The organism is Undibacterium parvum (genome assembly GCF_003955735.1).
In the GTDB taxonomy this organism is placed as follows: domain Bacteria; phylum Pseudomonadota; class Gammaproteobacteria; order Burkholderiales; family Burkholderiaceae_D; genus Undibacterium; species Undibacterium parvum.
The window spans coordinates 1956947-2187632 of sequence record NZ_CP034464.1 but is presented as its reverse complement, the minus strand read 5'-3'; the positions used below and the strand labels follow the sequence as shown (position 1 = coordinate 2187632).

Annotated in this window: 199 protein-coding genes, 3 tRNA genes, 4 rRNA genes and 2 pseudogenes (2 of these 208 cut by a window edge); 115 read left to right on the top strand and 93 right to left on the bottom strand. The window is 51.1% G+C overall.

Annotation, left to right across the window (positions count from 1 at the left end):
• From EJN92_RS09535 to ettA, 9 genes are all read right to left on the bottom strand, one after another.
• Window positions 1-696, bottom strand: the 5' portion of a protein-coding gene (locus tag EJN92_RS09535; protein WP_227869779.1) for a phenylacetate--CoA ligase family protein. Its footprint begins 681 nt before the window's first position; 696 of the gene's 1377 nt are visible here — the first part of the coding sequence; it begins with the start codon at window positions 694-696; its stop codon lies beyond the left edge, outside the window.
• Window positions 680-1855 carry a glycosyltransferase family 4 protein gene (locus tag EJN92_RS09530; RefSeq protein ID WP_126127603.1) on the bottom strand — a complete coding sequence of 392 codons (1176 nt, stop codon included), beginning with the start codon at window positions 1853-1855 and terminating at the stop codon, window positions 680-682. The genes EJN92_RS09535 and EJN92_RS09530 overlap by 17 nt, the downstream gene beginning before the upstream one ends.
• On the bottom strand, window positions 1852-3093 hold the full coding sequence (locus EJN92_RS09525) for a TIGR04063 family PEP-CTERM/XrtA system glycosyltransferase (protein WP_126127602.1): 1242 nt from the start codon (window positions 3091-3093) through the stop codon (window positions 1852-1854). Before EJN92_RS09525 ends, EJN92_RS09530 begins: the two co-directional genes overlap by 4 nt.
• A gap of 24 nt (window positions 3094-3117) precedes the next feature.
• Complete coding sequence (locus EJN92_RS09520; RefSeq protein WP_126127601.1) at window positions 3118-5043, bottom strand: XrtA/PEP-CTERM system amidotransferase; 1926 nt, start codon at window positions 5041-5043, stop codon at window positions 3118-3120.
• A 15-nt stretch (window positions 5044-5058) separates the two neighbouring features.
• A complete protein-coding gene (locus EJN92_RS09515; protein ID WP_126127600.1) occupies window positions 5059-6222 on the bottom strand; it encodes a TIGR03088 family PEP-CTERM/XrtA system glycosyltransferase in 1164 nt (387 codons plus the stop codon).
• Complete coding sequence (xrtA, locus tag EJN92_RS09510; RefSeq protein WP_126127599.1) at window positions 6219-7769, bottom strand: exosortase A; 1551 nt, start codon at window positions 7767-7769, stop codon at window positions 6219-6221. Before xrtA ends, EJN92_RS09515 begins: the two co-directional genes overlap by 4 nt.
• Window positions 7770-8013: 244 nt before the next feature.
• Complete coding sequence (locus EJN92_RS09505) at window positions 8014-8616, bottom strand: IMPACT family protein (protein WP_126127598.1); 603 nt, start codon at window positions 8614-8616, stop codon at window positions 8014-8016.
• Window positions 8617-8856: 240 nt separating this feature from the next.
• Window positions 8857-9273 carry a flagellar basal body-associated FliL family protein gene (locus tag EJN92_RS09500; RefSeq protein WP_126127597.1) on the bottom strand — a complete coding sequence of 139 codons (417 nt, stop codon included), beginning with the start codon at window positions 9271-9273 and terminating at the stop codon, window positions 8857-8859.
• 38 nt (window positions 9274-9311) lie between these two features.
• Window positions 9312-10979 carry an energy-dependent translational throttle protein EttA gene (gene ettA, locus EJN92_RS09495; RefSeq protein ID WP_126127596.1) on the bottom strand — a complete coding sequence of 556 codons (1668 nt, stop codon included), beginning with the start codon at window positions 10977-10979 and terminating at the stop codon, window positions 9312-9314.
• A gap of 172 nt (window positions 10980-11151) precedes the next feature.
• Here ettA and EJN92_RS09490 point away from each other — a divergent pair, with 172 nt between their 5' ends.
• Both EJN92_RS09490 and EJN92_RS09485 read left to right on the top strand, forming a co-directional pair.
• Window positions 11152-11769, top strand: coding sequence for an OmpW/AlkL family protein (locus tag EJN92_RS09490; RefSeq protein WP_126127595.1), 618 nt, complete (start codon window positions 11152-11154; stop codon window positions 11767-11769).
• A gap of 344 nt (window positions 11770-12113) precedes the next feature.
• Window positions 12114-13169 (top strand): GGDEF domain-containing protein, encoded by a 1056-nt coding sequence (locus EJN92_RS09485; RefSeq protein ID WP_126127594.1) that lies wholly within the window; start codon window positions 12114-12116, stop codon window positions 13167-13169.
• Between the two features lie 170 nt (window positions 13170-13339).
• Here EJN92_RS09485 and EJN92_RS09480 read toward each other — a convergent pair whose 3' ends face one another.
• The gene (locus EJN92_RS09480) at window positions 13340-13972 is read right to left on the bottom strand and encodes a LysE family translocator (RefSeq protein ID WP_126127593.1); all 633 of its coding nucleotides are present in this window, start codon (window positions 13970-13972) and stop codon (window positions 13340-13342) included.
• 58 nt (window positions 13973-14030) lie between these two features.
• On the bottom strand, window positions 14031-14912 hold the full coding sequence (yedA, locus tag EJN92_RS09475) for a drug/metabolite exporter YedA (protein ID WP_126127592.1): 882 nt from the start codon (window positions 14910-14912) through the stop codon (window positions 14031-14033).
• Window positions 14913-15040: 128 nt separating this feature from the next.
• Here yedA and EJN92_RS09470 point away from each other — a divergent pair, with 128 nt between their 5' ends.
• The 5 genes from EJN92_RS09470 to EJN92_RS09450 all read left to right on the top strand — a co-directional run bounded on the left by EJN92_RS09470 (window position 15041) and on the right by EJN92_RS09450 (window position 19573).
• Window positions 15041-15490, top strand: a complete 450-nt coding sequence (locus EJN92_RS09470) for an Lrp/AsnC family transcriptional regulator (protein WP_126127591.1) — start codon at window positions 15041-15043, stop codon at window positions 15488-15490.
• Between the two features lie 15 nt (window positions 15491-15505).
• Complete coding sequence (locus EJN92_RS09465) at window positions 15506-16447, top strand: LysR substrate-binding domain-containing protein (RefSeq protein WP_126127590.1); 942 nt, start codon at window positions 15506-15508, stop codon at window positions 16445-16447.
• A gap of 15 nt (window positions 16448-16462) precedes the next feature.
• Window positions 16463-17551, top strand: coding sequence for a sensor histidine kinase (locus tag EJN92_RS09460; RefSeq protein WP_126127589.1), 1089 nt, complete (start codon window positions 16463-16465; stop codon window positions 17549-17551).
• A gap of 7 nt (window positions 17552-17558) precedes the next feature.
• Window positions 17559-18257, top strand: coding sequence for a LytR/AlgR family response regulator transcription factor (locus EJN92_RS09455; RefSeq protein WP_126127588.1), 699 nt, complete (start codon window positions 17559-17561; stop codon window positions 18255-18257).
• Between the two features lie 113 nt (window positions 18258-18370).
• A complete protein-coding gene (locus tag EJN92_RS09450; RefSeq protein ID WP_126127587.1) occupies window positions 18371-19573 on the top strand; it encodes an acyltransferase family protein in 1203 nt (400 codons plus the stop codon).
• A gap of 116 nt (window positions 19574-19689) precedes the next feature.
• Here the strand turns inward: EJN92_RS09450 and EJN92_RS09445 are convergent, their stop codons facing one another.
• The 3 genes from EJN92_RS09445 to EJN92_RS09435 all read right to left on the bottom strand — a co-directional run bounded on the left by EJN92_RS09445 (window position 19690) and on the right by EJN92_RS09435 (window position 23216).
• A complete protein-coding gene (locus tag EJN92_RS09445) occupies window positions 19690-20640 on the bottom strand; it encodes an IS30 family transposase (RefSeq protein ID WP_126127586.1) in 951 nt (316 codons plus the stop codon).
• A gap of 166 nt (window positions 20641-20806) precedes the next feature.
• On the bottom strand, window positions 20807-22009 hold the full coding sequence (locus EJN92_RS09440) for an MFS transporter (RefSeq protein WP_126127585.1): 1203 nt from the start codon (window positions 22007-22009) through the stop codon (window positions 20807-20809).
• Between the two features lie 256 nt (window positions 22010-22265).
• Entirely contained in the window at window positions 22266-23216 is a 951-nt protein-coding gene (locus EJN92_RS09435; RefSeq protein ID WP_126127584.1) for an IS30 family transposase, read from the bottom strand.
• A gap of 265 nt (window positions 23217-23481) precedes the next feature.
• Here EJN92_RS09435 and EJN92_RS09430 point away from each other — a divergent pair, with 265 nt between their 5' ends.
• Window positions 23482-24564, top strand: coding sequence for an IS110 family RNA-guided transposase (locus EJN92_RS09430; protein ID WP_227869613.1), 1083 nt, complete (start codon window positions 23482-23484; stop codon window positions 24562-24564).
• A 538-nt stretch (window positions 24565-25102) separates the two neighbouring features.
• On the opposite strand, the gene EJN92_RS09425 is transcribed toward EJN92_RS09430, so the two are convergent.
• From EJN92_RS09425 to EJN92_RS09415, 3 genes are all read right to left on the bottom strand, one after another.
• Window positions 25103-25924 (bottom strand): anti-sigma factor family protein, encoded by an 822-nt coding sequence (locus tag EJN92_RS09425; protein ID WP_126127583.1) that lies wholly within the window; start codon window positions 25922-25924, stop codon window positions 25103-25105.
• A 15-nt stretch (window positions 25925-25939) separates the two neighbouring features.
• Complete coding sequence (locus EJN92_RS09420; RefSeq protein ID WP_126127582.1) at window positions 25940-26446, bottom strand: RNA polymerase sigma factor; 507 nt, start codon at window positions 26444-26446, stop codon at window positions 25940-25942.
• 73 nt (window positions 26447-26519) lie between these two features.
• Window positions 26520-26894, bottom strand: coding sequence for a COG4315 family predicted lipoprotein (locus EJN92_RS09415; protein WP_126127581.1), 375 nt, complete (start codon window positions 26892-26894; stop codon window positions 26520-26522).
• 285 nt (window positions 26895-27179) lie between these two features.
• Between EJN92_RS09415 and EJN92_RS09410 the strand changes: the two genes are divergently transcribed.
• From EJN92_RS09410 to EJN92_RS09400, 3 genes are all read left to right on the top strand, one after another.
• On the top strand, window positions 27180-29333 hold the full coding sequence (locus EJN92_RS09410; RefSeq protein ID WP_227869778.1) for a S46 family peptidase: 2154 nt from the start codon (window positions 27180-27182) through the stop codon (window positions 29331-29333).
• Between the two features lie 330 nt (window positions 29334-29663).
• Window positions 29664-30959 carry an HD-GYP domain-containing protein gene (locus EJN92_RS09405; RefSeq protein WP_126127579.1) on the top strand — a complete coding sequence of 432 codons (1296 nt, stop codon included), beginning with the start codon at window positions 29664-29666 and terminating at the stop codon, window positions 30957-30959.
• Window positions 30956-33379: a sensor domain-containing protein gene (locus tag EJN92_RS09400; protein ID WP_126127578.1), complete on the top strand. Its 2424-nt coding sequence runs from the start codon at window positions 30956-30958 to the stop codon at window positions 33377-33379. The genes EJN92_RS09405 and EJN92_RS09400 overlap by 4 nt, the downstream gene beginning before the upstream one ends.
• A 237-nt stretch (window positions 33380-33616) precedes the next feature.
• On the opposite strand, the gene EJN92_RS09395 is transcribed toward EJN92_RS09400, so the two are convergent.
• The 13 genes from EJN92_RS09395 to EJN92_RS09335 form a co-directional block, all read right to left on the bottom strand.
• Window positions 33617-34408: a LytR/AlgR family response regulator transcription factor gene (locus EJN92_RS09395; RefSeq protein WP_126127577.1), complete on the bottom strand. Its 792-nt coding sequence runs from the start codon at window positions 34406-34408 to the stop codon at window positions 33617-33619.
• 12 nt (window positions 34409-34420) lie between these two features.
• On the bottom strand, window positions 34421-35692 hold the full coding sequence (locus EJN92_RS09390) for a sensor histidine kinase (RefSeq protein ID WP_126127576.1): 1272 nt from the start codon (window positions 35690-35692) through the stop codon (window positions 34421-34423).
• 163 nt (window positions 35693-35855) lie between these two features.
• Window positions 35856-35968: ribosomal RNA gene (gene rrf / locus EJN92_RS09385) — 5S ribosomal RNA — on the bottom strand.
• 158 nt (window positions 35969-36126) lie between these two features.
• Window positions 36127-36239: ribosomal RNA gene (rrf, locus tag EJN92_RS09380) — 5S ribosomal RNA — on the bottom strand.
• 284 nt (window positions 36240-36523) lie between these two features.
• Window positions 36524-39400, bottom strand: a 23S ribosomal RNA gene (locus EJN92_RS09375).
• 469 nt (window positions 39401-39869) lie between these two features.
• A tRNA-Ile gene (locus EJN92_RS09370) sits at window positions 39870-39946 on the bottom strand.
• Window positions 39947-39975: 29 nt separating this feature from the next.
• A tRNA-Ala gene (locus EJN92_RS09365) sits at window positions 39976-40051 on the bottom strand.
• Window positions 40052-40147: 96 nt separating this feature from the next.
• Window positions 40148-41680 (bottom strand): 16S ribosomal RNA (locus EJN92_RS09360).
• Together the 16S, 23S and 5S rRNA genes with 2 tRNA genes alongside form the textbook arrangement of a ribosomal RNA operon.
• 582 nt (window positions 41681-42262) lie before the next feature.
• On the bottom strand, window positions 42263-44968 hold the full coding sequence (locus tag EJN92_RS09355) for a DUF1631 family protein (RefSeq protein WP_157984338.1): 2706 nt from the start codon (window positions 44966-44968) through the stop codon (window positions 42263-42265).
• Between the two features lie 226 nt (window positions 44969-45194).
• Window positions 45195-47768: a DNA topoisomerase III gene (locus EJN92_RS09350; RefSeq protein WP_126127574.1), complete on the bottom strand. Its 2574-nt coding sequence runs from the start codon at window positions 47766-47768 to the stop codon at window positions 45195-45197.
• A 192-nt stretch (window positions 47769-47960) separates the two neighbouring features.
• Window positions 47961-48446, bottom strand: a complete 486-nt coding sequence (locus EJN92_RS09345) for a Smg family protein (protein WP_126127573.1) — start codon at window positions 48444-48446, stop codon at window positions 47961-47963.
• An 80-nt stretch (window positions 48447-48526) separates the two neighbouring features.
• On the bottom strand, window positions 48527-49621 hold the full coding sequence (gene dprA / locus EJN92_RS09340) for a DNA-processing protein DprA (RefSeq protein ID WP_126127572.1): 1095 nt from the start codon (window positions 49619-49621) through the stop codon (window positions 48527-48529).
• A gap of 29 nt (window positions 49622-49650) precedes the next feature.
• Entirely contained in the window at window positions 49651-50742 is a 1092-nt protein-coding gene (locus tag EJN92_RS09335; protein WP_126127571.1) for a LysM peptidoglycan-binding domain-containing protein, read from the bottom strand.
• 195 nt (window positions 50743-50937) lie between these two features.
• On the opposite strand from EJN92_RS09335, the gene def reads away from it, so the two are divergent.
• Window positions 50938-51468 (top strand): peptide deformylase, encoded by a 531-nt coding sequence (gene def, locus EJN92_RS09330; protein ID WP_126127570.1) that lies wholly within the window; start codon window positions 50938-50940, stop codon window positions 51466-51468.
• Complete coding sequence (gene fmt / locus EJN92_RS09325; RefSeq protein ID WP_126127569.1) at window positions 51465-52442, top strand: methionyl-tRNA formyltransferase; 978 nt, start codon at window positions 51465-51467, stop codon at window positions 52440-52442. Before def ends, fmt begins: the two co-directional genes overlap by 4 nt.
• 126 nt (window positions 52443-52568) lie before the next feature.
• Here fmt and nhaR read toward each other — a convergent pair whose 3' ends face one another.
• Entirely contained in the window at window positions 52569-53495 is a 927-nt protein-coding gene (gene nhaR, locus EJN92_RS09320) for a transcriptional activator NhaR (RefSeq protein WP_126127568.1), read from the bottom strand.
• A 144-nt stretch (window positions 53496-53639) separates the two neighbouring features.
• Between nhaR and EJN92_RS09315 the strand changes: the two genes are divergently transcribed.
• From EJN92_RS09315 to EJN92_RS09295, 5 genes are all read left to right on the top strand, one after another.
• Entirely contained in the window at window positions 53640-54326 is a 687-nt protein-coding gene (locus EJN92_RS09315; RefSeq protein ID WP_126127567.1) for a Bax inhibitor-1/YccA family protein, read from the top strand.
• Window positions 54327-54435: 109 nt separating this feature from the next.
• Window positions 54436-55389, top strand: coding sequence for a TerC family protein (locus EJN92_RS09310; RefSeq protein ID WP_227869777.1), 954 nt, complete (start codon window positions 54436-54438; stop codon window positions 55387-55389).
• Window positions 55390-55680: 291 nt separating this feature from the next.
• The gene (gene metH / locus EJN92_RS09305; RefSeq protein ID WP_126127566.1) at window positions 55681-59430 is read left to right on the top strand and encodes a methionine synthase; all 3750 of its coding nucleotides are present in this window, start codon (window positions 55681-55683) and stop codon (window positions 59428-59430) included.
• Window positions 59431-59506: 76 nt separating this feature from the next.
• Window positions 59507-59776: a hypothetical protein gene (locus EJN92_RS09300; RefSeq protein ID WP_126127565.1), complete on the top strand. Its 270-nt coding sequence runs from the start codon at window positions 59507-59509 to the stop codon at window positions 59774-59776.
• A gap of 1 nt (window position 59777) precedes the next feature.
• Window positions 59778-60092 carry a hypothetical protein gene (locus tag EJN92_RS09295; protein ID WP_126127564.1) on the top strand — a complete coding sequence of 105 codons (315 nt, stop codon included), beginning with the start codon at window positions 59778-59780 and terminating at the stop codon, window positions 60090-60092.
• A gap of 934 nt (window positions 60093-61026) precedes the next feature.
• On the opposite strand, the gene EJN92_RS09290 is transcribed toward EJN92_RS09295, so the two are convergent.
• Window positions 61027-61956, bottom strand: a complete 930-nt coding sequence (locus EJN92_RS09290) for a LysR family transcriptional regulator (protein WP_126127563.1) — start codon at window positions 61954-61956, stop codon at window positions 61027-61029.
• Window positions 61953-62732 (bottom strand): class II glutamine amidotransferase, encoded by a 780-nt coding sequence (locus EJN92_RS09285; RefSeq protein WP_126127562.1) that lies wholly within the window; start codon window positions 62730-62732, stop codon window positions 61953-61955. The genes EJN92_RS09290 and EJN92_RS09285 overlap by 4 nt, the downstream gene beginning before the upstream one ends.
• Window positions 62733-62852: 120 nt before the next feature.
• Between EJN92_RS09285 and EJN92_RS09280 the strand changes: the two genes are divergently transcribed.
• A complete protein-coding gene (locus EJN92_RS09280; protein ID WP_126127561.1) occupies window positions 62853-63149 on the top strand; it encodes a YciI family protein in 297 nt (98 codons plus the stop codon).
• Between the two features lie 66 nt (window positions 63150-63215).
• On the opposite strand, the gene EJN92_RS09275 is transcribed toward EJN92_RS09280, so the two are convergent.
• Window positions 63216-64268 carry a porin gene (locus tag EJN92_RS09275; protein WP_126127560.1) on the bottom strand — a complete coding sequence of 351 codons (1053 nt, stop codon included), beginning with the start codon at window positions 64266-64268 and terminating at the stop codon, window positions 63216-63218.
• Between the two features lie 390 nt (window positions 64269-64658).
• Here EJN92_RS09275 and EJN92_RS09270 point away from each other — a divergent pair, with 390 nt between their 5' ends.
• On the top strand, window positions 64659-65198 hold the full coding sequence (locus EJN92_RS09270) for an NADPH-dependent FMN reductase (RefSeq protein ID WP_126127559.1): 540 nt from the start codon (window positions 64659-64661) through the stop codon (window positions 65196-65198).
• A gap of 166 nt (window positions 65199-65364) precedes the next feature.
• Here EJN92_RS09270 and EJN92_RS22070 read toward each other — a convergent pair whose 3' ends face one another.
• Entirely contained in the window at window positions 65365-67002 is a 1638-nt protein-coding gene (locus EJN92_RS22070; RefSeq protein WP_126127558.1) for a methyl-accepting chemotaxis protein, read from the bottom strand.
• Between the two features lie 245 nt (window positions 67003-67247).
• Here EJN92_RS22070 and EJN92_RS09260 point away from each other — a divergent pair, with 245 nt between their 5' ends.
• A complete protein-coding gene (locus EJN92_RS09260) occupies window positions 67248-68009 on the top strand; it encodes a tRNA-uridine aminocarboxypropyltransferase (RefSeq protein ID WP_126127557.1) in 762 nt (253 codons plus the stop codon).
• A 37-nt stretch (window positions 68010-68046) separates the two neighbouring features.
• On the opposite strand, the gene EJN92_RS09255 is transcribed toward EJN92_RS09260, so the two are convergent.
• The 3 genes from EJN92_RS09255 to EJN92_RS09245 form a co-directional block, all read right to left on the bottom strand.
• Window positions 68047-69336 (bottom strand): NAD(P)/FAD-dependent oxidoreductase, encoded by a 1290-nt coding sequence (locus EJN92_RS09255; RefSeq protein WP_126127556.1) that lies wholly within the window; start codon window positions 69334-69336, stop codon window positions 68047-68049.
• A gap of 380 nt (window positions 69337-69716) precedes the next feature.
• Window positions 69717-69965, bottom strand: a complete 249-nt coding sequence (locus EJN92_RS09250) for a DUF3297 family protein (RefSeq protein WP_126127555.1) — start codon at window positions 69963-69965, stop codon at window positions 69717-69719.
• Between the two features lie 24 nt (window positions 69966-69989).
• Window positions 69990-70925, bottom strand: a complete 936-nt coding sequence (locus EJN92_RS09245) for a DMT family transporter (RefSeq protein WP_126127554.1) — start codon at window positions 70923-70925, stop codon at window positions 69990-69992.
• A 114-nt stretch (window positions 70926-71039) separates the two neighbouring features.
• Here EJN92_RS09245 and EJN92_RS09240 point away from each other — a divergent pair, with 114 nt between their 5' ends.
• Window positions 71040-71951: a LysR family transcriptional regulator gene (locus EJN92_RS09240; protein WP_126127553.1), complete on the top strand. Its 912-nt coding sequence runs from the start codon at window positions 71040-71042 to the stop codon at window positions 71949-71951.
• Window positions 71952-72226: 275 nt separating this feature from the next.
• Here the strand turns inward: EJN92_RS09240 and EJN92_RS09235 are convergent, their stop codons facing one another.
• The 3 genes from EJN92_RS09235 to EJN92_RS09225 all read right to left on the bottom strand — a co-directional run bounded on the left by EJN92_RS09235 (window position 72227) and on the right by EJN92_RS09225 (window position 75215).
• The gene (locus EJN92_RS09235; protein ID WP_126127552.1) at window positions 72227-72847 is read right to left on the bottom strand and encodes a helix-turn-helix transcriptional regulator; all 621 of its coding nucleotides are present in this window, start codon (window positions 72845-72847) and stop codon (window positions 72227-72229) included.
• Window positions 72844-74064, bottom strand: coding sequence for an MFS transporter (locus tag EJN92_RS09230; RefSeq protein WP_126127551.1), 1221 nt, complete (start codon window positions 74062-74064; stop codon window positions 72844-72846). The genes EJN92_RS09235 and EJN92_RS09230 overlap by 4 nt, the downstream gene beginning before the upstream one ends.
• A 287-nt stretch (window positions 74065-74351) precedes the next feature.
• Window positions 74352-75215 carry an MBL fold metallo-hydrolase gene (locus EJN92_RS09225; protein WP_126127550.1) on the bottom strand — a complete coding sequence of 288 codons (864 nt, stop codon included), beginning with the start codon at window positions 75213-75215 and terminating at the stop codon, window positions 74352-74354.
• A 120-nt stretch (window positions 75216-75335) separates the two neighbouring features.
• On the opposite strand from EJN92_RS09225, the gene EJN92_RS09220 reads away from it, so the two are divergent.
• Window positions 75336-76244, top strand: a complete 909-nt coding sequence (locus tag EJN92_RS09220; protein WP_126127549.1) for a LysR family transcriptional regulator — start codon at window positions 75336-75338, stop codon at window positions 76242-76244.
• 26 nt (window positions 76245-76270) lie between these two features.
• Here the strand turns inward: EJN92_RS09220 and EJN92_RS09215 are convergent, their stop codons facing one another.
• From EJN92_RS09215 to putA, 4 genes are all read right to left on the bottom strand, one after another.
• On the bottom strand, window positions 76271-76714 hold the full coding sequence (locus EJN92_RS09215; protein WP_126127548.1) for a UPF0158 family protein: 444 nt from the start codon (window positions 76712-76714) through the stop codon (window positions 76271-76273).
• An 83-nt stretch (window positions 76715-76797) separates the two neighbouring features.
• Window positions 76798-77118 (bottom strand): hypothetical protein, encoded by a 321-nt coding sequence (locus EJN92_RS09210; RefSeq protein WP_126127547.1) that lies wholly within the window; start codon window positions 77116-77118, stop codon window positions 76798-76800.
• Between the two features lie 28 nt (window positions 77119-77146).
• Window positions 77147-77809, bottom strand: a complete 663-nt coding sequence (locus EJN92_RS09205; RefSeq protein ID WP_126127546.1) for a putative metalloprotease CJM1_0395 family protein — start codon at window positions 77807-77809, stop codon at window positions 77147-77149.
• A 150-nt stretch (window positions 77810-77959) separates the two neighbouring features.
• Window positions 77960-81607 (bottom strand): trifunctional transcriptional regulator/proline dehydrogenase/L-glutamate gamma-semialdehyde dehydrogenase, encoded by a 3648-nt coding sequence (gene putA, locus EJN92_RS09200; protein WP_126127545.1) that lies wholly within the window; start codon window positions 81605-81607, stop codon window positions 77960-77962.
• A gap of 177 nt (window positions 81608-81784) precedes the next feature.
• Here putA and EJN92_RS09195 point away from each other — a divergent pair, with 177 nt between their 5' ends.
• Both EJN92_RS09195 and EJN92_RS09190 read left to right on the top strand, forming a co-directional pair.
• Window positions 81785-82243 carry an Lrp/AsnC ligand binding domain-containing protein gene (locus tag EJN92_RS09195; RefSeq protein ID WP_126127544.1) on the top strand — a complete coding sequence of 153 codons (459 nt, stop codon included), beginning with the start codon at window positions 81785-81787 and terminating at the stop codon, window positions 82241-82243.
• A 69-nt stretch (window positions 82244-82312) separates the two neighbouring features.
• Entirely contained in the window at window positions 82313-84244 is a 1932-nt protein-coding gene (locus EJN92_RS09190) for a GAF domain-containing sensor histidine kinase (RefSeq protein ID WP_126127543.1), read from the top strand.
• A 21-nt stretch (window positions 84245-84265) separates the two neighbouring features.
• On the opposite strand, the gene EJN92_RS09185 is transcribed toward EJN92_RS09190, so the two are convergent.
• From EJN92_RS09185 to EJN92_RS09175, 3 genes are all read right to left on the bottom strand, one after another.
• Window positions 84266-85786: a DUF3369 domain-containing protein gene (locus EJN92_RS09185; RefSeq protein ID WP_126127542.1), complete on the bottom strand. Its 1521-nt coding sequence runs from the start codon at window positions 85784-85786 to the stop codon at window positions 84266-84268.
• A 116-nt stretch (window positions 85787-85902) separates the two neighbouring features.
• A complete protein-coding gene (locus tag EJN92_RS09180; protein ID WP_126127541.1) occupies window positions 85903-86547 on the bottom strand; it encodes a LysE family translocator in 645 nt (214 codons plus the stop codon).
• A gap of 387 nt (window positions 86548-86934) precedes the next feature.
• Window positions 86935-87507 carry an outer membrane beta-barrel protein gene (locus EJN92_RS09175; RefSeq protein ID WP_157984336.1) on the bottom strand — a complete coding sequence of 191 codons (573 nt, stop codon included), beginning with the start codon at window positions 87505-87507 and terminating at the stop codon, window positions 86935-86937.
• Window positions 87508-87702: 195 nt separating this feature from the next.
• Here EJN92_RS09175 and EJN92_RS09170 point away from each other — a divergent pair, with 195 nt between their 5' ends.
• The 10 genes from EJN92_RS09170 (at window position 87703) to EJN92_RS09125 (ending at window position 101299) form a co-directional block, all read left to right on the top strand.
• A complete protein-coding gene (locus tag EJN92_RS09170; RefSeq protein ID WP_126127539.1) occupies window positions 87703-88182 on the top strand; it encodes a GFA family protein in 480 nt (159 codons plus the stop codon).
• Between the two features lie 32 nt (window positions 88183-88214).
• Complete coding sequence (locus tag EJN92_RS09165; protein ID WP_126127538.1) at window positions 88215-88604, top strand: carboxymuconolactone decarboxylase family protein; 390 nt, start codon at window positions 88215-88217, stop codon at window positions 88602-88604.
• Between the two features lie 39 nt (window positions 88605-88643).
• A complete protein-coding gene (locus EJN92_RS09160; RefSeq protein ID WP_126127537.1) occupies window positions 88644-89144 on the top strand; it encodes a cupin domain-containing protein in 501 nt (166 codons plus the stop codon).
• Window positions 89145-89754: 610 nt separating this feature from the next.
• Window positions 89755-89964 (top strand): MbtH family protein, encoded by a 210-nt coding sequence (locus EJN92_RS09155; protein ID WP_126127536.1) that lies wholly within the window; start codon window positions 89755-89757, stop codon window positions 89962-89964.
• Window positions 89957-93883 carry a non-ribosomal peptide synthetase gene (locus EJN92_RS09150; protein WP_126127535.1) on the top strand — a complete coding sequence of 1309 codons (3927 nt, stop codon included), beginning with the start codon at window positions 89957-89959 and terminating at the stop codon, window positions 93881-93883. The genes EJN92_RS09155 and EJN92_RS09150 overlap by 8 nt, the downstream gene beginning before the upstream one ends.
• A 60-nt stretch (window positions 93884-93943) precedes the next feature.
• On the top strand, window positions 93944-96070 hold the full coding sequence (locus EJN92_RS09145) for a TonB-dependent siderophore receptor (RefSeq protein ID WP_157984335.1): 2127 nt from the start codon (window positions 93944-93946) through the stop codon (window positions 96068-96070).
• Between the two features lie 96 nt (window positions 96071-96166).
• The gene (locus EJN92_RS09140) at window positions 96167-97210 is read left to right on the top strand and encodes a GNAT family N-acetyltransferase (RefSeq protein WP_194074975.1); all 1044 of its coding nucleotides are present in this window, start codon (window positions 96167-96169) and stop codon (window positions 97208-97210) included.
• Between the two features lie 44 nt (window positions 97211-97254).
• The gene (locus tag EJN92_RS09135) at window positions 97255-98589 is read left to right on the top strand and encodes a lysine N(6)-hydroxylase/L-ornithine N(5)-oxygenase family protein (RefSeq protein ID WP_126127533.1); all 1335 of its coding nucleotides are present in this window, start codon (window positions 97255-97257) and stop codon (window positions 98587-98589) included.
• Window positions 98586-100001 carry an MATE family efflux transporter gene (locus tag EJN92_RS09130; protein ID WP_126127532.1) on the top strand — a complete coding sequence of 472 codons (1416 nt, stop codon included), beginning with the start codon at window positions 98586-98588 and terminating at the stop codon, window positions 99999-100001. Before EJN92_RS09135 ends, EJN92_RS09130 begins: the two co-directional genes overlap by 4 nt.
• Window positions 100001-101299 (top strand): PepSY-associated TM helix domain-containing protein, encoded by a 1299-nt coding sequence (locus EJN92_RS09125; protein WP_126127531.1) that lies wholly within the window; start codon window positions 100001-100003, stop codon window positions 101297-101299. The genes EJN92_RS09130 and EJN92_RS09125 overlap by 1 nt, the downstream gene beginning before the upstream one ends.
• 434 nt (window positions 101300-101733) lie before the next feature.
• Here the strand turns inward: EJN92_RS09125 and EJN92_RS09120 are convergent, their stop codons facing one another.
• Together EJN92_RS09120 and EJN92_RS09115 are read right to left on the bottom strand one after the other, a co-directional pair.
• Window positions 101734-102438: a riboflavin synthase subunit alpha gene (locus EJN92_RS09120; RefSeq protein WP_126127530.1), complete on the bottom strand. Its 705-nt coding sequence runs from the start codon at window positions 102436-102438 to the stop codon at window positions 101734-101736.
• 78 nt (window positions 102439-102516) lie between these two features.
• The gene (locus tag EJN92_RS09115; RefSeq protein ID WP_126127529.1) at window positions 102517-103491 is read right to left on the bottom strand and encodes a LysR family transcriptional regulator; all 975 of its coding nucleotides are present in this window, start codon (window positions 103489-103491) and stop codon (window positions 102517-102519) included.
• Window positions 103492-103624: 133 nt separating this feature from the next.
• Here EJN92_RS09115 and EJN92_RS09110 point away from each other — a divergent pair, with 133 nt between their 5' ends.
• Complete coding sequence (locus EJN92_RS09110; protein ID WP_126127528.1) at window positions 103625-103942, top strand: hypothetical protein; 318 nt, start codon at window positions 103625-103627, stop codon at window positions 103940-103942.
• Between the two features lie 36 nt (window positions 103943-103978).
• Window positions 103979-104380 (top strand): DUF2798 domain-containing protein, encoded by a 402-nt coding sequence (locus EJN92_RS09105; RefSeq protein ID WP_227869776.1) that lies wholly within the window; start codon window positions 103979-103981, stop codon window positions 104378-104380.
• A 58-nt stretch (window positions 104381-104438) separates the two neighbouring features.
• Here EJN92_RS09105 and EJN92_RS09100 read toward each other — a convergent pair whose 3' ends face one another.
• Together EJN92_RS09100 and EJN92_RS09095 are read right to left on the bottom strand one after the other, a co-directional pair.
• Window positions 104439-105170, bottom strand: coding sequence for a substrate-binding periplasmic protein (locus EJN92_RS09100; RefSeq protein ID WP_126127527.1), 732 nt, complete (start codon window positions 105168-105170; stop codon window positions 104439-104441).
• Between the two features lie 121 nt (window positions 105171-105291).
• The gene (locus tag EJN92_RS09095; protein ID WP_126127526.1) at window positions 105292-107148 is read right to left on the bottom strand and encodes a phosphoenolpyruvate carboxykinase (GTP); all 1857 of its coding nucleotides are present in this window, start codon (window positions 107146-107148) and stop codon (window positions 105292-105294) included.
• Window positions 107149-107489: 341 nt separating this feature from the next.
• Here EJN92_RS09095 and EJN92_RS09090 point away from each other — a divergent pair, with 341 nt between their 5' ends.
• A complete protein-coding gene (locus EJN92_RS09090) occupies window positions 107490-108470 on the top strand; it encodes a D-2-hydroxyacid dehydrogenase family protein (RefSeq protein ID WP_126127525.1) in 981 nt (326 codons plus the stop codon).
• 3 nt (window positions 108471-108473) lie between these two features.
• On the opposite strand, the gene EJN92_RS09085 is transcribed toward EJN92_RS09090, so the two are convergent.
• From EJN92_RS09085 to EJN92_RS09030, 12 genes are all read right to left on the bottom strand, one after another.
• On the bottom strand, window positions 108474-109289 hold the full coding sequence (locus EJN92_RS09085) for a substrate-binding periplasmic protein (RefSeq protein ID WP_126127524.1): 816 nt from the start codon (window positions 109287-109289) through the stop codon (window positions 108474-108476).
• 75 nt (window positions 109290-109364) lie between these two features.
• On the bottom strand, window positions 109365-109883 hold the full coding sequence (locus tag EJN92_RS09080) for a DUF2059 domain-containing protein (protein ID WP_126127523.1): 519 nt from the start codon (window positions 109881-109883) through the stop codon (window positions 109365-109367).
• A 1027-nt stretch (window positions 109884-110910) separates the two neighbouring features.
• Window positions 110911-112035: a hypothetical protein gene (locus tag EJN92_RS09075; protein ID WP_126127522.1), complete on the bottom strand. Its 1125-nt coding sequence runs from the start codon at window positions 112033-112035 to the stop codon at window positions 110911-110913.
• Window positions 112032-113264 carry a BtaA family protein gene (locus tag EJN92_RS09070; RefSeq protein WP_227869775.1) on the bottom strand — a complete coding sequence of 411 codons (1233 nt, stop codon included), beginning with the start codon at window positions 113262-113264 and terminating at the stop codon, window positions 112032-112034. Before EJN92_RS09070 ends, EJN92_RS09075 begins: the two co-directional genes overlap by 4 nt.
• A 194-nt stretch (window positions 113265-113458) precedes the next feature.
• Window positions 113459-113995, bottom strand: a complete 537-nt coding sequence (locus EJN92_RS09065) for a PEP-CTERM sorting domain-containing protein (RefSeq protein ID WP_126127521.1) — start codon at window positions 113993-113995, stop codon at window positions 113459-113461.
• 160 nt (window positions 113996-114155) lie between these two features.
• On the bottom strand, window positions 114156-114686 hold the full coding sequence (locus tag EJN92_RS09060) for an SRPBCC family protein (RefSeq protein WP_126127520.1): 531 nt from the start codon (window positions 114684-114686) through the stop codon (window positions 114156-114158).
• Between the two features lie 52 nt (window positions 114687-114738).
• Window positions 114739-116208 (bottom strand): glycerol kinase GlpK, encoded by a 1470-nt coding sequence (gene glpK / locus EJN92_RS09055; protein WP_126127519.1) that lies wholly within the window; start codon window positions 116206-116208, stop codon window positions 114739-114741.
• A gap of 95 nt (window positions 116209-116303) precedes the next feature.
• Window positions 116304-116834: a M48 family metallopeptidase gene (locus tag EJN92_RS09050; protein WP_126127518.1), complete on the bottom strand. Its 531-nt coding sequence runs from the start codon at window positions 116832-116834 to the stop codon at window positions 116304-116306.
• Window positions 116835-117284, bottom strand: coding sequence for an FKBP-type peptidyl-prolyl cis-trans isomerase (locus EJN92_RS09045; RefSeq protein WP_126127517.1), 450 nt, complete (start codon window positions 117282-117284; stop codon window positions 116835-116837).
• A gap of 60 nt (window positions 117285-117344) precedes the next feature.
• Window positions 117345-117617, bottom strand: coding sequence for a hypothetical protein (locus EJN92_RS09040; protein WP_126127516.1), 273 nt, complete (start codon window positions 117615-117617; stop codon window positions 117345-117347).
• The gene (locus tag EJN92_RS09035; RefSeq protein WP_126127515.1) at window positions 117617-118351 is read right to left on the bottom strand and encodes a substrate-binding periplasmic protein; all 735 of its coding nucleotides are present in this window, start codon (window positions 118349-118351) and stop codon (window positions 117617-117619) included. Before EJN92_RS09035 ends, EJN92_RS09040 begins: the two co-directional genes overlap by 1 nt.
• A 108-nt stretch (window positions 118352-118459) precedes the next feature.
• Window positions 118460-120001 carry a methyl-accepting chemotaxis protein gene (locus EJN92_RS09030; RefSeq protein WP_126127514.1) on the bottom strand — a complete coding sequence of 514 codons (1542 nt, stop codon included), beginning with the start codon at window positions 119999-120001 and terminating at the stop codon, window positions 118460-118462.
• A 404-nt stretch (window positions 120002-120405) separates the two neighbouring features.
• Here EJN92_RS09030 and EJN92_RS09025 point away from each other — a divergent pair, with 404 nt between their 5' ends.
• The 7 genes from EJN92_RS09025 (at window position 120406) to EJN92_RS08995 (ending at window position 128237) form a co-directional block, all read left to right on the top strand.
• Window positions 120406-121440 (top strand): NAD(P)H-dependent flavin oxidoreductase, encoded by a 1035-nt coding sequence (locus EJN92_RS09025; RefSeq protein WP_126127513.1) that lies wholly within the window; start codon window positions 120406-120408, stop codon window positions 121438-121440.
• Between the two features lie 128 nt (window positions 121441-121568).
• Window positions 121569-123194 carry a GMC family oxidoreductase gene (locus EJN92_RS09020; RefSeq protein WP_126127512.1) on the top strand — a complete coding sequence of 542 codons (1626 nt, stop codon included), beginning with the start codon at window positions 121569-121571 and terminating at the stop codon, window positions 123192-123194.
• A gap of 244 nt (window positions 123195-123438) precedes the next feature.
• The gene (locus tag EJN92_RS09015) at window positions 123439-124212 is read left to right on the top strand and encodes an ABC transporter ATP-binding protein (protein WP_126127511.1); all 774 of its coding nucleotides are present in this window, start codon (window positions 123439-123441) and stop codon (window positions 124210-124212) included.
• Window positions 124209-124925 (top strand): ABC transporter ATP-binding protein, encoded by a 717-nt coding sequence (locus EJN92_RS09010; RefSeq protein WP_126127510.1) that lies wholly within the window; start codon window positions 124209-124211, stop codon window positions 124923-124925. Before EJN92_RS09015 ends, EJN92_RS09010 begins: the two co-directional genes overlap by 4 nt.
• 129 nt (window positions 124926-125054) lie before the next feature.
• The gene (locus EJN92_RS09005; RefSeq protein WP_126127509.1) at window positions 125055-126266 is read left to right on the top strand and encodes an ABC transporter substrate-binding protein; all 1212 of its coding nucleotides are present in this window, start codon (window positions 125055-125057) and stop codon (window positions 126264-126266) included.
• A gap of 93 nt (window positions 126267-126359) precedes the next feature.
• A complete protein-coding gene (locus tag EJN92_RS09000; RefSeq protein ID WP_126127508.1) occupies window positions 126360-127244 on the top strand; it encodes a branched-chain amino acid ABC transporter permease in 885 nt (294 codons plus the stop codon).
• Between the two features lie 24 nt (window positions 127245-127268).
• Window positions 127269-128237, top strand: a complete 969-nt coding sequence (locus EJN92_RS08995) for a branched-chain amino acid ABC transporter permease (protein WP_126127507.1) — start codon at window positions 127269-127271, stop codon at window positions 128235-128237.
• A 415-nt stretch (window positions 128238-128652) separates the two neighbouring features.
• Here EJN92_RS08995 and EJN92_RS08990 read toward each other — a convergent pair whose 3' ends face one another.
• Window positions 128653-129810: an iron-containing alcohol dehydrogenase gene (locus tag EJN92_RS08990; RefSeq protein ID WP_126127506.1), complete on the bottom strand. Its 1158-nt coding sequence runs from the start codon at window positions 129808-129810 to the stop codon at window positions 128653-128655.
• A gap of 79 nt (window positions 129811-129889) precedes the next feature.
• Here EJN92_RS08990 and EJN92_RS08985 point away from each other — a divergent pair, with 79 nt between their 5' ends.
• From EJN92_RS08985 to EJN92_RS08880, 22 genes are all read left to right on the top strand, one after another.
• Window positions 129890-130648: a TSUP family transporter gene (locus EJN92_RS08985; RefSeq protein WP_126127505.1), complete on the top strand. Its 759-nt coding sequence runs from the start codon at window positions 129890-129892 to the stop codon at window positions 130646-130648.
• Window positions 130649-130809: 161 nt separating this feature from the next.
• Window positions 130810-132765, top strand: coding sequence for a tRNA uridine-5-carboxymethylaminomethyl(34) synthesis enzyme MnmG (gene mnmG / locus EJN92_RS08980; RefSeq protein WP_126127504.1), 1956 nt, complete (start codon window positions 130810-130812; stop codon window positions 132763-132765).
• Window positions 132762-133406 (top strand): 16S rRNA (guanine(527)-N(7))-methyltransferase RsmG, encoded by a 645-nt coding sequence (gene rsmG / locus EJN92_RS08975; RefSeq protein WP_126127503.1) that lies wholly within the window; start codon window positions 132762-132764, stop codon window positions 133404-133406. Before mnmG ends, rsmG begins: the two co-directional genes overlap by 4 nt.
• 50 nt (window positions 133407-133456) lie before the next feature.
• A complete protein-coding gene (locus EJN92_RS08970) occupies window positions 133457-134236 on the top strand; it encodes a ParA family protein (protein WP_126127502.1) in 780 nt (259 codons plus the stop codon).
• Window positions 134236-135129 carry a ParB/RepB/Spo0J family partition protein gene (locus EJN92_RS08965; protein WP_126127501.1) on the top strand — a complete coding sequence of 298 codons (894 nt, stop codon included), beginning with the start codon at window positions 134236-134238 and terminating at the stop codon, window positions 135127-135129. Before EJN92_RS08970 ends, EJN92_RS08965 begins: the two co-directional genes overlap by 1 nt.
• 11 nt (window positions 135130-135140) lie before the next feature.
• The gene (locus tag EJN92_RS08960) at window positions 135141-135707 is read left to right on the top strand and encodes an RBBP9/YdeN family alpha/beta hydrolase (RefSeq protein ID WP_126127500.1); all 567 of its coding nucleotides are present in this window, start codon (window positions 135141-135143) and stop codon (window positions 135705-135707) included.
• Between the two features lie 176 nt (window positions 135708-135883).
• Window positions 135884-136222: an ATP synthase subunit I gene (locus EJN92_RS08955; protein WP_126127499.1), complete on the top strand. Its 339-nt coding sequence runs from the start codon at window positions 135884-135886 to the stop codon at window positions 136220-136222.
• 2 nt (window positions 136223-136224) lie between these two features.
• Complete coding sequence (atpB, locus tag EJN92_RS08950; protein WP_126127498.1) at window positions 136225-137055, top strand: F0F1 ATP synthase subunit A; 831 nt, start codon at window positions 136225-136227, stop codon at window positions 137053-137055.
• A gap of 91 nt (window positions 137056-137146) precedes the next feature.
• Window positions 137147-137389 (top strand): F0F1 ATP synthase subunit C, encoded by a 243-nt coding sequence (gene atpE / locus EJN92_RS08945; protein ID WP_126127497.1) that lies wholly within the window; start codon window positions 137147-137149, stop codon window positions 137387-137389.
• 68 nt (window positions 137390-137457) lie between these two features.
• Window positions 137458-137928: a F0F1 ATP synthase subunit B gene (locus EJN92_RS08940; RefSeq protein ID WP_126127496.1), complete on the top strand. Its 471-nt coding sequence runs from the start codon at window positions 137458-137460 to the stop codon at window positions 137926-137928.
• A 2-nt stretch (window positions 137929-137930) separates the two neighbouring features.
• Window positions 137931-138464: a F0F1 ATP synthase subunit delta gene (locus tag EJN92_RS08935; protein WP_126127495.1), complete on the top strand. Its 534-nt coding sequence runs from the start codon at window positions 137931-137933 to the stop codon at window positions 138462-138464.
• Between the two features lie 39 nt (window positions 138465-138503).
• A complete protein-coding gene (gene atpA, locus EJN92_RS08930) occupies window positions 138504-140045 on the top strand; it encodes a F0F1 ATP synthase subunit alpha (protein ID WP_126127494.1) in 1542 nt (513 codons plus the stop codon).
• Between the two features lie 29 nt (window positions 140046-140074).
• Complete coding sequence (gene atpG / locus EJN92_RS08925) at window positions 140075-140944, top strand: F0F1 ATP synthase subunit gamma (RefSeq protein ID WP_126127493.1); 870 nt, start codon at window positions 140075-140077, stop codon at window positions 140942-140944.
• Window positions 140945-140973: 29 nt separating this feature from the next.
• The gene (gene atpD / locus EJN92_RS08920; RefSeq protein ID WP_126127492.1) at window positions 140974-142377 is read left to right on the top strand and encodes a F0F1 ATP synthase subunit beta; all 1404 of its coding nucleotides are present in this window, start codon (window positions 140974-140976) and stop codon (window positions 142375-142377) included.
• A gap of 99 nt (window positions 142378-142476) precedes the next feature.
• The gene (locus EJN92_RS08915) at window positions 142477-142896 is read left to right on the top strand and encodes a F0F1 ATP synthase subunit epsilon (RefSeq protein ID WP_126127491.1); all 420 of its coding nucleotides are present in this window, start codon (window positions 142477-142479) and stop codon (window positions 142894-142896) included.
• A 122-nt stretch (window positions 142897-143018) separates the two neighbouring features.
• Entirely contained in the window at window positions 143019-143456 is a 438-nt protein-coding gene (locus tag EJN92_RS08910) for a CoA-binding protein (protein WP_126127490.1), read from the top strand.
• Window positions 143457-143476: 20 nt separating this feature from the next.
• Complete coding sequence (locus EJN92_RS08905) at window positions 143477-144304, top strand: PPK2 family polyphosphate kinase (RefSeq protein ID WP_407701553.1); 828 nt, start codon at window positions 143477-143479, stop codon at window positions 144302-144304.
• 401 nt (window positions 144305-144705) lie between these two features.
• Window positions 144706-145797, top strand: a complete 1092-nt coding sequence (gene hemE / locus EJN92_RS08900; RefSeq protein ID WP_126127488.1) for a uroporphyrinogen decarboxylase — start codon at window positions 144706-144708, stop codon at window positions 145795-145797.
• Window positions 145798-146245: 448 nt separating this feature from the next.
• Window positions 146246-148297 carry a primosomal protein N' gene (locus tag EJN92_RS08895; protein WP_126127487.1) on the top strand — a complete coding sequence of 684 codons (2052 nt, stop codon included), beginning with the start codon at window positions 146246-146248 and terminating at the stop codon, window positions 148295-148297.
• A 421-nt stretch (window positions 148298-148718) separates the two neighbouring features.
• Window positions 148719-149168 carry a hypothetical protein gene (locus tag EJN92_RS08890; RefSeq protein ID WP_126127486.1) on the top strand — a complete coding sequence of 150 codons (450 nt, stop codon included), beginning with the start codon at window positions 148719-148721 and terminating at the stop codon, window positions 149166-149168.
• A gap of 135 nt (window positions 149169-149303) precedes the next feature.
• Window positions 149304-149666 carry a 5-carboxymethyl-2-hydroxymuconate Delta-isomerase gene (locus EJN92_RS08885; protein ID WP_126127485.1) on the top strand — a complete coding sequence of 121 codons (363 nt, stop codon included), beginning with the start codon at window positions 149304-149306 and terminating at the stop codon, window positions 149664-149666.
• A gap of 123 nt (window positions 149667-149789) precedes the next feature.
• Complete coding sequence (locus EJN92_RS08880) at window positions 149790-150668, top strand: hypothetical protein (protein ID WP_126127484.1); 879 nt, start codon at window positions 149790-149792, stop codon at window positions 150666-150668.
• A 163-nt stretch (window positions 150669-150831) separates the two neighbouring features.
• On the opposite strand, the gene EJN92_RS08875 is transcribed toward EJN92_RS08880, so the two are convergent.
• The 5 genes from EJN92_RS08875 to EJN92_RS08855 form a co-directional block, all read right to left on the bottom strand.
• Entirely contained in the window at window positions 150832-151374 is a 543-nt protein-coding gene (locus tag EJN92_RS08875; RefSeq protein WP_126127483.1) for a hypothetical protein, read from the bottom strand.
• Window positions 151375-151485: 111 nt separating this feature from the next.
• The gene (locus tag EJN92_RS08870; RefSeq protein ID WP_126127482.1) at window positions 151486-152253 is read right to left on the bottom strand and encodes an SDR family NAD(P)-dependent oxidoreductase; all 768 of its coding nucleotides are present in this window, start codon (window positions 152251-152253) and stop codon (window positions 151486-151488) included.
• 115 nt (window positions 152254-152368) lie between these two features.
• Window positions 152369-152956, bottom strand: coding sequence for a TetR/AcrR family transcriptional regulator (locus EJN92_RS08865; protein WP_126127481.1), 588 nt, complete (start codon window positions 152954-152956; stop codon window positions 152369-152371).
• 2 nt (window positions 152957-152958) lie between these two features.
• Window positions 152959-153633 (bottom strand): cupin domain-containing protein, encoded by a 675-nt coding sequence (locus EJN92_RS08860; protein ID WP_126127480.1) that lies wholly within the window; start codon window positions 153631-153633, stop codon window positions 152959-152961.
• 151 nt (window positions 153634-153784) lie between these two features.
• Window positions 153785-154663: a LysR family transcriptional regulator gene (locus EJN92_RS08855; protein WP_126127479.1), complete on the bottom strand. Its 879-nt coding sequence runs from the start codon at window positions 154661-154663 to the stop codon at window positions 153785-153787.
• A gap of 128 nt (window positions 154664-154791) precedes the next feature.
• Here EJN92_RS08855 and EJN92_RS08850 point away from each other — a divergent pair, with 128 nt between their 5' ends.
• The 4 genes from EJN92_RS08850 to EJN92_RS08835 all read left to right on the top strand — a co-directional run bounded on the left by EJN92_RS08850 (window position 154792) and on the right by EJN92_RS08835 (window position 158956).
• Window positions 154792-155547, top strand: a complete 756-nt coding sequence (locus tag EJN92_RS08850) for an SDR family oxidoreductase (RefSeq protein ID WP_126127478.1) — start codon at window positions 154792-154794, stop codon at window positions 155545-155547.
• A gap of 91 nt (window positions 155548-155638) precedes the next feature.
• Complete coding sequence (locus EJN92_RS08845; RefSeq protein WP_126127477.1) at window positions 155639-157075, top strand: M20/M25/M40 family metallo-hydrolase; 1437 nt, start codon at window positions 155639-155641, stop codon at window positions 157073-157075.
• 206 nt (window positions 157076-157281) lie between these two features.
• Window positions 157282-158232, top strand: coding sequence for an IS30 family transposase (locus EJN92_RS08840; RefSeq protein ID WP_126127476.1), 951 nt, complete (start codon window positions 157282-157284; stop codon window positions 158230-158232).
• A gap of 166 nt (window positions 158233-158398) precedes the next feature.
• On the top strand, window positions 158399-158956 hold the full coding sequence (locus EJN92_RS08835; protein ID WP_126127475.1) for a GNAT family N-acetyltransferase: 558 nt from the start codon (window positions 158399-158401) through the stop codon (window positions 158954-158956).
• A gap of 2 nt (window positions 158957-158958) precedes the next feature.
• Here the strand turns inward: EJN92_RS08835 and EJN92_RS08830 are convergent, their stop codons facing one another.
• Window positions 158959-160209: a GGDEF domain-containing protein gene (locus EJN92_RS08830; protein ID WP_126127474.1), complete on the bottom strand. Its 1251-nt coding sequence runs from the start codon at window positions 160207-160209 to the stop codon at window positions 158959-158961.
• 146 nt (window positions 160210-160355) lie between these two features.
• Window positions 160356-161414 carry a hypothetical protein gene (locus EJN92_RS08825; protein WP_126127473.1) on the bottom strand — a complete coding sequence of 353 codons (1059 nt, stop codon included), beginning with the start codon at window positions 161412-161414 and terminating at the stop codon, window positions 160356-160358.
• Between the two features lie 286 nt (window positions 161415-161700).
• On the opposite strand from EJN92_RS08825, the gene EJN92_RS08820 reads away from it, so the two are divergent.
• The 7 genes from EJN92_RS08820 to EJN92_RS08790 all read left to right on the top strand — a co-directional run bounded on the left by EJN92_RS08820 (window position 161701) and on the right by EJN92_RS08790 (window position 168213).
• A complete protein-coding gene (locus tag EJN92_RS08820) occupies window positions 161701-162339 on the top strand; it encodes a protein phosphatase CheZ (protein ID WP_126127472.1) in 639 nt (212 codons plus the stop codon).
• Window positions 162340-162631: 292 nt separating this feature from the next.
• A complete protein-coding gene (locus tag EJN92_RS08815) occupies window positions 162632-163885 on the top strand; it encodes a cytochrome-c peroxidase (RefSeq protein WP_126127471.1) in 1254 nt (417 codons plus the stop codon).
• A gap of 41 nt (window positions 163886-163926) precedes the next feature.
• Entirely contained in the window at window positions 163927-165231 is a 1305-nt protein-coding gene (locus tag EJN92_RS08810; protein ID WP_126127470.1) for a porin family protein, read from the top strand.
• Between the two features lie 8 nt (window positions 165232-165239).
• The gene (locus tag EJN92_RS08805; RefSeq protein WP_126127469.1) at window positions 165240-165776 is read left to right on the top strand and encodes an FMN-binding protein; all 537 of its coding nucleotides are present in this window, start codon (window positions 165240-165242) and stop codon (window positions 165774-165776) included.
• The gene (locus tag EJN92_RS08800) at window positions 165773-166612 is read left to right on the top strand and encodes an FAD:protein FMN transferase (RefSeq protein WP_126127468.1); all 840 of its coding nucleotides are present in this window, start codon (window positions 165773-165775) and stop codon (window positions 166610-166612) included. The genes EJN92_RS08805 and EJN92_RS08800 overlap by 4 nt, the downstream gene beginning before the upstream one ends.
• A gap of 28 nt (window positions 166613-166640) precedes the next feature.
• Window positions 166641-167138, top strand: a complete 498-nt coding sequence (locus tag EJN92_RS08795) for a DUF4405 domain-containing protein (RefSeq protein ID WP_126127467.1) — start codon at window positions 166641-166643, stop codon at window positions 167136-167138.
• Between the two features lie 37 nt (window positions 167139-167175).
• Entirely contained in the window at window positions 167176-168213 is a 1038-nt protein-coding gene (locus EJN92_RS08790; RefSeq protein ID WP_126127466.1) for an SLAC1 family transporter, read from the top strand.
• Between the two features lie 17 nt (window positions 168214-168230).
• Here the strand turns inward: EJN92_RS08790 and EJN92_RS08785 are convergent, their stop codons facing one another.
• Both EJN92_RS08785 and EJN92_RS22150 read right to left on the bottom strand, forming a co-directional pair.
• On the bottom strand, window positions 168231-168713 hold the full coding sequence (locus EJN92_RS08785; protein WP_126127465.1) for an SRPBCC family protein: 483 nt from the start codon (window positions 168711-168713) through the stop codon (window positions 168231-168233).
• Window positions 168714-168984: 271 nt separating this feature from the next.
• Window positions 168985-169131 (bottom strand): annotated as a pseudogene (locus EJN92_RS22150) (IS701 family transposase); the annotation flags it as partial.
• A 57-nt stretch (window positions 169132-169188) separates the two neighbouring features.
• On the opposite strand from EJN92_RS22150, the gene EJN92_RS08775 reads away from it, so the two are divergent.
• From EJN92_RS08775 to EJN92_RS08670, 22 genes and pseudogenes are all read left to right on the top strand, one after another.
• Window positions 169189-169800: a hypothetical protein gene (locus EJN92_RS08775; protein ID WP_227869774.1), complete on the top strand. Its 612-nt coding sequence runs from the start codon at window positions 169189-169191 to the stop codon at window positions 169798-169800.
• A gap of 631 nt (window positions 169801-170431) precedes the next feature.
• Window positions 170432-171172, top strand: a complete 741-nt coding sequence (locus EJN92_RS08770) for a beta-ketoacyl synthase chain length factor (RefSeq protein WP_126127463.1) — start codon at window positions 170432-170434, stop codon at window positions 171170-171172.
• The gene (locus tag EJN92_RS08765) at window positions 171165-171938 is read left to right on the top strand and encodes a lysophospholipid acyltransferase family protein (RefSeq protein WP_126127462.1); all 774 of its coding nucleotides are present in this window, start codon (window positions 171165-171167) and stop codon (window positions 171936-171938) included. The genes EJN92_RS08770 and EJN92_RS08765 overlap by 8 nt, the downstream gene beginning before the upstream one ends.
• Window positions 171931-172185: a phosphopantetheine-binding protein gene (locus EJN92_RS08760; protein ID WP_126127461.1), complete on the top strand. Its 255-nt coding sequence runs from the start codon at window positions 171931-171933 to the stop codon at window positions 172183-172185. Before EJN92_RS08765 ends, EJN92_RS08760 begins: the two co-directional genes overlap by 8 nt.
• Window positions 172186-172197: 12 nt before the next feature.
• Window positions 172198-172461 carry an acyl carrier protein gene (locus EJN92_RS08755; RefSeq protein ID WP_227869773.1) on the top strand — a complete coding sequence of 88 codons (264 nt, stop codon included), beginning with the start codon at window positions 172198-172200 and terminating at the stop codon, window positions 172459-172461.
• Between the two features lie 32 nt (window positions 172462-172493).
• Window positions 172494-173033 carry a COG4648 family protein gene (locus EJN92_RS08750; protein WP_227869772.1) on the top strand — a complete coding sequence of 180 codons (540 nt, stop codon included), beginning with the start codon at window positions 172494-172496 and terminating at the stop codon, window positions 173031-173033.
• On the top strand, window positions 173026-174792 hold the full coding sequence (locus tag EJN92_RS08745; RefSeq protein WP_126127459.1) for an AMP-binding protein: 1767 nt from the start codon (window positions 173026-173028) through the stop codon (window positions 174790-174792). Before EJN92_RS08750 ends, EJN92_RS08745 begins: the two co-directional genes overlap by 8 nt.
• 22 nt (window positions 174793-174814) lie before the next feature.
• On the top strand, window positions 174815-175906 hold the full coding sequence (locus tag EJN92_RS08740) for a class I SAM-dependent methyltransferase (RefSeq protein ID WP_126127458.1): 1092 nt from the start codon (window positions 174815-174817) through the stop codon (window positions 175904-175906).
• Window positions 175899-176642: a glycosyltransferase family 2 protein gene (locus EJN92_RS08735; RefSeq protein WP_227869771.1), complete on the top strand. Its 744-nt coding sequence runs from the start codon at window positions 175899-175901 to the stop codon at window positions 176640-176642. The genes EJN92_RS08740 and EJN92_RS08735 overlap by 8 nt, the downstream gene beginning before the upstream one ends.
• Complete coding sequence (locus tag EJN92_RS08730) at window positions 176597-177598, top strand: LpxL/LpxP family acyltransferase (protein WP_126127456.1); 1002 nt, start codon at window positions 176597-176599, stop codon at window positions 177596-177598. Before EJN92_RS08735 ends, EJN92_RS08730 begins: the two co-directional genes overlap by 46 nt.
• Window positions 177585-179141 carry an HAL/PAL/TAL family ammonia-lyase gene (locus EJN92_RS08725; protein ID WP_126127455.1) on the top strand — a complete coding sequence of 519 codons (1557 nt, stop codon included), beginning with the start codon at window positions 177585-177587 and terminating at the stop codon, window positions 179139-179141. Before EJN92_RS08730 ends, EJN92_RS08725 begins: the two co-directional genes overlap by 14 nt.
• The gene (locus EJN92_RS08720) at window positions 179134-179568 is read left to right on the top strand and encodes an acyl-CoA thioesterase (RefSeq protein ID WP_126127454.1); all 435 of its coding nucleotides are present in this window, start codon (window positions 179134-179136) and stop codon (window positions 179566-179568) included. The genes EJN92_RS08725 and EJN92_RS08720 overlap by 8 nt, the downstream gene beginning before the upstream one ends.
• Window positions 179565-180173 (top strand): outer membrane lipoprotein carrier protein LolA, encoded by a 609-nt coding sequence (locus EJN92_RS08715; RefSeq protein WP_126127453.1) that lies wholly within the window; start codon window positions 179565-179567, stop codon window positions 180171-180173. The genes EJN92_RS08720 and EJN92_RS08715 overlap by 4 nt, the downstream gene beginning before the upstream one ends.
• On the top strand, window positions 180170-182527 hold the full coding sequence (locus EJN92_RS08710; RefSeq protein ID WP_126127452.1) for an MMPL family transporter: 2358 nt from the start codon (window positions 180170-180172) through the stop codon (window positions 182525-182527). The genes EJN92_RS08715 and EJN92_RS08710 overlap by 4 nt, the downstream gene beginning before the upstream one ends.
• Window positions 182514-183743, top strand: coding sequence for an NAD(P)/FAD-dependent oxidoreductase (locus EJN92_RS08705; RefSeq protein ID WP_126127451.1), 1230 nt, complete (start codon window positions 182514-182516; stop codon window positions 183741-183743). Before EJN92_RS08710 ends, EJN92_RS08705 begins: the two co-directional genes overlap by 14 nt.
• Window positions 183728-184294: a DUF3261 domain-containing protein gene (locus tag EJN92_RS08700; protein WP_126127450.1), complete on the top strand. Its 567-nt coding sequence runs from the start codon at window positions 183728-183730 to the stop codon at window positions 184292-184294. The genes EJN92_RS08705 and EJN92_RS08700 overlap by 16 nt, the downstream gene beginning before the upstream one ends.
• 14 nt (window positions 184295-184308) lie before the next feature.
• The gene (locus EJN92_RS08695) at window positions 184309-185496 is read left to right on the top strand and encodes a beta-ketoacyl-ACP synthase (RefSeq protein WP_126127449.1); all 1188 of its coding nucleotides are present in this window, start codon (window positions 184309-184311) and stop codon (window positions 185494-185496) included.
• Complete coding sequence (locus EJN92_RS08690; RefSeq protein ID WP_126127448.1) at window positions 185493-185951, top strand: hotdog family protein; 459 nt, start codon at window positions 185493-185495, stop codon at window positions 185949-185951. Before EJN92_RS08695 ends, EJN92_RS08690 begins: the two co-directional genes overlap by 4 nt.
• 9 nt (window positions 185952-185960) lie before the next feature.
• Complete coding sequence (locus EJN92_RS08685; protein WP_126127447.1) at window positions 185961-186710, top strand: 3-ketoacyl-ACP reductase FabG2; 750 nt, start codon at window positions 185961-185963, stop codon at window positions 186708-186710.
• A 40-nt stretch (window positions 186711-186750) separates the two neighbouring features.
• A complete protein-coding gene (locus tag EJN92_RS08680; RefSeq protein WP_126127446.1) occupies window positions 186751-187989 on the top strand; it encodes a beta-ketoacyl-ACP synthase in 1239 nt (412 codons plus the stop codon).
• A gap of 10 nt (window positions 187990-187999) precedes the next feature.
• Complete coding sequence (locus EJN92_RS08675) at window positions 188000-188659, top strand: 4'-phosphopantetheinyl transferase family protein (RefSeq protein ID WP_126127445.1); 660 nt, start codon at window positions 188000-188002, stop codon at window positions 188657-188659.
• A gap of 37 nt (window positions 188660-188696) precedes the next feature.
• Window positions 188697-188912, top strand: a pseudogene (locus tag EJN92_RS08670) (transposase zinc-binding domain-containing protein); the annotation flags it as partial.
• A 267-nt stretch (window positions 188913-189179) separates the two neighbouring features.
• Here the strand turns inward: EJN92_RS08670 and EJN92_RS08665 are convergent.
• The 7 genes from EJN92_RS08665 to EJN92_RS08630 form a co-directional block, all read right to left on the bottom strand.
• Entirely contained in the window at window positions 189180-189584 is a 405-nt protein-coding gene (locus EJN92_RS08665; RefSeq protein ID WP_126129849.1) for a type IV pilin protein, read from the bottom strand.
• A gap of 15 nt (window positions 189585-189599) precedes the next feature.
• Complete coding sequence (locus EJN92_RS08660; RefSeq protein ID WP_126127444.1) at window positions 189600-190112, bottom strand: pilus assembly PilX family protein; 513 nt, start codon at window positions 190110-190112, stop codon at window positions 189600-189602.
• An 8-nt stretch (window positions 190113-190120) separates the two neighbouring features.
• A complete protein-coding gene (locus EJN92_RS08655) occupies window positions 190121-190876 on the bottom strand; it encodes a PilW family protein (protein ID WP_227869770.1) in 756 nt (251 codons plus the stop codon).
• On the bottom strand, window positions 190876-191400 hold the full coding sequence (gene pilV / locus EJN92_RS08650) for a type IV pilus modification protein PilV (RefSeq protein WP_157984333.1): 525 nt from the start codon (window positions 191398-191400) through the stop codon (window positions 190876-190878). Before pilV ends, EJN92_RS08655 begins: the two co-directional genes overlap by 1 nt.
• The gene (locus EJN92_RS08645; protein ID WP_126129847.1) at window positions 191397-191912 is read right to left on the bottom strand and encodes a GspH/FimT family pseudopilin; all 516 of its coding nucleotides are present in this window, start codon (window positions 191910-191912) and stop codon (window positions 191397-191399) included. Before EJN92_RS08645 ends, pilV begins: the two co-directional genes overlap by 4 nt.
• Complete coding sequence (locus EJN92_RS08640) at window positions 191912-195046, bottom strand: pilus assembly protein (RefSeq protein ID WP_126127442.1); 3135 nt, start codon at window positions 195044-195046, stop codon at window positions 191912-191914. Before EJN92_RS08640 ends, EJN92_RS08645 begins: the two co-directional genes overlap by 1 nt.
• A 449-nt stretch (window positions 195047-195495) precedes the next feature.
• A complete protein-coding gene (locus tag EJN92_RS08630) occupies window positions 195496-196434 on the bottom strand; it encodes a polysaccharide deacetylase family protein (protein WP_227869769.1) in 939 nt (312 codons plus the stop codon).
• Window positions 196435-197139: 705 nt separating this feature from the next.
• Here EJN92_RS08630 and EJN92_RS08625 point away from each other — a divergent pair.
• From EJN92_RS08625 to EJN92_RS08615, 3 genes are all read left to right on the top strand, one after another.
• Window positions 197140-197409, top strand: a complete 270-nt coding sequence (locus tag EJN92_RS08625; protein ID WP_126127440.1) for a hypothetical protein — start codon at window positions 197140-197142, stop codon at window positions 197407-197409.
• Between the two features lie 249 nt (window positions 197410-197658).
• Window positions 197659-199689: a UvrD-helicase domain-containing protein gene (locus EJN92_RS08620; RefSeq protein WP_126127439.1), complete on the top strand. Its 2031-nt coding sequence runs from the start codon at window positions 197659-197661 to the stop codon at window positions 199687-199689.
• Between the two features lie 48 nt (window positions 199690-199737).
• Window positions 199738-200358 (top strand): pyridoxamine 5'-phosphate oxidase family protein, encoded by a 621-nt coding sequence (locus tag EJN92_RS08615; RefSeq protein ID WP_126127438.1) that lies wholly within the window; start codon window positions 199738-199740, stop codon window positions 200356-200358.
• A 24-nt stretch (window positions 200359-200382) separates the two neighbouring features.
• Here the strand turns inward: EJN92_RS08615 and EJN92_RS08610 are convergent, their stop codons facing one another.
• Window positions 200383-201198, bottom strand: coding sequence for a substrate-binding periplasmic protein (locus tag EJN92_RS08610; RefSeq protein WP_157984332.1), 816 nt, complete (start codon window positions 201196-201198; stop codon window positions 200383-200385).
• A gap of 167 nt (window positions 201199-201365) precedes the next feature.
• The gene (locus EJN92_RS08605; protein ID WP_126127436.1) at window positions 201366-202166 is read right to left on the bottom strand and encodes a substrate-binding periplasmic protein; all 801 of its coding nucleotides are present in this window, start codon (window positions 202164-202166) and stop codon (window positions 201366-201368) included.
• Between the two features lie 250 nt (window positions 202167-202416).
• Between EJN92_RS08605 and EJN92_RS08600 the strand changes: the two genes are divergently transcribed.
• Together EJN92_RS08600 and EJN92_RS08595 are read left to right on the top strand one after the other, a co-directional pair.
• Window positions 202417-203304 carry a TraB/GumN family protein gene (locus EJN92_RS08600; RefSeq protein WP_157984331.1) on the top strand — a complete coding sequence of 296 codons (888 nt, stop codon included), beginning with the start codon at window positions 202417-202419 and terminating at the stop codon, window positions 203302-203304.
• Window positions 203305-203340: 36 nt separating this feature from the next.
• Window positions 203341-203757, top strand: coding sequence for a hypothetical protein (locus tag EJN92_RS08595; protein ID WP_126127434.1), 417 nt, complete (start codon window positions 203341-203343; stop codon window positions 203755-203757).
• Window positions 203758-203794: 37 nt separating this feature from the next.
• On the opposite strand, the gene EJN92_RS08590 is transcribed toward EJN92_RS08595, so the two are convergent.
• A complete protein-coding gene (locus EJN92_RS08590) occupies window positions 203795-206203 on the bottom strand; it encodes a mechanosensitive ion channel domain-containing protein (protein WP_126127433.1) in 2409 nt (802 codons plus the stop codon).
• A gap of 116 nt (window positions 206204-206319) precedes the next feature.
• Complete coding sequence (locus tag EJN92_RS08585) at window positions 206320-207558, bottom strand: head GIN domain-containing protein (RefSeq protein WP_126127432.1); 1239 nt, start codon at window positions 207556-207558, stop codon at window positions 206320-206322.
• 256 nt (window positions 207559-207814) lie between these two features.
• On the opposite strand from EJN92_RS08585, the gene EJN92_RS08580 reads away from it, so the two are divergent.
• Both EJN92_RS08580 and EJN92_RS08575 read left to right on the top strand, forming a co-directional pair.
• On the top strand, window positions 207815-208645 hold the full coding sequence (locus EJN92_RS08580; protein ID WP_126127431.1) for a D-hexose-6-phosphate mutarotase: 831 nt from the start codon (window positions 207815-207817) through the stop codon (window positions 208643-208645).
• A gap of 347 nt (window positions 208646-208992) precedes the next feature.
• A complete protein-coding gene (locus tag EJN92_RS08575; protein ID WP_126127430.1) occupies window positions 208993-211749 on the top strand; it encodes a M16 family metallopeptidase in 2757 nt (918 codons plus the stop codon).
• 103 nt (window positions 211750-211852) lie between these two features.
• Here the strand turns inward: EJN92_RS08575 and EJN92_RS08570 are convergent, their stop codons facing one another.
• Window positions 211853-212584, bottom strand: coding sequence for a substrate-binding periplasmic protein (locus EJN92_RS08570; protein WP_126127429.1), 732 nt, complete (start codon window positions 212582-212584; stop codon window positions 211853-211855).
• A gap of 125 nt (window positions 212585-212709) precedes the next feature.
• On the opposite strand from EJN92_RS08570, the gene EJN92_RS08565 reads away from it, so the two are divergent.
• Window positions 212710-213729: a transporter gene (locus EJN92_RS08565; protein ID WP_126127428.1), complete on the top strand. Its 1020-nt coding sequence runs from the start codon at window positions 212710-212712 to the stop codon at window positions 213727-213729.
• Window position 213730: 1 nt separating this feature from the next.
• Window positions 213731-214111 (top strand): SirB2 family protein, encoded by a 381-nt coding sequence (locus EJN92_RS08560; protein ID WP_126127427.1) that lies wholly within the window; start codon window positions 213731-213733, stop codon window positions 214109-214111.
• Here EJN92_RS08560 and EJN92_RS08555 read toward each other — a convergent pair.
• Complete coding sequence (locus tag EJN92_RS08555; protein ID WP_126127426.1) at window positions 214108-215022, bottom strand: LysR family transcriptional regulator; 915 nt, start codon at window positions 215020-215022, stop codon at window positions 214108-214110. The two genes, EJN92_RS08560 and EJN92_RS08555, sit on opposite strands and share 4 nt — an antisense overlap.
• Before the next feature lie 112 nt (window positions 215023-215134).
• Between EJN92_RS08555 and EJN92_RS08550 the strand changes: the two genes are divergently transcribed.
• Together EJN92_RS08550 and EJN92_RS08545 are read left to right on the top strand one after the other, a co-directional pair.
• Entirely contained in the window at window positions 215135-216148 is a 1014-nt protein-coding gene (locus tag EJN92_RS08550) for a zinc-binding alcohol dehydrogenase family protein (protein ID WP_126127425.1), read from the top strand.
• Between the two features lie 111 nt (window positions 216149-216259).
• On the top strand, window positions 216260-216811 hold the full coding sequence (locus EJN92_RS08545; protein WP_126127424.1) for an NAD(P)H-dependent oxidoreductase: 552 nt from the start codon (window positions 216260-216262) through the stop codon (window positions 216809-216811).
• 156 nt (window positions 216812-216967) lie between these two features.
• Here the strand turns inward: EJN92_RS08545 and EJN92_RS08540 are convergent, their stop codons facing one another.
• Window positions 216968-218590 carry a GMC family oxidoreductase gene (locus EJN92_RS08540; protein WP_126127423.1) on the bottom strand — a complete coding sequence of 541 codons (1623 nt, stop codon included), beginning with the start codon at window positions 218588-218590 and terminating at the stop codon, window positions 216968-216970.
• A 112-nt stretch (window positions 218591-218702) separates the two neighbouring features.
• On the opposite strand from EJN92_RS08540, the gene EJN92_RS08535 reads away from it, so the two are divergent.
• Window positions 218703-219737, top strand: coding sequence for an AraC family transcriptional regulator (locus tag EJN92_RS08535; RefSeq protein WP_126127422.1), 1035 nt, complete (start codon window positions 218703-218705; stop codon window positions 219735-219737).
• 7 nt (window positions 219738-219744) lie between these two features.
• On the opposite strand, the gene EJN92_RS08530 is transcribed toward EJN92_RS08535, so the two are convergent.
• Window positions 219745-222459 (bottom strand): PAS domain-containing protein, encoded by a 2715-nt coding sequence (locus EJN92_RS08530; protein ID WP_126127421.1) that lies wholly within the window; start codon window positions 222457-222459, stop codon window positions 219745-219747.
• Window positions 222460-222472: 13 nt separating this feature from the next.
• Window positions 222473-222928, bottom strand: a complete 456-nt coding sequence (locus tag EJN92_RS08525) for a thioredoxin family protein (RefSeq protein WP_126127420.1) — start codon at window positions 222926-222928, stop codon at window positions 222473-222475.
• Window positions 222929-223088: 160 nt separating this feature from the next.
• On the opposite strand from EJN92_RS08525, the gene dinB reads away from it, so the two are divergent.
• Window positions 223089-224174 (top strand): DNA polymerase IV, encoded by a 1086-nt coding sequence (gene dinB / locus EJN92_RS08520; protein WP_126127419.1) that lies wholly within the window; start codon window positions 223089-223091, stop codon window positions 224172-224174.
• Window positions 224175-224360: 186 nt separating this feature from the next.
• Here dinB and EJN92_RS08515 read toward each other — a convergent pair whose 3' ends face one another.
• Window positions 224361-225110 (bottom strand): substrate-binding periplasmic protein, encoded by a 750-nt coding sequence (locus EJN92_RS08515; protein WP_126127418.1) that lies wholly within the window; start codon window positions 225108-225110, stop codon window positions 224361-224363.
• 85 nt (window positions 225111-225195) lie between these two features.
• Window positions 225196-225270 (bottom strand) — tRNA-Arg (locus EJN92_RS08510).
• Between the two features lie 310 nt (window positions 225271-225580).
• On the opposite strand from EJN92_RS08510, the gene EJN92_RS08505 reads away from it, so the two are divergent.
• Window positions 225581-226114 (top strand): c-type cytochrome, encoded by a 534-nt coding sequence (locus EJN92_RS08505; RefSeq protein ID WP_126127417.1) that lies wholly within the window; start codon window positions 225581-225583, stop codon window positions 226112-226114.
• Window positions 226115-226186: 72 nt separating this feature from the next.
• On the opposite strand, the gene EJN92_RS08500 is transcribed toward EJN92_RS08505, so the two are convergent.
• Window positions 226187-228241, bottom strand: a complete 2055-nt coding sequence (locus EJN92_RS08500; protein WP_126127416.1) for an NADPH-dependent 2,4-dienoyl-CoA reductase — start codon at window positions 228239-228241, stop codon at window positions 226187-226189.
• Between the two features lie 790 nt (window positions 228242-229031).
• On the opposite strand from EJN92_RS08500, the gene EJN92_RS08495 reads away from it, so the two are divergent.
• On the top strand, window positions 229032-230686 hold the 5' portion of the coding sequence (locus EJN92_RS08495) for a TonB-dependent receptor domain-containing protein (RefSeq protein ID WP_227869767.1). The gene runs 1138 nt beyond the window's last position; only the first 1655 of its 2793 coding nucleotides appear in the window; the start codon lies at window positions 229032-229034; its stop codon lies off the right edge, out of view.

Sequence of the window (230686 nt, the reverse complement as noted above, 5' to 3'; positions counted from 1 at the left end):
CTTGGCCGCATGCCTTGCAAAATGCGATAAGGCGGAAGGGTAGCCGAACAACATTTTGGGGCGCAACTGGCGTATCTGCGCCAAAAAGTCATCTAGTTTTTGCTCAGACATTTCAAACGCTGGCAATAATTTGGTACGAAATACTTTGTCACGCAGGCCGCGCACGCTATCTTGCGTGCCCAATTCTATCGGTGAACCCCACACCACGATTTCTCTATCGCCGATATCCACATCCCACCAGCGGGTGGCGCGCCATTTGGCAGCAACATCATGGCTGACCCGTTCTTTGCCGATAAAAAAGATCAAAGGCTCACCACTCGATCCGCCGGTATTGAAGCGCGCCAGATGCCGCGCTTTTTCAGATTTTAGCGCCTCGGTATGGGCGCGGATCTCGGCTTTAATTAAGAAAGGGAAGCGACTTAAGTCTTGCAGCGAAGAGACTTGTTCGGCTTGTAGCCCAAGCTGGGCAAATAAATCTCTGTAGTAAGGCACATGCTGTTGCGCGTGCGTAAGTAATTGCTTGAGTCGCGACAATTGCAAATCGCGTAATTGATCGCGCGTCCACCATTGGCTTTGCTCCATCTGCTTGCGTAGCGCGACGGTATTATGTTGCTTCAAGCGCTCTTGCAAAGGAAAAATTACTCCCGCAACCAAGGCGGTATACAACTCCTTATGAGAGCTAGTCTGTGTGTTCAATCTGACTCTCCCGCAAATGCTTAGCCTTCGCTAATGATTTAAAAGTCGCCACTTCTGCGTACACCGCCAATAGCCTTAGTCGTACCTTAGACCAAGTATATTGCGTGACTAATTCTACGCCAGCTTGGCGTAATTCTTGCGCTTTTTCAGGCTTGTTGAGCAGCGACAACACCGCCTCTGCCATCGCCTGCGGCGCGCCAGGTGCGACCAGCAAAGCGGTTTTTTCATGCTGCACCAGATACGGGATTCCACCCACATCGGTGCTCACCACAGGGATGCCGCTGGCCAGCGCTTCTAAAATAGAGATGGGCATATTGTCGGCCGTGGTCGGGTTCAACATCATGTCAGCATCCCGATACAGTTGCGGCATATCATGATTGTCGATACGCCCGGCAAATGTTACCGCATCAGATAAGTGTAATTGCTGACTCAAGGCCAGCAGATTTGCTAGTTCCGGACCAGAGCCAGCGATCGTCAGACGCGCCTGAGGCAGGCGCTCATGGATGATCTTAAACGCTCGCAGGGCGGTTGCGTTATCGTAAATTAATTCCAGATTACGCGCGACTAACAAGCGTGGCGCTTCGGTCCAAAGCGGATTGCGCGGCAACTCTGAGGCAAAAAAACGACTGAAATCAATGATGTTCGGAACGATTTTCGTTGTAAAGCCGTATTCTTTGAAAATGGCGTCAAGGAAGCCAGAAGGTACTATGATCGATTCTACTTTGTGCAAACTGGGTTTTACCCACGAGAAATCTTTCTGAAAAAAACTCGCCGCTTCGCCGCCTCGGTAATTCACTATCACAGGTGTGCCACGCAGATGCGCGATCCAAATCGCAGGCGCGGCGAATAAATGCCAGGACCAGCCAGAATTTGCCATGATATGCAGCAAATCAGCCTTGCCACTGGCACTCCAGAGTTGCCGTAAGTAAGGCAATAGGCGAAATAGGGCGCGCACGCCTTTAACATGTGCGACCCAGGATGGGTAAGCGCGATTGACTTGCACCAACTCAACCTCAAGACCATCGGCACGGAGTAATTTGGCCAGCTGCAGAGTTTGATTTGCCATGCCGCCAGAGGAGGGCGGCAAAGGCCCCACCAAAGCGATGCGTAAAGACTGGGAAGATACTCTGTTTGCATCAGGTGTGGTGGCTAGCGTCATGATGCAATTTTCTGGCGGCTTGCTTGGCCTTTGAACTTGGCAATTAGCTGGCTATACACGGCTTGATAGCGCGCCACACTGCTTGGCCAGTTACGCTCATTTTCAACAAAGGTGCGGGCCGCCTTACGCAAAGCTGGCCATTGCGCCGGGGTCGCCAGCAATGCCAAGACCTTGCTGGCCAAGTCTTCGGGATCATCGGCTTTAAATAAGATACCGGTTTTGCCATCAACGATCAACTCTTGATGGCCACCGACGTCAGACGCCGCCAACAAGCGGCCTTGTGCCATCGCTTCTAAGGGTTTTAGAGGCGTCACCAGATCCGTCAAGCGCATCCGCAAACGCGGATACACCAAGACATCGATCAGGTTGTAATAGCGCTGCACCTGATCATGCGGCACTCTACCGGTGAACATGACCTTGTTCGAGACACCCAATTGCTTTGCCAACTGCTGCAATTGTTGTTCTTGTGGGCCGCCACCGACCAGCAGCAGATGTATCGCCGGATTTGCCTCTAACATCTTGGGCAGCGCTTGCAATAAAATATTCAAGCCTTCATAGGCGTAAAAAGACCCGATAAATCCCAACACCAGTTTGCCGTCCAAACCCAGTTGCTGGGCCAGCGCAGCGTCGGCACTTTCACCTACGCTAAAATCTTCGATATTCACCGCATTCGGTATCACACTTACTTTTTCTGCGGCGATTCCTCTTTGTACAATTTCATGACGTAAACCTTCGCAAATCGTGGTGACCGCATCGACGTGCTTGATGGCATAGGTTTCCATCGCTCTTGTCAGGCGATAGCGTAAGCCCCATTCTGAACTGGTGCCGTGATCGACCGCGGCATCTTCCCAAAAGGCACGGATTTCATACACCACCGGTATCCCTAAGCGCTTACCCACGCGCAAAGCCGCGATGGCATTGAGTGCCGGTGAATGCGCATGCAAGAGATCGGGCTTGATCTGCACAGCCAGTTGCTCCAAGCGCTGGGTTAGATTAGCAATCACCGCCAGTTGATTCAGTACCGGAATGCGATTCATCCAATGCTTTTGTGGTGTGCGGAAAAATCGCCACTCACCGTCCACCGTTTCTTCTGCCACACTGTAGGCGCCCTGTTTTGGGCTGGTGAGATGAAAGGTCTCCCAACCCAATGCACGTTGTTGCTTGAGGATAGACAAAGTGCGAAAGGTATAGCCGCTGTGCAAAGGAATCGAGTGATCTAGGATGTGCAAAATACGCATAGGTTTTGACAAAAAAGGTTAAGGCTAATGCGCCGCTTGGCGTATAACTTGGCTGGCATTGCCATCCAGATTGCGCAGGAAAGCCTCGAACATCAACAAGGACCATAAAGGCGCACTATTGTCACGTCTACCGGATTGATGCTGATCGACCAGCTCTTTCAGAAAATCCATATTAAATATCCCGGTTGCCGCCATCACCGGCCCCAACACGGCCTGACTAACACGTTCACGCAGCGGACCTCGGAGCCAGCTCGCGACGGGAATAGAAAATCCCATTTTTGGTCTATACAAAATATCATCAGACAAATAGCTTTGCATAGATTTTTTAAAAATGTACTTTCCCTCGCTGCCGTGCAATTTCAGCGCCGAAGGCAAGCCTGAGACCCACTCGACAAATTGATGGTCCAATAATGGCACCCGCACTTCTAACGCGTGCGCCATACTGGCTCTGTCCACTTTTGTCAGGATATCACCAGGTAGATAGGTCTTCATGTCTAGGTATTGCACCACCGATAAAGGATCGTCGCTAGGCGCATTGCGGGCATGTGCCAGCATCACTTCGCTGGCATGGTAACCCTGCAAATCGCGCTTAAAATTATCGCTGAACAGATGTGATCGTAGCCGATCCGGCATCAGCGAGACACCCTGGAAATAGCCGGGTGCCAAATCATTGGCCAAGGCTTCGAAAGTGGTTTTGGCCCTGAAAACACGCGGTGCCCAATCGGCCTTGGGATAATGTTTAGCGAGCAAGCCAAATAGCGGACGCCGCAAGGCTGAAGGCAAGGCAGAGCGCACTTTTTCTGTCACGACAGAATGATGATAACGACGGTAACCAGCGAAATTCTCATCACCGCCATCGCCCGAGAGTGCCACTGTGACGCGTTTTCTAGCCAACTGACAAACCCGATAAGTGGGAATGGCCGAACTATCGGCATACGGTTCGTCATACAACCCGGCCAAAGTATCGATCAAGCCATAGTCGTCTTTATCCACAGTTTCGCTGTGGTGCGTGGTTTTATATTGATTCGCCACTTGGGTGGCAAATACAGATTCGTCAAACTTCGGATCGTTAAAGGAGATAGAACAGGTATTTACTGGCGTAGCGCTTAAGCCCGCCATCATCGCCACGACGGCGCTAGAATCAACACCACCAGAAAGAAACCCTCCCAGCGGTACATCCGCGATCATGTGACTAGCCACAGCATCCCTGAAGCGCGCCACCAGTTCATCCTCAATCTCAGCTTCGCTGGCGGATGTGGTCGGGGTAAAAGGGATATCCCAATATTTTTTTTGTTGTAGCTGAATTTCGCCCACGGTCAGACTCAGCGTATGCCCTGGCGCCAGTTTGTATGCATTACTAAAGATGGTGCGCGGCTCGGGTACATAGCCAAAAGAAAAATACTCTTCCACTGCACGCGGATCAAGTTGATGCGAAAAATCAGGCAAGCACAAGAGAGATTTTAATTCTGATCCGAAGGCAAAAATCCCATTTGGCAGCAGTGTATAAAAAAGTGGCTTAATTCCCATGCGATCACGCGCCACGAATAGGCGCTGCTGATTTCTATCCCAAATAGCAAAAGCAAACATGCCACGGAAGTGCTGCACACATTGTTCGCCCCATTGCTCCCAGGCGTGCACGATTACTTCAGTATCACAATGCGTACTAAATTGATGACCGAGAGCAATTAACTCTTGCATCAGACTTTGGAAATTATAGATTTCGCCATTAAAGACAACGACGACACTGCGATCTTCATTAAACAAAGGTTGCTGACCTGAAGCCAGATCGATGATGGAGAGTCGCCTGTGACCAAATCCTAGCGCACGCTCTGTGTATAAACCGCCCTCGACTGGGCCGCGATGAAACTGGGTTTCATTCATGCGCTCAAGCAATTGACGATCAATCTCGCGTGCGCCACTCAGATCAAACATGCCTACGATTCCACACATGATGCAATCATCCCCTTAATGTCGTGTTTTTGCGGCGAGCAGAGCATCATACATTTCCATATAGGATGCCAGCATCGCCTCAATACTATAGATTTTTTCTACCCGTGTACGCCCCGCTGTGCCATGTTGCAACAATAGTTCTGGTGCTTGCACGTAAGCGGAAATGGCCATTGCAAAAGCACGCGCATCGAAAGTCTGCATCGCATAGGCGTCGACCAAGCTACCGGTCGCACCAGCTATCACTAGCTCAGGAATCCCGCCAACCTTGCTCGCCACCACGGCCAAACCTGTTGCCATCGCCTCCAATAAAACCACAGGTGTGCCTTCTGCTATTGAGCTCATCGCGAACAGCGAAAATGTCTGCATGATTTGCGCAATGTCATCGCGGGCACCGGGCAGCCAGACATACTCGTTCAAACCAGCATCGGCAACGCAAGCACGCAGCGCTGGCAACAAAGGGCCATCGCCAATAATCGCCAATCTCAGCGTCTCTTTGTGTTGCGGCAGCAAGGCACGCAATTGGATAAACGCATCGATCAGAGCTCTATGGTTTTTAACATCCTGTATTCGGCCGACAGTACCGATGACAAAACAATTTTCAGGAAAATGTCGGCCATGCAGCGCCCCAACATTGGTAGTCGCGGGCCTAAATTTCTTTGTATCAACGCCATTTTGTATCAACTTATTTTTTGCGGCGGGCACCCGTATCGCCTGACTCAACCAGCGCTGCAAATCAGCAGAAACTGGGACGAAATAATCGATCAATGGTATCAAGCTGCGTCGCAATAAATTGTGCTTCCAATTTTTTCCCTCTGGATCTGTGGCGTCCCGTCCATGCTCGGCATGCACACGGACGGGCACGCCAGCCAGACTAGCTGCTAGCGCGTATTCTATGGCCGACAAATTATAGGTATGCAATATGCTGGGGCGCAGTCGCCGTAGCAGTTTCCAGATATTCAGATGCGTTTCCAAACCTAGGCCCGGGGGTTTATTTAAGGCGAAAATTTTTACGTCAGGACGTGTGATTTTTTTTGAAAATTCTGTGTAATCGGTCAAACAAATAATCGCATGTCTATATTTGTCCACAGGCATGCGATTGACACTATCGACCAACAAAGTTTCAAGCCCGCCAAAATCCAATTTATAGATCAAATGGACGACCAAAGGAGTGGTCTTCATTTTGAATCAAATTTCTGGCTTTGGCTTAATTTTAATTCCAGGTTTGCCAGATTGGTTTTGAGGAAATCACGTAAAGTTTCCCTGGCTATTTCTGGATTTTCTTGAAATGGCGTATAAAAAAACAGTGCGGCACCATCATCGCCTCGCATCAGCAATTTCTCTTTTGCCTGCAGCATTTTTCCTTCGTATAAATTAACGATGGCATGACCGTCTATCCAATACCATTGCCAGACTAATAGAGTATCAAAATTCCCTCTCAGGCGGCTTTCCCGCACTTGCAGCGTGCGCGTCCCTATACGTTCGGTGCGTAGCTCGGAGCTTACTTCGCGCCATTCATTTTCATGATGCTTGACCAATTGATTGACCGAACTAATCAAGCCGGCTGAACGAGCCTGCTCTCGGTAATAGCCTAGATGCATACCTACAATTTGAGCCTGATTTTGATAGGCACGATCAAGTTCGGTATGCGCAGGGAAGAAATCTGGTTTCCAATTGCTAAAGGGCGCTATTTCTTTCCAATCGCTTTGAAATTGTTCGATTTGCACCGCAGGAAAATCTTGCTGGGCCCGATTGATATAGGCCGCATACGCTGGCCACAAACCTATGCAAATAAGTACGCTCAAGGCCGCCAAAAGCACTTGCGACCAAGGCAGAGTTTCTGAAATTGCTGGATCTGTCGTAAGCGCTGCGGTCGCGGCGGCATCCTCGCGCCAAAAACTACCTATCCAAAACATAAAAAACATCACCAGGCCAAAAAACAACCACCCATAAATCAGATGATCGACCCCAACCGCTAAGGTCATGCCGCTAAAGTGGCCTATCATCACGATCATATAGGCACGCAAGCCATTTGCAATAATCGGCACGATAATCGAAAACAAGATGAACAGTACGCGCTTATGGGTAGTGCGATAAGTCAGGTAGGCATACAGCGAACCAAGAGTCAGTGAAGAAATTAAATATCGCAAGCCACTACAAGCCTCGACCACCGACCAACTACCTGAGGGGATGGTAAAACTATTGCCTTCGCGTAGTACCGGTATCCCAGTAAACTGCAAAGCAGCAACGGTGAAATTCGCCGTAAAATTAATCAGCGGTTCTAGAAATATTTCACCGAAAGGCACAGCAAAAATCAGAAAAAAGAGTGGGAAAGCCATCGCCCACGCGATACGCCAGCCCAGCACCACAATGGCACTTAAGGCGAGCATCAAAACAAACATATATTGCCGGGCGACTTGCACATCCCCCAACTCAGCCAGCAACCAGGCAAATCCGCAGGATGCTAAGACTGGCAACAGCGCCCAACAGGTTTGCGCTCGCATGCCTAAGATAAGATCTCGTCTACGCCATATCAGCCACAAACTGATAGGCAAGATGATATAGCCATGCGCAAAGGTTTCGGATGTGTTCCAGATTCCAACGATAGATTTGGCGGTACTGAAGTAGACAAAAAAAGGGGCCAGTAAAGTGAAGGCAATAAGCATGCCCTTCAAATAAAAAGTTGATTTTGTCTGAGTCAAGGCAAACCCTTTTTTGTAAAATTTCATGCATTTATCGCATTAATATTTTAGCATTATACAGCCAGGGTCTGGCGAGACGTCAACGCCTTAGCGGGTGCTTTAACTGCCTTTTTGTCTCAATTTCGTCGTAATATAGCTTCGATCTATGCAGAACTAAGGGCTAGCACTTTTACCGCCACAAATTAGTTTCCTGTTGGCATGAATATTTCTTTCAGCTCCGCTATCATTCCCACCTCAAGCCTCACTGAAAGTCATTGGAAGTAATTGAGAGTCACGAAATTTCGCCACTCACTTGCTTTAACTTATGTAGATTGCCGCGTAGTAAATCAAAAACTTCACGTTCGAATTGTTCTGCCTGGCTGCGCTTTATCAGCAGACGCACAATTGCACGATCCTCGTAACAAGTGTCTAGCACCAACACGTCCACTTGTTCGCAGTAACGCCGCAAACTCGATTCATCGGCAAATTGCACAGAAAATAGAACTTCTATTTGTATTTCTATAGGATGCAGTTGCGCTAGTTTGCAGGCATCAGATATAGCCTGACCATAGGCACGCGTTAAACCACCGGCACCAAGTTTTATACCGCCCCAGTAGCGCACCACCACCGCAAGCACGTTGAACAATTGTTTGTGCACCAGTACGTTGTACATGGGTTTGGCGGCGGTCCCGGATGGTTCACCATCATCATCCAAACCAGAATCGCCTTCGCACAACAAAACCCAGCACACATGCACGGCATTCGGATGCTGGTTTCGTATTTCGGCTAATTTTTCACGAGATTCTGCACGGCTGCGCACAGGGTAGAGTTGACCTAAAAATCGGCTTTTCTTTATTTCGATTTCGGAATAAACAGCTGAGCTAAGTTGAAACATATTGATTTCAAAAAAACTCACAACAAAGCATGGGAAATCTAAATGCTTAAGTGTAAGGAGTATGGACTAAACCAGCTGTGTGATTGGTTCAGCATCGAGCCGTATTCAAAGCTAGAGCTAGATAAAGACCTTACACCGGCAAGGAAGAACTGGCATCCAAGGCACAGCAGCGATGCCAGAAAAAGAGAAATCGGAGGCGAAACAGCATTTCGGATTCACCTACAAAAACACCCTAACAATTTATTGAATAATGAAATTTTCAAAGAAAATATCGGAAACACCATCGTGCTCCTTTACCTGCAAAAGCTTATTCACTTTTTCTTTTATTTCATCCATGACTTCTATTTTTCCCTCGCCCGACTGAAGCTGACTGGCTTCTTTGCTGCTAAGTATCAGTATCATGCCATGCCGTATCATGGGCATGAGTAGCTTAACTTTTTCAGCCATTTCTGGCGTCGCCACTTGCAACGTCAATGAGACCTGCAGATATTTCTCAAAACTAGATAAATTGACGATAAAGGGTTCCAGTTTTGCTGAATTTCCGGCCCCGGCGCTAGCACTACCTCCGCCAGAATTTGCCATCACATCGACCGGGGACAACATCGCAACTGTAAGCAGAGCGCCAAAAATAATTGCCGAAATTTTAGAGTCGCGCATGTGTATCCCCTATCAATTAAGTGAACCAGCTTTTTACTCTACACAGACAAAGGCTTGTAGCGTATCCGCTTAGGTTTTGCACCTTCTTCACCCAAACGTTTCTTCTTATCCGCTTCATATTCCTGATAATTACCGTCGAAGAAGGAGACTTGCGAATTGCCTTCGAAAGCTAGGATATGGGTCGCGATCCTATCTAGGAACCAGCGATCATGTGAGATCACCATCACGCTGCCGGCAAATTCCAGCAAGGCATCTTCCAGAGCGCGCAAGGTTTCAATATCGAGATCATTGGAAGGTTCATCGAGGAGCAGAACGTTACCGCCTTGCAGCAAGGTTTTCGCCAAATGCAAACGACCGCGCTCACCACCCGATAAGTTACCCACAATTTTTTGCTGATCTCCACCTTTAAAATTAAAACGTCCCAAGTAAGCACGCGAAGGCATTTCAAAGCGACCTACCGTCAGAATATCCGCGCCGTTAGCCACATCATCAAATACCGTCTTAGTATTCGTCAAATCTTCACGTGACTGGTCAACCAGAGATATTTTTGCAGTTTGGCCTAGCAGTACTTCGCCGCTATCTGGTTGCTCTAGACCTTTAATCATTTTGAACAAGGTCGATTTACCAGCTCCGTTCGGGCCAATAATACCGACGATGGCGCCTGGTGGAATTTTGAAACTAAGATTGTCTATCAACAGCCTATCGCCAAAGGCTTTGCTGACATTTTTAAATTCTATAACTTCATTCCCCAAGCGTTCTGCAACCGGAATAAAAATTTCCTGGGTCTCGTTACGCTTCTGGTATTCGTGCTCGCTCATCTCGTTGAAGCGGGCCAGACGCGCCTTGCTCTTGGCTTGACGCGCCTTAGGATTTTGACGCGACCATTCCAATTCTTTTTGCAGTGCTTTTTGGCGTGCCGACTCTGTCGACTCTTCCTGTTTCAAGCGTGTCTGTTTTTGATCCAGCCACGAGCTGTAATTACCCTTCCAAGGGATACCCGCACCGCGATCAAGTTCAAGTATCCACTCGGCCGCGTTATCCAAGAAATAGCGATCATGGGTAATCGCCACCACAGTGCCAGGGAAGCGCAGTAAAAATTGCTCTAGCCAATCTACCGATTCAGCATCCAGATGGTTGGTAGGCTCATCGAGCAAGAGCATGTCTGGCTTGGACAGTAAAAGTTTGCACAGTGCGACGCGACGCTTTTCACCGCCAGAAAGTACGCCGATTTTGGCGTCCCAGGGTGGCAAGCGCAGAGCATCTGCTGCCATTTCCAATTGTAGTTGCACGTTATCGCCGGATGAAGTCGAGATAATCGCTTCTAATCTAGCCTGTTCGTTCGCCAGTGCGTCAAAATCCGCGCCCTCTTCGGCATAGGCTGCATACACTTCTTCCAGTTTGGCCTGGGCTTCAAACACTTCGCCCAAAGCCGATTCAACGGCCTGACGTACGGTTTGCTCAGGATCGAGCTGCGGCTCTTGTGGCAGATAGCCGATATTTAAATTCGGCATGGGCACCGCTTCGCCCTGAATATCTTTATCCAGGCCGGCCATAATTTTTAGTAGCGAAGATTTACCTGATCCGTTCAAGCCAAGCACGCCAATTTTGGCACCCGGAAAAAAGGAAAGGGAGATGTCTTTCAGTATCTGACGTTTAGGCGGCACGATTTTGCCGACGCGATTCATGGTGTAAACGTATTGAGCCATTTTGGTCGTATTTTATGAGTAAAGATGATGGTAAGAAGGATACATCAAGCCAGCACTGTTATGGGAGTTAAGCTGCAATTTTGTGCTACGCACCAATCTTGATCTAGCTCAAATGGCATGCTGCGTCGCAGCACTACACTGGCACTGCACCATTAAATCTAAGGAATAAAAAATGAAAAAAATAGCATTAGCACTCTCTTTGGCAGCTATCTGCCTGGCAGCAAATCAAGCTGCAGCGCAACAAAGCCCATGGCAAGTACGCGCCCGCGTTGTTAACATCAGCACTGCAAATGGATCAGATCCAATAAAAGGTGATACGAATACGGCATCGGATCGCATCACGGTCAGCGACAAGACGATTCCAGAAGTGGATATTTCTTACTATTTCAGCCCTAATTTGTCAGCAGAATTAATCCTAACTTACCCACAAGAACATGATGTCAAACTGGATGGCGTAAAAATCGGAACTTTTAAGCATTTGCCACCAAGCTTGACAGCTAAATATCATTTTATGCCTGAAGCGCAATTTAGTCCTTACCTTGGTGCCGGCTTAAACTACACAAGTATTTCTAATGTGGAGTTATTGGGTGGCAAGGGCGGTCTGGATAAAAACAGCTTTGGTTTGGTAGTGCAAGCGGGTATCGATTACAAACTGGACAAAAATTGGTCTTTAAATCTGGACATCAAAAAAGTTCAGATTCGCAGTGACGTCAGCATCAACGGCGCAAAAGTGAGCGCGGTACAAATTGATCCATGGTTGTTCGGCGTCGGCGTCGGCTATCGTTTCTAAGCTTGCATCGCCTTATGAAGCAAAAAAAACCGGCTACAGCCGGTTTTTTTTGCGTCGTCGGACTTATTTGGTTTAAAAAAACCAAACTATTTGCCGCAATTTGTAAGTATTTTCTTGTTAATATAAAAATGTGAGTAGAGTTGCAATGCAAATTATTTGAGCAGACGTTAAAATTTGGGGTTACTCTTCAACAACCTGGGTATAAAATGACTATTCGGTTGCGCGGTTCAGGCAAAGAATCGACAGCTCGTCTTCGCCCTATGATTGGAATAGATAATTTCTTGAGACTGCGTAAGCAAAATACGCTCCCCCAGACGCAGACAGGCACCTCTTAGATAGTGAGTATGGACACAATTATTAAACATCTGGTGGAGATTACCGGGCATAGGGATCACGAGCTCCTGAATATTTCCGTCATTTCCGCCTTGCGCGAGTTGACCCAGGCGGCACAGGCGCGCGTCTTAGATATTCTGGTTTCTGGCCAACACATTTTCGTTAAACCAAGAATTTCGTTTGAAGATGATAAATTGATCGTTGCTGACGAGGGCGCTGCAGTCAATCATAACGGTGAGCTGATTTCACATTTCCCTGACTTACAAAAAGGCATAGCCGAGCATCAAAATGTCATCGAGACCCTCGATGCAAATGGCATACGCACAGTTTGGTTGCCGATCTGGATGCATGACAAAGTCCATACTTGTCTAGAAATTACCAATCCGGCCACGTATAACCAAAATACCAAAGAAGTCATGAATGGTATTTTGATTGTGTATCGTAACTTCCAAAATTTACTCGATTATAGTGAACGCGATTCTTTAACTGGCTTACTGAACCGTAAGACTTTTGACGATAATTTTTCAAAGATTTTGCGCAGCGCGGCTGGAGCTGAGGCCGGGGCATCGACCGAAGATAGACGCATGGATCCAGATCGTCGTCATGATGTGCGGGAGAAACAACATTGGTTAGCCGTGTTAGACATCGATCATTTTAAACGCGTGAATGATCAGTTTGGTCATGTCTACGGCGATGAAGTCCTGATTTTGATCGCCAATCTACTGCGTTCCTCGTTCCGTCCCAGCGATAAATTATTTCGTTTTGGCGGCGAAGAATTTGTTATTTTGTTGCGCTCCACCTCGCTGGAGGATGCCAAACAAATCTTCGAGCGTTTTCGTGAAAATGTCGCACAATATAATTTTCCGCAAGTGGGCACAGTCACGGTCAGTATCGGCTTTGTTCAGATCAATCCCTATGAGCCTGCAGTCGGCATCATAGGCCGAGCCGATCAGGCGCTTTATTTCGCTAAGAGTAATGGTAGAAATAAAACCTATTTTTACGATGATTTGGTAGCGAATGGAGATCTAAAGATAGAGCATTCCAACGATGACGTGGAATTTTTCTAGCCGGAACGCAGGCAGCTCGCTGAAATAAAAAAAGGCTCCTTTCTGGAGCCTTTTTTTATTTAACTTAAGACTTAGGCAAAATTGTTCCCGCTAGGAGCGCGCCGAAGACCGTACGCTAGTACGGCAAGGCGAGCGCAACAACGCTGGGGTGGTTTTGCGAAAGTCCTAAATTAATGCGCCACGCGCTTGACACCCGCCATTAGAATTCCGGCCAACATCAATAAGCCGCCAGATGCCCGATTACTGGTTTTAACGAACCTGGCGTTCGCAGTGAATTTTTTGGTTTTACTCCCCAACCAGGCATAAAAGCTATAGGTCATGGCATCCAAGGCGATGCACGTGCTGCCGTAAATTAACATCTGTTGTCCTATAGGTTTATCAGGATTGATAAACTGCGGCAACAGAGCAACGAAATACAATAAGGCCTTGGGGTTAGAAAGTTCGACGATGACCGCATTCCAAAACGCTGCCCAACCCTGTATCGCTACATTTGGCTCACTACTGACCGAGAACGCACTACCTTTACTCAACATGGTCGAAATTCCCAGATAAAACAGATACGCGACACCAGCCCATTTGATAACAGAGAATAAATTACTACTGGCGACGATTAAGGCCGCGATGCCGGTCGCCGATAAGGCGAAATACAGCGCATTGGCCAAGGCGATCCCCGCGATTGCCCAATAGGAACGGCGCATGCCGTTGGATATACCTTGCGCCACGATGAGTAAGGCAGCAGGGCCGGGTGTCAGGCAAATGACGCCGGTGGTGACGATAAAGATGAAATAGGCTTCCCAGCTCATGGCAGGCTCCAGATAAAAAATTAAAAATAAAAATTAGGTGACACTAAATACCCTGGCTTTAGCTAGCTGCATCCTCAGGTTTACGTGCAAGGGTGATCAGAAGAACACTGAGCAAGATAATCGCCATCGCCAGCATTGCACGTGGTGCCAGCGTTTCGCCTCCAAATATGACCCCGAGCGCCACCGCGATGACCGGATTTACGTAGGCATAGCTAGAGGCTAGCGCCGGCCTCACCTTAGAGAGCAAATACATATACGCAGTAAAGGCAAGCAGAGAACCTGCTACCACTAGATACGACCAGGCAAAAAAAGCCGGCAGGGTAATTGGGGTATTAAAATTTTCCCCCTTGGCGAAACCGATTACACACAAGAACGCACCACCGAGTAACATCTCGCTGGCAAAACCCATGGCACCCGGAGCCAGATGCAGCTTTTTTTGCGACAAAACCGAACCTAAATCCCAGCAGATGATGGCCCCCAATAAGGCGATCATACCTAGCGGTTGTGCCGATAATTCGGCGCTACCACTGAGTAGCAGGGCGCCGCAAAAGCCAGTCAATATCCCTAGCCATTCACGTTTATTCGGCCAAACCCCAAAGATCCCGGCACAAAGCGACATGACCATCGGTGAACAGGCAATAAACACCGCCGTCATGCCGGAAGAAACATATTGCTGCCCTACCGCGGTCAAGCCCATGCCGCCACCGAGCAGCAACATGCCAACAATACCGGCGTCGCGCCATTGCAGGCGGCTGGGATTGGGCGTGCCACGCCATTTCAGCCAGGCAAATAGCAAGCCGCCAGCGACCAAAAAGCGACTCCCCATCAATAAAAATGGAGGAAAAGACTGCAAGGCCACATGAATCGCAAAATAGGTAGAGCCCCAGACCAGATACACGGTCAGTAAAGCCAAGAGGATGTAACGAGGAAGTGCGCGCATAAAATCTAGAGCTGGTAAGATCGAATTAAGGAGACTAGTGTATGCGGTCGCTTCGGATTTTTAAATAGATAAACCAAGGCAAATGGAGTACATTACCTTGGTATCAATCGAAAATAGGGTGATTTTCAATGAAACTAGAATTAGACCTGATGGATGCAAAAATCCTCGATATTTTGCAGGCCGATGCGCGCATTACTTTGACCGAGATCGGTAGACGGATACACTTAAGCCAGCCGGCCGTGGCAGAACGGGTTAAACGCATGGAGGCGGCCAAGGTGATTACCGGTTATCACGCCAGAGTCAATCCAGAAGCACTGGGCTACAACATCACCGCTTTCGTACGCATCGCAGGACGCACTGAATATCAGGCCGTGGCAGCCATGGCAGAGAAAATGCCCGAAGTTATTGAATGCCATTCAATTACTGGCGACGATTGCAGCATCGTCAAAGTCGTGGTGCCATCGGTGCGCGAACTAGAACGTATCCTGGTCGACCTCACGCGTTGCGGTGCCACCTCGACCTCCTTGATTTTATCCTCGACTTTAGAGCGCCGCGCGCTCAAGCCGGTACTCGAATAAATTTTTAGGGCTCACATGGAACTGCGTCAACTCCGTTACTTTGTCGCCATCCTTGAGCATGGCTCGCTATCGCGTGCCGCCAAGGTCTTGCACATCGTCCAGCCTGCGCTGAGTCAACAACTGCAACAACTGGAAGAAGAACTCGGGGCCAGCCTGATGCACAGATCGGCGCAGGGCATGCAAGCCACCGATGCCGGCAAGATTTTTTATCAGCATGCGCAGGCCATACTCAAGCAAGTCCATGATGCCAAGTCAGCCGTCACGCAATCGACCGACAAACCCAGCGGCACGGTGGCGCTAGGGATACCGCAAAGCGCCTCGGGCGCGCTAGCCTTGCCTTTATTGACGGCAGTGCGCGCCACCTATCCCGACATCGTGTTTCAGCTAACCGAAGAATTAACTGGCAATCTTACCGAGCAATTGCGCGCTGGCCGATTAAATTTAGCCATCCTGTTTGACGACGGTCAGTTGGCGGGCTTTAATCTCAAGCCTATGGTAGAAGAAGAAATGATGTACATCACGCGCGCTGATTCGCAATTTGCCACGCAGCGCAAAAGCATCACTCTGGCGAAAGCGCTACAAGCGAGTTTGATACTTCCGAGTATTGCGCATGGAGTGCGGCCGCGCATAGAAAGTCGGGTCAGGCAGGCCGGACTAGAGATTAAGCAAGTCATAGACATTACCTCGATAGCGATCTTAAAGTCCGCCATCATGGCCGATATGGGCGCGACGATTTTGCCGGTATCGCCATTTTTGGCCGAGATACAACGCGGTGAAATGCGCGCCAGCAGTATTTCAGCTAGCGATTTATCGCGTACTGTGGTGCTCTGCTCAAACAAAAACCTACCACTCACCAATGCCGCACTGGCAGTAGAAAAATTGGTACTCGATGTCAGCCGTGAGCTGTGCGCCAGCGGCCGTTGGCTAGGCGCTCAGAGTTTGTTGCCCTCATCGTAAGTCTAGTTCTAGCCTATGCTCGCCAAACTTTTCCACACTCGTATCCGCAAGGCGATGGCGCTAGGCTGGTTGTTATTCTGGAGTCTGATGATCGCGGTAGCGGTTCAGGAACATTTGCGCAGCGGTGGCAAACATATATGGGAGCCGGTTTTCTGGGAGAGCTCTTCTGCCATCGTCGGCACGCTCTTGCTGCTGATGCAGAGGAGGCTACTCACTAACCAAACACTATTGCAAACCCCGATGCGCTGGTTTCTGGCGCAACTGGCGGTGCTGCCGCTGATTTGTACTCTGTTTGTTGTCATCGTATTTGCGCTGCGGCATGCCGTGTATGCCGCCTTAGGGCTGGTTTATCAACATGCAAGCTGGGGCAAATTATTTTTATATGAAACCAGTAAATTAGGGATGTTTCTCGGCATATTTTATGTGGTGATTTTTGGTATCCAAGCCTATGCGGCCTTATTGGAGGAAAAGAAAAATTCAGAAAAATCGCAGAGCTTGTTGCGTCAGGCGCAGATGCATAGATTGACACAGCAGATGCAACCGCATTTTTTATTTAATGCGCTCAACACCGTCTCGTCCCTCATGTATTCCGACCTGAAACTGGCCGACACGGCACTCACACAAATTGCCGATCTCTTGCGCGGCACCCTGGAATTAGATCAACAAACCGAAATCGCCTTAGCCCAAGAGCTGCGCTTACTACAGTCCTACGCCAAGCTCATGTCTCTACGTTTCGTCGATAGAGTAGAGATCAGCTGGGATATTGCCGACGACTGTTTGTCTTGCCTGGTGCCAGTGATGAGTCTGCAAACCATCTTAGAAAATAGCTTTAAACATACGGTAGAACGGCGCTCGCAACTTACGCATATCCGCATTTCGGCTTACTTGGGGCCATCAATCTCTGCGCCCAACACTAGGCAATTGATCATCACGCTAGAAGATGATGCCGGCCTACTGCAAGCAGTAAAAACAGCTACGGCTAAGGCCATAGGCTTGGATAATCTCAGACAACGTCTGCAGGCTTTACATCAGACCAAGGCCAGTCTGGAAATTAGCCAGCTGATGCCTGCCGGAGTAAAGACCACACTGCGTTTGCCATGTTGAGGGAGCGATGAAAATACTCATAGTCGATGATGAACGGCCGGCGCGCGATAAACTACGCCGCCTGCTTAGTCAGCAAAGCGATGTCAGCCATATCGCCGAAGCGCGCGATGGCAATGAGGCTTTGCAGACGATCCGCGCCTATCCACCAGATCTGGTTTTTTTGGACGTGCAGATGCCCGAGCTAGATGGCATCAGCCTCGCCACGCAACTGCCTGAACCTGCGCCTTTGATCGTTTTCGTCACCGCCTATGATCAGTATGCGCTACAGGCTTTTGATGCCAACGCCATCGACTATCTGATGAAGCCGTATGACGAAGCGCGTTTTTTACGCGCCCTGCAAAAAGCCCGCGAGCGCTTGCAAAAACCAGTGGTAACGGCAGATCATTTACTCTGCAATGAGAAAGGTCGAATTCAGGTCGTCAAACTGAGCGATATTCTGTGGGTCGAGGCGGCCGATAATTATGTCTTGCTGCATACCGTCAACGGTCAGCACATGTTGCGCCAGACTCTGAGTGGCATATTAGAAAAACTCGGTAGCGGCTTTGTGCGATGCCATCGGCGCTATCTGGTGCAATTATGTTCGATTCAACAATTTATTCCCACCCAAAAAGGCGATGCCCAATTGCTCATGAAAGACGCTGCTCGTCTGCCCTGTAGTCGCCAGTATCGTAGCGCGGTGCTGAGCTATCTGAAAATTGAAGATTAACTTTGCGTTGCATCCGACTCGCCCCATCCCAACCCCATTTCGCCACAATTTGATGGCAGTTGCTGCTCCACCTGCGTAGGCTACTCTGTATCGTTCACTTCGCGAGCAAGAGCATGCCTCAGTCTTCCACTACATCGACAGCCCTTCCCGCCAGCGCCAGCACTAGCGAGCGCCTGTATTTTTTGGATTGGGTACGTATCATCGCCTTCTTCTTACTCATTTTCTATCACGTAGGCATGTACTACGTAGGCGAAGACTGGCATGTGAATAGTCCGCATGTGATAGACACGATCAAACCGCTGATGCTGCTAAGCTCACCGTGGCGCTTGAGCCTCTTGTTTTTGGTCTCCGGTGTGGCATCCGCCTTCATGCTACAAAAACATAGTGCAGCAAAGTTTGCCCGACAAAGAAGTGGCCGCCTGTTGCCGCCCTTACTGTTTGGCATGCTGATCATCGTGCCGCCTCAAACTTATTTTGAAGTCATAGAAAAACTCGCCTATCCCGGTAGTTATTTGGATTTTATGAAGCTGTATCTGAGTGGCTACTCAGGATTTTGCAAAGATGGCTGCCTGATTTTGCCGACCTGGAATCACCTCTGGTTTGTCGCCTATCTGTGGGCCTACAGCTTAGTACTAGCTGTTTTCATCGCGCTCAGAGCCAACTGGTTTTCGCGTCTACGGGCGGTCTTGATAAATCAACTGCGAGGCTGGCGCATCATCGTGCTACCGATACTTTATCTGGCCTTGATACGCGTGGTGATGTTAAATCATTTTCCAACGACGCATGCCTTGATCGACGATTGGTTTAATCATGCCAATTACTTGTTTTTCTTCCTGTTTGGCGCCCTGATTGCGCCCTCAGATCGATTTTGGCAAGAGCTGGTGCGCTTGCGCTGGCCCAGTCTGCTGAGCGCACTCGTAGCTTGGATTTTTCTGGTCAGCTACTATGCCTATTTCAATAATGTCCATCCAGCGCCAGACTGGCTACGCCTGATGCAGCGTGGTATTTGGGTGATTTTGGAGTGGACCGCAATTTTAGGCGCTTGTGGCTTTGCTCGCCTCCATCTGCAAAAAGACCATGCGGCACGCCGCTATCTGACCGTGGCAATTTTCCCTGTGTATATTTTTCACCAGACCATCATCGTGATGTTGGCACATGCTTTAAAACCCTATCAACTAGCAGCGCCAGCAGAAGCATGCCTGCTCATCGTCGCCACCCTGATACTGAGTTTCGGCGGCTATGAGATCGTCAAACGCCATGCCTTACTGCGACCGCTGTTCGGCTTAGGCAAGCTGAACAGCAAAACATCTCTGTAGCAAAAATGCTGAAGAATAGTTTTGGCACAGGCCCACTGCGCATATCCCATGCGGGTTTGCCGATAGGCAGGCTGGACAGGCGCATAGGCTATGCCTGAGCGGGCAGATATGCGAATTCAAGTTCGAAATGCGACGGAATTAGGTGTTAAATTAAATAGTACTTCATGTGGCGTTTTGTAGCCTAAAGTTTTTCTGGGGCGATGATTCAGGCGGTCTTCAATGTGTTGAATGCGCGCCCTGGAAAGTGTCTTCAGACGCATTCTTTTTGGTATGTATTGACGGATCAAACCATTGGTATTTTCATTGCGGGAGCGCTGCCGAGGGCGACCAGGATCGGCAAAGAAGACCGGTAAGCCCATGTCTTTAAAGTGCGCAAATTCACAGCCATTATCTAAGGTCAGTGAAAGGGCGGGCAATCCATTGAGTTCTTTTCCAACCGCAGCGGCAACAAGGATGGCCGTCTTTTGCAAGACGGGAGAGATTTTGGTGTACAAGCTTTTGCGTTCGACCAAAGTGAGTAGGCAGTGATGATGTGACTGTCCGCGGATGGTGTCGCCTTCCCAGTGACCAGCAATCTCTCTTGTCAACGCGCCTTTGGGACGCTGTCGAATACTCTTGCGACCGGCCGGATAGCTAGATTTGGCGGGCTTCCAGACGTTGGCAAGCTGATAGCGACGTAATTTTTTATTCAATGCACTCTTGGTACGCCGTATCCAGTTGTAGATCGTTTGGTGACTGATAGACCAATTCTCTTCACTGCCCGCAATGCGCAAACGTGCGCTGATTTCGTCTGGAGACCATTCTTGATTTAATAAATGTCGCACCAGCGGCCAGATTTCTTTCGGTTTGGTTGGATGATTGGCCGCGCTTTTGGCAATACGTTTAAGCGTTCTTTCATTGGACGCGAGGGCGTTGTATTTTTGATTTACTTTGCCTCGCTTGATCTCGCGATAAATGGTTGAACGATCTACTCCAACTACTGTGGCAATCTTGCTTACGCTGGTTTTTGACGCTAGCAGGCGTTCAATTTGCGAGCGCTGTTTAGCTCTGAGGTGAGTAAATTCCATTGCGATTTCCTTGGGTTAAGAACAATACAAAGGTACTCCTGTAACGAGTAAAATCTTTGTATTTCTATCCTTATGCCGTCGCAATTCGAACTTTAATTCGCATGCCAGCCCGCAAACCCGCATGGACTATGCGCGAGCGGCTAGATGATGCAAAAATTTAGGCTGGCTATCTAGTCCGGCTATTGCGGCCGTACAGCGCCAGTATGCTGGCCATGCTCAAGGCGGCTAGCGCGATCAGCCACATCAGGGCATCGGCATGGCTAGTCTGCATCACCAACCCGGCGATCAAGGGGCCGGCCACCGCGCTGAGGGTGTACAGCATCGACAGCAGGCTGACGTTTTGCGCCATATCACCGGAACCGGTGGTGGTGCTGGCGATCAATGCCATGGTCAGAAAAGCGGTGATAAAACCACCCAACAAGAACACCGCCACCTGCATAGGCAGATAGGCCAGCGGCAGGCTCATGCAGAGCGCCACCAGCACGGTTCCCAGTGCGCAACTGATGGCTGCCGTACCCAGGCTGGTGTGATCGGTCAGCCAGCCCACTGGGTATTGCAGCAGCAAACCGCCCACCCCAAACAGCGCCAGCAAATCGGTGATCTGCAATACCGCATAACCGCGCTCTTGCGCAAAGATCGCAAACAGGCCCGATAGCGCGGCCTCGCTCATGCCGCCCAAGAGCGCAATCACGATGCCTTGCTTGAAGATGTGGTCGCGCGGCTGCCGGAAAATCTGCGCGATCGCGGCCTTCATTCTGGCCCCACCTGTGCTCGTCCCGCTAACTCCTGTCCCTGGCTGGTGCGTCTGAATGGTGGCGCTTCTGGCCAGGCACAGCGGCACGATGGCGGCCAGGGTAAAGCCTGCACCTATCCAAAAAATCGCCTTACCATGTATCCCAAAATAAGCGGCCAGCAGCGGCGCGACGATAGGCGCCAAGGCGATCAGAGTTTCATGAAAGCCGACCAGACGCCCGCGCGCGTGAGCTGGCGCAATCAGATACAACCAGGGCTCTAAGGCGATCCAGCGCAAGCCAAGACCGAAGCCAGCCAGCGCCCCCGCGATCAGCCAAAACGGCCAGCCCACCAAGGCCGCGCAGCTCAGCGCCAGCAGGGTAGAAAACAAGCCAGCGAGTATCACTTGTTTATCGCCAAAACGCTTGCACAACCAAGGCGCAAAGCCCAAACCGGGCAACTGCCCCAGCCACAAGGAAGCGGCGAACATGCCCAGTTGCGAGGCATTTAAACCCTGCTCAACCAACCATACCGGCAGCACCACAAAGGCGATGCCAAATTGCCCCACTTGCGCCAGGGTCGAGACGGTATTCAAAGCGCCTATGCTGCGCCAGTCAAACTCGGTTTGACTATGCATGGGACAGCACACTAAGCACGCGGGATGCGCAGAACGAGTACTGGGCGCGGTCAGCGCGGAGGGAGTTTGGTAGCATAGCTTGGGGTCAGTTTTTTGTAGGTGTATGCGAACTTTGCGAGCACGAATTTTCGCACAAACTCACTGATGCATCCATCTTCACCTCAGCACTGGCTGCTGGCGCATAGTCCATAAGGCTTTCCAGCCACCCTGCCCGCTCACGCAGTGCTCATGCGCCTGTCCGGCCTGCCTTGCGAATTCAAGTTCGAAATGCGACGGAATTAGGTGTTAAATTAAATAGTACTTCATGTGGCGTTTTGTAGCCTAAAGTTTTTCTGGGGCGATGATTCAGGCGGTCTTCAATGTGTTGAATGCGCGCCCTGGAAAGTGTCTTCAGACGCATTCTTTTTGGTATGTATTGACGGATCAAACCATTGGTATTTTCATTGCGGGAGCGCTGCCGAGGGCGACCAGGATCGGCAAAGAAGACCGGTAAGCCCATGTCTTTGAAGTGCGCAAATTCACAGCCATTATCTAAGGTCAGTGAAAGGCCGGGTAATCCATTGAGTTCCTTACCAACCGCAGCGGCAACAGTGATGGCCGTCTTTTGCAAGACGGGCGAGATTTTGGTGTACAAGCTTTTGCGTTCGACCAAGGTGAGTAGGCAGTGATGATGTGACTGTCCGCGGATGGTGTCGCCCTCCCAGTGACCGGCAATCTCTCTTGCCAGCGCGTCTTTGGGACGCTGTCGAATACTCTTGCGACCGGCCGGATAGCTAGATTTGGCGGGCTTCCAGACCTTGGCAAGCTGATAGCGACGTAATTTTTTATTCAAAGCACTCTTGGTACGCCGTATCCAGTTGTAGATCGTTTGATGACTGATAGACCAGTTCTCTTCGCTGCCAGCAATCCGCAAACGTGCGCTGATTTCGTCTGGAGACCATTCCTGATTTAATAAATGTCGCACCAGCGGCCAGATTTCTTTCGGTTTGGTTGGATGATTGGCCGCGCTTTTGGCAATACGTTTAAGCGTTCTTTCATTGGACGCGAGGGCGTTGTATTTTTGATTTACTTTGCCTCGCTTGATCTCGCGATAAATGGTTGAACGATCTACTCCAACTACTGTGGCAATCTTGCTTACGCTGGTTTTTGACGCTAGCAGGCGTTCAATTTGCGAGCGCTGTTTAGCTCTGAGGTGAGTAAATTCCATTGCGATTTCCTTGGGTTAAGAACAATACAAAGGTACTCCTGTAACGAGCAAAACCTTTGTATTTTTATCCTTTTACCGTCGCAATTCGAACTTTAATTCGCAAGATAGGCTGGAAATGGAATGAACACCTTCCACCCGGATGAAAGAGTAACGGCAGTGCAATTGGGCAATAGTGAGAAAAAAAGAAGGATTCTCACAACCCAACGGCATCGATGTGCCAAAGTGGAGCTGTAACACCAAACCACTTGAGAGAAGGAGAATCCAAATGAATCATACCGTAGACGGCATCGACATTGCCAAGAGCGTATTTCAGTTGCACTGGGTTGATCAGGAAACCGGTGAGATTTTCAATAAACAGCTCAAACGCGCGAAATTTCTCGACTATTTTGTGAACCTAACATCCTGCCTGATCGGCATGGAAGCCTGTGGTGGTGCGCAGCACTGGGGCCGCAAATTGACGGCAATGGGGCATCACGTCAAGCTCATGCCAGGTAAAGCGGTCAAGGCTTTTGTGATGGGCAACAAGAATGACGCCGCCGATGCGCGTGCCATCAGGATGGCCGTACAGCAGCCTGGTATCAAAGCGGTGGCGCTTAAAACAGAAGCACAACAAGCGGTGCTGGCACTGCACCGGATGCGTCAGCAACTGATTAAATTTCGCACGATGCAAAGTAATGAACTGCGCGGTTTATTGATGGAATTTGGCGAAGTCATGGCGCTCGGTCGTGCCGCGCTCAATGCGGCTATGCCGGGTATTCTGGCGCGCCTCGATGAGCGTTTGCCGGCCTTTCTGATCGAGACACTACGCGAACGCTGGAACATGCTCAGTACCCTCGATCATCAGGTCGCAGACATTGAGCGACGCTTACAGACCTGGATGAAAGAAGACCAGGCCAGCCAAGACATCGCAGAAATACCCGGTGTGGGCTTAATCACCGCCACCGCGGTTGTCGCTACCGTGGGTAATGCCAACGTGTTCACCTCGGGACGGCAATTCGCTGCCTGGTTGGGGATCGTTCCCGGGCAAACTGGCACGGGTGGCAAGGTGCGATTGCTAGGCATCAGCAAGCGCGGCGACAGCTACTTACGCACGCTGCTGATCCACGGTGCCCGATCTGTTCTTGAGCATAGCAAGGAGCCGAGCGCCTGGTTACAAGGGATCAATCCGCGGCGGCCAAAAAATGTCGTGGTCGTGGCACTGGCGAATAAAATGGCCAGGACAATCTGGGCAATTCTGGCGCACGGAAAAAAGTATGATCGTGGGCATGTCAGTGTCAAACCGGCCGACTTACCCACCGCGGCGAGCGTTCATGGTCTTGTGATGGACCACGCCCGCCGCCGTGGATAAGTATACGGCATTGCATGACTGAGTTTGAGCTCCAAAAGGAGTCAGTGGTAAGGCAAGACAAAGAAGTTCATAGTTTGCGTAAGGCTATTTTAGTGTGATGGCAAATAGGTCAGACCGTGATTCACCAAACCTGTATGCGGGTTAGGGCTAACAGCCCGTCCTGGAAATGAGGCGTGAGTCAGCAGATTCCATCGGGGCCCGCAGGGTATTTACCTGCACTAAGGCCGGATATAAAACTGCAGCTTTACCTATTTAATAAAACATAAAAAATACCTTGGCAAATGGAAGGTGTTCATATAAAACCCGCATGGGCTATGCGCGCGCGGCCAGGGCTTAAAAAATTGATGGTGGGCTAGCTTACTGTTCAGCCCGCTATGAAGAAAGTCAAAACCACTCAACACAGAGGCACAGAGATTCACAGAGGAAAGCAAGACAGTTCTCCGTTTTTCACTGTGTCTCTGTGCCTCCTTTGAGATGTTTTCGTTTTGTTTTTAATAATTTTAATAGCAGGCTGAACAGTTACAGCGCTAGCCGTGCTTCAGGGTGCCAGTTGTGCATACACCGCGCTGGCGATTTTGCCCAGCTCGGCTTTATTGATACCACCCGAGAGCGCATAGCCGAACTTACCATCGATCCAGTAAAACACCTGTACCGGGCCTTCCTGACTGAACTTAAAGCCGGTGTCCTGGTTGTGTACTTGCTCGGTCGAGACGTACAGGGTCAGGCGCTGCCCGGTGCTGTCGTGATACATGAATTGCGCTACCGGGCCGCTTTCGCCGGGCAGTAAGCGACCGCCGATCAGCTCATACCCTAGCTTGCCCAATTTTGGCGGACGGATTTGATTCCCCATGCGTTTGGAAAGCCAGCCCACCAGTTGATCTTCCTGATCCGCCCCTATCTCTACCGGACGGCGCAGATCGGGGCTGTACACGACATGCGCGATGGCGGCCTGATGCGCTAGCCCCGAGGCCTTGCCCAGCCCTGCCTTAGCCGGCCTTTCCAGCTGCGCCAGCTCCAGGTTTGGCGTCGCAGCCCCGTGCAATAACCAGCCGGTACTGCCACTGACCAAGGCGATCGCCAGACTTGCCGCCAGGCTTTGCCAACGCCAAGCGTGCGGCTGATCAATCGGCGCTGCCCGCGCAGCTCTAGGCAGGTTCAATAAGGCCAGCGGCACAGGCTCTTCGAGCACAGGATTAAACATGGCGCGCAAAGCAGTATTTTGGGCGCGATAGGTCTTTAATCGGGTTTGCTCGGCGGGACGCGCCGTTAAATAGGCGGCGACCTCGACCGCCCGGTCGGCCGGCAGCAGGCCATCGACATAGGCGTGCAAATCGGCTTCGGTGACAGGCAAGTGTTTCATTGATCGACCTTCATGCTATTTCACCACGCGCAGCGCTGCGACCAGATTACGACCATCCATCAGGGCACGGAGTTTTTCGCGCCCACGCGACAGCCGCGACATCACCGTACCTAGCGGTAGCGACAGCGTCTGCGCCACCTCTTCGTAAGTCATTTGTTCTAATGCGACCAACAGCAAGACCTGGCGCTGCTCTAGCGGCAACATGGCGAGCGCAGTTTGCAAATCGCGTACTTCCAGGCCGTGGCTCTGGCTCGCTGCCATCACGGGCGGCGGGGTAGCTTCATCCAAGACTTCGGTGGGCAGCGTGGGTTTGCGTAGCTGATCCATGCGCAAATTGTGCATGATACTAAACAACCAGGCGCGCATATCACTGCCTTGACGCCAGGCCGCCAATTTTTGCCAGCCACGTTCTAGGGTATCTTGCACCAGATCGTCGGCCCCGGCTTGCTCGCCCACCAGCGCACGCGCATAGCGGCGCAGGCGGGGAATGCAATCTAGCAAGAGGGCGTGATCATTGGGCATGGAGATCTCTGGCAAATATCAACGCTGAACTTGGTGCGATCAAGAGCCTGCTGAGCAAAAAAAGCGCCGGCGTTTATTCTTTCACCAGATGCCAGACGCTCTTAAAATTATCGCCATTGCGCTCACCGGCTTGCTTATCGGCTGCGTACAGATACAAGGGCTTGCCGTCATACGCCAACTGTTTGCTGCCATCATCGCGGATCACCACCGAATACTTGCCAGCAGGCAGGGTGGTGGGTGCCGGCAAGGCTGGCCACAGCGCCAGACAAGGGCCATTGCAGTGACTCTTGCCATTGCCGGCCATGTCTTTATCGAAGTGATACAGACTCATGCCGCTGTCGCTGACCAGGATGCCATCCTGAACTTTGGGAGCACCAGCATCGGCCGTAGCGGCGCTTGAGAACAGACTGATCGCCAGCGCGGCGATTACCATTTTTGCAGTTTTCATTTTATTTCCTGTTTGAGATGGGAACACACACAAAACTAAGCACGGCAGTTGATCTGGTAGAGCCGAGCTTACATCGAGGTAAACGCTGCTGAACTCACTTTATTCCATACGCGCGAAAATATTTGTAAATTGTTTCAATTCCCGCTATTTTTTTCAAGCTAGCGCAGGAAAAAACGAGGCTCACAGGAACTTTTCTTGCAATTGAGAATCTAAGTCGCTTAGCTTAGGTCTGCCTACTGCGATTGCATGGCACCAGCCCCTAAAAAATCCCTCTCGGAGTTTTCTTTGTTCAAATCCCTCGTTTTCCCCTTCGCCCTGCTACTTGCAGCGGGCCACGCCAGCGCCGATGAAGGCCAGTGGCAGCCGCATCAGTTGCCGCAACTTAAGTCAGAATTAAAACGCGTCGGTATCAGCATCCCCGCCGAAAAATTCGCCGACTTGTCTAAGCATCCTATGAGCGCGATGGTCTCGCTCGGTGGTTGTTCGGCCTCGTTTGTCTCGGACAGTGGCTTGATCGTCACCAATCATCATTGCGCTTACTCGGCGGTGCAACGCAATTCCAGCCCCGAACATAATTACATCAGCGCAGGTTTTCTGGCCAAGACGCGCGCCGCCGAATTGCCGGCTGGCCCTAGCAGCCTGGTGTATGTGACCGATAGTCTGGAAAACGTCACGACCCAGGTGCTGAAGGGCATCACCCCGGCGATGTCGGGACGTGCCCGTCATGAGCATGTAGAGAATCGTATCAAGAGCCTGATTGCCGAATGCGAGCAAGATCCGGCTTATCGTTGCTCGGTGCCTAGTTTTCATCGCGGGCTGGAGTACTACCGCATCCGTCAGATGATGATACGGGACGTACGTCTGGTGTATGCGCCCTCCGACAAGATAGGCAATTTTGGCGGTGATGTGGATAATTACGAATGGCCGCGCCACACCGGCGACTTCGCCTTCCTGCGCGCCTATGTCGGCAAAGATGGCCGTCCGGCTGATCCTTCTGCCGACAACGTACCGTATAAGTCGAAAGATTTTCTGGTGGTTTCAGCTCAGGGTCTGAAAAACGGCGATGCGATCTTGCTGGCCGGCTACCCTGGCCGCACCAGTCGCTACAAGCTAGCGAGCGAGATCCGCTATGCGCGCGACACCAGCTTCCCGGCACGGGTGACCGAATTGCAGGCCGATCTGGCAGTGATCGCGGCCGCCACCAAGGGCGATGCGAATGCCGAAGTGCGCTATGCCAGCGTGGTCAAGGGCCTGCACAACAATCTGAAAAAAACTCAGGGTCTGCTGGCCGGCTTTGCGCGCAAGGATATTGCCATCATCAAGGATGGGCAAGATGCCGCGTTTCGCGACTGGCTCAAGCAACAGCCTAAGTCAGATGCGTCGGCGGCCACTTTACTCAGCGAACTCGATAGCGTGATCGCCAGCGACATGGCGTTGAGCGAACAGGAATTTGCCTGGGCAGTGGCCAGCAATAGCGATTTACTCAAGAGCGCGCGCAGCCTGTACCGCTTGGCACAAGAGCGCAGCAAACCAGATGCCGAACGCGAAGCAGGCTATCAACAACGCGATGTCCCCTTCATCAAGGCACGCCTGAGCCGCCTTGAGCAATCTTTGGTGGCCAGTGTCGATCAGGCACGCTATGCCGCTGCTTTGCAACGCTACCAAACCTTGCCCGCCGCCAGCCGCCCGCTCGGTCTGGATACTTTATTGCCCGCCAAGCTAGACACACTGTATCAACACAGCCAATTGGCCGATACCGCCCAACGCCTGGCCTGGCTGGAAAAAGATCAGGCCACCTTCCAGCAATCGGATGACGCCTTCATCCGGCTGGCGGTGCAATTACAAGACACCGCAATCAGCCTGGAAAACCGCCGCAAGGAAGTCGATGGCAATCTGGAGCGAGTGATCCCGCAATACATGCAAGCACTGATCGCCTGGAAAAAATCGCAAGGCAAACCGGTCTATCCGGATGCCAACTCGACCTTGCGCGTCAGCTACGGCAATGTCGCGCCCTACACACCACGCGATGGCATAACCAAAGGGCCGTTCACCACCGTGCAAGGCATAGTCGAAAAACACACAGGGCAAGCGCCTTTCAATGCGCCTGCCAATTTGCTGACCGCCATAGCGCAACAGCGTTACGGCGTGTTTAAGGATGCGGTACTGGGTAGCGTGCCAGTGAATTTCTTGTCCAGCGCCGACACCACCGGCGGCAATTCTGGCTCGGCGGTGCTGAATAAGAATGGCGAACTGATAGGCCTCAATTTTGATTCGACTTACGAATCGATCACCAAAGATTGGTACTTCGATACCCAGATCACGCGCGCCATCCACCTCGATATCCGTTACATGTTGTGGGTAATGCAGGAAGTCGATCATGCCGACAATCTGCTCCAAGAAATGACGCTGAAGTATCCGGGCGCCAAGCTCAAGAAATAAGCAAACCGACTTAAAAACTCACAGACGCACAAGGCAAGGCCGGTTCCGGCTTTGCCGCTGTTCGTACTCTAAAACAGACGCACAGCTTAGATCTTGGGAAAATTGCCCAATTTCACCTATGCTATAGACTTAGGTCTATTAGCTACGTCTGAAATACCACAAAATTCTGATTCATCGGCCCTAAATAAGAATATCTTTAAAGCATGAGTGTAGCCATTTAAGCTTATACTCAAAGTAATTATTAAAAATACTGTTTTCTGCACGGCGATCTTCTTAAATTGATAATTTTTTAGCAATTTCACGCTTGCTGCCTTGATTCAAACTTGCTCTATGACCGATACCCAGACACAATTTATCGAAGTGACACGGCTGCGTATCGGCATGTTCGTGTATCTCGATATGGGCTGGATGGATCATCCTTTTCCAGTCAATAATTTTCTAATACGCAGCCAGGAACAGATCAACATCATTCGTTCTTTAGGCCTAGAGCGGGTGCGCTACTCGCCCGAAAAAAGTAATCCTGAAAATCCGGCACCTGCCAATACCACGCTTGCTGCGGCTGGGCAGAGTGCCAGCCCGTTACCGGCAGCGCGTAGTGAATCCCCGAAAGCGGAAGAAGCACGCCTCAGGCGTGAGATGCTGGCAAGCCAACATACCAGCTTGCTCGCCTGCGAGCGCCAATTTGGCCTTGCCACCCAAACCTTCAAACAAGTCACAGAATTCGTCCATAGCCAACCTGTTTTTGCCAAGGAACAAACCCAGGTCTTGATACAAGGTTTTCTGGCGGGAGTATTAGGCGAAGAAGAAGCCGCGATACGCTTACTATCTGAAAAAGCCGGTGAAAAAACCTCGCTACATTCTATTAATGTGACGGTGGTGTCGCTGCTACTGGGTAAAGCGCTGCAATTGAGCAAACCGCAAATGCTGGACTTGGGCATGGGCGCCTTGTTACACGACATAGGAAAAATGGAGTTACCAGATAGGCTGCGCTGGCAAGACGAGCAATATAGCCACGCAGAAAAACAGTTGTATCAAAATCATGTACTGTATGGCCTGAATATGGGCCGCAAGATGGAGCTCAATCCCAGCACCCTGCTATTGATCGCGCAACATCATGAGCTGGCCGATGGCAGTGGTTACCCGAGTGCGATTAAGGGCGAAAAAATCTCGCCACTGAGCAGTATCGTGGCACTGGCGAATCGTTACGATAATCTATGCAACCCTGGCAATCCGGCCATGGCGGTGACACCGCATGAAGCCTTGTCACAAGTATTTACCCAATTCAAGGCGCAATTTAATACCCCAACCATGACCGCCTTTATCCGCATGATGGGGGTGTATCCGCCAGGCTCGGTAGTGCAATTGACAGATGAGCGCTATGCGCTGGTGGTGGCGATGAATTCGGCCAGACCGATCAAGCCCAAAGTGGTGATCCACAACCCCGAGATCGCGCGCGAAGATGCGCTGGTGATCAACCTGGAACAAGAAGCAAATCTCGGAATCCGGCGCAGTTTAAAACCGCTGCAATTGCCGAAGGCCGCTTACGATTATTTATCTCCACGCAAACGCCTGTGCTACTTTTTTGAGCGCGGCATAGAACTGCCAGTGAGCGGAGCGGTTTCATGAAGTCGCCCCACTGGTCGGCCCTGATCGAAGGCATGCTGGAAGCGGTGCTGCTGGTCGATCCCTTGCAGCTAAGGATAGTGGCGGCAAATCGTTCAGCACATGACTTACTCAAGCTCAGCGACCAAGCTTTGCTGAATAAACCGGTAGTGGAACTGGCAGCCGCGCCCGAAGATATTTTCTTTTGGGAAGATGTGGCAGCGGGCTTATCAGATAACATCTTTTCAGAAACCCTTTTGCAACGTGCCGACGGCAGCATTATCCAAGTCGAAAGGCGCGTGACGCTGGTCAGGATAGATCTCAATACCAGCTTGTTTGTGCTGGCAATACGCGATCACAGCGCACAGCGTCAAGTTGAGAATGAACTAGAAAAACTGATTGCAGAATTGCGCGCCACCCTGGAATCGACCGCTGACGGTATTTTGGTGACCGATCTGGACGGCGCTATCCGCAGCTATAACCATCTCTTTGCCGAGTTATTAAGCCTCCCCGAAGAATTACTCACGCAACGTGACGATCCGGCGATCTACGCCTGGATGGACCGTTGCATGGTGGACGCAAGTCACTACGCTGAACGTCTGGGCACGATACGCCGCTCGCCGCTGTTGGAAGCGACCGATGTTTTAATACTGCGCTCAGGCAAAATATTGGAGCGCGTCACTTTACCGCAATATGCGCGCGGTCGACCGATAGGCCGGGTTTATTCGTATCGAGACATTACGCTCAGACTGGCCAATGAGGCGCGCCTGCAATTGGCATCTAAGGTATTCGAATCGAGTACCGACGCCATCTTCATCACCGATGCCGAGCAAAAGATCGTCACCACCAATCCTAGTTTTGAGCGTTTAACCAGTTATACCGAGCGCGAAATGCTGGGCCTGACCCCGCGCGATTTTTTCTCAGAAACCAGTAATTCCGAGCAAGTACAGCTGATGCTAGAGCGACTCGAGGCGCAGGGCTATTGTGAAGCCGAATTATGGAATCGACGCAAGAATGGGCATGCCTATCTGTGCATGATTTCTCTGGTGCGGGTGCAAGATGAAAATGGCAAAACCATGCATTACATCGGTTTTTTCAAGGACAGAACCGAGAGCCACACTGCGAATAAAAAAATTGAAGAATTGGCGTTTTCTGATGTCTTGACCGGTTTGCCGAATCGCTTGTTGCTGAGCGAAAGAATTAAACAATCGATTAATTACGCCAGCAATCAGGGCAGTAGTTTTGCGGTCTTATTTTTGGACCTGGATCACTTCAAGCAAATCAATGATTCTATGGGTCACCACTTTGGTGACAAAGTCTTGATCGAGGTAACCGAAAGACTGAAAAAATGTGTACGCCAGGTCGATACTGCGGCCCGTCTAGGCGGTGATGAATTTGTCTTGCTGCTGCATCAGGCGGATGCCAGCGGCGCTGAAATCTGTGCGCGCCGCGTTCTGGAAGAATTGAAAGCGCCCTTCACGATCGATGGCATGCATTTCACCGTTACCAGCAGCATCGGCGTCGCGCTGTATCCCGACGATGGCGAGAGCATGGACGAGCTGATAAAAAATGCCGATAGCGCGATGTACCATGTCAAGGAAAGAGGCCGTTCTGACTTCCGTTTTTACCAGCGCCAGATGAATATAGGTTTGTTGTCGCGCATGAAGATCGATCACGCGATGCGCCAGGCCTTGGAGCATAATCAGTTTCGCCTGCACTACCAACCCTTAGTCAATCTCGATAACGACCGCTTGTTTGGGGTAGAAGCACTACTGCGCTGGAACGATAAGGATTTGGGAGAAGTCAGTCCGGCGCGTTTCATCCCTATCGCCGAAGAGACCGGCGTCATTGTGGCGATAGGCAATTGGGTCATGCATAGCGCCATCGCCCAGGCAGCGCTATGGCATCAGCAAGGCCATAAGCTGAGTATTTCAGTCAATGTCTCGGCGCTGCAATTTCAACAATCTGACTTTGTCGAAAACATTGCGCAGGCTTTACATGAAGCCGCATTACCGCCCGATCGTATCGAATTGGAGCTGACCGAATCTATCTTAATACGCGATGTAGAAGAAACCCTGAAACGCCTGCAAGCGCTGGCCGAGTTGGGGGTTAAAATGTCTATCGACGATTTTGGTACTGGCTATTCTAGCCTCAGTTATCTGAAGCGCTTTCCGATTAGTAAGCTCAAAATCGATCGCTCTTTCATCATGAATCTGCCTGGCGACGAAAGCGATATCGCCATCGTGACCGCCATCATCAGTCTGGCACACGCCTTAAAATTACGCGTGATCGCGGAGGGCGTAGAAAATGCTGAGCAAAGAGACTTTTTGGCATCCCTCAATTGCGATGAGCTGCAAGGTTTTCTGTATTCGCCCGCCTTATCCGCCAGCGAATTTGAACAAGCCTACTTACCCCTTGCGGCGAAAGCCGTGCGCCGCGTGTAATCCCATTTCATAGAATATGACCCCGTCCACCCAGTATCCATACGCCTTACAGGCCAATATCGGCTTGCAAGGCGCATGGATACTGCAGATGTATCTAGGGAACTTCTAAAAACCCGTTAATCGGGATGCAGCGCAAGGCGCAAACCGGAGCAATACGTCGGTATTGCGAGGACTTGCAACGCCGCGATGCGCCCGAGTATGGGGTTTTTAGAAGTTTCCTCTACCGGTGCATCCGTTTCACATAGGTTTGAAGCGCCAGGCATAGGCCAGGCTGACCTTGAGTATTTCCGTGCTGCCGCGCAACTCTACCGTGACTCTACCCATTTCGTCACGCTGGGCACGCGCAATCGCATCGGCTCTGACCACCACACCCCTATGGATTTGCCAAAATACCTCGGGATCCAGGCCCTCGATCAATTCTTTCAGTGGCTTGCGTACATGCGCCTCATCATCACTACTCACGACGCGTGTGTATTTTTCATCGGAGCTGAAAAACAGAATTTTATCCACCGGAAACATCTTAATCGTATCGCCGACGCTGGCACTGATCCAGCGTATTCTTTCCGGTGTTGTATGCCGCAAGCGCTTGTCTAACTCTTGCATCATTTTATTCAACTCTAGGCGCGGGTCGCCAGTAGCTAGCTGGGACGATTGCGGCTGACTATGTTTGTTGGCGACTCGCTCTTTCAAACGCGCGATCGCTTCGATGAGGCGCTCCGCAACGATAGGTTTGAGCAAATAATCGATGGCACCAGCGGCGAACGCATCAAGCGCATGGCTATCGTAAGCCGTAGTAAACAGCACCTGACAACGGCCCTTTACAGCATGCGCGACATCCAAACCGGACATGCCCGGCATACGAATATCTAAGAAGGCAATGTCTGGCTGCTGCGTGTGGATGGCCTCCAAAGCATCCAGGCCATGCTCACACTCGGCGTTGATCTTTAATTCTGGCCAATGCTGTTGCAGCATGCGCCGCAGTTCGGTACGCGGCAAATCCTCGTCATCGGCGATGATGGCTGTGCTCATGAAAGCTTCCTATTAGCTGGTAAATGGCAAAACTATAATGGCGGCGACTCCGCCTTGCGCTAGCGACTTCAAGCTTAGACTGGCGCTAGCGCCGTAAGTGGACGCCAGGCGCTCGCGGATATTCACCAAGCCGATACCGCCGCCCGAAACACTGCCGGAAAAACCACCCCCATTATCCGACACCTGCACCTCCAAAAGTGCCTCTTCATTTTGTAGCAGGCGACGCGCTGAGATCTGTATATGCACCGGCCCTATCTTAGGCTCAACACCATGTTTGACAGCATTCTCTACGAGCGAAATCAAGAGTAAGGGCGGTAGAGCCGCATCTTCGATTTCGCTGCTAATGCTGAACGTGAGTCGTGGGATTCGAGCTTGCATCAATCCCAGATAAGCACGCGCGGCATCGAGTTGTTGCGCCAGACGACCCTGCGAAGCAGTCCCATCGCCACGCATCTGCGGAATGCTGGCGCGTAAAAAATCGACTAAATGATCGACCATCATTGTGGCGCGCAAAGGCTCAGTCAAAATCGCTGATCTGACCCCCGCCAAGGTATTGAACAAGAAATGCGGTTCTACCTGCGCTGCCAACACCGATAATCTGAGTTCAGCCTCACGTCGGGCATCTTGCGCGCGCTTGAGCTCCTCCTTCTGCAAAGAGAGCATCAGCTTTTTACGTTGCCTGAAAAAAATCCAAAGATCAAAGCCACTTCCCAGGTGTAGCAATACAACTAGCGTCGCGACAGCATCAACCGCCCGCTTAAACGTAGCAAGAGATTTGGTATCGACGGCATCCTTAGAATTTTCAATGACTGACTCGGCAGCTTTGAGTTGAGGAGAGAATTGCGCGCTAGGATGCTTGAGGTCACTCAATTTAATCTCCAAGCTGCCGTCACCGTAGGCCAGATAACTAGCTGTGTAACGACTGCCCTCAAAAATCATATAACTGAATACGGCACCTAGCAAAACAGCCAGACTAAGTAGCAGCGCTTCTTTTTGCTCTGGATAATTTTTCTGACGCAGCCATGTTGCCATACCAGAGCCTAGCAATGCCAAGACTTGAACGCCAAATAAAATTGGTATTGAAAAAGCCAGGAAGGCCCGCATATCCCATCGCGCCAAGTAAAAAATAGCGAGCATCAAAAAAAATGCTATCCACGCCATGCCCGACCAAGCATAGCTGCGATGTCGATACCAGGCGCGCGAAAAGACCGCGAAATTGCGATATCGGGTCAGCCAGGTTTCGCTTTGTAGTGTGACTTCTGAGGGAAGAGCTTGTTCTGTCATAAGTGGCACCAATTGAGAATTCAAACAATTTTAAGCGATGACTTTGCCGTTTTGGGAGTCTGCGATGGAACGAATCCTAGGGCGACGAATCGGTCGCTGCTGAGTATAAGCGCAGAAAAGCAAAAACCCCTCGGCATTTCTGCGGAGGGGTTTTCTAATAAGAGCCTGACGATGACCTACTTTCACACTGGTTGCAGCACTATCATTGGCGCAGAGTCGTTTCACAGTCCTGTTCGGGATGGGAAGGGGTGGTACCGACTTGCTATGGTCATCAGGCATGACTGCTTGATTACTTGTGATCACGCTAAATTGTGAATCGCAAAAAATCGAATTGGGTAAATTATCCTGAACGTGTGTCTTATGTACAAACACATACTACTCACAAAAAGCAAAAACCCCTCAACAGGAATCTGTTGAGGGGTTTTCTAATAAAAGCCTGACGATGACCTACTTTCACACTGGTTGCAGCACTATCATTGGCGCGGAGTCGTTTCACGGTCCTGTTCGGGATGGGAAGGGGTGGTACCGACTTGCTATGGTCATCAGGCATAACTTGTTGACTTTGTGTGGTTCACGTTGCTTTGTGAGTCGCACAAGGTCCAATTGGGAAGAAGGGTCGTAGGGCGGTTTGCACCACCAAGGCAAGCGAACATGGTTCACTTGTCCATCAATAATCATGTGTGCTGAGCGATTGACCATCGCTGCAGCGTGCCTGCATGTTGAGTGCAGGACTTAGGCGGTTGTGATTTGTACCAAACTTCGTCGATTCCTCGACGACATAAGGCAAACACACAAACAATACTTGTCGTAAATCTATAACACTAAAGTTATAGGGACAAGCCTTACGGGCAATTAGTACTGGTTAGCTTAATGCATTACTGCACTTCCACACCCAGCCTATCAACGTCCTGGTCTCGAACGACCCTTTAAAGAGATCTAGTCTCTGGGAAGTCTCATCTTAAGGCTAGTTTCCCGCTTAGATGCTTTCAGCGGTTATCTATTCCGAACATAGCTACTCGGCAATGCCACTGGCGTGACAACCGATACACCAGAGGTTCGTCCACTCCGGTCCTCTCGTACTAGGAGCAGCCCCCTTCAAACTTCCAACGCCCACGGCAGATAGGGACCAAACTGTCTCACGACGTTTTAAACCCAGCTCACGTACCACTTTAAATGGCGAACAGCCATACCCTTGGGACCGGCTACAGCCCCAGGATGTGATGAGCCGACATCGAGGTGCCAAACTCCCCCGTCGATATGAACTCTTGGGAGGAATCAGCCTGTTATCCCCAGAGTACCTTTTATCCGTTGAGCGATGGCCCTTCCATACAGAACCACCGGATCACTATGTCCTACTTTCGTACCTGCTCGACTTGTCAGTCTCGCAGTTAAGCACGCTTATGCCATTGCACTATCGTCACGATGTCCGACCGTAACTAGCGTACCTTCGAACTCCTCCGTTACACTTTGGGAGGAGACCGCCCCAGTCAAACTGCCTACCATGCACTGTCCCCGATCCGGATAACGGACCAAGGTTAGAACCTCAAACAAACCAGGGTGGTATTTCAAGGATGGCTCCACGCAGACTGGCGTCCACGCTTCAAAGCCTCCCACCTATCCTACACAGATTGGTTCAAAGTCCAATGCAAAGCTACAGTAAAGGTTCATGGGGTCTTTCCGTCTAGCCGCGGGTAGATTGCATCATCACAAACATTTCAACTTCGCTGAGTCTCGGGAGGAGACAGTGTGGCCATCATTACTCCATTCGTGCAGGTCGGAACTTACCCGACAAGGAATTTCGCTACCTTAGGACCGTTATAGTTACGGCCGCCGTTTACTGGGACTTCAATCAAGAGCTTGCACCCCATCATTTAATCTTCCAGCACCGGGCAGGAGTCACACCATATACGTCCACTTTCGTGTTTGCATAGTGCTGTGTTTTTATTAAACAGTTGCAGCCACCAGTTTATTGCAACCCTTTCATCCTTCCCCCGCAGGGGGGTCAAACTACAAGGGCGTACCTTATCCCGAAGTTACGGTACCAATTTGCCGAGTTCCTTCTCCCGAGTTCTCTCAAGCGCCTTAGAATACTCATCTCGCCCACCTGTGTCGGTTTGCGGTACGGTCTCGTATGACTGAAGCTTAGAGGCTTTTCTTGGAACCACTTCCGATTGCTTCGTGAACAAGTTCACTCGTCTCAACCCCTTGAATTACGCACCCGGATTTGCCTAAGTGCCTTCTACAAGTCAAGAACAGGCTCATCCAACCGCCTGACAACCTTCCGCGATCCGTCCCCCCATCGCATCATACGACGGTGCAGGAATATTAACCTGCTTCCCATCAGCTACGCATCTCTGCCTCGCCTTAGGGGCCGACTCACCCTGCTCCGATGAACGTTGAACAGGAAACCTTGGGCTTACGGCGTGGAGGCTTTTCACCCCCATTATCGCTACTCATGTCAGCATTCGCACTTCTGATACCTCCAGCATCCTTTACAAGACACCTTCGCAGGCTTACAGAACGCTCTCCTACCATATGTCCTAAAACATATCCGCAGCTTCGGTGTATCGCTTAGCCCCGTTACATCTTCCGCGCAGGACGACTCGATCAGTGAGCTATTACGCTTTCTTTAAAGGGTGGCTGCTTCTAAGCCAACCTCCTGACTGTTTTAGCCTTCCCACTTCGTTTTCCACTTAGCGATACTTTGGGACCTTAGCTGGCGGTCTGGGTTGTTTCCCTCTTGACGCCGGACGTTAGCACCCGACGTCTGTCTCCCAAGCTCGCACTCATCGGTATTCGGAGTTTGCAATGGGTTGGTAAGTCGCGATGACCCCCTAGCCATAACAGTGCTCTACCCCCGATGGTGATACTTGAGGCACTACCTAAATAGTTTTCGGAGAGAACCAGCTATTTCCAAGTTTGTTTAGCCTTTCACCCCTACCCACAGCTCATCCCCTAATTTTTCAACATTAGTGGGTTCGGACCTCCAGTACCTGTTACGGCACCTTCATCCTGGCCATGAGTAGATCACTTGGTTTCGGGTCTACACCCAGCGACTAATTTCGCCCTATTCGGACTCGATTTCTCTACGGCTTCCCTATGCGGTTAACCTTGCCACTGAATGTAAGTCGCTGACCCATTATACAAAAGGTACGCAGTCACGGAACAAGTCCGCTCCTACTGTTTGTATGCACACGGTTTCAGGATCTATTTCACTCCCCTTCCGGGGTTCTTTTCGCCTTTCCCTCACGGTACTGGTTCACTATCGGTCGATTACGAGTATTTAGCCTTGGAGGATGGTCCCCCCATGTTCAGACAGGATTTCACGTGTCCCGCCCTACTTGTCGCAAACTTAGTTCCACACCGATGATTTCATATAAGGGGCTATCACCCTCTATGGCTGGACTTTCCATTCCATTCTATTATCAAAGATGCTAAATCTTGCAGGCTGTTCCCATTTCGCTCGCCACTACTTTGGGAATCTCGGTTGATTTCTTTTCCTGCAGCTACTTAGATGTTTCAGTTCGCCGCGTTCGCCTTGCATACCTATGTATTGAGTATGCAATACCCCTAAGGGTGGGTTTCCCCATTCGGAAATCTGCGGATCAAAGTGTGTTTGCTCACTCCCCGCAGCTTATCGCAAGCTACTACGTCCTTCATCGCCTGTAATCGCCAAGGCATCCACCATGTGCACTTAGTCACTTGTCCCTATAACTTTAGATTCTGGCGTCTGATTGTTCACATCAAAGTAAAAATCTACTTTGATGTGGTGCTAGTTCAAAATCACTGGCAGAGCCAGATGATTTTTCCAGTAACACCTACGCTCAGGTTCATCACCAAAAAATCGCTATAGTTCTTATTACTATGAGTATTACTTTAGCGTTTGCCGTATCTCAAGATATTTGATTTTCTAAAACCCTGTATTGCTACAGTGCTTTTCAAACTCTTTTTAATACATTTTATGTTTGTTTGATACAATCACAACCCTTCCATGAATTATCGTTAATAACTGTCGTTATTAATTTCCTTCACAGAAATAATTTTGATTATTTCTACTTTACTTCTTCTCAATTGTTAAAGAACGGTCTTACTTGATACTTTGCTTTCGTTTCGAAAGAACAAATCTCAATAGCGCGCGCGCTACTCACATTTGTTTTTTCTTCCCACTCCATTTTACTGGTAGGGCTGGTTGGACTCGAACCAACGACCCCCGCGTTATCAACACGGTGCTCTAACCAGCTGAGCTACAGCCCCACTTATTTACGACTTCTTTACTACGTAAATGGTGGAGGTTAACGGGATCGAACCGTTCACCCCCTGCTTGCAAAGCAGGTGCTCTACCAGATGAGCTAAACCCCCAATTCGGGAACTCGGTACCGATGAATCGCTCCATCGCTACGTTCTTTATCATTAACAGTCAATAAGTGTGGACACTTAACTTGTAGCGCACTCTAGAAAGGAGGTGATCCAGCCGCACCTTCCGATACGGCTACCTTGTTACGACTTCACCCCAGTCACGAATCCCGCCGTGGTAAGCGCCCTCCTTACGGTTAAGCTACCTACTTCTGGCGAAACCCGCTCCCATGGTGTGACGGGCGGTGTGTACAAGACCCGGGAACGTATTCACCGCGACATGCTGATCCGCGATTACTAGCGATTCCAACTTCATGTAGTCGAGTTGCAGACTACAATCCGGACTACGATACACTTTCTGGGATTAGCTCCCCCTCGCGGGTTGGCGGCCCTCTGTATGTACCATTGTATGACGTGTGAAGCCCTACCCATAAGGGCCATGAGGACTTGACGTCATCCCCACCTTCCTCCGGTTTGTCACCGGCAGTCTCATTAGAGTGCTCAACTTAATGTAGCAACTAATGACAAGGGTTGCGCTCGTTGCGGGACTTAACCCAACATCTCACGACACGAGCTGACGACAGCCATGCAGCACCTGTGTTACAGTTCTCTTGCGAGCACCGCCAAATCTCTTCGGCATTCTGTACATGTCAAGGGTAGGTAAGGTTTTTCGCGTTGCATCGAATTAATCCACATCATCCACCGCTTGTGCGGGTCCCCGTCAATTCCTTTGAGTTTTAATCTTGCGACCGTACTCCCCAGGCGGTCTACTTCACGCGTTAGCTGCGTTACTAAGTCAATTAAGACCCAACAACTAGTAGACATCGTTTAGGGCGTGGACTACCAGGGTATCTAATCCTGTTTGCTCCCCACGCTTTCGTGCATGAGCGTCAGTGTTATCCCAGGGGGCTGCCTTCGCCATCGGTATTCCTCCACATATCTACGCATTTCACTGCTACACGTGGAATTCTACCCCCCTCTGACACACTCTAGCCATACAGTCTCAAATGCAGTTCCTAGGTTGAGCCCAGGGATTTCACATCTGACTTATATAACCGCCTGCGCACGCTTTACGCCCAGTAATTCCGATTAACGCTTGCACCCTACGTATTACCGCGGCTGCTGGCACGTAGTTAGCCGGTGCTTATTCTTCAGGTACCGTCATGAGCAGTCTGTATTAGAGACTACCTTTTCTTCCCTGACAAAAGAGCTTTACAACCCGAAGGCCTTCTTCACTCACGCGGCATTGCTGGATCAGGGTTGCCCCCATTGTCCAAAATTCCCCACTGCTGCCTCCCGTAGGAGTCTGGACCGTGTCTCAGTTCCAGTGTGGCTGGTCGTTCTCTCAAACCAGCTACTGATCGTCGCCTTGGTAGGCTTTTACCCTACCAACTAGCTAATCAGATATCGGCCACTCCATGAGCATGAGGTCTTGCGATCCCCCACTTTCATCCTCAGATCGTATGCGGTATTAGCGTAACTTTCGCTACGTTATCCCCCACTCTAGGGTATGTTCCGATATATTACTCACCCGTTCGCCACTCGTCGCCAGATTGCTCCGCGTTACCGTTCGACTTGCATGTGTAAGGCATGCCGCCAGCGTTCAATCTGAGCCAGGATCAAACTCTTCAGTTTAATCTCTGTTTTGTGTTCATTTCTGAACTCCGTTCTTGCGAACGGTGTCGCTCACTCAAATAACTGACAGGCTACTTTTGAACTTGCGTTCTCAAGCATCCTATTTATTACTTTTGCGAACATTTGATATTTTTTAAGTTGAACTAACTACCGAAGTAATTAGCCGCGCTCTTTATCAAGTGCCCACATTTATTGACTGTTAATTGTTAAAGATCTGTCTTCTGTTTTTTGGCGCGTCACTATCGATTCTCACCGACTGCAAAGCGTTTCTGCCAGATTGCTACAAAGCGTTTTGTTTGTAAGCAGCAGAGAGATGAGATTATGCGGCATTTCCTTCTACTCGTCAACCCCTTGTTTTATTAGCGCTTGAATTTGATTCACATCTTCATTCAAACCTAAGGTTAATTCGTCTGCCTTATTTCCTTCATTTCGCCCCGCTCTTCAGCGGGAGGCGAACTATAGCAAAGCCTAACTAGGATTGGCAAGCTTTTGTTGAATTGATTTATGGGGTCTTCAACAACTAGGGCTGGAGAATGCAAAAAAGGGGTCTATGTATAAGGATGGCTTTTTTAAGATCGTACTTTATGCTAAAGCCGTTTGGTCTATGTTGTCAGCTGACTTAAGAAGTGATTGAACTGCGCGCTCAAATAGGGGTTCGCTTTCTATAAACCTGACGCGCCCGTGTGCAATCATACGACGAAACATGCGGACACTCACCACCGATGGCTGATCTTGTCCATCGAGACTAAGAACTAGATTACTAACACTGGGATCAACCCATTTGAGTTGCCCCATGCTAGGTTTGCCACCCAAGTTAATTTCCATTGCGACGCCACTACGAAGCCGCGCTTCAATACTATCCAAGCTATCCGAATCCGAATCTGATTCTGCGGCTGAGGCATCTTCAGCACTTTCGCTTGGAAGTTCTCGATCAAATACTTGATCTAGCATTTGCACCTTGATATCCAGCTCCTTAATCGCTTCCTCTAGAAATTTACGTGAATCCAACACTATGCTGGAAGTAAATTCAGAATTCGGACTGGCTTCCGGGGTATTTACGAATATTTCAAAATGCTCATGAATGGATGGTAGCGAAGGAATATGAACCAAGGTTGCCGAGTGGCTAGCACGTAAGGCGCTAGTATGAGCATCTACCAACCAATTCATCAGATCTTTTTGGCGCGTAGCGTCCCATGCGATCGAAGCAAGACCTTCTCTTAAAGTATTTAAGATGATCGGCAACAAGGCAAATAGTTGAGTGCGATCATCTTCCTTGAGTTTTGGCACTATGCTCCAAAGCAAATCCGGTACTAATAGACGATATCGGCGTGCGCGTTTTTCGTCTTGGCGATCAGCCATCTCAACGGCAAGCACCCAAACACTTTGCAAAAATTCCTGCAAATACGCGTCAATAGTTAATCCTGAGAGCGCTTCGCTCATTTGAGCGGTCGTGTGCGCAAACCTTAAAGTGCGGTTCTGGACTTGCTCGACGGCTTCGACGGTACGCTCAACATTTTTATCGCCAGCACGCAATTCCCTCGCAATAAACGCATCGAATTCATCGAGCATTTTTGAGAATAGTTGAGGATTCTCACTTTCGTCGTGCAGCAAAGTTTCAACAATGCGGCAAATTTCTTCTGTTATCTGGACTCCGCTCGGATCTAATTGCTTCAACCCCAAAGAAATTGAGCCTATGCGATTGACCAACATACGCGCTGGATGTCCTTTTTGCGTCAGCAAAGTAGTATCACGCAATGCAATTTTTAATACCATAAATTGCAAGCGTCCCAACTGGGCTCGCACTTCAGCCGGCACCTGATTGTCACGCAAAATAAACTCAAACAGCATTGCAACAATATCGATGGTCATCAATTCATCGACATTTTTCGTCATTTCATTCAGGGCAGCTCTTTGCTCGAGAATCAGATTACGAACATCTCCCTGACTATCGTACATCTCGGCAGTAACTGGCGTATGCGCCCTTTGCATTCCATGTACGGTACTCGCAAGTTGCCCGCCACCATAGGATAATCCGCCCGCAGCAGCACTTTCATTATTGCTAGCTCTCGCCTCACCAAAAACTTCATTACCTGTATTTCTCATAGGCTCTGAATATGTAGATGCGTTACCGGTGCTGCCTGAAAATTGCGCATCTCCCGATGTTTGATGAGTACTGGCTCCAGCTTGCGAAAAGGATCCCACAGGGCTATGAGCAGAGCCTGAAGAAACTTCTGAATTATTTCTATCGCTGCCAAAAAACTTTCTCAGCACGCCGCCCATCGCTTGCCCACTACCTAACCATCCAGATTGTTTGGCCGACCTTGATGGGACTGCAGATCCGTGCTCTTGCGACATCGCGTGCGCCGGCATCATGCCCGAGGTTTTACCTCGCACGTTGTCTAATAGTTGATCAACTCTGCTTCTACCGCCATCATTTGGGTAGTCGCTTTGGGCCATATTCTGATATTGACTTTGTGGTTGTGCATGTTGCTGTTGTGACTGTTGATTTTGATAGTCAGATCCAAAACCTGGTCGACTGTTCTCGAACCCATGCTGCTGGCTATTACGAAAATCTTGCTCTAATTCGTCGGATTCGTGTCCATGTTCGGTGCTTGCTTGGCTTGCAGCAGATTGCGTCGGCGATTTCTTTATTTTTAGCTGTAATTGGGCTGCGATGCCGTGCTTCGCCAAATGGGAGTTAACCGCATTGTAAATTGGCGCAATATGCGCGGCGAAATTCTCTGTGAATTGTTCGATCAGACAAGTGCTGATATCAGTACTAAGTCCAAAATTTTCTACCGTGGTGGAAATACAGCGCGCTAATAGATAGGGGCGAAATGGATTTTCCCGCTCTTTGATAACGTCTTGCTCAAACAATAATGCTATGCGAATATTTAAATCCCGCAATTGCTCTTCGGCTTCACTTCTAAAACGTTTGGTGACATCGTCAATCCGGAGTTCGTCTTCGAACGCAGTGGCATCAACCAGTGAAAGACTGGTTGCATCGAGGGCGAAAGCAGCGCTAGGTCGATAGGTGTTATAAGTTGTTTGAAAACTTCGCGTTAGCAAAACTTCCATAGTCTTGCTCATTTGCTGCTTCAATGAATTTGCTTGTTCTTGCAGGATAGAGCGCGTATTCAACAAGCGACCTTGCTCAGCAGACGAGTAACTCGCATCGGCCCTCTTGAATAAATCTTCAAGACAACGCGGAACAGTCTTTTGCGTCGCCTCAGAAACAGCGATGAGAAATTCTGTACGGGCGGTTGCTAACAATTTTTTCGGATCCATACTTTTCCTTGTCATGCATCACATCTGAAAAATTGCAAAACTATGAACCAACTCCGGTCTTTAGCATAGGCGAACTCTTCTCTGAAGCACTTACTGGTACATAAAATAATAGGCTTATTTTTCAAAAAGCGAGAATAAAATCGTCGCGCGGACAAATTTTCTTCTCACACTTTGGGCGCCCAATATATTATCGTAAGTAAACTGTAACAACCATATCAGACTTACATTAAGCGACTTTCTTTTTCCTCACGGCAGCTTTTTTGACGGGTGGAGTAGCATCCTCAGCAGCGGCTTTAGTTTTCGCACTTGCTTTTGCTGGGGCCTTAGCTTTACGCTCCTCAAACTCAAAACTGACTTTTCCGTCTTTGCCCCTGACTAAAAAGGCTTTAAATGGTCGGCGGGTGCGTTGCGAAATAAATCCGGGCAGTAAATCGGTCTTACCATCATTAAGTAATTTTGCCATTTGCTCAGGCAGAATCTCTTGCTGCAAGATAATGCGTCCGCTACGGAAATCACATGCCTTTGGCTTTGCCATAGTTTTTTCACACACATAGGCCAGTCCCATTTCATACACACCGCTAGCGCATTTCGGGCATGGGCCTAACGCAGTCTGTCCAGTAAAATCAACTGGTTCAGCATCTTCATCGTCTTGATTTTGGCCAAAATCAAATTCAAGTTTGAAATTATTGTGCTCTTCATCACGGACAATTTTCAGAATTGCCGCGAAAGGCCGCCCCATCTTCGAGCGAAAACCTTGCAGCGGACCAATTTCGCGCTTGCTCAATACTTCCTCAACTTCGGCAACTTCAAACTGTCGGCTGCCAGGCGTCTTGCTCATAGAAAATTCACATTTAGTGCAGGCAAAACGTCGATAATTTTCTTTAACAACGCCGCCACAATTTGGGCATGGCGTAGTCAAAGTCGCGTAATCACCAGGAATTGTGTCGTTATCGTATTCCTTGGCACGCTTAACTATGATCTGCGTCATCTGAGCGATTTCACGCATAAACTCTTCACGGCTAATCTTCCCACGCTCCATTTGTGAAAGCTTGTATTCCCACTCACCCGTCAACTCTGGCGAAGTTAATTCATCAACGCCTAAACCACGCAATAAAGTCATCAATTGAAATGCTTTAGCGGTAGGGATCAATTCACGTCCTTCACGTAGAAGGTATTTCTCGTAAATCAAACCCTCGATGGTGGCAGCACGCGTCGCTGGAGTCCCTAGACCCTTGCCGGCCATCGCTTCGCGTAATTCACCATCATCTAATAATTTACCAGCGCCTTCCATGGCAGACAACAAAGTCGCCTCAGAATAACGTGCAGGTGGTTTGGTCACCAAACCATTCGCTGTCACTTTTTCAGTCTTAACTTTTTCACCCTGAGCTACGGCCACCAAATTGCCGCTATTTTCCGGATCGGCGTCGTCTTGCACGTCTTTACCGTAGATTGCCAACCAACCAGGATTAGTCATCACCTTACCTTCAGTCTTAAACTGATGGCCGGAGACTTCTGTGATTCTGGTCGTCACTTGAAATTCTGCAGCAGGGAAAAACACCGCCATAAATCGACGTGTCACCATGTCGTACAATTTTTGCTCTGGCTCTGAGAGATTTTTAGGTGCCTGGCCAGTAGGAATTATTGCAAAGTGATCACTAATTTTTGTATTATCAAAAATTCTTTTGTTCGGCTTTACCCAATTATTTTTTAGAATTTGCGAAGAAAATTGCTGAAAATTATTAGTTTCAGACAAACTCGACATAGTTTGCTTAACGGTATCTAAGTAATCCTCGGGCAAGTGACGAGAATCGGTACGTGGGTAGGTTAACACCTTGTGCTTTTCATACAGAGCTTGTGCTAGCCCCAAGGTATTTTTTGCGGAAAAACCGAATCGGGAGTTGGCTTCGCGCTGTAAGCTAGTTAAATCGAATAAGGCTGGTGCCATCTGTGTGGCTGGTTTCGATTCTTCTCTAACATTGCCCTGTTTGCCACGACAAGCCGCAACGATAGACTCGGCAGCAGCTTTCGCCCACAAGCGTTCGGCTTTTTTCTCTGGATCGGTCTCATCTTTCTTGAACTGATGGTCCAGCCAACGGCCCTCATAAATACCTGCAGCACAGACGAATTCGGCACGAACTTCCCAAAAATCTCGGGATACGAAATTTTTAATCTTCTCTTCACGTTCGACTACGATAGACAGGGTTGGCGTTTGCACCCGACCCACCGTAGTCAGATAAAAACCGCCTTCTTTAGAATTAAACGCGGTCATAGCACGCGTGCCATTAATACCGATCAACCAATCGGCCTCAGAACGGCAACGAGCCGCATCTGCTAAAGGCAACATCTGTTCGTCGCTACGCAGTTTTTTAAAGCCTTCACGTATCGCGCCCGGTGTCATAGACTGTAACCACAGACGGCTAACCGGTTGTTTGGCTTTTGCGTGCTGCGCAATCAAGCGGAAAATCAACTCGCCCTCACGCCCGGCATCGCATGCGTTGATAAGTGCGGAGACATCTTTACGCTTGATCAATTTGTTCAAAACCTTGAGTCTGGACTCGGTTTTGGCAATAGGATTCAAGGCAAAATACGGCGGTATCATCGGTAAATGAGTAAAAGTCCATTTGCCACGCTTAACATCATGCTCTTCCGGTACGGCAATTTCTAGTAGATGACCGACCGCGGAAGAGAGTACATACTCATCCGATTCAAAGTAATCATCATGCTTGGTAAAACCACCCAAAGTCTTGGCGATATCGTTTGCAACCGAGGGTTTCTCAGCGATGATGAGCGTTTTTGTCATAGGTTTACTATTCTTAAATTGATTTTTTTAGCCTTGCGTGCGGGCAATCAGCAACGCAAGTGAAGTGGCTAGGGCATATAAGCGTAAGACTACCCTAAATGCAAGGGCGCAGCGGGGAATGATAATAGAGATTTGTTAAAAACAGCAACAAGCCTTGTCTTTTTAAGAACTATTCAGCCGTTTAGAAATTTTTTAATGCAATTGACGCGGCTCGCTCTCGTCGTCCGATAACAGCATTTCGTCAAACATCAGCATATCAGGATCCTTGCCTTGACTCCAAAGCATCATCAAGACGATCACTTTCAGTTTATCCAAAGGTACTGGCGACTCATGAATCGCTAAACTGCGCTCGATGACAATTTCTCTTTGTTTCGAGTCGAGTAAGCCGGCCGACTCCAGAAAATGGATAAAGCCCATCGCAGCAGTTCCGAGCACAGAAATTTCTTGCTCAGCATAAATACGAAAACCTTTCGATAATTCAGTGCCTAACTTGATTGGCGCATCCTGTTTCAGCATGTCATTGGTGGTATCAGCCAGCACCGTGAGCCAATCTAGCGCTTCGGAAATTTCATCTTCCTCAAAGCCGACAGCTGAAAGTTTTTTAGCCAACACGGCCGTCTCTGGACAGGCGTCCGGACGGTAATAGGTTTCGTAGAGGTAGACAAGGATATCAAACATAGTGTCACTTTAGCCTTTAGGTGGATACGAAACAAGTCTTGTAGGCATTTTTTCTCAAAAAATTATCATCCATACATCGATTAAACCAAACGCCTGTACATTCCTCCATGTAAGCTCTCAATTTGTCCGGCCAGTTCACGTTCGAGAAGTTGCGCTGATAGACTGGCTATATCATAAGTCGTTCTTGCCAGTAAGGTATCAATATGGACAGGATCGTATCCTAAGGCCAGTAATAATGGGTCCTTAGCGGCAGGGTCTAACACCAACTCGGTTTGAATAACAGACGTTGCGCTCATCATAGGCAGCACCCGCAACTCATCTAAAATATCCTGCGCAGCGTCGACTAACTTGGCGCCTTGCTTAATCAATTGATGGCAGCCTTTGGACAGTGGCGAGTGTATCGAACCTGGAATCGCGAAGACATCTCTGCCCTGCTCGGCTGCCATACGCGCCGTGATCAAAGATCCGGACTGCGCTGCCGCCTCAATCACCAATACCCCTTTGGCCAATCCAGAGATCAGCCGATTTCTACGCGGAAAATTCGCCGCTATCGCCGGCATCCCCAGTGCATATTCGCTGATGATGCAACCTTCGTTAGCGATCAAATGGGCTAAATTCCGATTGCGGGCAGGATACACAATATCCGCCCCCGTACCTATCACGGCGATGGTAGAACCGATACCACGCAAACCACCTTGATGCGCCGCAGCATCGATTCCGGCAGCGAGGCCCGAGCTGATCGTCAATCCAGCATGACTTAAGGCTTCGGAAAATTTTTCTGCATGACTAAGACCCTGAGCCGTGGCATTGCGGCTACCGACTACAGCAATACTGGGGGCAGTCAATAGCGCGCTACGGCCTTTGACATAAATCAGAATGGGAGGATCGGGAATCTCTAAAAGAGCTGGCGGATACTCGGCATCTATTAGCGTCAAGACCTGATTCCCAGCTTGCTGGCACCAGGCACGAGTGCGCTCTATTTGTATTTCTAGTCCGGCTGAATCTGGATTGAGCAGCGCCAGCGCCACACGTTCAGAGACGACTTGCGTCAAGGCCGCATGGCTTGCCTGGAAAATTTGAGCTGGCAGCCCGAAGGCGGCCAGCAGTTTGCGTGCAGTGTCTAGACCGACTCCAGCGGTTTGTTCCAAACGTAGCCAGTCTAACCATGCTTCCATCAAGCTAATCCTTAGCTCGAATTGCTTACTTACTCAGGAGATTGCGCCAGATCGCCGACTACTACGGTATCCGTGACTTGCATCACTAAACCGTAAGAAATGTTTTTGAAAACACGGAAAATAAATAGCGTACCGTAACGTTCATCCGGCAAACGTATCATTTTCTTGTTATCAGTACGATCCGCAATGGTCTGACCAAAACGTGACAAGCCCAATACCGTGCCGACATCTAAGCCTGCATCGCTACCGCGATTAATGCTGATGATTTGATTCTGGCCTGCTTGATTAACACCACCATAAATCGACACCACACGTGCATTGACGGCTTGCTCAGGCGCGTGCGGCATGTAATTAAAAATAGGCGTAGGCGGTGTCGGTTTCAGTCTGTCACCAACCGCCATCTCTTCTTTTGAACTAGCAACAATGAAGGTATCAACGCCATCCGGCGTTTTGGCAGTACGCTCTAGCTTCACCGTGCCCAGAAACACTGCCTCATAACCGATCACAGCCTTAGTTTCAGGATCTTTCAGAGGAACGCCCGGACGAAACACCTGAAACGAGGTGCCGCCTTGCAGATCGCCACGTACGTAAGCCTTGTCACTCTTGGACATGGTAACGCGACCTTCTGGCGCAGCCACAATACGCGGAGCCGTCGCCATTTCGTTTTGCTCTATGATCAGAGGCTGCGATAAAAATGGCTCAATTAAATTGGCTGGAATCGCGGAAATCGCATCCTTGTCCATATTTTCCGAACGGATTTGCGGCGTCAGATGGGTGGTACCTGATTTACCGCCACCACTGACTGGGCTGCCTAAGCGCAGGCGTCCGGTAGTGCGGTCAAAATACACGATTTGGTTGGGATAAATCCAATGTGGATTACGAATTTCTTCGCGATTCATGCCCCAGACTTCTGGCCAGCACCATGGATTTTGTAAAAATTTACCGGAAATACCCCACAAGGTATCGCCTTTTACGACCACATGTTTATCCGGAGCATCTGGTAAAAATGCGCATTTATTGCTGCGTGAGGAGGCCTTTTGCTCTTGTGCATAGGCAGGCAATGCCTGCAGTGCCGGAAAGGCGATAGCAAAGAGCAGAGCGATTGTGCTAAACTTTTTCATGAAATTTGTCCGATGCATGATGCTGATTTTTCATAATGCTACTGTTAAAACAAGGCTGTAGCATCTTCATATTGTTTTGCACAGGCAAGCACGCACTTGCCAAACTTACCAATTTGGATCAAATTCTGCCCATAAATCCTTGAACTAGCAAGAGAAAACGCACTACAACAGGGTAAGCCTGTTGTGAAAAGCCCTATGTCTATACTTAATATTCTACGTTATCCTGATGCCCGTCTGCACAAAATTGCCAAGCCGGTTACAATTTTTGATGCCCGCCTGAAAAAATTGGTCGCTGACATGGCCGAAACCATGTACGACGCCCCTGGTGTAGGGCTAGCTGCCTCGCAGGTTGATGTGCACGAACAATTGGTCGTGATTGATACATCTGAAACAAATACTGATCTTTTGGTATTCATTAATCCAGAAATTATCTGGTCCAGCCCTGAACGCAAGGTGTATGACGAGGGTTGCCTCTCGGTGCCGGGAATTTATGATGGCGTAGAACGCGCCGCCGAAGTAAAAGTGCGGGCGCTCGACATCGACGGTAATTCCTTCGAGCTGCATGCAGATGGCTTGCTGGCGGTGTGCGTACAACATGAGATGGATCATCTGATCGGCAAGGTGTTTGTCGAATATCTGTCTCCTCTCAAACGCAATCGTATCAAGACCAAAATGCTCAAGGAAGAGCGTCAGGAGCAATACGACAAGCAGCGCGGTCGCCGATGAGAGTAATCTTTGCCGGCACCCCGGAATTTGCCGCAGTGGCGCTCAAGGCACTGCACGCTGCTGGCTTTGAAATTCCACTGGTACTGACGCAACCAGATAGGCCGGCCGGACGTGGCATGCAAATGCACGCTTCTGCGGTCAAACAATTTGCGTTGGAACAGAATATCCCAGTCGCGCAACCGATCTCCTTGCGCTTAGACGGCAAGTATCCCGAGATCGCGCAAGAAGCGCATGCACTACTCAAAGCGACGCCGCACGACGTCATGGTGGTCGCGGCCTACGGTTTAATCCTACCGCTGTCCGCATTAGAAATCCCGCGTCTCGGTTGCATCAATATTCACGGTTCCCTGTTACCGCGCTGGCGCGGTGCCGCACCTATCCACAGAGCGATTGAAAGCGGCGATAGCGAAACCGGCATCACCATCATGCAGATGGAGCTCGGCCTCGATACCGGCCCCATGCTGGCTATCGAAAACATCGCGATTGCGGATGACGACAGTACCGGCAGCCTGCACGATAAACTCGCTGCACTAGGTGGAAGCATGATAGTCAAAGCCCTGCGTCAGCTTGAGCAAGGCACACTGCCCGCCACTGTGCAGCCAGAACTTGGCGTCACTTACGCGGCCAAAATCAGCAAAGAAGAAGCGGCGCTCGATTTCAGTTTATCTGCCTTGGCGCTAGACAGAAAAATTCGCGCCTTCAATCCTTTTCCGGGTGCGCACGCAGTGCTCGATGGCACTATCGTCAAAATCTGGCGTGCCGAACAGGTAACTGGGGTCGTCGATCAATCCAGCACGGCTGTATCTGGCCAGGTGCTGGCCGCCAATGCGCAGGATGGCGTGTTGCTCGCTTGCGATAGCGGAGCCTCGGTGCTGCGTCTGTTAGAGCTGCAAAAACCGGGCGGCAAGCGCTTGCCAGCGGCTGAATTTCTCAAGGGTTTTGCGATCACACCGGGGCAAATTTTCTCGCACTAGATTCAATTGCACTGCGTGAAGTGCAATTGAAAATATCAGATACTCCCTCCCAGTATGAGATCACTACAGCTGCTTGCGCACGTAGTATGTGCGCAAGCAGCTGTAGTAGCTCGATACTCCCCTTATTTAAGCAAGCTCCGGCGTCTCGGTCAAGTCCCCAAAGTTGCTTTGCTGCGCAGCACGGCTGATCGCCAGTACCGCCGGATGGCTTAATTTTCGTTGCACCGAGATCGCATAAAACTGCTCACGGATTTGCTCGGTATGCCCCACTAGCGAGACATCGTATTGCCGCATCACCATATCGGCGATACTCGAAGGCGCGGCAAAAAAACCCGCGCCAGCCTGACCAAAGGCGCTCATCAGGGCGCTATCATCAAATTCGCCAGCGATACGCGGATGCAATTGCTGCGTACTCAACCAATGCATTAATTTGGAACGCAAGGCAGAATCCTCACCGGGCAATAACAGCGGTGCCGCATCAAGACAAGCAGGAAAAGGCGCCGGATACTGCTGCACCAAGGCCTTGGTGGCAAAAAAACTAATCCCGCATTCGCCCAACTGATGGGTGTAAGCCTTGACCTTGACGGTGGGCGGCATCGGCGTATCGGTGATCACGATGTCGAGTTTGTGCATCGCCAGTTCCGCCAGCAGATAATCGAGCTTACCTTCACGGCAATTAATCCGCAGGGTTTGCGGCAATGCCAGAGCAGGTTCAAGTAGACGGTACGCGACCGCTTTGGCCACCGCATCCGAGACGCCGACCCGCAATTGCACGGTGCGCTCGGTGGGCCTATGATGCAGCACCTGCTCCAGTTCTTGGCCTAGCGAGAAAATTTCTTCAGCGTAACTCAAGACCAATCGCCCAGCCTCAGTCAGTTCCAGATTACGCCCACTCTTTTTAAACAGCTGCTCACCCTGCACCTCTTCAAACAGGCTTAACTGGCCACTGATCGTTTGCGGCGTCAGGTGTAACTGCTCGCTGGCTCTGGCAATACTGCCGGCTTTGGCGACCACCCAAAAATAATGTAAATGCTTGTAGTTGAGTTGAGACATAAATTCATCGAAAAATACGAAGTGTTTAACAATTATATTCGACTTTTATTGTTAAATAACAGCGATTACACTGACCTCACCTTCTGTTGCGAAGGCGAAAACATTTGCGACACATCTGTGTTTTCAAAATTTCAGGAGAAACGTATGAAAATATTAAGCAGTTCTAACGTGCATGATGCACAAACCGTCGATTATGTAGACAGCAGCGCCAGCGCGAGCCATAAGGTTTTGCGCAACACCTATATGCTGTTGTCCATGACTTTGCTGTTTTCAGCCCTGACTGCCGGTGCCAGCGTGGCGTTTTCTTTGCCGAATCCGGGTCTGATCATTACCTTGGTCGGCTATTTCGGCTTATTGTTTCTCACCACCAAATTGCGTAACAGCGCCTGGGGCATCGCCTCAGTGTTCGCCTTAACCGGCTTCATGGGCTTTACCTTGGGCCCTATCATCAGCCGTTATCTGGCCATGCCAGGCGGCAGTAGTATCGTGATGGGCGCGATGGGTTTGACCGGTATCATTTTCATGGGCCTGTCGGCTTACGTATTGATCAGCAAACGTGATTTCAGCTTCATGGCTGGTTTCTTGATGATAGGCATGTTGGTCACCTTTGTGGCGAGTCTGGGCGCGATCTTCTTCCAGATCCCAGCCTTATCGTTGACCATCTCGGCAGTCATGGTGTTGCTGATGTCGGGCATGATTTTGTTTGAAACCAGCAACATCATTCGTGGCGGCGAAACCAATTACGTCATGGCCACCGTCAGCCTGTACATCACGATCTTTAATCTGTTCACCAGCTTATTGCAATTGCTGGGATTTATAGATAAAGAATAAACGCAATCTCAGCTCGTGGCCAAACAAGCTCGCGACAGTGTATAAAAAGTACTAAGCTAAGAAATGCGGGGCAGCCACCCCGCATTTCATATTAAACAGAGAGAAAACCATGCTACACACCATCGCACATCCCTGGATGTGGGCGGCTTTCATTGCCTTTGTTCTCGGCATGATACTGCTCGACGTCTTTGCCCTAGGCGGCTCCAAAGCACACAAAGTGGGCGTCAAAGAAGCTGCGATCTGGTCCGCGGTCTGGGTCAGCCTGGCCTTGCTCTTTGACTATGGCCTCTGGTTTTACCTCAAAGAAACTGTCAGCCTGGAAGTCGCGAATACCAAGGCAATGGAGTTCCTGACTGGCTACGTGATAGAAAAATCACTCTCGGTCGATAACGTCTTCGTATTTCTGCTTATTTTTAGCCATTTCGCCGTGCCTGTGCAATATCAGCGCAAGGTCTTGCTATACGGTGTACTCGGCGCCATTGTCATGCGCATCGCGATGATCTTAGCCGGCACTTGGGTAGTCACGCAGTTTTCCTGGGTCTTGTATTTATTTGGTATTTTTCTGCTGTTCACTGGTATGCGCATGTTGGTGGCTGCCGAAAAAGAACCCGATCTGGAAGCCAATCCGGTATTGCGTCTGATGAAGAAGATGCTGCCATTTACTAAGGGCTACCATGGTGAAAAATTTAGCATCATAGAAAACGGCAAGCGCGTGTACACCCCGCTGTTTTTAGTCTTGATACTGATAGAAATATCCGACGTGGTGTTTGCGGTCGATTCGATACCGGCGATTTTTGCGGTGACGACCGATCCTTTCATCGTCTTCACCTCGAATATTTTTGCCATCATGGGTCTGCGTGCACTGTACTTCTTGCTGGCCGATATGGCGGATCGCTTCCACTTATTGAAATTTGGCCTGGCTTTTGTCCTGATGTTTGTCGGTATCAAGATGCTCATCGTCAAATGGATACATGTGCCGACCACCGTTTCTTTATTAGTCATAGGTACGCTGTTAGCCGGCTCGATTATTGCCAGCCTGATCGCCACCCGTAAAAAAGACTAAACAAGCAGTCCTTACATCATTCCCCTTTGGGCGCATCTTTCGCAAGAAGATGCGTCTTTTTTTATGCGCGCCAGCTTAGCTGAGCCCAGGCTGCTACGATGAAGCGCATAAACATCTAACCACAAAGTCTAAGAAAATCGCCGCGATCGCGCAGTATCGGGCGTCTTAGTTCTGGCTTTGACGTATAATTTATGCCTTCCAGCGTAGCTTTACGAGCCAGATTGCGCTTACTTCTTACCCGATCCCGCCTGCGAGTGTTTGATCGGGTTTTTTGCTTTAGAGACAGAAATCATGACTAAGACCAACACCGCCCTCAGTACCGAAACCATCTTGCGCGACATTTTGGCACGCCGCATCCTGATACTCGATGGCGCCATGGGCACCATGATTCAGCAATACAAGCTGACCGAAGAAGATTACCGTAGCGAGCGCTTTAAAGATTTTTCCGGGCCAGAAGGTGTGCGCGAACTATTCGTCAAAGGCAATAACGAACTGCTCTCGCTGACCCAGCCGCACATCATTCAAGAAATTCACGAGCAGTACCTGGCCGCCGGTGCCGATCTGATCGAGACCAATACCTTTGGTGCGACGACAGTGGCGCAAGACGATTACCACATGGCGCATCTGGCTTACGAGATGAACGTCGCGTCGGCAAGAATAGCCCGTGCCGCCTGCGATAAATATTCTAGTGCAGACAAGCCACGCTTCGTCGCCGGTGCTCTCGGCCCTACGCCTAAGACTGCCTCGATCTCACCGGATGTGAATGACCCAGCGGCGCGTAACGTCACCTTTGATCAGTTAGTGGCGGCGTATCTGGAGCAAACCCGTGGTCTGGTCGATGGCGGTGCCGATGTGCTGCTGGTAGAAACTATTTTTGATACCTTAAATTGCAAGGCCGCCTTGTTTGCGATTGACCAGTATTTTGAAGAAAGCGGCAAGCAGCTGCCTATCATGATTTCCGGCACCGTCACCGATGCTTCTGGCCGTATTCTTTCTGGCCAAACCGTACCGGCTTTCTGGAACTCGGTACGCCACGCCAAGCCACTCACGATAGGTCTGAACTGCGCACTCGGTGCCACCCTGATGCGCCCTTACGCCGAAGAGCTGTCCAAAATTGCCGACACCTTTGTCTGTATTTATCCGAATGCCGGTCTGCCCAATCCTATGAGCGACACCGGCTTTGACGAATTGCCGGCCGATACTTCGGCCTTACTCAAAGAATTTGCCGAAGCTGGTTTCATCAATATCGCCGGCGGTTGCTGCGGCACCACGCCACCGCACATCAAGGCGATTGCCGATCTGCTACAAAACCAAAAGCCGCGTGTGATTCCCGAAATCGCACCCGCCATGCGCCTGTCCGGCTTAGAACCATTTACGATCGATGCCGACTCCTTATTCGTCAACGTCGGCGAGCGCACCAATGTCACCGGTTCCAAAGCCTTTGCCCGCCTGATCCTTAACGAGCAATACGACGAAGCCTTGGCCGTGGCGCGCCAGCAGGTAGAAAACGGCGCGCAAGTGATCGACATCAATATGGATGAAGCGATGCTCGATTCGCTCGCTGCCATGACACGCTTCCTTAACCTGATCGCCTCCGAACCCGATATCGCACGGGTGCCCATCATGATCGATTCGAGCAAGTGGTCGGTGATAGAAGCGGGTCTGAAATGCGTGCAGGGCAAGGCGATTGTCAACTCGATCTCGATGAAGGAAGGCGAAGAGCAATTTCTGCATCAAGCCAAACTGTGTAAGCGCTACGGTGCGGCAGTGATCGTTATGGCCTTCGATGAAAAAGGCCAGGCTGATACTTACGAGCGCAAGATAGAAATTTGTAAACGTGCCTATGATCTCTTGATCGCCGAATGCGATTTCGATCCTTACGACATCATCTTCGATCCAAATATTTTCGCCATCGCTACCGGTATCGAAGAGCACAATAATTACGCCGTCGATTTCATCAATGCGACGCGCTGGATACACCAAAATCTACCAGGTGCCAAGATCTCCGGTGGTGTCTCGAATGTGAGCTTCTCGTTCCGCGGCAATGACCCGGCACGCGAAGCGATACACACGGTATTTTTATATCACGCGATTCAAGCTGGCATGACCATGGGTATCGTCAACGCCGGCATGATGGGCTTGTATAGCGAGCTAGATCCCGAACTGCGCGAACGCACTGAAGACGTGGTACTGAATCGCCGCGAGGACGCTACCGAGCGCATGATAGAAATCGCCGCCACGCTGAAAGCCGGCGGCAAGAAAGAAGAGGCCACGCTGGAATGGCGTAGCGACCCTGTCGAAAAGCGCCTGTCGCATGCGATGGTGCACGGCATTACCCAATGGATAGTCGAAGACACCGAAGAAGCGCGTATGAACGTGCTCAATAGCGGCGGCCGTCCTATCCACGTGATTGAAGGCCCTTTGATGGCCGGTATGAATATCGTTGGCGATCTGTTCGGCCAGGGCAAAATGTTCTTGCCGCAAGTGGTGAAATCGGCGCGCGTGATGAAGCAGGCGGTAGCGCATCTGGTGCCGTTTATTGAAGAAGAAAAACGCCTGTCGGGCGACAATAAACCAAAAGGCAAGATCGTCATCGCCACCGTCAAAGGCGACGTGCACGACATCGGCAAGAACATCGTCACGGTGGTTTTGCAGTGTAATAATTTTGAAGTGGTCAACATGGGCGTGATGGTGCCTTGCTCAGAAATTCTGGCACGCGCTAAACTGGAAAACGCAGACATCATCGGCCTCTCCGGCCTGATTACGCCATCCCTCGAAGAGATGGCCTACGTCGCCAAAGAGATGCAGCGCGACCCGCATTTCCGCATGCTGAAAATCCCTCTGCTGATCGGTGGCGCAACCACCAGCCGCGCCCACACCGCCGTCAAAATCGCACCCAATTACGAAGGCCCGGTGGTGTACGTGGCCGACGCTTCGCGCTCGGTCTCGGTAGCGCAATCGCTGCTGACACCAGAGAGCCGCGATCAGTATATGGAAGAGTTGGCGACCGACTACGAACGCATACGGGTGCAGCACGCGAACAAAAAAGCCGTGCCTATGCTGACGCTAAAACAAGCGCGCGCGAATAAAATGAAGCTAAGTTTCACGGGTAAAAATACTCCGGTCAAACCAAAGTTCATCGGCCGCCGTATCTTCAAGAATTTTGATCTTGCCACCGTCGCGCAATACATCGATTGGGGCCCGTTCTTCCAGACCTGGGATCTGGCCGGGCCCTTCCCTGCAATACTGACCGATGAAGTGGTAGGAGAGGCGGCCAGCAAGGTCTACGAAGAAGGTCAGGCCATGCTGAAAAAAATCATCGCGGGCCGCTGGCTAACTGCCAATGGCGTTATCGCGCTGCTACCAGCCAATACCGTGCATGATGACGACATAGAAATCTACACCGACGACACGCGCACGCAAGTAGCGCTGACCTATTACGGCACGCGTCAGCAAACCGAAAAACCGCTGATCGATGGGGTACAGCGTCCGAATCAATGTCTGTCGGATTTCATCGCGCCTAAAGAATCCGGCGTAGCCGATTACATCGGTATGTTCGCGGTCACCTCCGGTTTAGGCATAGAAAAATACGAAAAACGTTTTGAAGACGCACACGATGATTACAGCAGCATCATGTTGAAATCTCTGGCAGACCGATTAGCCGAAGCCTTCGCCGAATGCCTGCACGAACGCGTGCGTAAAGACCTGTGGGGTTATGCCAGCGATGAAACCTTAAGCAATGCCGACCTGATCAAAGAAAGCTACCAAGGCATACGTCCGGCACCAGGCTATCCAGCCTGCCCTGAGCACACGGTAAAAACCGAAATGTTTAAGCAGATGCAATGCGAAGAAATCGACATGCACATCACCGAATCATGGGCCATGATCCCGGGCGCAGCAGTATCAGGCTTCTACTTCGCCCATCCTGAATCGAAGTATTTTAGTGTCGGTAAGATTGCGGATGATCAGGTGACGGATATGGCGGTGCGACGGGGTGTGAACAAGGATGAGGTTGAGCGGTGGTTGGCGCCAAATTTGTGATGGGAGTAAATTGAAGCAAATATCGCAAAGAAACAAATAGGCAATTGTTGTTTTTATTTGATTTTTAAGGATTTATATGAAAAGAGAAAATTCCGACGAGCAAAAAATTCAGACAGCATTAGAAAATCCAAAATTTATGTGGAGGACGATCAGTGGAATTTCTAACGAAACAAAAGTATCGACTGACACCGTACGTAAAGTGATTGTTAGCAAAGGTGATCGCGTAGTAATGTCATCTGTGCCAAACACCAAAGGCGAATCCTTATTTGCATCTAGAGAAAAACATCGCCAGCAAACAAGTCCTTTTAAAAGACTGATTTCGGCATTTAAAAATAGGGGCGATTAAAATGACAGATTCGTTTGTATCACCAGTTTTATTTGCTGTATTTGGCGCTTTTGCAACTAAATTTTTAGAACTCGCAGAACTACACAAGCTGCCAAAATCACAGAGACCAGATCTAAAAGATTGGCTTTATTGGTTTTCATTTTTTATCATGCCTGTACTTGGCGGCGGACTTGCATTTATGTATGTATCGTCTGACATTGTGTTAAAGCCTGTCTTAGCTGTCAATATTGGAATTTCTGCACCGCTTATCCTGAGAGCAATGGCTGTAAATAATCCGTTTCAACCAAAAGAAATTATTACAGAACCAGATGCTTAACCTATTCGGCGTAGGTGCGATTAGCGTAGTGTAATCATGTATGTCGCACCACGTGAAATTCCATTTACCTGCCTTGCCAACCCGGTAAGGCGTAATCGTAGGGCGCAATGGGCTTCATCTATTGCGTCGCATGGTATCTCAAAACAGGCAGCGCCAGCGCCCATATTCCATGCGCTTCTTCAAGCACATAGGCCTGTAAGCCGCATGGAATATGCGCGCTGGCGGCATGCTGTTTTTGGTTTGCGGTTGCTAGGTCGTTTTTTTACTTCTTTCGTTGATGTGAGATTGCTGGCCGGTGGTAGACCGGCGGCTACTCCCTTTTCTTGCTTCGCCAAGAAACGGAAGCAAAAGAAGGCGACGCAAAGTCGCTGCCCTTCGGGTGCCCGCCTGTGCAGGTCAAAAAATGGGGAATGAAGCAAACTCGCTGCGCTCAAACAAGCTTCATTCCTAATCCATTTTCTGCCATGCACAAGCGGCAGCGCCACATGCGAAAGGCGAAGGTCAACACATCCGAAGTGCGACTTCCATTCCTCTGCAAACGCAATGCCAACACACATCAAGCTACGGCAATCCGGTGCTTTTGACTTGGGTTTTGACTCTGCTTTTGACTCGAATTCGCATGTGGCGCTGCCAATTGTGCGGGGCGGAAAATGGATTAGAAAGGTTCGTGTTTGAGCGTAGCGAGTTTCGAACTTTTCCCATTTTACGACCTGCACAATTGGGTATCCCGCAGGGACAGCGACTTTGCGGCGCCTTTTTTGGCATACCTTTTTTGGCGAAGCCAAGAAAATGTAAGCAAAAGAAGGCGACCGCAAAACCCGATTTTTTCAAGCACCCTGCCAGCGCGCATATTCCATGCGGGTTCCCAGCCTGCATGGCCTGAGAGCCGCATGGAATATGCGCGCTGGGCTTGCCACTTTTAAAATTCGCCAGATTAAACCGCCACCACTGCCGTGGCCGCTTCTGCCACGATGCGGCGTAACCACTGCACTTCGGCGGCAGCGTGAACGCGCTCATGCCAGAGCATAAAGAACTGCATCTTCGGTATCGCCAGCGGTACCGGCAGCACCGCGATCGGCCAGTCTTTGGCGCATTGCAGGGCGAAGCTGCGGCTAGTGGTAAAGATCAGATCGGTCTTGGCAAGGATCTGCGGCACCATGCCGAAATACGGGATGGTCATGTGTATCTTGCGTTTTAAACCGAGTGCCGTAAGCGCATTGTCGATGATATTGCGATGTCCCAAGGTGTACGGGGACGGTGCCAGATGTTCCATCTCTACATAATGCTTGAGCGACAAACCGTGTTTCACCACCGGATGATTTTGGTGAATCATGCAGACTACTTCATCTTCAAATAATTGGGTCAGATGTAGATGCGCAGGCAGATCCGGCCAGTTGCCGATGACGCAATCGAGCGTACCGTTTTCTAGCGCTGCCACATAATCAAAACCGGCATTCAAGGCATGTACGACCAGACTGGCATGCGGTGCCTGAGTGCGAATTTTTTCAATAATTGCGGGGATCAGCAAGACACTTAAATAATCCGGTGCGCCCAAATTAAATACGCGCTGGGTGCTGGCGGGAACAAACAGTGGTGGCGGGTTGGCGATGCTGTCTATGATCTGCAAACCCTGCTTGGCCAGCACAAATAATTCTTCGCCGCGCAGCGTCACGGTCATGCCGTTTTTACTGCGCACCAGGATGGCGTCGCCAGTAATCTCGCGCAGGCGCTTGAGGGTATTGCTAACAGCCGGTTGTGACTGCCCGAGTTTGATGGCAGCGCGGGTTACGCTGCGCTCACTTAATAAGGTGTGCAAAACCCGCAGCAGATGGGTGTCGAGCTGATCTTGTTTTGGCTTAGTCATGCGGCCTCCGCGGCCAGCACATCGCCATCGACAAAGACCTTAAATTCGCCGGCCCCAAATGGCGTCCAATGTTCATTGCAGGTCAGCGGCGCGGTCGCGATCAGCGCCACTTTATCTTGCGGCGTGGTGACTGCCGCAAAATCGATTGCGATATCTTCGTCCGATAAAGTCGCTTCGCAGAATGGATACTGGCGCACGATATAGTGCAAATTGGTCGAGCAATGGACGAACAGCGCCTCGCCGTTTGAGAGCGTCATATTGAAGGTGCCGTAGGCGGCAATCTCGCTACAAATCTGGCGCAGGAAGCGGCTAATCTCAGCCAGTGGCGGCATACTATCACCAAAGTGTTTGCGCATCTCTTGCATCACATAACAAAAGGCCCATTCGCTGTCAGTGCTGCCGACGGTATGGTAAGCAGCATCTAGCACAGGCGCGAAATTTTTCAGGTCGCCATTGTGGGCAAATACCCAGTAAACGCCCCAGCATTCGCGCACAAAAGGATGGCAATTTTCCAGGCTAACCACGCCCTGCGTCGCCTTACGGATATGCGCAATCACATTCTTCGATTTAATCGGATAACTCTTGATCAGACCCGCAATCGGCGAATCGACCGCGGCCTGATGATCGACAAAATGGCGCACGCCCTTGCCCTCAAAAAACGCAATGCCCCAGCCATCTTTATGCTCGTCGGTATTGCCGCCACGCAGCGCAAAGCCGGTAAAACTGAACATGATGTCGGTCGGGGTATTGCAATTCATTGCGAGTAACTGGCACATGACAGAGGCTAGGAAAAAGAGGATGCATTAGCTTAGCACAGACAGACAAGCGCCCAAGCTTGGGTTATCCTATCTAGCCATTTTTGTGTAAGTTCAAACTTATTTAAGCAGAGGATAGTCATGCTGTTCGTCGTACGTTTTACCGACCTGCCAGGCCAGGGCGCAATCAGAGCTGAATTTTTGCAGCAACACATAGACTGGCTGGCTGAACGGCAAGCGCAGATTAAGGTCGCTGGCTCTTTACGTCATGAGTTGGGCGAGACGCCAGTCGGCGCGCTGTGGATACTTGAGGCTGATAACAAAGCTGCGGTCGAGGCGGCATTTCAGAGTGATCCGTTCTGGCAGCAAGGTTTGCGCCAGAGTGTAGAGATTTACCATTGGTCGAAGGCTTTGCCAGACGTGATCGCTCAGATCTGAGCCGGGGGCAAAAAAAAGCCAGCCCTGCAGAGCGCAAGGGCTGGCTTTTGACTTCATAGCCTGAGCTTAGAAGCGGTGTTGCATACCTACTGTGAAAGAATTTTGGCTAGTACCAAAAGCCGCATCATCGCGTGACACACCGACTATCTTGTCGTTGCGACCCTTGGCATAGGCACCGGTGACATAGATGTCGGTACGCTTGGATAAAGCGTATTTGGCACGCGCGACGAACATACTAGGATCAGCATCGGCTGCCGCTGCTACGTTCTTGATATCCTGATAGTAGTAAGCGCCAGTCAGTGTCCATACCGGGCTAAGCTTAAAGTCGACGCCGCCCCAGAATAAATCGCTGCGCAAATCGGCTGCGCCGCTCGCCAGAGTCTTCTTGTAATTGCGATACGCTGCATACAATTTAACGCTGTCGAGTTGATAGTTGGCAGCAGCGTGGATAGTCTTGGCCTTATCCATGGCACCAGCAGCGGTCGTCACACCATTAACTTGATCAAACGCCAGTGTCGCGGCAAATGGGCCAGCCATATACGCAGCCGCTAAAGCCAGCTTGGCGCTAGAGGCGTTATCGCCTGCCACTTCACCCAGACCATAAGTCGCACCGAGTTTGAAGCTGCTGCTGTCGAATTGGTATTTCAGCATATTTGAAGTGCCGGTCAGCATGCCGTCTTTACGTGAGCCAGTCGCACCGGCCGAAGTCGCCCAGGAATACTGAGGCGCATAACCCATAGGATCGAAAGGCAAGATGAAATCATAGGTCGTGCTATATGAACGACCAGCGATCAGCTTACCGAATTCGCCTTGCAGGCCGACATTGGCTTGACGACCAAACATTTCACCGTCAGTGGCGCCAGTGTCGAGCAAGATACCGCTTTCCAGTTGCATCACTGCCTTCAAACCATTGCCTAAATCTTCGGTACCACGAAAACCCAGACGGGAGGTATTCATACCACCGCTATTGAGTTTGAACTGGCCATCTTTGGCCGCGCTCGCGTTATTGTTGTAGGTCAGATTGGCATCGATCAAACCGTAAATAGTCACATTCGATTGTGCATGTGCCAGGCTGGCAATCATACTGAGCGCCGCAGCGCAGATCAGGCTTTTTTTCATTTTTGAGAGTCTCCAAAAGTAGTCAAGTTAGTGCTTGTGAATTGCTCAGGCGGGAAGCCTTGAGCACATTTTTTTGAGATACAAAAAAATCCCGCAAGGCCTAGGGCTCGCTTTGATCAAGCGCGCCCCCCCTAGCAATCAGCCTCCATGGTAGGCAAGCCTAGCTTTCAGTTAGCTGTCGTTATGGGTTTTAGCTAGTGGTGTGTAGGCGATGCGCAACACAAGGCACTGCCACCGCTCATATTCCATGCCCTTCTTCAGGCACCCTGCCCTGCAGCCCGCATGGGATATGCGCGTTGGCGGCATGCTGTAATTGCATGCATCAATTACAATGATGATTTCGCCCGCCACCATTCCTGATATCGGGTCCTTAACTTTGAGAAAACACAAATGAAATTGTTAGCCTTCGCTGCCAGTAGTAGTAAAAAATCGATCAATCTGCAATTGGTGAAGCATGCCGCCAGCTTGCTGCCTGTTGCGCAGGTCGAAGTGCTAGATCTGAACGATTACGAATTACCCTTATTCAGTGTCGACAAAGAAGAGCAGTTGGGACAGCCGGCCTTGGCACTGGCCTTCCTGGAAAAAATCGCTGGTAGCGATGCCTTGCTGATTTCTTTTGCCGAGCACAATGGCTCGTATAGCGCCGCCTATAAAAATCTTTTCGATTGGTGCTCTCGGATTAATTCCAAAGTTTTTCAGGGTAAGCCTGTGGTGTTACTGTCCACTTCGCCTGGTGCGCGCGGAGGTGCCAGCGTGTTGGCGGCAGCGACTAATTCAGCGCCGTTTTTTGGCGGCCAGGTCAAGGCCAGTCTGGCTATCCCTAGCTTTTATGAGAATTTTGATGTGGCGCTTGGCACCCTCAAAAACCCCGATCTGGAGCAGCAACTGCTGCAGGCGCTGAGTAGCTTGACGGTCTTGCCGGCGGCGTGATACTACCCAGTATATTGGCGGTGCGGCGCATTTTGTTGCTGCACTGCCCTTTCGTGACGACGAGCTGGTGCGCCAATTGGCGAGTTTTACGATCAAGCTTGACTAGCTGACTGGCTGCAAGCCTATAGTGATAGTAAAAATGAGACAGGCCTTAACACTGACTCAATTAGCGTAGGCTCAACTGCTCTACACGATGCACCGCGTACAGCGGCAATTCTGTGTCGTCACTTAGCTTGAAAGTGGCGACCACTTGCACTAGATCTTGCGCCTGTGATTGCAGACTGGCCGCAGCTGCAGCCATTTGTTCAACCAAGGCGGCGTTTTGTTGTGTCGTTTCGTCCATATGATTTACTGCCTCGCCCACTTGGGCTACCCCTGCAGATTGCTCGTCGCTAGCGACGCTTATTTCTGCCATAATTTCGGTCACCCGGCGAATCGAGTTCACGATTTCTTCCATAGTCGCACCTGCTTTATCGACAAGCATAGTGCCTTGCTCTACGCGTTCGACACTATCACTGATGAGTATCTTAATTTCGCGAGCCGCTTCCGCGCTGCGCCCCGCCAATGAACGTACTTCGCTGGCCACCACCGCAAATCCGCGTCCGTTTTCCCCAGCCCTTGCCGCTTCCACTGCCGCATTAAGCGCCAGGATATTGGTTTGAAAGGCAATCGCGTCAATGACGCCGATGATGTCCGAAATTTTTTGCGACGAACTATTGATGCCCCTCATAGTCTCCACTACTTGACCGACTACATCACCGCCCTGTACGGCAATTTTTGACGCACTCACGGCCAGTTGATTGGCTAAGCGCGAATTTTCCGCATTCTGTTTTACGGTAGAGCCGAGTTCTTCCATGCTCGCAGCGGTTTGTTCGAGTGCACTTGCTTGTTGCTCTGTTCTGGAAGAAAGATCTAAGTTGCCTTGTGCAATTTCAGCGCTTGCGCTGGCCACTTCTTCGGATCCTTTACGTACGTTGGATACCACCATGGCCAGATTTTTTTGCATGGCACCGAGATTACTAAGTAAGGTCCCCAATTCGTCGTGCCTCGTGATTATTACATCGCGGCTCAGGTCGCCTTCTGCGATCTTTTGCGCAAGCGAAACAGCTTCTTGCACTGGGACTACAACGCTACGTGGAATCGCCCAGATCAGCGCAAACCCGATGAGGATAATAAATGCCAAGGCTGCCAGCATGGCTTTTTCGGCACTTTTTACCGTTTGTGAGACGGTTTCCGCGGCTAGCGCGGTACCGTTTAGATTGAAGCTCAAAATTGCTTCCATTGCGCTGTAGGCTTCACGAAATGCTGCGGGTGTTTTCTCTGCATAAGCCTGCTTCGCCATCTCTACCATGGCAGGCGTGGCAGCTGTATCAGCGACATCGGCCAAACCAGCTTTCACCAGTTTAAAATAAGTGTCGCGCTTGCGCTGATAATCGGCAACCAAAGCTTTTTCTGCATCGCCTTGGGCTGCATTTTCTGCTGTATAAGTGAGTAAAGTCGCTAGATAGACTTCGGTGGCTTTGCTCAGTTTGGATTCGATCTCTTGTAATTCTTTATTAAAAACAGCCGCATCAACTGCGCCTCGGCCAGCCATATGGTCACTTACCAGCAGATAGTGATCGCTAACGTAGCCTTTCATTTGCCCCAAATTTCCTATAGCCGGTATCCAGGAAGAACTGACTTCGCTAGACTCATATTTGATCGAAATATTTTGATACAATGAATTGGCTGCGCTCAGAACAGCAAGCAATAAGATCAATGCTAAGCCAGCGGTAATGCGGAAACGTATGCTTAAATTATTCATAATGTCAAAAAAAATAAATGCAAATAAAAGTGTCGTAATCGACGTTTAAAATCGAGAAATATCACAGGGTTTTAGCCCATATACGTGCGCTTCTATACAGGAAAATGGGCTAATTTCCTGATCGCATAGACGCTGACAAAACAGCCTTATATTTTACGCTTAACTTTGGAAAGCCTCCTGTGAATATAACTAGGTTGTTTTTTTAAAGAGAGTTTTCTGCTATAAAAGCGACAGTTGAAATTCACATGACCCACGTCCATTTACCACATGCTGTATCCCGTCTGCGCTCGGCTCGCCTGCTACGTAGTACGCGGCCATTTCTGGCGCGGGGCGGGCCGCATGGCGAGCGCTGTGCTGGTTGCCGCCTGATCCTCAGTCATTGCCTGTGCGGCTTGCGTACTGTGGTGCCTACCCGTGCCGGGGTGTGTCTGATCATGGCGGAACATGAGACCCTGAAACCTAGCAATACCGGCTGGCTGATCGCTGATGTGGTGCCCGCTACCACGGCCTTTGGCTGGGCCCGCACTGAAGTTGATCCTGCCTTATTGAGCTTGTTGGCCGATCCGCAATGGCAGCCGTATGTGGTGTTTCCTGGTGAATTTGTGGCGCCTGAGCGGGTTGTGACGCAGTTGCTGCCAGTCGAAAAAAACGATACTGTTTCAGATCAGGAGCGCAAGCGGCCGCTGTTTATCTTGCTCGATGCGACCTGGCCAGAGGCGCGCAAGATCTTTAAAAAAAGCCCTTATCTGGCACAATTTCCTGTGCTCAGTTTGGCACCTGAGCAATTATCGCGTTATCGCCTGCGGCGTTCACGGCGCGATGATCATTTGTGTACCTCTGAGGTGGCCGCCTTATGTCTGGCGCTGGCTGGTGAGACGCTGGCCGCGCAAACTCTGGAGGCTTACCTGGACGTATTTACCGAACACTATCTGTGCGCCAAGCAGCAACTCAAGCTCGACTGGGACGATGAGCTACACCAGCGTTTACGAGATTTACGCCTGCCCTAGCGCGCCGCCACAGCCACTTCTGCCGCCGGATGCTGAGTCAGTGAAAGCGCTCCATAAACAGGTAGTAATGCATGCCTAAAGCCAGTAGTTGATTGCCAAACCAATCGCCCAGCGGCACCCGGATATGCTTGAATTGATCAAAACTATCAAAGCGCGTGCTATTGCCAGTCATGGCATTGGCCATGATCTCGCCGACGATATGAGAGGTTGCGACCCCATGGCCAGAGTAGCCTTGTGCGTACCAGACATTGGGCGAGAGCTTACCCAGTTGTGGCACCCGGTTGATGACTATGCCCATATTGCAACTCCATTCGTACTCTATCTCCACCCCTTTCAGGAGCGGGAAGGTGCGTTCTACACAGGGACGCAATTCGGCCGCAATATCGCGTGATTCTTTGCCCGAATAGTTGGCACCGCCGCCAAATAACAAACGCCCGTCGGCCGTCATACGATAGTAATCGAGCACGAAACGGCAATCATAGACTGCCACGTCTTTCGGGTTGAGTTGTTTGGCCAAACTGCCCAATGGCGCGGTGGTGATGATGCCACCGGCGGCGGGGAATATCATGCCGCCTAGTTTTTTTTGTTCCAGCTTGTGATACACATCGCCAGCCAGCAAGACTTGATGCGCGATCACGCGCCCTTTGGCAGTATGCACTTCTGGTCTGTCGCCATGCACAATATTCGTCACTGGCGAGTCTTCAAAAATTAAACCACCCAGGCTTACCAGCGCCTGCGCTTCGCCTATGCACAGATTGAGCGGATGCAGATGCATATTCTTTTTATTGTAGAGGCCACCGTGATACAAAGGCGTATCGAGAAACTGCCCCATGTCTTTGGCCTCTATCAGCTCGACCTGATCGCCCATGCCGCGTCGCTGCGCCAGATCACGCTCAGCGCGCAATTCTTTGACATGGCTGGGCTTGTAGGCCGTGTGCAGATGGCCGAATTTGAGGTCGCAAGCGATGCCGTATTTTTCTATACGGTTTTTGATAATATCGTGCCCGCGCCAGCGCAAAAACCAGATAAATTCATCGGCCTCAGCTGCGCTCATAAAGCTGCTCAGTTGTTTGCGCATCGCGCCCTCGCCCGACAAGCTGCCGGTGACCTGGCCGCCATTGCGCCCAGACTGCCCCCAGCCGACTTTATTGGCTTCGATCAGTGCCACCTTTTTACCTCTTTCTGCCAATTCTAATGCAGCGGCCACTCCAGTAAAACCAGCACCGATCACCACCACATCGACCTCGACATCAGATTCAAGCTGCGGGAAATGATGCACTTGATTGATGCTTGCTGAATAATACGAATTGATCCTTTGGGTTGCCATAGAACTCTTACTCCGTTGGTGAGGTGTTAGCTGCAATTGTCTTGCGCAAAAAAGCAGTATGATTGCCATCGCTGTCTCAGCGCGTGCGCACAAATCCTAGCCTAGTTTGGCCGTCTATCCTAGCCAAAAACTGGCAATTGCAAAGCAAGTAGAGAGTAAATTTTTGAAATTGAAAAAGCTAGAACCACTTCAAAAAGAAAGCCAATCGAAGTGGCTCTATTGTTGATGTATTCGAAAAATTCTGGGCAGCCCGATTCCGGTCAAGCCGCTTACTAACTAAGCTTACTTACACAGCTTACTGACACCGCTTATTGAAAAGGCCAGTATCGCTGCATGGCGATACTGGCCTTTTTTGAATTTGGTTTTAGAGCAGCGAGTTTTTAACGATAAAACGGTACTACCGTGCCTTTTACTTTGATCATCAAGGGCTGGCCCTTGCGATCGACGGCTTTGCCAGCAGGGACTTTAATCCAGCCTTCGCTGATGCAATATTCTTCGACTTCTAAACGTTCTTTGCCGTTCAGATTAATGCCGACTTCGTGTTCGAACACGGCCGCGCTGTAGTAAGGACTACGTGGATCAACTGACAAACGGTCAGGGAAAGGGGGGAAGGTAGTGGTATCGTTCATGCGCGTAATTATCCACTAGAAAACCTAAGAGTTCAATTGCCTGCCGATTAGCTGCCCGAATAATTTACTCTTTTTAATCGGCGCTTGCAGGCTGGCAGCTAAAGATGCCACAACGATCAGACTGCCACCGAGCAGCGCCTGCGCGCTTAAATGCTCACCCAAAAATAGTACGGCAAACAAGGCGCCGAAGGCCGGCTCACTGCCCAGTAGTAGCGCGACTTTGGTTGGGTTGCTGCGGCGGATCGCATAATTTTGCGCGAAGAAGGCAAACAGTGTGCAAAACAACACCAGGAACAAAGTTGCGCCCCAAAATACCAGCGCCTGCGGTAAAGCGGGCAAACCGCTAGGGCTTAATGCCGCCAGACTTAAGCAACCCAGCATCAAGACGCCCGATTGCACCGCTGTCAAGGCCAGCGTGGAGAGTTGCTGATGCTGCGTCAGGCGCTTGCTCTGCACCATAAAAAATGCGCGCAAGACGGCCGCAGCCAGTATCAGGCAATCGCCAGGATTGAAGCTGAAACTGAAGCTGAAATTGAGACCCAGATTGGGCATCAGCAAAATAGCACCTAGCAGCGCCAGTGCGATAGCGCCCAGCGTGTAGGAATTCGGTGCTTGCTTTAACACTAGCCACTCAACCAGCGGCGTCAACACCACGCACAGAGAAATCAAAAACGCCGCATTGCTGGCACTCGTGAGTGTAATGCCATAGGTTTCGCACAAAAAAATTGCCAATAAAATCAAGCCCAAAGGCAGACCTATACGCCAGGCGTTTTTCACCTCGAGACTGCGAAAATTGCTCAGGCTGGGTAGCAAGATGAAGAAAGTCAAGCCGAAGCGCAAGGCCAAAAATCCTAGCACGGGGTAATAAAACAGCGCGATTTTCGCTACGCCATAACTACAGCCCCACACCATGGCGACTGCAAATAACATCAATTCGGCCATAGGCAGGCGTTTTAACATGAGCGACTCTCCGGTGGTCTTGGAATATTTAGCAGGCGATTGCTGCGACCAGGCGATTATGGATCTATACTCGGATTTTGATAATTCAGTGAATTTGCATAGGACTTATGCGCCATGAGCATCAATGATAAGTTAATTAATTTACTCCCAGGCTTGGCGGTAATGGTCAAGGTGATAGAAACCGGCAGTTTCTCGGCCGCTGCGCGCGCCCTCAATTGCATGCCATCGGCGGTTAGCCGACAAATTTCTAGTCTGGAAGCTAGCCTAAAATTGCAATTATTTGTACGTACCACGCGCTCTTTACGTCTGAGTGAGGCGGGCCAAACGGTAGCGCAGTACGCCCAGGATATGCTGGCGGCGGCGCGCTTAGCCAGCACTGTGAGCGCGGTCAACGCCCAGCCGCAAGGCCTGATACGTCTGAGCGCGCCGAAAGCCTTTGCCAAGCAAGTGATACAACCTCTGCTTGGCGATTTTTTGCGCCTATATCCGGAAATCAATCTGCAGATGATCGTCACTGATCGCCCCACCGATCTATTGCAGGAAGATATAGACCTGGGAATCCGCATCACCGATCAGCCGCCACTCGGTCTGGTGGCCAAACCGCTGCAGCTGATAGAGCAAATTTTGGTAGCCGCGCCGGCTTATTTGAGCGCGCGTGGCATCCCGCACGCACCGCATGATCTCAGCGGACACGATTGCATCTATCTGGGCGAACATGCCAACGATAATCGCTGGGTCTTGCAGCAAGGCGCGCTTAGCCAGAGCGTCGTGGTGCAGGGCCGCTATATCGCGAATAATACGGAGATGCGCTTAGCGGCTGCGCTGGACGCTTGGGGCATCGCCAGTCTGCCAGTCTTCACCGCCCAAGCCGCGCTAGCGGAGGGCCGTCTGCAACGCGTCTTAGCCGATTGGGAATTACTCACCGCCTACCGCGGCAGCGCATACCTGCTGTATCCACCGAACCGCTATCTGGCACCCAAGCTCAGAGTATTGATTGATTATCTAGAAGCGCAATTGCAGCATTGAGGTGGAACTCAAATTGAAAAATCAACTGGAATTTCTAAAAACCCTATACTCGGGCGCATCGCGGCGTTGCAAATCCTCGCAATACCGACGTATTGCTCCGGTTTGCGCCTTGTGCTGCATCCCGATTAACGGTTTTTTAGAAGTTCCCAACCGCCTTCCGTAATAAACATGCGGCTTTCCGAGCAATATCGGTCTGTAGGCATCATGGATATTCGGCCTTCGGTTTTAAAAAATAAAAAAGAGAGCCTAAGCTGGGCTTGACTAAACAAAGCGCTTTATTTCTCGCGCACCAGATATACGCAACGGCGCGCACCGGCTTGCAAGTGTTCGATTCTTTCTACGCTGCATTGCGGCCCCAATACGCGCTGAAAAACCGCTAATTCTGAACGACAAAACTGCTGACAGCTTTGCGCCGCTGCGCAGATCGGGCAATGGTCTTCGATCAGATGCAAACTGCCGTCGTCTTGAATTTCCATATGCGCCATATAGCCTTCGGCATTGCGTGCCGTACTGAGCGCCTTGACCCTGGCTTTGAGGTTGTTTGCCTTGGATAGGGCGGCGACATACAGTGCTTCAGTATCTTGTTCGCGCGCGCTGATCAGTTTTTCCAGACCAGCTTCGCCAAACAAGCTACGCACCTGGGCGATGATTTGCACCGTCAGATCACCATGTCTATCCGGGAAACGCGCATGCCCTTCTGCTGTCAATTGCCAGCGGCGCGTCGGTCTACCAATTTTCTCGGCTGCGTCCTCACAACTGAGTATGCCTTTTTCTTGCCAGGCTTCGAGCTGGCGACGCGCGCCCATAGAAGTGAGTTCTAAACTTTCGGCGATCTCTTGTGCGGTTTGCGGGCCACGGGTTTTAAGCAGATACAGAACACGTTCAGCGGTATTCATGCGGCCTCCAGCTGCTTGCCTGCTTGCAGCGCTAACTCTTTTTGCCAGTGCCCGATACGCCAGGCGGCCCAACTACTTAGCGCGGCGCCCAGTAGCAAAATCAGACGGGTATCGATCAGGGTCAGCACCGAGCCGATTAAGGCCATGATGATATTTGCCAGACAAAAAGTGGTCGAGATCAAGCCCATTACCGCACCTTGGCCGTAGTGACCAAACTGCTCGGCACACCAGCTCGGCAGTATCGCGTTATAAAATGAATTCGGTATCCCAAACAGGATAATCGCCGCCAAACCCAGCCACAGATTACCGATAGCCAGGCAGGCAATCGCGCCCGCCACAAAATAAGCATGCCAGCGTATCCGTCGCAAAGGGGCTATCGTGCTTGGACGGCCGGCAAAAAATGAACTGACTATCATCAAGCCGCACAGAGCCGCCGTCATCCAGGCAATTCCCTGCGCATCGTAGCCTGGCACTTCGACCAGCCACAGCGGATAAAATTCGTAAAACGCAGTAACACCACAGGTGTAAGCGAGCTGAATCACAAACAAACTACGCAAAGCCGGATGCCGCAATAACAGCAAGGTATGCTGATCACGCGCCACTTGCCACCACGAGGTAGTGGCTTTGGATCGAGCCTCTGTGGGCATGCTCATCATTACCAAGGCGGCGGCCAGCACGAGTGCTCCGGCCGCTATCCAAAATGGCACGGTAATCCCCCAGACTAAAGTGACGCCGGCCAATAATGGCCCGGCCAGCCAGCCTGCATAAAACGCGCCATTGAGCCACGCCAGCGCCTTGACCCGCTTATCGCCCGTGAGCCGGTCAGCCAGTAAGGCGCGCGCCACCGATGCATTGCCTTCCATTAATCCGGTAACAAATCGTGCCAGTATAAACAGCGGATACGACTGCAATAGCAAAGCCCAGGCAGTAATCGCATGCCCAAGTGCGGCTCCCAAAGCGCTGCTTAACAACACCGGACGTCGGCCAAAGCGATCCGATAAAGGCCCGAGTAAGGCCGAACCTAGCAGCAAACCTAGCGGATTAATACTCAAGGCGATGCCAAACAAAAGTTTGGGCGGCAAACCCATGAAGTGATTCAGACTATTGCTGGCGTCAGCCGCAAACAGCGGCGGCAAGATAGGATAAGGCAGCGCCGCACCCACAGTAGAGAGCAGCGCCAGCAGACAGGCGGTGGCGATCAGTAGCGGTGTTTTCATAAAGCCGTCGTTTCAAGTTGGGATGGAAACCTAGCCTGAAGTATAGACGAATTTCAATTTAAATAAACAAAAATGTTTATTTAAATTGAGCATGAAAAAACACCCGCAATAATCCAGCTTAGCAAGCAGTGAGCATAAGATCGCTCTCGGCTTAAGCGTAACCGCCAGACTCAGCCTGATATTCAGAAGCAGCACTGCCAGCGCGCATATCCCATGCGCTTGTTGGAAGATGCCTTGCAGAGCCGCATAGACTATGCGCAGTGGCAGGGGGGTATTTTAAAACCGGCTTACCACTTCATTTCACCCTTGGCGACTTTGGCGCTAGTTTGCAAGGCGGCATCCAGACCCACATCCGGATAGGCGCTACGCATGGCCGCGATCAGCTCACCCGAGTTAGTCGCGATACTGGTTTCGGCCGCAAATTTAAGCAAATAGTCGCGGGTAAAACTGATGCTGTCCGCTGTCAGCGCAGCGCCGACTTTAAAATGCCCGGGCACCACGGTGCTCGCTTGCAATGCCGCGATGCCGTCTAAAGTTTTCAACCATTCCTGGCGCGATGCCGCGCTTTGGCTGTCGGCGGTCCAGACGTGCAAACCCTTAAATAAGGCCACGCCACCGACCACCGCTTTGATGGAGGGAATCCAGACATAGCTGCGCTCGGAAGCTGCGCCTTGTGGGCCGGATATCTTCAGCGTCTCGCCTTCCAGTTGTATGCTGTCGCCCTGTAACACCTCAGGTACGACCAGGCTAAGTGGCGCATTTTGTTTCAGGATAGGGCCCCAGTAGGCAATCTTGGCGGCACCCTTTTTTTGTATCGCGGCCACCGTGGCGGCGCTGGCGACTATTTTTGCCTGCGGAAACGCGGCTTGGATCACATCCAGTCCAAAATAGAAATCTGGATCGCCGTGGCTGATATACACGGTGCTCAGGGTTTTACCGCTGGCACGTATGCGCGCCACCAATTTTTCTGCTTCGCTGCGCGAGAATTGGGCATCGATCAACACCATCTCTTTGGCACCGCTAACCAGTACCGAGGCCACCGGGAAAATCGCCGCCTCGCCAGGGTTATGCACTTCTAGTGACAAAGTAGCGGCATTGCTAAGCAGGGTAGTAGCAGCGAGGGCGCTAGCGATCAGAGTTTGTTTGAACATGATGGGCTTTCAATAAAGTGGGAGTGAGGCGAGTATAGGCGGCCCTATTCGTTTGAAAAACAGTGTAAATTGCAATGATTAATTGCATAATTCGAACGAATATAATGATGAAAGCAAGGCATGGATAGAATCACCGCCGCTCAGGTCTTTGTAGAAATCGCCCAGCGCGGCAGTATGGTGGCTGCTGCCGAAGCGCTCGATATGTCACGCGCCATGGTGACGCGCTATCTGGCCGAGATGGAAGCGTGGGCCGGGGCCCGCCTCTTGCATCGCAGTACCCGTCGCCTCAGCCTGAGTGCGGCCGGTGAGCAAACCCTGGAACGTTGCCGTGCCATGTTGGCTTTGGCGGGCAGCATGCACAATGCCAGCCTCGATCCAGCCACGCCGCAAGGTTTGTTGCGTATCGCCAGCTCGCATTGGCTGGCACAGGGCACGCTGGCCGACGCTGTGAGCAGTTTTTTAGTCCACTATCCGCTCACCGCGATCGAGTTACAGGTGGATAATCGTGCCGTGAATCTGGTCCAGCAGGGCATCGATCTGGCAATCCGCATCACCAATGCGCTAGAGCCGAACCAGATCGCGCGTCGCCTTGCCACTTGTGACTCGATGGTGTGCGCCGCACCGGCGTATTTGGCGCAACATGGCTGGCCCCAAAATATCCAGGACCTGAGTGCGCATAATTGTCTGACTTACAGTTATTTTGGCAAAAGTCTATGGCAGTTCAGCCACGCCGGGCAGACCAGCGCGGTCGCGGTCAGTGGCAATCTCTCATCGAATGAATCGATGGCTTTGCTGGCGGCCAGCATCAAGGGCGTTGGTATCTCCTTACAGCCGCGCGCTGCGGTCGCAGCTTTGATCGCCAGCGGACAGCTGCTGCAGCTTTTGCCAGAATATCAGCCTCAGCAATTAGGCGTGTACGGCATCTACACCTCGCGCGAGCACATGCAACCAGCGCTACGCGCCATGCTAGATCATCTATTGGAATGGTTTGCGCAAGACCCCGATTGGCGTCCCGCAGAATCGGCTTAAGCTCGGCCTGGCTCAGCGCGGTATTTTCAGTTGATCAAGGCAATATGATGCTCTTCGCACCAATGGCGCAAGGCGGTTTCGGTGGCCTTGATCTCGTATTGATACCAGGCTTCGAGTAGATTTTTACCTTGTAAAAACGCTTTGAAGCGGGCGTAAGCACCTTTGGCGTGGAAGTAGTCGGCCAAAGTCTGGTAATGATCGGGTAGCTCTTGCTCGGCAAACGCCAGCGCCAAAGCATTGCCCAAATCGAAGTCATTTTTATGTGGCAACTCCAGGTAATGCTCAGAGCTATTCACGTCTTCCGGCAGCTCGTCTTCCTCCTCGTCACTGTCGGCTAGCGCCACATACACTTTGCCGCTGTCTTTGCAGATATAGGCGTTATTCGTATATTGCGGTGCCGCACTGATGAGGTCGAAGGCATCGAGAAGTTCGCTGTATTTAACGGCGGGCGATGAGCGTTTGGATGGCATACGAAACTCACTGGTGAAGGAGAAGGAGTGCTAGGGATATTTATACGCCTACTGGAAAAAATGTAAATATCAATCTCATAGTTTCACTGATGAAGATCAAAATATATCAAGAATAGCTCAGCAGCCAGGTTGGCATAGGGTGCGCCATGCGCACCGTCTGCATTGCACGAAATCGCCCGTATCTCGCTGTACGCTTGTGCGGTACGGTATTTACAAACCGACCCTGCCATCACCCATATTCCATGCGCTTCTTCAGGCATGCCTGCCTGCGAGGCGCATGGGATATGCGCGCTGGGCTTAAGGTGTTTTTGATTGCTGTTGTTCAGTGTTTGATGTTCTTCTGTCGTTGTTGTGCGATTGCCGGCCGGTGGTAGACCGGCAGCTACATACCTTTTTTGCTTCACCAAAAAAGGCGCCACTTCAGGCCTTACTTCAGGCGTAGTTATTGATGCGAGTAGCCTCAACCTTACCGCTCTCGGAGACGGCGGCGTACGCTGCCGCGCCTTTACCGGACTTATTTTGCGGCTGAGTTTCTACCTGGCCTTGCTGCTGGGTCGCCAGTTCGTTACGGGCTTTTTGCTCCATCTGACTGGCCTGCGCAGCGATTGCTCGATCCGGCCCTGAAGGATCGGCTGGCGCTAGCGCGGCGGCGCGTATGGTGATGGCACGGGCGATGGTTTCTTGCGGTGTACTACCAGGCGAGACATCGATACTCACTTCGCCACCGACCGCGTAACGCACCCCATCCGGACCTTTTTGATAGGTGTAGGAAGCACCGCTAGTGGCCAAACCACCACTGGCCGCCAGATGGGCTTGCTCATGTGCGCGTACCTGCCTGTCGCGCGCTTGTAGGCGCTCTACCGTGGCCTTGGCTTCATCACTCAGTTGCACCGTGGCACTGGCATTCTTAACCGGCGCATCCGCAACCTTGGGGCTGGGTGCGAGGCCGGCACTGTTGTCAATCTTGCTTGATTTATCGCTGGCAGTTTCGGGTTTTGGTTTCCCTATGGCATTAATCAGGGCAAGTCCGGTCTTGCCTGCGCTAATCACGCTAGCACTAGAGCCTATACCCGCACCTGTAACAATACTGCTCATGACACACACCACAACTAGCTAGAGATAAATTCATATTAGTCGCAATTTCGCCTGAAATAAAGTGCTAATTATTTAAGCAGATGAACTGCCTAAAATGTAAAAAAGCCGGGCAAAAATGCCCGGCTTTTTTTTCATTTAGCGACTCAGAAATTAGTTCTGCAAAGTCATCAAACTGGCATTGCCCCCAGCTGCCGTGGTGTTAATGCATAAGGCGCGCTCGGCGACCAGACGCCACAATGGTGCTTCATTGCTTTCTTGCATCTCGATAACGCAGACGATCGCCTCATTTTGCCCTGCGAACAGGGTTTTGTAGTCGGCTAACAGATTGCCTTCGACTAAGGCAAACTGGACCTGCGCCTGGGTCGCTTCTGCCTGCAAGATACGATCACGGACCAGCATAGGCAAGCCGCTAGGCAATAAGCTGATGCTCTGCGCCGGTAACACCGGGGTATTACCGGTAGCCAGCAAAGCGGCGATTTGGTTCAGCAGACAATTGACCGTACTGGCAGCGCAAAACACCCGACCACGCGGTGCGAATGACAGGGTATTGCGCTCGCCGGTAGGGCCGGGCAAGACCATCGTCATTTTGTAAGGGCTGCGATGCGCATATTGCTCTGCCAGTTCGGCGATTTTTTCATGGCCATGGGTTTTGGCCCAGACCAGCAAGGCATCCAATGCGCCTGGTGCCTGACGTTCGTAGACGCTATGTCCGGCAATCGCCGCCGCCGGATTTTTTTGCAGACGCTTCAGATACAGAGGGCCGCCGGCTTTCGGGCCAGTACCGGATTTACCTTCACCGCCAAAAGGCTGCACGCCAACGACCGCGCCGACGATATTGCGATTCACGTAAATATTCCCGACATGCGCTCTTTGCGTGATGAAATCGATGGTTTCATCGATGCGTGAATGCACGCCCAAGGTCAAACCAAAGCCGCTGGCATTGATAGATTCTAGCAATTTAGGCAGTTCGTCGCGCTTGTAACGCAAGACGTGCAAGACCGGACCAAACACTTCTTTTGTCAGCTCAGACAAAGAAGAGATCTCCATCATGGTAGGTGCAATGAAAGTGCCGTTCTCGCAGGAAACCGGCAGATCGAGTGCGTAAAAATTCTTGGCTTGCCCGCGCATTTTATCGATATGCGCTTGCAGCGCTTGCTGCGCCTCTCTATCGATCACCGGCCCGATATCGATCGCCAACTGATTCGGTTTACCGACACGCAATTCTTGCATCGCGCCCTTCAGCATTTCCAGCGTTTTATCAGCGATGTCGACTTGCAGGCAAAGCACACGCAAGGCAGAGCAACGTTGACCGGCGCTATCAAAGGCGGAAGAAATCACATCATTGACGACCTGCTCCGGCAAGGCACTGCTGTCGACGATCATGACGTTCTGGCCACCAGTTTCGGCGATCAAAGGGATGTCGATATGCTCGGCCACTGAACGCTTGGCCAAAGTGCGATTGATGATATGCGCCACTTCGGTAGAGCCGGTAAAGATCACGCCTTTAACGCGCTTATCCGCCACCAGCTGGGCGCCGACCACCTCGCCCGTACCCGGCAAGAATTGCAATGCTCCACGTGGAACACCGGCGTCATGCAGTAATTGAATAGCCTTAAAAGCAATTAAAGGCGTCTGTTCGGCCGGCTTCGCCAGCACCACATTACCCGCCGCCAGCGCCGCGCTGACCTCGCCGATAAAGATCGCCAACGGGAAATTCCAAGGGCTGATACACACCACCGGACCCAGGGCCTGCGTGTTCGGCAAAAATTCTACCTGGGCCGCGTAGTAACGTAAAAAATCGACCGCTTCACGCACTTCGGCCAGCGCATTCGGTAGGGATTTACCAGCTTCGCGGATTGCCAAGGCCATGAAATCGAGGGTTTGGTTCTCGAGTAAATCTGCCGCTTTTTTCAGGACGGCAGCACGATCGGAAGGCGTGACCGTTTGCCAGTCTATTGCGTAATTTTCGGCGGCCAGCAAAGCCATTTGTACGTCGTGCGCATCGGCTTGTATCACATGACCGACCACATCCTGATGATCAGCTGGATTAATTACCGGTTGCGAGCTAGTGGCCGAGACTTGGCCATACAAGAGTGGCGTTGCAGTGATGACTTGCGCACTGCAGACTGCGAAATGAGCCGCGATTTTTTGCAGTTCCAACTCATTGCTAAAATCCAGGCCGTCCGAATTTTTGCGTTCAGTGCCAAATAAATCTGTAGGCAAAGAAATACCGCTATGCGGCTTACCGCCCAATTCAGCAGCGATGCTGAGCGGATCGGCGATCAGCGAATCGATAGAAATCGCCTCGTCAACGATCTGGTTGACGAAAGACGAATTCGCGCCATTTTCCAGCAAGCGACGTACCAGATAGGCCAGCAAAGTTTGATGCGAACCGACTGGTGCATAGATACGGCAAGGCTTGTTTAGCTTATCTTTATCAACCACCTGATCGTACAGAGTTTCGCCCATACCATGCAGGCACTGGAATTCATAATCGGTAATATTTTCTTGCTGCGCCCAAGTGTAAATAGTCGCCAAAGTGAGCGCGTTATGGGTGGCGAACTGTGGATAAATCACCGCGGTGGCGGCCAACAATTTTTGCGCGCACAAAAGGTAAGAGACATCGGTATACACCTTGCGGGTATACACTGGGAAACCGCTCATGCCGTCAACTTGCGCACGCTTGATTTCAGAATCCCAATACGCGCCCTTGACCAGACGCACCATAAATTTAGTGCCACTACGCTGCGCCAGATCGATCAGATAATCGATCACGTACGGACAACGCTTTTGGTAGGCCTGCACCACAAAACCTATGCCTTCAAAACCCTTCAAGTCGGCATCAAAGGCCAGCGCTTCCATCAGATCTAAGGACAGCTCCAGTCTGTCGGTTTCTTCGGCATCGATATTGAGACCAATGTTGTATTGCTTGGCCAGTAAGATGAGTTTTTTCAGCAGCGGCAACAACTCTTTCATAGTGCGCGCTCTTTGCGCGCGCGAGTAACGCGGATGCAAGGCTGAGAGTTTGACCGAAATCCCCGGACCGTCTTTGATACCACGCCCGTTCGAGGCCTTGCCTATGGCGTGAATCGCGGTTTCGTAAGCGCTGAAATAAAAGGCAGCGTCATGCGCAGTCAAGGCCGCTTCACCCAGCATGTCGTAAGAATAGCGATAACCACGCTTCTCGTTATCCTCGCCGTTTTTTAAGGCTTCGGCTATAGTCTGGCCGGTAACGAACTGATTACCCAGCATGCGCATTGCCAGATCCACACCTTTACGGATTAAAGGTTCACCACCTTTGGTGATCAGACGACTTAAGGCCGAGCCCAGACCCTGATCACTATTGGTGCTGACCAATTTGCCAGTGACCAGCAAGCCCCAGGTGGCGGCATTGACAAACAAAGAGGGCGATTCGCCCAGATGTTTGCGCCAGTCACCTTTACTGATTTTGTCGGCGATTAAGCGATCTGCGGTGGCATGATCGGGTATCCGCAACAAGGCCTCTGCCATACACATCAAAGCCACGCCTTCTTCGGAAGACAAAGAAAACTCGTGCATCAGGGCATCCACACCAGAAGCGCGGGTGCGCTGTTGGCGCACCGCACTGACTAATTGATGCGCGAGGGATTTAATATTCGCTTGTGCACCAGAATGGGGATTTATGTTGGATAATAACCACTGTACCGAAGATTCTTCGTCACGCCGATAAACCTGAGTAATGGCATCGCGAAGAGGTGTAGCATGTGGCAATAATTCGGATTGCAAAGCATGAAAGGGCGTAGGCGTAGGTCTCAGCATTATTATCTTTATGGTTTTAAATCAAGGTGCGCTTTTACTGAATTAAATCAAAGCGAATTTGATTTAATTGTATAGGTGAACGCCTATGATTAATTCTGGAAATATCGACTTATGGCGAAATTTAATATTTCATGAGACAATTACACCGAATATTATTAATCACCACTCTGACTTCTTATGCTAGACAAAATCAGTAAAAGAATATTGGCCGAATTACAAAATGACGGCCGTATCAGCAACGTAGAATTAGCCACCCGTGTCAACCTCTCGCCTGCGGCTTGTCTAGAGCGCGTGCGTAAGTTACAAGAGTCGGGCTACATCTTAGGCTACACAGCACAACTCAATCCCCACCTGCTGGATGTTGCACTCTTGGTGTTTATTGAAGTAGTCCTGGATCGCACCACCGCCGATGTATTTGAAGCCTTTAAGCGCGGTGTGCAGGCGATACCCGAAGTACTGGAATGCCATATGGTGGCCGGCGGTTTTGATTACCTGGTCAAGGCGCGCGTCAAGGATATGAATGCTTACCGTGATTTTTTAGGTAAGTCCTTATTGCAGCTCAATGGTGTGCGCGAGACGCATACTTATGCAGTGATGGAAGAAGTAAAAAATACCACCAGTTTGCCCATCAAATAATCAGGGCATACGCAAAACCGTGCAAGCGACCAGACAAAGAGGCTTTTGTTTGGATAAAGAAGGAAACTTATGGAAAGTCGTCTGCATCGCCTGGAAGCGGTACAGGCGATATTGCTGGAAATCGGTCAGAAAGCGACTGCTTGCCGCGATATCACTGAATTTCTGCGCGCGGTTCATGCGGCACTCGGTCGCGTCATGTATGCGGCCAATTTTTATGTGGCCTTGACCGACGGTAGTAATCAGGCGGTGCGCTTCGTGTATTTTGTCGATGAAGCCGATGCCACTCCCGACCCCACAGAATTATTTGTATTGCCAGCGACCAATCAGTCGGCCACCTCTTGGGTGATACAGAATCGTCAACGTCTCATCATGAGCGCGCAAGAATTCCGGCAGATGATACTCAGCGCTTGGAATGGCACACCCGCCGAGCAATGGATGGGTTGCCCCTTACTCGATCAACACCAGCAAGCCTTGGGTGCCATCGTCATCCAAAGTTATAGGCCAGAAATCAGCTTCAGTCTGGAAGATCAGGCCTTGTTTAGCCAGATTGCCAGCCATGTTGCGATGGCCTTACAGGGCCTGCAACATAGAGATAGCCTGGAACTCGCAGTCCAGCAGAGAACCGCACTACTAGAACACGAAATCGCCGAACGCAAACATGCCGAGGCGCTGCAACGCGCCCTGTTTGAAATCGCCGAATTGTCTAGCTCGGTAGAGCAAGTGAGCACTCTGTACGCCAGCATCCATCAAAGTATCGCGAAATTACTGTTCGCCCGCAATTTTGTGATTTTGCGTTTTCATGCCGATAGCGATGAAATCAGCATAGAGTATTTTGTCGATGAAACCGAGTCTATCCCCACCACCAGCAGATTCCCTTTGGGTGTGGGTTTGAGTTCGTATGTGATACGCAGTAAGCAAGCACAACTGATCGATCATGCGCGCTTTGAAGAGCTGATAGCCAGCGCAGAAATTCGCCATGGTTTGGGCAATTTACAGATGTCCAGCTGGATGGGAGCACCTATGCTGGTGCATGAACAGATTATCGGTGTACTCATCTTACAAAGCTACGACCCGACGATTTTGTATTCAGAGCAGGATTTAAATTTACTCGCCTTTGTCGCCAATCATGTGGCAAGCGCCTTGTCACGCTTTGATGCGGAGCTCGCGTTACGCCTCGCCAAGAGCGAGCTTGAACAACAAAACAGCGCGCTCAGCCAGGCCTTACTCGCCCTGCAAGAAGCGCAAGGCACTTTAGTCAGACAAGAAAAAATGGTGGCGCTCGGTGGCTTGGTGGCAGGTATCGCACATGAGATAAATACGCCGCTAGGCATATGCGTGACCGCCACCAGCCATTTGGCCGAAGAGCTGAAACTAACGCGCCAGGAGCTGGCCGAGAATAGTCTTAGCGAACAAGGATTACAGCAATTTTTTGAGGTACTCGATCAGGCGCTGCGCATCTTGGATAGCAATACCCAGCGTGCCGCCACTTTGGTACGCAGCTTCAAGCAGGTGGCGGTGGATCAATCCTCGGATCATTTGCGTGAGTTTGATTTACACGACTATCTGGAAGAAATCCTGCACTCGCTACAACCCAAGTTCAAGGGCAAAAAAATTGCCATCACGCTAGACTGCGTCAGCGGCATACTGCTGACTAGCTTTCCCGGAGCCTTGTCGCAATTGCTGACCAATATGCTGATGAATTCGCTGATGCATGGTTTTAATCAAGATAGCGCTGGCAAAATACATATTGCGGCATGCTTAGACGCTGATCAGGTTTGTCTGGAATACAGCGATGACGGTAACGGCATGGATGCAGAAGCTTTGACAAAATTATTTGACCCGTTTTACACCACCAAACGCGGCCAGGGCGGCAGTGGTTTGGGCGCGCATATTATCTTTAATCTTATCACCGACGTGCTCAAAGGAACGATACTGGCAAGCAGCGAAATCGGCAATGGCCTGCGCTATCGCCTACGTTTTCCACGTCAACTACAAGACTAAAGCCAGCCGTTCTGCGCGCGCTTAAACATCCGGATAGCGTGCATTGATCGCCAATGCGGCATCAATATTAGCGATCAATAAATCGACATAGTGCGTATCGAGATGCGTGCCACTCACGGTTTGTAAATGCCTGATCACATCGTCCAAGGCCCAAGCCGGTTTGTAGCAACGTGCGTGCATCAGCGCATCAAAAACATCGGCTACCGCAACAATACGCGCGTAGGGATGTATGCTATTTCCAGCCAATCCCTGTGGATAACCGGAACCGTCAAATTTCTCGTGATGTTGATGCGCGATGATGGCCGCTGCTTTGAGTATCGGCCGCTGCGAGCCGTCCAAAATAGACAGCCCTATGGCGGGATGCTGCTGCATGATGCTCCACTCGTCAGCATCGAGCTTGCCCGGTTTAAGCAGCACCGCATCGGGGGTCGCAACTTTACCGATATCGTGCATAGGTGCAGCCTGCTTGAGGATGGCGGCATCGTCGGCCGGCATATGCGAAGCGCAGGCCAGCAAGTAACAGACCTCAGCCATGCGCCGCACGTGATTACCAGCCTCATGCGAACGTGACTCGACCACATCACCGAGGCGCATAATCAATTCACTCTGGGTTTCGGTGATTTCATTATTGAGCAAAATATTGTCAAACGCGATTGCCACGCCGGAAGAAAAAACCTCGAGTAATTTGGCATCGATCTCGCCCACATCGGAGACCCCTTTTAAGACCAGCAATGAAGCCTTGCCACTGCTATTTGGGAAGTAACCTACGTAAGTATCGCCATGCAGTCGCGAGACCCGTGTGGTACGTGCCTCATCGAGTTGCGCCAGCAGCTCGGGTGAAAAAATATGGCTGTCATCTTCCACCTCACCAACCCGTGCCAACACCTCATATTTTTGTTCGCCCGAGATGCCGATCGCGCCACGCAGACGCACCAGCATACTTTGTTCTAGTCGCAATAAGGCGATCACCTGTTGCAGCAAACCATTGGCAAAATCGATCAGATTGCGTTGCTGAAAAATCTGTGCCGAGGCTTCAATGACGCGCTCCAGACCTTCGCGGTAACTCATCTGAAAACGACGTGCCTGCTCGACTTCCATGATGTCGCGATAGGCGCGCAAAGCGGCGAAGGTGGTGGTAAATAATTTCTTACGATCGAGCTCGGTTTTTTCTTTGTAATCATTGATATCGTAATCAACGATTACTCTTTCTTCCGGCGCCTGCCCGGGCTGACCGGTGCGCAAAACTATCCGTGAAAATTTATTCCCCAGCTCCTGGCGCATCCAGCGCGCCACTTCTAAGCCGCTGTCCTCAGCCTCCATCACCACGTCTAAAAATACCAGGGCAATATCGGATTCAGCAGCTAAAACTTGTTTCGCTTCGGCGCCGCTGTAGGCATCTAAAAATACCAAACCACGACCGTCTAAAAGAAAACGGTTGAGTGTCATTTTAGTGATGGTGTGGACATCGGGCTCATCGTCCACCAACAGAATTTTCCAGGGAGGAAGTTTATTGGCACTGGCGCTAGTAGCTAGGAAGGACATAGGGATAAATTCCGTATCAAGAAGATTTCTATCGGAAATAAACTGCCAAATCTATTGTAGTCCTAGCCGCGGCACTTAACAATCATGAATCAATTTGCATAAGCGATAACGCTGATTTAGTTGCGGTTCGCCAGCGCCAGCTTAAGCCCAAATGAGACAAACATCAGACCGATCAGGCGATTTAGACCTGAGGTTAAGCGCCGGTTCACGCGCAGTTTTTGACTGGCGTAGGCACTGCTAAAAGCTAAGAAATGACACCACAGCATGCCATTAAAATTAAAGATGCAGCCCAAAAAGATAAAGGCCAGCGCTTTATCTTGTGCGCTGCTGGCAATAAATTGCGGCACAAAGGCGAGGAAAAATACCGCGACCTTGGGATTCAAGAGATTGGTCAGAAAACCTTGTAAAAATATCTTACGATAACTCAGACGCGTAGTGACAATCGTGATCTGCTCGCCGTCCTCGCTAGATTTTTTCTTGCTCAGCAATAGCCCCAAGCCTACGTACAGCAAATAGGCGGCGCCTATCAATTTGACGATCAAAAAGGCGGTTGCCGAAGTCGCCAGCACGGCCGACAAGCCCAGGGCGGCGGCCAAAATATGCACAAAAGTACCGCTGCCTATACCTAGCGCCGCCGCTGAACCTGCCCTCCAGCCCTGACTGGCGGCACGCGTCATGATCAACAGCGAGTCGGGACCGGGAGCCAGATTCAATAACAGGCCGGAGATAACAAAGAGCGCCAGATCTTGGGTACCAAACATAGTGAGAAACTCCGAAGTAGATGAAAAATCGCCAGGCAAGCAGCGCGCATCATCGCATTAAAATGAAAACCTAGTGAAGGCGCGTCTAAAAAATGGGCACTTCTAAACGGTAACTTCTAAAAACCTAAGAACAAAAACTTTTCTCGCCGCAGAGGCGCAGAGTACGCAGAGAAAACCTTGGTTTTTCCCTCTGCGTACTCTGCGCCTCTGCGGCAAAGCTTTTTCTTGTGAGCTGCTAGCATCGAGACTCATGGTTTTTTAGACGGTCCCTTTGAGAGCGGTTAATCTACTAAAAATATGGACAAAAAAACGCTGGCTGCAGATCACCTGCAGCCAGCGCTTACTTACTCGCGGCGCCGCTATACAGCGACGCCTGCGTGATACGATTTAAAACGTCGATTGCGCACCGAGTGTAAACGTCGAGACATTCCCGGTCGCATCCGACATATCGGCCACTTTTACCTTGCGATAAGTATATTCAGCGCGCACATTGACGTCTTGATTGACTTGATACATGACGCCAAAGCCAAACATCGGTTGCACCGAATATTTAGAACCGGAACCGACCAGGCTACCGACGCTACCAACCACTTCACCTTTAACATACGCCAGGCCCATCTTGGCGAGGCCAACAAAGCCCTTCATCGCTGGGGTTTTAACGACAGCGCCCACATCAACACCGCTAGACTTAAAAGCCCCGGCAACACCGGCATTGCTGGCTGAAGTTTCGCCCAGAGAGAAAAAACTACCTTCAATTGCCCAAGTTGGGGAAAAATTGTAGCCAGTCAAAATTTGATAACTGGTGTCAGTTTTATCGCAAGCGGTGGCGCCTGTGCAATCGATATTCCATTTGGCAGTACCGATCGCGGCGCCCAAATAGCGTTGTTGCGCCGTAGCCTGTGCACTTAAAACGAGACCGGCAATCAGCAAACTCGTTGCTAACAGTGATTTTTTAGACATGGTAATGTAAGCCTGTGATAAAAATGTTATAGAATTTTTTAACAAACAATACTTGAGCAAGCATTGATGTCGGATGCGTGACATTTTACCGTTTGCAAGATGGGCTTGTCATAACAAGTTTCCCAGTACAAATTGCTTTTGCTACCAATTGAAACAAACCAGACTACCTGATTGCCTTATGCAAGGACAGAATTCATGCTTGAAAGCTTAGAAGGACAATGCCAGTGTGGCAAAGTACATTATCGCGTGCAAGGCGTCTGCGCCACTGTATTTGTCTGTCATTGCCTGGAGTGTCAACGCCAATCGGCCAGTGCTTTCGGCATGGCTTTATGGGTCAACGATGCCAAAGTGCTGCTGCTCAGCGGCGAACTGAATCAATGGTTACGCGCAACGCCATCTGGCCAGCAGATGCTGTGTCGTTTTTGCCACACTTGCGGCACCCGTTTATTTCATCAGATCAAGGGGCAAAATCAACTCAGTATCAAACCCGGTACGCTCAACGATAGCCGCCAGCTCAAACCAGTTGCACATATCTGGACCAGTAGCAAACAAGACTGGGTGAAAATTCCTGAAAATACACTGCAATATCCAGAAAACCCTCCGACTTTTGATGCCCTATTTATGGCATGGGAAGCGCAGCATAGCGCGCCAGATAGATCGCTGATACTGGCCTAAGTAGCTGCTGTTTACTAACACTAAAGGAATAAATGGACAGTCAATTTGAAGATGGCTTGCGCATACGCAAGCAGGTGATGGGTGAAGCCTTTGTCGAAAAGGCTTTCAGCAATGTCGATGCGTTTTCTGCGCCGCTGCAAGAATACATCACCCGCAATGCCTGGGGTACGACCTGGTGCCGCGATGGCCTGGATTTGAAAACCCGCAGTCTGATTACGCTCTCTATGCTGACCGCACTTGGGCGTGCGCACGAAATCCGCGGCCATGTGCGCGGCGCTGTCAACAATGGCGCCAGCATGCAAGAAATCCAGGAAGTGCTCTTGCATGCCAGCGTATATTGCGGCATGCCGCTGGCGGTCGATGCCTTCCGTTCGGCGCATGAGGTCTTGGCGGAAATGGGCCAAATCCCGGCTAACGAATAAATATTGAGTTCCCCGTTCACCGCACAGCCGAAAGCCACTATGAGCCAAGATAAAAAAACCAGTTCTATCAACGCGCTAGGTATTTACGAACCATTTAAGGTCGAAGATGTAGACTGGGATGAATACACCCATGGCCTACGTTTCGGCAGCCGTTACCGTCAACTTGGCCAATTTGGCGGAGCTAAAAACGTCGGTGTCTCTATGGAGGAGTTGGCTCCCGGCAAACAAGCCTGTCCGAACCACTATCACCATCTGGAAGAAGAGCAGCTGTATCTGATGGAAGGCAGCCTGACTTTGCGTCTGGGCGAGCAAAGCTATGTCATGCAAGCCGGCAGCTATGTGGTCTTTCCCGCTGGGCAAAAGGCCGGACATAGTCTGTTCAATCATAGCGATACGCCGTGTCGCTATCTGGTCATAGGCGAGCGTAATCCACATGACGTGATCGTGTATCCCGATACCAACCGGGTCAGCGTGCGCTTAACCGGCGAGGGCTATGACAAGGCCGCCACCATGGAATATTGGCAAGGCGAAGCGGAATAAGCCCTAGGAAACCGAAGCGCTAGGCGCAATGAATATGCGGCTTGCAGGCCAATATGGGCTGGCAAGCCGCATATTCATTGCGCCTAAGGTTTTAAAATTGCTCTCAATTGCCACGCCATACCGCTGCAGAGCTAGCAATTACTCAATTCATAGGTGCTCTGCGTGACAGCTCTAAGCTGTGGATAAGTCTGGGGGCAAGCTTAGGGATAAACGGCTTAGCAAGTTGTCGATAAGTATGTTGAAAAGCCTGTTTATATCCTGTGTGTAGGTATTTTGTAGTTACCACTCAAGGGTATATTTCATAGTTGCTTGCTCGGGAGTTTCGCTTTTCAGCGCTTCACCACAAGCCAATTTTCTCTGTCTATCCATCCACTGACAGCGCGCTAGTTTCATGTTAGCGCTGCGCTAAGCAATTCTGGCACCCTTCACAGTAGCTCTCACTATACCCCTCGCAATGCCCTTACTGATGTCAAGGGATACACATCTTTACCTTGCAAATACAAATGAGAGTCATTATCATTTGCGTTAATGTAGTTAGCGAATGACTATTCTTAATGCTTGATACAGCACGCAAACGCTGCCGCATCTGGCCGACATCATAGGGGTGCACATGCAAGAGCGACAATATCAGGTGGTGATCAACGCACAACGCCAGTATTCGGTGTGGCCGGTGCAGCAGCCGCTGCCGGGTGGATGGTTAGCGCTAGGCTTTAGCGATACGCGCCAGCGTTGCCTGGAGCACATAGGTGAACTGTGGAGCGACCTGCGCGAACATAGTCTGCAACTAGCGCTCGCTGACATGGGAGCCGCACATGGCTGAGGGTTCACCACAAGCAGCCGCCCCAGCACTGGTATCGCCGGCTCAGCGTAGCCTGTGGTTTCTGAGCCAATTGGCGCATAGCGAACAGCGTTTGCATATCCGCGTCGAACTGCACTGGCCTGAGGCTATCGAGCCTAACTTGATCGCCCAAGCGCTGAGCCTGCTGCAGGCGCGCCATCCTATACTGCAAACCAGTTTCCACCGGCTAGCCTGGGGTGATATCGAACAGCGTCAGGGCGGTGCCGCAGCGCTGTTGCTGGAGTGCAATGGAGATTACGCCAGTTGGTCTAAACAGCAGGACTTCGAGCTGGAACGCCAGCCCGGCCTGAAGGCCTGGTTGTGCGGTGACACCTTGATACTGGCGCTGCACCGGATCGTGGCGGATACCGCCTCGGCCACGCTGCTGGTCGAGGAACTGTTACGCAGTCTGGCTGGCGAGACCCTGCCAGCGCAAGGACCACAGAGTTATCAACAGCACGCCACCCAGCAATTGGCACAGCTAAGCGCCGGCCAACGCTATCCCGACTACGATTACTGGATGCACAAACTGGCCGAGGGCGAGTCGGCGCTGGCACTATCGCTAGACCGGCCACGCACGGCTGCGCCTAACTTTGCCGATGCGCAGCTAAGCAACGAACTTACGCACGAACTGTCCAATAGCTTGCACGCCTTTTGTGTGCAAGCTGCGGCGCGTCCCGAACAGGTGCTGCGCGCGGCCTTTGCGGTGCTGCTGTACCGCCACACGGCGCAGTCCAACATCCGTATGGCCACGCTGGACGCCGGACGTACCAGCGAGCAGGCGCGCCTGCTTGGTCCCTTCGAGAACCTGCTGGTATCGAGTCTGAGCTTGGACAGCAGCATGAGTTTTGCCACGCTGCTAAAACTGGTACGCGAGGAAGATGCGACCAACCTGGCGCATGCCGCGCTGCCATTCGAGCGCCTGCTGGAAGGCTTGAACGCGGATGGTTTCCAGAAACACGAACTGCCCTTCCAGGCCGCCTTCGTGTGGCGCCAACATGCCAGCGTCTTACAGGCGCGCCGCAATGTAACTGTGCACCTAGAGGAAGACCAAGCGCTGCGGGTCGATCTATTCCTGCGTGCCAGCACACACTCCGATGGCCGTCATACGCTGACCCTGTCGTATGCCGCTGCGCTATTCGAGCAAAGCAGCGCAGCCGCGCTGCTGCAGCGCTTGATTGCACTATTAACGCAAGCGCTGGCAACACCGCAGGCCAGGCTAGATCAGTTGCAATTGGTCGATGCGCAAACCTTGGCGACTCTGAGCGCGCCGTGGCCAGCCGCCACTTATGCGCCGCTGCCGGTACATCAACTCATGGAGCGCCAATTAGCCTATCATGGGCAGGGCGATGCACTGGTGTGCGGCAGCCAGACGCTCAGCCACAGCGCCATGCACGCCGCCGCCAATCGTTTGGCACATTACCTGATTGCTGCTGGCGTCGGCGCCGAAACCCGGGTCGCGGTGGCGCTGGAGCGCGGCGTCGATCTGATCGTCACCCTATTGGCCGTATTTAAAGCCGGCGGCGCATTAGTGCCTATCGATACAGCTTATCCGCAAGAGCGCATCGCCTACATGCTCGATGATGCGACGGTCTCCTTTTTGCTGACGCAGAGCTCGCTACAAAGCCAATTACCGACACTCACGAACGGCAGCAGCATACTGCTAGACACTCTGGATCTGGCGCAGCAGCCGGCCAGCAATCCGCTGCTGCGGGTACTGCCACAGCAGTTGGCTTACATCATTTATACCTCCGGTTCTACTGGCCGCCCCAAAGGCGTGGCGGTAGCGCACGGCCCACTGTCGCTGCATTGCCAGGCCACCGCCGAACTCTACGAAATGACTGCCGCCTCGCGCGAGCTGCACTTCCTTTCTATCAGTTTCGATGGTGCGCATGAGCGCTGGATCGTGCCGCTGATCGTGGGTGGCTGCGCGGTCTTGCGCGGCGCGGCATTGTGGAGCGCTTCCGAAACCCATGCTGCGATGCGCGCGCACCGGGTCAACAATGCGGGTTTCCCCACCAGCTATGTGCAGCAACTGGCCGAGTGGGCCGATGGACATGGCACTGCCGCACCTTTGCGGCTGCTGTCGTTTGGCGGCGAAGGCATGCCACGCGCCACCTTCGAACAAGTCAAGCGCACCTTGGCACCCGACTGCCTGATCAATGGCTACGGCCCGACCGAAACGGTGATCTCGCCACTGGCATGGAAAACCAGCGCTGACGCCAGTTTTGAAGGTGCGTTCGCCCCGATCGGGCGCGCCGTCGGTGCACGTAGGGCCTATGTGCTGGACGCCGACCTCAATCCGCTACCGCCCGGCGTGGCCGGCGAGCTGCATATCGGTGGTGCTTGTCTGGCACGCGGCTATCACGGCCAACCAGCGGCCACCGCCGACCGTTTCATTCCCGACCCTTTCGCGGCGGACGGTGGACGCATGTACCGCACCGGCGACCAGGTGCGCTGGCGCGCCGACGGCATCATCGAATATTTAGGGCGACTCGACCATCAGGTCAAGCTGCGTGGCTTTCGCATCGAACTCGGTGAGATAGAATCGGCACTGGGCCAGCTGAGCGCGGTGCGCGAAGCGGTGGTGCTGCTGCAACAAACTGCGCAAGGCGCCAAGTTGGTGGCCTATGTAGTGCTCTATCCTGTGCTCAATTCGCTGCTCGATCCGACCGCTAGCATAGACGCTGGCACACTGCGCAACCAGCTGGCAGCGCAGTTACCCGACTATATGGTGCCAGCCGCGATCGTCCTGCTGGATCAACTGCCGCTCACGCCAAATGGAAAAATTGACCGTAAGGCGCTGCCGTTGCCTAGCCAACAAAGCCGCGAGCTGGTCGCCGCCTCGAATCAACTTGAACAGCAGTTGGTGGCGATCTGGCAGGAAGTACTGCAGTTGCAGCAGGTCGGCGTGACAGATAATTTCTTCGAACTGGGCGGTGATTCATTGAGCGCGCTGCGGGTGCTGACCATGCTAGACACGCATTTACCTGAGCACGCTCTGGGTATCGCCGATCTATTCAATTATCCCGACATTGCCCAACTGGCGCGCGCACTGAAGGAGCAGAATTTAGCAGCCAGCGAAGTAGTTTATCTGCAGCGCGGTGGCAGCAAACCTATGTTGTATTGCTTCCCCGGTCTACTGGTAAGCACACTGGAATACAGTCGCCTGGTGACTTACCTGGGCCCAGACCAGCCAGCCACCGGTTTTATCTGCCACTCCTTAGCCGGCGGTGAGGGCGAACCACTCGCCGTGAATGCGCTGGCAGCACGCTATGCCGATCATATACGCACACACAGCGCCGGCCAGCCAGTCATGCTACTGGGCTGGTCCTGGGGCGGCATTTTGGCGTATGAGGCGGCGCGTCTGTTGGGCGATAACGTGGACGTGCAGTTGGTCGGCATGCTTGACGTGTGTGCACTCGACGCCGAGTTTGCCGTGGGTGGCGAAAAACCTTTGGCGCCCGCTTTGCGACTCAGCTTGCAAAACGATATCGATGCCTGGCTGAAGCTAAGTCAGATGCGCGAACGCTGGCTGCGACTGCTGGGCCGTATGGATGCCACCGTCTACACCCAATTTCTGCACTACGTGAATAACAGCCCAGACACGCTACCGCTGGACGGCCCGGCTATCGGCAGCCGCGAGCACATTTTCTGGACCCTGATGGAGAACGCCTTGGTGTTCCGCGACTATGTGCTGGCACCGCTAGATTGTCGCATCCACGCCTGGATCGCAGAAGACTCGCTACTGCGCGGAATGAACGTGATTGACTGGCGCAAACAATCGAGCCGGGTAGAAAGGGTACACCCCATCCCCGGCAGCACCCATTTGAGCATCATCGCCGATCCCCAGTTCCATCTGAGTTTCGCCCAAAGTGTAGAACAAGCACTGGCGGGTTAAACACAGCTGATGCTCAGTATTTTTTCCAATTTTTTTCCAATCTTGATAAGGCTTTACCCAATGAAACAGCAGTTGAAGCAGCAAACAAAACATCCACTAGCACGTGCCGTGGCCAGTGCCATCGTCCTGATGGGCAGTTGCCAGTTAGCGGCCAGCGCCGCAGATACCGCGGAAGCGACGCAATCGAATTTAGGTAACATCACTGTCCTGGGCGAGGCAGACAGCATTGCCAAGCGCAGCAGCGTGGGCAGTAAAAATGAAACGGCGCTGATCGAAGTACCGCAGTCGATTTCAGTACTTAATCGCGAGCGCCTGGATGCCCAAAAAGCCAGCAGCATTCCGCAAGCGCTGCGCTACAGTGCCGGCATGCAAGTCGAAAGTTATGGAGTGGATCCGCGCTTTGATCAGTACATGATACGTGGCTTCGAATCAGGTTCTAACGGGGTGTTCCGCGATGCTCTGAATCTGCCTACCCGCGGCTTCACTGCATTTACGCTGGAACCGTATGGTCTGGAGCGCTTGGAAGTACTGCGCGGCCCGAGTTCGGTCATGTATGGACAGGCCGAAGTGGGCGGCCTGGTGAATGCTGTCAGCAAACGTCCACCAGCTAGCCAACAAGGCGAAATCGAAGTGAGCTATGGGAGTTTCGAGCGGCGTCAGATCGCGGCCGATGTGGGCGGGCCGCTCGATGAAAAAGGCGTATGGCGTTATCGCGTAACAGCACTCGCGCGCGAAGCCAAGGGCCAGGTCGACAATACCAAAGACAACCGGCTTTTCTTTGCCCCCAGCTTGAGCTGGCAGCCGGACGCCGATACCTCACTCACGCTACTGGCCTATCTGCAAAAAGACGATGTACCACCGAACTTTTATCTGCCGGCGGTCGGCACCCAGAAAACCGGGCCATTTGGAACTATACCGTCCAACCGCTTCGTCGGCGAACCGGGTGTAGACCGTTTCCAGACCGAGCAACGCAGCATAGGCTATGCCTTTGAAAAGCGTTTCTCGCCAGCCTGGAAAGTGCGCCAGAACGTGCGCAGCGCCAGCGAGACTGTCGACTACCGTAACCTTTACATGACGACATTGGAAGACGATCAACGCACAGTAAAACGCGCCAATTTCTCTGCACAGCAAAAGGCGCGGGTGTTCACGGCCGATCAAAATCTGGAATGGAACACCAAGTTCGACGGACTAGAAAATACCTTGGTGGCGGGTCTCGATTACAGCCGCGCGGTCCAACAGGGGCAAAACTATTATGGCGATGCGCCTACCCTCGATATCATCGCACCGGTGTATGGCCAGACGGTAGGCCAGGCCGATATGTACGAAGACAAGCGCAGCACCCTAAGCCAGACTGGGATCTATGTGCAAGACCAATTAAAATTTGCCGGCCAATATTTGCTGACGGCTGGGCTACGCCGCGACCAGAGCAATATCGATAACGAGGACTACATCAAAGCCAGCCAAAACAGCCAGAAAGACGCGGCCAATACCGGCCGCTTGGGTCTGACCTGGTTGGGTCCGAACGGCTTGGCGCCGTATATCAGCTATGCCACCTCTTTCCGCCCCGTGATAGGGCAAAGCGTGGATGGCCGCAACTTTGTGCCGGAGCAGGGCAAGCAAGCGGAAATCGGTTTGAAATGGGCGCCGCTAAACCGCGCGCTGCTGCTCACTGGCGCGCTGTTCGATCTGCGCAAACGCAATGTGCTCACCGCCGACCCAGCCAATCTGGGCATCGGTGCCCAGATACAGCGCGGTGAAGTACGCGTGCGCGGGATAGAATTGGAAGCCGAAGCGGAGCTGGACAAACACTGGAAAGTCAACGCTTCCTTCACCGGACTCGACGGCGAAATCACCCAAAACAACGACGGCAATGTAGGCAAGCGTCCGTCGCTGGTGCCGCGTGTCAACCTGGCCGCTTGGGCCGAACGCCAATTCGACAACGGCTGGCGTGCCGGTGCTGGGCTGCGCCGTATCGGTTCCACTTATAGCGACGATGCCAATACCTTCAGCAACGACGGCGTGACGCTGAGTGATGCCATGCTGGGCTACCGCTACCGCAACTGGGACCTGGCGCTCAACATCAATAATCTGAGCGATAAAATTTATCTGGGTAACTGTGCTTCTGACAGCACCTGCATTTACGCCGCGCGTCGCCGCGCCCAACTCACAGCCCGCTACCTGTGGTAATTGCCTAGCCAGCCATTCAAGCCTAGCCAGCGGGACACGCAATCCCGCCGCGCTATCCCATGGTGTATGCCATGGGACTACACACCAGGAACCGACATGAACCATAACGCAAACATCCCAGCCTTCCGCAGCGCCAGCCTTTCTGGCCAAACTTTCGAGGTGAATTACCATGGCGATCAGCTAAGCGTACGACAGCAACAGCAAGCCGTGCTAGATCTGAGTATAGACCGAGGTGCAGAGTGCTGGCTGACGCGCATCACAGCGGCTGCGCAGCCGCCAGAATTGCTGCAGGCTGCCTTGCTAGCGGCACTCGAGACGGTCAGCGCCAGCCACTCGGAACTAGTCGAATTGCGCCTGCATGCCAAAGAATGGCCAGAACTCAAAGCGCTACTCCTGCGCAGCGGAATCGCGCGTGAAGTCGGTGCGGCACTGAGCGTAGCCCCAGCCATGCTGTGGCAATTGCCGCAACTCTGGTTACCACAGACGCCCGCGCTCTACCCGCAACACCACGTGCGCACTGGCGAACGCTGGCACCCGCTGCGCCCGGCCAAACCGCAGGGCTATGTCTACCAACGCTTCATTCCCTGGCTGGGTCAGAGCATTTCATTTCGGGTGGCGAGCGTGGAGCAGGATCTCAACACCATGCACAAGTGGATGAACGATACCCGTGTGGCGCAGTTTTTTCAGGAAGAGGGCGATCTGGATTACCAGCGCGCCTATCTAAACGGCCGCCTGGCTGACCCGCACATGCTGCCGCTGATCGCCGAATTCGATGGCATCGCATTCGGCTACATGGAAGTCTATTGGGCTCAGGAAAATCGTCTTGGTCCTTACTACGCGGCCGACGACTACGACCGCGGCTGGCACGTACTGGTGGGCGAACAGGCTTATTCTGGCGGCCAATTCATTAGCGCCTGGCTGCCCTCGCTAATGCACTATATTTTCCTAGACGAGCCACGCACCCAGCGCATCGTCGGTGAGCCTGCCGCCAGCCACACGCGTCAGGTGCGCAATCTGGAGCGTTCCGGCTTTGCCGCGCTCAAGGACTTCGATTTCCCGCACAAGCGCGCCACCCTGGTAATGCTGATGCGCGAGAAATTTTTCAGCAATCGTCTATGGCACCCTAGCCTGAAAGCCTGAACTAGCACGCCCTTGTTTGCCTCATCTAAAAGAGAAGGAACAGCATGAACACTGAACCACAAACTTACGACATGGTCGGAGTGGGTTTTGGCCCCTCCAATTTGGCCTTGGCGATCGCACTCGACGCAATGCGGCAAGCCAGCGCGGGCACATTGACGCATTGCTTCATCGAGCGTCAGCCGCAATTTACCTGGCACGGCGATATGCTGCTGCCGGGTACCGATATGCAGATCTCCTTCCTCAAGGATCTGGTCTCACTGCGCGATCCCACCAGCCCCTACTCCTTCATCAATTATCTACGCCGGCATAACCGCCTGGAAGCCTTTATCAATCAAAAAACTTTCTTCCCTAGCCGTATCGAGTTCAACGACTACCTGCGCTGGAGCGCCGGCCACTTCGAGCAAAATTGCCACTATGGCGAGAGCGTCACCCGCGTGGTGCCCGAATACCAGGGCGCAGACGTGGTCGCGCTGCAGGTACATTCGGCCGATGCGGCCGGACGCGAACGCCAGCGCCGCACCCGCAGTCTGGTATTTGCACCGGGCGGGCGTCCCTTCATACCAGCCAGCTTCGCCAAACACCGTGATCCGCGCATCATTCATTCTTCGCGCTATCTGAGTGAGATAGCGCGCCAGCCACTCGATGCCGCTGGCGCACCTGCGCTGGCGGTGGTGGGTGGCGGCCAGAGTGCGGCCGAGATTTTCCTCGATCTGGTGGCGCGCTATCCGAACGCCAAGGTAGATCTGATACTGCGCGGTTCCACTCTCAAGCCGTCCGAGGATGGGCCTTCGATCAATCACATCTTTGACCCTGACTACACCGACTATTTCTTCGGCCAGCCAGAACAAGTGCGGCGCTCCTTACTGGCGGAATTCCGCCATACCAATTATGCGGTGGTCGACAGCGACCTGATAGAACGCATCAGCGCCATGCTGTACGCGCAGCGCGTGCTCGGCCAAGAACGGCTGCGGGTGCTCAGTTCGTCCACGATTGAGCAGCTACAGTGCGATCAGGATGGCATCAGCATCTACCTGCAACAAGCCGGTGCACCGCAAATTCGCCAGCTAGCGTATCAGCGCGTGATCGTCGCCACTGGCTACCAGCGTGACACCAGCCAGGCACTGCTGGCCGAGCTAGAGCATGAACTCGAGGGTTTCACTATCGGCCGTAATTATCAGCTGGCCGCGCCGCGGCACGTGCAGCCGCCGATTTTTGTGCAAGGCTCTTCCGAAACCACCCACGGTCTGGCCGATACTTTGTTATCGGTATTGGCGATTCGCTCGCACGAAATCGCGCGCGCATTAGTCGAGCAACTAGGGCCTAAGCCGCTCGCCATGCCACAGCTCGCCAAGCGCCAGCTACTGGAGGAAATTCAATGAGTCTCGCCAGTGCCGCGCTGCCGGACATGAAGTCGCCCCACTTGAAGCGTCTGCTGTTTACGCTGGCGCTGCCAGCGATGATAGGCCTGTCGGCCAATGCCATGCACCAATTGGCCAATGCCTACTTTGTTAGTCAACTGGGCACCAACGCGATCGCCGCAGTCAGTATCTGCTTCCCGCTGCTCATCATTTTCAGTGCGATTGGCGAAGGCGCCGGCATAGGAGTGGCCAGTGCGGTGGCGCGTATGCTGGGTGCCGGTCAACAACAACAGGCCAACCGCAGCGCCAGCACCGTGATGCTGCTATTGGGCTTGGCTGGCTGCGTCTTGGCCGCCGTGCTGGTGCCGCTACTACCAACATTGCTGAGAGCGATGGGTAGCAGCGCCGATGCCTTGCCTGCATCGACCGTGTACGCCACCATTTTTTGCTTGAGCGCACCCTTAATACTGTTGCAAATGTTGTGCGATTTCATCGCCATCTCTGAAGGCAATAGCCGCTTTAGTATGTGGACATTACTAGGCTCGTTCGCCCTGAACGTGATACTCGATCCTATCCTGATCTTCCATTATGAAATGGGGGTGGCGGGCGCGGCTTGGGCCACGCTGCTATCCGCATTGGCCGCCCTGATCGCCTACGCCTTCTATTTTTACCTAGGCATAGGCAAGATAGAGGTGGCGCCGCGCCATATCAAAATCGAGCGTCAAGCGCTGTGGCAGGTGGTCTCAGTCGGCGTACCCGCCGCCATGTCTACCGGCTTAGCCGCGCTGGCCTTCGCGCTGATCTACCGCAATGCCGCCACCTATGGCAATGCAGCGGTAGCGGCGGTGGCGATCAGCTTGCGCATTCTGACTGGCGGCAGTCTGCCGCTGCTGGGCTTTTGCTTAGGCGCGCAAGCCTTACTAGGGTTTGCCTGGGGCAGCGGACAGCGCGCCCGCTTCTTGCAAGCGACTCGGCTGATGCTGGCCATCAGCAGCGCCTTCGCAATCAGCTATGCGGCGACGGTGATCGTGTTTGCGCCCCGCATCGTCAGCTGGTTTACCAGCGATACTGAAGTGCAGGCATTGGCGGTGAGCGCCTGTCGGGCTTTCCATCTGTGCTTTGGCCTGTTCGGCTTTCACATGGTGGCGGTGGTGGCTTTACAAGCGGCCGAACGCAGCGGCAAGGCTGCCTGGCTGGTGCTGGCACCGCATGGCTACCTGTTGATCCCTCTGTTGTTCCTGCTGCCGCCAGTCTGGGGCCTGGATGGTTTGCTAGCGAGTATGGCGATCGCTGCCGGCCTAAGCGCCGCCTTGGGTGGGCTACTACTATTTTGGGAAATGCCTGGCTTGCGCCAACTACCAGCGGTGCAGGTGGAGGTGGCCGTGCCCACTAAGGCGGCGGCCTTCGATCTACCGCTGCAGGCCAAGCACTGATGCGGCACGTCGCTGGACAATTGCATCGCTGGGCCGGTCTGCTGATCGCCGGTTTTCTGTTCATCAGCGGCCTGACAGGGGCGGTGATCTCTTGGGACCATGAACTCGATGAACTCCTCAATCCCCACCTGACCGACGCGCCTGCGGTGGGGCAGGCGCTGCCTGCGCTCGAGTTAGCGCGCGCTGTGCAGGCGCGCCATCCGCAGATGCAAGTACTATCCGTGCCTATGGCGGCCGAGCCCGGACATACACTGGCCTTCTACCTGGAGCCACGCCTGAATCCCGCCAGCGCAACGCTGTATCCTGCGCCCTACAATCAGGTCTTTGTTGATCCGGTCAGCGGGGTCGAACTGGGTAAGCGCAAATGGGGTGCGGCCTGGCCAATTAGCCGTGAAACCCTAGTCTCCTTCTTGTATCAGCTACATTACACTTTGCATTTTCCGCATCTTTGGGGTATCGAATCATGGGGTCTGTGGTTGATGGGCGGCATCGCGATGATCTGGACGCTGGACTGCTTTGTCGGCTTTTACCTGACGCTACCGCAGCGCCGCCGTAGGTCGGCGCTGGTACTGGTGGCGCTGCCCGGCCAGCAGCGCGCGTCCGCCAAGAGTTGGTGGCAGCGCTGGAAGCCAGCATGGTTGCTACGTTTTGGCGCCGGCAGCACGAAGCTGAACTTCGACCTGCACCGCGCGCTCAGCCTATGGAGCTGGATTTTGCTCTTCATTATTGCCTTCACCGCGTTTTCGCTGAATCTGTACCGCGAAGTGTTTTTTCCGGTGATGTCACTGGTGTCGAATGTCACCCCTTCACCGTTCGATTTGCGCAAACCCCGGACACCGCAACAAGCGCCGCCACCGAACTTGGGCTATGCCGATGTGTTGGCCAAGGCAGTTGCGCAAGCGGCCCAACGCGGCTGGCGCGAGCCGGTAGGAAATCTCTCGTATTCGCCCGAGTATGGCATCTACACGGTAGGCTTTTTCCGGCCGCAAGACGAGCATGCCGGTGGCGGCGTCGGCCCCCGCCAACTGTATTTCGATGGGCACAGTGGCGCCTTGCTAGGCCAGCGCCAACCCTGGCAAGGCACAGCCGCCGACCTGTTCGTGCAGGCCCAGTTTCCGCTGCACTCTGGCCGCATCCTCGGCCTACCGGGGCGCATATTAATCTCGTTGATGGGCCTAATTGTCGCCAGCCTGTGTGTCACCGGCGTATTGGTATGGTGGCGCAAACGCAGAGCCCGTGCCATCGTGCTGGGCCGCGTACAACAGAGCGAGGCCACGACTTATCGCCAGACCGGCTAAAGTGCTTAACCAAGCAGGGGGCTAGGTTTTTTTGCAATTTGTAAAACGCTAGGCGCAATCAAGATGCAGCTTGCAGACCAATAAGGGCTGGCACGCCGCATCTTGATTGGGTGTTGGGATTTAAAACTGATCTAAATAGCGAGGAAACAGAGCTTCAGACGATGTAAATAATTACTAAATATACATTACTATCTTAACTGCTTGGGCACTCCATCCTGTGGATAAATCTGTGCGTAAAGCTAGGGATAAGCAAGTTAATAAAGTGTCGATAAGTATGTACACAAGTCTGTAGATAATCCTGTGCATAGAGTTTTATCTGTCGTAAAAATCTAGCTTTAAGAACACCCTGCGCAGTATCCATGCGGGCTACAGCCGGATATTGGTCTGTAAGCCGCATGGATACTGGGCGAGCGATTTTGAATTTTTTATAAAAACTATTTTGGCAAAGTACCCGGCTTGACCAGCTCATCGACGCTCTTGCCCTGCTGCTGCAATAGCGCTTCCAGCGCGGGCAGCAAAGGGCCCAGGGTTTCCTCCAACATATTGCGCACGGTGTCGACGATGACTTGGGTGCTGCGTTCGATCTCTATGTTCAGGCTGGCTCCAGCCTTTTTTTCAGCAAACACCGTCATGCGCAGGGTTTCCGGTATCAGCCAGACTTCAAACCAGCTTTCCTGACGGTTCACTTCTGCCACCGTCAAGCTAGCGCCGTTGATGGCGATATAACCTTTGGCAAAAATATAGCGCAGCCATACTGGCGGCACTGCGATGCGGATGACATAATTGTTTTCCAGCTCGCGTATCGCCGCGATCTGCGCAGTGAAATCGACATGACCAGACAAAGGGTGACCACCGATCTCGGCGCCATCACGTGCAGCTCTCTCTACATTGATGCGGCCATGCTGGGCATAGCCACCCAGAGTAGTGATCGCCAGACTTTGCTGCATCACGTCAAATTCGGCCATGTCGGCGTCATGCAAGCTGGTCACCGTCAGGCAAACACCATCCACCGCGACACTGGCACCGATCTCTAAATCCTGGCAAAAACCCTGAGGAAAACTGAGTGTAAATGTGCGTAAGCCAGGCTTATCCGTGATGGAATTAATACTGGCGATGCCCTGGACGATACCTGTAAACATGGTTGTTTCCGCTAAAAAATGTAGTGCCTAGATTGTAGATGGGTTTTAGATTTTGCTGCAGCTTGGCTAAATGTCTAACTAAGTGTCCAACTGCTTATCGTGCCCAAGTTGGACATCCAAGGTATCGTTGGTCATCTTGACCAAATTATCCCTTAACCACTTGTGCGCTGGATTACGCGCATCGCGCTCGTGCCAGAGCATGTCGATATGCACTTCGGGCATGGCGAACGGCAATTCTTTCCAGATCAAGGCGTCGGTCATCCCGGTAGAAGCAATCAAATGGTGTGGCAAGACCGTAATCAGATCGGAATTAGCCACCACTTTGCCACCGGTAAAAAATTGATTCACGGTCAGTAAAATACGCCGTTCGCGCCCCATTTGCAGCAAGGCCTCATCCACCAAACCATGCGCGCGGCCCGAAAAACTGACTAAAAGATGGCTTGCATTGCAATAATCATCGAGCGTCAGCTCTTTTTTTGCCAGTGGATGATCCTTACTCATCACGCACACGTAATGGCCTGAATACAGGCGCTCATGCCGTATAGGGCTACGCGCGGCGCCTTGTCCGCCTATCATTTGCGCCACCACACCCGGAAAAAAACCGACCGCGATATCGATATCACCGCGTATCAGCAAAGGCCGAGGTTCACGCGTAGTCAGCGGCACCATACGGGCATTGATGCCTGGCGCATCGCGTTCTATCGCCCTGACCAGAGCCGGCATCCACAGCGCGGCAGTGGCATCGGCCATCGCCATCCTAAACGTGGTTTGTGCCTTGGCCATATCAAAACTGGTCGGCGCGATTGCCGCCTCCAGCGTCGAAAGCGCCTGGCGTATTGCTGGCCACAGGGTTTCGGCACGCGGGGTAGGCTTTACCCCATGCGCTGTGCGTATCAGAAGTTCATCGCTAAATGAAAAACGTAGGCGTTTGAGCGCATTCGAGACCGCCGGTTGCGTCATCGCCAATTTATCGGCAGCACGGGTCAAATTTTGTTCGACCATGACGGCGTCAAATACCCTGAGCAAATTTAAATCTAGGGTGAGGAAGTTCATACGATGATCTCCTGATGTTTTCGTCAATTATTCACAAATACCATATTAGATATGATAAATCAAAATTAGATTTATATATTGCACTGCAATATAGTGATCGTACACAAATTAAAATTGAAAGATAGAGGAAATCATGAGCTTTCTCAATATCGCCTTCCCAGCTGCCAGCGCATTGCCAGTAGCCCAAGTTGCCGTCACTGGTATTGTCGCCATCGCCCGCCCATTATTAGGCTTGGGCATCTTAGCTACCATCTTGATCGTATTTAAACCTTTGATCATGGGCATGTTACGCGCCGCTTTACTGGTGTTGCATCCAAAATTGACCCGCGATCAAAAAACTGCCAGCCGCAATCTGCGCAATATGTTGACGATTCGCCGTATCGCCAATGATCTCGACTACAGCTCGCCAAATATGGCCGCTGAATTACGCGCACTCGCTGCACGCGGCTAACGACGGCTAACGAATAAGCAAGTCTAGAGGCAAACTATGCAAACATCTGCACTCACCCAAGCTAGCCATGCAAATTATCGTGCGCCACAAGCAGCACTGGCAGGCTCCAAGAGTTTGGCATCGATGTTGCCAACGATCTTAAGCACTGGCGTAATCACGCTGGTACTTAGCGGTGTGTTGCGCTTACTCTGGGCCGGAATCAGCAATGATTTTTTCTCCGCCTGGATGGAAGCTTGGTTCACCACCTGGCCTATCGCTTTTCCTATCGCGTATTTGAGTAAGCCAATAATACGAAAACTCAGTCTAAGTCTGACACAAAGCCGAACGGCAAAAAATTCCAGCTTGAGTCTGGGACAAATTACAGCGGCATCCGACGATGCAACAAAATCGAATCAACTAAAAGTGCAGCGTAGTACTTATATTCATAAATATTACTAAGCTTAAACTTAAAAAAAACCGCTAACATTTGTTTAGCGGTTTTTTTTAGGGTGTTTTCTCATTGCGGGCAATTTTGGATAAAATCGCGCGCAACCTCATCCTGAATTTTCTTGATCCTTCCATCTTTTTCCATTTCACTTAAGACCTGCTCCAAGGTCAAAGCCAGCGCTTTGTGACGCAAATGCAGGTAGTGGTAACCCATTCTTTTTTCCAGCGATGGTTCTAAAATTGAAATCCTTTCATATCCTAAACTCTTGGCAGTACAAAGACTTGAACGCGATTCGACCACTACATCGGTGCGACCAACATCGAGTTTTCTAAACAATGACTCTATACTCGGAGCCGCTTCTTTTTGAGGTATGTCTTTCAATCTATCTTCTAAATATGAAACGCCCGCCATATAGCCAACCACATAGGGTTTCAGACTGGCATAACCGTTAACCTGAAATTGTTTCTTGCTAGTAAATACGACGGCATCTTCGTAAGCGATAGGGATGTTTACCCTGATAGTGTCGACAAAGCCTATATCTATGATACGGACGGCGATACCATCAAGTAGGTTTGAGTTCCACATTGCCAAAGCGCGTGCCGCAGGCACCGGTACCAGACGAATCGTGATACCTAATTGAGCGTAGGCTAGGCTTAATATTTTTTCCGACATAATGACGCTGGGACGCCGTGCTTCGGATGTGGATATTTGCAGAATCGTGGCGCCAGCGTAAGAGAGATTGATTGAAAATAAAACAGAAACAGAAACAAAAACCTGACCTAACTTGTTTTTCAGTCGCATAATTTTCTCGCAATTAATATCAGCTCACAATTACTCTTTTTACACCTATTTTATTGAAACACCAATTTTAAAATAAAAAAAAGCGCAGCTAACGCTACGCTTTTTCTATAATTAGCCCAACTTATGAAGCAAGACGTTTGCCTAATGCTACACGTGTTGCTTCCAACTCTGCAGGCAAATGATATTCGAGTTTTTCGAATAACTCAGCATGCAATTTTAACTCGGCCTCCCATGCGGCCTTGTCGATAGAAGTGATGGTATCGAATTGCTGTTGGCTAAATTCCAAGCCATCCCAAGTCAGATCGCCAAATTCTGGTGTCACGCCGAAAATATTTTCTACGCCCTTGCCTGTGCCTTCTATACGTTCCAGCATCCACTTCAATACGCGCATATTGTCGCCAAAACCAGGCCAGACAAACTTGCCGTTTTCGTCTGTACGGAACCAGTTCACACAATAAATACTAGGCTGTGTCGCACCTGAGGCCTCGATTTTTTTACCCATATCCAACCAGTGCTGGAAGTAATCGCTGACGTTGTAACCAGTGAAAGGCAACATCGCAAACGGATCACGGCGCACGATACCTTGCTGGCCGACAGCCGCAGCAGTAGTTTCTGAGCCCATGGTGGCTGCCATGTAGACGCCTTCTACCCAGTTGCGCGCTTCGGTAACCAGCGGCACCGTGGTAGAACGACGACCACCGAAAATGAACGCCGAAATAGGCACGCCAGCTGGATCATCCCAAGCTGCATCGAGTACTGGATTTTGAGTTGCAGCGACAGTGAAACGCGAATTTGGATGGGCTGCTTTACGGCCAGTTTCCTTCGCTATTTCCGGGGTCCAGTCCTTACCTTGCCAATCGATCAGGTGGCTAGGAATTTCTTTGGTCATGCCTTCCCACCAAACATCGCCATCGTCTGTCAAAGCAACGTTAGTGAAAATAGAATCACTACGTACCGATGCCATGCAATTAAAGTTGGTATTTTTATTGGTACCTGGCGCAACACCGAAATAACCTGCTTCTGGGTTAATCGCATACAAACGGCCATCTTTACCAGGTTTGATCCAGGCGATATCATCACCAATCGTGGTGACTTTCCAGCCGCCGAAACTTGCTGGAGGTATCAACATAGAGAAATTAGTTTTACCGCAAGCCGATGGGAAAGCCGCAGCGATGTAATGCTTTTTACCTTCTGGTGACTCGACACCGAGGATCAGCATATGTTCTGCCAACCAGCCCTGATCACGACCCATGGTAGAAGCGATACGCAAGGCGAAACACTTCTTGCCCAGCAAAGCATTTCCGCCGTAGCCGGACCCATACGACCAGATTTCGCGAGTCTCAGGGTAGTGCACGATGTATTTAGTCGCGTTGCATGGCCAAGCTACGTCTTTTTGACCAGCAGCCAGCGGGGCACCTACAGTATGCATACAAGGAACGAAATCACCATCGGTACCAAGCACGTCATACACTGCTTTGCCCATACGCGTCATGGTGCGCATATTCACGGCAACGTAAGGAGAATCAGACAGCTCAACCCCGATATGCGCGATAGGCGAACCTAATGGCCCCATGGAAAACGGCACCACGTACATGGTACGACCTTGCATACAACCATCGAACAATGGGTGCATGGTGGCACGCATTTCGGCGGGAGGCATCCAGTTATTGGTTGGACCTGCGTCTTCTTTCTTTTCCGAGCAGATATAAGTGCGGTCTTCTACACGCGCAACGTCGCTAGGATCTGAACATGCCAGATAACTATTTGGACGTTTTGTCTCGTTGAGTTTTTTCATGGTACCGGCGGCGACCATCTCGGCGCACAGGCGATCATATTCTTCGACCGTACCATCACACCAATACACACTATCTGGCTTAGTTAAAGCCGCCATATCGGCGACCCAATTGATGAGTTTTTGTTGCTTCACGTATGCGGGAGCATTTATTGCCGCTACGCCCTTCATGATAGGTTGATTCACGATACTATCTCCAATGCCATTTCAATAAAAAAATCGGTGTAGCGGCACGGCAGTACCATCATTAGGCTTATTGGCGTTGCGAGCGGAATAAGCTCAAGCAAGAATAGATATCAACACAGCAAGCACATTAACGATGATTCTGTCGGATAATAGGAAGACAAGGATGTCTGCTTCCTAACTTAAGCCCGACCTGATAAGGCGGGACATAAGAATCAAAAAGCTACGTAGCCGGATATTCTACACCTGCAAATCCATATAGGCTAATTTCGCATCAAATTCATTATCACAGTGGTATGTTTTATGAAAGTGAAAATTAGCTTATTTACTCAAGAAAACTATTCATGAAAATTGCGATACTCGATGATTATCAGGACGCGGTGCGTCAACTTGCTTGTTTTGACATGCTACAAGGACATGAGGTAAAGATCTTTAATAGCAGTGCGGTAGGCATAGGCCAGTTAGCGATACGTCTTGCACCATTCGATGCCCTAGTTTTAATTCGGGAACGCACAGTGTTAACTGCGGCCTTACTCAAGAAATTACCTAATTTGAAATTAATTTCGCAAACAGGCAAAGTTGCCGGACATATCGCCATAGAGACGGCCAGCGAATGCGGAATCAGCATAGCTGAAGGCATTGGTAGTCCAACTGCACCAGCTGAATTGACCTGGGCCTTGATTATGGCAGCCTCACGCAAGATTATTCCTTACTCGACCAATTTAAAGGATGGTTTATGGCAGATGAGTTCCATTCATCCTGAAAAAAATCGCTTGGGTCGAGTCTTAAAAGGAAGAAATCTGGGTATCTGGGGTTACGGAAAAATAGGCAAAATAATAGCTGCCTACGCCAAGGTATTTGGCATGCAGGTTGTAGTTTGGGGAAGCGAAACGAGCCGACACCAAGCAGTACTAGATGGTTACCAGGCAGCGCTAACGAAAGAAGAATTTTTTAGTTTAAATGACGTTATTTCTATTCATCTTCGTTTAAATGACGCAACGCGTGCCATAGTGACGGCCGCTGATTTGGCATTAATGAAAACCGATGCCTTATTCGTCAATACTAGTCGAGCCGAATTGGTCGAAAATGCTGCCTTAGAAATGGCCTTAAACCTAGGCAGACCAGGCTTTGCAGCCTTAGATGTCTTTGAAAACGAGCCTCTAGCTGTGAGAAGCGCCATATTTAGCATGGAAAACGTGTTAACTACGCCGCATTTAGGCTATGTAGAGCAAGATAGTTATGAAATTTACTTCCGCGCAGCATTTCAAAATATTCTAGATTTTGCCAGTGGCAGTCCAAAAAATATCTTGAATTTAAAACATTAGAAATTACCGTGTTGGCGCTGAGTTTGGATTAATTAACAAAACATCCATAGGCGCAGGCTCATTCGCCAACCATTTTTGATGTATTTTTTGAAAACTCCCATCCTTTTTGATCGCTTTTAATGCTGCTTCCCAGGCTTTTACTATCGCTGGCGAACTGGTTTTAGAAAAAGCGAGATACAGCTCCAGATTATCTAAGACCATTACTCTTTCTATTTCATCCGGCTCATGGCCAATTTCTTTGACGATAGAAGGAACTGCCAGACTACCTTCTACCCAAAGATCAAAGCGTTTGGCAAATAACATGTTGGCTGTAATTTTTGGTGTCGCAGCTAAATCAATATTCGCGAAACCTTTTTTCTTTGCGGTATCAGCAAAGATACTTCCACGGTAAGCACCTACTGATAATTCATACAACTTATCCCCCATAGCCAGCAAACGCGCGGCATTGCCTTTACGGGTATACAGCGAGGTGCTCGATATTGCAATTGGTCCCAAAAAAATCATGAGCTTTTCACGTTCAGCCGAGCGACCTACACTAAAAAGCATGATATTTGGTTCTTCTAACAAGGACTTATACCCTCTAGCCCAGGGAACCATAATGATGGCTTCAGTTGTACCTAGTTTTGCCTGCAAAGCCTGGACAATTTCTACGCCCATTCCCTCCATTTTAGAATTATTTTGATAACTAATAGGAGGCCAATCTTCGGTATAGATAGTCAGGGTTTCAGAGTGTGCAATATTGTGATTTAAGCAGAAAATACATAAAAAACAGACAATATAGGAGCTAAATGAGCATTTTAGGCGGTTTATACTTGCCATTTTTATCTCCTATATTCGAAATTAGCCTACGGATTCCGTGACAGCAAGATCAATTAATTACGAAACTAATTAATTTTACTTCTTGATAGCTTTAAGCTCATCCAACATTTCTTGATTCGCGAGTCTCAATTTTTCTAACATAGTCGGCATCAGTTTTTGCACTGTTCCCATAGACTCTTGCATGATTAATGGCATTTTATTTACAAACGATTGACCAGCTGGTGACTGATAAAAATTAATCATGCCGGTAATATCATCCTGACTTAAAGTTTTTGCATAAATTTCGACAAAGAGCGGTTCCAATTTCTCCCAAGACATATTTTCTTTGTTTAAAACAGCAACTTTCTCTCTAAAATTATCCAGAATTTTTTGCTCTTCTGGACTAATAGTTTCGCCTTTTAAGGCTTGTTGCATCATATTTTTTGTCAGCATCTCCATTTGGCCTTCCAGACTCTTCAACATTTCACTGGTCTTAGTTAACTCAAATACTTTTTTTATAGATGCATCACTAGGTTTTGTTGCGACAGTTTCGGCAAATAGTGGAGTATTCACCAAAAAGAGTGAAATAGATAAAGAGGTAAGAAAAATTTTCATTTTTGAAGTTGCTGTAAAGACGCTTTCTTAGGAGTTGTTGCATTCTAGAGTAAGAATTTGAATTTGCGGAAATTTCTTTTTTCGCACTTTTTTCGATGTGTAAAACAATAATAAGAAGTTTATATATATAAATAGTAGTAATAGTTAAGACCATTAGATTTCTGTGGATAACTAGGTTTACTCTTTTAAATACAAGCGATTAGAAAAAATATAAAGCATAGAAGAAGTTTTGTATGAACTAAGAATAGATTTTGGATAAAATTTTAGAGATTGCCTAAAACAGAAACTCTTCACATTTAAACCTGTGGATATCCCAAAGCTTATCCACAGAAGAAAATTAAAAATAAATCCTTTTTTGTCGTTTTCCTGCCTCTATTTATAGATCTGATCGTAGTTTGATTATTTTTAATGAATATTTAATATCAATTAGCTTTGCTGCTGACTTTATTTAGACTTCTGTGAGTATAAATATCTCGTTTTTAATAAGGTGCCAACGCCTTACTTGTCTTTATGTTTTGTATTAACTGGATCAACGTCAATTTCGATTTTTATTAATTTTTTTTAGTATTTATTGGAAAAGCTATTTTTTATTGCTCTTTAAAGAACTTAAGAGCAATTGATTAAAAAACCTTCTTTTACTGAATTCGCAATTCAGATAGTTATTACTGAAAATTGTACTCGGATAATTTTAGTAATTTTTTCGATCATTACATTGAAGAAACTATTTAATTTTTAGTGCTTTATTTTGATCTAAGGTCTTGAAGGGAAAAGAGGGGTTTGTTGTATACAATAACTTTATATATATAGTAATAGTAGTTAACGCAGCCGTTTCTTGTGGATAACTAGTTTAATTTCTTATAAATCAAGTGCTTGCAGCGAAAATAAATAGCCTGATAATGCGTGTACAGGAAAAGTACAGATTCTGGACAAATAAATGGTGAATGCTAAAAGATAAGCTTCTTCACAGTTCATCCTGTGGATATCCTTAGTTTTATCCACAGATGTTTTTGGTGAAAACCTCTTCTTTTTAGTATTGATCTACCCGTTTTAGTATTCTCGGAGCAATATATTGCAGGGTTTTTGCAAACAGCTTGTTACACAATTTTTCTCTGGTATTCAGGTGCTGGCTGTAAATTGCGGTGTATTCAAGATAGGCTAGGCCGCCGCGTGCTTGCTTGAATTCGCTTGCCCCTGAGCTGTAATGTAAGCGTTTATTTTTTTGTTTTGCTATTTGCAACAGTAAGGCCATTAAACGGCGATATAGACCTAGTTCTTGCGGCATTGTGGTGTCGTAGCCGATTAAGGGTGTGGTGATCCAGTTACTCCCTTGAAATTCATATACTCCCAATACGCCGACCATCTGACCCTTGTGGCGTAGTCCGTGCAGTTCTAAGAAACTGCTTTCCAGACAAAATTCAAAAAAATCAATAGTGAAATCGGGATTCAGTGTTGAATGTTTATGGATAAACACTTGGCGAAATAGGTCGCGCAGTCTTGGTAAGTCGCCGTTTTTCATTTGCTCAGGTCCGACTATTTCTATGTCTTCGCTATGCAATAGACGTACATCCTTTTTTACATGGTTGTGCTTCCAGACGGCAGGATTTTGTGGATCACAAAGATAAATCATGCGTGCGGGTACTAAAGACCAGCCGCATCTTTGCAAATAGTCATAAAAATGTGGATTTACTTCCGGACATATATTTCTAAAAATATAAGGATAATTGGGGTACTCTGAGACTAATTCTTCAGTCAGGTTTTTAAATTCTTGCAGACTCCAATCTGGATAGAGATTGGTAGAAATTAGTCTATTCCCTATGCTTACCGCACGATCCAAGCCTGAACCACGCAGTAATAAAGAGAGTGGGAAGAAAATACTGTCCCCTAGTATTTTGGCTAGCCATTGAAGTTTTCTTGGAGCAAGCCGATTCGCTTCTTCTTTGGCGTAATTTATCCAAGCTGAGCGTGGGCTCAATACATAACTTTGATTTCGGCTCGATAGCGCTTGTACGCTGACCGGTTGTGTTTGTTCAGCGATCGTTATTGATTGAAATTCGCAATTGGCATTCGCTATCCAATGCTTGCCACCCCTAGCGCGGGCACTTAATAACCATAAAGTGTGCGCCAGGGCTGCTGATGGAGCCGGATACTTCAAAGAATTTCGTTTTTGATGTAAAGATGCATGCCACCGTAGATCGCAGAGCGGTCAGTCGCATACAGTTTGCGATTATGTGCTGTGTCTGTAGTCCATGCTGATAAAAGCTGTGGAGGCAGCATATTTTCTAATGGAGATTCACTACCGCCAGTGCGAAACACGACTTTGGCCTGTGGTGCTGCGGTACGGGTTACCTGCTCCCATAGCTCTGTCAATTGCTGTTGATCCATCCAGTCTTGTGCATCTAAAAATAGATAGGCATCCATCGAGGCGCGGGGTTGCTGACGCAGGAAATCGGTAAGATTGGTGTGGTGTGGATAAATTCTATCGATGTTAGTTCGCAGCGAAGAAAAATAGCGTTTTTGTAGATACATCGGTAAAGCGGTTTGGGTATTCGTGTCGTAGCAACGGGCGAAGGCTTGATGGGCGAAGCAGTTTTGATCTAAAGGAAAGTCGCAAGCCAAATGGCGCATGCGTTCCTTGAATAGGTTCGGCAATCCCTGTTTTGCGTCGTGTTTTAAAGCTGCGAATTGAGACGGCGGAATACCTAAGCTATACAAAGCGATAGGTTGTCTAGCTAGAAATTGAAATAGTTTATTCTCAAATACCGGGGCCAGGTACTTTTCAAATAGGGAGGCTTGCTCTTCCATATTCCGGGCGGTAGCGAGTTTTTTTAGGTCGCCACCCATTAGTTTTACTAGCCCGTGCGCGAAGCCAATAAAATCACCTAATAGGCCATGTTGATAGGCATTTTTACTAAAATAGTGAAAGCGTGGCTTGCCAAATTTTCCCAATATCGAGCGGCTTTCCCAAAAATCGCTGGCGTCTTGCGATAAATGTGGGCGTATGTGACGTTGATAGCGTTTGATATTATCGGTCTGGCTGGCGTTACCTAAAAAATGCAATACCGAATCATAATCAGGCAAATGCTTAATCGCCTGTTTTTTCATCTCCAGCATGGCCAGATGCGCGCCGTTTAAGTCGACTGCGTGCACCGCAGCCGGATCTGTGGATAAGTAGGCTAGGGCATTACAACCGCCCGAAGAAATAGTCAGGATATTCGCACCTGGTTTGAGTTGCAGCGCGTCGATATCGGATTGCGGATCTTCCCATATTTGGGCATACACCAGGCGGCTGAACCAATGGGCAAATAGTCTATCTGCAAAGCCCTTACTGCCTAAGGTACTAGAGTTAAATACTGCATCGTCGATTAAGGTTTTGCTAGTCATCGTGCTCTCCATGTAGGTCACTACTTCTGGGCTTTGCTGGAAGTAGAGTAGGGGATGCAAGTGACAAGCTTGTGACAATTGAATGAAACTTTGATGAAATGACCACAGTGATTGCGTATAGAATCAGCGCGACTTTGAAGTAGATGCAAAAAAAGGGAGCCTAAGCTCCCTGACGTTTTTGCGACTATTTTGGTTTAACTTTGTTGCTTACGCTTACCAGCTACGCTAGCAATTAGACCTAAGCCTACCAATAACATTGCGTAAGTTTCTGGCTCTGGTACCGGCGGTGTGAAGTTGACGATAGATAAATTAGCACCGTCGCTAAAACCATCGGCGTTAAATATAACTAAATTGACTGAGCTTGGATTGATCGCGATATTACGGTAGTGGTTGTACCCATCAGGAACTACTTGAGTAAAATCCAATGTTTGTTTAAAAACCTCTACGCCATTAAAGTAACCAGTAGCGTAAGCATAGTTGTAACTTTCCCATGTTTTCCACAGATTAAAACTAAGTGTTCCTAGATTGAATGCAGCACCATCAGTTGATGCTAATAATGTATCTGCATGGTAAAAATCTGTACCATTTCTGACTGCGTCGAAATGGCCAGTCTCCCGAATATAATTGCCCCGTACGTCAGTTTCAAGTTTGAGTTCCGCCATAGCAGGGAAAGAAGCGCTGATGGCGGACAGTGCGAGCAATGTGCTTGTCAAAAGTGATTTTAGTTTCATTGTTTATCTTAAGAAAATTAAATAGCGTAAATTATTACAGTGTTAAATAAATAATTAAATACAATTATTGTAATTTTTTGTAATAACTTTAATTTTTTTAAAAAACTACTTTTATATTACTCACGGGATTGCTACTAAGTGTCAAAAAATTAATTAATTTCTAGGATTGTTCTACAATTTTCTTAAGCCCATTTAAGCCAGCCTCAAAATCAGGTCCCAGTATTTTGTCCATAAATGGGGCGAACAGTTTCATCATTAGATTACCTTCTGAGCTACCTTGCATAGACCAAGTTAGCTTGGTGGCGTTACCTTGGTTTTCTAAGCTGAAGCTTCCTACTGAGGGTTTTCCCATGCCTTCGAAGTGCAGCTGGTAGCTAATTTTTTTGGGCGGCTTAGCATCGGTAAATTTCATACCACCGTTGCCCTGGCTCTTGCTTTGCCATTCCCAGGCGGCGTCATTCCCAGAATCGGGGCCGGTATAGCTCATCTGCATGGCAGGATCGCGTTGATTCCAGACTGACCAATTTTTCCATTCCTTGGGGGTGGCGATTAAAGGGTAAATTTTCTCGGCGGGCGCATTAATCACGACGCTACGTTCTACTGCGTACTCATTTGGTAATACTAGGGCGACCGCGATAATGAGAGTAACTAGCACGAGTAGACTGCCGATTAGCCATTTCAGGATTTTCATGATGCGCTTTCAGAAAAAAGGACGATAGAAATTAATTTGAATTTACTGTTGCTTAACGTACCCGACCTACCGCTATTTCCCATTCTTGCATCAAACCTAATGCTTGGTCGCGACTCATGGTCGGCAGAAAACGCCTTTCTTCCTGCCATTGTTGGGCACATTCTTCCAGACTTTGGTAGACCCCTACCGCCAATCCAGCCAGATAGGCAGCACCGAGAGCTGTGGTCTCGGTGACTTTAGGGCGAAGTACTGGGATACCTAATAGATTTGCCTGAAATTGCAGTAATAAATTATTCGCCGAAGCCCCACCATCTACCCTTAATTCGGTAATCGGGGTGGCGGCGTCGCGGTTCATTGCTTGCAATAAGGCGGTGCTTTGGAAGGCGATCGATTCTAGTGCCGCGCGCGCTATGTGTGCCACTGTGCTGCCGCGTGTCAGCCCGAGTATCGCGCCCTTGGCCGATGGTACCCAGTAAGGTGCTCCCAGGCCGGTAAATGAGGGGACAAACACCACACCGCCAGAATCTGGCACGCTGGCGGCCATGTCTTCGACATCGGTAGAGTTTTGTATCGCTTTCAAGCCATCACGCAACCATTGCACCACCGCCCCGCCTATGAAGACACTACCCTCTAGCGCATATTGGGCGTGCTGGTCGATCTGGCAGGCGGCCGTGCTGATTAAGCCATTGTTAGAGCTGGCACACTGGGTACCGGTATGCAGCAGCATGAAGCAGCCAGTGCCATAGGTATTTTTTGCCATACCGGGTTTAAAGCAGGCTTGCCCAAATAGGGCAGCTTGCTGATCGCCAGCAATGCCCGCTAAAGGAATCGCGGTACCGAATAGTTTGGTTTCGCCAAAACGGTGACTGGAGGGATGAACCTCGGGCAGCATGGCTTTAGGAATTTGAAATAAGGCGAGTAATTCCTCATCCCAGCAAGCTAGATGGATATTCCACAGCATAGTGCGCGAGGCATTGCTGACATCGCTGACATGCAGGCGTCCCTCACTGAGTTGCCATGCCAGCCAAGTGTCTACCGTTCCAAAGGCCAGTTCGCCGCGTTCGGCTAGTGCGCGCGCATCTGGCACATGATCGAGTATCCATTTCAGCTTAGTCGCAGAAAAGTAAGGGTCGAGTATCAGTCCGGTTTTTTGTTCTATAAGCTTAGCATGGCCGAGCGCATGTAATTGTTCACAGTAAGCCGCGGTGCGGCGGTCTTGCCAGACGATGGCGTTATTAATCGGTATGCCGGTCTTGCGATTCCAGACCACGGTGGTTTCGCGTTGATTGGTGATACCGATGGCTGCGATTTGGCTCGCACTTATCGCTGATTTTGCAAGTACTGCGTTGCTGGTGGCGAGTTGGCTTTGCCAGATTTCCATGGCGTCATGCTCTACCCAGCCTGGTTGCGGAAAAATTTGTCGAAATTCTTGTTGAGCCGATGCGACGATGTTGCCGTGCAAGTCAAAGATGATGCTGCGGGAACTGGAAGTGCCCTGATCGAGGGCCATGAGATAGGACATGATGCGCAGCCATTAAGCGTAAAAGCTTAGTGTAACTCAGCGCATACTGCGCATCATACAGCGGCTAAAAAAGGATAAAAAAACCAACAAAAAAACTACATCGTGGCTTGGTCTTTGCTCCAGAGTGCGTCGCCAAAAATATCAACCTGGGTTAAATACAGGCGCAGATCCAACTCGTATTGATGATAGTTGGGCTCCATATAACTGCATAGTTTATAGAAGGCCTTGTCGTGTTCTTTCTCTTTCAGATGCGCCAGTTCGTGCACGACTATCATTTTAAGAAATTCTTCCGGTACTTGCTTAAACAGGCTGGCGATACGAATTTCATGTTTGGATTTGAGCTTATTGCCTTGGATCCGAGAAACATAGGTGTGGGTGCCGAGCGCATTGCGGATTACGTGCAGTTTATTATCGTAGACGATTTTACTGATTTGTTCGCCATTGCGCAGATAGGTATTCTTGATCTCTTGCACATACTGATACAGGGCTTTATCGGTACGTATTTCATGCGATTTGGCATATTTTTTGAGCAAAACAGCGCCCAGTTTTTGGCTCTCTATGAGCTGCTTAACCTGCGCCTGTAAAGGCTCAGGATAAGCTTTTAGATAAATTAATTCTATAGACAATTACTTGACGTCCAATAATTCAACATCAAAAATCAACTTGGCATTTGGCGGTATCACACCACCTGCACCGCGTGCGCCATAGCCTAATTCGGCGGGGATAATCAGGGTACGTTTGCCGCCTACTTTCATACCGGCTACGCCTTGATCCCAACCCTTAATGACGCGCCCAGCGCCCAAGGGGAATTCAAACGGGCCGCGTCCTACCGAGCTATCGAAGGCCTTACCATGTTGATTAGCTGCTTTTTCATCAAACAACCAACCGCTGTAATGGACTGCGACTGTATTGCCGGCCACGGCTTCTTTACCGCTACCGACTTTGCTATCTATTTTTTGCAAGGCTGACGGTGCTGCGATCAGCGCGATGCCATTGGCGCTGTCATCTGCAATGCTGTAAGTGACTGGAAACACCAGGCTCATGCCTAGGGCCAAAATAAACAAAGGTGATTTCATTCAAAACTCTCTAAAAGAAGGTGAAGGAGCGCCATCATAGCGCATCGTATAAAAAATGGACTATTCGGCTTTCTTACCCGAGCGCTGTAATTTTTCTTCGAAGGCTAAATCAAACTTACTGGCTTTTTTTGGGGCTTGCTTACTCACGCCGTTGACGAAGCTAACGAAGGCATCGATCTCCAGCGGCTCATTGAGTTTAACGCTACTTTCTTCGCCATTCGCCAGCACCAAATAGAAATGGCCGTCCGAGGTCGTGACCATGGAATACGCTGCCTGCGCACTACGTTGATTTAGCCGTAACACCGCATTACTAGCCTTGGTCGAGCGCGCCATCAGCGGACTCCATATTTGTGGGAAATTTTTTCCATCGTGCCATCACTTTCTAGTTCTTTGTTATAGCGATTAAATAGAGCAATACGGCTTTTTTCCATGGAAGGATGACACAGCATATATAACTCTATGGTCTTGTATTTGACTGCTTTTTGCATCTCTTTCCAATAGCCTTGTTGTTGCGCCATATACATACCATGCAACTCTGAGACTACCCAAAAATCGATACGATTATTGACTAATAAACGCGGGTTTTCTTCATCCTCGTTGGCGAATTCTATCTTGTAGCCTTGCTCTGTGAGTTGCAAACCGGTCGCCGCGTTTTTATACGAACCTATTCGATACGGCTTGGCATCTTCAAAATTTTTGAGTTTTACCAGACTATCTTTTTTGCTGTACAGCACCCAATCATCAAAAATCAAGGGACCTACCCATTTGAAAGATGATTCGCGTTCGGGCGTGCGGCGCAGCCCTATCATGCAGGTATTTTCTTCGTTTTGAGTGGCCTGTAAAGCGCGTGCCAGCGAGGTGCTCTTGATGCTAGTGGTTTCACCAGCACGCCTCATAATTTCTTGAATTTTCTCGCTCAATACCCCTACAATTTGCGCTGTTTTTGGATTGGTATGCGTAAACGGTGTGTATTCCTGTATCACTAACTTGATGCTTTCGGCATGCGCCACGGCGGGAATCGCGCTGCACATGCAGAGTAGGGAGGGGGCAAGGATGGTCTTGAACATGCGAGGTAGAGCTTTTAGATTAAAAATGAGCAGTGTACCGCGATTTCAGCGGTGCACAGAATTTCTAGCCTGCACTAGGCTAGTAGGCGGATGCGGGGCGCTTAGATACTAGGACAATTTGAAGACGCTCACAGTCTCGGCTAAATTGGCAGCCTGATTTTGCATACTGGCTGCTGCTGCTGCAGCTTGCTCTACCAATGCGGCATTTTGTTGTGTGGTTTCATCCATCTGCATTACCGCCAGATTCACTTGCTCAATGCCATCGCTTTGTTCATGGCTGGCAGCGGCGATTTCGCTCATGATGTCGGCCACTTGTTTGACTGAAGTCACGATCTGGCTCATGGTGGCGCCAGCGCTATCGACCAGACCACTGCCGGCATCGACTTTACTGACCGAATCATCGATTAAGCTCTTGATCTCTTTAGCGGCGCTGGCTGAGCGTTGCGCCAGATTGCGCACTTCGCTGGCGACCACCGCAAAACCGCGCCCTTGTTCGCCAGCGCGCGCGGCTTCTACAGCCGCGTTTAAGGCCAAAATATTGGTCTGGAATGCAATGCCATCAATGACACCGATGATGTCGACGATCTTGCGTGAGCTGTCCTTGATTGAGCCCATGGTCTGCACGACTTTACTGACGACTGCCTGGCCTTGGACTGCGTAGTCGTTGGCGGCCACCACTAACTGGTTGGCTTGCCCAGCATTATCTGCGTTTTGCTTGACGGTGGAGGTGAGTTCTTCCATGGCCGAAGCGGTCTCTTCGAGGCTGGAAGCCTGTTGCTCTGTGCGTGAGGATAGATCCAGATTACCAGCCGCAATCTGGGCGGAGGCGGTAGCGATGGTGTCGGTGCCGTTGCGCACTTCACTGACGGTTTGTACCAGATGGGTATTCATGTCGGCCAGCGCCTCTAGCAGGTGGCCAGTTTCATCACGTGACTCAACCTGGATTTTTTGAGTCAGATCACCAAGCGCGATATTTTGGGCAATTTTCACGGCATAGCTGAGTGGTTTGGAGATGCTGGCGATTAGCCAATAACCTAGCAGTGCACCAAAAATCAAAGCAAAGGCGATAGCGCTAATTGAAAAAATTCTGAATTTCGAAAAGAAACTTTGTGACCGCTCATATTCCTTTTTAGCTTCATCGAGTTGCAGTGCAATCAAAGCATTGAGCGGGTCTTGAACTTTTTGGTAGAGCGGGGTCATCTTGGTATGCAGAATTTCACCGGCCAATTTAATGTCATTCGCGCGCATCGCCGCCATCGCCGGTCTTAGGCCTTCGCTGACAAAATTTTTCCTTGCAGCTTCAAATTCTTGGGCGATTTTTTTTTCGTCTGGGGTGAGATAAGTCGCCATGTATTCGGCCCATACTTTGCTAGCTAGTAGTATATTTTTTTCTATACTATCCATTTCCTGGCCGACCTGGTTAGCGTCCGTGCTCAGAGATTTTGCCAGGATAAGTTCATTCTGATTAATGATGCGTATCACTTGATCTAGTTGCCCCATCGCTATTAAGCGATCGTCATAAACGGTTTTGAGTGAGTCATTGACACTGGCGAGGCCAAAAATTCCTGAGCCGCCTAGCAGCACTGCCATCAGCGAGAGTATGGCAATCATAAAAATCAGCCGGGCTTTGATCGTTAAGTCTTTAAACATGTGAATCTCCTCGCAAGGTTTGCAAGCTGAAGCAGAGTTGTTGAGATCTTCTTTTGATCATTTCAGTATAGCGCCAAATATTTTTGGGTTTTACGAAATTTATCAAAGCGGGAAGGAAAACCACAGATTTTTGGGGCTTTAGGGTGGCGTTCTGTGGTGTTTTATGTTGGTTCAGTTTGGTGTAAGGGAAGCTAAGCATGATGAGCTTGGGATAACTCGCTTAGGTTTCCTGCATGAGAGTCTGGAGCTGTTTTGCTAAAGCGGTACTCTGATCCGGATGAAACTAGATATTTTTACACTTTTATCAGAAAATAAGGGAGTATCTGTAGTCATGCACCAAATGCGCACATTGTTATTGCGCAATTCAATTCTTAATCGTCATACTCACCCCTAGTATATTAATTATGAAGATCCTTTCTCTGTGCCAGTACCCGATTATTCAAGCACCTATGGCTGGTGGTATCACGACGCCTGAGCTGGTGGCTGCGGTCTCGAATGCGGGTGGTCTCGGCAGTTTGGCGGCACCCTTGTTGGCACCTTTAGAAATCATAGAGCAGGCTGAACATATCCGGCGTCTGACGGATAAGCCGTTTGCCATCAATCTATTTGTTCAGACTAAGCCGCAAATTGATTATGCGGCAGTGGCGGCCGCCAAGTTATTACTGCAACCGGTACTGGCTGAATTGAATATGGATGAGCTGCCGACGCCGACCCGCTGGAGCCAGGATTTTGAAGAGCAACTCGACGCCTTGATCATCGCCCGCCCTGCGGTCGCCAGTTTTACCTTCGACGTCTTGCATGCCAGCCAGATCCAGCGTCTGCATGCGGCTGGCATCCTGGTGATCGGTACCGCCACCAATTTGCCAGAGGCGATCGTCTGGCAAGCCATGGGGGCCGATGCGCTGTGCCTGCAAGGGGTAGAGGCGGGCGGCCATCGCGGCACCTTCATCGGGGCACAAGAAGAATCGACTTTGGGTGCGCTGGCTTTGCTGGCGCAGTGCCAGCCACATATTAGGCTGCCGATGATCTTGGCAGGCGGGATTATGGATGGTGGGCAGATTGCCGCGGCGTTAGCGGCCGGAGCACAAGCGGTGCAAATGGGTACGGCTTTTCTGACGGTGAAAGAATCCGGTATCGGTGCCGCGTATAAGCAGCGTTTATTCGATGCAAAGACCGATAGCACGCGCCAGACCCGTGCTATTTCCGGGCGTCTGGCGCGCGGCCTGGATAATAAATTTATGGACTTGATGGCCGCGGTGCAAGCACAGATTCCGATTTATCCTATCCAAAATGCCTTGACCAGCGGGATACGCGCGCAGGCTGGCAAATCAAATAATACCGAGCTGATGTCACTCTGGGCCGGCCAAGGTGTGGCCAAGGTGCGCGATCTGACGGTGAGCGAACTGATCGCCGCATTAGTTGCAGAATGGCATAGCTAGGACTTACGAAAAATTGTTCCAGCTAGGCGTACCGCCGAAGACAGTACTTTAGTACGGCAAGGCGGATACAACGACGCTGGGGCGGTTTTGCGTAAGTCCTAAGAGTCGCTTAATTAAAAAGGTTTTACATGGAATCAGCAGGTCAGTTCGATTACATCATTATCGGTGCCGGCACCGCCGGCTGTGTGCTGGCTAACCGGCTTTCGAAAGATCCGAATAATAAAGTTTTACTGCTCGAAGCCGGTGGTAAAGATGATTACATCTGGATCCATATTCCGGTCGGCTATCTGTATTGCATCAATAATCCGCGTACCGATTGGATGTATCGCACCGAGGCCGAAGCTGGCTTAAATGGGCGCAGCCTGATTTATCCGCGTGGCAAAGTGATGGGTGGTAGTTCATCGATTAACGGCATGATTTATATGCGCGGGCAGGCTCAGGATTATGATCAGTGGGCAGCGCAGAGCGGCGACGCGAGCTGGTCTTGGGATCAGGTTTTACCGCTGTTTAAACAGAGTGAAAATCATCACGGCGGTGCCAATGAATTCCATGGTGCCAAGGGCGAATGGCGAATAGAAAAACAAAGACTGTCGTGGGAGATACTCAGCGCATTTCGAGAAGCCGCCAAACAGAGCGGAATCCCGAATACCGATGATTTTAATCGCGGTGACAACGAGGGTTGCGGCTATTTTGACGTGAACCAAAAACGTGGCATCCGTTGGAACGCCTCTAAGGCTTTTTTACAGCCAGCCGCCGGCCGCGGTAATTTGACCATCATGACCGGCTGCCAGGTGCAGCGTCTGAAAATACAAGTCGTTGACGGTGTTAAACGCTGCCATGGTGTCGAGTTTGTCGGGGGCGGAAAACAGTGGACTGCCGAGGCCGTCAAAGAAACCGTGTTGGCGGCAGGTGCAATCGGCTCACCGAGTATTTTGCAGCATTCCGGTATTGGCGATGGCGCCCATTTACAGGCTGCCGGTGTGCCTTTGCTACATCAATTGAGCGGTGTCGGCGAGAACTTGCAAGACCATTTGCAGATACGTTCGGCGTTTAAAATTAGTGGTGCGAAAAGCCTCAATACCATGGCTGATAGCTGGTTAGGCAAGGCGAAGATGGGTCTGCAATATGCATGCTCGCGCAGCGGCCCGCTGTCTATGGCGCCTTCGCAACTGGGGGCTTTTACCAAATCGGATGCGAGTCAAAAAACTGCTAATCTGGAGTATCACGTACAGCCTTTATCACTAGAAAAATTCGGTGATGCGCTGCACCCTTTCCCGGCATTTACCGCCAGCGTTTGCAATCTGCGCCCGACTTCGCGTGGCCACGTGCGTATCGCCGGAAGCGAGCCTTTGGCGGCACCGAAGATCACACCGAATTATCTGAGTACTGCGGAGGATCGCAAAGTCGCCGCGGATTCACTGCGCCTGACGCGTCAGATTGTGGCGGCACCGGCGCTGAAAAAATATGCACCGCAAGAATTAAAACCGGGGGCGCAATTTCAGAGCGAAGAAGAATTGATGCAGGCGGCAGCCGAGATCGGTACCACAATATTTCATCCGGTCGGCACTTGCAAAATGGGGCGCAGTGAGGATAGCAGCGCGGTGGTGGATAGTCAGTTACGGGTGCTGGGAATTAGTGGTTTGCGAGTGGCGGATGCGTCTATCATGCCTAGCATTACTTCTGGCAATACCAATTCACCGACCCTGATGATCGCCGAGAAAGCGGCACTGGCGATCTTGGCTAGTCATAGATAAAATCCTCGAAAAATCAAGATAGTAAGCGCACTTACCGTAGTTATACCGTATTGTTAAAATATCTTTTAAATTGGTAGTATAGAAAAATAAGATCTTTTAGAAACGCGTGTGTTTCTAGATTAGGATTTAGGCCAAATGGTTCCAGCTAGGCGTGTACCACAACGCTGGGGCGATTTGGCGTCAGTCCTATAAATAAGACCAAGAACCGACTAGCAATTATCCCTAGTAGTCCACAGGAGATTCGATGAGCAATGTCATTCTGGAGACTAAGCACTTGAGCAAAGAGTTCAAGGGCTTTACCGCTGTCAGCGATGTTAACCTACAGGTGCAGCGCGGCCATATCCATGCCTTGATCGGCCCTAACGGTGCCGGTAAGACCACCTGCTTTAATTTACTCACCAAGTTTTTGGTGCCTACTACTGGCCAGATTTTGTTCAATGGGCGCGATATCACCGCCTCCAAACCGGCCCAGATTGCGCGTCAGGGCATCATCCGTTCTTTCCAGATTTCTGCCGTGTTTCCGCACCTTAGCGTGATGGAAAACGTGCGCATAGGTTTGCAGCACAAGCTGGGCACTTCCTATCATTTCTGGAAGAGCGCGCGCAGTCTGAATCGCCTCAATGAGCAAGCCATGGCCTTGTTAGAGCAAGTAGATCTGCGTGAGTTCGCTAGCAGCATTACGGTTGATTTACCGTATGGTCGTAAGCGTGCCTTAGAGATCGCCACCACGCTGGCGATGGAACCTGAACTGATGTTGCTGGATGAACCGACTCAGGGCATGGGGCATGAAGATGTACATCGCGTCACCGAGCTGATCAAGAAGGTCTCGGCCGGACGCACCATCCTGATGGTAGAACACAATATGAGTGTAGTCGCTGGTATCTGCGACAAGATCTCAGTACTACAGCGCGGTGCCATGCTGGCCGAGGGAAATTACGAGCAAGTGTCGAGGAATCCGCAAGTGATGGAAGCGTATATGGGCACCACCGCCGGTGAACTGGAAGGGGCGCACGCATGAGTAAGCAAGCTCCGGCGTTAGAAATCAGCGGCCTGCATGCCTGGTATGGCGAATCGCATATCTTGCATGATGTAAATCTGGTGGTGCAAACCGGTGAAGTGGTGACTTTGTTGGGGCGCAATGGTGCCGGCCGCAGCACCACGTTACGCGCCATCATGGGCTTGACCGGTAATCGTAAGGGCGCTATCAAGATCAATGGGGTAGAGGCGATCCATTTGCCTACCCACAAAGTGGCGCATCTGGGGGTGGGTTATTGTCCGGAAGAGCGTGGCATCTTTGCCTCACTCTCTACCGAAGAAAACCTGCTGTTGCCGCCCCTGGTGTCGAGTACCCATGCGGGCATGTCGGTCGAAGAAATTTACGCAATGTTTCCGAATCTGGCCGAGCGTAAACACAGCCAGGGCACGCGCCTGTCCGGTGGCGAGCAACAGATGCTGGCGGTGGCGCGTATCCTGCGCACCGGCGCACGCCTGCTGCTGCTCGATGAAATTTCTGAGGGCTTGGCACCGGTCATCGTGCAGGCTTTGGCGCGCATGATACTGACCCTGAAAGCCAAGGGCTATACCATCGTCATGGTGGAACAAAATTTCCGTTTTGCCGCGCCTCTGGCAGACCGTTTTTACGTGATGGAACATGGTCAGATCGTCGAGACTTTTGCAGCGGCTGAATTGAGCGAAAAGATGCCGGTTTTAAATGAATTGCTAGGCGTGTAGTGCCTAAAGAAAGTAGTCGAAGCAGAGTTTGAAGAAGCAGCAGAAGTAGTGACCGAACGCAGAGTCGGCAGGGTTTTGGTAGCGATAGTTCCCTTAGTTTTATTCAATAATATAAATTGGAGTAGACACATGAAGACAACATTAAAAGCCGGTGTTTTTGCAGTTGCTGCTGCCCTGACGGGGTTTTCTGCCAGTGCCAGCGCCCAGGTTTCTGGCGACAGCGTGAAAATAGGTTTTATCTCGGATTTGTCTGGCTTGTATTCAGATATTGATGGTCCTGGCGGGGTTGAGGCGATCAAGATGGCGGTGGCTGATTTTGGCGGCACGGTGTTGGGGAAAAAAATAGAAGTAGTCACTGCCGATCATCAAAATAAGGCGGACATCGCAGCCAGCCGCGCGCGTGAATGGTTTGATCGCGATGGCGTCGATATGCTGATCGGTGGCACCAATTCCGGTACTAATCTGGCGATGTCGAAAGTGGCGTTGGAAAAGAAAAAAGCCTTCATCTCTATCGGTGCTGGCTCAGCCAGATTAACCAATGAAGAATGTACGCCTTACACCATACATTATGCTTACGATACGGTGGCGCTGGCCAAGGGTACCGGTGCTGCGGTGGTCAAGCAGGGTGGCAAGAGTTGGTACTTCTTGACCGCCGATTATGCCTTCGGTGCTTCGCTGGAAAACGATACCAGCACGGTGGTGAAAGCGGCCGGCGGCACGGTCGCCGGTTCGGTCAAACATCCTTTGTCGGCCTCGGATTTTTCTTCTTTCTTGCTGCAAGCTCAGGCTTCTAAAGCGCAGATCCTGGGTCTGGCCAATGCTGGTGGCGATACCATCAATGCGATCAAGGCCGCCAATGAATTTGGCGTCACCAAGAGCATGAAGTTAGCTGGCTTGCTGATGTTCATCAATGATGTGCATGCGCTGACCCTGAACCTGACGCAAGGCATGTATCTGACCGATAGCTGGTATTGGGATCAGAACGAAGAAACCCGTACCTGGGCGCGGCGTTATTTTGGCAAAATGAAAAAAATGCCATCCAGCATACAGGCCGCCGATTACTCCGCCACCCTGCAATACTTAAACGCCGTGAAAGCGGCGGGCTCGGACGATACCGATAAAGTCATGGCGAAATTACGTGGCATGAAGATCAATGATATGTATGCCAAAAACGGCACTATCCGTGCCGATGGCAGCATGATCCACGATATGTATCTGATGCAAGTGAAACAGCCGTCCGAAGCCAAATATCCATGGGATTACTACAGGATAGTGCAAACCATCCCCGGTGATAGCGCGTTTACCAGCAAGGCCGAAAGCAAGTGCGCGCTCTGGAAGTAAGCGCTGAGTTGTGACTAGCGGGGATGCGCAGCGATCAGGCTGCGCATCTCTTCACTGAACCTCTGCCCACTGCGGGCATTAAGCACAAGCGCCATGGAAATTTTCGGTATTCCCCTACAAGCGATGCTCAGTCAGTTACTGCTGGGCTTGGTCAATGGCTCTTTTTACGCGATCCTTTCGCTAGGTCTGGCGGTCATCTTCGGCTTGCTCAATGTGATCAATTTCGCGCACGGTGCCCTGTACATGATGGGGGCTTTTCTGGCCTGGATGGGGATGACTTATTTTGGCATCAACTACTGGCTGATGTTGCTGATCGCCCCACTGCTGGTTGGCCTATTCGGCATCATCATAGAAAAAACCATGCTGCGCTGGCTGTATAAATTAGACCATCTGTACGGCCTACTACTGACCTTCGGCATCACCTTACTACTGGAAGGTGTGTTCCGCTCGTTTTACGGGGTTTCCGGCCAGGCCTATTCGGTACCGGATGCTCTGATGGGCGCCACCGATCTGGGTTTTATGTTCTTACCGAATTATCGTGCCTGGGTCGTGCTGGCATCGCTCAGCGTGTGTTTCGCGACCTGGTTTGTGATCGAGAAAACCAAGTTGGGTGCGTATTTGCGGGCCGGCACCGAGAACCCTAAGCTGGTCGAGGCCTTCGGTGTCAACGTGCCCCTTATGGTGACCCTTACTTATGGCTTTGGCGTGGCGCTGGCGGCCTTTGCAGGCGTGCTGGCGGCACCGGTGATACAGGTCTCACCCCTGATGGGTTCTAATCTGATCATCACGGTGTTTGCGGTGGTGGTGATCGGTGGCATGGGCTCTATCCTCGGTTCGATTTTGACTGGACTAGGCTTGGGCATCATCGAGGGATTGACCCGGGTGTTTTATCCCGAACTATCGGCCACCGTAGTGTTTATCGTGATGGCGATCGTCTTGATGATTCGTCCGGCCGGCTTGTTCGGCAAAGAAAAGTAAGCCATGCCAAATACGGAGATGGGTATGAATAAAAAACTTGGAATCGGGCTGGCGTTAGGTGCTTTACTGCTGGCGCCTATGATCGTGTATCCGGTATTTTTGATGAAGCTTTTATGCTTCGCCTTGTTTGCCTGCGCCTTCAATTTGTTGATAGGCTTCACTGGCTTACTCTCGTTCGGGCATGCGGCATTTTTTGGCGGTGCCAGTTATGTGACTGGCTGGGCCTTGAAACAGGCCGGCTTACCGTTGGAACTAGGCTTGCTGCTGGGGATGGTGGCGGCCGGTGGAATAGGTTTGCTGATGGGTAGTCTGGCGATCCGGCGGCAAGGGATTTACTTCACCATGATCACGCTGGCGCTGGCGCAAATGCTGTACTTCGTGTTTTTACAGGCCAAATTTACCGGTGGCGAAGATGGCTTGCAAGGCGTGCCGCGCGGTAAATTACTGGGCCTGCTAGACCTAAGTTCTGACCTGAGTTTGTATTACGTGGTGCTGGCGATTGCCGTGGCTGGTTTTGCCCTGATCGTACGTACCATCCATTCGCCATTTGGGCAGGTGTTAAAGGCGATCAAGGAAAATGAGCCACGCGCGATTTCCCTAGGCTATGACGTAGACCGGTATAAGTTGCTGGCCTTTGTTTTGTCGGCCTCACTGGCAGGCTTGGCGGGTGCCACCAAGACCCTGGTGCTGGGCTTTGCCACCCTGACCGATGTGCACTGGAGTATGTCGGGACTGGTGGTCTTGATGACCTTGGTGGGCGGCTTAGGTACCATCGTCGGCCCGGTAGTCGGTGCGGTGCTCATTATCCTGCTGGAAAACAAGCTAGGCGATATGGGCAACTGGCTGGCAGACGTCAGCCAGGTCGAATGGTTTAGAACTCTGGGTGAGTCGGTGACCATGGTGACGGGCTTGATCTTCATCATCTGCGTGCTGGCGTTTAGACGCGGCATCGTCGGAGAGTTGGGAGCACGCTGGGCGCTGCTTAAAAAATAGGCGGCGCGGTAAGCAGCAAGTTGAATCAAAATACCCCAGAGTCAAATCTGGGGTATTTTTTTGTGGCGTATCAAATTTTTTAAGGACCCCTGCCAGCGCGCATATTCCATGCGCCTCTTCAAGCATAGTGGCCTGCAGCCCGCATGGGATATGCGCCTCAGGGCAGGGGGCATATTTATTTCCTCATCATTAGTAACTGTTCAGCCCGCGATGAAAACTCCCTCGCCCGCTAGCGGGAGACGGCAGGGGTGAGGGTGGTTGAACAAAGCTTGCCTTCAAATAGCGGATACGCTTAACACTACGAAAAATCGAATATTGCGCTTAATTTGGACCACCCTCATCCCAACCCTTCTCCCGCAAGCGGGAGAAGGGCTTTGTATAGCGGGCTGAATAGTTACGTCTCCCTTAAGTGCATTTACAGCGCGGCGGTATAGATTGCTCTGGCGTCCGCCAGTGTCAGTTCGCGCGGGTTATTTGCCAGCAGGCGGGTTTGTTGCATGGCCGCTTGGGCTAGCTTATCCAAGTCGCCCTCAGTGATGCCAACTTGACTTAGGCGGGTGGCGATACCGACGCGTTGCGCTAAGGCGGCGCAAGCATCTATCATGGCATGGCTACGCGCTTGCGCACTGCCGCTGGCTTGCGGGACGATGATACTAGCTAGTTCAGCATACTCGGTCTCTGCGAACGCTAGATTGAAGCGCAACACATGTGGCAAGACCAGTGAATTGGATAGCCCATGCGGCAGGTGGAAGATACCGCCTAGCGGGTAGGCCAAGGCATGTACCGCGGCGACCGGTGCGTTGGCGAAGGCCTGGCCAGCCAGCATGGCACCGAGTAACATGGCTTGGCGTGCATCTAGGTTCCGGCCGTTATTGCAGACTTCTTCGAGATTTCCCCACAGTAGTTGCAGCGCCTGGCGTGCCAGCATATCCGAGAGCGGATTCTTTTTATGCTTACTGGTATAGGCTTCGATGGCGTGCACCATGGCATCGATACCGGTAGCGGCGCTGATGCTGGCGGGTAAACCCAGCGTCAGCGCGGCGTCTAGGATGGCGATGTCGGCATATAGCTGCGGCGCAATGATTCCCATCTTGCTGCTGGCACCGGTGGTAACGATCGCGATGGGCGTCACTTCTGAGCCAGTACCTGCGGTGGTGGGGATCTGTATCAGTGGCAGCCTTGCTCCTTGGATCTGATCTATGCCATACATCTGGGCTAGGCTCTGTGTGCTGTTGAGCAAGACCGCCAATAGTTTTGCGACATCCAACGAGCTGCCGCCACCCATGCCTATGACTAGCTCTGGTTGTTGTGCTTGCAGCGCGGCGCGTGCTGCGAGGATTAATTGTTCGGATGGGTCGGGCTGTACTTCGGCGTACAGGCTGGGACTTAGTCCTGCGTTTTTCAGACTTTGCACGCTGGCCTGGACTAAGCCGGTGGCGAGAAAGCCAGGGTCGGTGACCAGCAAGACGCGGCGCACGGCAGGGTAGTGCTGCTGGATAATTTGGCCCAATTGGGCGGCGGCGCCTACGCGTATGATCAGGCTGGGGACGGTGCGAAAGTCAAAATTATTCATCTTCTCTTTACTCCTGGTTGCTCTAATTGTAGCAAGACTTGTTATCCTGTCAGCTTGAATAAATTTCACTAAGTACAGTATGGATTTTTTTGTTTTGGCGCTTGCCGCATTTTTTGCCGGCTTGGTAGATGCGGTGGTAGGTGGTGGTGGTTTGATCCAGGTACCGGCCTTGTTTTCTTTTATGCCGGGCACTGCGCCAGCGACTTTACTGGGGACGAATAAGCTGGCCAGTATCTGGGGCACTTCGGTGGCGGCGGCAAATTATCTGCGGGTAGTCAGTCTGCGTTGGTCTATGGTATTGCCAGCGGCGGCCATGGCTTTTGTATTTTCGTTTTGTGGGGCGATACTGGTAACGCATATACCGCCTACGTATTTGCGCACGGCCTTGCCCTTTATCCTGTTGGCGATTGCTATCTACACTTTTAAAAAGAAGGAGTTAGGGGTGAGTCATACACCTCTGTTTGCTGGCAATAAAGAAATAGGGATGGCTATGCTGGCGGGCGGGCTAATAGGGTTTTATGATGGATTTTTTGGTCCCGGCACTGGCAGCTTCTTCGTGTTTGTATTCGTGCGGATGTTTGGGTTTGATTTTTTACGTGCGTCGGCAGTTGCCAAGCTGCTTAATGTGGCCTGTAATGCGGCTGCCTTATTGTGGTTTGGCTTTAGCGGGCATGTCATTTGGCAGCTTGGTTTGGCCATGGCGGTGTGTGGGGTACTAGGCTCAGTGACAGGTAGCCGGCTGGCAATTAAACATGGCAGTGGTTTTGTACGCAAGATGTTCTTGGTGGTTGTTGCTTGTCTAATAATAAAAACTAGCTTTGACGCCTTTTTTAAATAGACATTGTTTCACGTGAAACAGGCTGTTTTGTCTTGATCGAATCAGTAATATCTGCTGTTTCACGTGAAACAAACGCTCTAAACTATTTTCTTGTCAGGGCCAACTCTTAAAAACCTTTATAATCTCTACCTTCCAGAGCACTCCTTGAGTAAAAGTAAGCCATGTTTTATCCAAAAGAATTTGATGTAATCGTTGTTGGTGGTGGTCATGCCGGTACAGAGGCGGCCTTGGCTGCCGCACGCATGGGGCAAAAAACCCTCTTGCTTACCCATAATATCGAGACCTTGGGGCAGATGTCTTGTAACCCATCGATAGGTGGAATCGGTAAAGGCCATCTGGTCAAAGAGGTCGACGCCATGGGCGGCGCTATGGCGATTGCCACCGACGAGGCTGGGATACAGTTCCGTATTTTGAATTCGTCCAAGGGGCCGGCGGTGCGCGCGACCCGGGCTCAGGCTGATCGTATTTTGTATAAGCAGGCAATTCGCAGTCGCCTGGAAAACCAAGAAAATCTGTGGATATTTCAGCAGGCAGTAGATGATCTGATGGTGGAGGGCGATAGAGTTGTCGGTGCTGTCACTCAGGTTGGGGTGCGTTTTCGTGCTAGATCTGTGGTGCTTACTGCCGGAACTTTTCTTGATGGAAAAATTCATGTTGGTCTCAATAGCTATGCAGCTGGTCGGGCTGGCGATCCACCGGCGATCTCCTTGTCGTCCAGACTCAAAGAGCTCGCCTTGCCGCAAGGTCGTTTGAAGACCGGTACGCCACCGCGTATCGATGGTCGTAGTATCGATTTTTCTGTGATGCAGGAGCAGGCGGGGGATCTTAATCCTATCCCGGTGTTTTCTGTCATGGGTAATGTGGCTATGCATCCGCGCCAATTGCCTTGCTGGATTACGCATACCAATGAGCGCACGCATGACATTATTCGCGCCGGTCTTGATCGTAGTCCTATGTACACCGGCGTGATCGAAGGGGTAGGTCCACGTTATTGCCCGTCCATTGAAGACAAAATCCATCGCTTCTCTGGTAAGGATTCGCATCAGATATTCTTGGAGCCAGAAGGTCTGACTACCAATGAATACTACCCTAACGGTATCTCGACTAGTTTGCCCTTCGATGTGCAGTTGGATTTAGTCCGCTCCATGCGTGGCATGGAAAACGCGTATATCTTGCGGCCTGGTTATGCGATTGAATATGATTACTTTGATCCGCGTGGTTTAAAGACGTCCTTGGAAACCCGTCAGATCAAGGGCTTGTTTTTTGCCGGGCAAATTAATGGCACCACTGGCTATGAAGAGGCTGCAGCGCAAGGGATGTTGGCCGGTTTAAATGCCGCCTTGCAAACGCAAGGGCGCGATGCCTGGGTGCCACGCCGTGACGAAGCTTATCTTGGCGTATTGGTCGATGACCTTACTAGCAAGGGTGTGCAAGAGCCGTATCGCATGTTTACCAGTCGTGCCGAATATAGACTCAGCCTGCGAGAAGATAATGCCGATATGCGCCTGACTGAAATTGGCCGTCAACTCGGTTGCGTCAGCGAGGCGCAGTGGGCTCAGTTTGAAATCAAACGAGAAGCTGTTTCACGTGAAATGGAAAGACTTAAATCGACTTGGGTTAGTCCGCGCTTGGTGGAAGACGCTGAGGCGGAGCGGGTAGTTGGCAAGGCTTTGGAGCGTGAATATTCTTTGGCAGATTTATTACGTCGCCCGCAAGTTACTTACGATAGTCTGATGAGTCTAGTTGGTAAAGAAGCGCAGACCCTGGCTGGCCCGGGTGTTGCCGATGATGCGGTGAAAGACCAGGTTGAAATACAGGTTAAATATTCTGGTTATATAGAACGCCAGGCCAAAGAAGTCGAGCGGCAGTTATATTTCGAAAACCTGAAGATGCCTGAGGATTTTGATTACCTGGAAGTGAATAGCCTGTCGGTAGAGGTAAAGCAAAAATTGAACAAATTTAGACCAGAAACGCTGGGGCAGTGCGGCCGGGTTTCTGGCGTAACGCCAGCTGCAATTTCTCTTTTGCTGGTGCATCTGAAAAAACGCGGTTTTCAACAGTTTGCTAAAGTAGAGATGATACCTAGCGGAATAGAAAATGAAGGCGAAATATCATGAGTGGATTTAATGCCGATGAATTAAGCGCGATGTTACACGACGGCGTTAAATTACTCCCACTTTCTTTAAGTGATGAACAATTGGCTAAAATGGTTGCTTATTTAGCATTGTTGCATAAGTGGAATTCAATTTATAATTTAACATCAGTGCGCGATCCTAAGGAAATGGTCAAGCAACATCTGCTGGATTCTCTTTCCGCTGCGCATGCTTTTAAAGACGCAAAAAATATTTTAGATGTGGGTTCCGGTGGCGGTTTGCCTGGGATGATATTGGCAATTTGTTATCCAGACAAACGCATTTCCATGATTGATACCGTGAATAAAAAGACGGCTTTCCTGAATCAGGCCAAAGCCGAACTGGGTTTGAAGAATGTCACGGTGCACACCGGTCGAGTCGAGGCCTTGCAGGTGCAAGATAAATTTGACGTGATTACTTCGCGCGCTTTTTCTGAACTCCGCAATTTCATTAACTGGTCGGGTCATCTGCTGGCAGAGGGCGGTCAATTCTTCGCGATGAAGGGCGTCAATCCGAATGAAGAAATTGAACGCATGCCTAGCGGATGGGAAGTGAGCTCAATTGAAGTGCTGACAGTTCCGGGTTTGGATGTGGAACGCCACATGATCTACATTAAAAAATCTTAATCGAATTTCAACCCAGCGTTGAAGTTGAAACGAACCTTACTTAGAGCAAAATGACAAAAATATTTTGTGTTGCGAACCAAAAAGGTGGCGTCGGCAAAACCACGACGACAGTCAATCTTGCTGCCGGTCTGGCAAAACTGGATCAAAGAGTGTTGTTGGTTGATCTCGATCCACAAGGCAATGCCACCATGGGTGCCGGCATCAACAAGGCGAAGCTGACTTGCTCGATTTACGAAGTCTTATTAGGCATGAGTGATGTCAAGACGGCGCGTGTGCGCTCTGAGGCCGGCAAATTTGACGTCTTACCAGCCAATCGCGAGTTAGCCGGTGCCGAAGTTGAAATGGTGGAATTAGAAAACCGTGACAAGCGTCTGCGCGATGCCTTAAAAGAAGTGAGCGCAGACTACGACTTTATCTTGATCGATTGTCCACCAGCCTTATCGATGCTGACCCTGAACGGCCTGTGTGCCGCGCATGGTGTGATTATTCCTATGCAGTGTGAATATTATGCGTTGGAAGGTTTGTCGGATCTTTCCAATACCATCAAAAAAGTAGCGGTTAATCTGAATCCGGATCTGAAAATCGTCGGCTTATTACGGGTCATGTTTGATCCGCGCATGACACTGTCGCAACAAGTTTCTGATCAGCTAGAACAACATTTCGGCGACAAGGTATTTGCCACCGTGATACCGCGCAATGTACGTTTAGCCGAAGCACCGTCGTATGGGATGCCGGGTGTGGTGTTTGACCCCTCCTCGAAAGGCGCGCAAGCCTATATTGCCTTTGGTGCCGAGATGCTTGAAAGAATTAAATTATTGGATGCAAAATAATGGCAACAAAAAAACAAAAAGGCTTAGGCCGTGGATTGGAAGCGCTATTTGATGGCGCTGGTGATTTTGCCGAGGCGGTAGAAACAGTGGCGGGAGCTCCGACCAGTCTGCATGTCAGTTTGATGCAGGCCGGCAAGTATCAGCCTCGTACCCGCATGGATGAAGGCGCGCTCACTGAGTTAGCCGCATCAATCAAGGCACAGGGCTTGATGCAACCTATCCTGGTGCGGCCTATCGGCCAAACCAATGGTGTTACCCGTTACGAGATCATCGCAGGTGAGAGGCGCTATCGGGCCTCGCAGATGGCGGGTCTGGAAGAAGTGCCGGTCTTGGTGAAAGATGTAGACGATCAGGCCGCGGCGGCGATGGCCTTGATCGAAAACATACAACGTGAAGACCTGAATCCTTTAGAGGAAGCGCAAGGTATCCATCGCCTGATTTCTGATTTTGCGTTTACTCACGAGCAAGCAGCGAATGCGGTTGGCAGGTCGCGCAGCGCAGTGTCCAATTTATTGCGTTTATTGAATTTAGCCAAACCTGTACAAACCATGTTGATGGCGGGTGATATCGATATGGGACATGCGCGTGCCTTATTGGCAACTGATGCCGCAACGCAAATTCAGTTGGCAAATGAAGTTGTGGCCAAGCGCATGTCAGTACGCGAGGCCGAAAAATTGGTTCAGCGCACCACGACAGAATTAAACACTCCCGCCAAGCTGCGCGACAAGCCAGAAAAATCCAGGGATATCACGCGACTGGAAGAGGAGTTGTCGGACATGCTGGCGACTCAGGTCACTCTTAAGATGGGTAGCAAGGGACGCGGTCAGATGCTGATCGACTTCGCTGACCTCGATTCCTTGGATGGCGTGATCTTGAAAATTCGCGGGCATTGAGCCAGAGTCGGATGAAAATATTGCTATTGCCGGGTTTGTATAATTCAGGCCCGGCGCATTGGCAGAGTCTTTGGGAATCTGCGCTGCCCAATGTCAGTCGCGTGCAGCAGAAAAACTGGGACCAGCCCAATTGCTCAGATTGGTTAACCAGCCTCGATCAGCAGATTAGTGACACTGAGGAATCTGTCGTTATCGTCGCCCATAGCCTAGGCTGCGCCTTGCTCGCACATTGGGCGCAGAGCAGTTTGTTGGCAAACACCGACAAAGCCAGAGTTAGAGGGGCTTTACTAGTTGCGCCGCCGGATGTCGCAAGAGTACAGTTTCCCGCTCCAGATTTTTCGCCTATGCCGACCAGGTCGCTGCCGTTTCCGACAACGGTTATTGCCTCCGATAATGATCCATGGTGTGAATTAGGTCTTGCCAGGCTATGGGCCGAAGCCTGGGGCGCGCAATTTCACTGTATTGGTGCAAAGGGCCATATCAATGGCGAGTCTGGTCTGGCGGCTTGGTCGCAGGGCCAGCAATGGCTAGCAGAGCTAATGCAGAATGCCAACAATTCGCAGATTTGCACCAGATAAGTACATGTCTCATTTTGATGTAGCACATCAAACGTTTGACGATGGTGGGAACAAGCACGTATAATTCCGTGGTTTTGGTTGGCCTGCGTTTATTCTTCGGTTGGAAATATGGCGGCAAACGCAAGTGCTTCAATAGCCAAGGCTAAAATTTAAGAAATGAATAGTGAGGAAATCGCATGGCGCGTTTAGTTCTGTTGCAATTGACAGCAGCTTTGGTCGTCGCCCTGATCGCTGGTTTGCTTGCTGGTGTTACGGCTGGAATCTCAGCCTTGTTTGGTGGACTATGTTGTGCCGTCCCTAACTCTTTGTTTGCATTGCGCTTAAATTCCAGCGCGAAAAAACCTGGGGGCGCCAACCCGATGAACTTTTTTATCGGTGAATTTATAAAAATTGGGTCAACAATTGCATTAATGATTGCGGTTGTTTGGTTGTATCACGATTTGCATTGGGTAGCGTTTATCGCTGGGATCGTTGTGATATTGAAAAGTTATTTCATTTTACTATTTAGACACTAATTATGAGCGCAACTGAGCACGCAGCACCTACAGCGTCAGAATATATCTCCCATCATTTGGGACATTTATCTAATTCGCATGAACAACAAGTCGCCTTGGTGGACATGTCCATCCTCAATTACGATACCCTGTTTTGGTCTATCGCTTGTGGCGTCATTGGTAGTTTGTTGATGTATATGGCCGCACGCAAGGCGAGTTCTGGTGTGCCAGGTCGCTTTCAGTCTGCGGTTGAAATGCTGGTAGAGATGGTCGATAACCAAGCCAAGAGCATCGTGCACGGCAACACTAGTTTCATCGCACCTATGGCTTTGACCGTGTTTGTTTGGGTTGCCTTGATGAACTCGCTAGATTTCTTGCCTGTCGATTTGTTCTCCGTTTGGATTTTCCCTGCTTTAGGAATCGATTCCGGCATTCACCACCGCGTTGTCCCTACCGCTGATTTGAACGGCACTCTAGGTATTTCTGTTGGTATTTTTGCCTTGATGATGTATTACAGCGTGAAAATCAAAGGTGCAGGCGGTTTCGTAAAAGAATTATTCTCTGCGCCTTTCGGTCCTATGATGTTCCCAGCCAATCTGGCCTTGAATCTGGTTGAATACGCAGCGAAAACCTTCTCTTTAGGTATGCGACTTTTCGGTAACATGTTCGCCGGTGAGCTGTTGTTCTTGTTGATCGCCTTATTGGGTTCTACAGCAACAGTATTCGGTGGTATTGGACATTTGTTCGCCGGTTCTATATGGGCAATTTTCCATATTTTGATCGTATTCTTGCAAGCATTTATTTTCATGATGTTGACACTGGTGTACATGGGTCAAGCTCACGAAGCGCATTAATTAAGTAAAAGTAGTAATCAGAGTTTGTTGGAATTTGTTTTGGGTTTTTGTTTTTTTAATTTTTTAATTTTTAATCTTTGAAGGAATTGTTATGACTAACGTCGCTATGGTTGCATTGGCTTGTGGTTTGATCATCGGTTTGGGCGCTTTGGGTGCATGTATCGGTATCGCTCTGATGGGTGGTAAATATCTGGAAGCGTCAGCACGTCAACCAGAATTGATGGAAAAATTGCAAGGTAAAATGTTGTTGTTGGCTGGTTTGATCGATGCTGCTTTCATTATCGGTGTTGGTATCGCTATGTTCTTCGCAACTGCAAATCCATTCAAAGGCTAATTAGCTTTCCTTTTTCTAACCGTAAGCAAGTCTGCTTACGGAACGATAATTTCTAGAGGAAAACTACCGTGAACCTTAATCAAACTATGTGGTACCAGGCTGGGGTGTTTTTCATCCTGGCACTCTTCACGATGAAATTCGTGTGGCCACCGTTGATTGGTGCGATCGATGCTCGTAGGCAAAAAATTGCCGACGGCTTGGCTGCTGCTGATCAAGGCCAGGCAAAGATGCAAGACGCTGAAAAACGTGTACAAGCCCAATTGGCTGGTGCCCGTGAAGAAGGTCTGACGCATGTTGCCAATGCTGAAAAGCGCGCGCAATTGATCTTAGAAGAAGCCAAGAATGTTGCCAATGCAGAAGCTGCGCGTATCATCGCTGCCGCCAAAGCTGAAGCTGACAATCAAGTCACCAAAGCACGCGAAGAATTGCGCGACCAGGTTGCCGTATTGGCAGTCAAAGGCGCAGAGCAAATTCTCAAGCGTGAGGTTAACGCATCTGCTCACGCAGATATGTTGAGCCAATTGAAGACTGAGCTGTAATCATGGCTGAACTCGCAACGATCGCTCGTCCTTACGCCGAAGCCTTGTTCCGTGTTGCCAAATCTGGCAACCTATCCGCTTGGTCGGATCTGGTTGCCGAGATGGCGCAAGTCGCGGCGCATCCCGATGTACTAGCTCTTGCACACAATCCCAAAGTCACAGCGGCGAAAACTGCTGAGACTTTCTTGTCCGTGTTGAAGTCACCAGTGACTGATGAAGCCAAAAACTTCGTTACTACGCTCACTGACTACGGTCGCTTAACTTTATTGCCAGAAATCGCTGCTCAATTTCATGCTCTGAAAAACGCCGAAGCTGGCGCTGCAGATGCAAAAATTACTAGTGCATTTGAAATGACGGCAGAGCAGATAAGTGATTTGACGACCACGCTGGAAAAGAAATTTGGCCGCAAGCTGCACTCGACCGTGAAAGTGGACGCTAGCCTAATCGGTGGCGTGCATATCGTGGTTGGTGATCAAGTACTGGATACTTCCGTGCGTGCCAAGCTGCAAAGAATGCACGTCGCTTTGACCGCGTAAATAGCGGACGTAAGTACTGAATTAATTTTAGGAGTTAGTATGCAACTCAATCCATCAGAAATCAGCGAATTGATCAAGAGCCGGATCCAAGGCCTTGGCGATAACGCTGAGATTCGTAATCAAGGTACGGTTATTTCCGTTACCGACGGTATCTGCCGCATTCACGGTCTGTCTGACGCGATGCAAGGTGAGATGCTGGAATTTCCAGGCAATACATTTGGTCTGGCATTGAATTTGGAACGTGATTCCGTTGGCGCCGTTATTTTGGGTGACTACGAGCACATTTCCGAAGGCGATACCGTTAAATGTACCGGTCGTATTCTGGAAGTGCCTATCGGCCCAGAACTGCGCGGCCGTGTTGTTAATGCACTGGGTCAGCCTATCGACGGTAAAGGTCCTATCAATGCTAAATTGACGACACCTATCGAAAAAATCGCACCGGGCGTTATTGCTCGTCAATCAGTTTCCGAACCACTGCAAACTGGTTTGAAGTCGATTGATGCGATGGTTCCGGTTGGTCGTGGTCAACGCGAATTGATCATTGGCGATCGTCAAACTGGTAAGACTGCGGTAGCGATTGATGCCGTGATCAACCAAAAAGGTCAAAACGTTACATGTATCTATGTAGCGATTGGTCAAAAAGCGTCTTCTGTTAAAAACGTAGTGCGTGCTTTAGAAGCCCACGGCGCAATGGAATACACGATCGTGGTAGCCGCTACTGCCGCTGAATCGGCTGCTATGCAATATGTTTCTGCATACGCTGGTTGCGCAATGGGCGAATACTTCCGTGATCGTGGTGAAGATGCCTTGATCATTTATGATGATTTGTCCAAGCAAGCTGTTGCTTATCGTCAGTTGTCCCTGTTGCTGCGCCGTCCACCAGGTCGCGAAGCTTATCCAGGTGACGTGTTCTACCTCCACTCCCGTTTGTTAGAGCGCGCAGCACGCGTGAACCCTGACTACGTTGAGAAATTCACCAACGGTGCGGTTAAAGGTAAAACAGGTTCATTGACAGCATTGCCTATCATTGAAACTCAGGCAGGTGACGTTTCCGCTTTCGTTCCAACCAACGTAATTTCGATTACTGACGGTCAGATCTTCTTGGAAACATCCTTGTTCAACGCTGGTATCCGTCCTGCGATTAATGCTGGTATTTCGGTATCTCGCGTTGGTGGTGCTGCTCAGACTAAGGTTATTAAAAACCTGTCCGGCGGTATCCGTACCGATTTGGCTCAGTATCGTGAATTGGCTGCGTTTGCGCAGTTCGCTTCGGATCTGGATGCCGCAACACGTAAGCAGTTGGATCGTGGTGCACGCGTTACAGAACTGTTGAAACAAGCTCAGTACGCTCCATTGTCGATTTCCCTGATGGCAGTTACTTTGTTCTCAGCGAACAAGGGCTTCCTGGATGATGTACCTGTCACGAAGGTTTTGGCTTTCGAAGCTGGCATACATAATTTCATGAAAACTAGTCATGCTGCTTTGCTGCAAAAGATAGAAGAAACCAAGCAACTGGACAAAGATGGCGAAGCTGCCATGTCTGCCGCTATTGCTGATTTCAAAAAATCCGGCGCCTATTAATTTACTATAGCTAGAAGGAGTCAATACTCATGGCTGTAGGTAAAGAGATACGTGGCAAGATCAAAAGCGTAGAAAATACGAAGAAGATCACTAAAGCGATGGAAATGGTCGCTGCTTCTAAAATGCGTAAAGCGCAGGATAGAATGCGTGCGGCTCGTCCGTACAGTGAAAAAATTCGTACTATCACGGCTAACTTGGCACAGGCAAACCCAGAGTACTCGCATCCTTTCATGGTTCAGCAAACTCAGTCCAAGAAAATTGGACTGATACTTGTTACTACTGACAAGGGTTTGTGTGGTGGCTTGAATACCAACGTATTGCGTTTGGTCACCAACAAACTACGCGAGCTTGATGGGTCGGGCGCTACATTTGAAGCGGTCGCAATTGGTAATAAAGGTTTAGGCTTCCTGAACCGGATGGGCGCACGAGTCGTGGGGCACGCAGTGCAACTCGGCGATACGCCTCATCTGGATAAGTTGATTGGTCCAGTGAAGGTGATGTTGGACGCCTATCAGGAAGGTAGACTGGATGCAGTCTACGTTTGCTACAACAAGTTTGTTAACACCATGAAGCAACAGCCAGTGTTGGAGCCGTTATTGCCCCTGCAGGCTGATCAACTCGAAGTAAATAAGTCTTCCCATTCATGGGATTACATTTACGAGCCAGATGCGAAAACGGTGATTGACGAATTGTTGGTGCGTTATGTTGAAGCTCTGATTTATCAGGCTGTCGCTGAAAACATGGCATCTGAACAGTCGGCACGTATGGTGGCGATGAAATCAGCTAGCGATAACGCAGTCAGCGTAATTGGTGAGTTGAAGTTGATTTACAACAAAACACGCCAAGCTGCAATTACCAAAGAGCTTTCCGAGATCGTCGCCGGCGCGGCAGCGGTCTAAACTGAATTTAATTTATTGAAGGAACGAACATGGCTGATGGCAAAATCGTTCAGTGTATCGGTGCTGTTGTGGACGTTGAATTTCCACGCGACGCGATGCCTAAGATCTACGACGCCTTGAAAATGGAAGGCTCAGACCTGACTCTGGAAGTTCAGCAGCAATTGGGCGATGGTATCGTCCGTTGCATCGCGCTGGGTACTTCCGACGGTCTGCGTCGCGGCATGATCATGACCAACACTGGTAAGCCAATTATGGTGCCTACCGGTAAAGCAACATTGGGTCGTATCATGGACGTATTGGGTAACCCGATTGATGAATGTGGACCGGTTAGCCGTGAAACAACAGCATCAATCCACCGTAAAGCACCTGCGTACGACGAATTGTCGCCATCGCAAGAGCTGTTGGAAACAGGTATCAAGGTTATTGACTTGGTTTGCCCGTTTGCAAAAGGCGGTAAAGTTGGTTTGTTCGGTGGTGCTGGTGTCGGTAAGACAGTCAACATGATGGAACTGATCAACAACATCGCTAAAGCACACAGCGGCTTGTCCGTGTTTGCTGGTGTAGGTGAGCGTACTCGTGAAGGTAATGACTTCTACCACGAAATGGCTGATGCTAAAGTAGTTGATCTGGAAAATCCAGAGAACTCCAAAGTTGCCATGGTTTACGGTCAGATGAATGAACCACCAGGTAACCGTCTGCGTGTTGCTTTGACTGGTTTGACTATCGCTGAAGGTTTCCGTGACGAAGGTAAAGACGTGTTGTTCTTCGTCGATAACATCTACCGTTACACTTTGGCCGGTACTGAAGTCTCTGCGTTGTTGGGTCGTATGCCTTCTGCTGTGGGTTATCAACCAACTTTGGCTGAAGAAATGGGACGCTTGCAAGAGCGTATCACTTCGACCAAAACAGGTTCGATCACTTCGATTCAAGCCGTGTATGTTCCAGCGGATGATTTGACTGATCCATCTCCAGCTACAACGTTTGCTCACTTGGATTCTACTGTTGTTCTGTCGCGTGACATCGCCTCTTTGGGTATTTACCCAGCGGTTGATCCACTCGATTCGACATCACGTCAATTGGATCCACAAGTGGTTGGTCTGGAGCATTACGAAACAGCCCGCGCGGTTCAAGGTACTTTGCAGCGTTACAAAGAATTGCGCGACATTATCGCGATTCTGGGTATGGACGAATTGGCGCCTGAAGACAAGTTATTGGTTGCTCGTGCACGTAAGATGCAGCGTTTCTTGTCCCAGCCTTTCCACGTTGCTGAAGTATTTACCGGTTCCCCAGGTAAATATGTATCACTGAAAGACACGATCAAGGGCTTCAAGATGATCGCTTCCGGTGAACTCGATCACTTGCCAGAACAAGCGTTCTACATGGTAGGTACTATCGACGAAGCAATCGAAAAAGCAAAGAAAATGGCTGCCTAATTTGATGTGACTTCTGCAGATGATCATAGTCGTTTGCAGAGGTAATCAAATACCAAGCAGTGCATTTTTTGAACCTTTGACGAATCAGAAAGTTTGAATATGGCACATACTATTCACGTTAACGTGGTTTCTGCAGAAGAGTTGATCTTCTCCGGTGAAGCTGAGTTCGTGGCGTTGCCGGGTGAAGCTGGTGAGTTGGGTATCTACCCAAAACACACTCCGCTGATCACGCGCATCAAGCCGGGCGCAGTGCGCATCAAGGTTCCAGGCCAGGCGGAAGATGAATTCGTATTCGTCGCCGGTGGTTTGCTTGAAGTGCAACCTGATACCGTTACAGTTCTGGCAGATACAGCGATACGCGGTAAAGATCTGGACGAAGCTAAGGCCGCTGATGCTAAAAAATTGGCAGAAGAATCCTTAGTCAATCGCGAATCAAAATTTGACTATGCGAAAGCACAAGCTGAATTGAGTATCGCGGTCGCGCAACTAGCAGCAATTCAGCGCTTACGTAAGAAGTAGGAAGTAAGACTTGATACTGTCAGGCATACGCCGCGTTGGAAATATTAGCATTAGAAAAGAGGCAGCTTAGGCTGCCTTTTTTTTCTATGATTTTTCTGAAATGAGTCATTAAAGGGGCGGTCATGAAGCATGTCGATATACCAAAATTGCTGAAAAATGCAAAAACCATCGCAGTCTTTGGTTTATCAGCAAAACCGCATCGTGCTAGTTATGAAGTGGCTAGTTATCTGCAACAAAATGGCTATCGTATCCTGCCAATTAACCCCAATCAAGTTGGCAATCGTATTCTCAATGAATACTGCTACGCCAGTTTGCCTGAGGCTACCAAAGCGAGTGGTTTGGCAATCGACATTGTGGTGTGTTTTCGTAAATCGGAGGATATTCCCGAGATTCTTGAGCAAGCCATCGTGGTTAACGCGGCTTGCTTGTGGATGCAACTAGATATCCACAATGAAGCATGTGCTATCCGTGCCGAACATGAAGGCATGAACGTGGTGATGGATAAGTGCCTGAAAATTGAGCATGCAATGTGCTTGGCTGCGCATACTCGCCATATTTGATAAGTGAGGATTTCCCCGTGATCAACCACATCGCCGAAAAATTTCGTGCACCAGCTCATTTGCAATTGAAGGATAGCGATGCCAGCCTGCGTGTTTTCATCTCGCAAAATGAAAATAAGGCAGAAGCCAAAGCCGCCGATAAGCTCAGCACCCTGGCTTTAGCCGAAAAAATTTCGGATTACCAAAACATATTGTATGGTCAAAAGCAACATAAATTGCTGATCATCCTGCAGGGCATGGATACCTCGGGTAAAGACGGCACCATACGTGGCGTGTTTGGACAGATTAATCCTCTGGGGGCGCATACGGTCGCATTTGCCGCGCCGAATACTCTTGAGTTGGCGCACGATTATCTATGGCGAGTTCATCAAAAAGTTCCGGCCAAAGGTGAGCTGGTGATCTTTAATCGCAGCCATTATGAAGACGTTTTGATTACTCAGGTGCGTGGCTGGATAGATCAAGCTGAGTGCGAGCGCCGCCTTGCGCATATACGTGATTTTGAACGTATCTTGAGCGAGACTGGCACCGTAATTTTGAAATTTTTTCTGCATATTTCTAAGGACGAACAAAAACAAAGGTTGGAGGAGCGCTTGTCCGATCCGGATAAAAATTGGAAATTCGATCCTAGTGATCTGATTGACCGCCAGCATTGGGATGAATTTCAGACTGCTTACTCCGAGGTTATGATGGCAACTGATAGTCAACATGCGCCTTGGTACATTATCCCGGCCAACTCTAAGACCCAAAGAAATTTAGCCATCGCCCATATAGTTGCCGAGAAATTAGAAAGTATGAAATTAGCTTATCCACCTGCTAATCCAGAACTTAGCAAGATTAAGGTGCTTTAAAGTACTCGCTTGTGCGATTTATCGCTAACTTCAGTTAAAGTTTGGCGTATTTAGCCGCTACTCATTTTTGAAGCAAATTGAGTGCAAATGTCAAATCAAAAAACTTACTTATGCACAAAAAACGCAGCTGTACTGCAGTTACCTAAGTTTCATGCATATAGAAATTAAATTAAATAAAATCAAAGACTTATGAATTAATTTCAAATTTAATGGGAAAATATTCCTGTTAGAAATAAATTACTGGAATTATATCCACAAAGTTATCCACAGTTTCTTATGGTTAATTTTTAGCTTAGATACGCCAAATTGAGCCAGATCAGATACCTGCTTAGGCTGCTTAGGCGATAATAGCGCCTTGCCCTTGTATATCACCAAAATCACCGTGTTTTTGAAAGTCACTTATGTCCACCCGCTTTGCTCCGCTCAAAAATGACACTTTCCTGCGCGCCTTATTACGTCAGGAAACCGATTACACCCCTTTGTGGCTGATGCGCCAGGCAGGTCGTTATTTACCGGAATATAAAGCGACGCGTAAAGGTGCGGGTTCTTTCATGAGCTTGGCGAAAAATCCGGATTTTGCGACCGAGGTGACGATACAACCTTTGGACCGCTTCGCGCTCGATGCCGCGATCTTGTTTTCGGATATTCTGACCGTGCCGGACGCCATGGGTTTGGGCCTGTATTTTGAAGAAGGTGAAGGACCGAAATTTGAACGTCCCTTGAAGACTGAAGCTGAGGTTTTGGCACTTAAAGTGCCGGAAGAGGGCAGTTTGCAATATGTGTTCGATGCCGTCACACAAATCCGCACTACGCTCAATGGCCGTGTACCGCTGATCGGTTTTGCTGGCAGCCCATGGACCCTGGCTTGTTACATGGTAGAGGGTCAGGGCTCACGTGAGTTTCATGCGGTAAAAACCATGATGTACAAGCGTCCTGATTTGATGGAACACATCCTGCGCACCAATGCCGATGCGGTTGCCGCCTATTTGAACTCGCAGATCGATGCCGGAGCCCAAGCCGTGATGATTTTTGATAGTTGGGGTGGGGCCTTGGCAGATGGTGCTTATCAGCGCTTCTCGCTGCGCTATATGCAAGACGTGGTGAATAAATTGCAGCGCGAGAAAGACGGTCAGCGTATCCCCGTGATCGTCTTCACCAAAGGTGGAGGCCTGTGGTTAGAGCAGATCGCCGATATCGGTGCCGACGCGCTGGGTTTGGATTGGACAGTTAACCTTGCGCAAGCACGCGCCAGAGTCGGCGATAAGGTCGCTTTACAAGGCAATCTTGATCCTGCCGTCTTATTTGCCGATCCGGCCCAGATCCGTGAACAAGTTACTGCCGCTTTGCAATCCTATGGAACACCGAGCGCAGGGCACGGCCATGTGTTTAATTTAGGTCATGGAATTTCTCAATTCACTTCACCCGATGCGGTCAGTGTGATGGTTGATACCGTGCACGAAGTGAGTCGTAAAATGCGCCAGAATGCGGCGTAATGTGCACTACAAAATAGTAAATAATTGGCATGCTTAAGATTTAACGAAGGCATATCGCCGCCCAGCCCAGTAGATTCGTCATGTTGCTCTGCACAACGTAGCAGCCATGCGGATCTCAAGGCAAAATGGCTGGGAAAGTGAATGAATTAGCCATATCAAATTTGCTGCATTTTGGCCTTCATTCTGTTACTTATGCACAAATTTGGGGAAACAAAAATCCACCAGAAAATTTATTTTCAGTATTTTTGTTTTTTTGCAAGTCATTGTTTTTAAACGAAATATTTTTTGCTTTTAGATTGAGCATTCTGTTGAGACCCGCATAAAACCTAGCATAAAGGGGGGGCAATAGATAGTTCTCCACAAAGTTATCCACAGAATATGTGGATATGTCAAAAAACCCTTATAAAACCGATAGTTAGCTCACTTCTTCAAGGTCTACATTAAGTTCGTGGAACATTGCATACTCAAAGTCGCACTTGACACACCGTTAGATCGCTTTTTTGACTACCGCTGGCCGACTAGCGCAATTACGAATGCAGAGGGCGAACAAGTCGTCCCAGCTTTACCGCAAATTGGGCAATTGGTGCTATTGCCGTTTGGCAGTCAGCAATTAATGGGTTTGATCGTCGCGATCAGTGATCACACCGACGTGCCTGAGGCCAAACTGAAAGATGCACTGGAATTGCGCAGCCAATTGCCAGGCTTGAGCGAAGAATGGATAGCGCTGTGCCGTTTCGCTGCGGATTACTATCAACGGCCCTTGGGTGAAGTCGCCTTGCCTGCTCTGCCACGCAATTTGCGGGTAGGCAAAGCGGGCACGCTGGAGCGCAATCTTAAAAAACTTGCCAAGCTGGTACCGGCCCTCGATGCCAATCCAAATCCAGAACCGCCGCTCAATCCGGCGCAACAAGCGGCGGTCGATGCCATTGCGGGCGCGCCAGGTTTTGCACCTAGTCTTTTGTACGGAGTGACCGGCAGCGGCAAGACCGAAGTCTACTTGCAGGCCGCGGCGAAGATTTTGGCGCAGGCGGCGCAGGCTCAAGTACTTATTTTGGTACCAGAAATCAATCTCACCCCGCAGTTGGAAAACAATATCCGCAAGCGGTTTTCTGGCATACAGATTGCCACTTTGCACAGCGGCATGGCAGAAGGTGAGCGGCTGCAGCATTGGCTGGCCGCGCATCTGGGGCAGGCCCGCATCATACTCGGCACCCGCCTAGCGATACTTGCCTCGCTACCCCATTTAAAAATGATCGTGATCGATGAAGAGCACGATCCTTCTTATAAGCAACAAGAAGGACTGCGCTATTCGGCGCGTGATCTGGCTGTCTGGCGTGCTCATCAATTGGCGATACCGGTCGTGCTGGGCTCGGCCACTCCTTCGCTGGAAAGCTGGCAGCATGCCAAAGTGGGGCGTTACCGTAAGCTGGAATTACGTGAACGGGCCGTCAAGGATGCAGTTTTACCCGTGGTGCGCGTCATCAATCAAGAGCATGAAAAACCCAAAGATGGTTTGACCACGCCGCTCATCAACGCGATACACCGTCGTCTTGAGAAGGGTGAGCAGTCACTCCTGTTTCTGAATCGGCGTGGATACTCGCCCGTGATCGCCTGCGATGCCTGTGGCTGGATCAGTGATTGCACGCGCTGCACCGCGCATCTGGTGATGCATAAGTTGGAAAATAAGTTGCGCTGCCACCATTGCGGTTACGAGCAAAGGATACCGCGTCATTGCCCCACTTGCGGCAATATTGATCTGCAACCTCTGGGGCGTGGCACTCAAAGATTGGAAGAGGGCCTGAAATTAATTTTTCCTGAGGCCAGGGTTTTTCGTATCGATGCCGATTCCACCCGCTTAAAAGGCAGCGCTGCCGCCGCCTTCGATACCGTGCACAGGGGCGAGGTGGATATTTTGATCGGCACTCAAATGGTTGCCAAAGGGCATGATTTTAAAAACTTGACCCTGGTCGGCGCGCTCAATCCCGACAGCGCCCTGTTCTCACAAGATTACCGCGCCAGCGAGCGATTGTTCGCGCAATTGATGCAGGTGGCAGGCCGTGCCGGGCGCGCCGCGCAAAAGCAGGGCGGGAATATCAGCGAAGTGTTGATACAGACCCGTTATCCCGACCATCCTCTGTACCACGCCCTGATGGCGCACGATTACGATCGCTTTGCCAATGATTTGCTGGACGAGCGTCAGCAGGCCTGCATGCCGCCGTTTATGTATCAGGCGCTATTGCGGGCCGAAGCCAAGGAGCTGCAAAGCGCTCTGGACTTCCTACATCAGGCCGCCAATTGTTGTGCTCATGTCGGCATCACCATCCATGAGCCTATACCTATGAGTATGACGCGGGTGGCAAATGTGGATAGGGCGCAATTATTGGTAGAGTCAGTCTCACGCCCAGCCTTGCAGGCGTTTTTGAAGGAGTGGATAGCGACTTTACGGGGTTTGAAAAGCCGCCTGAAATGGGGCGTAGAAATAGACCCCGTGGATATTTAAAATAAGGCAGCCCGCTTGCGCATATTCCATGCGGCTGTTGGCGGTGCATGGCTGGTACACCGCATAGATGCTCATTGTTGGGCTATGCCTGCGTAACAAGCAAGCCCGGCGCGGCTTAGCGGCGGTTTCGCTCGTTCCGCCATATGTATCACGACCTATGCCCGTTTGAATTCTTTGAAGACTATGCTAGCGCCAAACTTTGGGTGACTCAGCAAATACCCGGTCTGCGCTAGACCTTCTGTCTTCAGCTTAAGACTAGATTAAGGCTACATTAAGTATCGATTACTAATACTTGATATTTGTCGCTAGCGAAATTTGATACTTGCCCTCTACACTGGCGCTGCCTAAATGGCAATGGACGCAGGGCAAGCTTCGCAGGTGCTGCGTGCTTTCAGACACACTCTTAATAGGAATAAACGCAATGTTGAAACTCAAAGCTGGCCTGACACTGAGCGCCCTGTGTGCAGGATTGTCCGGTTGCTACGTGGTGCCTATGCAATCGTATTCTAATAGCAATAATAGTCTGAACTCCGCAAATGCCTCGGCCGTTGCCATACTGCCGCCGCTGCCGCGCCCGGTCTACACGGCGCGCCTGTATCCGGTCAACGAGGCTGCGGCCGCCTTGGGTAGGGTTACCGGCACCATCAGCAATCCCGAGCGTGGTCATGGTGAATTTAGTTTTACTGTCGGCAGTGAAAGCTTTTCTGGCGAGGCTACCCGCGAGCCGGGCTCATCGAAGGGGCGTGCTAATGCCAGTGGTAATCGCGGCGGTTTTGTAAAATGCGATTACACCATGAGCAGTACTTCTTTGGGCACCGGTAGCTGTCTGTTCTCTGGCGGTGCGCGTTACGATATGCACGTCTCGCTGTAATTTTAAGGCGGGCTGGCGCATTGCGTGTCAGCCCGCTGTCGGCTTGCTACTCAGGTGCTGCGCTACTTAGTCGCTATAATGTGGCTTTTGCTATGTCGACGCCATAGCGCCATCGCGCTAGCATAAGGATTTACCATGCCCCACCTGAGTTTAGAGTACAGCGATCAACTCAGCGGCTTTGATGCCGCCGCCGCATTACTGACACTCAATCGCGTCTTGCTGGCCTCTGGCGAGTTTGAAGAATTAGACATCAAAAGCCGTGCCATCGCCTTTTCCAGTTATCTGATCGGCACCCAGACTCAGGGCCACGCCTTCGTGCACCTCAAGCTTGCCTTGCTCAGTGGCCGCAGTGCTGCCATCAAGCATCAGCTTTCTGAGCAACTGTTACAGGCGCTGCAGCAAACTTGCGTTTGGCCGCCCGCCATCCAGGTTCAACTGTGCGTAGAGATCATCGAGATAGAGCGCGCAAGTTACAGCAAAGTTACCATCAGTAACTAGTTTCTAAGGCGCCTAAATCGCTAACAATTTGCCGGTCCGCAAAGGCTATCGTTGTAAAATATATCAGTATTTACATCCCTGCGCAGTTTTGCCCTAGTTCAAATTCCAATTTTTAGATTCAATATGACATCACACCCAAGCAACAGTTTTTCTCCGCGGCCATATCGCTTACTGATGGTGGCTTTGGCCAGCAGCTTCATGCTGAGCAGTTGCGGTGGTGGCGCCGACGATCTCATCAAGCGCTTGGGCGAAGTGACTAGCTGTGGCGGCAAAGACTGCAAGGATTCCAGCTCCTTGCGTCCCGATGAAATTCGGGCCAACTATCTGATTAGCCAAAACGCTGGTAGCGTCAAAGTAGAAGCTAGTTTCAGCCTCAGCACAAATTCGGCAACGCTGGTTTCCCTCAATGGCAAGGACAAGCTGAGCGCCAGCATCGGCAGTCAGAGCAGCAGCTTGAACGATATCGATGGCAGTGGCACCAAATATGTGGCAAATCTAGCTGATGCCAGCCCACAAGCGAGTGTTAGCGTGAGTTTTAATCGTGGCAGCGAGGCCTTTGTCAGTAGCGTGAGCATGCCCAAGCAATTTGCCATCGTCTCACCGAGCGAGCAGATTGCGCTCGGGCGTTCGGCTGGCAGCTTGTATGTGCAACTCGATGTAGCGAGTGATGCCGCGATCTCGGCCAGTACTAAGATGCTCTGTCAGCGTGCTGACACTAGCGTGTTTGAAGCCACAACGGCGCTTAAATCCGTGTATGAGCCCAGCGCTGCTGGCGGTGCCGTCTATCGTATCGACACCCTGGAGTTGGATCAAGCTCTGAACGACGCCAGCAGGGCGCTCAATTCAGCCAACCCGAATTTATCCCTAGTGCGTAGTTGTGATCTGGAGCTGATCTGGACCCTGAGTCAAAGCGGCCAGAGCGCCAGCGCGCTGTCCAAGAACAGCAGCATCAGCGCACAACGTAGCGCCAGCCATCTGCTGCAGTACGATGCCAGAAAATAAGCTGGCCGATAAATTTGCTTGGTTTGCTTAGTTTTTTCAAGCACCCCCGCCAATAGCTAAGCAGGATGCGGCTCTCAGGGCAGATGTGCGCAAAGGCGCATGGAATATGCGAGTTGGGGCCTGCTTGAGCTTATAGTTTGTGCCGCGATTTATTAAGACTTAGCTAAACCCCGCGCAGTATGCAGATACTGGAAAAACTTAAGTGATGCATGAACTCGCGCAGTATCAGTAAAGTGGCAGCGAAGTTATTGTCGAGCGGTATGCCCTCATGCGTGGCGGGCTGACCTTGTATCACGGCCGCCAGGCGGCTAAAGCAGCGCTCCATCGTCTCAAGGTCAAGCAACATGAACGCGCTGTCGGGGACGCCTGCGAGCAAAGCGATCTGGCGCACCAGCTGGTCGCTGGAATAAAGTTTAGCGTGCAGCGGCAACAGCTTACTGGCACGAATAATTTCATCCTCAACGCGCTCTATCGCTAACTCAAACTCCTGCCTACCGGGTGGTGTTAACCTAAAATATTCGCGCGCGCTGCGTTGCGCACCTAAGGCCAGAATCTGCGTCTCAGGCGGGCCCATACCCGACCCGCTGGCAATGCCAACCAGTTCAGCCGCCAAGTGCAGGACCGTGATCTGGCCGGGGTCAGTCAACTGGTGACGGATCTGATTAAAGTGCGTGACTAGTTCAATTTGAAAATCTGAATTGTGCATGGAGCGCTTTCTATACTGCTGCGGATAGATACCAATAGATACCGAGTGAGGCTAGGCCAGCATTGGATTTACGCTCACTCTGTTGGTCCCGTTCGTTCTGTTCGACAAGGATTAATTGCGCCCTGCCATGACGCCGCCATCCACATCAAGCACGGTACCGGTGATCCAACTTGCCTTGTCCGAGAGCAGGAACTCTATCGCATCGGCGATATCTTCCGGCGCACCGATGCGACCGATAGGATGGAAGCTATTAAACCCTTGCAAGGATTCTTTGATCTGATCTTCAGCGATAAAAGATTTATAGATGCTGGACAATACCACCGCCGGAGCCACCGCATTGGCGCGGATGCCGTATTCGCCCAATTCCATCGCAAGATTTTTGGTCAGTGCATGCAGCGCGGCTTTTTGCATGGAATAGGCTGATGAAGGGGTAGCCTTAACGGCCTGGTGCGCCCACATTGAGCCGATATTCACAATCGCACCACCCTGATGCTGTTTCATATTTTGCGCCACCGCCTGGGTGATGAAGAAAAATGCCTTGTTCAGATCCATCTGCAAATCATAATCTTGCGTACTGTGCTCTAGAAAGCTGACTGGCTTGAAAAATCCAGCGGCGTTGACCAGATAACGAATATGTCTTTGCTCTTGTGCGATCTGCGCAATGAAAGCCTGCACTTGCCGGGTATCGTATAAATCCACCTTCACTGTTTCTACCTGGCCACCAGTCATGCTCTCCAGATCGAGTTTTGCGGCAGCCAGATTTTGCTCATCATGCGATAAAATTTTAACCACGACACCTGCTTGCAGCAGGCGTTTGGCGCTCTCTTTACCCATACCGGATGAGCCACCAATGATTAAGGCGATAGATTCTGCAGACATATTATTTCTCCAAAAATGATTAAATTAAATACCGACTAGTCGGTAGGTTTACTACTGAAAAAAAGTGCCGGTTCTATGCCAGCACTTTGGGAAACTCAAGATTAAACTAGCGGCATCAAGCGATAGTCACCGTCGCGATAAAAGTTTGCCCAACGGCTGCCGGTCCGCGTGCTGATCGCATACCGCGGCCGACCATCATGGCACCCTCCATCGCGCACAAAAACTGTTCGGCCAGCGCCGCTGCACTGATGCGTGCATTGATCAGCCCGGCGCTTTGTCCCTCGCCTATCACCAGGCACAGCCAATCCAGATTGACTTTAAAGAAGTGCGCCACTTCGCTGGCGACCAGTTCCGGCAGTGAATCGGTTTCGGCGCCCAGCATGCCGCATACGCACAAGCGACGGTCGAGAGCGAAGGTATGCTGGAACAGTGCCGCGTAGGCGCTCAGCCGATCCGGAGCCTTGGCATGCTGGCCTTCGATATTCAATAATTCGCTACGGAAGCGATGGGTGTAACGCTGCGCCACCACCGCCACCAACTCTTCTTTTTTGGGGAAGTGATGATGAATGCTAGGCTTTTTAATCCCCACCAGTTGCGCCACGTCATCATAGGAAAAACCGTTGTAGCCGTGCTGCTGTATCAAGCCTTCGGCGGCGTCCACCACGCGTTCGGCACTGCTAGAAATTTCGGAAAAATGCTTCATGCTTATGCCTGTTTGAGATTGGATAATGGCAAGTGACCAGTTTTGACCAGAATAGTACAGCCTTCGCTGCTAAACGGACAATGCGCGCTCAAATGCGGACTGCGCATCCAGGTACCCGCCGGATAGCGGCCGAACTCGTCTTCAAACACCCCTTCCAGCACGTAGATTTCCTCGCCACCATAGTGTCTATGCGGATTAAATTGGGTACCCGGTGCCCAGCGCACCAAGGCCGTATGTTGGCCGCCGAATTCAGACAAGGGCATCACCGATAAGCCCGGCACCATGCCGGGAAACCACGCGGCGTTGCGAGTATCAATCATCACAGCCTGCTGGTCATCTGGGTCAAGATGGCGCAATTTTACCAACAGGGTGCAGCCGCTCGCAGAGCCAGGTGCGTGCGACGAACCGGGTGGATTTTTGAGATAAGTTCCTGCGCCAAAACTGCCAGACTCATCGCTGAAAACCCCATCCAGAACAAAAATCTCTTCGCCCAGTTCATGCACATGATTCGGAAACTGCGAGCCCGGCGCATAACGCACCACCGACGTGGCACGTGCCACTTCGGCGCCATCTCTTTCCAGCAACTGACGTTGTATGCCCGCGACCGGCGCATCTACCCAAGGCAAATCGCCAGTCTGTAGCACCACACGCTGTGAAAAATCTGTATTGAGTTTCATGACTTACCTTCTTATCGTTTATGTGCCGACTAGTTGGTAGGTATCTTAGGCTGGCAAATTACCTTTGTCAAGCGGCATGTGCAAAATAAATAGGCAGATTTTGTACCTAGCTTAGGATCCGGATAATGTCGAACACGCTTTAATGCTCAACCTATTTATAAAAATCAATGAAGGCACGCAGACTTAGCGATAGGTTGCTGCGGCTGGGGTAATACAGATACATACGCTCAGCAGGCGGTATCGCTTCTTGCAAAATAGCTTGCAGCTTGCCCTGTTTTATCAGGGCTGCGACGTGCGCCTGATAGGTGTAGCAGATCCCTGCGCCATCTACTGCCGCCTGGATAATGGTCGTAAAATCGTCCGAGGCAAACGCGCCATTGGTGGCGACATCCAGCGCTTTTCCATTCGCTAAAAACTGCCATACGTAATGTAAATCACTAGGAAAGCGATACTGCAGACATGCATGCTTGAGTAAGTCTTTGGGTTTTTTCGGGATGCCGTGCAACCGCAGATATTCGGGCGAAGCACACACAGAAAATTGCAAAGGCTGGCCTATAGCTACGGCGATCATATCTTGCTGCAGGCTTTCGCCAAAACGTATGCCGGCATCGCAGCCTTGCTCGACGATATCGACCAGAGCGTCGTTAGTCACTAGATCCAATTGCACATCAGGAAATGCAGCTAAAAATTGTCCTAATTTAGGTGCCAGCACCAATTGCGCCGCCACCCGCGGCACATTCAGTTTGAGCTTACCCATGGGACGCAAGCGTACTTCGTTCAAGACATCCAGCGCCTGGCTAATTTGATCCAGGGCGGGATTAAGCTGTGCAAACAAACGCGCACCGGCATCACTCAGACTCACGCTGCGCGTGCTGCGATTGAGCAGACGCAAGCCCAAAGTTTGCTCCAGTTTACTGACGGTGTGACTTAAGGCCGAAGGCGACACTTGCAGCTCCTGCGCGGCACGCCGGAAACTGCGCCAATAGGCGACACGGGCAAAGGCGGAAAGCGCATTGAGGTCAGAGTTCATTGTTGAGCCATATTCATTAATCTACTGAGCATTATACGGATTGTTCGCTAAAAGCTTAGCTTCTACACTGTTCATCTGTATCGCCGCTTGGCGGCGACTGAAATTTTCAAATATCTTTGGAGTCAGGCATGTCAGATTTTAATAACAAAACCATTTTGGTCACCGGCGCGTCTTCCGGTATAGGCTTTGCCGCAGCACAAGCCTATCTGGAACAAGGTGCGAAACGCGTGTACATCATAGGCCGTAATGCGCAAAAACTCGAGTTAGCGCAAGCGCAATTAGGTGAGCGCGCGGTCGCTCTGGTGGCCGACGTTGGCAATCTGGCGCAACTGGAACAAATGGCCGGCAAAATCCGCCACAACGGAGACACTCTGGACGTGCTGTTTGCCAATGCCGGTATCGCAGAAAACAACCTCGTCGGTAGCACCACTGAGGCCGCTTTTGACGCGACTTTTGATACCAATGTGAAAGGCGTCTTCTTCACCGTACAAAGTGTATTGCCGCTCATGAATCCGGGTAGCAGCATCGTATTAAATGCATCGGTGGCGGCAAATAAGGGCATGCAAAACCTCAGTCTGTACAGCGCCTCGAAAGCGGCGGTGCGCTCTTTTGCACGTACCTGGTGTAACGACTTAAAGGCGCAAAAAATCCGCGTCAATACGGTCAGCCCGGGTGTCACTTTGACGCCAATTTTAGAAACAGGTCTGAAAATGACGGCGCCGCAGATCGCTGAACTCGCCCACTATTTGAAAGACGCGGTGCCCGCCGGGCGCTTGGCGGATGTCAAAGAAATCGCCGCTGCCGTACTCTTTTTATCCTCAGACGCGGCTAGTTTTGTCAACGGCGTCGAGCTCTGTGTCGATGGCGGATATACGCAAATATAAGCCTCAGCTCTAGCAAATAGTAACTAGATGCGTTATGTTCTTGGCTCCGCAAGCGGGTCTGCCGCTTGCTCTTTCAAGCCCGGGGATAGACATGCGTTTCAAGCTTCAAGCCTTATGCAGTATTTCTTTGTTGTTGAGCGCCAGCCTAAGCGTCAATGCGCTGGCAGCCACCTCCGGCAATGATGCCGCGCACTTGCAGAAAATCCGCACTGCCGCCATGGACAGCGATTATGCCTACCAAAGGCTGGCCGATATGACAGACCTGATCGGCCCACGTTTAAGCGGCTCGCCCGGTGCCGCGGCGGCAGTCACGCAAGTGGCCGAGGCCATGCGTCAGCTCGGCGCGCGCGTCAGCTTAGAACCGGTCAAAGTGCCGCACTGGGTACGTGGCGCAGAAACTGCGGAGTTGATTGAATATGCAGGCCGGCCTGCCGGCTTGTCGCAAAGGGTGATATTGACCGCGCTAGGCGGATCTGGCGCGACCGCCGACACCGGGCTTACCGCAGAAATTATCGTGGTACATAATTTTGAAGAACTACAAGCGCGCGCTGCTGAGGTCAAGGGACGTATTGTGCTGTTTGATGTGCCGTTTAACCAAGCTATGGCTGATCGCGGTCTGGCCGGCCCGGCATATGGCGAGGGCGCGCAATACCGCAGCAAAGGCCCCAAAGCAGCGGCCAAACTGGGTGCGGTGGCGGCGCTGGTGCGTGCTGTCGGTGGCGCTAATTTCCGTCTGGCGCACACCGGCGCCACCAGTCTGGATCCGACCAATCGTATTCCCGCAGCGGCAGTGACTGCCGAAGACGCCATGCTCATCAGCCGGCTGGCGGCACGCGGGGCGGTGTCTATGCACCTCACTCTGACGCCGCAAATCCTGGCCGATGCCGATAGTTTTAACGTGATAGCCGACTGGCCGGGTAGCGACAAAGCCGATGAAATCGTGATTGTCTCCGGCCATCTTGATTCCTGGGATCTGGGCACCGGGGCGATAGACGATGGTGCCGGAGTCGCCGGTGCCATGGGCGTGATCGAGACCTTGAAACGGCTAGCACTAAAACCACGCCGTACCATACGCATGATCGCCTGGATGAATGAAGAGAACGGCGGCCGCGGCGCGCTGGCCTACCAAAAAAATCAGCCGCCCAAGCTCGATAAACACATCGCGGCGATAGAAAGCGACTCCGGCGCTGGCCGCCCGTTCGGCTTACTGGCGAGCGTCCCGGCTAAGTCCGAAGCTTTGTTTGCACCGTTGATGGCAGCCTTGCAGCCTATCGGTGCCGGCGTTTTCAAGCGCGCCGATGCCTTAGATACCGGCGACCTGAGCGGCCTGGAAGAAGCCGGGGTGCCAAGCTTTGAGCCGCTGGTCGATACCCATGATTATTTTCACTACCACCACACCAGCGCCGACACACTCGATAAAGTCGATCCGGAAAACCTACGCCGCCAGGTCGCGCTATTGACCACTACCGCCTGGTTCCTGGCAAATATCGATACGCCTATAGGCAGAGCGCTAAGCTTAGGCAAGTAAATTAAAAACCAGAAAATCTATCGCTCACTGTTGCGACTCAGGGCGAGCGACGACAAAGACGGCATGGCGCTTGCGCATAGCCCATGCGGGTTTCCAGCCTATCTTGCGAATTAAAGTTCGAATTGCGACGGTAAAAGGATAAAAATACAAAGGTTTTTCTCGTTACAGGAGTACCTTTGTGTTGTTCTTAACCGAGGGAAATCGCAATGGAATTTACTCATCTCAAAGCTAAACAGCGTTCCCAGATTGAACGTCTGTTGGGATCAAAAACCAGCGTAAGTGAGATTGCTATAGCAGTTGGGGTAGATCGTTCGACCATTTATCGTGAGATCAAGCGAGGCAAAGTAAATCAAAAATACAACGCCCTCGCGTCCAATGAAAGAGCGCTTAAACGCATTGCCAAAAGCGCGGCCAATCATCCAACCAAACCGAAAGAAATCTGGCCGCTGGTGCGACATTTATTAAATCAAGAATGGTCTCCAGACGAAATCAGCGCACGTTTGCGCATTGCGGGCAGTGAAGAGAATTGGTCTATCAGTCACCAAACGATCTACAACTGGATACGGCGTACCAAGAGTGCATTGAATAAAAAATTACGTCGCTATCAGCTTGCCAACGTCTGGAAGCCCGCCAAATCTAGCTATCCGGCCGGTCGCAAGAGTATTCGACAGCGTCCCAAAGGCGCGTTGACAAGAGAGATTGCTGGTCACTGGGAAGGCGACACCATCCGCGGACAGTCACATCATCACTGCCTACTCACTTTGGTCGAACGCAAAAGCTTGTACACCAAAATCTCTCCCGTCTTGCAAAAGACGGCCATCACTGTTGCCGCTGCGGTTGGTAAGGAACTCAATGGATTACCCGGCCTTTCACTGACCTTAGATAATGGCTGTGAATTTGCGCACTTCAAAGACATGGGCTTACCGGTCTTCTTTGCCGATCCTGGTCGCCCTCGGCAGCGCTCCCGCAATGAAAATACCAATGGTTTGATCCGTCAATACATACCAAAAAGAATGCGTCTGAAGACACTTTCCAGGGCGCGCATTCAACACATTGAAGACCGCCTGAATCATCGCCCCAGAAAAACTTTAGGCTACAAAACGCCACATGAAGTACTATTTAATTTAACACCTAATTCCGTCGCATTTCGAACTTGAATTCGCATGGCATGCTGGACAGCCGCATGGGTTATGCGTGAGCGGGCAGGGTGGCTGGAAAGCCGCATGGACTATGCGCAAGCGGCGCATCGTTTTTGGATAAATCGAAAATCGGACTCGGGTGGATGCTACACTGCCTGCTCTCTGTCCCAAGTAAATTATCCTTATGCCCGCCTTCGACCAGATCCGCCTTCGCACTAGCCGCCTGATTTTGCGTCCTTTACTTGAGGCCGATGCCAGTGCCTTGTTTGCGATTTATTCCGATCCGCGCATTATGGAGTTTTGGAGTTCGCCGCCATGGACTAGTATCGCCAGCGCTGAAGAAAAAATCAGTCGCAACCGGCTCGGCATGGAGACGGGCGGCAGTATCGGTTTTGGGCTGTTTCGCTGTGAGGATGAGCACTTGCTGGGTACTTGCGATCTGTTTCATCTGGATCAGCAATGCCGGCGCGGCGAAGTGGGCTATGGTCTGGCGTTTGAGGCCTGGGGCCAGGGCTATATGCAGGAAGCCATGCAGGTTTTGCTGGGGTATGGCTTTAAGGAGTTAGCACTCAATCGTATCGAGGCCGATATTGATCCGGCCAATCTGGCTTCGGCCAAAGTGCTGACACGCATGGGTTTTACGCTGGAAGGTTTATTGCGCGAACGCTGGATCGTCGGTGGCGTCAAATCCGATTCAGCCATGTATGGTTTGCTGGCCAGCGAATGGCAGGCGAGAACTTAAAACTAGCTGTCGCCCGCATGACCGCGTAAGCTGAGCGGTGCTGGGCTGGCGACCAGGCCTGGGGCTGCGTAGTGGACGCAGTTGCGGCCAGTTTGTTTGGCGCGATACAGGGCACGGTCAGCCGCCAGGTATAGGTCTTCTAGGGTCGCGGTTTGCCCCACTTGCAAACCACTGACACCAAAACTGGCACTCAAGGGCAGCGATTTTTCGCCATCCTGGCAAGATTCGGCGGCGATCCGCAGGCGGATTTTTTCGGCTACCGCGATGGCATCGGCTTGCCCGGTTTTGGGCAGTAAAATAACAAATTCTTCTCCGCCCAGACGCGCTACCACATCGGTTTCCCGCATGCTACTGATGAGCACATGTGCGATTTTTTTCAATACTAAATCGCCTTGCGGATGCCCATATTCATCGTTGATGCGCTTGAAATGATCGAGGTCAAGCACGATCAGATTGCTGTCGGTAGGGAAGCGGCGCGCCCTGGCTAATTCCATCTCGGCCAGACGCATGAATTCGCGCCGGTTGTACAGATCGGTGAGCGGATCATGCATGGCCAGAAATTCTAATTCGCTTTGTTTACGTGCCAGCGTCTGGTGCGCCCGCAGGATTTCACGTTTCAATAAAATGGCTACCACGTATTGGCGCCAGACTATGCTAGAGACTACCGCACACATCAGCAAAACGTCCCGACCATTGCCGCGCAATCTAAACAAAATCTCGGCTTGATCTTGGGTGCTGGCGATAGCATAAAAATAGATCAAATAGGTGAGTGAGAATAACGCGATGCTGCTACCGGGCGGCATCAGTGAAAGCATCGCTACCAACAGGCAAATCAAGACAAACGGGGTAAGGCTAGTGGTAACTAACTGATCTGCCACGGCAATACTGACGGCAAACAGCAGGTAGCTGAGGCAGATCAGTAGTTGCAGCAGTCGCGTATACAGCGGCTTGGCAGGTAAGGCGGCGCTGTGACGACACAGGTAGTGGCTCAGCGTACCCAGCAGCAGATTACACAAGGCCATCACACTATGGATCTGGATGATGGCGAGCGTATGTGGCGCTAGAAAACCAGCTCTGACATCATAGCCAAACTGCCAGAAGCTCAGAATAAAGACCAGGTTGATGAGTAGCAGCAAAGGGGAAATCGTGCGAAAACGGCGCAAGGTTTCTAGTGCTGCCTCCGCTTGCACGACTTTATTCTGTCTTCGTGTTCTGCGCCACCAGCGTTTGGCAGTATCAAGATAGCCTGGCATGGACAGCCTTTGCTTGGATGTTGTCTACATATAGTGACATTAAATGCAAGAAAAGCAAAGTGTCTTTGGACCCGCACTTTGTTGTGACTGGCTGGTAAATAAAAAAAGGGCGAGTACCCGACTCGCCCCATTTTAAATCGCCGCGTTTAGCCTAGTTCGGCTTCGCGTTTCAAGCGGCGTGGGATTTCCCAATCGAGTTCCCAATCACGTTTCTTTTCCAGAGCATCGATGTGGCTGCGTTTTTTGCCCGCAACAAACTGACCAGACAAGAGGTGCTCGGGTTGCTTGGGTGCCGACACCATACCGAGTTTTTCCCAGCGTGAACGGCGCAAGGAAGTGGCGGCCAGGATGCCGTAGTCGTCACCGCAGTTGATGCCTTTTTCAGCCACCACAGATTCGCCAGCCTTGATGTATTTGGCGGCAAACACGCTGCCCTTGGTGGCGATCCAGCGGCCGCAATGGATTTCACCATTCAAGCTGCTGATTTCATTGCTGGCGCGCAAGTAACCCCAGCAACTGATGTCGCCCAAGCTATGCAGCGCACCGCAGTCAATATTGCCTTCGCTGGTCACCGTCGCGGCGAACAGGCTACCGGCTACCGTGATGTCGGTTTCGCTGAATAGCTCGCCTTTGCAATTGCAGTCACCGGCGACTTCTATTTCGCTCGCTGTCAGGTGGCCGCCCAGATATTGCACTTCGACCACATCAAACACGCCATCGAGTTGTACATCGCCGTGGCAATCTAAGACATCGCAAGCCAGATAACCGAGCGCCTGAATATCGCCATAGCCGCCGAACACTTCTTGATGGCTATTGCGTTGCAAAATCGCCGGATGCACCAGTTTATCCATGTAGGGACTGCCGTCTTTGGCCGGTTTGGCTTGATCGAGTTCTAGCATGCGCGCCATCCAATCGGCGCTGCAACCGGTTTTGAGCAAAAACTCGACTTCGATATCGCCACCGCAATCCAAGGCCTGACCGACGTACAGGGATTGCACCTGGATATTCCCGGTCACTGTCAGCTTACCCAGGCAAAACACTTCTTCGGCTTGCAAATCGCCATCTACCAGCAGATCGCCACCGACCAGCATCTGGGTGCTAATCTGTACATCACCTAAGATGTGGACATCGCCATTGCTGGCAAATTGTTTGCGTTTCAGTTGTTTCGCTTGTACCGGTTCTGGAGGGCTGGCTAGAGTAGGCATGATGGCTTTCTGGGTGAGTGTAGGCGGTAGTTTGCGGCTAGTTTGCGCGGAAATTCTTGATTACTTTGCGACGAAAATACAGTGCGCGTATGGCGGCATTATCCAAGATTATCGGCTGGCTGTCGAAGGAGTTGCACACTTTTGCTAGTATTTCAGCAAAGCCTGAAGAAATTTCCTAGAATTGCATAACAAGAATAATGATATTTCGCTTCGTTTTAGGTGCAGAATACGTTATCTTGCAGTTCTAGACAGTTTGACTATTCGTCATCAAAAAGAGAGCGCGACTATGAGTGATGCAGCTACAGCAGTGAGCAATGCGGCAGCCGATAATCCCGACATGATGTTCAAAGGTCTGGGTCATGTGGTACGCGCCTTGTACGATGCCCTGACCACGGTAGGCGCTGATGGCATTGTGGCCGAGGCCAGCAATGAGTTCCCTTCGGCCCGTGAACGACTGCACCATGTCGCTACCCTGACAGAAAACGCGGCCAACACGGTCTTGGGCAAGGTCGAAGAAACTCTGCCTATACAAAAGAAAATTTCAGAAGGCGCGGCCGAGATGGAGCGCCTGTGGAACGCGCAAGACCTGGAAACTCTGAGTAAGGAAGAGCTACTCGCGCTGGGCAAACAAACCAAAGAGTTCATTAGTTTTACCCATAACAGCGGCGATCTGATGCAGCAAGTTTTGTCTGACATCATGATGGCGCAAGATTTTCAGGATCTGACCGGGCAGTTGATCAAAAAAGTGGTGTCGCTACTGGCACGCACCGAAACCGATTTGCTACAACTCTTGGTCAGCGGTGCCCCAGCCGGCATGATCAGCTCGATCAAACAAGAAGAAATGCTGGCTGGCCCAGGCGCGGTGGGTGGGGTCTTGATGGATCAGGAGAATGTCGATGACCTGTTGGCCGATTTAGGTTTCTGAGCATGTCTTGATTTTTGCTGGCGTGCCAGACGAATTACAAAAAGCCCCTGGTTGATGCCAGGGGCTTTTTCATTTGGCTAAAATAACTAAGCCATTGCATTCTATTTGTGGCTTTTCAAAAAGCCTAATTTCCTTGTTCATTCGTTGTTTCTTGTGCTTGCGCAAGAATACGCTGCGCTTAGTTCTTGATCGCGGGGTGGATTTGACAATATAATGACAATCATTCTCATTTGTATTTGAATGACATTTTAAGATGTTGGCTAAAATTCGGCCCATCGCAACGGAAATTATTATGCGTTTCATAAAAACATTGGCACCGCGAGCGACTGCCAGGACAGGTTTGTTTCAAAAATCCCCACTGTTACTGAGTGCCGCCTTGAGCTTGATGCTGAGCGCCTGCGGTGGTGGCGCTAGCTCCAGTTCCAGTTCCAGTTCCACGGCCACGCCGCCGGCCGAAGCGCAGCTGAGCGCGCCTGCCGCCTTGGGCGAAAAAATCTTTAAGGATGTCAGCCTTTCTGCTTCAGGCAAAATGTCTTGCGCAACTTGCCATGATCCAGCCAATGCGCATGCGCCTAGCAATAATCTGAGCGTGCAATTGGGTGGCGCCAATCTGAATGTGCCGGGCTTTCGGGCCGTGCCTTCTTTGCGTTACTTAAATCTGACACCGGGATTTTCGTTTGGTAAGGATGGTAAGGCCGGCGGTGGTTTTACCCATGATGGTCGTGCGCAAACTTTAGCGATCCAGGCCGAGCGCCCATTTTTAGCTCCGCATGAGATGGCCAATCTGGACAAGGCCGATGTGGTCGCGAAATTACGCCGCACCGCGTATGCCTTAGAATTTCAAAAGGCCTTTGGCAGCGCCATTTTCGATAACGCCGATACGGCGTTTGAGCGTGTGCAATTCTCTTTGCAGCAATATCAGTTGGAAGATAAGGACTTTCATCCTTACGATTCTAAGTACGATCAATTCTTAGCCGGTAAAGCCATGCTCGATGCGGCCGAATTACGCGGGCTGGCCTTGTTCAATAATCCAACTAAGGGCAATTGCATAGGCTGCCACAGTAGTGCCAAAGGCGCGAATGGTGCTGCGCCTTTATTCACCGATTTTAGTTACGATAATCTGGGCGTGCCGCGCAATTTTGCGATTCCCGCCACTGCCGATCCTGCTTATTTCGATCTTGGCCTGTGCGGCCCGGATCGCACTGATTTGACCAACCGCACCGAGCTGTGTGGGGCCTTTAAAGTCCCGACCTTACGCAATGTCGCGACCCGCAAAGTGTTTTTCCATAATGGGCGTTTCACTAGCTTGAAAGAGGCGGTCAGCTTCTACGTGAGGCGCGACACCAATCCTGAGGAATGGTATCCAAGTGGCAGCGATGGTTCAGTATTGAAATTTAATGATTTGCCTGCCGCGAATATCGGTAATGTGAATACTAAAGAAGTGCCGTATAACCGCCAGCCTGGCATGGCGGCTGCATTAAGCCCGGCAGAAGTCGACGATGTGGTGAAGTTTCTCGGCACCCTGAACGACGGCTACAAAAATTAAATCTCTCCACATATATCCTTTAGCTTAGGCGACCCATCATCATGAAAAAAACTCTCTTAGCACAAGCGCTGTGCGCCTCCTTTTTAAGCACTTCCTTAGTCGTGCCCGCATTTGCGGGTGAAGCCGAGTTGATGCAAAAAATCGAGAAACTGGCCGCTGAATTAGAATCCATCAAGGCCGAACTGGCAGCCAATCGCCAGCAGACCGCCAAGGTCGAACAAAAACAAGAGGCACTGGCGAGCACCGTAGCCAGCAGTGCCGCTACTGCCAGCGCGTCACCAGGCCAAGCTGCCGCAGCCACCGTCATCAGCAGCTATGGCGAGATCGCTTACACGCGCCCACGTGATGCCAGCAATCAAGCCCAGACCGATGTGGCACGCGCCGTGATCGGTATCACGCATCGCTTCGATAGTAAAACCAAGATGGTCGGTGAGTTTGAGTGGGAACATGCGATCGCCTCGAAAGACGACAACGGCGAAGTCGAAGTCGAGCAATTGTATGTAGAGCGTGAATTTGAAAATGGTTTGCGCGCCAAGGCCGGTCTGTTCCTGATGCCGGTAGGTTTGCTCAATACCAGCCATGAGCCGACTGCGTATTTTGGCGTGCATCGTAATTTTATCGAAACCGCGATCATTCCAACTACCTGGCGTGAAGCCGGTTTTGGGGTTTCCGGCAACTATGAAAATGGACTTAGCTGGGATGCTGGACTGACCACTGGTTTCGATTTGAGTAAGTGGGATGCTGCCAAAACCGACGGCCGTGAAAAACCGTTGGCAAGTATCCACCAAGAAGGACAATTGGCCAAATCGCGTGACCTGAGTGTGCATGGTGCCTTGAACTGGCGTGGCATCCCGGGCTTACTGCTAGGCGCTTCTGTGTTTAGCGGCAAGGCTGGTCATGGCACCACCGATTTTGCAGCTAACGATGCCCGCGTCACCTTGTGGGATGCGCATGCGCGTTACACCCCAGGCAACTGGGATCTGTCGGCATTGTATGCTCGCGGCACCATTAGCAATACCGAAGCACTTAATCTGACTTTTGTCGGTCAGGTGACTCCCGTGCCATCCGCCTTTTTTGGCTGGTATCTGCAGGGCGCTTACAAGGTCTGGAGCAATACCGATTACAGTCTGACCCCCTTCCTGCGCTACGAAGAATTTAACACCGCCTCCAGTTATAGCGCAGTGCCGCAAGGTCTGGGCGTGGCCGCTAGCGATGCTGAGAAAGTCACCACTTTGGGTGCCAGTTTCAGAATTGGCGAAGGCGTGGTCTTGAAAGCCGATTTCCAGAAATTTAAACGTGACAGCGGCATGGATAGATTCAATCTTGGCGTCGGTTACTCGTTCTAATTGGCTCAATGAAGCAGCTTTCCCCGCTTATTTTATCGACGCTGGCGCTGGCTAGTAGCAGCGCTTTTGCGACCCAGTATTTAAGCGTAGAGCAGGCCCAGCAAGTGATCTTTGCTGAGGCCAATGCGTTTAAGGCCAGCACTTTGCAATTAACGCTAGAGCAAATGCATCAGGTCGAGAAACTCGCGGGCTTGCCGGCGCGTTCTGTGGCCTGGCGTGTGATTGCTGCCTACAAAGATGAAAAACTCTTGGGTTATATCGTGCTGGATGATGTGATCGGCAAATTCGAGCTCATCTCTTATGCGGTCGGTTTGCAGCCGGACGCCAGCGTGCGCCAGGTAGAAATTCTGACATATCGGGAAAGCCACGGCTTAGAGATCAAAAATGCCAACTGGCGCAAGCAGTTTGTTGGCAAGAGCGCTGGCGCTGGTCTGAGTGTAGGCGAGGGCATCGCGAATATCAGCGGTGCCACTTTGTCTTGCAGCCATGTGACTGACGGGGTGCGGCGGATTGCGGCAATCGCCCAGGTAGCACTTAAAAAGTGAAGCGCAGAGCGCAACCCTGGCTGGGTACACTGGTAGAAATCAGTATAGGCGATGAGCTTTCTGAGGCGGCCTTGAACCGGGCGTTTCAGGCGGCTTTCTCGGTGCTGGCGCAGATCCATATGCTGATGAGTTATCAGTACCATGATAGCGACGTCAGCCATATCAATGATGCGCCAGTTGGTGCGCGATTGGTGATACATCCGCATACCTATCAGGTGATCAAGGCTGCGCTACAGCTGGCCCAGCTGAGTGCGGGCTTGTTTGATATCCGGGTCGCTGCCAATTTGGTCGCTTGGGAGTATCTGCCGCACCGGCTCGATAGCCAGCCCGCGCTGACGTATCAGGCACAGCAGCAGGCCTGGCGCTTGATGAGCAATAATCGCATCGAAAAACTGCGGCTAGACTTGCTCGATTTGGGCGGCATCGCGAAAGGTTACGCGGTCGATCAGGCGATGCTCGCCTTGCAGCAAGCTGGCGTGCAAAACGCCTGCGTGAATGCCGGTGGCGATCTGCGCGTGATCGGTGATGAGGCGATAGAGGTTGCGATCCGCGACCCGCATGCCCCTGCCAAAATGGCACAGACGATACTATTAAAAAATCAGGCGATGGCGACCTCGGGTAGTTACTTCTCGGCGCGCATGCATGCGCAGCAGCAGGTCAGTGCCTTGGTGCATGGCAGGACCGGTGCGCCTTTAATCGCAGTCGGCAGTGTCAGTGTGCGTGCGCCCCTGTGCATCTGGGCCGATGCCTTGACCAAGGTGGTGGCGGCCAGTAGCGACGCGCAGCATCCAAGTTTGACCAATTTTGCCGCCGATGCTTTTATAATTGAGGCTTGATCTTGATTTTTGCCGGAAGAATTCGCCCATGCGTCACGCTAAACCTAGCCTGCATCATCCCTCACAAGCTTTAGCCGCACATCGTCATCAGCATTTTCGCCTGGAGCGCTGGCATCGCTGGTCTCTGTATGCGGTGCTGAGTGGTTTGACATTGAGCGGCGCGGTCTGGCTGATCGCGCGCTATTTTTTACGCCAGGTGGGTGAGTTTGGCGAGAGCCTGCATCCCTGGGAACATCCCGCGATACAAGTGCATGGTGGCTTGGCCATGCTGTGCCTGTTTTTGCTTGGCGCACTGCTGCAATTACATATGCGCCGTGCCCACCGCGCACAGCGCAATCGCGCGACTGGCTGGAGCATGATTGCACTCTTTGCCAGTCTCAGCATGAGCGGCTATGCCCTGTATTATCTGGCCTCGGAACAGAGTCGGATCTGGTGGTCGGGCGCGCATAGTGTGCTCGGCCTGGGCTTGCCGCTGCTGCTGATCCTGCATATCTTGATCGGGCGCAAGACAATCCACAATTTTTGAAGACTGCGCTTGCAAGCAAGAATTTGTTGGCCGCATCATGACAGACCCCCTCTCCACGGAGCCGCCTGTGCGCGCCATTCCTGATACCTCTGTCGCCAGCGCATCTGTACATCCTCTGGCACGTCCCTGGTTGGCGCGCCTGCATCCCGGCTTGTTCAGCATACCTTTAGGATTATTGGCCTTAGCTGGCAGCTGGCAGCGGCTCGCCAGTTTTGGCTGGGCTATCGTGCCAGCGCTGACGCTGAGCTTGTTATGGCTGGGACTAGGATTGTTGGCGCTGTTATTGCTTTTGTCTGCCGCCAAATTAGTCTTGCATCATGGGGTGTTCAGGCAAGAATTTAGGCATCCGGTACAGGGCGCTTTATTGGCTTTGATGCCGGTTACCTGCTTATTGGCGGTGGTGTTATTGCGGCCCACCCATCCTGATTGGCAGGCCGCGGTCAATCTGGTTATTGCCCTGTGCCTGATGTTGCAGGCACTCATCGCCTGGCATATCGTGGCGCAACTGGCGACCGGCCAGATGCCTTCAGAATTACTCAGTCCCGCCTTGTACGTACCCATCGTACCCGGCGGTTTTGTCGGTGCCATGGCCTTGATGGCCATAGGCTTGCCCGGGTTTGCCATGTTGCTCATGGGGATGGGCCTAGGCGGCTGGGCCTTGCTTGAGGTGCGGATCTTGAATCGTTTGTTTGCCGGGCCGCTACCGATCGGCCTGCGACCTACTCTGGGGATAGAAATCGCGCCGGCAGCGGTCGGCACCCTGGCAGTCGCTACGGTGTGGCCAGAACTGTCGGCCGACTTCATTATGATAGGTCTGGGGATCGCCAGCGGACCAGTGTTTGCGGTGCTGACGCGCTGGCGCTGGTGGAGCCAGACCCCGTTTTCCTTCAGTTTCTGGTCGTTTTCTTTTCCGGTGGCAGCGCTTGCCTCTTGCATCGTGGAGGCGGTACGACGCGGCGGCTGGCCACCCGAGGTGGCGCTAGCAGCGGTGTTGCTGGCCAGTGCGCTAGTGCTGTTTTTAGCCATACGCACCTTGATACAGCTGTTACAGGGGCGCTTGCTGTCGCAGCACTAAGCCTGGCTTTTGAGGGCTTAAGACAAAGCCCCGTTCAATCTGCCGTACTCAGCCATTTCGCGTATCAGACGCACTGTGTCGATGTCGGCTTCCTGATAGGCCGAGCGGCGATACTCGTTGTAGACCTCATTGGCTAAATCTTCGGCGGCACTGTGGCCATCATCGTAGGCGAAACGCACGAATAGCGCATCTGGCGTCGGTTCTTCTATGCTCATACGCAAAGATGATTGCGGAATATCTTTTTGCTCAGCGACCGCGTAATGCACATGCTCCAGATGCACCAGGCTGACGGTATCGACGATGATCAGTTCGCCATAGCGCAGACTGCGCGCCATGCTCACTTCGGTGCGCTCAGTCACGTTGGCTTCATCGATATAGGTCACAAACAATTGTGGCGACTCGGCCCGCAGCACCAGACCGCGCCACAGCTGTGCACGCGTAATCACCTCGGTCAGCGGGTTGTGCAGTTCATTGATTTCTACTAAATGTTCGAATTTCATAGCCGGTTTCCTTGTTCAAGCTGGCTAGTTTACTCCGCTTAATCCGCCACGGAAATACAAAATCTACCCAGCATGCCGCCAGCGCGCATATTCCATGCGGCTTTCCAGCCTGCCTGGCCTGCGAGCCGCATGGAATATGCGCGTCCGGCCTGGGAGAGGGGCGGAATATTTTTCCATTTGAGGTAATGTGCCAGTTATTTCGCCTTGCTGGCTTATTTGATGGAAAGCTGCGCAGTATCTGCTGTGGAGACGTAATTTGAAAATGTTGGGGGGGAGTCATCTTCTCACTTCCCAAAAAGCGATTGATGCCATCGTGACTCATATTCTCCACGTGATTGGCAAAATTGGTGATCGTGTGATTGATCGGATTTACCAATAAATACTGGCAATAATCTAAGCGGCCTGGACGTTTCGACAGGTCCAGAACGGCACAGATCCGTTTTCTCTTTTACACCTTGTTACACATCTTTTGTTTTTGCGTGAGTCCTATTTATTGTATATTTGCAAAGCTATATTATTTGGCTACAGATTTTTGATTTGCGAAGAAAAGCAATTTTTTAATATCACTATTGAACGACTGGATAAAAATATGATTCACCATAATAATTTACGAATACCCAATACTCTGCTGTTTTTTATAATTTCTTTGGCAGTGGCTGGGTGTGCAAGTTCAAATAATCAATCTACCAAATCATCTGATATCCCAACTAACTCAACACCGCAGACGCAAGCAGTTCAGGCAACAAAAAATAAAGAAAAAAATCAAGATGTGCCAGGCACACGAAAAGTAATGTCAAAAGATGGGGATTTTGAAGGTGAAATTGTTGGTGTGCCTAAACCTTCCAGCAAATTCTCTAAACTCATTATTGGCATGTCTAAACGACAGGTAGAAGATTTAATTGGTCAGCCAAGCGATTTTAAAGCCTATCAAACAGGAAAGGCTTGGATTCCATTCGGAGGTATCTTTAGTAAAGATACCTATAGAGTTGAAACTTTTTACAAGGGAGAGGGGCAACTTGTTTATGCGAAACAGGGCACAAAATTATTTCGTATCACAGCTGATCCAACTGCAAATGGTTATCAATGATTATTTAAGTTCGAGCGTGCTTTGATTTCCAAGCAAGATCAGTGTAGTCAGACTCGATTGATTATGCGCTTTTTCGATGTCGCCAATATTGCCCGCTCCCTTTTGCTATGAAGGTGTGCGAGCCAAAAGCTAAAAATGTTATAAAAACTTTTTAATCGGACACTCTTGCCTTATGCCCCACAGAAAAGGCGCGGGGCTTTCTGCTGATGATGGACTGAGGGCAAGCGCTGGTATGGGGTAAAGCCTTGGAAGTTGTTGATCGACTTGGCTTGACGCCGCTGATATTTCAGACCTGCACTTAGGTGCATAAGCGGATAAGGTGGACGCACATCGATAGTAGGCTCGAATGATGTTGGAAACGAGGCAAGCCCAGCGCGCATAATCCATGCGGCTTTCCAGCCTGCCTGGCCTGCGAGCCGCATGGAATATGCGCCTGCGGGCAGCTGGCTTTAAACAATCGCAGCCCCCCGTATTCTGGACGGCAGCGAGACTAAGATCGGCGTCATTTCTTTGTGAAAGCCCTTGATTTAATTGATTATTATTGATTTTGACGTCATACTGCACGACCTCCAAATAATTGCTTTGGAACCGAATAAATAATGTATTTTTAACAAAAATAAGGCGTTTTTACATGAGCACAGCGCGGCTGAGTTTCTCTATCGCTAGCCATGCCGCTTGGGCTCCTGGAGTGGAGAGTGCTGCGGCCTGGCAGGCTTGGGCGCAGGCACCGCATCCGTTCGCGGCGCAAGGCGAGCCTAAGCTGGCCGAGATGCCGCCTATGTTGCGCCGGCGTGCCGGTTTTTTAGGCAAGATGGCGCTACAAGTGGCGTATCAATGTAGCGATGGGCGGCGTGATCTGCCTACGGTATTTTGTTCGCGACACGGCGAAGTGGCGCGTGCGGTGGAGTTGATCGATGCTTTAGTGCGCGCTGAGCCGCTCTCGCCGACCGCTTTTGGTTTGGCGGTGCATAACGCTAGTGCCGGGCTATTTTCGATAGCGCGCGCTGATCAGGCCAATACTCTGGCGCTGGCGGCGGGTGCCAGCAGTGTCGAACATGCGGTGCTAGAGGCTTGCAGCCTGTTGGCAGACGGCAATACTGAGGTCTTGCTGGTGGTCTATGATGATTCTTTGCCAGCCATATTCTCGGAATTTCAGGACTGCCAGGAACAGCCGCATGCCTGGGCCTGGTTGATGGTGGCGGCCGCCGAACAGCCTGTGCACCTAGAGTGGAGCGCCTGCAGCAGCGCGCCATTGGCCGTTACACAGGGGCTGCCGGTGAGTTTGGCAATTTTGCAATTTCAGTTATCCGGTGCCGCCAGCTTAGAGCGCCAGCTCGATGGACGATGCTGGCGCTGGAGCCGGGATGCCTGATCGCCTGGAATATTATTGGCGGGTGTTTGCCACAGGGCTCTGTTTTGTTAGCTTTGGAATCGGTGGGCTATTCTTAGGTGTGCTGGTGTTTCCCTTGATTAACATCATGCTCAGGCAGCGGCAGCCGCGCATACGCTGCGCGCGTGCCGTATTACGCGTTACTTTTCGCGCCTTCGTTGGTATGATGCATGCCCTTGGCGTATTGCGCTATGAAATCATCGGTCTAGAAAAGCTGCAGCGGCAAGGCTTGCTGATACTGGCAAATCATCCTACTCTGATAGACACCGTGTTCTTGATGGCGTTGGTGAAGCGTGCCGATTGTATTGTCAAAGCAGGCTTGTGGAACAACCCCTACATGCGCGGTCCGGTGCGGGCGGCAGGCTATATCAATAACGATCAGGGTCAGCAACTGGTAGCAGATTGTATTCGTTCTTTGCAAGACGGAAATAACCTCATCATTTTTCCGGAAGGCACGAGGACGGAAAAAAATGCGGCGATTTGCATGAAACGCGGTGCTGCAAACATTGCAGTACGCGGTGCGCGCAATATCACGCCAGTGTTGATACATTGCGCACCGATGACCTTGGGCAAGGGCGAGAAGTGGTGGCAGATACCGCCGCGTAGAGCGCAGTTTCGGATAGAAGTGTTGGACGATATTCCAATTGCTGGTTTTATCGACGCGGCAGCCAGCGAAGTCATGGCGGCACGTCGTTTAACAGATTATTTACAAAGTTATTTTACTCAGGAATACCAACGTCATGCTTGAACAAGAAGTGAAACAATTGATTATCGATGCGCTGCAATTGGAAGACATGAGCGTCGCCGATATTGACAGCGATGCAGCCTTGTTTGTCGAGGGCCTGGGTTTGGATTCTATCGATGCGCTGGAGCTGGGTGTGGCGCTGCAAAAACGTTATGGCATTTCGCTGTCTGCCGATTCGGAAGATACGCGTCGCCATTTCGCCTCGGTGCGCGCACTGACGGCATTGATAGAAACCAGCAGAAAGAAATAAGAGGACCGTGTCATGGTAGTGGTAAGCGCAATGAGTAAAGAAGAGCTGTATGCTTGGGTGGTGGATTTGCTGGCTGAAATGTTTGAGCTGGATAAGGCGGATATGCGGCCAGAGTCTAACCTATATGCCGATCTCGATATCGACAGCATCGATGCGGTCGATCTGGCGGTGAAATTAAAACAAATGACTGGCAAACGTCTGCAACCGGAAGTGTTCAAGACCATACGCACTATCAGCGATGTGGTCGATGCATTAAGCGCTTTGGCACCGGAGTAAACGCCATCAAACGCAACTTACTGAGCGTGATGATGAGCGTGTTGGCGGTAATCATCACGCTGATCTATCCACTGGCGATCTGGTTTGGACACGGACAGGTACAACCACGTTGGCTGGCACTACTGTTATTGCTGGCAGTGGCAACCCGTTTGCCGACGCTGGCGATCAGTCGGGTAGCACGCTGGTCGGTGTTGGCGGGCATGCTCTTGGTGCTGCTGGCCGTATGGAATAATGCCCTGTTGCCGCTGAAACTATATCCGGTGCTGGTCAATGCCGGCTTGTTGGCTGCATTCGGCTACAGTTTGCTGGCACCGCCGTCTATGGTGGAGCGGCTGGCACGCATGCGTGAGCCCGACTTGCCTGCGGTTGCTGTCGGATATACGCGGCGTGTGACCCAGGTCTGGTGCGGTTTTTTCATACTCAATGGCGCGCTGGCATTCGCTACTGCCTTATGGGCATCTGAAGCGCTCTGGTCTTTGTACACAGGTGTGATTTCCTATCTGTTGATGGGTGCTCTGTTCGGCATAGAATTTTTGCTGCGCCTGCGTTTTAAGCGTCTACATCATGTCTGATAGTCTGCTTAATCTGGTTCAAGTGCTGGCGGCGCGGCCGTCCAGCTCGGTGCTGGGCTGGCGCCATCAGCAAGCAGTAGACGCAGCGGATTTTCTAGCCAGCGTAGCGCGTTGGCGCAATTTGTTAAGCGCACAAGCAGGGCAAAATTTCGCCCTGTATCTGGAAGACAGCCTGGAATTTGCTGCTGCTTTACTGGGCGGCTGGCATGCTGGTAAAACCCTGTGGCTCAGCGCCGATACCCTGACTAGTAGTTGCACAGCTCTGGCCTTACAGGTCGATGGATTTTTAGGTGAATTTCCATCTGAATACGCCCCCGTTCAGCCTACTGTAGAGGTACCATTTCAGGTCACTGCTTATCCGGCTTTGGAGTCTGATTTTCTGGCCTTAGTGGTACATACTTCAGGCAGCACCGGCGTGGCGCAAGCATGCCCCAAACGCATGTCGCAGCTAGCCAGTGAAGTGGCGACACTGGAGGCCCAGTTTGGTGCCGCTTTAGGGCGATGTGCGATCGTCGCTACGGTGTCGCATCAGCACATTTACGGTTTATTGTTTAAGTTGTTGTGGCCGCTCTGCGTTGGCCGTGCGATCCACGCACACAGTCAAAATTTCCCGGAAGCCTTGGCAGTTTTACTGGGGCACGCACCGTGCGCCCTGATCGCTAGTCCTGCACATCTGAAACGTCTGCCTGCGCATTTGGATTGGTCGGCGGCGCGGCAAAACCTGCGGGCGGTATTTTCCTCGGGCGGGCCTTTGTCTTTGGCGGCAGCGCAGCATAGCGCGGCCCTACTCGGCCAGATTCCGCGTGAGGTGTATGGCAGTTCCGAAACCGGAGGTATCGCCTGGCGTCAGCGTGATCTGCAGTCAAATAGTGAGGATGCAGCCTGGCAGGCTTTGCCAGGCGTCAATTGGCGGCTGGAGCCGCAAGAAAATTTGCTGGAAGTGCGTTCTTCCCATCTGCTTGAGGATGGCTGGTTACGCCTGGCCGATCGCGCCCAGGCCTGTGGTGAACAGCATTTTTTGCTGTTGGGACGTAGCGACCGTATCGTCAAGATAGAAGAAAAAAGGGTGTCGCTGGATGCCATTGAAAGTCTGTTGTCGGCCAGTTCGCTGGTGGCTGAGGTGCGCCTGGTGGCACAGCAACTCTATGCCACACAGCGGGAGGGCTTGATCGCCTTTGTGGTCTTGTCGGATGCCGGTAAGAGCTACTTGGCGCAGCATGGTAAATTGGCCGTCAACCGTAGCCTCTTGGCCAGTCTGAGCGGCGCAGTCGAAGCGGTTGCCTTACCGCGCCGCTGGCGTTATCTGGAACAGATGCCACTCAATGCTCAGGGTAAAACCACCCAGGCGCTATTGCTGGAGTCCTTATCTTCTGAAGCCGCAGCGCCTATCAAGGCCGATCCCAGGCCACGCCTGCCGCATAAGCGACTGCTGGAGCGTGATGCCAAGCGGGTCGCATTGGAAGTGATTGCACCGGCTGATTTATTGTATTTTGATGGGCATTTTTCGCAAGTGGCGATTTTGCCCGGGGTGGTGCAATTAGACTGGGCGATCCACTATGGGCGCGAATATTTTGCCTTGCCCTCATGTTTTGAGGCGGTGCATGCTCTGAAGTTTCAACAACTGATACGCGCCGATACGCCGGTCACTTTGGAATTGATTTTTGACGTACAAAAAAACAGTTTAAATTTTCGATATTTTTCTGCGCTGCATGCGCATTCCAGCGGGCGCATTTTGTTTCGCGCTGCAGACGCAATTTAAGTAGGCCTTTTTTTAAGACAGCATGCTAGATAAGAAGTTTTCTCCCGAGGCGCAAAGCGCTTTTGCAGCACGTTATGAGGCACAAAAAATCGCCTACGCTCCGGTGGTGTTTCAGGCCGTGCGTTACGCCTGGAAGCGCGGCATGTTGCAAGCCTTGGCTGACGCCGGTGCGAGTGGTGTAAGCCTGAGCGCCTTGGTGGCTAGTGGACGCTGGAGCGAGTATGCCCTCAAAGTGGCGCTAGAGACTAGTCTGGCCGCTGGCGTGGTGTATCTGCGCGATGGTAGCTATGTGCTGGATAAAACCGGTTACTGCATACTGACCGACAAAATGACGCAGATAAATTTTGATTTCAATCACGATGTTTGTTATCAGGGTCTGTTTAAACTGGATGCGTCGCTGGATCAGCAGCAGCCCCTAGGTTTGCCTAGTTTGGGTGACTGGGATACCTTGTATCAGGGTTTATCAGAGTTGCCTGAGCCTGCCAAGAGCAGTTGGTTTGCCTTTGATCATTTCTATTCCGATAGCTCCTTCCCGGAAATATTACCGGATGTGTTTGCCACGGCACCGCGCAAAGTAATGGATATCGGTGCCAATACCGGCAAGTTTAGTTGCGCGGCGTTGGCGTATAAGCCGACGGTAGAGTTACATTTGGTGGATTTGCCACAGCAACTGGCGGTAGCCGCAGTCACTTTACAAAACGCTGGAGTGCAGCAGCGTGCGCATTTGCATGCGCGTGATTTGTTAGACCCCGCTGCGACGCTGCCTGCTGGTATGGATGTGATCTGGATGAGTCAATTTCTAAGCTGCTTTAGTGAAGCCGCAATTGCCAGTATTTTGCAACGCGCTGCGGCAGCGCTGGCACCGCGCGGACAATTATTGATCATGGATACCTTCTGGGACAGACAACAGTATGATATCGCTGCGTATTGTCTGATCAATACTTCGCCTTACTTTACTGCGATGGCGAGTGGAAATAGCAAGATTTATGAGAGTAGCGATTACATACGCCTGGCTGGCCTGGCCGGCTTGCAATTGGTGACGGTACGCGACGAGATTGCTTACTGCCATAGCCTGTTGCGATTTGCCGCGATCGACGGGGGTGATGATGTTTAAAGCTTGTGTAGTCATCCCTGTGTACAACCATGAGCAAGCGATTGCTGTGGTGGTGGCTCAGGTATTGGCACATGATCTTCTGTGTATTTTGGTGGACGATGGCAGTAACGCAGCGTGCGCAGCTGTGCTCGATGCCTTGGCCGCCAGTGCCCCGCAGCGCTTGATTTTACTGCGCCATGCCAGTAATTGCGGCAAGGGTGCTGCGGTGCTGACTGGCATGCGGTATGCCTACGCTAGCGGCTATAGTCATGCACTGCAGGTAGACGCTGATGGACAGCACAACGTCAGTGATTTTCCGGCGTTTCTGGCATTGGCTGCCAGATATCCGGCAGCAGTGATTGCCGGTTGCCCGATTTATGATGAAACTGTGCCAGCGCTGCGTTTGTATGCACGCTACCTGACGCATGTCTGGGTCTGGATTAATACGCTGTCGTTCCAGATCAAAGATTCCATGTGCGGTTTTCGGGTGTATCCGCTGGCTTGCGTCACAGCGCTGGCTGCACATCAAAAGCTAGGTTCGCGTATGAATTTTGATACCGAGGTTTTGGTGCGTTTGCATTGGGACGCTGTGCAAATCATTAATTTGCCTACCCGCGTCAGTTACCCTTTAGATGGGGTTTCGCATTTCCGTGTGTGGCTAGATAATGTGCTGATTACGCGTATGCATACCAGTCTATTTTTCGGTATGTTATGGCGATCGCCGCGCTTGCTCTGGCGCAAATGGCGGACGCGATGAGTGAGATGATGAAAGAAAAAAATCAGCATTGGGCATCGCTGAATGAACTCAGTTTCATCACTGGCATGCGTGTGCTGTTCTGGATATTCCGGTTGTTCGGACGCTGGCCATTTCGAGTCGTGCTTTACCCGGTGCTGCTTTGGTATGTGATGACTAAGCCGCGACCTCGGGCAGCTTCCAAAGATTATTTGCGACGTATCAGCGGCTACGTTGCGGTGCCTACTGGTATCCCTGGTGTGATCCTACACTTTGCCGCTTTTGCCGAAAACATTTTGGATAAAATGTTGTTATGGGGAGGGCTGTATAAGACCGAGGATGTGCAGTTTCATGGTGTGGCAAAGATGGAGCAATTAATCCGCGAGCGACGTGGTGCTGTGCTGGTGTGTTCCCATCTCGGTAACCTGGAGCTGTGCCGGGTCTTGTCTTTAAAGCGGCCGGGTTTGCGCCTGACTATCCTGGTGCATACCAAGCATGCAAAGGCCTTTAATCAATTACTGGCGGCGCTCAATCCCGCCAGCCAGCTCAATTTGATGCAAGTGAGCGAGATCACCCCGGCTACCGCGATGATACTGGCCGAAAAAGTCGAGCAAGGCGAATTTATAGTGATCGCCGGCGATAGAGTGCCGTTAGCGCAGTCACCGCGCGTTGCGCTGGTTAATTTTTTTGGCGCACAGGCGGCGTTCCCGGTCGGACCTTATGTCCTGGCGAGTATTTTGCATTGCCCGATTTATATGTTGTTCTCGCATCAAGCTGGTAAGCATGCAGAGATACATTTCGAGCTCTTGCATGCGGCACCTCGTTTGCCGCGCGAAGGACGCGAACAGGTCTTGGCAGATTTAGCCGGCTCGTATGCCAACCGCCTGGAATATCATTGCCAGCGCGTTCCACTGCAATGGTTTAATTTTTACGATTTTTGGCATTTACCCGAATTGGATACTACTGATGCAGTCCGCTGAACATAAGCCGCCACTGCGTGCGGTGCGCTTTGACCAAAGCCGCCTTTGTATAGAAGATATTGTGGAGATCGCCAAGGCTAGCGCACGCGCCAACCTTTCGGCGGCACCGGAGTTCCGTGCCGCGATCACTCGTGGTGCGGATTTTTTGGACCGCTTATTGCGCGAAGATGGCACTATCTACGGCGTTACCACAGGTTATGGCGATTCCTGTACGGTGACAGTGCCAGCGGAATTGATCGCCGAATTGCCGCATCATTTATACACTTACCACGGTTGCGGTCTGGGCGAGTATTTCACGCCTGCGCAAACGCGTGCCGTGATGGCGGTCAGGCTTGCCTCGCTGAGCAAGGGTTTTTCGGGTGTCTCGGTGGCCTTGCTGGAGCAGATCGTAGCCCTGCTGGATGCGGATTTACTGCCCTTAATTCCTTCAGAAGGATCGGTAGGCGCGAGTGGCGATTTAACCCCACTGTCGTATTTGGCGGCCGCCTTGTGTGGCGAGCGCGAAGTCTTGCGCGCGGGCCAGCAAGTGCCAGCAGCACAGGCGCTACGCGAAGCGGGCATTACGCCCTTGCGCTTACGACCAAAAGAAGGTCTGGCCATCATGAATGGTACGGCCGTGATGACGGCACTGGCTTGCCTGGCGTATGACAGAGCCGCCTATCTGACGCAATTGACGACCCGCATTACCGCGATGGCATCGTTTGCTTTGGATGGCAATGCCCATCATTTCGATGAGACTCTATTTTCGGTTAAACCGCATCCCGGTATGCAGACAGTGGCAAGTTGGTTGCGCCAGGATCTGCCGTGCGAACAGCTAGAGCGTAACGGCAAACGCCTGCAAGACCGCTATTCAATCCGCTGCGCGCCGCATGTGATCGGTGTGTTGGCCGATGCCCTGCCGTTTTTCCGCCAGTCTATCGAGAATGAACTCAATAGCGCGAACGATAATCCCATCATTGACGCCGAGGGCGAGCGGGTGCTGCATGGCGGCCATTTTTATGGTGGTCATATTGCCTTCGCGATGGATGGCATGAAAAACGCGGTGGCCAATCTGGCCGATTTGCTGGACCGGCAAATGGCCTTGCTGGTCGATAGTCGTTATAACCACGGCTTGCCAGCCAATTTGTCGGGCGCCGAAGGTCCGCGCGCCGCGATTAATCATGGCCTCAAGGCGCTGCAAATCAGCGCCTCGGCATGGACTGCAGAAGCACTCAAACTCACCATGCCGGCCTCGGTTTTTTCGCGTTCTACGGAGTGCCATAATCAAGACAAAGTCAGTATGGGCACCATCGCGGCACGCGATTGTTTGCGGGTGTTGGAGCTCACCGAACAAGTGGTGGCAGCCTTATTGATCACGGTGCGTCAAGGCGTCTGGTTGCGTTGCCGCCTCAATCCATCAATTGCGCCGGAAGCGCCTTTGCAGCAAATGATGCAGGCCTTGAGCGAGGATATTGCGGCCGTCGAGGAAGACCGCAGACTGGAACCGGATTTGCGTTTGCTATTAGAGCGGATACGTCAGCAAGCCTGGAGCCTGTATGCGTAAGCCGGCAACCTCTAGTCGCTGGTGGGCAGAAATCGAGATGCAGGTGCAGTTCTTTGATCTCGACCCTATGGAGATAGTTTGGCACGGCAATTACGTTAAGTATTTGGAAGTAGTGCGTTGTGCTTTGCTGGATAAGATCGCTTACAACTATCTGGAAATGAAAAATTCTGGATACGCCTGGCCAGTGATAGACCTGCAGTTGCGCTATGTAGGACCGGCCAAATTTGGTCAGATTTTGACTCTGCGAGCCGACCTGGTCGAATGGGAAAACCGCTTGAAGATAGACTATCTGATCAGCGATAAGGCGAGCGGCAAGCGACTGACACGCGCCAGCACTACTCAGGTTGCGGTAGCGATCGATAGTGGCGAAATGTGCTTTGTTTCGCCGCCGGTCTTGTTTGAAAAATTAGGAGTTAAGTTGCAATGACACTCAAACAGCTGTTTATTAGTATGGCCGTGATGAGCGCCGCACTGCCTACGTTTGCTGCGGCACCAGTGGCCAAGATACAGTCTATGTTGGCGAAGCCGGCGATTTTATGCGGAAGATTTGATCAGAGCAAACAACTCACCGGTATTAAAAAACCGCTGGCATCGAATGGGCGTTTTTGTGTGGTGGCAGGTAAGGGCGTCTTGTGGCGCACGCTGCAACCGTTCCCGAATACTCTGCGTCTGACGCGGGAAGAGATCGTGCATTTTCAGGGTGACCGAGTCGCCATGCGTCTGGATGCCAAACAAGAACCAACCGTGCGTATGATCAATAGCGTGCTGTTCTCGCTGTTGTCGGGTGATCTGGCGCAACTGGAGAATTTGTTTGAAGTAGAAGGCAGTGCCGATCAACATAGTTGGAAGGTTGCGCTCAAGGCACGCGAGCCTGCCCTGGCTAAGGCGATTGGTGCCATCAGCCTGGATGGTGCTGCTTACGTTAAAAATATCTCTATCAATGAGGCTAGCGGCGACCGTAGTCACATCGTGTTTTCTGCGATACAAACTGGCGAGACTGCCATGTTGGCAGAAGAAGCGGCGCTATTTTGACGAAGCCGCGCGCTCTTGCCGTAATTTGGGCCTTGGTGGTGGCGCTGTTATTGGCACATAACGCCTCTCTGTGGCTGGGCCAGCGCATTGCTCCGGACACCGATATTCTGGCCTTGTTACCGGTGCAGGAACGCGATCCTATCTTGCAAAAATCATTTACCCAGATGGTCGATGCGGCGCAGCAGCGTGTCGTGGTACTGGTAGGAGCAAAGGATTGGGCCGATGCCAAACGTGCTGCTGATGCCTATGCAGCGGTGCTGCGTACTCGTCCTGATTTAATCGCGACCATGCAACTCAACGAGCAAAATCAGGCCGACTGGTTGAGTAAATTCCAGCAGCACAGCCTGATATTGATGAGTTCCGAACAAGAGGCGCAATTGCATAGTAAGCCAGCGCAGTTTTGGTTGGATGCCGCTCTGAGTAAGCTTTACAGTCCTTTCGCCGGACCAAAATTAGGTGCCTGGCGCGACGATCCCTTCGGCCTATTTGCCGGCTGGATGCAAGAGCGGGCGCAAGAGACCCCAGTACGTCCACGTGACGGACATCTGTTTGTAGCCAATGCCGAAAAACAGTATGTCTTACTGCCCTTAACTTTGCAGGTGCCGGCATTTTCGATTAGCGCACAACAGGCCTTGTTACCGCTGCTGGCGCAAGCCAAAGCGAGCGCCTTACTTACTGTGCCCGCCACCGAGGTGATTAGTGCTGGCGTGATTTTGCATGCGGCGGCGGCGGGTGAACAGGCCAGCGGCGAGGTTTCAACTATCGGTCTGGGCTCGCTGTTAGGCATCATCGTTCTGATGTGGTTCAGCTTTCGCTCGTTTAAGCCTATCGTCTTGGTGATGCTCTCTATCGCCATCGGTTGTCTCGGTTCTATCTCCTTGTGTTGGCTATTTTTTGAACGCATCCATTTGCTGACCCTGGTTTTTGGTGCCAGTCTGATCGGGGTGGCGCAAGACTATGGTCTGTATTTTTTGTGTAACCGCCTCACCGCCGATCCTAAGTTAGATTCCTCGCAACTACTAAAAAGTTTAATGCCGGGCTTATTGCTAACCCTGCTCACGACGGTGATCGGTTATCTGGGATTGGCGCTGACACCATTTCCCGGCCTGCGTCAGATGGCACTGTTCTCGGGACTAGGTCTGGTGTTTGCCTGGCTGACCGTGGTCTGCTGGTTCCCGGTATTGATCAATGCCGCTGCACTTAAGAGCGGCGCTCTGCTGCGTAGCAATGCGGCGCTCTTGCGTCATTGGCCCTTGCTGCGTTGGAATCGGGCTAGCGGCTTAGGTTTTGCGCTGTTTGCGCTGGTAGTGGCATACGGTTGCGCCCGTCTCGGTGCCAACGATGATATTCGGCTACTGCAAAATTCACCGGCGCATTTGATCAGTGACCAACTTAAACTAAGTAAGTTACTCGATGCGCCGACCCCGGTGCAATTCTTTCTGGTGCGCGCCGACACTGCTGAAGGCGTATTACAGCGTGAAGAAAGCTTGCGTCGCAAGCTAGATCCTTTGATTGCACAGCACACGATCAGCGGCTATCAGGCCATCTCGAATTGGGTGCCGTCGGCACAGACGCAGGCCACACGCCGCAGTTTACTGGAACAAAAACTGCTGGGTGAAGGCATGGTGTTGAGTCAATTGGCGACACAAATCGGTGAAGACGCTAGTTGGGTCAGCGCTACCCGCAGCCACTTGTTAGGCGCAAGTCAGTTACTCACGCCTGAGGCCTTTCTGCAAACGCCTGCCAGCGAGCCATGGCGGCATTTGTGGCTGGGGCAAAACCAGGGCAAGGGTGAATATGCCAGCATCGTTGCCTTACGTGGTTTGTCGTATGCTGATCTGCCTGTGCTGGCGCGGGCAGGCAGCGGGCTAGATGGCGTGCAGTGGGTCGATAAGGTTGCCGAAATTTCTTCGGTGCTGGGACGTTATCGCGCGTATATGGGCTGGGTGGTGTTGGCCTCGTATCTACTGGTGTATGGCTTGATGTATCCGCGCTACCGGCGCAATACCTGGCGCGTGCTTTTGCCCACCGCTTTGGCGAGTTTAGCCACGTTGGCAATCTTTGGCTATGCGGGGCAAAATCTGCAGTTATTTCATGTGCTCGCCTTGATGCTATTACTCGGGGTCGGGGTGGACTATGGCATCTTTATGCAAGAGCAGCCCGATCGACGCGATGCGACTTCCTGGACGACGGTCGGCTTGTCGGCAGCCAGCACCATACTCTCTTTCGGTTTATTGGGTCTGAGTAAAACCCCCGCATTGCAGGCCTTCGGCCTGACCATGCTAATAGGAACTGCCATGGTATGGCTGATCGTACCGATTTTTGGAAAAGAAAAGACAGATGCAAAAAATTGAAACTACTGATGTCTTAATCATAGGCGCAGGTCCCTCCGGTGCCGTAGCGGCAGCATTATTGCGTCAGCAAGGGCGCGCAGTGCTGGTGTTAGAACGGGAAGAATTTCCACGTTTCTCTATAGGCGAAAGCCTACTGCCCCAGAGCATGGAATATCTGGAACAGGCCGGCATGTTGCGTGCGGTAGTCGAGGCCGGTTTCCAGTTCAAGAACGGCGCTGCTTTTGTGCATAATGGGCGCTACACCGATTTCGATTTTCGCGATAAACATAGTGCGGGCTGGGGCACCACTTACCAGGTGCAACGCGGCCAGTTTGACCATATTCTCGCAAAAGAAGCTGAACGTTTCGGTGCCGAGATCCGCTATCGGCATGAAGTAAAGACGGTGGATTTAAATGATAAACCGCTGGTGACAGTGCAAGACCCTGATGGAAAAATTTATCAGGTAAAGGCCGAATTTATTCTCGATGCAAGCGGTTTCGGCCGCGTACTTCCGCGCCTGCTGAAGCTGGAAACACCGTCCAATTTCCCAGTACGTGGCGCTATTTTTACGCACATAGAAGATGGCATCACAGCGGGTTTTGACCGGAATAAAATCCGGGTCACGGTACATCCTCAGCATTGCAATGTCTGGTTCTGGACGATTCCCTTTGCAGGTGGTCGTTGTTCTCTCGGTGTCGTGGCTGAGACTAGTTTTCTGGAGCGCTATCAAGGTAGTGATACCGAAAGACTGCAAGCCATCGTGGCCGAAGAACCATCCTTGCGAGAACTTTTGGCCAATGCCAAATGGGATACGCCGGCACGCCAAATCGTGGGCTATTCTGCCAATGTCGCCTCGCTCTGGGGTAAGGGTTATGCGCTGCTAGGCAATGCCGGTGAATTTCTTGATCCGGTGTTTTCTTCGGGCGTGACCATCGCGGTCAAATCGGCCGCTCTGGCGGCGGCAGTATTGCAGCGCCAGTTCGCCGGTGAGCAGGTCGATTGGCAAAACGAGTACGGCATTCCGCTACGAAAAGGCGTCGATACTTTCCGTGCCTTCGTAGAATCCTGGTATGCAGGCGGCTTTCAAAATATCATTTTTCATGAAGCGCAACAGCCAGAAATTCGTCGCATGATTTCCTCTATTCTGGCCGGCTACGCTTGGGATCAGAGTAACCCCTTTGTCAAAGAAACAGTGCGCCGTCTGGCCGCGTTGGAAGTCCTATGTACGCCAGTATAAGACGCTGGCTGCGGCTGCTTGCGCTGCCAGCCTTGCTGGCATTGAGTGCTTGCACTAGCCTGACTAGCCAGCCAAATGCCAGACTGGGCTTACAATTGAGTCCGGCGCTGCTGGGGCAAGCTATCTCTTTGCAGCAGCACCTGAAGGTGGAGCGCAATGGCCGTATCGATGAACTCGATGCGGCGCTGGAAGTAGATGCTGAGCATCTGGAGCTGGTCGGTCTGGCCTTCGGTCAACGCGTGCTGAGCCTGCATTATGATGGCAATAATTTGAGCTCATGGCGACACGTGATGCTACCGGCGCAAGTGCGTGCTGAAGACGTCTTGGAAGACTTGCAACTCTGTCTGTGGCCTGCGGATGCCATCAGCGCTGCCTTACCGGCTGGTTGGCGGGTGCAGGACCAGGGTTTGCGACGTAGCCTGTATTTTTCCGATACCATCGTCGCGACCATAGACTACAGCGGTATGCCACGCTGGAGCGGTAGTATTATTTTGAATAATTTGCGTTACCAATACAGGCTCAGCATACAGTCTGTAGCCAGCGAACCTTAAGCCAGAAACACACTATGCTGTATTTAAATCACTGTGGAATTGTCTGCGCACTCGGTAACAGCACCGAGCAGGTCAAACTGCGTCTGTTTGATAGCGGCACGAGTGGCACTAGTCTGACATTCAGCGATGCCTATTCGCCTGGCCGGGTCTTAGCGCTGGGTTGTGTCGCTGGCACATTGCCGTCTATGACCGCCTTGCCGATTACCCAACGCAGCCGGAATAATCAGCTGGCGCTGGCCGCGCTGGCACAGATCCGTCCGGCGCTCGATGCTGCAATTGCGCGTTACGGCGCAGACCGTATCGGTATTGTGATTGGCACCAGTACCTCTGGTGTTGCAGGTACAGAATCAGCATTACGGCAATATGCTTTAGAGCAAACTCTGCCCGCAGATTTTCATTATGCGCAGCAAGAGATGGGCTCGCCAGCGGCCATGCTGGCAGCAGAATTAGGTATCAGCGGCCCGGCCTATGTGCATTCCAGTGCTTGTTCATCGAGCGCCAAAGCGATGGCCAGCGCTGCGCGTTTGATCAAGATGGGCCTGTGCGACGTGGTGCTGACGGGCGGCGTTGATAGTTTATGCGCATTTACCATCGCCGGATTCTCAGCGCTAGAATCGGTGAGTAGCCAAGTCTGTAATCCGCTCAGCGCGAATCGTAATGGCATCAATATAGGCGAAGGTGCTGCCTTATTTTTGATGAGTCGCGCGCCGGCTGCGGTGGCACTGTGCGGCTGGGGCGAATCCTCAGATGGTCATCATATGTCGGCACCCGATCCGGCCGGTGGCGGTGCGCGTCTGGCCATGACGCAGGCCTTACAGCGCGCTGGCTTACAACCAGAGGATATCGATTACATCAATCTGCACGGCACTGCCACACTACAGAACGACGCGATGGAGTCACGCGTGATCGCCGATATTTTTGGCAGCACGGTGTGGACTAGCTCGACCAAACCTTTAACCGGGCATGCCTTGGGTGCTGCTGCGGCACTTGAGGCTGGTTTGTGTTGGCTGGCGCTGCAAGAGGATAATCCTGAGGGCTATTTACCCCCGCACCTCTGGGATGGCATTCCTGATCCGGCTTTACCAGCTCTCAAGCTGGCGCTGCCGAGTAGTCGTCTGGGGCGAACCTTGCGCTGGGCGATGAGTAATTCTTTTGCTTTTGGCGGCTCTAACGCAAGCCTCTTGTTTGGGAGAGTGGCATGAGCTATCCCGATCTACGCGAGCTGGTACCGCATTCAGGGCCTATGGTCTTGCTGGATAAAGTGCTGCTGGCAGATGAAGAGAGTTTGAGTGCCGAAGTCACAATACGGGCCAGCAGTATGTTCTGCGATGGCTCTGGTGTGGCGGCTTGGGTCGGTGTCGAATATATGGCGCAGGCGATTGCCGCGCACGCCGGGTTTTTGGCCAGACAGCGCGGTGATGCAGTCAAAGTGGGTTTCTTGCTTGGCGCGCGACGTTACCAGGCCAGCACGGCGCTGTTTACGCTAGACAGCGTCTTAGTGGTGAGGATCACGCGCTTGCTGCAAGGCGAGAATGGTTTGGCGGCATTTGAATGTAGTATCCATGACAGTGCGATGCTCGATGGCGTCGCGCTGGCGCATGCCACCATCACCGTGTTTCAACCGGATGATGTCGCAGAATTTATACAGGAAATGTAGGGTCTTTTTATGAGTAATGAAAATCAGCAAAACAGCGGCAATAGCGTCCTGGTCACCGGTTCTTCACGCGGCATAGGCAAGGCAATTGCTTTGCGGCTGGCACGCGATGGCTATGACATCGTCTTGCATTGCCGCAGCCAGCGCGCTGAGGCCGATGCGGTAGCGGACAGTATCGTGGCGCTGGGGCGCAGTGTGCGCGTATTACAATTTGATATTAGTCAGCGTGAAGAGACTGCCGCCATTTTATTGGCGGACGTCGAACAGCATGGCTGTTATTACGGGGTGGTCTGTAATGCCGGCGTGGCGCGTGACAATGCGTTTCCAGCGATGTCGGGCGAGGATTGGGATATTGTGTTGCAGACTAATCTGGATGGCTTTTTCAATGTGCTTAATCCGCTCACCATGCCTTTGGTGCGGCGTCGCAAGCCTGGCCGTATCGTCACCTTGGCGTCAGTCTCGGGCTTGATCGGTAACCGTGGTCAGGTCAATTACAGCGCTGCTAAGGCAGGTATCATCGGTGCCAGCAAGGCTTTGGCGCTGGAGTTGGCAAAACGTGAGATTACCGTCAATTGCGTGGCACCAGGTTTGATAGAGACCGATATGATCAGTGATGTGCCTATGGAAGAGGCGCTCAAGCTGATACCGGCAAGGCGCGTCGGCAAACCCGAAGAAGTGGCTGCCGTAGTGAGTTTTTTAATGAGTAAGGATGCTGCCTATGTGACCCGACAAGTGATCTCGGTGAATGGTGGCATGGCTTGAACGAGTTGCAAGACGTTTCGAAATAAGAATGGAAATATAGATGGAAAATATGCGTCGCGTCGCCGTGACCGGCATGGCTGGTATTAGTCCTTTAGGCAATGACTGGAGTAGCATACGTGCGCGTCTGGGCGAGTATCGCAATGCCATCGTACCTATGGCAGAGTGGGCCGATTACGATGGTCTGAACACCAAGCTAGGAGCGCCGGCATCCGAGTTTGCCTTGTCGGATAAATACACGCGTAAAACGATGCGCAGCATGGGCCGGGTCGCTCTGATGGCTACCCGTGCCAGTGAATTAGCCTTACTCGATGCTGGGTTGCTGGACCATGCACTGCTGAAAAGCGGACAGATGGGCGTGGCGTTCGGCTCCTCCGCCGGCACCCCGAGTGCCATCGGCGATTTTGGCCGCATGATGGAAGACCGCAGCACCAAGGGGATTAACGCCACCACCTATATCAAGATGATGGCGCATACCGCACCGGTGAATATAGGTGTATTTTTTGGTGTAACCGGACGTGTGATTACGACCTCGAGCGCCTGTACTTCGGGCAGTCAGGGCATAGGCTATGCGTATGAGGCGATACGCGCCGGCAAGCAGCTTGCCATGATTGCCGGCGGTGCCGAAGAATTATGCGCGACCGAAGCGGCGGTATTCGATACGCTGTTTGCTACCAGCGTTAAGAATGATGCGCCCGCCACTACCCCTAGCCCGTTTGATGCCAAGCGCGATGGCCTGGTGATCGGCGAGGGTGCCGGTTGCCTGATACTCGAAGACATGGTGCATGCACAGGCGCGCGGCGCCACTATCTACGCTGAGCTAGTCGGTTTTGGCACCAATAGCGATGGCTGCCACGTCACGCAACCCAACGCGACGACCATGCAAACAGCCATGCAACTGGCGCTCGCTGACGCCGCTTTGCAGCCATCCGATATCGGTTACATCAATGCGCATGGCACCGGTACCCAACAAGGCGATATCGCCGAATCGCAAGCCACTGCGCGGCTATTCGGTGAGCACACCCCTATCAGTTCCTTGAAAAGCTATATGGGCCACACCTTGGGCGCCTGTGGTGCGCTGGAGGCCTGGATCAGTATACAAATGATGCGTGAGGGCTGGTTTGCCCCTACCATCAATCTGCAGCAGGTCGATAGCCTATGCGCCCCCTTGGATTACATCATGCAGGAAGGCCGGTCTTTACAAACCGATTATGTGATGTCGAATAATTTCGCCTTTGGCGGTATCAATACTTCTTTGATTTTTAAACGCTACTCTGCTTAGCAGCGCAAGCATGAATGAAGCAGCGCCGCCGACAAATAATGCTAATAGCACCAACAGCGCCACCATCTGGCTGTTAGACGGTCGCTGCGTCAATGAGGCGGTGTTGGTCGCCAGTTTGGCGTGGCTCAATGTCGATGAGCAGCAACGTTATGCGCGTTTTATAAGGCCAGAGCGTCAGCGTCAGTTTCTGTTGGGGCGCTGGCTATTGCGCCGCGTGCTAGCCGAATCTTTGGCGCTCACGCCGTCGCAGATAGTGCTGCGTGAGCGCCCACATAATGCGCCGTTACTACTCCTTGATACAGGCCTGCCACTGCCGCATTTCAGCCTCTCGCACAGCGGTCCCTGGATCGCTTGTGCACTGAGCATGCAAAGCGCCTTGGGCTTGGATATCGAGTTGCTCGATGGCCAGCGCGATCTGGCAGGATTGGCGGAACAGATTTTTGACAGCAGCGAATTAGCGTCTTTTACGGCCTTGCCGGAAGCTGAAAAGCGCCTCAGTTTTTATCAGACATGGAGTAGCAAAGAGGCGCACTACAAGCTGCGCTGCAATGCGGCTGCACCAGCAGCGCAGCAATTTCAGTTAAGCCATACTAGCTTGTCTATCGTCTTGTGCAGTGCCATGCCCTTAGCGGCCGTGCCTCAGATCTCCGTGCCGCAGTGGGCGGCTTAATTGTCGGACTGCCACAGCCAATTCCAGAGTCCCGGCAATTTTGGCTTACTGCTTGCATCGCGTACGCTGCGATGCTTGTGCTTATGATTTTCTGGCGGCCTTTTCATGCAAAGGGCACGGAGTTTGCCCATCGTGCAATACGAGACGCATGGTCGAGGCGGTAGCGCATCTGTCTGAGCACATTTCCCCAAGCTGCGAGTGAGCATGGGGGCGGTCGCTATCAAAGCGCTTACGCTTGTATTCTGAGTTGGAAGCCACCGATACCAGCCAATGCCAGGTCCGTCGTGCCGTAGACAGACCACGCGAACAAATATCCGCTTGGTAGGTAGCCGGAAATTCCTGCCCGCATTGCAAGAAGAAGATGATGGTGGATGGATCTAGGATTAAATCGCCTGAAAGTAAAACCTTACTCAAGGATCGTTAAACAAAAAAAGCGCAACTCCTTTTGCTGGAATTACGCTTTTTTCGGTCCACTTATACCGCGCACTAACATCAGTAAAATAGACAGTGGGAAACCTGTTTACGATGCCCAAGTACCGGTAGTTACGCCAGTATTTGTTAGCGTTTGAGTACCATCACTAGCTTGCCCTGAACCGCTAACCGGCGTAGCGGTAACCGTGAAGGTATTTTCGGTGCAGGTTGCCGAAAAAGTGTAACTTGCGGTTGCTGCCTGTGCGGCAACACCACATGTAGTCCCAGCCGCAGCCGTCACATATCTGCCATTAGTCGTGAAATAACGCTCGAGCGCCTGCGCATGGCTGCTTAAAATTTGCTGTGCATCGCCGCGCCTCGCCTTGATCACATTTCCTCGATAAGACGGCAAAGCGACCGCTAAAATAATACCCAGAATCGCCAAGGCTATCATTAGTTCAATCAGGCTAAAACCTTTTTCCACAGACCATTTAGACATACGCCAATTTCTCATTTAAAACTCCAATCATTAATCGGTAGGGCAGACATAAGCGATGGTTTGCAGTACAACCACAGAAGTACTTGCCAGACCCACGCCACGTCCCATAATGCTATAAGCTTTGCAAGCTTCTTTGCCGGTTGATGGCGTCGACGTGGTGAAGACAGAATTATTTAGCCAGTTAATCAAAAACTTCGCGCTAGTTAACTGCCCGGTGGCGATTGTCACATCCACGGCATTAGTATCACTCCAGACGCTAGGCATGACTGTCGTAGTAACTGCCGCTCCGGTAGTGGCAAGATTGGCCGTCGTACAACCATCTTCAACACAAATTGTGCCGCCAGTCTTTAGCGCGGCCAAACCTTGAACCAAAGCCTGCTCTGCCGCCATTTTGGCGCGACCTCTATCCATGTGGCTACCTGCCATACGTTCACTAACAGTGGAGGATCTCATACCTGCCATGACAAATAGCGTTACTGCCACCAACATTATCAAGGATACGATTAAGACAAAGCCTTTTTGATGTTTTTGCTTTTTATTCATAAAAATTCCTAACGATTCTTGAGCAAAACAGTGGTCCAAAAAGCACGATATAATTTTCTGTCATTTTGTGTGTTCGCGATATCTGTACCAGAGCAATCTTTGACCAAGGCTGGCTTCACTACCGATGAATCAAGTGCCTCTGAGCGTAGTAGCAAGCAAACTTTCACCGACACTATTTGATCAGCGCTTACTCCTGAAGGCAAAGTGCTAACATAAGAATCCGCGATGCAGTCGCGCGGCTTAGTACCAGCGTTGGCTATTCCGCAACCAAAATTTTCAGGGGTTAAGGCCGGGCCGGTATCAATTCCAAACTTGACTAAAAAATCCACCACTTCACTACTATTTCCGGTCCCGGATATTGCCGGAGCGATCCAGTCAACCGTACCGCATTGCAACTTGCCGGTATTGGTCTTTTGTATCACCAGTGTCTGGGCCGCACCGGCTAGCGGCACCGATCCATCACAAGCAATCAGATTACTGCCATCGGCCTCAAATCTGGCGGTGAGGACGTTGGCTGCAACTTCGATACGATCTGCTGGCATGGCACTCACTGGTGTCTGCCGAAAACCAGCCTGAGAGACGATACGCTGTATCATGGAAATTGCATAACGTCCCTCTTCAGTTAGCGGATTCTGCATGCCCTGAACTTTGTTAGTTTGCCGTGACGACACATAGGAGGCGCTCACCGCCACCAAGGCCACCATGGAAATAGTGATCGCCACTAGGAGCTCCACTAAAGAAAAACCATTTTTGCGCATATTCATCATTCGATTACCACGCTATAGCTAGAATTGGAATTATCTTTACGATTATCCAACCAGGTAATCGTCAAGGTATAGCGAAAATAATCGGGGTTAGCAGCGGCTACCGCACTCAGTGTAAAACTTGCAGCGGGCAATTGAGATTTCAGAACAGTGTTCCACTCGAGCATTTCCGCATTCACCAAAGCCTGATAGGTATTTCTATCCGCATCCTGATTGCTACAACTTGCCGGGTTCGGGCTACATTTAGAAAAATCAGCTGGCTTTCCTGGTGCTGGGGTGGCATCGGCACTGGCAACAAAAGGCGTGCGAAGCGCGCGAATTCTATCGGCCAAGTCATTCCCAAGATCAACCGCAATGCTGCGATAAAACACACTCTGGTTCATGACTATGCTTTTAGACTGGGTCGCACCCAGACCTATCAAACCGAATGCAAGTAGCAAGATCGCGATCATGACTTCCAATAGAGTCATACCACTTTGCACCTTAGCGTCACACATCACACTTTGCTTTTTCATTCGTTTCATGGGCATACCGTGCTATCAATTCGTTTATCGACATGCCCGGAGGCACTTACGTTAACCGTTTGTTGTTTTCTTCCTGACACGCAAAGGACAAAACTGCTGGCTGCAGTGGGTGTGCCTAAGGTCGCACCAAACTCTACAGCGCTCGCAGCGCTAGTAATCGTAACGCCGGACTTGCCAAGCAAACGCTGGCTGATCGTAGTACCGTTAATAAGAACCCAACCTTTCGTCCAATCAGTCGCAAGGGTAGAGCAAGCCGTGGCTGAATTGGGCGTTGCTGCCGGGCAGACCTTAAAATTGCTACGCTGTTTAATCGCATCCATACGTGCTGCACTAATAGTCCGCACTAGCAAGTCTGACTGAGAGGATAAGCGCGCATCACGTATCAGATCTCGCATACTAGGCACCCCTATGGCCATTAACACCGCCGCAATACTTAATGTCATCATCAATTCAATTAAGGTAAAACCTGCAGTATATTGATGGGACCCAGCCTTTTGACCTGAATTCTTCATTATTTAATCTCGCGCCAGAGGGTAGTTTCGATGCGTATTTTATCCGCACCCGGCCCGGTCAAAGAGTCTTTTCCTAAGTCGTCATTACCTACCGTGCCACCATAGATAGAGCCTTTTCCTTCCGATGGCGGCCGTAAGATAGTCTTGCCGCGCTTAGTTCCTGCCGGAGCATTCCCGGTGTACACCGCCATGGAATTTGCCTCCCTAAGAGCGATCACACTACCGATATCATCCCAGCCATCAGTGTTCTGATTTATCGGGCCAGTCAGCTTTGCTGTGGTTGCAACATAACTCATTTCGGTAGGAATACCATCTTTTTGATAGGCACTCAGATAATCATCAATACCGGTCCCGATTTTGTCAGCTGCTGACGATTTGCCATCGCCATCGATGTCAATAAAACTAAAAGCCGAAGCTGTTCCCTTGTTTGCCTTGCGGGTTACCGAGCCACTCATAGGATTTAAGCCTATGATCCAGCCCTTACCGCCTGGCAGGCATTTTTCGGTACTCACGGGCACACCTGTACCAAACAAAACTTTGTCATCAAACACCATAGGCGAAGTGACCAAGCGTTCACTGGAGTCAGGGAGATCCAAATACCAACCAAGTTTCGGTGTAGCCGCAGCCCAGTTTGCGGCGGAAGCCAAATCAAAGGCTTTAGCGGCAGCAGTCGTCGTGTCCATTTTGCGATAGGTACCCACCCGCTTGGAAGTTAAACTAATAGTAGGCGTCGCAAAAGCCTGCTGCTGTAAATTAGCAAGGGTCACGGTAGTCGGAGATGCCTCCATTTTATCGAGGACGCCGTATAAGGTTTGCGTCGTGATATCGGAGCGATCAAGATTGGTCAATAACTGACCAGTGCCAAAAAATATAACATTGCCTAAGGAGGTGCCATCCGATGCTTTATTCGCAGCCATGATACCCGGACGCATGACGATAGGGTGACCAGCACCGGCATCAAAGATCGGCGTGGTAACTACTTTAAAATTGACGGCGTCAGTAGATGTCAAATCAAAGCGCCACAGCTTGCCATCAACATCACCGGCATAAACGTAATCAAGCACACCATCCTGACCAAAATCCAGACCCGCCGGTGACGATAGCCCGGTGCTATTCGGCACCACTATTTTTTTGAGTAGAGTTCCATCGTCGGCTTTAAGTATATACAACACGGACTCATTGGCCACTTGTGTCGTAGCGCCATCAACCCATTTATTCTGATAACCATTCGAGAGTATCACGGCAGGCACTACTGCTTTGTCACCATTTCTGACGTTGTAGATCACCGGAACTCCGAATGCATAGCCCATGCCGGTGTCATTGACGTTATTCCATTCCCATTTCACAACTGAAGACGGGAGGCCAGTTATTTGTGTTGCACTAGTGGCATCGACTGCATAATATCCGCGTCCGCCCTGACCTAGACCACCGGCAACGATGGTCTTCCAGGCGCCACCTGCTTTAATATCTTGCTGACGCATACTGCCGTTCACGTGGTAAGCGTGTGGCGTGCCCGCGCTGACTCCATAATCTTTCGCCGTCAATGCTTTCAAATTTGGGTATACCGTTGAAGGGATATAGCCCATCAACTCTGTCATTTTGTCGATGTCAAATGCATGCATCATGCCGTCGTTAGCGCCCACCAAGACCATATTACGCGCGGCATTACTGGAGATAAAACTGCTGTAAGCGCCGTCGTTTGTCGAGCCGCTGGGTTTTGTCACCACCACAGGCTGTCCGTCAACGATATCGCCCAAGAATATGCCTGCGCGTGAACGAAAGCTTGTGTTGGTCTCGTCACCACGGACAAAATTTATCGTATTATTCTGCGCTGTTGCATCTGCACCCAACAATAATTTTTGGGCTGGTGTCATAAACGAACTATTGATGACAAAATCAAACGCAGTCGTAGTGGGCGTGGTTCCCGCCACTTTAGAAGAATATACTTTACGACTAGCCGCTGCGGGGATAACCGCCTTAGGATTAGGAGTACATCCTGCCCCGACTGTACCATCAGCATTCAATAGGAAACAACGTAATTCCCCATACCAACCATTGGGGTTAAACACAGGTTGGAACACCCGGTTGCCGGCAGCCGTGGTTTCGCTTTGGGTCGCCACACCACCGGCGTTCGAGGTGGACGCAACGATACTATCAATCGCATTTTGCAGGGAGGCGACCAACGCATCTTTTGTGCTCGCCATAGAATAACTTCCGTGCCCAACAGTAGCGGTGGCCACCAAAATTGGATCATTGTTATTAAAACCGACGGTATAAGTAGAGATATTTTGTTTTCTAAATTTCGGATCATCAAAAGACTTACCATCTTTATCATTGCCACCAACCCGAAAATCCGCATCATAGGCATACATTGCCACATCCCTAATACTGCGACCGTAATTGGTGCTAGATGCATCATCGGCGGTACCGGTGAAGGGATTATTAACCGTTGATCCTTCCACTTTTGCCGGACATGTCAAATACGAGGAAACATTTGACGTGTCTTTGCAAATTTTAAATGTCCTGCTCTCCGCAACATTTGACGCATTGTAAGACGTGTAAGTTTCAGCAGGTTTATTATTTATCCCAGGAAGAGTATCATCATAAGTTGCGACACCATCAGTAACCACAATCACAAAATTCTTCTGACAGCGATATTGAATTGGGCTTGTATAATTTCCAGCTATTTTCGAAAAATATGAGGTTTGCCCACCAAAATAGCGAGTAATTTCATACAATGCCTCCCCCAATGGAGTCCATGTATCAGGATTTAGTGTATCAATTGCACTCTTAAGATCCGCTACCGTAGAACCAACTGGTGCCACGAGTCGCCCGCCTGCTTGAGTTGCATTTTTGTCGAATGAAAAAAGACCCCAACGAAGGGTGGGATTTCTGTCGATTAAATCCCTAGCAGCCCCCCGAGCGGAAGCCATTTTTTCCAGCCCATCTGCGCCGTTATTCCGCATACTACCAGAGTTGTCAATGTGCAACATTACGTTCGGTGTAACCGAAGTCGACAGCGTAGGCGGCAAGGCAGGATAATAATCAGCGGCAAAAGCCGACAACGTTAACGCAGGAAAAGCGAGGCAGATCGCCACACTGATTTGATTTAAGTTGAAACGTTGCTGGCTCATGGCTATCTCCAAGGGTTTGACACTAGTTTCGCATTCTATCAGGAAATATTGGGGAAAATATCTTCGAATGCTAGGGAACACGCAGACAGTTGCAACTGTAACATTTGACTTACATTTAGTGCGCCTACGCTTGCCGGCCTGTGCTAACAATGCGCGAGACTTCCATTGGAACTTGTGTTTTCTAAAAATTAAGAGCCAGTGTACTTATTACATCCTCTCAATATCAGGCAATGAGAATTAGCCTCTTTTAAGGCCTTACCAGAAGCTGAAAAACGCCTCAATTTTTATCAGGCATGGAGTAGTAAAGAGGCGCACTACAAGCTGCGCTGTAACGCGGCAGCACCAGCAGCGCAGCAATTTCAGTTAAACCATACTAGCTTGTCTATCGTCTTGTGCACTGCCTTGCCCTTAGCGGCCGCGCCTCAGATCGCCGTGCCGCAGTGTACGGCTTAATTGTCGGACTGCCACAGCCAATTCCACAATCCCGGTAATCGTGGCTTAATGCTTGCATCGCGTACGCTGCGCGCCAAGGCGGCGCGCTCCAGCGCATCGGTCTCGTGGTAAAACGCCTTACTCGCCGTGGGCATTTCCAGCTCTTTGGCGACCTCAAGCAAGATTTGTAAATAATCATCCAAGACGCTCGCCGTGTAGCGATTCAGGTCATGGAAGGCGACCACCACAGGAGTGCTGCCATCGACCACCGGCATCTCATCCTTGCGCCAAAGTTCGCGCACCACGCTAAGCTGTTTCAACATGTTGCGGCGCTTGCTCAGACTAAAATTGACGCCCCAGATTTTGCCATCGTTGGCGCTTAGATCGGTCAACAATAAAGACAGGCCATGCGCCTGATAGGCGGCGAACGTGCGGGCATCGTAGCTCCAAAATGGCGGCCTTACCAATTTTGGTGCTGACCCGGTATAGCCCTGCAAATCGGCACAACCTTCACTGAGTGCCAGCTCAAGTTCGGCAGGCTCCAGAAAACGATGATTTGCGTGACTAGTGGTGGCTGTATGAAAAGCTAAAATATGCCCCTCATCGTGTTCGCGTTGCAGCAATGCTTTGCCGATCTCGGTGGCGCCACTGCGATAGGCGCGGGTCTGCACAAAAAAAATCGCCTTGATACCGCTTTGCACACTGTTGCGGGCCAAAACATCGAGCACCCGCGCGCTAGGATTGGCGAAATCAGAACCGCTAGGGCCATCATCAAAAGTGAGTAAAAACCGTATTGGTGCTGCTGTTGATGCTGCATTGTGCGTTGCAGTTGAGGCGACAGTTGGCGTGGCAGCTGCCAGATCTTCAGCCTGAACGTTCAGCGCAAGCACCAGGCCACACAACAAGCAGAGTTGGCGCAGCAAGGTAAAACGAAATGAGGGTAGTAGGACAGACACAATCGAGCAATAAGCGGTAAGAAATTCGGGATAGCGGCATTTGCCGCAGATCACTATTGTACCTGCATGCGGCTGGCTCAGCCTGTCTAAGCTGCGGATCCACATGGGATATGCGTGAACCGGTGTTCGCCGAAAAAACACCGCGAGCCGCAAAGAGAAACAGCGCCAACAAATGCCCCATCTATTAGTAGCGGTGTAAGCAGATGTATCAAAGCTTGCATTTGCCATGGCTAAATGATTAAATAAATAACTTTTATCGGTGTTTTAGGACTTAGGCAAAATTGTCCCAGTTAGGCTTGCCGCCGAAGACAGTAATCAGTACGGCAAGGCGGATACAACGATGCTGGGGCGGTTTTGCATAAGTCCTATGTTTATTGTTATGAAACTTATTCAATGGCCCTTGCTGGCGCGAGGCTAGCTCCGCTACTCGATTTTAGATGGGCATCGCTATTCTTCAAAACCTTCTAGCTGTGTTAAGCAATTGCTCCGTTTGTAAGAAAAGAGTGTTAAAGACAGTGATGACATCGTCATGTTTTCCCGCATTGTCCAACAAATTAAAGAGCTCAATAGCGCGCACTACCACCTCTTTCCGATAAACGAAGGCCGCCTGTGAATCAGCGTTAAGTAAGCATGAGAGAAGCAACAGCAACAAGCAACAAGCAACAAGCAACAAGCAACAAAATTTAATCACTACACGAAACTAGCATGGCAAATCTATTACAAATCACATCCGCAGACATCAACTATCAACCAGAGCAGTTGCTCGATGCTTTACTTAAACTGTTAAATTTAAAAAACGATGCGGCGCTGTCTAAACGACTCGATATCGCACCGCCGGTGATCAGCAAGATCCGCAATCGGCTGTTGCCGGTCGGTTCTACGCTTTTGATACGCATGCACGAAGTGAGCGAGATTAGCATCAAGGATCTGCGCGCTCTGATGGGCGACCACAGGCCACGTTTTTTTGTAGGCTAAGCGCGGCTGGCGCTAAGTCTCTGGCATCGCGCCGCCACTTAGCGCAGAAATTAGCGCAGAAATTAAAAGCAGCCCCTGCCAGCGCGCATAGCCCATGCGGGTTTCCAGCCGGTCTGGCCTACAGGCCGCATGGGATATGCGCGCTGGCGGGTGGTCAATTTCATATCTGATCTGGATTAGCCAGACCTGGGCTGGCTGCGCACGTTACAATACGTCCTGCCTTTTTTCCGGATTTACTCCGCTCTCTTCATGTCCCACGGTCTCAATCAGCCGCAACGCGATGCAGTCAATTATATGGACGGCCCTTGTCTGGTGCTGGCCGGTGCTGGCTCGGGCAAGACGCGCGTGATCACGCAAAAGATCGCTAATCTGATCGAAATCCATGGTTACGAGCCCAAGCACATCGCGGCGCTGACCTTTACCAATAAGGCTGCGCTAGAGATGCAGGAGCGGATTGCCAAATTGCTCAAAGAGCCGCGTCAGGCCAAGCAACTGACGGTCTCTACCTTCCATTCGCTGGGCGTGAAAATTTTGCGGCAAGAGGCGCGTGCGCTGGGCTTGAAGGACCGCTTCTCTATCATGGATAGCGACGATTGTTTTTCGCTGGTGCAGGATCTGGCCATCACCACCGACAAACAATTGATACGCCGCATTCAGGGCGCGATGTCGCTCTGGAAGAATGGTCTGGTCGAACCCGATGTGGCACTGGCGCAAGCCAAGGATGAAGACGAGGCCATCGCAGCGCGCATTTACCGCAGCTATGTGGCAACGCTTTCGGCCTATCAGGCGGTCGATTTCGATGATCTGATACGCTTGCCGGTAGAGCTGTTTCGCATCAACGAGCAAGTGCGCGATAAGTGGCAGCGCCGCCTGCGCTATCTGCTGGTGGATGAATACCAGGATACCAATACCTGCCAGTACGAGCTGGTCAAACTGCTGGTCACCGGCATCGGCAAGAAGCCTATGTTTACCGCGGTGGGTGACGATGATCAGGCGATCTATGCCTGGCGTGGCGCGACTATCGAGAATCTGAAAACTCTGGGAGTGGATTTCCCGGATCTGAAGCTGATTAAGCTGGAGCAAAATTACAGGTCTAGTACCCGCATCCTGCAAGCCGCCAATTCAGTGATAGGCAACAACCCCAAGTTATTCGATAAAAAACTCTGGTCCGAGCATGGCCTGGGCGACCCGGTCAAGGTGCTGGGCATGCAAGACGATGAGCAGGAAGCCGATCAGATCGCCATCATGATTTCTGCACACAGATTCGAGCGCCAGGCTAAGTGGTCGGACTATGCGATTTTGTATCGCGGCAATCATCAGGCGCGCGTGATCGAGAAGGCGCTACGCAAAGAGCGCATCTCTTACACCATCTCGGGCGGCCAGAGTTTTTTTGATAAAGCCGAGATCAAGGACATCATTTCTTATCTGCGCCTGATCGCCAATGAAGACGATGATCCGGCTTTCATCCGCGCCATTACCACGCCCAAGCGCGGGGTCGGTCAGGCCACACTAGAGGTGCTGGGCGCGTTTTCCGGGCAATGGCAGTGCTCACTGTTTGCCGCCGTGTTTAAAGGCGGTATAGAAGCCAAACTGACCGAGCGCCAATTGCGCCCGCTGCGTGAATTTTGCACCTTCATCAATCAGGTCGAGGCGCATGCCCATCGTGAAGGCCATGCCTCTGAATTACTCGATGACTTGATGAAAGAAATCAATTACGAAGGCTATCTGTACGACAGCTTTGACGATAAAGCGGCGCAAGGCAAGTGGCAAAACGTACTCGACTTTACCCAATGGCTGAAAACCAAGGGCAGCGGCGGCAAAGAGGGCACCGATGAGCATCGCAGCCTGCTCGATCTGACCCAGATGGTGGCCTTGATGACGATGATGGAAGGCAAGGACGAAGAGCCCGATGCGGTTCGCATGTCGACCCTGCATGCCTCCAAAGGGCTAGAGTTTCCGCATGTGTTTCTGGTCGGCGTAGAAGAAGGTATCTTGCCGCATAAAGGCGATCCGGATGCGCCGGTAGAAACCATCGCTGCCCGCATAGAAGAAGAGCGGCGTCTGATGTACGTAGGCATCACACGGGCTCAGCGCAGCCTGCACATCACCTGGTGCAAAAAGCGCAAACGCGCCGGCGCACCGGTGCATTGCGATGTCTCGCGTTTCATCAAAGAGATGAAGCTCGATGAAGGCATCGCGATACCGACTGAAGCGGAGACTATCACGCCGCAAAATAGGCTAGCCAATCTGAAGGCTTTGCTGAGTCGGCCTAAGGAATAGCTGGTGTCCGTGCTTAGCAAATTTTGTTGATTTGAATGAGAAAATTAAATGCCGAACTCCAACCAGCATCTAATCACAACAGCCGCGCAACTTGCCAGCGTGTTTGGCGAAATTGCCGCGCCTTCTCTCCGTAAAGAGGTGGCTTATCTGCATCTGCATTATCAGGCCATGATCGCCGCCTCGCCGTTTGCGGTGCTGGCGACGTCCGGGCCGGATGGTCTGGATGCCTCGCCGCGCGGTGATGCCGCTGGCTTTGTGCTGGTGCAGGATCAACATACTTTGCTGCTGCCCGAGCGCAAGGGAAATAACCGCGTCGATAGCCTGCGCAATCTGCTGGCCGATCCGCGTATGGCGCTGCTGTTTCTGATCCCTGGTGTGGGTGAGACTTTGCGTGTCAATGGACGTGCCGCAATTTCGCTAGACCCGGCTTTGCTGGCGCGTTGTGCGGTTGACGGCAAGGCACCCAAATGCGTACTGGTGATCAGCGTAGAGACTGTGTATTTTCAGTGCGCCAGAGCGATTTACCGTTCGGGTTTATGGCAAAACACGGCGCCACCGGCTTCCTTACCCAGCCCGGGTACGATACTGGAAGCCCTGAGTGAGGCGCAGATTCTGGCCGAAGTTTACGACCAGGGTCTGCGCGCCAGACAACAGGCTAGTTTGTATTAGTGCCTGAGTTGCGCGTCTGGCTTTTTATTTTCCCGGCTTGCTATCGGGGCTAAAGATGCGTGCCAGATCGCCCTTGGTTCTGGCGCGTTCCAGCACCTTATTGATTTGGCTTAGCAAGCCTTGATCACGATCCGGACGTATCGCAAAATGTATCTCTCCCGACGATATCGGTTTTGCCTGCACGCAAAATTGGCGAGGGGCTTTGCCTGAGCGCTGGTCCTGTGAGCCTGAATACAGCTCATTGAGAGATAGTTCCAACTTGCCTAAGTCACGCGTCTGGCTATACCACAACAGGCCATCCATACGCCCAAGTCGGAGTTTATTAAAACGTGCCGGCGTGTTACCGGTATCGTCTTCTACCATGAACAAAATATTTTTCTGTTTATCAAACTCTTCACCGTAGCTGGTGCCACGCACTATGCCTAGAGTTTTTCCCTTGAGATCGGATAGGGCGTTAAAGCGAAAATGGCTCTCACAGCGTGTAATGAGCAGGGTTTGCTCAGAATAGATAGGCACGGAGAAGGCCAACTGGCGTAAACGTTCCGGAGTTTTAGAGATGCCAAAAATCAGTCCCTCGCCGTTTTGCGCACTTTCCACAGCGCGCTTCCATGGCACTCTACGTATTTCAAATTGGAATTGTAAGGCGCCTTCAAGGTAGTCGAAAAGCGCTTTGGTTTGCGGAGAAAGCGGTACAAGGGCTGATTTGTCATCGAGCTCTTCGCTGACATAGAGCGGGACGCTAGACCCCAGCGCCAGTGTAGTCAGGGGCAGAACAAGCGCGCCTAGCAGCACGCCTAGCAGGCCTAGGCGCATGCAAAATTGACTACTTGGTTTTGGCATAGTCCTAGTCCTATTTATACAGTTTAGCAGCGCTGTCGGGCATACTGGCTTTGTACCTTCTGTCCTGTCTGGCGATACAGAGTTGATTATGCGCCAGTTCATCTTTTCGAGGCAAACGCGCATAGACATTGCGTGCGTTTTAGCTGCTTCTGATCAGATCAATGTTGCTATTTGACCAGACGCGCAATTGCTCCAGAACGCTTGCCGCGCGCGATAGACGCATTGATGGTGTTGATGATGCCATCGTCCTGGTCGGCACGTATCGCGAAATACATGTCGTCGACCAGCAAGGGTTTGTTGAGTATGCTAAAGCTAAGACCTGGTGGCATGTCTAGGCCTAATTTTTTTGCCTCGGCGTTTAAATACGCCTGTACCGCAGTGGCGGTGGCATAGCGATGGCTAAATAGCATCACATCCATGCGTTTGTTGATCAGTTTTTTCATGCGTGCGACAGGTGCCGCCACGTCTTCTTCTACCTGAAATAATTTACCCTTTTGCTGATCAAAATCATCGCCGTAACTGGCGCCTCTGACTAAACCTAGGGTTTTTCCTTTCAGGTCGGCCAGACTAGAAAACTTGAAACTGGCGTCGCTACGGGTAGCTATCCAGACATAACGTCGAAAAATCGGCTGTGAGTAATGAAAGATGCGCAATCTTTCCTGATTCTTGGTCATGGCCCAGACCAAACCTTCGCCATTTTCCGCATGCTGTAATAAGCGCGTCCAGGGATAACGCCGTATCTCAAATTTCACGCCCATGTCTTGTTCAAAATAGTCAAACATGGCTTGATAAAGCGGTGAGATAGGACGCAATTGATCGTGTTGATCGCGCGCTTCCAGATACATTAGTGGCAATCTCGGGATCACGGGCGCAGCGTGGCTGATGCTGGCAAGCGAGGCAGTTAGCATCACTATGCCAAAAATCACAGTATGCCTGAGCTTCTGGCGGGCAATGGAGTACGAAAACATGGCTAACTTAAAAGCGCATCGCGCCGGATAGATCAATCGGAAGCGCGATAGTAGCAAGGTATTTGCCAGATAAGCCAAGACCCGGCAATTAAGTTACAAATATTCCAGCAAATTGCCTTAGCGTAGTGCTGGCTGTCGCTTTGCTGGCATACTCTCAGACTTGCCACAAAACGTGACGAGCAGTATTCGAATGGTGAATCATTAAAAAAGGCCTTTGCTACACATCATGATGCGATCAGGATTAAATCAGTTGCTGAAACTTCTAAAACCGCTATTGCTTAGTTGCCTGTTGCTGGCGACATTGCCTAGTCAGGCGCAGCAGACTAGTGTGGTCAAGGGCTTGCTATGGGAAATTAAATCGGCCAACAACACGGCCTATTTGTTTGGTGCTATTCATCTCGCCAAAGCCGATTTTTATCCTTTGCCTGCCAGCGTGCAAGCGGCTTATCTGCAGGCCGATACTCTGGCGCTAGAAATCGATGCGAGCGATACTGCCGCCAGCGCCAAAGCCATGCCTATGCTGAGTTATCGTGCGCCAGATAATCTAAAAAAACATCTGAGCAAGAGCACCTGGAAGGCACTGCAAAATGTAGTTGGCGATGCGGCCGACCAATTTCTCGTGTATAAACCCGCGATGGTGGCAACTGGTTTGGCGATTGCTGCGTTTGAAAAGCAGGGCTATGATCCCGGCTATGGGATAGATCTGCACTTTTTGAAGCGCGCCAAGTCCGATAAAAAACGGGTGGTCGAGCTAGAGAGCATAGAATTCCAGGCGCGTGTCTTGGGTGGTTTGAGTGATAAAGATGGCGATGCCTTGCTCAAGCAAACTCTGGATGGTTTTCTGAGTGGCGAGATGCAACGCGAGACCGATGCCATGATAGAAACCTGGAAGTCGGGCGATGCCGAGGCCTTGGCCAAGCTCATGCGTGATGCCGCCAGTAAAGATGCGGGTTCAAAAAAAATCATGAAGCTATTGTTAGACGACAGAAATATCGGCATGGCGCAAAAAATCAGCAGCATGCTGGCGCGCGGGGATAAGCTGTTCGTTGTGGTCGGCGCCGGCCATCTTGCAGGACTCAATAGCGTTACCGATATTTTGCAAAAACAAGGTTTGCAGGTCAAACAAATTCATCAATAGTCGTCAGCGACAAAAGACAAATCGTTAAGGAAGTACATGCAATCTGACTCAGCAGGCCAAGACTACACAACGCCTGAACACCCATGGATCTCGCTAGAAACGATACAAGATGTCGAGGCCTGGATGGATCTGAACAACCGCGAGCTGCAAGAACTGATGGACCCCAAGCTAGCCCAGTATGGCGCTCAGGGGCAGGGCATCTGTTTGCGCCTGGCGCACGGCGGCGAAATTTATTTACACACCAACTCAGAAGGCGATGTCTGGTTAGACCTGACAGCCGAGGCCGAATGGGTAGCGCCAGTAATCAGCGCCACTACCCAGTTAGCCGCACCGCGCGGCCAGATCTGGATCTTGCCGCAAGGCGCCCTACTGCAATTGATTTTGGGTTTAAATAGCCTGATCGCCAGCAGCCATTTAGTGCTGAAACATGCGTATCGGACCCGTAAAAATTAGCTAAAACCTAGTTAAGGACTAAGCTGGCCGGCGCTATTTAAGTAGGGCTGGCTAGTTTTTCCTCTCTCTTGCTGTCCGGCCTTTCTATCTGTATGCGTAGTGGGGTGGCGCTATCGAGATGGACGTCGCGTTGCGGGAAGGCAATCGCAATCTCGTGCTTGCGGAAACTGGCCTCCACCATGAAACGCAAGTCACTCGCGACCTGGCGTCCCACCACGCCAGTGGACATATCTAGCCAGTAGTAGACACCAAAGAGTAGCGCATCGGCGGCAAAATCTTCCAGCAAAATTTCTGGTTTCTGTGCGCTACTAATTTGGCCGTGGCGCAGCACATCTTCCTCTAATAATTTGGCGGCCAGACGTACATCACTGCCGTAGGCGATGCCCACTTTGATACCTTGTCTGACCATGCTGCTGCTGTAAGTCCAGTTGGTGACGTTTTGTTCCAAAAAACTGCTGTTCGGGATCAGGGTGTCGATGCCGTTGACATCGCGTACTACCGCCGCTCGCACACTCATATCGACCACGGTGCCACGCAGGCCGCCGACTTCTATCGTGTCACCCGGTTTAAATGGGCGCTCCAACAACATCATCAAGCCGCTGATGAGATTTTTCAGCAAGGTCTGCATCCCGAAGCCCAGACCAATCGCCACCGCACCGCCGAGAAAGGCAAACACCGTCAGCGGTATGCGAACTAACAGCAAAGAATTGATCAGCAAGATAATGAAGATCGCCGACAGTAACCAACGCTTGCCTATCTTGATCGATACTTCGGCAAATTTGCCACGCTGTACCAATAGTTTTTCGATACGATTAACGATGAACACGGCGATCGCAAAACCTATGGTCAATAGCATGATCGCCATCAGCATTTTGCCTATCGTGACAGGTCTATCTATTGTGACGTTTTGGCCGTCGACGTTGATCACATCGTTGACGCTAAATAATTCCAGATTCCAGGCATTGCTGGCACCATTACGCAGTTTGTCGCCCCAGTAATCGACCCGCATCGCGATGGTCTTATTGCTGCCATGATCGACGATTTCTTTGAGTTCGCTAAAGCGCATGCGCGAGCGTCTTAAATCGGTCAGTGCTTCGGCATAGGCATCTTGGCGCTCTTGCCAATGGCGTTTTAAATCTTCGCTGCCCGCTTGCTCAGATTTACTAAAATAAGCGACCTGATCCTGCGCAATACCAGCGGCGATTTGTGTGGATTTTTCGACTTCGTTTAAATTTTGCTGCCACAGTGTGCTGCGCGCATTCAAAATTTCCAGCGAGTTACTTTGGCTGCTTTCGGTATAGGCCAGATACTCTCTCCAATACGCAGCTTGCAATAGATCAGCCATGAGCAAATCGGAGAGTATGCCGAAGTGGATGGCATTGGTTTCTAAGCGCAGTTGTAACCACTGCATTTGCTGTGGAAAATCCTGTTTTTTCTTTTCTAAATCTTCTCTATTTTTTGTTTTTTCGTTGCTCAAGGCAGTATTAATTTTTTCTTGTTGTTGCTCCAGATCTGCTAGGGAATTTTGCAGCAAGTTGGCATTGTTATCGAGTTGTTGCTGCTGCTCCTGGTAACGCTTTTGATTGCTGGCGATGCGCGCAAATTCTTCTTCTAATAAGACGTTGGCGGGTACTTGAACGCTATCGGATGGGGCGGCGGCATTCATGGCAAGCACCAGCTCGCGTCTTTCCTGCAAACGCATACGACTAAAGCGCATGCGCGCATCGATCGCTGCCAGCGACGCCGACCAGGCATTCTTTTTATGACGGCTCAGTTCCAGCGCCGCTGCGGCCTGGCTGCGTTCCTTACCCAAGGCGGAGGTTTTTTCCAGATTTTCCTGGGCTTGGCGTAAATCTGCTTCACTACGTTGTAATTCACCGCCTATGGTATCGAGATAGCGCTCCTGTATCGCCAGATTTCTTTGCAGATTATTGATTTCCTGTTCAATCAGACCACGCAAAGTCAGCTGCTGGGTGTTTTGCGGTTCTACCGCACTAGCGCTGCTGCCAGCGGCTACTTTTTCAGCTTGGCGTGCCCTATGTGCACGTATCCCTTCCAGTGCTGCCAGGTGTTGCAGATAGGCCTGGCGCTCCATCTCTAGCCAGAAACGTCGTCGTTCAGCCTGGGCCCAGTGCGCCGAACCCTTCTGGGTGGCAGCGTCCGCCTGGTTTAAATTGGCCAGCAGTGTTTGCACTTTGTCTAACCTGTCACTAATACGCAGCGCTTCGGCATCTTTGGCTGATTCGCCGGCGACGCCGGCAGCTGGAACCGCAGGCGCAGCTGCGGGAGCTGCTACCGCTGGCTTGGGGATCAAAGCATCCAGCGGGCCCGCCACAGCGCTGGCGCTCAGGGCTAGTCCTAGCAAGAGACCGGGCAAATTTTTTAGCAAGTGCTGTGCACGCAGAGGAAACAGAGGCGACATAAGGGAGCGGGACAATTTAATCACGCGCTATCATACCCTCCCGTCTGGCGCTCTGAACACTGCTCGCCTATTTGCGCTCTTTTCTTGCCGTGTTCTGGTGTTTTTTGACGACGTTCTGCTGCGCCTTGCGTGCTAAGAATTTATTCCAGTACGCCGCTACGGTCCATTTTTACCACGCGTGGAGCAGCATTGAGCTTGGATTGCACCTTGACGATGGCCTGGCCCGAGCCACTGACTTTGACGCTGGCCTGCTCTAGTAAGAGCGCGCTGGCTTGCAGGCTGCCAGAGCCCAGCATTTGTAGTTTGAGTTTTTTGGCCGTGCCGGATAACTCAAAATCGCCAGAACCATGGCCAGTTAAATCGATTTGATCCGCCTGCTTGAAGCCCGCCTCCAGATCGCCGGAACCAGAAAAATTGGCTTTCAAATTGCCACTGAGCGTGTGCAGTTTCAAACTACTCGATCCCTTACTCTCGACTTCGGCGTCCTGTACCATCAGACTCGTGGCATCGATGTCGCCCGAGCCATTTAAGTTGAGTTGCAATTTTTTGGTCTCGCCATGCAATTGCACGTCGCTGGCACCGGCCAGGCTGAGCGTGACCAGTTCCGCTTGCAGACGCCCGACCCGCAGGTCACCCGAACCAGAAAGTTGCGCCTGCAAAGAGCTGATCACACCGTTTAAGTTGGCACTGCCTGGGCCTGCTATGTTGATATCGACCTTGGCCTCTTGCAGGGCATCGACTTGCAGATCGCCGCTGCCACTGAGCCTAGCTTCCAGACTTTGGCTAATCGCGTGCATTTTAATATTGCTGCTGCCTAGCAGCTTGAGCTTGGTGTTGGCGCTACTTAGTTGTACCAGATCAAGGTCGCCACTGCCGCTCACCTCTAGCAGCAGATCCTTGACCTTACCGCTGGCCTCGATCTCACCCGACCCTAAGGAGTCTATGCGTAGTGCATCGTCGTGCAGCCTGAGTAGCTTGAGGTCGCCGCTGCCGCTATTGTTCACTGCACGTAGATTGGGCATGCTGATTTTTACTGTCAACGGCTTATGCTGCCACGATAAATGCAGCTTGCCGCTCTGCTTGTAACGCACAATTAAATTCTTGCCCTCGACCACGGTTTCGACCTGGCCCACCAGTTTTTCGGCGCCGACTACCTCGACGCTGGGCTCGCCTTCGACGGTGACGATCAGGTCGAACGGTGTGCTATTGCTGATCGCGTCAAAGCCTGTCAGTGCCCGTTTTTCGCTAGTGATTTTCACATTGGATGCGGCTTGTTCTTTATCGTTAAAGCGAAATTCGCAAGCGCTCAGTAAGCTCATTAAGCTCAGCGCGCTTACAGTGGCGATGATGGTGCAGGTCTTTGCTAGTGGTGTGCTCATTGCGGCCTCGGCGTCATGATGATGGACTCAAATTGGGAAGAATTGTTTGATGTATGGCAGCTTAAGCTAGTTGGCAAAAAATAGCAGGGAATAGCGACAGACTGCAGAAAGCGTGTCAGCAGGTGCAAAAATCCGGAATAGGCAGGCGAGGCTCCATTACAATGCTGGGCACGTGCTGTCTATTTATGCAAAGGACTGAGCTGACGTCGCCTCATTTGCCGCGCCTCCAGTCTCATCGCAAACAAGGAAGAAGTTCATGGAAAGTGTCTTACTCAAAGCTAGCGATGGTGCTAGTGCCGCCCTGTACACCCATGGTGCACATTTGTGTTCGTGGATACCGGCCGGTGGAACTGAGCAATTGTTTTTAAGTAAAACTTCAGACTTGCGCGAAGGCGTGGCGATACGCGGTGGGGTGCCGGTGATCTTCCCGCAGTTCGCCGCGCTCGGTAGTTTGCCCAAGCACGGCTTGGCGCGCACCGCAGTCTGGCGTTTGCTACGCGCAGGGCAAAATGCCGATGGTGCGGCGCAGGCCGTGTTTGAGTTGCAAGAGAGCATCGCCAGTTTGCAAGTGTGGCCCCAGGTATTCAAGGCTGAGCTGATGGTGACTATCCTGGCTGACAGCTTAGGTATCGATTTTACCGTGGTCAATAGTGGCGACACCGCCTTCAGTTTTACCTGCGCCCTACACAGCTATTTTGCCGTACAGCAGATAGACGAGGTGCAATTGCATGGCTTACAGGGTGTGCGTTATCGCGATTCGGTGAGTGGTATCAGCGATTGCCTCGATAGCGCCGCATGGCTAAAGGTAGAAGGCGAACTCGACAGAATTTACGCCAATATTCCGGGCGCAATCGAGTTGCGTCAGCCCCATCAAACCACCGTGATTACTCAAACTGGCTTTTCTGATGCCGTCATATGGAACCCCGGCGCAGAAAAAGGGTCTAGTCTGAGTGACTTAGAGCCTGACGGCTATCAGCGCATGCTGTGTGTGGAAGCAGCAGCCGTGATGCAGCCGGTGCATCTGGCCGCAGGTGCCGCCTGGTCGGGTTCGCAGAGCATACGGGTGTCAGCCACTAAACGGGCCTAGGCGTTTGCAGGAAAAATGCTGGAAAAATGCTGAAAAACACATACTCCCCATTAAATTAGGTAAAACCCTGCCATTGCCAACGTCTTTATTGCGCGATAAAAATATACAGGTGGGGAGTATCTAAGTAATCAGGTCTAAATTGTTACTGTTCAGCCCGCTATGAAGAAAGTCAAAACCCCTCACCGCAGAGACGCTGAGACGCAGAGAACGGCAAAGTAGTTCTCCGTTTTTCCTCGGCGTCTCGGCGTCTCAGCGTTGAGAGGTCTTCGTTTTTTTTGTCGTGCTCCTGGTAGGCGGAACAGTTACTCTAATTTGTACTAAATATTAGTCTTCTTTCAGGAAAGTTTATGTCATCTGCTGCAGCTACTTTGTCCCACCTCAAACTTAAACCGCTAGCGCGCATCGGCCTCTCGGTAGCGATTTTTCTGGTAGGCGCGCCATCGGTTTTAGCGCAAACTTTACCCAAGGGCGTGAGTGAGATCACCAGCGTCGAAGGGATTACCGAATACCGTTTGCAAAATGGCTTGAAGGTGTTGTTGATGCCGGATGCCTCGAAACCTACCGTTACCGTGAATGTCACTTATCTGGTCGGCTCGCGCCATGAGAATTATGGCGAGACCGGAATGGCGCATTTGCTCGAGCACCTGATGTTTAAGGGCACGCCTAAGAACGCCAAGATCACCGAAGAGTTTAACCGGCGCGGCATGCGCATGAACGGCACAACCTCGCTAGACCGCACCAATTATTACGAGTTGTTTGCGGCCAGCGACGATAATCTGCAATGGGCTTTGGCTATGGAAGCCGATCGCATGGTCAATTCCAACATCGCCAAAAAAGATCTGGATAGCGAGATGACCGTGGTGCGCAATGAGTACGAGAGCGGAGAGAACTCTCCCGGCGGCGTACTGATGAAACGTCTGCAAAGCGTGGCCTACGATTGGCACAATTACGGCCACTCGACGATAGGTAATCGCAGCGACATCGAGAACGTCAAGATCGCGAATTTACAAAATTTTTACCGTACCTACTACCAGCCGGACAATGCAGTATTGCTGGTCGCAGGTAAATTTGATCAGGGCAAAACCCTGAGCTGGATTGCTACTTCTTTTGGCGCGATCGCCAAGCCTACGCGTAGTCTGCCAGAGTTCTGGACTAGCGAACCGACTCAGGATGGCGAGCGTAGTTTTGAGGTGCGTCGCAAGGGTGATCTGCAATTACTGATGATGGCGTACAAGGTGCCGGCGGCCTTGCATGCAGACCGCGAAGCGATGGATTTTGCCGGCAGCATCTTGACTGGCGCACCGCATGGCCGCCTGCATAAGCAACTGGTAGAGACGGGTAAAGTGGTGCAGGTATTTTCGACCGGTATGGGCAGTGTGGACAGCGGTCTGAAGATTATCGGCGCAGTGTTGAAGAAGGGTGAATCGCTCACTGCTGCGAAAGAATTGTTATTGGCCGGCATAGAAGATTTTAAAAAAAATCCACCCACTAAAGAAGAAATGGACAGGGTCAAACGCGATAGCGCCAACACCTATGAGAAAATCTTAAATAATCATGAAGCAATCGGCGTGGGCATGTCGGAATACATCGCCATGGGTGACTGGCGCTATCTGTTCAAAGATAGAGACGGTACCGAGTTGGTGACCTCAGCCCAAGTGCAGGTGGCAGCGCAACATTATCTGGTGCGCGACAATCGCACGGTAGGTATGTTTGTGCCGGAAGATACGCCACAACGCGCTGAGATTCCGGTGGCACCGGGTATCGCTACGGTGATGCAGGGCTTCAGCGCCAAGGCCAATACCCTGAGCGCAGAAGTATTTGATCCTAGCCCGGCCAACATCGATGCGCGCAGTCAGCACAGCGTGGTCGGTGGGGTGCAACTGACTTTACTGCCGAAAAAAACTCGCGGTGAAACCGTAAATGTCGCGCTGCGCCTGCATTGGGGCGATCAGGCTAGTCTGGTCGGAAAAAAGCATATCGCCTCGTTTGCCGATAACCTGTTAGCCACGGGCACCAGCAAATTTAGCCGTGCCCAATTGGCCGACGAATTCTCTAAACTGAAGATCAGCGGCGGGGTGTATAACTTCCAGACTACCCGTGCCAATTTAACTGCGGCGCTGGCCTTGATGGCGCATATTTTGCGCGATGCCAGTTATCCTGAAAGCGAATTTGTCCAGTTGCGTGAAAAATCGCTGGTCGGCCTGGAGGCTAGCCGCAATGAACCTGGCAGTGTGGCCGGAACCGCGATGGCTCTGCATTTTGATCGTTATCCTAAGGGCGATATCCGTGCCGCAGAAAGTCTCGATGACAGCATCGCCAGCATCCGGGCGGTAAAACTGGCCGAGATCAAGGCCTTTCATCAACAGTTCTACGGTGCCTCCAAGGCTGAGCTATCCATCGTCGGTGATCTCGATGTGACTAGCACGCAGCAAGCGGTGGCCAGCGCCTTTGGTGACTGGGCTAGTCGCAGCGCCTATACGCGCTTGCAGAGCCAATATGATGAGATCGCGCCGGTCAGACAGATCTTGAATACCCCAGACAAAGAGAATGCCTATTACAGCAGCATGATGAATCTGGCGCTGAACGATCAGCATCCCGATTACGCCGCGCTGCAAGTGGCCAACTATATTTTTGGCGGCGGTTCTGGTCTCAATTCGCGTCTGATGGAACGTCTGCGTCAGAAAGACGGCCTGTCGTATGGCGGCGGTTCGGGTCTGAGTGCCGGTTCTATCGATGCCGTCGGCAGTTTTAGTATCAGCGCAATCGCCGCACCGCAAAACCTGAGTAAGCTGGAAAACGCGATCCAGGAAGAGTTGGCGCGTGCACTCAAGGACGGCTTTAGCGCCGAAGAATTAGCGCGTGCCAAATCGGGTCTATTGCAGCAAAGGCAGCAGGGCCGTAGCAGTGATGCCAGCCTGGCTGGCGGCTGGAATAGTAATCTGTATTTACACAGAACCTGGGCTTGGAGTCAGACTCTGGATGATAAGATTGCCGCGCTCAGTCTGGAACAAGTCAATCTAGCTTTTGGTCGGCATATTACGCCAGCTAAGCTGAGTGTGTTTATGGCCGGTGATGTGGCAAAAATGCAGGCTGCAGCCAAGTAAATCGCTAGCACGAAGATAAAAAAACCTGCTTGCCCTGGGATGGGGCAAGCAGGTTTTTTACTTTCGGATACAGCGACGCTGGGGCGGTTTTGCGTAAGTCCTATTATTTATATTTTTTCTCTATCGCTGCATTGGTGCCGTCGCGTTCCATCTCTTTGAGCAGCTGATTCCAAAGATCGATGCGCTCTGGCGCGACCGAGGAATGGCAAGCCAGATACATCTCGGTTTGATTGAAATGAAATAGCGGGACTATCTTGCTTTCTAAACCCTGACTTTTTAAGATCGCGGCACCGAGCAATTCTCCGGTAGCCCAAAAATCAAAACGGCCTAAAAGTAATTTGCGTGGATTATCGGCGTCGGCTGTCGTCATGTCTGTTTTAAACCCTTTTAAGGTCAAAAATTCACCGATGGCGTCATTGCGATAAGTACCCAAGACATAAGGCCGCATTTCTTCTAAAGAGCGTGGGTGGCGGCTATCGTCAGCACGTCCAAAGATAAACCAATTGTTTTTAACCAGAGGACCCACCCACTTGAACATGGCTTCGCGTTCTGGCGAACGGGTGGTAGAAAACACGCAGGTATTGGCTTCGTTACGTGCCATTTGAAAGGCACGCGCCCAGGGGAAGGCGTTGAGCGTGTATTTTTCTTTGGCGCGCAGCATCAGTTCGGCTACTTTTTCGGTAGAGATGCCGCTGATTTTGCCACTCTTGGCATCGATAATATTGAAGGGGGGGTAGTCCTCGGTAGTCAGTTGCAGCGTCTGTGCTGAAACCGTGAGCGGCTGAAGTAGGCCGACGCTGCTAAATAAGCAGACCCAAATAGACAGGTAGCGCATAGCTATGCCTTCAATGTGAGGGATGCAATCGATACTCGAATTTAATCCCTCGCTGATGCGAAAGTCAACAGCTTTTATATGACAACTGACTTACAATACGGGCAAGTTTTTTAGCTGGAAAATTCATGCAAATTGATAATTTATCATATGGATCGGATCAGTCAGGCTTGATATGCGGCTATGTGTTTGCGCAAGATCAGGTTGGGCGTGCCGTGCATACCAAAGAAGCTCTGGAGTATTTACAACAAAGTGCGGCTAGCGAAGACGCGAGTTTTCTGTGGCTGCACTTTAATCTATCCAACGTCTCGGCTGAAAAATGGCTGCATGAACATGTAGATTTGCCGGAAGAATTTTACGAGACGCTACACGAAGGCTCGCGCTCTACCCGCATCGAACACGCCGACCAATGTCTGATCGCGGTGGTCAATGATGTGTTGCACGACTTTACCTTTGAAGCCTCGGATATTGCGACGCTGTGGCTGAGTGTTTCTAGTAAGCTCATGATTAGCGCGCGGCGCACACCTTTGCAATCGGTGGATAGACTGCGTAATGCGGTCAATCATGGCGAGGCCTTTCGTTCGAGCACAGAATTGCTGGCGCATTTACTGCGTGATCAGGCCGATGTTTTGATCGGCATCGTGCGCAAGGCGATCAAAAAAGTCGATGATATAGAAGACCATTTATTGGCCGACAGGCTCAATCTGAAGCGTGCTAATTTGGGCGAACTACGCCGTCTATTAGTCCGTTTGCAAAGATTATTAGCGCCAGAGCCGGCCGCCTTATTTCGCTTGCTGCATAGCCCGCCGCGCTGGGTCGCCGAGAATGATGTGCAAGAGCTGCGCCAATCGACCGAAGAGTTTGCGGTGGTGCTCAGTGACATGGCCTCGCTGCAAGAAAGAATTAAGTTATTGCAGGAAGAAATCGCCGCCAGCGTGAATGAACAAAACAACCGTTCGCTGTTCGTGCTGACCATCGTCACCGTGCTGGCGCTGCCTATCAATATCATCGCCGGTTTGCTGGGCATGAACGTGGGCGGCATCCCGCTGGCGCAACATGAACACGGCTTTTGGATCGTTGCCGCCATCGTTGCCACCTTTACCGTGATTGCCGGGTGGCTGGCGTTTAGAAAAAATACCAGGGATTAAGATGCAGAGTTACCTCGCCGTAAAACATTTACACATCACTTGCGCCGCCATCAGCGGTAGTTTTTTTATGCTGCGGGCGTATTGGAAAATGCGTGACGCTGCCATCTTGCAAAGGCGCTGGGTGCGCATACTGCCGCACCTGATCGATACCATCTTGCTGGCCAGCGCCCTGACTATGGTGTTCTGGAGCGGCCAGTATCCATTTCAACAAAACTGGCTAACGGCCAAGGTAGTGGCGCTGCTGGCGTATATAGTGCTCGGCACGATCGCCTTAAAACGCGGCAAGAGCGCCCGCATACGGGCTTATGCACTGGTTGCTGCAATGCTGACGTTTGCATATATTCTGGCGGTCGCCATCAGCCGCCAGGCTATGCCGTTTTAAAATGTTTGCGTTGCCGCAGCCCTTGCAAATTTTTCAGCAAGAAAATCGATCAGGGCACGCACCCGACCGGGAACAAAGCGGCCGCTAGGCAGCAGCGCGTGTAAAGGATAAGGCTCGGTGTCCCACGCTGTGAGTAAGGGAAGCAGAGTGCCAGCCGCTAGCTCTTGCCGTATATCGATCATCGATTTGAGCAAGATGCCGGCACCTGCAACAGCCCATTCCCGCGCTAGCGACGCATCATCGACATAACGGTCACCGTTGACGCGTACTTCTGTCCATACGCCATTTTGGGCAAAGCGCCACAGTCGATGGCGCTTGCCGGCGCGCTCGAAGGTGATGCAATTGTGCTGCAACAAGTCTTGCGGAGTTTGTGGTGCGCCATGGCGCTGCAGATAAGCGGGCGATGCACACAGTATCGGTCGTGAGAGCGCAATGGTGCGTGCCACCAGACGCGAATCGGCCAGGGTGCCATAGCGCAATGCCAGATCGACTTCGTCACGCATCACGTCCATCACCTTGTCGCCGACGCTGAGCGCCAGTTGCACGCCGGGATGGAGTTCAAGAAACTCACTGAACCAAGGCAATAAGCTGTTGCGCGCCAGATCTGAAGGGGCCGCCACCCGCAAGATACCGACCAGGGCAGCGCGGTCGCTGGATACCGAGGCTTCGCCCTCTTCCAATAAGTCAAAGGCGCGTTTTGCATAGTCGAGCAAGATCTGCCCTTGGGACGTGATGCGCATCGCTCTGGTCGATCGCTCAAACAGGCGCACTCCCAATTGATTTTCCAGCCGCTTCAGGGTGGCGCTGGCGGCCGCTGGCGTGATACCCAAGTTTGCCGCGGCAGCCGTCAGGCTACCGTAACTGGCGGTTTGCACCAGCACCTGAAGATCTCCGATATTTTCAATTTTCATTTGAAAGTGATAGTTTTTTATTGCTATTATCAATCTGTGATTTATATTTTACAGTGTCTACCTCAAGCAAGAAACATCACCTCACTATTCGCGCAATTCTAAAGGAGTACTCATGAAAGCCATCGCCTATCGCCAGCCATTAGCCATTAACAATCCCTTATCTCTGGAGGACGTCGAGCTGCCAAGCCCAGCGCTACAAGCGCGCGACTTGCTGGTGCGCGTCAAAGCTATCTCGGTCAATCCTGTCGATACCAAGCTTAGAGCCAGTACTGCGCCTGCCGAGGGACAGATGAAGGTCTTGGGTTGGGATGCGGTCGGCATCGTCGAAGCAGTTGGTAGCGCAGTGACTAAGTTTAAGCTGGGGCAGCGCGTGTATTACGCCGGTTCGATTACACGTCCCGGTGCCAATAGCGAGTTGCATGCAGTGGACGAGCGCATCGTTGCGCTGGCACCAAACTCACTCAATGATGCACAAGCCGCGGCCTTGCCGCTGACATCCATCACCGCTTACGAATTATTGTTTGAACGCCTGGGAGTTGCCAAGAATGGCGGCGCGGGTCAGACTTTATTGGTGATCGGCGGTGCCGGCGGGGTAGGCTCTATCCTGATACAACTGGCGCGTCAGCTGACACAATTGCGTGTCATCGCCACCGCCTCGCGTCCGGAAACACGCCAGTGGTGTCTGGATTTAGGCGCGCATGCGGTGATCGATCATGCGCAAGCCTTAACGGCCGGGCTAACAGCGCTCGGTATCGATGCAGTTGATATGGTGGCGAGTCTGACGCAAACCCCGCAGCACTACGCGCAAATTATCGAAAGCCTGAAACCGCAAGGGCATCTCGCCGTCATCGATAGCATGGATGGCTTAGATGTGATGCCACTCAAAGCCAAATCAATCGCCTTGCATTGGGAAATGATGTTTACCCGCTCCATGTTCGAAACGCCCGATATGGATGAGCAAGGCAAACTATTGGCCGAAGTAGCCGCAATGGTCGATCAGGGTCGCATCCGCACCACCGTCAATGCCAATTTTGGCACTATTAATGCGGCCAACTTACGCCGTGCGCATGCCCTGATAGAGAGTGGTAAAGCGCAAGGGAAAGTGGTGTTGGAAGGTTTTAATTAATCACATAGCAAGCGCTTCGGCATTGCTGGCGCATGGTGTGCGACAGCAATGACAGCGTATCCAGATTGCAAGCACATTTTTTTGAAAAATAGTTACTCGTAAAGGTCTAAGATGAAAGTACTTATCGTTACCGCCGGATATACAATATTTGAAGCCAAAGGGCATTTGAATGGATTCCTGGCTCATTTGAGCGAAAAATTTTTGCTTGGAAAAGGGCATGATGTGAAGTTCTCCGATGTGAGCAAAGAGACACTCAACATAGAAAGGGAGCTTGATAAGCTTTTGTGGGCGGAGTGCGTTATTTATATCACGCCTATTATGTGGTTCAACATGCCCTACCCCTTGGTGAAATGGTTGGGTGAAGTACTTGCCTATCAAAAGACATTTACCATCACGGACGTGTATGGCGAAGGTGGTCAGGTTCCCGCCGAAAAATTTATGATCGTCGCTACTTCCAATATGAAGAGCAGTGACTTAGGTCAGTGCCATGTTTTAAAAAATGCGCATCATATCGATGATGTTTTGCAGCCTTTGATTATGACCAATAATTATTTGAGCATACGCAATCAACTGCCGACCTTTCATGCCGACAACGTGATCGCGGGTGATACTTCTTGGATAGAAAACGCATATCTAGAACACCTTGCCGCTAACTTCACCTAGACGAGCGCGCAGAGATAATGCGCTGCTTGTGACGCTTAATTTTTTTCGCCTGTAACTACGCAAGATGAAGTAATTAAGGGCATGGCCCGCAGCGCATATTCTATGCGGGTTTGCGGCCTGCCTGGCCTGCAAGCCGCATGGGATATGCGCGTTGGGCTAGGCGGCTTGCAGATGCTGCGAGCGGTTTTCCGTCTTGATCATATCGGCCGCTTTCTCTCCTATCATCATGCTCGGTGCATTGGTATTGCCGCCTATCAGGGACGGCATAATCGAGGCATCCACTACCCGTATGCCCTGCAAGCCATGCACGCGTAGGGTAGGGTCAACTACCGCCATCGCATCGAGCCCCATCTTGCAAGTGCCGATAGGGTGATACACGGTGTCGGTGTATTGGCGCAAGGCGGCACGGATTTCATCATCGCTATGCACGTCGGCGGTGCGGTATTCGCTCTCGCGGACCTCCATCAGGGCCGGTGCATCCATCAGTTTGCGGGTGAGCTTGAAGGCCTTGAGCATGTTTTCCAGATCGTCAGGGTGTTCCAGGAAGCGCGGATTAATAACGGGGGCTGCCAGCGGATCGGCGCTGGCCAGCGTGACTTCTCCCACGCTTTTTGGGCGTAGCAGACAAACGTGGCAAGAGTAGCCGTGCCCCAGATGCAGCTTGCGGGCATGATCATCGATCATGGCGATCACAAAATGCAGCTGGATATCGGGGGCGCTCAAGCCTGGGTCGGTTTTCAGAAAAGCCCCGCCTTCGGCGCCGTTCGAGCTGATCATGCCGCGCCGTTTTTTAAAGTAGCGCCAAAACTCGCGCGCCATGCGCAAGCTGCCAGCGAGCGAGATGCCCAGTAGATCGAGACTCTTGGCGCGATATTTAAAGACGAAATCCGGATGGTCTTGCAGATTCTGACCGACTCCGGGTAAGTCATGTACCACGGGAATGCCAAGTGCCTGCAAGGCTTTGGCCTCGCCCACGCCAGACAGCATCAATAATTGCGGGCTTTGGAAAGCGCCGGCCGCCAGCAGGATTTCGCGCTTGGCGCGCAAACTATGTTTTGCGCCATTTTGCAGATATTCAACACCTACCGCGCGCTTGCCTTCAAACACGATGCGGGTAACCTGACAGCCAGTTTCCACCGTCAAATTTGGGCGCTTTGCTAGATGCGGATGCAGGTAGGCACGTGCCGCACTGCAGCGCTCGCCATTGTGTTGGGTGACCTGGTACATGCCGACACCTTCTTGCTCCTCCCCATTAAAATCGGGATTGGACTTAAAACCGGCTTGCTGTGCGGCTTTTAGGTAGATCGCTTGAAACGGATTATCCGAACGCAAATCACTGACATGCAAAGGACCTGCTTGCCCATGCAGCGGGCCGCCCAGGCGCGCATTGTTTTCTGAGCGTTTAAAATAGGGCAGCACCTCATCGAACGACCAGCCGGTATTGCCCAAACTTGCCCAGTGATCGTAATCTTGTTTGTGGCCGCGGATATACGCCATCGCATTGATGGCCGAGGATCCCCCCAGCGTCTTACCGCGCGGCTGATAGCCTTTGCGGCCGTTTAAACCCGGTTGCGGCAGGGTTTCAAAGGCCCAGTTATTGATCTTGGTCGGCAACATGGCTGCTACCGCAAACGGCATCTTGATGAGCCAGCTGTCACCGGCATTGCCAGCCTCCAGCACGGTCACGCGGATCGCCGGATCTTCGCTGAGTCGGCTGGCCACAACACAGCCGCCGGAGCCGCCGCCTATGACCAGGTAGTCAGGAATTATTTGATTCATGTTTGGTCTCACTCTCGGTATATTATTATTCGCAAAGCTTATTCTTAAGCTCTTAGGGACATCTTAATCCGCACCGAATTCAAAGATAAGGACATTTACTGCCAGCGCTCACATGAACTCCCTTTCTGCACCCACCATGCCGGCGCTGCTCTCAGTGCAAGACGCCATTTTTCCTGCTCATCCTTTCAGCGGTTTGTTTGCGCTTGGGCGTGAGCAAAACTGGCGTTTGCGTGAGATGTTTCCGGCTTTTTCTGTCGATCAGCATGGCTTGCCTAGCAGCACCGCACGCATCAGTTACGCCCAGGCACGCGAAAGTTTGTTGTTGGCCAGACACATAGGCGGTGCCGATCTCGGAATCTTGTCGGGTAGCCGCAAAAGCGTCAGCGCCCTTGGTGAAATGGGGTTGGGCATGTTGGCGCAGGCTAACTTAGGCCAGGCGCTGGCCTTCGGTCTGGAATATCAATTAATTGCTGGCTCTATGTTGCAACTGGAGCTGGAAGTGGGTGCACAGCAATCGCAACTGGTTTCACATGCGCTGTTTGATGACAGGGAGTTACAGGATTTTCTCGATCTCGATCATCTGGCCACCGCCATGAACGCGGCGCGCAGCTTGCCTGGTGCGCAACTTACGCCACAGCGGCTAGAGTTGCGCGGCAATCTACAGCTAAGCCGCTCGGCTGCCGAGGCGTTTTTTGCCTGTCCGGTGATCGTCGGTGCCGACGTCAGCCAGGTGGTGTTTGCCAGCGCCATGTTAGAACTACCCTTGTCGGCACAGAGCGAGCAAGCCACCTTGTCGCGCCATGCCTGCGATCAGGAATTGGCCAGCATCGGGGTGCTGGGTAAGCAGAGTCTGGTACGTACTCTGGTTGCCATGCAATGCGAGTGCCGTAGTGTGACTGAGATGGCTAGCACATTGGGGATCAGCCCGCGCTCTTTGCATCGTTTGTTGGTGCGTGAAGGTGCTGCGTATTCGCAGATTGCCGAGAGCGTCAGAATGGGGCGCGCCAAGCGTCTACTGCTAGAGGGGCATGGCACCGAAGCAGTCGCCGAGCTATTGGGCTATTCGGATGAGCGCAGCTTCCGGCGGGCTTTCCAGCGCTGGACTTTATCGACGCCGTCGGAATACCGCGCCTCCCGGCAAACATAGGCCAGGCCTATGGCTCGGCCGGGAATTGAAACCAGAAGGTGCTTCCCTCATCGACCGCAGTCACAAAACCCATGTGACCGTGCATTTTTTCTACCAGTGTTTTAGTGATCGATAAGCCCAGACCGGTGCCGCCTTGTTGCCGCGTATCGGTGCCATCGGCTTGGCTAAAGGGTTCAAAAATACGCGCCTGAAATGAGGCCGGTATGCCAGCACCAATATCCGTTACCTCGACCCGGTAGTACAGTTGTTCGTGTTCCAGACGCGGGTGTATCTGCAATCTGACGGCCTCACCTTTGGGCGAGAATTTAGCCGCGTTCGAGAGTAAATTGGCTAGCACTTGCATCAGGCGATCAGGGTCGGCCTTGATCCATGCATGATCCGGGTGATGGAATAAATGCAGGCGTACATTCAGGGCCAGCGCATAGCTGTGATTGGCCTCTATCGCTTGCTCTAGCAGCGGCACCAGATCGAGTCGCTCGGCTTTGAAGTTGCTTTTGCCGCTGGCCAGTTTTTCCATATCCAAGATGTCATTGACCAGACCGACCAGCCTGCGGCTGTTTTTATGGGCAATCTTGATCAAATTTTGCGCTTTCTCTGGCAGCACGCCGCCAACACCAGCTTCCAGCAAACCCAGAGAGCCGCGTATCGAGGTCAAAGGGGTGCGTAGTTCATGACTGACGACAGAAATAAATTCTGATTTAAGTTGGTTGATGCGATGTCTTTCGCTGATGTCCATCATGAACATCACCCATTCGCTATGCGAATTTTCCAGATAATTCAGGCCAACCAAGACCGGCAGCATAGTCCCGTCTAGATGCTTGAGCATGATCTCAAATGCAGGGGTCGTGCCGCTGCCTAGCAATTCAGAATACGCCTGTTGGAAAGTGGCGAGATCTGCTTCGGATAACAGCAAACTCCAGACGTTTGCATCACCCAGCAGGCTGGCACGCGGATAGCCACACAATTGCGTAAAGACGGTATTCACATCGATCAGACGTGCCTGCTCTACCCCTTGGGCTATCCCCACCAAGTTTGAATTCATCAGCCTTTGCAGTCTTTGTTCGCTATGCCGCAAAGCATCCAGCATGTTTTTTTGCTGCGTGATGTCTTCTATCATCCAGACTGCACCCCGTACATATTGCTGCGAGGGCAGCGCGCGGCCAGCGATGCGTGCCATGAAGGACTTGCCGTCTATGGCTTTGACTAACCATTCCAGTTCTACCGCTTCATCGGCGATCAGTTTGGGTACTACCAAAGCCGCAAAGGCGCGGTAATCGGCTTCATTCTGATACAGAAAGGTCGATTTCATCCCTATCATGGCCTTGGCATCGGGGAAATTACATAGCTCGGCCAGCGTCTTGTTGGCGCGGATGATAGTGCCGTCACTGACAAACATGATGCCGACCGGCGCGTTCGAAATCAGGATGTCTAGCTCGTTGGCCAGATGCTTATAGTTGGCCTGGCTGCTGCTGAGTAATTCTTGCTGATGGCGTACCGCTTGCTCGGCGTTTTTACGTTCAGTGATGTCGATATTGCTGCCTATCATGCGCACTGCGCGACCCTGCGCATCCCACTCGACCACGCTGCCTAAGGATAGAATCCAGCGCCATTGTCCGGATTTGGATTTTTGTCGAAATTCGGTTTTGAACTCGATTTTTCCGTGCGAAGAAAAATGTTCTTGGTAGGCGTTTCTGAGAGTGTCGATATCGTCGGGATGCACGCTTTCTTGCCAGAAAAATTGCCAGAATTTTTTTGCATCCGGAAAATCATCGGGCGAAAACCCCAGCATGCGCGCGTACTCAGCGCTGTAGGTGCCGCGCCCGGTCTGTACATTAAAATCAAACAAACCCTGGTTGGAGGCGCGCATGATTAGCTGCATTTGCTGATCGCTGTCCTGCAGTTTTTTCTGTATGCGTTTTTGCTCGGTGATATCGCTTAAAAAACCATGCCATAAAACACTGCCATCGGCCATAGCCTCGGGATGGGCGTCGCCCATGACCCAGCGCTCTTCTGAGCCGTGCATGATGCGATATTCCTGACGCCAGTTTTGCAAACTGCTGGCCGAGCTGCGTATGGCCTGGCGTAGCGGCTCAAGGTCCTCGGGGTGGATCAGCTGGAATAGCGCGGTGGCATCGTCCTTGATCTGCTCGGGCTTGAGTCCAAACAGCGTGCTGACGCCTACACTGGCATACGGAAAACAAAAATGACCATCGGCAAAACGCTGAAACTGATAGAAGAAACTGTGGGGCAAATGCTGAGAAAAATTTTTTAGCATCGCGTCACTCAGACTTAGCTTCAGATTCAGCTTAGCTTGTTGCTGATGTTCATTATTGATTTCAGCAATCAGACCCAGCATGCGGCTAGGGCGACCTTGGCTGTCGCGCGCCACGATACTGCCACGTGCGCGTACCCATTTCCAATTACCGTTCTTGCAAAGCAGGCGCTGCTCATGCTGATACAGGTTGGCGTGGCCGTCGATATGCGCGCGCAAATGCGCCATGGCTGGTTTGGCATCGTCAGGATGCAGACGGTTTATCCATTCATCCAGATGATGGCCAAACTGGTTGTCGCTATAGCCCAATAGCTGTTGATACTGGCTGGAGAAAATCACTTCTCCAGTGAGCAGGTTCCAATCCCATAGCGCTTCGGCGATGGCTGTCAGGAGGATACTCAGTGCCGCATCGGTGTTGCTGGCGGCTGAATGCTCAACTGCTGCGGACATGCTGAAGCTCCGGTTAGGGGTGCTGGCTCATTACTTGTTGGAAAAACTGGGCAATCCCGGCGTCGCCCATTCTACGGGCATTGGACAATTCGCCACCTTTGCTAGCATACAGCAGAGTATTGTCGGCGCGCAGTATCACCGCTGCCGGTATGCCCTTTTTGATAGGATTGCCGTATGCATTGGCGATAGACAGATTTTTATCGAATTGCCCGACGTCGATTTTTACCAGCACAAACTGAGACGCTATCAACGCGGCGTTCTCAGCCTTAAATGATTTATCTAGCTCCAGGCAGTCTTTGCACCAGTTGGCGCCAAAGATGATCAAGACCTTCTTTTTGCTGGCCTGCGCCTGCTTCAAGGCTAGATTCAGATCCGCCTGAGCGTCGGCAGTTTCGAGATAGGCCGGTGCCACGGTGGCGTAACTGCTGCTGCAGATCAAGATGAGGAGGGATGCAAAATTTTTTTTCATGAGCGCTGTGGTAGAGGTTTACAGTGATTTGTTAATCCCTAGATACTGAAGCATATCCGCGCATTTGTCATTCTGCACTTGGTAATTGGGGCATTCGCCTAAAAATAATACTGATTATGCATACAGTTTTTTGTGCTTTGCCTTAAAATAGACAGACTCAATTTTTGGTGTTGCCGTGAAGCCTGCCGTTCGTAAAATTATCCATTGTGATTGCGACTGTTTTTATGCAGCAGTCGAGATGCGCGACGATCCCAGCCTGCGCGGTCGGCCGCTGGCGGTTGGCGGTCGTGCCGAGCAACGCGGTGTGGTGGCTACTTGTAATTACGAGGCGCGCCGTTTCGGCGTGCATTCTGCTATGCCCACTTCACAAGCGCTGCGACGTTGCCCCGATCTGGTAGTGTTGCCGCCTAGTATGGAAAAATACAGAATTGCGTCGCGTCAGATTTTGTCTATCTACGCCGATTACACTGCACTAGTCGAACCCTTGTCCTTAGATGAAGCCTATCTGGATGTCAGCCATGCCAGCCAGCAGCAGGGTAGTGCCACCCTGATTGCGCAAGAGATACGCGCACGGATTGCCGCCACAGTCGGCATTACTGCCTCGGCCGGAGTGGCACCAAATAAGTTTTTAGCCAAAATCGCCAGTGACTGGAATAAGCCGGACGGACAATTCGTGATCTTGCCCAGTCAGGTAGAAGACTTCGTCGCCACGCTGCCGGTGGCGCGCTTGTTTGGCGTTGGCAAAGTCACCGCCGCCAAATTACACGGCCTGGGTATCCAGACTTGCCAGGATTTGCTGACATGGTCGTTGCCCGATTTACTGCGCCAGTTCGGCAAACTCGGCAATAGCCTGTACCTCTTGTGTCGCGGCATCGATCAACGCGAGGTGATCGCAAGTTCTGAGCGCAAGTCGGTCAGCGTAGAAGAAACCTACGCGGTCGATCTGGCCGATCTGGCGGCTTGCCAGGCTGAATTGCCAACCCTGTATGCCTCCTTGCAGGGTCGCATGCAGCGCGCGCAAGCCGAGCAATGCATACAAAAGCTCTACGTCAAAATCCGTTTCGCTGATTTTCACCAAACCACGGTGGAGTGTCGCGGCAGCACGCTAGACGCACAAGTATTCGCTGATTTGCTGGAAACTGGCTATCTGCGCGCCAGCCAGCCGGTGCGCCTAATCGGCCTGGGTACCAGGCTGGCGGATCAGCGCGAAGAGACGCAATTGAGCTTGTTCCCGGTGCTAGCCTGAAGCACAGCCCCGCAAGCTCCAGCATCTGCGCGTGGCCGCAGCCTAAGTCTGTATTTATAGATACTGGGGGTGGGTATTTTTTAATCGCGCAATGAACATGTGCGCAAGAGGGTAGATTTTATAAATTTTTAGGGGAGTATATGTATTTTTGCCTGAATTTTTAGCGCACGGGGCTGGGCTAAAGTCTCAACGCAGATATTTGTTCTTTAATTTTTCCATCTGTCCGGATTTTTGTACGGTCTCAAAGCCCTGTCTTAGTTTCGCCAACAGGCTAGGATCAGTTTTCATATTCATGGCGAAATAATAGCTGTGTGTATTGTCTAATAAGAGCACTGCTTCGAGTTCTTCTGGTTTGCGCTTGAGCGATTTGGCCAAAAACGCTGCGCTCCAGTCTTGGGAAACGATCACGTCTATGCGATTCAAGAACAGCTTTTTAATGTTCGATTCTACGGTAGGCGCAAAATCGATGTTGTTGTCGGCGATCTCGCTTTGTTTAATAAAGTCTTTGGTCGAAGCCATCTCCCTTACCAAGCCAACTTTGTATTTGGCGACATCCGATAAAGTCTTGATTTGTATATCCTTACGTTCACGCAGCTTATACACAAAAATCTGGCGTGGACTGATAGGGCCTATCCAATCAAACACCGGTTCTCGCTCCGGGGTGCGGGTGATTGAATAAATCAAGGTATTCGGTTGGGCCAATACGGTCTGATAGGCGCGCGCCCAAGGCAAGAGACTGATGCTGGTCGTGAGCTTGGCGGCCTGCGTGCTCGCCTGCAACAGTTCGGTGGCGTAGCCGGTAATCACACCCTCTTCTTCGTAATTGAGGGGGGGCAGGCTTTCGGTGACCGCATTGAAATCGGCCGCGCTGCCGCGCAGCACTGGGCAAATAAGCAATGCCAGACAAACGCTGGCGAAACGAAGGCGAAGATCCATGCAGCAATTTTACTCTTAGATTGCTGCAAGGCTATGACAGCAACAAGCTGCTGCGCAATTCGGCTGTAAATTAGAGGGGGGGACTTGGTGCGACCGACAGGAATCGAACCTGTATTGCGGGCTTCGGAGGCCCGTATCCTATCCGTTGGAAGACGGTCGCTTAGGTGTGCAAGTTTTGCAGAGCGCTATTGTAGCTGTTTAGAGGCAAGTTTGCATGCGGGAAAATGACTTATTCTGTCCAATGCCGCTTCATAGTCGGCTTAAAACACTCAGGTTTTTCGAGAAAATACCCATAAAGTGTCGTGAATCAGGCGAATTTTGCCCAATTGTGAGGCAAACCAGAGGCGCACTATCTGCTTTTTCATTCCAAACCTGCGCTTTTACCACTATAATCGAGGGCTGTATGCCTAGCTCCAGAAAATTGGAGTGACCAGCAACCCGCCCTATACTAATACTGCACCGAGGAAACCATGAGCGACGCACACGACCAACACGAATCACCGATCAAGACCCCTGGCCAATTAATCGTTGCCGTTTTGGCTGGATTGCTGGTGCCGATTATTATTATCGTTCTGTTGATTAAGTACGTGTCTAGTGGTGACGTGGTCGGTGCCGGATCGAATGCGCAGACGCCAGAATCTATTGTGGCAAGAATTAGCCCGGTAGCCAATGAAGGCTACACCTTCAAGGACGCGAGCGGCCCTAAAGTATTGCAGTCCGGTGAAGCCGTCTACAAAATGGTCTGCGCAGCTTGTCATGATAGCGGTGCCGCTGGTGCGCCTAAGTTTGCTGACGCTGCAGCCTGGGGGCCACGCATTGCTCAAGGCTACGATAAAGTATTGGCACATGCGATGACAGGTCTGAACGCGATGCCAGCTAAAGGCGGCAATCCTGATCTGGATGATGTTGAAGTCGCTAGAGCCGTAGTGCACCTGGCAAATGCGGGTGGTGCTAAGTTTAAAGAGCCAGAAGTGAAAGTAGCCGCTGCCGAAGCCGCCAAATAAATTCTCGCTGTAAATAAAAAAAGCCTGTCGATGACAGGCTTTTTTATTGCCGAAATTATGCGCTTAGTGTCACTAAAGTGAAGCGGCGAGCTCGGCACCTTCACGTATCGCTCGTTTAGCGTCCAGTTCTGAGGCCAAGGCGGCGCCACCAATTTTGTGAAAACGTGGGCCGCCCTTGCTAGTTTGCGTCTCTGCTGGCGCTGGCATTAGCTCGGTCAGCGATTCCTGACCCGCGCATAGGATCACATTATCCACTTCCAGTAAGCGGCTCTGACCATTGACTGTGATATGCAGACCTTGATCGTCGATGCGCTGATAATCGACACCAGCCAGCATCTCTACCCCATTTCTTTGCAAAGTAGCCCGGTGTACCCAGCCTGAGGTTTTACCTAGACCCGCACCAACTTTGCTTTCTTTTCTTTGCAGCAAGTAAATCTGGCGGAAAGCATGGGCTGGCGTTGGTGTCACCAAACCACCGTTTTCCTTGGCCTGAGTATCGACGCCCCATTCGGCCAACCAGTCTGATAGTGGTAGCGGCAAGGGCTTACTAGTATCGTGCAACAGATACTCAGCGACATCAAAACCTATGCCACCGGCACCTATGATCGCCACGCGCTTTCCAACCGGCTTCTTATGTTGCAAAACATCAAGATAGGACAAAACCATGGGATGCTCGGCGCCAATAATGCGCGGGGTACGTGGAACAATGCCAGTAGCGACGATAATTTCGTCGAAATTTTGCGTGAGTAATTCAGCGCGGCTAACTCTATGCCCTAACTGAACCCGAACACCGGTCACTTCTAGTCTACGTCTAAAGTAGCGCATGGTTTCGGCAAATTCCTCCTTACCTGGAACTTGCATTGCTATATTGAATTGCCCGCCTATTTTGTCGCTGCTATCAAACAGCGTGACATCATGGCCGCATTCTGCGGCGACCGTGGCGGCCGATAAACCGGCAGGCCCAGCCCCGATGACAGCGACTCTTTTGGCTTGGGCAGTTTTTAAAAAGCGCAGCTCGGTTTCAAACGCAGCGCGCGGGTTGACTAAACAAGAGGCACGCTTATTCGCAAAAGTGTGATCCAGACAAGCTTGATTGCAGGCAATACATGTGTTGATTTCGTCGCTACGGCCACTGGCGGCTTTATTGACGAACTCAGGATCGGCCAGAAAAGGGCGCGCCATCGACACCATATCGGCATCACCGTTGGCAATAATGGCCTCAGCCTGATCCGGCATATTGATACGATTCGAGGCGACTACAGGGATAGTAAGCACTTGCTTTAGTCGCCCAGCCACACTGGCGAAGGCGGCTCGTGGTACCGAGGTGACGATAGTCGGAACACGCGCTTCATGCCAGCCTATCCCAGTATTGAGTATCGTTACGCCAGCCCGCTCCAAGGCCTGCGCCACACTAACTACTTCGTCCCAGCTATTCCCACCTTCGACCAGATCGAGTATCGAATGACGGTACATGATGATGAAATTGCTACCCACGGCAGCACGCACACTACGCACGATCTCGACCGGCAGACGCATGCGGTTCTCTATAGAGCCGCCCCATTGATCCTGGCGAAAATTGGTGCGCGCACATAAAAATTGATTCAGCAGATAGCCTTCGCTACCCATAATCTCGACCCCGTCATAGCCAGCTTTTTGCGCTAGTCTGGCACAGCGTACATAGTCCTTGATGGTGCTTTGTATACCGGCTTCACTCAAAGCCTTGGGCTTAAACATCGATATGGGCGATTTTTTAGCCGAGGCCGACACCACAAAGGGTTGGTAGCCGTAACGACCCGAATGTAATATCTGCATCACGATCTTGCCGCCTTCCTCATGCACGGCAGTCGTCACCTTATTATGATTCCAGATATCGGCCAGACTATTCATGGTGCCGCCAAACGGCAATAGCCAACCGCGCCGATTCGGTGAAATCCCGCCAGTGACGATCAGACCAGCACCGCCGCGCGCCCTTTCCCTGAAATAGGCCGCTAATTTAGGGTAATTATAGAAGCGGTCTTCCAAGCCTGTATGCATGGAACCCATGATGGTACGGTTACGCAGTTGCGTAAAGCCCAAGTCGAGCGGAGCCAGAAGATGGGGATAAAGTTGGGGGGAAGTAAGTGCCATGAGCCTGCCTCTAGATAAAAGATGACGCCAGAATACACAAAGCAGGGATGCGGCTGTCGATTTCCAGCTAGGAGACAGGCTCTAAACCAAAAGCTGCATGCGTCAAACCTGCGAAATGAGCGCATTAGTCGCAAATTGGAGACAAAGCCGTGTCAAGGTCGAAATATATTTTTTTGCGTTAGCGCAAATTTTTCGCCGAAATTTTGCACCAAATGTGAGCGTTTTTCTTTGTTAATTAGAGAATTTTTACTTCCTTAAAGATACAGATTCGTTAGTAAATGGCAAGAATGAACGGCATTTCCAAAAACTCTGCCCTAATCTGCAAATTTCCACAAAGCCATACTCGGATAGTAAGAATAATATTTTGCCTGAGCTAATTTAAGGCGAATAAATGCAAAATCCGTATGTTATCAGTGCATTCCTTAAAGAATTTGCTGCAAAGCACAAGAAATGAGCATTAAAAAAGCCTCAAAAAAACAACAATTTTCTATTTGTTGTTTTTTTGCGAATTTGAAAAAAGTCCGTATTGACACTAACGTAGTCAAAATGGTTCCATGTGTTGTGGATACATTTTGACAGAATAATTTACATAAATTGGTTCAAAAAAACGAACTTGTTTACAAAAATTACAAAAAACACATTTGTTGCACTAGCGGCATAAGTATTTGGAAAAAGTATTCGTAAGAGGGATGTAGATTTTTGTGAAGAGAAACTTTATAAAAGTCGGCGTGCAATATTGCCCGCAAAGCAAAATTAATTAGTTCAAAATTCCAAGCGGAGATTGTTAATCATGGTTGAAAAAATGTTATCCCGATCAGTACGTCTGATGTTTGTCGGCGGTGTAGCAATGAGCGCAAGCTTGTTGGCACAACAGGCAGTGGCGCAAGAGGCATCGGTACAGAGAGTTGAAATTACCGGTTCTTCGGTAAAACGCGTTGACGGTGAAACAGCATTGTCGGTCCAAGTGATCAACAAAACTGAGATCGCACGGACTGGTGCAACGAGCACACAAGAATTGTTAAATTCTATCTCTTCCTTGTCCTCCTCAGGCGCAACGAATAATGCGACTGGTGCTGGCTCTTCAACTTATGGTGTCTCCTCGATTTCTTTGCGGGGCCTGGGTTCTGAGCGTACTCTGGTTCTGGTCAATGGCCGTAGACTTGCCGCATTTGCAGCAGGTGGTGGTGCCACAGTTAACGTCAACGTGATTCCTTTGGCCGCAATCGAACGGGTTGAAGTATTGAAAGACGGCGCTTCTGGTGTTTATGGTAGTGATGCTGTTGCCGGTGTGGTTAACTTTATTTTGTCTAAGAATTTCCAAGGTGTAGAAGCGACAGCTGGTTATGGCTCGCCTTCTACCAAAGGTGGCGGACAAAACAAAAAAGCATCGATTACCGCTGGTTTTGGTAATTTAGATACTGATCGTTTTAGCGTCGTCTTGTCTGCGTCGATGGAAAAAGAAGATGCGTTGTTTGCTAAGGATCGTGAATACGCGAAATCCGGTAACAATTCGCCTTACTATACTGCTGGTGCGACTGGCCAGGGAAATATTGAGGGTGCGGTTGTTCCAGGTGCTTATCCAACAAGTCCGGATCGCGTTCCCGGTTTTGGTAATTCGCCAGGTTCTGGATACGGAAATCCTTTGGCCGCGAGTAATACTTGCGAATCCATAAAAATGTTCAAAAACGCGACCAACACAAGCAAAGGCGCGCCTTACTGCGCATTTGATAGTAATGGCTTCGTCGGTTTGATACCTGATCGTGAATTGACCAATTTCACAGGTAACTTTGCTTTTAAAATAAATGCGAATCATGAGTTGTTTGCCGATGCTTTGTACTCTAAGAGCACAGTTACTCAAACATTCCAGGCTAGCCCGGTTCGTCGTAGCTTCTTAACTACGGATGCTGAATTTGCAAATCAAAAAGTCGATCCATTCTTGACTTTGTATCCAAGTAATCCAGCTTATCAAAATATAGCTGTGCCTTATTTGACTGCTCAAGGTTTCAATAGTTTGATCGGTAAACCTTTGGCGATTACTAGCCGTGTATTCGATTTTGGCGGCCGTCAAAGCAAGGACGTTGCAACTCAAAGCCGTATGGTAATCGGCGCTAAAGGTTCAGTGCTTGGTCAGGACTATGAAGTTGCCTTTGCTGCTAACCAAAGTAAAGTGGATGGCACTGTACCTGGTGGATATTTCTCACAAGTTGCTTACGCAAAAATTATCAATGACCCAGCAAATAACTGGAACCCTTGGGTAGCCGGTGGTGCGCAGACGGGTGCCTTGGCTGAAAAATTGAAGACTGCTCAATATACTGGTGATACTATTCACGGTACCTCTAAGAGTAGAGTTGCTGATGCTAAGTTGAGTGGTGATTTGCCTGAGCTTGCTGGCATCACGGCACAATATGCGGCCGGCTTGCAAACACGTCGTGAGTCTTATTTGAC

Coding starts and splice junctions, on each gene's coding strand:
- EJN92_RS09355 (WP_157984338.1), bottom strand. CDS start 44,968: ATGGATCCGAAAAAATTGTTAGCAACCGCCCGTACAGAATTTCTCATC.
- EJN92_RS09515 (WP_126127600.1), bottom strand. CDS start 6,222: ATGAAGACCACTCCTTTGGTCGTCCATTTGATCTATAAATTGGATTTT.
- EJN92_RS09290 (WP_126127563.1), bottom strand. CDS start 61,956: ATGACTAAGCCAAAACAAGATCAGCTCGACACCCATCTGCTGCGGGTT.
- rsmG (WP_126127503.1), top strand. CDS start 132,762: ATGAGTGGATTTAATGCCGATGAATTAAGCGCGATGTTACACGACGGC.
- EJN92_RS09480 (WP_126127593.1), bottom strand. CDS start 13,972: ATGAGCTGGGAAGCCTATTTCATCTTTATCGTCACCACCGGCGTCATT.
- EJN92_RS09000 (WP_126127508.1), top strand. CDS start 126,360: ATGGAAATTTTCGGTATTCCCCTACAAGCGATGCTCAGTCAGTTACTG.
- EJN92_RS08685 (WP_126127447.1), top strand. CDS start 185,961: ATGAGTAATGAAAATCAGCAAAACAGCGGCAATAGCGTCCTGGTCACC.
- EJN92_RS09315 (WP_126127567.1), top strand. CDS start 53,640: ATGAAAATATTAAGCAGTTCTAACGTGCATGATGCACAAACCGTCGAT.
- EJN92_RS08815 (WP_126127471.1), top strand. CDS start 162,632: ATGCGTTTCATAAAAACATTGGCACCGCGAGCGACTGCCAGGACAGGT.
- ettA (WP_126127596.1), bottom strand. CDS start 10,979: ATGGCTCAATACGTTTACACCATGAATCGCGTCGGCAAAATCGTGCCG.
- EJN92_RS08505 (WP_126127417.1), top strand. CDS start 225,581: ATGAGCGACGCACACGACCAACACGAATCACCGATCAAGACCCCTGGC.
- EJN92_RS09215 (WP_126127548.1), bottom strand. CDS start 76,714: ATGCCATCCAAACGCTCATCGCCCGCCGTTAAATACAGCGAACTTCTC.
- EJN92_RS09115 (WP_126127529.1), bottom strand. CDS start 103,491: ATGAACTTCCTCACCCTAGATTTAAATTTGCTCAGGGTATTTGACGCC.
- EJN92_RS09070 (WP_227869775.1), bottom strand. CDS start 113,264: ATGACTAGCAAAACCTTAATCGACGATGCAGTATTTAACTCTAGTACC.
- EJN92_RS09045 (WP_126127517.1), bottom strand. CDS start 117,284: ATGAAATCACCTTTGTTTATTTTGGCCCTAGGCATGAGCCTGGTGTTT.
- EJN92_RS08690 (WP_126127448.1), top strand. CDS start 185,493: ATGAGCTATCCCGATCTACGCGAGCTGGTACCGCATTCAGGGCCTATG.
- EJN92_RS08640 (WP_126127442.1), bottom strand. CDS start 195,046: ATGAGCCAGCAACGTTTCAACTTAAATCAAATCAGTGTGGCGATCTGC.
- EJN92_RS08770 (WP_126127463.1), top strand. CDS start 170,432: ATGAGCACAGCGCGGCTGAGTTTCTCTATCGCTAGCCATGCCGCTTGG.
- EJN92_RS08660 (WP_126127444.1), bottom strand. CDS start 190,112: ATGAATAAAAAGCAAAAACATCAAAAAGGCTTTGTCTTAATCGTATCC.
- EJN92_RS09020 (WP_126127512.1), top strand. CDS start 121,569: ATGGAATCAGCAGGTCAGTTCGATTACATCATTATCGGTGCCGGCACC.
- EJN92_RS09150 (WP_126127535.1), top strand. CDS start 89,957: ATGGCTGAGGGTTCACCACAAGCAGCCGCCCCAGCACTGGTATCGCCG.
- EJN92_RS09350 (WP_126127574.1), bottom strand. CDS start 47,768: ATGACAAAAACGCTCATCATCGCTGAGAAACCCTCGGTTGCAAACGAT.
- EJN92_RS08840 (WP_126127476.1), top strand. CDS start 157,282: ATGGAATTTACTCATCTCAAAGCTAAACAGCGTTCCCAGATTGAACGT.
- atpG (WP_126127493.1), top strand. CDS start 140,075: ATGGCTGTAGGTAAAGAGATACGTGGCAAGATCAAAAGCGTAGAAAAT.
- EJN92_RS08860 (WP_126127480.1), bottom strand. CDS start 153,633: ATGAAACTCAATACAGATTTTTCACAGCGTGTGGTGCTACAGACTGGC.
- EJN92_RS09190 (WP_126127543.1), top strand. CDS start 82,313: ATGGAAAGTCGTCTGCATCGCCTGGAAGCGGTACAGGCGATATTGCTG.
- EJN92_RS09530 (WP_126127603.1), bottom strand. CDS start 1,855: ATGACGCTAGCCACCACACCTGATGCAAACAGAGTATCTTCCCAGTCT.
- glpK (WP_126127519.1), bottom strand. CDS start 116,208: ATGTCCTATCTCATGGCCCTCGATCAGGGCACTTCCAGTTCCCGCAGC.
- EJN92_RS09165 (WP_126127538.1), top strand. CDS start 88,215: ATGGACAGTCAATTTGAAGATGGCTTGCGCATACGCAAGCAGGTGATG.
- EJN92_RS09195 (WP_126127544.1), top strand. CDS start 81,785: ATGCTAGACAAAATCAGTAAAAGAATATTGGCCGAATTACAAAATGAC.
- EJN92_RS09105 (WP_227869776.1), top strand. CDS start 103,979: ATGCAAACATCTGCACTCACCCAAGCTAGCCATGCAAATTATCGTGCG.
- EJN92_RS09060 (WP_126127520.1), bottom strand. CDS start 114,686: ATGAAAATCCTGAAATGGCTAATCGGCAGTCTACTCGTGCTAGTTACT.
- EJN92_RS08810 (WP_126127470.1), top strand. CDS start 163,927: ATGAAAAAAACTCTCTTAGCACAAGCGCTGTGCGCCTCCTTTTTAAGC.
- EJN92_RS09260 (WP_126127557.1), top strand. CDS start 67,248: ATGACCCACGTCCATTTACCACATGCTGTATCCCGTCTGCGCTCGGCT.
- EJN92_RS09240 (WP_126127553.1), top strand. CDS start 71,040: ATGAGCATCAATGATAAGTTAATTAATTTACTCCCAGGCTTGGCGGTA.
- EJN92_RS09420 (WP_126127582.1), bottom strand. CDS start 26,446: ATGCCCAATGATCACGCCCTCTTGCTAGATTGCATTCCCCGCCTGCGC.
- EJN92_RS08750 (WP_227869772.1), top strand. CDS start 172,494: ATGAGCGTGTTGGCGGTAATCATCACGCTGATCTATCCACTGGCGATC.
- EJN92_RS09450 (WP_126127587.1), top strand. CDS start 18,371: ATGCCTCAGTCTTCCACTACATCGACAGCCCTTCCCGCCAGCGCCAGC.
- EJN92_RS09455 (WP_126127588.1), top strand. CDS start 17,559: ATGAAAATACTCATAGTCGATGATGAACGGCCGGCGCGCGATAAACTA.
- EJN92_RS09280 (WP_126127561.1), top strand. CDS start 62,853: ATGCTGTTCGTCGTACGTTTTACCGACCTGCCAGGCCAGGGCGCAATC.
- EJN92_RS09030 (WP_126127514.1), bottom strand. CDS start 120,001: ATGTTTAAAGACTTAACGATCAAAGCCCGGCTGATTTTTATGATTGCC.
- EJN92_RS09085 (WP_126127524.1), bottom strand. CDS start 109,289: ATGGCAAGTATAAACCGCCTAAAATGCTCATTTAGCTCCTATATTGTC.
- EJN92_RS09505 (WP_126127598.1), bottom strand. CDS start 8,616: ATGTTTCAACTTAGCTCAGCTGTTTATTCCGAAATCGAAATAAAGAAA.
- EJN92_RS09185 (WP_126127542.1), bottom strand. CDS start 85,786: ATGTCCTTCCTAGCTACTAGCGCCAGTGCCAATAAACTTCCTCCCTGG.
- EJN92_RS09465 (WP_126127590.1), top strand. CDS start 15,506: ATGGAACTGCGTCAACTCCGTTACTTTGTCGCCATCCTTGAGCATGGC.
- EJN92_RS08675 (WP_126127445.1), top strand. CDS start 188,000: ATGAATGAAGCAGCGCCGCCGACAAATAATGCTAATAGCACCAACAGC.
- EJN92_RS08555 (WP_126127426.1), bottom strand. CDS start 215,022: ATGAAAATTGAAAATATCGGAGATCTTCAGGTGCTGGTGCAAACCGCC.
- EJN92_RS08565 (WP_126127428.1), top strand. CDS start 212,710: ATGCAAATTGATAATTTATCATATGGATCGGATCAGTCAGGCTTGATA.
- EJN92_RS08785 (WP_126127465.1), bottom strand. CDS start 168,713: ATGAAATTCGAACATTTAGTAGAAATCAATGAACTGCACAACCCGCTG.
- EJN92_RS09175 (WP_157984336.1), bottom strand. CDS start 87,507: ATGTCTAAAAAATCACTGTTAGCAACGAGTTTGCTGATTGCCGGTCTC.
- EJN92_RS08615 (WP_126127438.1), top strand. CDS start 199,738: ATGCCGAACTCCAACCAGCATCTAATCACAACAGCCGCGCAACTTGCC.
- EJN92_RS08740 (WP_126127458.1), top strand. CDS start 174,815: ATGCTAGATAAGAAGTTTTCTCCCGAGGCGCAAAGCGCTTTTGCAGCA.
- EJN92_RS09415 (WP_126127581.1), bottom strand. CDS start 26,894: ATGAAAACTGCAAAAATGGTAATCGCCGCGCTGGCGATCAGTCTGTTC.
- EJN92_RS09485 (WP_126127594.1), top strand. CDS start 12,114: ATGGACACAATTATTAAACATCTGGTGGAGATTACCGGGCATAGGGAT.
- EJN92_RS09520 (WP_126127601.1), bottom strand. CDS start 5,043: ATGTGTGGAATCGTAGGCATGTTTGATCTGAGTGGCGCACGCGAGATT.
- EJN92_RS08585 (WP_126127432.1), bottom strand. CDS start 207,558: ATGAGCACACCACTAGCAAAGACCTGCACCATCATCGCCACTGTAAGC.
- EJN92_RS08985 (WP_126127505.1), top strand. CDS start 129,890: ATGGATTTTTTTGTTTTGGCGCTTGCCGCATTTTTTGCCGGCTTGGTA.
- hemE (WP_126127488.1), top strand. CDS start 144,706: ATGTCCACCCGCTTTGCTCCGCTCAAAAATGACACTTTCCTGCGCGCC.
- atpE (WP_126127497.1), top strand. CDS start 137,147: ATGACTAACGTCGCTATGGTTGCATTGGCTTGTGGTTTGATCATCGGT.
- EJN92_RS09230 (WP_126127551.1), bottom strand. CDS start 74,064: ATGAAAACACCGCTACTGATCGCCACCGCCTGTCTGCTGGCGCTGCTC.
- mnmG (WP_126127504.1), top strand. CDS start 130,810: ATGTTTTATCCAAAAGAATTTGATGTAATCGTTGTTGGTGGTGGTCAT.
- EJN92_RS09300 (WP_126127565.1), top strand. CDS start 59,507: ATGAAAAGAGAAAATTCCGACGAGCAAAAAATTCAGACAGCATTAGAA.
- EJN92_RS09040 (WP_126127516.1), bottom strand. CDS start 117,617: ATGGCGCGCTCGACCAAGGCTAGTAATGCGGTGTTACGGCTAAATCAA.
- EJN92_RS09285 (WP_126127562.1), bottom strand. CDS start 62,732: ATGTGCCAGTTACTCGCAATGAATTGCAATACCCCGACCGACATCATG.
- EJN92_RS08620 (WP_126127439.1), top strand. CDS start 197,659: ATGTCCCACGGTCTCAATCAGCCGCAACGCGATGCAGTCAATTATATG.
- EJN92_RS09335 (WP_126127571.1), bottom strand. CDS start 50,742: ATGAAAAAGTTTAGCACAATCGCTCTGCTCTTTGCTATCGCCTTTCCG.
- EJN92_RS09155 (WP_126127536.1), top strand. CDS start 89,755: ATGCAAGAGCGACAATATCAGGTGGTGATCAACGCACAACGCCAGTAT.
- EJN92_RS09435 (WP_126127584.1), bottom strand. CDS start 23,216: ATGGAATTTACTCACCTCAGAGCTAAACAGCGCTCGCAAATTGAACGC.
- EJN92_RS08610 (WP_157984332.1), bottom strand. CDS start 201,198: ATGCCAAAACCAAGTAGTCAATTTTGCATGCGCCTAGGCCTGCTAGGC.
- EJN92_RS09225 (WP_126127550.1), bottom strand. CDS start 75,215: ATGTTCAAACAAACTCTGATCGCTAGCGCCCTCGCTGCTACTACCCTG.
- EJN92_RS08955 (WP_126127499.1), top strand. CDS start 135,884: ATGGCGCGTTTAGTTCTGTTGCAATTGACAGCAGCTTTGGTCGTCGCC.
- EJN92_RS09460 (WP_126127589.1), top strand. CDS start 16,463: ATGCTCGCCAAACTTTTCCACACTCGTATCCGCAAGGCGATGGCGCTA.
- EJN92_RS22070 (WP_126127558.1), bottom strand. CDS start 67,002: ATGAATAATTTAAGCATACGTTTCCGCATTACCGCTGGCTTAGCATTG.
- EJN92_RS08825 (WP_126127473.1), bottom strand. CDS start 161,414: ATGCCTACTCTAGCCAGCCCTCCAGAACCGGTACAAGCGAAACAACTG.
- EJN92_RS08530 (WP_126127421.1), bottom strand. CDS start 222,459: ATGTCCGCAGCAGTTGAGCATTCAGCCGCCAGCAACACCGATGCGGCA.
- EJN92_RS08820 (WP_126127472.1), top strand. CDS start 161,701: ATGAGTGATGCAGCTACAGCAGTGAGCAATGCGGCAGCCGATAATCCC.
- EJN92_RS09470 (WP_126127591.1), top strand. CDS start 15,041: ATGAAACTAGAATTAGACCTGATGGATGCAAAAATCCTCGATATTTTG.
- EJN92_RS09135 (WP_126127533.1), top strand. CDS start 97,255: ATGAACACTGAACCACAAACTTACGACATGGTCGGAGTGGGTTTTGGC.
- dprA (WP_126127572.1), bottom strand. CDS start 49,621: ATGGAAGCATGGTTAGACTGGCTACGTTTGGAACAAACCGCTGGAGTC.
- EJN92_RS08845 (WP_126127477.1), top strand. CDS start 155,639: ATGCGTTTCAAGCTTCAAGCCTTATGCAGTATTTCTTTGTTGTTGAGC.
- EJN92_RS08705 (WP_126127451.1), top strand. CDS start 182,514: ATGCAAAAAATTGAAACTACTGATGTCTTAATCATAGGCGCAGGTCCC.
- EJN92_RS08500 (WP_126127416.1), bottom strand. CDS start 228,241: ATGGCACTTACTTCCCCCCAACTTTATCCCCATCTTCTGGCTCCGCTC.
- EJN92_RS08550 (WP_126127425.1), top strand. CDS start 215,135: ATGAAAGCCATCGCCTATCGCCAGCCATTAGCCATTAACAATCCCTTA.
- EJN92_RS08755 (WP_227869773.1), top strand. CDS start 172,198: ATGGTAGTGGTAAGCGCAATGAGTAAAGAAGAGCTGTATGCTTGGGTG.
- EJN92_RS08960 (WP_126127500.1), top strand. CDS start 135,141: ATGAAAATATTGCTATTGCCGGGTTTGTATAATTCAGGCCCGGCGCAT.
- EJN92_RS08870 (WP_126127482.1), bottom strand. CDS start 152,253: ATGTCTGCAGAATCTATCGCCTTAATCATTGGTGGCTCATCCGGTATG.
- EJN92_RS09160 (WP_126127537.1), top strand. CDS start 88,644: ATGAGCCAAGATAAAAAAACCAGTTCTATCAACGCGCTAGGTATTTAC.
- EJN92_RS09245 (WP_126127554.1), bottom strand. CDS start 70,925: ATGTTAAAACGCCTGCCTATGGCCGAATTGATGTTATTTGCAGTCGCC.
- EJN92_RS09310 (WP_227869777.1), top strand. CDS start 54,436: ATGCTACACACCATCGCACATCCCTGGATGTGGGCGGCTTTCATTGCC.
- EJN92_RS08560 (WP_126127427.1), top strand. CDS start 213,731: ATGCAGAGTTACCTCGCCGTAAAACATTTACACATCACTTGCGCCGCC.
- EJN92_RS08580 (WP_126127431.1), top strand. CDS start 207,815: ATGGAAAGTGTCTTACTCAAAGCTAGCGATGGTGCTAGTGCCGCCCTG.
- EJN92_RS08595 (WP_126127434.1), top strand. CDS start 203,341: ATGCAATCTGACTCAGCAGGCCAAGACTACACAACGCCTGAACACCCA.
- EJN92_RS09180 (WP_126127541.1), bottom strand. CDS start 86,547: ATGTTTGGTACCCAAGATCTGGCGCTCTTTGTTATCTCCGGCCTGTTA.
- EJN92_RS08915 (WP_126127491.1), top strand. CDS start 142,477: ATGGCACATACTATTCACGTTAACGTGGTTTCTGCAGAAGAGTTGATC.
- putA (WP_126127545.1), bottom strand. CDS start 81,607: ATGCTGAGACCTACGCCTACGCCCTTTCATGCTTTGCAATCCGAATTA.
- EJN92_RS09430 (WP_227869613.1), top strand. CDS start 23,482: ATGAATCATACCGTAGACGGCATCGACATTGCCAAGAGCGTATTTCAG.
- def (WP_126127570.1), top strand. CDS start 50,938: ATGTCTATACTTAATATTCTACGTTATCCTGATGCCCGTCTGCACAAA.
- xrtA (WP_126127599.1), bottom strand. CDS start 7,769: ATGAAATTTTACAAAAAAGGGTTTGCCTTGACTCAGACAAAATCAACT.
- EJN92_RS08570 (WP_126127429.1), bottom strand. CDS start 212,584: ATGCGCTACCTGTCTATTTGGGTCTGCTTATTTAGCAGCGTCGGCCTA.
- EJN92_RS08725 (WP_126127455.1), top strand. CDS start 177,585: ATGCAGTCCGCTGAACATAAGCCGCCACTGCGTGCGGTGCGCTTTGAC.
- EJN92_RS09015 (WP_126127511.1), top strand. CDS start 123,439: ATGAGCAATGTCATTCTGGAGACTAAGCACTTGAGCAAAGAGTTCAAG.
- EJN92_RS09100 (WP_126127527.1), bottom strand. CDS start 105,170: ATGCGACTGAAAAACAAGTTAGGTCAGGTTTTTGTTTCTGTTTCTGTT.
- EJN92_RS08830 (WP_126127474.1), bottom strand. CDS start 160,209: ATGCCAGGCTATCTTGATACTGCCAAACGCTGGTGGCGCAGAACACGA.
- EJN92_RS09140 (WP_194074975.1), top strand. CDS start 96,167: ATGAACCATAACGCAAACATCCCAGCCTTCCGCAGCGCCAGCCTTTCT.
- EJN92_RS08890 (WP_126127486.1), top strand. CDS start 148,719: ATGTTGAAACTCAAAGCTGGCCTGACACTGAGCGCCCTGTGTGCAGGA.
- EJN92_RS09400 (WP_126127578.1), top strand. CDS start 30,956: ATGAAGTCGCCCCACTGGTCGGCCCTGATCGAAGGCATGCTGGAAGCG.
- EJN92_RS09255 (WP_126127556.1), bottom strand. CDS start 69,336: ATGGCAACCCAAAGGATCAATTCGTATTATTCAGCAAGCATCAATCAA.
- EJN92_RS08645 (WP_126129847.1), bottom strand. CDS start 191,912: ATGAAGAATTCAGGTCAAAAGGCTGGGTCCCATCAATATACTGCAGGT.
- EJN92_RS08760 (WP_126127461.1), top strand. CDS start 171,931: ATGCTTGAACAAGAAGTGAAACAATTGATTATCGATGCGCTGCAATTG.
- EJN92_RS08880 (WP_126127484.1), top strand. CDS start 149,790: ATGACATCACACCCAAGCAACAGTTTTTCTCCGCGGCCATATCGCTTA.
- EJN92_RS08540 (WP_126127423.1), bottom strand. CDS start 218,590: ATGAATCAAATAATTCCTGACTACCTGGTCATAGGCGGCGGCTCCGGC.
- EJN92_RS09250 (WP_126127555.1), bottom strand. CDS start 69,965: ATGAACGATACCACTACCTTCCCCCCTTTCCCTGACCGTTTGTCAGTT.
- EJN92_RS08910 (WP_126127490.1), top strand. CDS start 143,019: ATGAAGCATGTCGATATACCAAAATTGCTGAAAAATGCAAAAACCATC.
- EJN92_RS08605 (WP_126127436.1), bottom strand. CDS start 202,166: ATGTTTTCGTACTCCATTGCCCGCCAGAAGCTCAGGCATACTGTGATT.
- EJN92_RS09270 (WP_126127559.1), top strand. CDS start 64,659: ATGAAATTGTTAGCCTTCGCTGCCAGTAGTAGTAAAAAATCGATCAAT.
- EJN92_RS09025 (WP_126127513.1), top strand. CDS start 120,406: ATGAAGATCCTTTCTCTGTGCCAGTACCCGATTATTCAAGCACCTATG.
- EJN92_RS09390 (WP_126127576.1), bottom strand. CDS start 35,692: ATGACAGAACAAGCTCTTCCCTCAGAAGTCACACTACAAAGCGAAACC.
- EJN92_RS09220 (WP_126127549.1), top strand. CDS start 75,336: ATGGATAGAATCACCGCCGCTCAGGTCTTTGTAGAAATCGCCCAGCGC.
- EJN92_RS08935 (WP_126127495.1), top strand. CDS start 137,931: ATGGCTGAACTCGCAACGATCGCTCGTCCTTACGCCGAAGCCTTGTTC.
- EJN92_RS09295 (WP_126127564.1), top strand. CDS start 59,778: ATGACAGATTCGTTTGTATCACCAGTTTTATTTGCTGTATTTGGCGCT.
- EJN92_RS09205 (WP_126127546.1), bottom strand. CDS start 77,809: ATGAGCAGTATTGTTACAGGTGCGGGTATAGGCTCTAGTGCTAGCGTG.
- EJN92_RS09005 (WP_126127509.1), top strand. CDS start 125,055: ATGAAGACAACATTAAAAGCCGGTGTTTTTGCAGTTGCTGCTGCCCTG.
- EJN92_RS08865 (WP_126127481.1), bottom strand. CDS start 152,956: ATGAAGCATTTTTCCGAAATTTCTAGCAGTGCCGAACGCGTGGTGGAC.
- EJN92_RS08965 (WP_126127501.1), top strand. CDS start 134,236: ATGGCAACAAAAAAACAAAAAGGCTTAGGCCGTGGATTGGAAGCGCTA.
- EJN92_RS08850 (WP_126127478.1), top strand. CDS start 154,792: ATGTCAGATTTTAATAACAAAACCATTTTGGTCACCGGCGCGTCTTCC.
- EJN92_RS09445 (WP_126127586.1), bottom strand. CDS start 20,640: ATGGAATTTACTCACCTCAGAGCTAAACAGCGCTCGCAAATTGAACGC.
- EJN92_RS08805 (WP_126127469.1), top strand. CDS start 165,240: ATGAAGCAGCTTTCCCCGCTTATTTTATCGACGCTGGCGCTGGCTAGT.
- EJN92_RS08525 (WP_126127420.1), bottom strand. CDS start 222,928: ATGAAAAAAAATTTTGCATCCCTCCTCATCTTGATCTGCAGCAGCAGT.
- metH (WP_126127566.1), top strand. CDS start 55,681: ATGACTAAGACCAACACCGCCCTCAGTACCGAAACCATCTTGCGCGAC.
- EJN92_RS08695 (WP_126127449.1), top strand. CDS start 184,309: ATGCTGTATTTAAATCACTGTGGAATTGTCTGCGCACTCGGTAACAGC.
- EJN92_RS09275 (WP_126127560.1), bottom strand. CDS start 64,268: ATGAAAAAAAGCCTGATCTGCGCTGCGGCGCTCAGTATGATTGCCAGC.
- EJN92_RS09345 (WP_126127573.1), bottom strand. CDS start 48,446: ATGTTTGATATCCTTGTCTACCTCTACGAAACCTATTACCGTCCGGAC.
- EJN92_RS08765 (WP_126127462.1), top strand. CDS start 171,165: ATGCCTGATCGCCTGGAATATTATTGGCGGGTGTTTGCCACAGGGCTC.
- EJN92_RS08625 (WP_126127440.1), top strand. CDS start 197,140: ATGGCAAATCTATTACAAATCACATCCGCAGACATCAACTATCAACCA.
- EJN92_RS08515 (WP_126127418.1), bottom strand. CDS start 225,110: ATGGATCTTCGCCTTCGTTTCGCCAGCGTTTGTCTGGCATTGCTTATT.
- EJN92_RS09145 (WP_157984335.1), top strand. CDS start 93,944: ATGAAACAGCAGTTGAAGCAGCAAACAAAACATCCACTAGCACGTGCC.
- EJN92_RS08855 (WP_126127479.1), bottom strand. CDS start 154,663: ATGAACTCTGACCTCAATGCGCTTTCCGCCTTTGCCCGTGTCGCCTAT.
- EJN92_RS09440 (WP_126127585.1), bottom strand. CDS start 22,009: ATGCATAGTCAAACCGAGTTTGACTGGCGCAGCATAGGCGCTTTGAAT.
- EJN92_RS08745 (WP_126127459.1), top strand. CDS start 173,026: ATGTCTGATAGTCTGCTTAATCTGGTTCAAGTGCTGGCGGCGCGGCCG.
- atpB (WP_126127498.1), top strand. CDS start 136,225: ATGAGCGCAACTGAGCACGCAGCACCTACAGCGTCAGAATATATCTCC.
- yedA (WP_126127592.1), bottom strand. CDS start 14,912: ATGCGCGCACTTCCTCGTTACATCCTCTTGGCTTTACTGACCGTGTAT.
- EJN92_RS09235 (WP_126127552.1), bottom strand. CDS start 72,847: ATGAATACCGCTGAACGTGTTCTGTATCTGCTTAAAACCCGTGGCCCG.
- EJN92_RS08680 (WP_126127446.1), top strand. CDS start 186,751: ATGGAAAATATGCGTCGCGTCGCCGTGACCGGCATGGCTGGTATTAGT.
- EJN92_RS09500 (WP_126127597.1), bottom strand. CDS start 9,273: ATGCGCGACTCTAAAATTTCGGCAATTATTTTTGGCGCTCTGCTTACA.
- EJN92_RS09080 (WP_126127523.1), bottom strand. CDS start 109,883: ATGAAAATTTTTCTTACCTCTTTATCTATTTCACTCTTTTTGGTGAAT.
- EJN92_RS08885 (WP_126127485.1), top strand. CDS start 149,304: ATGCCCCACCTGAGTTTAGAGTACAGCGATCAACTCAGCGGCTTTGAT.
- atpD (WP_126127492.1), top strand. CDS start 140,974: ATGGCTGATGGCAAAATCGTTCAGTGTATCGGTGCTGTTGTGGACGTT.
- EJN92_RS08735 (WP_227869771.1), top strand. CDS start 175,899: ATGTTTAAAGCTTGTGTAGTCATCCCTGTGTACAACCATGAGCAAGCG.
- EJN92_RS09110 (WP_126127528.1), top strand. CDS start 103,625: ATGAGCTTTCTCAATATCGCCTTCCCAGCTGCCAGCGCATTGCCAGTA.
- EJN92_RS08790 (WP_126127466.1), top strand. CDS start 167,176: ATGACAGACCCCCTCTCCACGGAGCCGCCTGTGCGCGCCATTCCTGAT.
- EJN92_RS09065 (WP_126127521.1), bottom strand. CDS start 113,995: ATGAAACTAAAATCACTTTTGACAAGCACATTGCTCGCACTGTCCGCC.
- EJN92_RS08575 (WP_126127430.1), top strand. CDS start 208,993: ATGTCATCTGCTGCAGCTACTTTGTCCCACCTCAAACTTAAACCGCTA.
- EJN92_RS09405 (WP_126127579.1), top strand. CDS start 29,664: ATGACCGATACCCAGACACAATTTATCGAAGTGACACGGCTGCGTATC.
- EJN92_RS09395 (WP_126127577.1), bottom strand. CDS start 34,408: ATGAGCACAGCCATCATCGCCGATGACGAGGATTTGCCGCGTACCGAA.
- EJN92_RS08990 (WP_126127506.1), bottom strand. CDS start 129,810: ATGAATAATTTTGACTTTCGCACCGTCCCCAGCCTGATCATACGCGTA.
- EJN92_RS09525 (WP_126127602.1), bottom strand. CDS start 3,093: ATGCGTATTTTGCACATCCTAGATCACTCGATTCCTTTGCACAGCGGC.
- EJN92_RS08715 (WP_126127453.1), top strand. CDS start 179,565: ATGACACTCAAACAGCTGTTTATTAGTATGGCCGTGATGAGCGCCGCA.
- EJN92_RS09035 (WP_126127515.1), bottom strand. CDS start 118,351: ATGTTCAAGACCATCCTTGCCCCCTCCCTACTCTGCATGTGCAGCGCG.
- EJN92_RS09130 (WP_126127532.1), top strand. CDS start 98,586: ATGAGTCTCGCCAGTGCCGCGCTGCCGGACATGAAGTCGCCCCACTTG.
- EJN92_RS08535 (WP_126127422.1), top strand. CDS start 218,703: ATGAACTCCCTTTCTGCACCCACCATGCCGGCGCTGCTCTCAGTGCAA.
- EJN92_RS08995 (WP_126127507.1), top strand. CDS start 127,269: ATGAATAAAAAACTTGGAATCGGGCTGGCGTTAGGTGCTTTACTGCTG.
- atpA (WP_126127494.1), top strand. CDS start 138,504: ATGCAACTCAATCCATCAGAAATCAGCGAATTGATCAAGAGCCGGATC.
- EJN92_RS09425 (WP_126127583.1), bottom strand. CDS start 25,924: ATGAAACACTTGCCTGTCACCGAAGCCGATTTGCACGCCTATGTCGAT.
- EJN92_RS08970 (WP_126127502.1), top strand. CDS start 133,457: ATGACAAAAATATTTTGTGTTGCGAACCAAAAAGGTGGCGTCGGCAAA.
- pilV (WP_157984333.1), bottom strand. CDS start 191,400: ATGAAACGAATGAAAAAGCAAAGTGTGATGTGTGACGCTAAGGTGCAA.
- EJN92_RS08665 (WP_126129849.1), bottom strand. CDS start 189,584: ATGAGAAATTGGCGTATGTCTAAATGGTCTGTGGAAAAAGGTTTTAGC.
- nhaR (WP_126127568.1), bottom strand. CDS start 53,495: ATGTCTCAACTCAACTACAAGCATTTACATTATTTTTGGGTGGTCGCC.
- EJN92_RS08545 (WP_126127424.1), top strand. CDS start 216,260: ATGAAAGTACTTATCGTTACCGCCGGATATACAATATTTGAAGCCAAA.
- EJN92_RS08655 (WP_227869770.1), bottom strand. CDS start 190,876: ATGAATATGCGCAAAAATGGTTTTTCTTTAGTGGAGCTCCTAGTGGCG.
- EJN92_RS08795 (WP_126127467.1), top strand. CDS start 166,641: ATGCGTCACGCTAAACCTAGCCTGCATCATCCCTCACAAGCTTTAGCC.
- EJN92_RS09090 (WP_126127525.1), top strand. CDS start 107,490: ATGAAAATTGCGATACTCGATGATTATCAGGACGCGGTGCGTCAACTT.
- EJN92_RS08700 (WP_126127450.1), top strand. CDS start 183,728: ATGTACGCCAGTATAAGACGCTGGCTGCGGCTGCTTGCGCTGCCAGCC.
- EJN92_RS09120 (WP_126127530.1), bottom strand. CDS start 102,438: ATGTTTACAGGTATCGTCCAGGGCATCGCCAGTATTAATTCCATCACG.
- EJN92_RS08875 (WP_126127483.1), bottom strand. CDS start 151,374: ATGCACAATTCAGATTTTCAAATTGAACTAGTCACGCACTTTAATCAG.
- EJN92_RS09490 (WP_126127595.1), top strand. CDS start 11,152: ATGAAAAAAATAGCATTAGCACTCTCTTTGGCAGCTATCTGCCTGGCA.
- EJN92_RS08835 (WP_126127475.1), top strand. CDS start 158,399: ATGCCCGCCTTCGACCAGATCCGCCTTCGCACTAGCCGCCTGATTTTG.
- EJN92_RS09170 (WP_126127539.1), top strand. CDS start 87,703: ATGCTTGAAAGCTTAGAAGGACAATGCCAGTGTGGCAAAGTACATTAT.
- EJN92_RS09125 (WP_126127531.1), top strand. CDS start 100,001: ATGCGGCACGTCGCTGGACAATTGCATCGCTGGGCCGGTCTGCTGATC.
- EJN92_RS08730 (WP_126127456.1), top strand. CDS start 176,597: ATGGCGATCGCCGCGCTTGCTCTGGCGCAAATGGCGGACGCGATGAGT.
- fmt (WP_126127569.1), top strand. CDS start 51,465: ATGAGAGTAATCTTTGCCGGCACCCCGGAATTTGCCGCAGTGGCGCTC.
- EJN92_RS09010 (WP_126127510.1), top strand. CDS start 124,209: ATGAGTAAGCAAGCTCCGGCGTTAGAAATCAGCGGCCTGCATGCCTGG.
- EJN92_RS08720 (WP_126127454.1), top strand. CDS start 179,134: ATGCGTAAGCCGGCAACCTCTAGTCGCTGGTGGGCAGAAATCGAGATG.